Annotated in this window: 210 protein-coding genes, 1 pseudogene and 2 riboswitches (2 of these 213 cut by a window edge); of the genes and pseudogenes, 134 read left to right on the forward strand and 77 right to left on the reverse strand. The window is 70.2% G+C overall.

Annotated features, from left to right (window positions below; genetic code table 11):
• The 7 genes from ACIN94_RS05980 to ACIN94_RS06010 form a co-directional block, all read right to left on the reverse strand.
• Positions 1-791 carry the 5' end (the start) of an NAD+ synthase gene (locus ACIN94_RS05980; RefSeq protein ID WP_400700268.1) on the reverse strand. The gene continues 994 nt to the left of window position 1, outside the view, so the window shows 791 of its 1,785 coding nt (coding positions 1-791); the start codon lies at positions 789-791; the stop codon falls past the left edge of the window.
• 138 nt (positions 792-929) lie between these two features.
• On the reverse strand, positions 930-2,996 hold the full coding sequence (locus ACIN94_RS05985) for a histidine kinase (protein ID WP_400700270.1): 2,067 nt from the start codon (positions 2,994-2,996) through the stop codon (positions 930-932).
• Positions 2,997-2,998: 2 nt separating this feature from the next.
• Entirely contained in the window at positions 2,999-4,480 is a 1,482-nt protein-coding gene (locus ACIN94_RS05990; protein WP_400700272.1) for a BTAD domain-containing putative transcriptional regulator, read from the reverse strand.
• Positions 4,481-4,661: 181 nt separating this feature from the next.
• The gene (locus ACIN94_RS05995) at positions 4,662-5,738 is read right to left on the reverse strand and encodes a terpene synthase family protein (protein ID WP_400700274.1); all 1,077 of its coding nucleotides are present in this window, start codon (positions 5,736-5,738) and stop codon (positions 4,662-4,664) included.
• A gap of 90 nt (positions 5,739-5,828) precedes the next feature.
• Positions 5,829-6,893 (reverse strand): RNA-guided endonuclease IscB, encoded by a 1,065-nt coding sequence (iscB, locus tag ACIN94_RS06000; RefSeq protein ID WP_400700276.1) that lies wholly within the window; start codon positions 6,891-6,893, stop codon positions 5,829-5,831.
• Between the two features lie 347 nt (positions 6,894-7,240).
• On the reverse strand, positions 7,241-7,786 hold the full coding sequence (locus tag ACIN94_RS06005) for an EF-hand domain-containing protein (RefSeq protein ID WP_400700278.1): 546 nt from the start codon (positions 7,784-7,786) through the stop codon (positions 7,241-7,243).
• Between the two features lie 34 nt (positions 7,787-7,820).
• Positions 7,821-8,708 carry a terpene synthase family protein gene (locus ACIN94_RS06010; RefSeq protein WP_400700280.1) on the reverse strand — a complete coding sequence of 296 codons (888 nt, stop codon included), beginning with the start codon at positions 8,706-8,708 and terminating at the stop codon, positions 7,821-7,823.
• A 226-nt stretch (positions 8,709-8,934) separates the two neighbouring features.
• Between ACIN94_RS06010 and glnA (ACIN94_RS06015) the strand changes: the two genes are divergently transcribed.
• Both glnA (ACIN94_RS06015) and ACIN94_RS06020 read left to right on the forward strand, forming a co-directional pair.
• Positions 8,935-10,296: a type I glutamate--ammonia ligase gene (gene glnA, locus ACIN94_RS06015; protein ID WP_400700282.1), complete on the forward strand. Its 1,362-nt coding sequence runs from the start codon at positions 8,935-8,937 to the stop codon at positions 10,294-10,296.
• Between the two features lie 184 nt (positions 10,297-10,480).
• Positions 10,481-11,206 (forward strand): hypothetical protein, encoded by a 726-nt coding sequence (locus ACIN94_RS06020; protein WP_400700284.1) that lies wholly within the window; start codon positions 10,481-10,483, stop codon positions 11,204-11,206.
• Between the two features lie 68 nt (positions 11,207-11,274).
• On the opposite strand, the gene ACIN94_RS06025 is transcribed toward ACIN94_RS06020, so the two are convergent.
• Positions 11,275-12,138, reverse strand: coding sequence for an alpha/beta hydrolase (locus tag ACIN94_RS06025; protein ID WP_400700286.1), 864 nt, complete (start codon positions 12,136-12,138; stop codon positions 11,275-11,277).
• A 50-nt stretch (positions 12,139-12,188) separates the two neighbouring features.
• Between ACIN94_RS06025 and ACIN94_RS06030 the strand changes: the two genes are divergently transcribed.
• The 3 genes from ACIN94_RS06030 (at position 12,189) to ACIN94_RS06040 (ending at position 17,283) form a co-directional block, all read left to right on the forward strand.
• Positions 12,189-12,890, forward strand: coding sequence for a type 1 glutamine amidotransferase (locus ACIN94_RS06030; RefSeq protein WP_400700288.1), 702 nt, complete (start codon positions 12,189-12,191; stop codon positions 12,888-12,890).
• 265 nt (positions 12,891-13,155) lie between these two features.
• The gene (locus ACIN94_RS06035; protein ID WP_400701649.1) at positions 13,156-16,137 is read left to right on the forward strand and encodes a bifunctional [glutamine synthetase] adenylyltransferase/[glutamine synthetase]-adenylyl-L-tyrosine phosphorylase; all 2,982 of its coding nucleotides are present in this window, start codon (positions 13,156-13,158) and stop codon (positions 16,135-16,137) included.
• 66 nt (positions 16,138-16,203) lie between these two features.
• Entirely contained in the window at positions 16,204-17,283 is a 1,080-nt protein-coding gene (locus ACIN94_RS06040; protein WP_400700290.1) for a hypothetical protein, read from the forward strand.
• Between the two features lie 66 nt (positions 17,284-17,349).
• Here the strand turns inward: ACIN94_RS06040 and ACIN94_RS06045 are convergent, their stop codons facing one another.
• Positions 17,350-18,186, reverse strand: coding sequence for an LLM class flavin-dependent oxidoreductase (locus ACIN94_RS06045; RefSeq protein WP_400700292.1), 837 nt, complete (start codon positions 18,184-18,186; stop codon positions 17,350-17,352).
• A gap of 250 nt (positions 18,187-18,436) precedes the next feature.
• Between ACIN94_RS06045 and ACIN94_RS06050 the strand changes: the two genes are divergently transcribed.
• Positions 18,437-19,411, forward strand: coding sequence for a hypothetical protein (locus ACIN94_RS06050; RefSeq protein WP_400700294.1), 975 nt, complete (start codon positions 18,437-18,439; stop codon positions 19,409-19,411).
• Here the strand turns inward: ACIN94_RS06050 and ACIN94_RS06055 are convergent, their stop codons facing one another.
• The gene (locus ACIN94_RS06055; RefSeq protein WP_400700296.1) at positions 19,412-21,586 is read right to left on the reverse strand and encodes a beta-glucosidase; all 2,175 of its coding nucleotides are present in this window, start codon (positions 21,584-21,586) and stop codon (positions 19,412-19,414) included. It abuts the gene before it with no gap.
• Between the two features lie 565 nt (positions 21,587-22,151).
• On the opposite strand from ACIN94_RS06055, the gene ACIN94_RS06060 reads away from it, so the two are divergent.
• The 6 genes from ACIN94_RS06060 (at position 22,152) to larC (ending at position 28,732) form a co-directional block, all read left to right on the forward strand.
• The gene (locus tag ACIN94_RS06060) at positions 22,152-23,174 is read left to right on the forward strand and encodes a LacI family DNA-binding transcriptional regulator (RefSeq protein WP_400700297.1); all 1,023 of its coding nucleotides are present in this window, start codon (positions 22,152-22,154) and stop codon (positions 23,172-23,174) included.
• A gap of 16 nt (positions 23,175-23,190) precedes the next feature.
• On the forward strand, positions 23,191-24,414 hold the full coding sequence (locus ACIN94_RS06065; protein WP_400700298.1) for an extracellular solute-binding protein: 1,224 nt from the start codon (positions 23,191-23,193) through the stop codon (positions 24,412-24,414).
• The gene (locus ACIN94_RS06070; RefSeq protein WP_400700299.1) at positions 24,411-25,610 is read left to right on the forward strand and encodes an ABC transporter ATP-binding protein; all 1,200 of its coding nucleotides are present in this window, start codon (positions 24,411-24,413) and stop codon (positions 25,608-25,610) included. Before ACIN94_RS06065 ends, ACIN94_RS06070 begins: the two co-directional genes overlap by 4 nt.
• Positions 25,607-26,536, forward strand: a complete 930-nt coding sequence (locus ACIN94_RS06075) for an ABC transporter permease (protein WP_400700301.1) — start codon at positions 25,607-25,609, stop codon at positions 26,534-26,536. Before ACIN94_RS06070 ends, ACIN94_RS06075 begins: the two co-directional genes overlap by 4 nt.
• Positions 26,536-27,405: an ABC transporter permease gene (locus ACIN94_RS06080; protein ID WP_400700303.1), complete on the forward strand. Its 870-nt coding sequence runs from the start codon at positions 26,536-26,538 to the stop codon at positions 27,403-27,405. Before ACIN94_RS06075 ends, ACIN94_RS06080 begins: the two co-directional genes overlap by 1 nt.
• A 94-nt stretch (positions 27,406-27,499) precedes the next feature.
• Entirely contained in the window at positions 27,500-28,732 is a 1,233-nt protein-coding gene (gene larC / locus ACIN94_RS06085; protein WP_400700305.1) for a nickel pincer cofactor biosynthesis protein LarC, read from the forward strand.
• Here larC and larB read toward each other — a convergent pair.
• Both larB and larE read right to left on the reverse strand, forming a co-directional pair.
• Positions 28,729-29,409 (reverse strand): nickel pincer cofactor biosynthesis protein LarB, encoded by a 681-nt coding sequence (larB, locus tag ACIN94_RS06090; protein WP_400700307.1) that lies wholly within the window; start codon positions 29,407-29,409, stop codon positions 28,729-28,731. The two genes, larC and larB, sit on opposite strands and share 4 nt — an antisense overlap.
• Entirely contained in the window at positions 29,402-30,262 is an 861-nt protein-coding gene (gene larE, locus ACIN94_RS06095; protein ID WP_400700312.1) for an ATP-dependent sacrificial sulfur transferase LarE, read from the reverse strand. Before larE ends, larB begins: the two co-directional genes overlap by 8 nt.
• A 249-nt stretch (positions 30,263-30,511) precedes the next feature.
• On the opposite strand from larE, the gene ACIN94_RS06100 reads away from it, so the two are divergent.
• Positions 30,512-31,585, forward strand: coding sequence for a LacI family DNA-binding transcriptional regulator (locus ACIN94_RS06100; protein WP_400700314.1), 1,074 nt, complete (start codon positions 30,512-30,514; stop codon positions 31,583-31,585).
• Here ACIN94_RS06100 and ACIN94_RS06105 read toward each other — a convergent pair.
• Entirely contained in the window at positions 31,486-32,775 is a 1,290-nt protein-coding gene (locus ACIN94_RS06105) for a lactate racemase domain-containing protein (protein WP_400700316.1), read from the reverse strand. The two genes, ACIN94_RS06100 and ACIN94_RS06105, sit on opposite strands and share 100 nt — an antisense overlap.
• Before the next feature lie 99 nt (positions 32,776-32,874).
• Between ACIN94_RS06105 and uxaC the strand changes: the two genes are divergently transcribed.
• The gene (gene uxaC / locus ACIN94_RS06110) at positions 32,875-34,293 is read left to right on the forward strand and encodes a glucuronate isomerase (protein ID WP_400700318.1); all 1,419 of its coding nucleotides are present in this window, start codon (positions 32,875-32,877) and stop codon (positions 34,291-34,293) included.
• Entirely contained in the window at positions 34,290-35,693 is a 1,404-nt protein-coding gene (locus tag ACIN94_RS06115; RefSeq protein WP_400700320.1) for a mannitol dehydrogenase family protein, read from the forward strand. Before uxaC ends, ACIN94_RS06115 begins: the two co-directional genes overlap by 4 nt.
• 41 nt (positions 35,694-35,734) lie before the next feature.
• On the opposite strand, the gene ACIN94_RS06120 is transcribed toward ACIN94_RS06115, so the two are convergent.
• The 5 genes and pseudogenes from ACIN94_RS06120 to ACIN94_RS06140 all read right to left on the reverse strand — a co-directional run bounded on the left by ACIN94_RS06120 (position 35,735) and on the right by ACIN94_RS06140 (position 44,085).
• Positions 35,735-37,996: a family 2 encapsulin nanocompartment cargo protein terpene cyclase gene (locus ACIN94_RS06120; protein WP_400700322.1), complete on the reverse strand. Its 2,262-nt coding sequence runs from the start codon at positions 37,994-37,996 to the stop codon at positions 35,735-35,737.
• A 366-nt stretch (positions 37,997-38,362) separates the two neighbouring features.
• A pseudogene (locus ACIN94_RS06125) lies at positions 38,363-38,488 on the reverse strand (IS3 family transposase); the annotation flags it as partial.
• Between the two features lie 67 nt (positions 38,489-38,555).
• Positions 38,556-39,917 (reverse strand): hypothetical protein, encoded by a 1,362-nt coding sequence (locus tag ACIN94_RS06130; protein ID WP_400700324.1) that lies wholly within the window; start codon positions 39,915-39,917, stop codon positions 38,556-38,558.
• A gap of 120 nt (positions 39,918-40,037) precedes the next feature.
• Positions 40,038-43,748, reverse strand: a complete 3,711-nt coding sequence (locus ACIN94_RS06135) for a hypothetical protein (protein WP_400700326.1) — start codon at positions 43,746-43,748, stop codon at positions 40,038-40,040.
• A gap of 13 nt (positions 43,749-43,761) precedes the next feature.
• On the reverse strand, positions 43,762-44,085 hold the full coding sequence (locus ACIN94_RS06140) for a trypco2 family protein (protein ID WP_400700328.1): 324 nt from the start codon (positions 44,083-44,085) through the stop codon (positions 43,762-43,764).
• A gap of 548 nt (positions 44,086-44,633) precedes the next feature.
• Between ACIN94_RS06140 and ACIN94_RS06145 the strand changes: the two genes are divergently transcribed.
• Positions 44,634-45,101 carry a hypothetical protein gene (locus ACIN94_RS06145; RefSeq protein ID WP_400700330.1) on the forward strand — a complete coding sequence of 156 codons (468 nt, stop codon included), beginning with the start codon at positions 44,634-44,636 and terminating at the stop codon, positions 45,099-45,101.
• Positions 45,102-45,176: 75 nt separating this feature from the next.
• Here the strand turns inward: ACIN94_RS06145 and ACIN94_RS06150 are convergent, their stop codons facing one another.
• The 3 genes from ACIN94_RS06150 to glnA (ACIN94_RS06160) all read right to left on the reverse strand — a co-directional run bounded on the left by ACIN94_RS06150 (position 45,177) and on the right by glnA (ACIN94_RS06160) (position 49,306).
• Complete coding sequence (locus ACIN94_RS06150) at positions 45,177-46,421, reverse strand: MFS transporter (RefSeq protein ID WP_400700332.1); 1,245 nt, start codon at positions 46,419-46,421, stop codon at positions 45,177-45,179.
• 77 nt (positions 46,422-46,498) lie between these two features.
• Complete coding sequence (locus tag ACIN94_RS06155; protein ID WP_400700334.1) at positions 46,499-47,569, reverse strand: LacI family DNA-binding transcriptional regulator; 1,071 nt, start codon at positions 47,567-47,569, stop codon at positions 46,499-46,501.
• 312 nt (positions 47,570-47,881) lie between these two features.
• Positions 47,882-49,306: a type I glutamate--ammonia ligase gene (glnA, locus tag ACIN94_RS06160; protein ID WP_400700336.1), complete on the reverse strand. Its 1,425-nt coding sequence runs from the start codon at positions 49,304-49,306 to the stop codon at positions 47,882-47,884.
• A 332-nt stretch (positions 49,307-49,638) separates the two neighbouring features.
• On the opposite strand from glnA (ACIN94_RS06160), the gene ACIN94_RS06165 reads away from it, so the two are divergent.
• Positions 49,639-50,103 (forward strand): RDD family protein, encoded by a 465-nt coding sequence (locus ACIN94_RS06165; RefSeq protein WP_400700338.1) that lies wholly within the window; start codon positions 49,639-49,641, stop codon positions 50,101-50,103.
• 102 nt (positions 50,104-50,205) lie between these two features.
• Here the strand turns inward: ACIN94_RS06165 and ACIN94_RS06170 are convergent, their stop codons facing one another.
• From ACIN94_RS06170 to ACIN94_RS06210, 9 genes are all read right to left on the reverse strand, one after another.
• On the reverse strand, positions 50,206-51,006 hold the full coding sequence (locus ACIN94_RS06170; protein ID WP_400700340.1) for a class I SAM-dependent methyltransferase: 801 nt from the start codon (positions 51,004-51,006) through the stop codon (positions 50,206-50,208).
• Positions 51,006-51,686 (reverse strand): DUF4191 domain-containing protein, encoded by a 681-nt coding sequence (locus ACIN94_RS06175; protein WP_400700342.1) that lies wholly within the window; start codon positions 51,684-51,686, stop codon positions 51,006-51,008. Before ACIN94_RS06175 ends, ACIN94_RS06170 begins: the two co-directional genes overlap by 1 nt.
• 190 nt (positions 51,687-51,876) lie before the next feature.
• Positions 51,877-52,806, reverse strand: coding sequence for a lipoyl synthase (lipA, locus tag ACIN94_RS06180; protein WP_400700344.1), 930 nt, complete (start codon positions 52,804-52,806; stop codon positions 51,877-51,879).
• Positions 52,807-52,992: 186 nt separating this feature from the next.
• Positions 52,993-53,670, reverse strand: coding sequence for a lipoyl(octanoyl) transferase LipB (gene lipB / locus ACIN94_RS06185; protein ID WP_400700346.1), 678 nt, complete (start codon positions 53,668-53,670; stop codon positions 52,993-52,995).
• A gap of 89 nt (positions 53,671-53,759) precedes the next feature.
• On the reverse strand, positions 53,760-54,497 hold the full coding sequence (locus ACIN94_RS06190; RefSeq protein WP_400700348.1) for a Type 1 glutamine amidotransferase-like domain-containing protein: 738 nt from the start codon (positions 54,495-54,497) through the stop codon (positions 53,760-53,762).
• A 38-nt stretch (positions 54,498-54,535) separates the two neighbouring features.
• Positions 54,536-55,432 carry a TIGR01777 family oxidoreductase gene (locus ACIN94_RS06195; protein ID WP_400700350.1) on the reverse strand — a complete coding sequence of 299 codons (897 nt, stop codon included), beginning with the start codon at positions 55,430-55,432 and terminating at the stop codon, positions 54,536-54,538.
• 150 nt (positions 55,433-55,582) lie between these two features.
• Positions 55,583-57,040, reverse strand: a complete 1,458-nt coding sequence (gene sucB, locus ACIN94_RS06200) for a 2-oxoglutarate dehydrogenase, E2 component, dihydrolipoamide succinyltransferase (RefSeq protein WP_400700352.1) — start codon at positions 57,038-57,040, stop codon at positions 55,583-55,585.
• A 37-nt stretch (positions 57,041-57,077) separates the two neighbouring features.
• Positions 57,078-58,457, reverse strand: a complete 1,380-nt coding sequence (gene lpdA, locus ACIN94_RS06205) for a dihydrolipoyl dehydrogenase (RefSeq protein WP_400700354.1) — start codon at positions 58,455-58,457, stop codon at positions 57,078-57,080.
• A gap of 204 nt (positions 58,458-58,661) precedes the next feature.
• Positions 58,662-60,185 (reverse strand): leucyl aminopeptidase, encoded by a 1,524-nt coding sequence (locus ACIN94_RS06210; RefSeq protein ID WP_400700356.1) that lies wholly within the window; start codon positions 60,183-60,185, stop codon positions 58,662-58,664.
• Positions 60,186-60,276: 91 nt separating this feature from the next.
• Between ACIN94_RS06210 and ACIN94_RS06215 the strand changes: the two genes are divergently transcribed.
• The 3 genes from ACIN94_RS06215 (at position 60,277) to ACIN94_RS06225 (ending at position 62,691) form a co-directional block, all read left to right on the forward strand.
• Entirely contained in the window at positions 60,277-60,624 is a 348-nt protein-coding gene (locus ACIN94_RS06215; protein WP_400700358.1) for a GntR family transcriptional regulator, read from the forward strand.
• On the forward strand, positions 60,621-61,658 hold the full coding sequence (locus ACIN94_RS06220; RefSeq protein WP_400700360.1) for a hypothetical protein: 1,038 nt from the start codon (positions 60,621-60,623) through the stop codon (positions 61,656-61,658). The genes ACIN94_RS06215 and ACIN94_RS06220 overlap by 4 nt, the downstream gene beginning before the upstream one ends.
• Before the next feature lie 109 nt (positions 61,659-61,767).
• Entirely contained in the window at positions 61,768-62,691 is a 924-nt protein-coding gene (locus ACIN94_RS06225) for a lysostaphin resistance A-like protein (protein WP_400700362.1), read from the forward strand.
• A gap of 6 nt (positions 62,692-62,697) precedes the next feature.
• Here ACIN94_RS06225 and ACIN94_RS06230 read toward each other — a convergent pair whose 3' ends face one another.
• Positions 62,698-63,555, reverse strand: a complete 858-nt coding sequence (locus tag ACIN94_RS06230) for an adenosylcobinamide-GDP ribazoletransferase (RefSeq protein ID WP_400700364.1) — start codon at positions 63,553-63,555, stop codon at positions 62,698-62,700.
• A 63-nt stretch (positions 63,556-63,618) separates the two neighbouring features.
• Positions 63,619-64,740, reverse strand: a complete 1,122-nt coding sequence (locus ACIN94_RS06235) for a bifunctional adenosylcobinamide kinase/adenosylcobinamide-phosphate guanylyltransferase (RefSeq protein ID WP_400700366.1) — start codon at positions 64,738-64,740, stop codon at positions 63,619-63,621.
• 141 nt (positions 64,741-64,881) lie between these two features.
• Here ACIN94_RS06235 and ACIN94_RS06240 point away from each other — a divergent pair, with 141 nt between their 5' ends.
• Complete coding sequence (locus tag ACIN94_RS06240) at positions 64,882-65,088, forward strand: hypothetical protein (RefSeq protein ID WP_400700368.1); 207 nt, start codon at positions 64,882-64,884, stop codon at positions 65,086-65,088.
• 63 nt (positions 65,089-65,151) lie between these two features.
• Here ACIN94_RS06240 and ACIN94_RS06245 read toward each other — a convergent pair whose 3' ends face one another.
• Together ACIN94_RS06245 and ACIN94_RS06250 are read right to left on the reverse strand one after the other, a co-directional pair.
• A complete protein-coding gene (locus ACIN94_RS06245; protein ID WP_400700370.1) occupies positions 65,152-66,150 on the reverse strand; it encodes an aldo/keto reductase family protein in 999 nt (332 codons plus the stop codon).
• A gap of 169 nt (positions 66,151-66,319) precedes the next feature.
• A complete protein-coding gene (locus ACIN94_RS06250) occupies positions 66,320-66,928 on the reverse strand; it encodes a DUF3043 domain-containing protein (RefSeq protein ID WP_400700372.1) in 609 nt (202 codons plus the stop codon).
• A 147-nt stretch (positions 66,929-67,075) separates the two neighbouring features.
• On the opposite strand from ACIN94_RS06250, the gene ACIN94_RS06255 reads away from it, so the two are divergent.
• From ACIN94_RS06255 to ACIN94_RS06285, 7 genes are all read left to right on the forward strand, one after another.
• The gene (locus tag ACIN94_RS06255) at positions 67,076-67,873 is read left to right on the forward strand and encodes a PspA/IM30 family protein (protein ID WP_400700373.1); all 798 of its coding nucleotides are present in this window, start codon (positions 67,076-67,078) and stop codon (positions 67,871-67,873) included.
• A complete protein-coding gene (locus ACIN94_RS06260; protein WP_400700375.1) occupies positions 67,870-68,148 on the forward strand; it encodes a hypothetical protein in 279 nt (92 codons plus the stop codon). The genes ACIN94_RS06255 and ACIN94_RS06260 overlap by 4 nt, the downstream gene beginning before the upstream one ends.
• Before the next feature lie 9 nt (positions 68,149-68,157).
• On the forward strand, positions 68,158-69,069 hold the full coding sequence (htpX, locus tag ACIN94_RS06265) for a zinc metalloprotease HtpX (RefSeq protein WP_400700377.1): 912 nt from the start codon (positions 68,158-68,160) through the stop codon (positions 69,067-69,069).
• On the forward strand, positions 69,066-69,635 hold the full coding sequence (locus ACIN94_RS06270) for a hypothetical protein (protein WP_400700379.1): 570 nt from the start codon (positions 69,066-69,068) through the stop codon (positions 69,633-69,635). Before htpX ends, ACIN94_RS06270 begins: the two co-directional genes overlap by 4 nt.
• A gap of 4 nt (positions 69,636-69,639) precedes the next feature.
• Complete coding sequence (locus ACIN94_RS06275; RefSeq protein ID WP_400700380.1) at positions 69,640-71,076, forward strand: alpha/beta fold hydrolase; 1,437 nt, start codon at positions 69,640-69,642, stop codon at positions 71,074-71,076.
• Between the two features lie 43 nt (positions 71,077-71,119).
• Positions 71,120-74,413, forward strand: a complete 3,294-nt coding sequence (gene lysX / locus ACIN94_RS06280) for a bifunctional lysylphosphatidylglycerol synthetase/lysine--tRNA ligase LysX (protein ID WP_400700382.1) — start codon at positions 71,120-71,122, stop codon at positions 74,411-74,413.
• A 175-nt stretch (positions 74,414-74,588) separates the two neighbouring features.
• Positions 74,589-75,341 carry an SIMPL domain-containing protein gene (locus tag ACIN94_RS06285; protein ID WP_400700384.1) on the forward strand — a complete coding sequence of 251 codons (753 nt, stop codon included), beginning with the start codon at positions 74,589-74,591 and terminating at the stop codon, positions 75,339-75,341.
• 43 nt (positions 75,342-75,384) lie between these two features.
• Here the strand turns inward: ACIN94_RS06285 and nadA are convergent, their stop codons facing one another.
• Positions 75,385-76,539 carry a quinolinate synthase NadA gene (gene nadA, locus ACIN94_RS06290; protein ID WP_400700386.1) on the reverse strand — a complete coding sequence of 385 codons (1,155 nt, stop codon included), beginning with the start codon at positions 76,537-76,539 and terminating at the stop codon, positions 75,385-75,387.
• A 191-nt stretch (positions 76,540-76,730) separates the two neighbouring features.
• Here nadA and erpA point away from each other — a divergent pair, with 191 nt between their 5' ends.
• Entirely contained in the window at positions 76,731-77,084 is a 354-nt protein-coding gene (gene erpA / locus ACIN94_RS06295) for an iron-sulfur cluster insertion protein ErpA (protein WP_184757387.1), read from the forward strand.
• A gap of 180 nt (positions 77,085-77,264) precedes the next feature.
• On the forward strand, positions 77,265-78,251 hold the full coding sequence (locus ACIN94_RS06300; RefSeq protein ID WP_400700389.1) for a carbohydrate kinase family protein: 987 nt from the start codon (positions 77,265-77,267) through the stop codon (positions 78,249-78,251).
• Positions 78,252-78,302: 51 nt separating this feature from the next.
• Here the strand turns inward: ACIN94_RS06300 and ACIN94_RS06305 are convergent, their stop codons facing one another.
• Genes ACIN94_RS06305 through ACIN94_RS06315 form a run of 3 tightly spaced genes read right to left on the reverse strand, consistent with a single transcriptional unit; the run spans position 78,303 to position 80,216 of the window.
• Positions 78,303-78,725, reverse strand: a complete 423-nt coding sequence (locus tag ACIN94_RS06305) for a CBS domain-containing protein (protein WP_400700391.1) — start codon at positions 78,723-78,725, stop codon at positions 78,303-78,305.
• A gap of 59 nt (positions 78,726-78,784) precedes the next feature.
• On the reverse strand, positions 78,785-79,054 hold the full coding sequence (locus tag ACIN94_RS06310) for a sulfurtransferase TusA family protein (protein WP_400700393.1): 270 nt from the start codon (positions 79,052-79,054) through the stop codon (positions 78,785-78,787).
• A gap of 25 nt (positions 79,055-79,079) precedes the next feature.
• Positions 79,080-80,216, reverse strand: a complete 1,137-nt coding sequence (locus ACIN94_RS06315) for a cysteine desulfurase family protein (RefSeq protein ID WP_400700395.1) — start codon at positions 80,214-80,216, stop codon at positions 79,080-79,082.
• Positions 80,217-80,384: 168 nt separating this feature from the next.
• Between ACIN94_RS06315 and coxB the strand changes: the two genes are divergently transcribed.
• The 4 genes from coxB to ACIN94_RS06335 all read left to right on the forward strand — a co-directional run bounded on the left by coxB (position 80,385) and on the right by ACIN94_RS06335 (position 84,597).
• A complete protein-coding gene (gene coxB, locus ACIN94_RS06320; protein ID WP_400700397.1) occupies positions 80,385-81,182 on the forward strand; it encodes a cytochrome c oxidase subunit II in 798 nt (265 codons plus the stop codon).
• A 32-nt stretch (positions 81,183-81,214) separates the two neighbouring features.
• A complete protein-coding gene (ctaD, locus tag ACIN94_RS06325; protein WP_400700399.1) occupies positions 81,215-82,840 on the forward strand; it encodes a cytochrome c oxidase subunit I in 1,626 nt (541 codons plus the stop codon).
• Complete coding sequence (locus tag ACIN94_RS06330) at positions 82,837-83,232, forward strand: cytochrome c oxidase subunit 4 (protein ID WP_400700401.1); 396 nt, start codon at positions 82,837-82,839, stop codon at positions 83,230-83,232. The genes ctaD and ACIN94_RS06330 overlap by 4 nt, the downstream gene beginning before the upstream one ends.
• Positions 83,233-83,388: 156 nt before the next feature.
• Complete coding sequence (locus ACIN94_RS06335) at positions 83,389-84,597, forward strand: Ig-like domain-containing protein (protein WP_400700403.1); 1,209 nt, start codon at positions 83,389-83,391, stop codon at positions 84,595-84,597.
• 176 nt (positions 84,598-84,773) lie between these two features.
• On the opposite strand, the gene ACIN94_RS06340 is transcribed toward ACIN94_RS06335, so the two are convergent.
• The 4 genes from ACIN94_RS06340 to ACIN94_RS06355 are packed head-to-tail and all read right to left on the reverse strand — an operon-like array spanning position 84,774 to position 88,942.
• Positions 84,774-86,405, reverse strand: coding sequence for a cytochrome bc complex cytochrome b subunit (locus ACIN94_RS06340; RefSeq protein ID WP_400700405.1), 1,632 nt, complete (start codon positions 86,403-86,405; stop codon positions 84,774-84,776).
• The gene (locus ACIN94_RS06345) at positions 86,402-87,508 is read right to left on the reverse strand and encodes a ubiquinol-cytochrome c reductase iron-sulfur subunit (RefSeq protein ID WP_400700407.1); all 1,107 of its coding nucleotides are present in this window, start codon (positions 87,506-87,508) and stop codon (positions 86,402-86,404) included. The genes ACIN94_RS06340 and ACIN94_RS06345 overlap by 4 nt, the downstream gene beginning before the upstream one ends.
• Positions 87,505-88,317, reverse strand: a complete 813-nt coding sequence (locus ACIN94_RS06350; RefSeq protein ID WP_400700409.1) for a c-type cytochrome — start codon at positions 88,315-88,317, stop codon at positions 87,505-87,507. Before ACIN94_RS06350 ends, ACIN94_RS06345 begins: the two co-directional genes overlap by 4 nt.
• Before the next feature lie 16 nt (positions 88,318-88,333).
• Entirely contained in the window at positions 88,334-88,942 is a 609-nt protein-coding gene (locus ACIN94_RS06355) for a heme-copper oxidase subunit III (RefSeq protein ID WP_400700411.1), read from the reverse strand.
• A gap of 203 nt (positions 88,943-89,145) precedes the next feature.
• On the opposite strand from ACIN94_RS06355, the gene ACIN94_RS06360 reads away from it, so the two are divergent.
• The 3 genes from ACIN94_RS06360 (at position 89,146) to ACIN94_RS06370 (ending at position 91,478) form a co-directional block, all read left to right on the forward strand.
• Positions 89,146-89,544, forward strand: a complete 399-nt coding sequence (locus ACIN94_RS06360; RefSeq protein ID WP_400701651.1) for a hypothetical protein — start codon at positions 89,146-89,148, stop codon at positions 89,542-89,544.
• A gap of 18 nt (positions 89,545-89,562) precedes the next feature.
• Positions 89,563-90,609 carry an anthranilate phosphoribosyltransferase gene (trpD, locus tag ACIN94_RS06365; RefSeq protein WP_400700413.1) on the forward strand — a complete coding sequence of 349 codons (1,047 nt, stop codon included), beginning with the start codon at positions 89,563-89,565 and terminating at the stop codon, positions 90,607-90,609.
• An 83-nt stretch (positions 90,610-90,692) separates the two neighbouring features.
• Positions 90,693-91,478: a sensor histidine kinase gene (locus ACIN94_RS06370; protein ID WP_400700415.1), complete on the forward strand. Its 786-nt coding sequence runs from the start codon at positions 90,693-90,695 to the stop codon at positions 91,476-91,478.
• Positions 91,479-91,512: 34 nt separating this feature from the next.
• Here ACIN94_RS06370 and ACIN94_RS06375 read toward each other — a convergent pair whose 3' ends face one another.
• The 3 genes from ACIN94_RS06375 to ACIN94_RS06385 all read right to left on the reverse strand — a co-directional run bounded on the left by ACIN94_RS06375 (position 91,513) and on the right by ACIN94_RS06385 (position 93,799).
• Positions 91,513-91,800, reverse strand: coding sequence for an Lrp/AsnC family transcriptional regulator (locus ACIN94_RS06375; protein WP_400700417.1), 288 nt, complete (start codon positions 91,798-91,800; stop codon positions 91,513-91,515).
• Between the two features lie 43 nt (positions 91,801-91,843).
• A complete protein-coding gene (locus ACIN94_RS06380) occupies positions 91,844-93,568 on the reverse strand; it encodes a DEDD exonuclease domain-containing protein (RefSeq protein ID WP_400700419.1) in 1,725 nt (574 codons plus the stop codon).
• A 99-nt stretch (positions 93,569-93,667) separates the two neighbouring features.
• The gene (locus ACIN94_RS06385; RefSeq protein WP_400700421.1) at positions 93,668-93,799 is read right to left on the reverse strand and encodes a hypothetical protein; all 132 of its coding nucleotides are present in this window, start codon (positions 93,797-93,799) and stop codon (positions 93,668-93,670) included.
• Between the two features lie 253 nt (positions 93,800-94,052).
• Between ACIN94_RS06385 and ACIN94_RS06390 the strand changes: the two genes are divergently transcribed.
• The 7 genes from ACIN94_RS06390 (at position 94,053) to ACIN94_RS06420 (ending at position 102,113) form a co-directional block, all read left to right on the forward strand.
• Complete coding sequence (locus ACIN94_RS06390) at positions 94,053-95,315, forward strand: NYN domain-containing protein (RefSeq protein WP_400700423.1); 1,263 nt, start codon at positions 94,053-94,055, stop codon at positions 95,313-95,315.
• A gap of 231 nt (positions 95,316-95,546) precedes the next feature.
• Positions 95,547-96,503 carry an NlpC/P60 family protein gene (locus ACIN94_RS06395; RefSeq protein ID WP_400700425.1) on the forward strand — a complete coding sequence of 319 codons (957 nt, stop codon included), beginning with the start codon at positions 95,547-95,549 and terminating at the stop codon, positions 96,501-96,503.
• Positions 96,504-96,774: 271 nt separating this feature from the next.
• Positions 96,775-97,347: a hypothetical protein gene (locus ACIN94_RS06400; RefSeq protein WP_400700427.1), complete on the forward strand. Its 573-nt coding sequence runs from the start codon at positions 96,775-96,777 to the stop codon at positions 97,345-97,347.
• A 664-nt stretch (positions 97,348-98,011) separates the two neighbouring features.
• A riboswitch (cyclic di-AMP (ydaO/yuaA leader) is annotated at positions 98,012-98,169 on the forward strand.
• A gap of 106 nt (positions 98,170-98,275) precedes the next feature.
• Positions 98,276-98,797 (forward strand): C40 family peptidase, encoded by a 522-nt coding sequence (locus ACIN94_RS06405; protein WP_400700429.1) that lies wholly within the window; start codon positions 98,276-98,278, stop codon positions 98,795-98,797.
• 73 nt (positions 98,798-98,870) lie between these two features.
• Positions 98,871-99,656: a hypothetical protein gene (locus ACIN94_RS06410; protein ID WP_400700431.1), complete on the forward strand. Its 786-nt coding sequence runs from the start codon at positions 98,871-98,873 to the stop codon at positions 99,654-99,656.
• A 46-nt stretch (positions 99,657-99,702) separates the two neighbouring features.
• Complete coding sequence (locus tag ACIN94_RS06415; protein ID WP_400700433.1) at positions 99,703-100,977, forward strand: M48 family metallopeptidase; 1,275 nt, start codon at positions 99,703-99,705, stop codon at positions 100,975-100,977.
• Entirely contained in the window at positions 100,974-102,113 is a 1,140-nt protein-coding gene (locus ACIN94_RS06420; RefSeq protein ID WP_400700435.1) for a glycosyltransferase family 4 protein, read from the forward strand. Before ACIN94_RS06415 ends, ACIN94_RS06420 begins: the two co-directional genes overlap by 4 nt.
• A gap of 61 nt (positions 102,114-102,174) precedes the next feature.
• On the opposite strand, the gene ACIN94_RS06425 is transcribed toward ACIN94_RS06420, so the two are convergent.
• Positions 102,175-102,633, reverse strand: coding sequence for a YbaB/EbfC family nucleoid-associated protein (locus ACIN94_RS06425; protein WP_400700437.1), 459 nt, complete (start codon positions 102,631-102,633; stop codon positions 102,175-102,177).
• Between the two features lie 169 nt (positions 102,634-102,802).
• On the opposite strand from ACIN94_RS06425, the gene ACIN94_RS06430 reads away from it, so the two are divergent.
• Together ACIN94_RS06430 and ACIN94_RS06435 are read left to right on the forward strand one after the other, a co-directional pair.
• Positions 102,803-103,102 carry a hypothetical protein gene (locus tag ACIN94_RS06430; protein WP_400700439.1) on the forward strand — a complete coding sequence of 100 codons (300 nt, stop codon included), beginning with the start codon at positions 102,803-102,805 and terminating at the stop codon, positions 103,100-103,102.
• A 21-nt stretch (positions 103,103-103,123) separates the two neighbouring features.
• Entirely contained in the window at positions 103,124-103,837 is a 714-nt protein-coding gene (locus ACIN94_RS06435) for a hypothetical protein (protein WP_400700441.1), read from the forward strand.
• A gap of 94 nt (positions 103,838-103,931) precedes the next feature.
• Here ACIN94_RS06435 and ACIN94_RS06440 read toward each other — a convergent pair whose 3' ends face one another.
• Positions 103,932-105,725 carry an AMP-dependent synthetase/ligase gene (locus ACIN94_RS06440; RefSeq protein WP_400700443.1) on the reverse strand — a complete coding sequence of 598 codons (1,794 nt, stop codon included), beginning with the start codon at positions 105,723-105,725 and terminating at the stop codon, positions 103,932-103,934.
• 211 nt (positions 105,726-105,936) lie between these two features.
• On the opposite strand from ACIN94_RS06440, the gene ACIN94_RS06445 reads away from it, so the two are divergent.
• The 7 genes from ACIN94_RS06445 (at position 105,937) to ACIN94_RS06475 (ending at position 111,803) form a co-directional block, all read left to right on the forward strand.
• A complete protein-coding gene (locus tag ACIN94_RS06445) occupies positions 105,937-106,704 on the forward strand; it encodes a metallophosphoesterase (protein WP_400700445.1) in 768 nt (255 codons plus the stop codon).
• 43 nt (positions 106,705-106,747) lie between these two features.
• Positions 106,748-107,185 (forward strand): SRPBCC family protein, encoded by a 438-nt coding sequence (locus ACIN94_RS06450; RefSeq protein WP_400700447.1) that lies wholly within the window; start codon positions 106,748-106,750, stop codon positions 107,183-107,185.
• Between the two features lie 58 nt (positions 107,186-107,243).
• On the forward strand, positions 107,244-108,413 hold the full coding sequence (locus ACIN94_RS06455) for an ArsA family ATPase (RefSeq protein ID WP_400700449.1): 1,170 nt from the start codon (positions 107,244-107,246) through the stop codon (positions 108,411-108,413).
• Positions 108,406-108,831: a hypothetical protein gene (locus tag ACIN94_RS06460; RefSeq protein WP_400700451.1), complete on the forward strand. Its 426-nt coding sequence runs from the start codon at positions 108,406-108,408 to the stop codon at positions 108,829-108,831. The genes ACIN94_RS06455 and ACIN94_RS06460 overlap by 8 nt, the downstream gene beginning before the upstream one ends.
• A 22-nt stretch (positions 108,832-108,853) precedes the next feature.
• Positions 108,854-109,798 carry an ROK family glucokinase gene (locus ACIN94_RS06465; RefSeq protein WP_400700453.1) on the forward strand — a complete coding sequence of 315 codons (945 nt, stop codon included), beginning with the start codon at positions 108,854-108,856 and terminating at the stop codon, positions 109,796-109,798.
• 80 nt (positions 109,799-109,878) lie between these two features.
• Entirely contained in the window at positions 109,879-110,673 is a 795-nt protein-coding gene (locus tag ACIN94_RS06470; RefSeq protein ID WP_400700455.1) for an endonuclease/exonuclease/phosphatase family protein, read from the forward strand.
• Positions 110,670-111,803, forward strand: a complete 1,134-nt coding sequence (locus ACIN94_RS06475; protein WP_400700457.1) for a hypothetical protein — start codon at positions 110,670-110,672, stop codon at positions 111,801-111,803. The genes ACIN94_RS06470 and ACIN94_RS06475 overlap by 4 nt, the downstream gene beginning before the upstream one ends.
• Before the next feature lie 3 nt (positions 111,804-111,806).
• Here the strand turns inward: ACIN94_RS06475 and ACIN94_RS06480 are convergent, their stop codons facing one another.
• Both ACIN94_RS06480 and ACIN94_RS06485 read right to left on the reverse strand, forming a co-directional pair.
• Positions 111,807-112,286: a hypothetical protein gene (locus tag ACIN94_RS06480; protein WP_400700459.1), complete on the reverse strand. Its 480-nt coding sequence runs from the start codon at positions 112,284-112,286 to the stop codon at positions 111,807-111,809.
• Positions 112,287-112,353: 67 nt separating this feature from the next.
• Positions 112,354-113,118, reverse strand: a complete 765-nt coding sequence (locus ACIN94_RS06485) for an alpha/beta hydrolase (protein WP_400700461.1) — start codon at positions 113,116-113,118, stop codon at positions 112,354-112,356.
• Between the two features lie 147 nt (positions 113,119-113,265).
• Here ACIN94_RS06485 and ACIN94_RS06490 point away from each other — a divergent pair, with 147 nt between their 5' ends.
• The 4 genes from ACIN94_RS06490 to crcB are packed head-to-tail and all read left to right on the forward strand — an operon-like array spanning position 113,266 to position 115,198.
• Positions 113,266-113,970 carry a lysophospholipid acyltransferase family protein gene (locus tag ACIN94_RS06490; protein WP_400700463.1) on the forward strand — a complete coding sequence of 235 codons (705 nt, stop codon included), beginning with the start codon at positions 113,266-113,268 and terminating at the stop codon, positions 113,968-113,970.
• A 24-nt stretch (positions 113,971-113,994) separates the two neighbouring features.
• Positions 113,995-114,483, forward strand: a complete 489-nt coding sequence (locus ACIN94_RS06495) for a fluoride efflux transporter FluC (RefSeq protein WP_400700465.1) — start codon at positions 113,995-113,997, stop codon at positions 114,481-114,483.
• Positions 114,480-114,839, forward strand: coding sequence for a DUF190 domain-containing protein (locus ACIN94_RS06500; RefSeq protein WP_400700467.1), 360 nt, complete (start codon positions 114,480-114,482; stop codon positions 114,837-114,839). Before ACIN94_RS06495 ends, ACIN94_RS06500 begins: the two co-directional genes overlap by 4 nt.
• The gene (gene crcB, locus ACIN94_RS06505; protein ID WP_400700469.1) at positions 114,836-115,198 is read left to right on the forward strand and encodes a fluoride efflux transporter CrcB; all 363 of its coding nucleotides are present in this window, start codon (positions 114,836-114,838) and stop codon (positions 115,196-115,198) included. Before ACIN94_RS06500 ends, crcB begins: the two co-directional genes overlap by 4 nt.
• Positions 115,199-115,233: 35 nt before the next feature.
• On the opposite strand, the gene ACIN94_RS06510 is transcribed toward crcB, so the two are convergent.
• From ACIN94_RS06510 to ACIN94_RS06530, 5 genes are all read right to left on the reverse strand, one after another.
• Positions 115,234-116,268, reverse strand: coding sequence for an acetylxylan esterase (locus tag ACIN94_RS06510; RefSeq protein ID WP_400700471.1), 1,035 nt, complete (start codon positions 116,266-116,268; stop codon positions 115,234-115,236).
• 83 nt (positions 116,269-116,351) lie between these two features.
• Positions 116,352-117,215, reverse strand: a complete 864-nt coding sequence (gene mmuM, locus ACIN94_RS06515; RefSeq protein WP_400700473.1) for a homocysteine S-methyltransferase — start codon at positions 117,213-117,215, stop codon at positions 116,352-116,354.
• A 142-nt stretch (positions 117,216-117,357) separates the two neighbouring features.
• A complete protein-coding gene (locus ACIN94_RS06520; protein WP_400700475.1) occupies positions 117,358-118,989 on the reverse strand; it encodes a DUF885 domain-containing protein in 1,632 nt (543 codons plus the stop codon).
• Between the two features lie 60 nt (positions 118,990-119,049).
• Positions 119,050-121,365 (reverse strand): VIT domain-containing protein, encoded by a 2,316-nt coding sequence (locus ACIN94_RS06525; RefSeq protein WP_400700477.1) that lies wholly within the window; start codon positions 121,363-121,365, stop codon positions 119,050-119,052.
• Complete coding sequence (locus ACIN94_RS06530; protein ID WP_400700479.1) at positions 121,362-122,027, reverse strand: MerR family transcriptional regulator; 666 nt, start codon at positions 122,025-122,027, stop codon at positions 121,362-121,364. Before ACIN94_RS06530 ends, ACIN94_RS06525 begins: the two co-directional genes overlap by 4 nt.
• 110 nt (positions 122,028-122,137) lie before the next feature.
• Between ACIN94_RS06530 and dps the strand changes: the two genes are divergently transcribed.
• On the forward strand, positions 122,138-122,605 hold the full coding sequence (gene dps / locus ACIN94_RS06535; RefSeq protein WP_400700481.1) for a DNA starvation/stationary phase protection protein Dps: 468 nt from the start codon (positions 122,138-122,140) through the stop codon (positions 122,603-122,605).
• Positions 122,606-122,854: 249 nt separating this feature from the next.
• On the opposite strand, the gene ACIN94_RS06540 is transcribed toward dps, so the two are convergent.
• Positions 122,855-123,811 (reverse strand): zinc-binding dehydrogenase, encoded by a 957-nt coding sequence (locus tag ACIN94_RS06540; RefSeq protein ID WP_400700483.1) that lies wholly within the window; start codon positions 123,809-123,811, stop codon positions 122,855-122,857.
• A 175-nt stretch (positions 123,812-123,986) separates the two neighbouring features.
• Positions 123,987-127,085 carry a P-loop NTPase fold protein gene (locus tag ACIN94_RS06545; protein ID WP_400700485.1) on the reverse strand — a complete coding sequence of 1,033 codons (3,099 nt, stop codon included), beginning with the start codon at positions 127,083-127,085 and terminating at the stop codon, positions 123,987-123,989.
• Between the two features lie 210 nt (positions 127,086-127,295).
• Here ACIN94_RS06545 and ACIN94_RS06550 point away from each other — a divergent pair, with 210 nt between their 5' ends.
• The 3 genes from ACIN94_RS06550 (at position 127,296) to ACIN94_RS06560 (ending at position 131,187) form a co-directional block, all read left to right on the forward strand.
• The gene (locus ACIN94_RS06550; RefSeq protein WP_400700487.1) at positions 127,296-128,243 is read left to right on the forward strand and encodes a lactonase family protein; all 948 of its coding nucleotides are present in this window, start codon (positions 127,296-127,298) and stop codon (positions 128,241-128,243) included.
• Positions 128,244-128,310: 67 nt separating this feature from the next.
• Positions 128,311-129,852: a N,N-dimethylformamidase beta subunit family domain-containing protein gene (locus ACIN94_RS06555; protein ID WP_400700489.1), complete on the forward strand. Its 1,542-nt coding sequence runs from the start codon at positions 128,311-128,313 to the stop codon at positions 129,850-129,852.
• 309 nt (positions 129,853-130,161) lie between these two features.
• A complete protein-coding gene (locus ACIN94_RS06560) occupies positions 130,162-131,187 on the forward strand; it encodes a 6-phosphofructokinase (RefSeq protein WP_400700491.1) in 1,026 nt (341 codons plus the stop codon).
• Positions 131,188-131,337: 150 nt separating this feature from the next.
• Here ACIN94_RS06560 and ACIN94_RS06565 read toward each other — a convergent pair whose 3' ends face one another.
• Positions 131,338-132,186: an MHYT domain-containing protein gene (locus ACIN94_RS06565; protein ID WP_400700493.1), complete on the reverse strand. Its 849-nt coding sequence runs from the start codon at positions 132,184-132,186 to the stop codon at positions 131,338-131,340.
• A 232-nt stretch (positions 132,187-132,418) separates the two neighbouring features.
• Between ACIN94_RS06565 and thiI the strand changes: the two genes are divergently transcribed.
• Positions 132,419-133,621 (forward strand): tRNA uracil 4-sulfurtransferase ThiI, encoded by a 1,203-nt coding sequence (gene thiI, locus ACIN94_RS06570; protein WP_400700495.1) that lies wholly within the window; start codon positions 132,419-132,421, stop codon positions 133,619-133,621.
• Between the two features lie 22 nt (positions 133,622-133,643).
• On the opposite strand, the gene aroF is transcribed toward thiI, so the two are convergent.
• Entirely contained in the window at positions 133,644-134,681 is a 1,038-nt protein-coding gene (gene aroF, locus ACIN94_RS06575; RefSeq protein WP_400700497.1) for a 3-deoxy-7-phosphoheptulonate synthase, read from the reverse strand.
• Between the two features lie 368 nt (positions 134,682-135,049).
• Here aroF and ACIN94_RS06580 point away from each other — a divergent pair, with 368 nt between their 5' ends.
• From ACIN94_RS06580 to ACIN94_RS06590, 3 genes are all read left to right on the forward strand, one after another.
• Positions 135,050-135,670, forward strand: a complete 621-nt coding sequence (locus ACIN94_RS06580; protein WP_400701653.1) for a molybdopterin-dependent oxidoreductase — start codon at positions 135,050-135,052, stop codon at positions 135,668-135,670.
• Between the two features lie 86 nt (positions 135,671-135,756).
• The gene (locus ACIN94_RS06585; RefSeq protein WP_400700499.1) at positions 135,757-136,950 is read left to right on the forward strand and encodes a histidine kinase; all 1,194 of its coding nucleotides are present in this window, start codon (positions 135,757-135,759) and stop codon (positions 136,948-136,950) included.
• Between the two features lie 68 nt (positions 136,951-137,018).
• Positions 137,019-137,783 carry a LytR/AlgR family response regulator transcription factor gene (locus ACIN94_RS06590; protein WP_400700501.1) on the forward strand — a complete coding sequence of 255 codons (765 nt, stop codon included), beginning with the start codon at positions 137,019-137,021 and terminating at the stop codon, positions 137,781-137,783.
• Between the two features lie 382 nt (positions 137,784-138,165).
• Here ACIN94_RS06590 and ACIN94_RS06595 read toward each other — a convergent pair whose 3' ends face one another.
• Positions 138,166-139,029, reverse strand: a complete 864-nt coding sequence (locus ACIN94_RS06595) for a deoxyribonuclease IV (protein WP_400700503.1) — start codon at positions 139,027-139,029, stop codon at positions 138,166-138,168.
• Between the two features lie 173 nt (positions 139,030-139,202).
• Between ACIN94_RS06595 and uraD the strand changes: the two genes are divergently transcribed.
• From uraD to alc, 9 genes are all read left to right on the forward strand, one after another.
• A complete protein-coding gene (gene uraD, locus ACIN94_RS06600; protein ID WP_400700505.1) occupies positions 139,203-139,754 on the forward strand; it encodes a 2-oxo-4-hydroxy-4-carboxy-5-ureidoimidazoline decarboxylase in 552 nt (183 codons plus the stop codon).
• Positions 139,755-139,791: 37 nt separating this feature from the next.
• Entirely contained in the window at positions 139,792-140,103 is a 312-nt protein-coding gene (gene uraH, locus ACIN94_RS06605) for a hydroxyisourate hydrolase (RefSeq protein ID WP_400700508.1), read from the forward strand.
• A gap of 2 nt (positions 140,104-140,105) precedes the next feature.
• Positions 140,106-141,005 carry a factor-independent urate hydroxylase gene (gene pucL / locus ACIN94_RS06610; RefSeq protein ID WP_400700510.1) on the forward strand — a complete coding sequence of 300 codons (900 nt, stop codon included), beginning with the start codon at positions 140,106-140,108 and terminating at the stop codon, positions 141,003-141,005.
• 5 nt (positions 141,006-141,010) lie between these two features.
• A complete protein-coding gene (locus tag ACIN94_RS06615) occupies positions 141,011-141,886 on the forward strand; it encodes an FAD binding domain-containing protein (protein ID WP_400701656.1) in 876 nt (291 codons plus the stop codon).
• Positions 141,886-142,359, forward strand: coding sequence for a (2Fe-2S)-binding protein (locus ACIN94_RS06620; RefSeq protein ID WP_400700512.1), 474 nt, complete (start codon positions 141,886-141,888; stop codon positions 142,357-142,359). Before ACIN94_RS06615 ends, ACIN94_RS06620 begins: the two co-directional genes overlap by 1 nt.
• Positions 142,360-142,423: 64 nt before the next feature.
• The gene (locus tag ACIN94_RS06625; RefSeq protein WP_400700514.1) at positions 142,424-143,812 is read left to right on the forward strand and encodes an 8-oxoguanine deaminase; all 1,389 of its coding nucleotides are present in this window, start codon (positions 142,424-142,426) and stop codon (positions 143,810-143,812) included.
• A gap of 141 nt (positions 143,813-143,953) precedes the next feature.
• The gene (locus ACIN94_RS06630; protein WP_400700516.1) at positions 143,954-145,168 is read left to right on the forward strand and encodes a glycerate kinase; all 1,215 of its coding nucleotides are present in this window, start codon (positions 143,954-143,956) and stop codon (positions 145,166-145,168) included.
• An 85-nt stretch (positions 145,169-145,253) separates the two neighbouring features.
• A complete protein-coding gene (gene allB / locus ACIN94_RS06635; RefSeq protein WP_400700518.1) occupies positions 145,254-146,564 on the forward strand; it encodes an allantoinase AllB in 1,311 nt (436 codons plus the stop codon).
• Positions 146,561-147,514, forward strand: coding sequence for an allantoicase (gene alc, locus ACIN94_RS06640; RefSeq protein ID WP_400700520.1), 954 nt, complete (start codon positions 146,561-146,563; stop codon positions 147,512-147,514). The genes allB and alc overlap by 4 nt, the downstream gene beginning before the upstream one ends.
• A gap of 84 nt (positions 147,515-147,598) precedes the next feature.
• Here the strand turns inward: alc and pknB are convergent, their stop codons facing one another.
• The 4 genes from pknB to thiO form a co-directional block, all read right to left on the reverse strand.
• Positions 147,599-149,518 (reverse strand): Stk1 family PASTA domain-containing Ser/Thr kinase, encoded by a 1,920-nt coding sequence (gene pknB, locus ACIN94_RS06645; protein ID WP_400700522.1) that lies wholly within the window; start codon positions 149,516-149,518, stop codon positions 147,599-147,601.
• 76 nt (positions 149,519-149,594) lie between these two features.
• Positions 149,595-150,353 carry a thiazole synthase gene (locus tag ACIN94_RS06650; protein ID WP_400700524.1) on the reverse strand — a complete coding sequence of 253 codons (759 nt, stop codon included), beginning with the start codon at positions 150,351-150,353 and terminating at the stop codon, positions 149,595-149,597.
• 5 nt (positions 150,354-150,358) lie between these two features.
• Positions 150,359-150,559, reverse strand: coding sequence for a sulfur carrier protein ThiS (gene thiS / locus ACIN94_RS06655; protein ID WP_400700526.1), 201 nt, complete (start codon positions 150,557-150,559; stop codon positions 150,359-150,361).
• Positions 150,556-151,677 (reverse strand): glycine oxidase ThiO, encoded by a 1,122-nt coding sequence (gene thiO, locus ACIN94_RS06660; RefSeq protein WP_400700528.1) that lies wholly within the window; start codon positions 151,675-151,677, stop codon positions 150,556-150,558. The genes thiS and thiO overlap by 4 nt, the downstream gene beginning before the upstream one ends.
• Before the next feature lie 333 nt (positions 151,678-152,010).
• Between thiO and ACIN94_RS06665 the strand changes: the two genes are divergently transcribed.
• Genes ACIN94_RS06665 through thiE form a run of 3 tightly spaced genes read left to right on the forward strand, consistent with a single transcriptional unit; the run spans position 152,011 to position 154,227 of the window.
• The gene (locus tag ACIN94_RS06665; protein WP_400700530.1) at positions 152,011-153,183 is read left to right on the forward strand and encodes an NAD(P)/FAD-dependent oxidoreductase; all 1,173 of its coding nucleotides are present in this window, start codon (positions 152,011-152,013) and stop codon (positions 153,181-153,183) included.
• A gap of 50 nt (positions 153,184-153,233) precedes the next feature.
• The gene (locus tag ACIN94_RS06670) at positions 153,234-153,608 is read left to right on the forward strand and encodes an Rv2175c family DNA-binding protein (protein ID WP_400700532.1); all 375 of its coding nucleotides are present in this window, start codon (positions 153,234-153,236) and stop codon (positions 153,606-153,608) included.
• Positions 153,586-154,227: a thiamine phosphate synthase gene (thiE, locus tag ACIN94_RS06675; RefSeq protein ID WP_400700534.1), complete on the forward strand. Its 642-nt coding sequence runs from the start codon at positions 153,586-153,588 to the stop codon at positions 154,225-154,227. Before ACIN94_RS06670 ends, thiE begins: the two co-directional genes overlap by 23 nt.
• 40 nt (positions 154,228-154,267) lie before the next feature.
• On the opposite strand, the gene ACIN94_RS06680 is transcribed toward thiE, so the two are convergent.
• Positions 154,268-155,335 (reverse strand): polyprenyl synthetase family protein, encoded by a 1,068-nt coding sequence (locus ACIN94_RS06680; protein ID WP_400700536.1) that lies wholly within the window; start codon positions 155,333-155,335, stop codon positions 154,268-154,270.
• Positions 155,336-155,461: 126 nt separating this feature from the next.
• Between ACIN94_RS06680 and metF the strand changes: the two genes are divergently transcribed.
• Positions 155,462-156,394, forward strand: a complete 933-nt coding sequence (gene metF, locus ACIN94_RS06685; protein ID WP_400700538.1) for a methylenetetrahydrofolate reductase [NAD(P)H] — start codon at positions 155,462-155,464, stop codon at positions 156,392-156,394.
• 67 nt (positions 156,395-156,461) lie between these two features.
• Here the strand turns inward: metF and ACIN94_RS06690 are convergent, their stop codons facing one another.
• Both ACIN94_RS06690 and ACIN94_RS06695 read right to left on the reverse strand, forming a co-directional pair.
• Positions 156,462-157,010 (reverse strand): GNAT family N-acetyltransferase, encoded by a 549-nt coding sequence (locus ACIN94_RS06690; RefSeq protein WP_400700540.1) that lies wholly within the window; start codon positions 157,008-157,010, stop codon positions 156,462-156,464.
• A 125-nt stretch (positions 157,011-157,135) separates the two neighbouring features.
• Positions 157,136-157,615, reverse strand: coding sequence for a YbaK/EbsC family protein (locus tag ACIN94_RS06695; RefSeq protein ID WP_400700542.1), 480 nt, complete (start codon positions 157,613-157,615; stop codon positions 157,136-157,138).
• 109 nt (positions 157,616-157,724) lie between these two features.
• Here ACIN94_RS06695 and ACIN94_RS06700 point away from each other — a divergent pair, with 109 nt between their 5' ends.
• Positions 157,725-158,531, forward strand: coding sequence for a peptidoglycan-binding protein (locus ACIN94_RS06700; protein WP_400700544.1), 807 nt, complete (start codon positions 157,725-157,727; stop codon positions 158,529-158,531).
• A 319-nt stretch (positions 158,532-158,850) separates the two neighbouring features.
• Positions 158,851-159,294: an SAV_6107 family HEPN domain-containing protein gene (locus ACIN94_RS06705; RefSeq protein ID WP_400700546.1), complete on the forward strand. Its 444-nt coding sequence runs from the start codon at positions 158,851-158,853 to the stop codon at positions 159,292-159,294.
• Between the two features lie 43 nt (positions 159,295-159,337).
• Here the strand turns inward: ACIN94_RS06705 and ACIN94_RS06710 are convergent, their stop codons facing one another.
• The 4 genes from ACIN94_RS06710 to ACIN94_RS06725 form a co-directional block, all read right to left on the reverse strand.
• Complete coding sequence (locus ACIN94_RS06710; protein WP_400700548.1) at positions 159,338-160,471, reverse strand: PP2C family protein-serine/threonine phosphatase; 1,134 nt, start codon at positions 160,469-160,471, stop codon at positions 159,338-159,340.
• A gap of 225 nt (positions 160,472-160,696) precedes the next feature.
• Positions 160,697-161,191 carry a transcriptional regulator gene (locus ACIN94_RS06715; RefSeq protein WP_400700550.1) on the reverse strand — a complete coding sequence of 165 codons (495 nt, stop codon included), beginning with the start codon at positions 161,189-161,191 and terminating at the stop codon, positions 160,697-160,699.
• Positions 161,192-161,585: 394 nt separating this feature from the next.
• Positions 161,586-162,830, reverse strand: coding sequence for an arginine deiminase (locus tag ACIN94_RS06720; protein WP_400700552.1), 1,245 nt, complete (start codon positions 162,828-162,830; stop codon positions 161,586-161,588).
• Positions 162,827-163,042, reverse strand: coding sequence for a hypothetical protein (locus ACIN94_RS06725; RefSeq protein ID WP_400700554.1), 216 nt, complete (start codon positions 163,040-163,042; stop codon positions 162,827-162,829). Before ACIN94_RS06725 ends, ACIN94_RS06720 begins: the two co-directional genes overlap by 4 nt.
• A gap of 145 nt (positions 163,043-163,187) precedes the next feature.
• Between ACIN94_RS06725 and pyrR the strand changes: the two genes are divergently transcribed.
• From pyrR to rpe, 23 genes are all read left to right on the forward strand, one after another.
• Positions 163,188-163,757, forward strand: coding sequence for a bifunctional pyr operon transcriptional regulator/uracil phosphoribosyltransferase PyrR (pyrR, locus tag ACIN94_RS06730; RefSeq protein WP_400700556.1), 570 nt, complete (start codon positions 163,188-163,190; stop codon positions 163,755-163,757).
• Entirely contained in the window at positions 163,754-164,686 is a 933-nt protein-coding gene (locus ACIN94_RS06735; RefSeq protein WP_400700558.1) for an aspartate carbamoyltransferase catalytic subunit, read from the forward strand. Before pyrR ends, ACIN94_RS06735 begins: the two co-directional genes overlap by 4 nt.
• Positions 164,683-165,978: a dihydroorotase gene (locus ACIN94_RS06740; protein ID WP_400700560.1), complete on the forward strand. Its 1,296-nt coding sequence runs from the start codon at positions 164,683-164,685 to the stop codon at positions 165,976-165,978. The genes ACIN94_RS06735 and ACIN94_RS06740 overlap by 4 nt, the downstream gene beginning before the upstream one ends.
• 127 nt (positions 165,979-166,105) lie before the next feature.
• A complete protein-coding gene (carA, locus tag ACIN94_RS06745) occupies positions 166,106-167,332 on the forward strand; it encodes a glutamine-hydrolyzing carbamoyl-phosphate synthase small subunit (RefSeq protein WP_400700562.1) in 1,227 nt (408 codons plus the stop codon).
• Positions 167,325-170,645, forward strand: a complete 3,321-nt coding sequence (gene carB, locus ACIN94_RS06750; RefSeq protein ID WP_400700564.1) for a carbamoyl-phosphate synthase large subunit — start codon at positions 167,325-167,327, stop codon at positions 170,643-170,645. The genes carA and carB overlap by 8 nt, the downstream gene beginning before the upstream one ends.
• A 164-nt stretch (positions 170,646-170,809) precedes the next feature.
• Complete coding sequence (locus ACIN94_RS06755) at positions 170,810-171,685, forward strand: dihydroorotate dehydrogenase electron transfer subunit (RefSeq protein ID WP_400700566.1); 876 nt, start codon at positions 170,810-170,812, stop codon at positions 171,683-171,685.
• Entirely contained in the window at positions 171,675-172,649 is a 975-nt protein-coding gene (locus ACIN94_RS06760; RefSeq protein WP_400700568.1) for a dihydroorotate dehydrogenase, read from the forward strand. The genes ACIN94_RS06755 and ACIN94_RS06760 overlap by 11 nt, the downstream gene beginning before the upstream one ends.
• Positions 172,646-173,359 carry an orotidine-5'-phosphate decarboxylase gene (pyrF, locus tag ACIN94_RS06765; RefSeq protein WP_400700570.1) on the forward strand — a complete coding sequence of 238 codons (714 nt, stop codon included), beginning with the start codon at positions 172,646-172,648 and terminating at the stop codon, positions 173,357-173,359. Before ACIN94_RS06760 ends, pyrF begins: the two co-directional genes overlap by 4 nt.
• Positions 173,360-173,545: 186 nt before the next feature.
• Complete coding sequence (mihF, locus tag ACIN94_RS06770) at positions 173,546-173,869, forward strand: integration host factor, actinobacterial type (protein WP_012889515.1); 324 nt, start codon at positions 173,546-173,548, stop codon at positions 173,867-173,869.
• 159 nt (positions 173,870-174,028) lie between these two features.
• Positions 174,029-174,637 (forward strand): guanylate kinase, encoded by a 609-nt coding sequence (gmk, locus tag ACIN94_RS06775; RefSeq protein WP_400700573.1) that lies wholly within the window; start codon positions 174,029-174,031, stop codon positions 174,635-174,637.
• A 13-nt stretch (positions 174,638-174,650) separates the two neighbouring features.
• Entirely contained in the window at positions 174,651-174,914 is a 264-nt protein-coding gene (gene rpoZ, locus ACIN94_RS06780) for a DNA-directed RNA polymerase subunit omega (RefSeq protein WP_012889517.1), read from the forward strand.
• 8 nt (positions 174,915-174,922) lie between these two features.
• Positions 174,923-176,152 carry a bifunctional phosphopantothenoylcysteine decarboxylase/phosphopantothenate--cysteine ligase CoaBC gene (gene coaBC, locus ACIN94_RS06785; protein ID WP_400700576.1) on the forward strand — a complete coding sequence of 410 codons (1,230 nt, stop codon included), beginning with the start codon at positions 174,923-174,925 and terminating at the stop codon, positions 176,150-176,152.
• 79 nt (positions 176,153-176,231) lie between these two features.
• The gene (locus tag ACIN94_RS06790) at positions 176,232-176,600 is read left to right on the forward strand and encodes a hypothetical protein (protein WP_400700578.1); all 369 of its coding nucleotides are present in this window, start codon (positions 176,232-176,234) and stop codon (positions 176,598-176,600) included.
• Between the two features lie 165 nt (positions 176,601-176,765).
• Positions 176,766-177,953, forward strand: coding sequence for a methionine adenosyltransferase (gene metK, locus ACIN94_RS06795; RefSeq protein WP_400700580.1), 1,188 nt, complete (start codon positions 176,766-176,768; stop codon positions 177,951-177,953).
• A 193-nt stretch (positions 177,954-178,146) separates the two neighbouring features.
• Positions 178,147-179,631, forward strand: a complete 1,485-nt coding sequence (locus ACIN94_RS06800; protein ID WP_400700582.1) for a PP2C family protein-serine/threonine phosphatase — start codon at positions 178,147-178,149, stop codon at positions 179,629-179,631.
• Entirely contained in the window at positions 179,603-181,675 is a 2,073-nt protein-coding gene (locus ACIN94_RS06805; RefSeq protein WP_400700584.1) for a primosomal protein N', read from the forward strand. The genes ACIN94_RS06800 and ACIN94_RS06805 overlap by 29 nt, the downstream gene beginning before the upstream one ends.
• A 49-nt stretch (positions 181,676-181,724) precedes the next feature.
• A complete protein-coding gene (locus ACIN94_RS06810) occupies positions 181,725-183,368 on the forward strand; it encodes a hypothetical protein (protein ID WP_400700586.1) in 1,644 nt (547 codons plus the stop codon).
• Between the two features lie 57 nt (positions 183,369-183,425).
• Positions 183,426-184,781 (forward strand): hypothetical protein, encoded by a 1,356-nt coding sequence (locus tag ACIN94_RS06815; RefSeq protein ID WP_400700588.1) that lies wholly within the window; start codon positions 183,426-183,428, stop codon positions 184,779-184,781.
• Positions 184,782-184,881: 100 nt separating this feature from the next.
• Entirely contained in the window at positions 184,882-185,430 is a 549-nt protein-coding gene (gene def / locus ACIN94_RS06820) for a peptide deformylase (RefSeq protein ID WP_400700590.1), read from the forward strand.
• A 4-nt stretch (positions 185,431-185,434) separates the two neighbouring features.
• Positions 185,435-186,364: a methionyl-tRNA formyltransferase gene (fmt, locus tag ACIN94_RS06825; RefSeq protein WP_400700591.1), complete on the forward strand. Its 930-nt coding sequence runs from the start codon at positions 185,435-185,437 to the stop codon at positions 186,362-186,364.
• A gap of 5 nt (positions 186,365-186,369) precedes the next feature.
• Positions 186,370-187,893, forward strand: coding sequence for an RsmB/NOP family class I SAM-dependent RNA methyltransferase (locus tag ACIN94_RS06830; protein WP_400700593.1), 1,524 nt, complete (start codon positions 186,370-186,372; stop codon positions 187,891-187,893).
• Between the two features lie 85 nt (positions 187,894-187,978).
• Positions 187,979-189,835 (forward strand): asparagine synthase (glutamine-hydrolyzing), encoded by a 1,857-nt coding sequence (asnB, locus tag ACIN94_RS06835; RefSeq protein ID WP_400700595.1) that lies wholly within the window; start codon positions 187,979-187,981, stop codon positions 189,833-189,835.
• A 68-nt stretch (positions 189,836-189,903) separates the two neighbouring features.
• A complete protein-coding gene (gene rpe, locus ACIN94_RS06840; RefSeq protein ID WP_400700597.1) occupies positions 189,904-190,560 on the forward strand; it encodes a ribulose-phosphate 3-epimerase in 657 nt (218 codons plus the stop codon).
• 25 nt (positions 190,561-190,585) lie between these two features.
• Here rpe and ACIN94_RS06845 read toward each other — a convergent pair whose 3' ends face one another.
• A complete protein-coding gene (locus ACIN94_RS06845) occupies positions 190,586-191,005 on the reverse strand; it encodes a hypothetical protein (protein ID WP_400700599.1) in 420 nt (139 codons plus the stop codon).
• Between the two features lie 315 nt (positions 191,006-191,320).
• Between ACIN94_RS06845 and ACIN94_RS06850 the strand changes: the two genes are divergently transcribed.
• From ACIN94_RS06850 to ACIN94_RS06880, 7 genes are all read left to right on the forward strand, one after another.
• Positions 191,321-192,148, forward strand: coding sequence for an oxygenase MpaB family protein (locus ACIN94_RS06850; RefSeq protein ID WP_400700601.1), 828 nt, complete (start codon positions 191,321-191,323; stop codon positions 192,146-192,148).
• Between the two features lie 136 nt (positions 192,149-192,284).
• A riboswitch (FMN riboswitch) is annotated at positions 192,285-192,415 on the forward strand.
• Between the two features lie 101 nt (positions 192,416-192,516).
• Positions 192,517-192,894 (forward strand): hypothetical protein, encoded by a 378-nt coding sequence (locus tag ACIN94_RS06855; protein WP_400700603.1) that lies wholly within the window; start codon positions 192,517-192,519, stop codon positions 192,892-192,894.
• The gene (locus tag ACIN94_RS06860) at positions 192,895-193,512 is read left to right on the forward strand and encodes a riboflavin synthase (protein ID WP_400700605.1); all 618 of its coding nucleotides are present in this window, start codon (positions 192,895-192,897) and stop codon (positions 193,510-193,512) included.
• The gene (locus tag ACIN94_RS06865; RefSeq protein ID WP_400700607.1) at positions 193,499-194,161 is read left to right on the forward strand and encodes a nicotinamide riboside transporter PnuC; all 663 of its coding nucleotides are present in this window, start codon (positions 193,499-193,501) and stop codon (positions 194,159-194,161) included. Before ACIN94_RS06860 ends, ACIN94_RS06865 begins: the two co-directional genes overlap by 14 nt.
• Positions 194,158-195,372 (forward strand): bifunctional 3,4-dihydroxy-2-butanone-4-phosphate synthase/GTP cyclohydrolase II, encoded by a 1,215-nt coding sequence (locus ACIN94_RS06870; RefSeq protein ID WP_400700609.1) that lies wholly within the window; start codon positions 194,158-194,160, stop codon positions 195,370-195,372. The genes ACIN94_RS06865 and ACIN94_RS06870 overlap by 4 nt, the downstream gene beginning before the upstream one ends.
• Before the next feature lie 55 nt (positions 195,373-195,427).
• Positions 195,428-195,898 (forward strand): 6,7-dimethyl-8-ribityllumazine synthase, encoded by a 471-nt coding sequence (ribH, locus tag ACIN94_RS06875; protein WP_400700611.1) that lies wholly within the window; start codon positions 195,428-195,430, stop codon positions 195,896-195,898.
• A gap of 110 nt (positions 195,899-196,008) precedes the next feature.
• The gene (locus ACIN94_RS06880; protein ID WP_400700613.1) at positions 196,009-196,467 is read left to right on the forward strand and encodes a PH domain-containing protein; all 459 of its coding nucleotides are present in this window, start codon (positions 196,009-196,011) and stop codon (positions 196,465-196,467) included.
• A 12-nt stretch (positions 196,468-196,479) separates the two neighbouring features.
• Here ACIN94_RS06880 and ACIN94_RS06885 read toward each other — a convergent pair whose 3' ends face one another.
• Complete coding sequence (locus ACIN94_RS06885) at positions 196,480-197,148, reverse strand: potassium channel family protein (RefSeq protein WP_400700615.1); 669 nt, start codon at positions 197,146-197,148, stop codon at positions 196,480-196,482.
• Positions 197,141-198,481, reverse strand: a complete 1,341-nt coding sequence (locus tag ACIN94_RS06890) for a TrkH family potassium uptake protein (RefSeq protein WP_400700617.1) — start codon at positions 198,479-198,481, stop codon at positions 197,141-197,143. The genes ACIN94_RS06885 and ACIN94_RS06890 overlap by 8 nt, the downstream gene beginning before the upstream one ends.
• A 131-nt stretch (positions 198,482-198,612) precedes the next feature.
• On the opposite strand from ACIN94_RS06890, the gene ACIN94_RS06895 reads away from it, so the two are divergent.
• The 4 genes from ACIN94_RS06895 to ACIN94_RS06910 are packed head-to-tail and all read left to right on the forward strand — an operon-like array spanning position 198,613 to position 202,357.
• Positions 198,613-199,479: an AAA family ATPase gene (locus ACIN94_RS06895; protein ID WP_400701659.1), complete on the forward strand. Its 867-nt coding sequence runs from the start codon at positions 198,613-198,615 to the stop codon at positions 199,477-199,479.
• Complete coding sequence (locus ACIN94_RS06900) at positions 199,472-200,644, forward strand: VWA domain-containing protein (protein ID WP_400700619.1); 1,173 nt, start codon at positions 199,472-199,474, stop codon at positions 200,642-200,644. Before ACIN94_RS06895 ends, ACIN94_RS06900 begins: the two co-directional genes overlap by 8 nt.
• Positions 200,637-201,743 (forward strand): XdhC family protein, encoded by a 1,107-nt coding sequence (locus tag ACIN94_RS06905; protein WP_400700621.1) that lies wholly within the window; start codon positions 200,637-200,639, stop codon positions 201,741-201,743. The genes ACIN94_RS06900 and ACIN94_RS06905 overlap by 8 nt, the downstream gene beginning before the upstream one ends.
• Positions 201,740-202,357, forward strand: a complete 618-nt coding sequence (locus tag ACIN94_RS06910; protein WP_400700623.1) for an NTP transferase domain-containing protein — start codon at positions 201,740-201,742, stop codon at positions 202,355-202,357. Before ACIN94_RS06905 ends, ACIN94_RS06910 begins: the two co-directional genes overlap by 4 nt.
• Position 202,358: 1 nt before the next feature.
• Here ACIN94_RS06910 and ACIN94_RS06915 read toward each other — a convergent pair whose 3' ends face one another.
• Positions 202,359-203,255, reverse strand: a complete 897-nt coding sequence (locus ACIN94_RS06915; protein WP_400700625.1) for an endonuclease/exonuclease/phosphatase family protein — start codon at positions 203,253-203,255, stop codon at positions 202,359-202,361.
• Between the two features lie 175 nt (positions 203,256-203,430).
• Here ACIN94_RS06915 and ACIN94_RS06920 point away from each other — a divergent pair, with 175 nt between their 5' ends.
• The 7 genes from ACIN94_RS06920 (at position 203,431) to ACIN94_RS06950 (ending at position 209,399) form a co-directional block, all read left to right on the forward strand.
• Positions 203,431-204,471 carry an LLM class F420-dependent oxidoreductase gene (locus ACIN94_RS06920; RefSeq protein ID WP_400700627.1) on the forward strand — a complete coding sequence of 347 codons (1,041 nt, stop codon included), beginning with the start codon at positions 203,431-203,433 and terminating at the stop codon, positions 204,469-204,471.
• Positions 204,472-204,548: 77 nt separating this feature from the next.
• On the forward strand, positions 204,549-205,616 hold the full coding sequence (locus tag ACIN94_RS06925) for a M24 family metallopeptidase (protein WP_400700629.1): 1,068 nt from the start codon (positions 204,549-204,551) through the stop codon (positions 205,614-205,616).
• A gap of 25 nt (positions 205,617-205,641) precedes the next feature.
• Entirely contained in the window at positions 205,642-206,202 is a 561-nt protein-coding gene (efp, locus tag ACIN94_RS06930; protein WP_400700631.1) for an elongation factor P, read from the forward strand.
• Positions 206,202-206,612 carry a transcription antitermination factor NusB gene (gene nusB, locus ACIN94_RS06935; protein ID WP_031160114.1) on the forward strand — a complete coding sequence of 137 codons (411 nt, stop codon included), beginning with the start codon at positions 206,202-206,204 and terminating at the stop codon, positions 206,610-206,612. Before efp ends, nusB begins: the two co-directional genes overlap by 1 nt.
• Before the next feature lie 197 nt (positions 206,613-206,809).
• A complete protein-coding gene (locus tag ACIN94_RS06940; RefSeq protein ID WP_400700634.1) occupies positions 206,810-207,568 on the forward strand; it encodes a class I SAM-dependent methyltransferase in 759 nt (252 codons plus the stop codon).
• Positions 207,569-207,623: 55 nt separating this feature from the next.
• Entirely contained in the window at positions 207,624-208,844 is a 1,221-nt protein-coding gene (gene dinB / locus ACIN94_RS06945; protein ID WP_400701662.1) for a DNA polymerase IV, read from the forward strand.
• Between the two features lie 147 nt (positions 208,845-208,991).
• Positions 208,992-209,399, forward strand: a complete 408-nt coding sequence (locus ACIN94_RS06950; protein ID WP_400701665.1) for a DUF3040 domain-containing protein — start codon at positions 208,992-208,994, stop codon at positions 209,397-209,399.
• Between the two features lie 122 nt (positions 209,400-209,521).
• Here the strand turns inward: ACIN94_RS06950 and ACIN94_RS06955 are convergent, their stop codons facing one another.
• The 3 genes from ACIN94_RS06955 to ACIN94_RS06965 are packed head-to-tail and all read right to left on the reverse strand — an operon-like array spanning position 209,522 to position 214,169.
• Positions 209,522-211,942: a DUF3488 and DUF4129 domain-containing transglutaminase family protein gene (locus ACIN94_RS06955; RefSeq protein WP_400700636.1), complete on the reverse strand. Its 2,421-nt coding sequence runs from the start codon at positions 211,940-211,942 to the stop codon at positions 209,522-209,524.
• Entirely contained in the window at positions 211,939-213,192 is a 1,254-nt protein-coding gene (locus ACIN94_RS06960) for a DUF58 domain-containing protein (protein WP_400700638.1), read from the reverse strand. Before ACIN94_RS06960 ends, ACIN94_RS06955 begins: the two co-directional genes overlap by 4 nt.
• Positions 213,192-214,169 (reverse strand): AAA family ATPase, encoded by a 978-nt coding sequence (locus ACIN94_RS06965; protein ID WP_400700640.1) that lies wholly within the window; start codon positions 214,167-214,169, stop codon positions 213,192-213,194. The genes ACIN94_RS06960 and ACIN94_RS06965 overlap by 1 nt, the downstream gene beginning before the upstream one ends.
• 490 nt (positions 214,170-214,659) lie before the next feature.
• On the opposite strand from ACIN94_RS06965, the gene mraZ reads away from it, so the two are divergent.
• From mraZ to ftsZ, 13 genes are all read left to right on the forward strand, one after another.
• Complete coding sequence (gene mraZ, locus ACIN94_RS06970; RefSeq protein ID WP_400700642.1) at positions 214,660-215,091, forward strand: division/cell wall cluster transcriptional repressor MraZ; 432 nt, start codon at positions 214,660-214,662, stop codon at positions 215,089-215,091.
• A gap of 223 nt (positions 215,092-215,314) precedes the next feature.
• Entirely contained in the window at positions 215,315-216,307 is a 993-nt protein-coding gene (gene rsmH / locus ACIN94_RS06975; protein ID WP_400700644.1) for a 16S rRNA (cytosine(1402)-N(4))-methyltransferase RsmH, read from the forward strand.
• A 94-nt stretch (positions 216,308-216,401) separates the two neighbouring features.
• Entirely contained in the window at positions 216,402-216,791 is a 390-nt protein-coding gene (locus tag ACIN94_RS06980; RefSeq protein ID WP_400700646.1) for a hypothetical protein, read from the forward strand.
• 605 nt (positions 216,792-217,396) lie between these two features.
• Positions 217,397-219,133 carry a peptidoglycan D,D-transpeptidase FtsI family protein gene (locus ACIN94_RS06985; RefSeq protein ID WP_400700648.1) on the forward strand — a complete coding sequence of 579 codons (1,737 nt, stop codon included), beginning with the start codon at positions 217,397-217,399 and terminating at the stop codon, positions 219,131-219,133.
• Positions 219,134-219,173: 40 nt separating this feature from the next.
• Positions 219,174-220,718 (forward strand): UDP-N-acetylmuramoyl-L-alanyl-D-glutamate--2,6-diaminopimelate ligase, encoded by a 1,545-nt coding sequence (locus ACIN94_RS06990; RefSeq protein ID WP_400701668.1) that lies wholly within the window; start codon positions 219,174-219,176, stop codon positions 220,716-220,718.
• 12 nt (positions 220,719-220,730) lie between these two features.
• A complete protein-coding gene (gene murF, locus ACIN94_RS06995) occupies positions 220,731-222,128 on the forward strand; it encodes a UDP-N-acetylmuramoyl-tripeptide--D-alanyl-D-alanine ligase (protein ID WP_400700650.1) in 1,398 nt (465 codons plus the stop codon).
• Positions 222,125-223,183, forward strand: coding sequence for a phospho-N-acetylmuramoyl-pentapeptide-transferase (gene mraY, locus ACIN94_RS07000; RefSeq protein WP_400700652.1), 1,059 nt, complete (start codon positions 222,125-222,127; stop codon positions 223,181-223,183). Before murF ends, mraY begins: the two co-directional genes overlap by 4 nt.
• Before the next feature lie 37 nt (positions 223,184-223,220).
• The gene (murD, locus tag ACIN94_RS07005; RefSeq protein ID WP_400700654.1) at positions 223,221-224,612 is read left to right on the forward strand and encodes a UDP-N-acetylmuramoyl-L-alanine--D-glutamate ligase; all 1,392 of its coding nucleotides are present in this window, start codon (positions 223,221-223,223) and stop codon (positions 224,610-224,612) included.
• Between the two features lie 52 nt (positions 224,613-224,664).
• Positions 224,665-225,942, forward strand: a complete 1,278-nt coding sequence (gene ftsW / locus ACIN94_RS07010) for a putative lipid II flippase FtsW (protein WP_400700656.1) — start codon at positions 224,665-224,667, stop codon at positions 225,940-225,942.
• 74 nt (positions 225,943-226,016) lie between these two features.
• Positions 226,017-227,105 carry an undecaprenyldiphospho-muramoylpentapeptide beta-N-acetylglucosaminyltransferase gene (murG, locus tag ACIN94_RS07015; RefSeq protein WP_400700658.1) on the forward strand — a complete coding sequence of 363 codons (1,089 nt, stop codon included), beginning with the start codon at positions 226,017-226,019 and terminating at the stop codon, positions 227,103-227,105.
• 49 nt (positions 227,106-227,154) lie between these two features.
• Complete coding sequence (gene murC, locus ACIN94_RS07020) at positions 227,155-228,561, forward strand: UDP-N-acetylmuramate--L-alanine ligase (protein WP_400700660.1); 1,407 nt, start codon at positions 227,155-227,157, stop codon at positions 228,559-228,561.
• A gap of 64 nt (positions 228,562-228,625) precedes the next feature.
• On the forward strand, positions 228,626-229,285 hold the full coding sequence (locus ACIN94_RS07025) for a cell division protein FtsQ/DivIB (RefSeq protein WP_400700662.1): 660 nt from the start codon (positions 228,626-228,628) through the stop codon (positions 229,283-229,285).
• 226 nt (positions 229,286-229,511) lie between these two features.
• Positions 229,512-230,686, forward strand: the 5' portion of a protein-coding gene (ftsZ, locus tag ACIN94_RS07030) for a cell division protein FtsZ (RefSeq protein ID WP_400700664.1). It continues 205 nt past the right edge of the window; 1,175 of the gene's 1,380 nt are visible here — the first part of the coding sequence; it begins with the start codon at positions 229,512-229,514; the stop codon falls past the right edge of the window.

Raw genomic sequence — 230,686 nt, forward strand, 5'->3', positions numbered from 1 at the left:
CCGAACCTGGCCTCGGGCAGCTCCAGGTCGGTGACCAGCAGTTGCTCGGTGAACTGCGCGGCCCGCGCGACCAGCTCGCCGGAGGCGGAGACGATGATCGAGTCGCCGTCGAAGACCAGCTCGTCCTGGCCGCCCACCTGGTTGGCGTAGGCGAGGGCGCAGCCCGCCTCCCGCGCCCGGCGGGAGACGAGCGCGAGCCGTACGTCGTCCTTCTCCCTCTCGTACGGCGAGGCGTTCGGCACCACCAGCAGTCCGGCTCCCGCCTCGGCCACCGCCGCGACCGGCCCGCCCTCCTGCCACAGGTCCTCGCAGACCGCGATCGCCACGTCGACCCCGTGCAGCCGGAAGATCGGCAGCCGGTCTCCCCGCACGAAGTAGCGGTATTCGTCGAAGACGCCGTAGTTCGGCAGGTGGTGCTTGGCGGTCTTGGTGACCACTCGGCCCCGGTGGAGCAGCGCGACGGCGTCGAGCGGGGAGCCCTTGGGCTGTCCTACGCGCGGTGCCAGATCCGCCCGATCCACGTAGCCCACGACCACCGGGATCTCGCTGAGTCCCTCGTCGGCCAGCCGCCGGGCGAGGGCCCCGACCGAGGCGATGGAGGCCTCCACGAATGAACTGCGCAGCACCAGGTCCTCGACCGGATACCCGGTCAGGAACATCTCGGTGAACACCACCAGGTGCGCGCCGCGGTCGGCGGCGCGCCGGGTCCACTCGACGAGCTTGTCGGCATTGGCCGCCAGGTCGCCGACCACGGGATCGGTCTGGGCCAGGGCGATACGGAGTTGAGCCACGTGCTCCACCTTATTCCCGCCGACGTAGAGCGCCGCTCCTTGGTGATCGAAGCCCGGGACCGAGGCCCCGGTCCCACCGGTGGAGAACCCTGCTCCTTCGGACCGGCGGAGAGTAGAGACCTGAGAGACCGAAAAGGGTTACATTTGGCCGGCTGGAATCGGCAGGACGGCCTCTACCAGCGTGCCGCCGCCGGGGGCCTTGCCGATCACGCACGTCCCGCCGAGCTCGGCGGCGCGCTCGCGCATCGACAGCAGGCCGACGCCGGAGCGTGGCCCCGAGGGCAGTCCGTTCCCGTCGTCCTGGACGCGGACCACCAGCGAATCGCCGCGCCGCAGCGAGACCACCGCGGAGCGGGCCCGCGCGTGCTTGCGGATGTTGGTGAGCCCCTCCTGCGCGATCCGGTAGGCGGCGACCTCGGTGGCCGCGGGCAGGTCGGACAGGTCACCCTCGGTCTCCACGGCCACCTGCGGCTCGCCCTCGACGGCCAGTGCCCTTACGGCTCCGGCCAGGCCGAGCTCGTCCAGGGTCGGAGGGCGCAGGCCGTACACCAGCTCCTTGATCTCCTGGCCGACGGCGTCCATGCCGCTGCGCAGTTCGGTCAGGAGCCGGTCGGCGGAGGCGGGCGCGCTCCGCAGGCTGACCCTGGCCATGTTGATCGACATCGCCATGTCGGTCAGCGCGTGGCCGAGTCCGTCGTGCAGGTCCCGCCGGAGACGGCGGCGTTCCTCCTCGCGGGCGGTGAGGATGCGTTCGCGGGAGTGCTGCAGGTCGGCGGTCATCCGTACGGCGTGCGCCACGTCCGCCACGTACGGTGTGACCGCGGTGATCAGCCGGTCGTTGTAGGCCGCGGCGAACCTGCGGGGACCGGGGGAGCCGAGCAGCAGCCTCCCGCACGGTTCTCCGTGCCAGACCAGCGGAACCGTGCGCGGGGCCGGCCCCAGCAGGCCGACCTCCACCCGCCTGGCCCCCGGACCGTCCACCTCGACCGCGACCCCGGTGACGCTCAGGCCGTCGCGGATCGCGGCGGCCACGGCGGCGAGCGCGTTGGCGGGCTCGGTCTCGCCGACCTCCCGGGCCAGTCGGGCGGCCAGGGCGCGCGGATCGCCGTACGTGCCGTACATGAGCCGGTCCACCCACCGCCGCAGCAGGCGGCGGAGCGGGTGGAAGACGGCCCCGGCGAACAGCGCCGCCGCCAGGCCGCCGATCCTGTCGTACCCGGACACGACCAGCCCGGCGATCGCGCCGACCCCGAAGTAGACCGCGCTGACCGCGGAGATCAGCCCGGCGGCCACGAAGGCGCGGCTGATCACGGTGTCGATGCCGTACAGCCGGTAGCGCAGCACGGAGAAGGCGATGGCGACGGGGATCAGCCCGGTCGCGATCGTGGCCGGCAGCCACCAGCTCTCCCCGGCCAGCAGGAAGACGATGTAGAGGGCGAACGCGCTCATCGGCCAGGCGATCTGGCGGCGTGTGGTGGGGTCGGCCCGGCGGGCGCGCAGGGCCAGGGAGATCAGGGACAGGACCACGAGGATGTTGATCAGGTATGACAGGGCGCCATAGATCGCGGTGTTGTAGGGGCCGAGCGCCTCGACCGCGAGGGGGTTGGGGATGATCCGGGGCAGCGGGTAGCTCTCGACGGGCGGTGTCGGGCGCACGACGAGGCGGACCGCCTCGACCACCATCGCCAGGGCCGCCACGACCACTATCGGCCGCCAGCGCCGGGAGGGCAGCCGCCCGTCGGGGGAGTACAGCGGGAGCATGATCGCCAGCAGAATGCCGCCCATGACCCAGCCGATCCCCCCGACGTAGCGGTAGTAGGCGGCGGCCGTCAGCGCGCCGTTGGCGCCGGAGCGGAGCATCATGACGGAGCCGAAGACGTTGAGCGCGCAGCCGACCCCGCCGACGCACATCAGCCAGGCGGCGGCCGAGCGTGAGCGGTGGGCCAGCAGGAAGGCGCCCACCAGCGGGAAGGTCAGGCCGCCGGCGAGATCGGGGGTGGCGGGCGGGTGGGGAGCCCAGCCGGGCGGCAGGCTCCCGGTGATGACGATCCCGGCCACCGTGAGCGCGAACGCACCGGCGGACAGGGCGACGACCGCCAGGCGCAGCGGGGAGGTCACCAGGTCACGTGCGACGGTCGTGACCGGGCGGAGGGGGATCACCGTGCCGGTGTCTTCCGCTGGGGTGGGCTGCGCCCGCTCGGACATCGCTATCCGCCCATGCCGCCCGGGTTGACCAGCCCCGACTCGTAGGCCGAGACGACGAGCTGGGCCCGGTCGAACAGCCCCAGGTGGTCCAGGAGCTTGGACACCGACTGCGCCACCGCCCGCTCGGGGACCGACAGGGTCGCGGCGATCTGCCGGTTGGTGAGCCCTCGGGCGATCAGTTTCATCAGGTCCAGCTCGGTGTCGTCGAGGCCGGCGAGGCCGAGCGGCGCCGAGGGGTCGGCGCGTCCGGCGAAGGAGGCGATCAGCCGGGTGGTGACGGCCGGGTCGATCAGCGCGTCACCGGCCCGCGCGGCGCGCATCGCGGTGAGGAGCTGCTCGGGAGCCGAGGTCTTGAGCACGAAGCCGCTCACTCCGGCCCGCAGCGCCGCGTAGAGGTTGTCGTCCGTGCCGAACGTGGTCATCATGATCACTTTGGGCGGGGACGGGTCGGCGAGGATCCGCCGCGCGGCGGTGAGGCCGTCCAGCCGGGGCATCTGGATGTCCATCAGCACCAGGTCGGGTGAGGTCTCCCGGACGGCCGCGATCGCCTGCTCGCCGTTCTCGGCCTCGGCCACGAGGTGGAAGCCTGGTTCGCTGTCCAGCACGACCCGCAGGCCGGTGCGGACCAGGGCCTGGTCGTCGGCCACCACGACACGCAACTCCGCCGGCTCCGTCACCCGCGCGACCGTCCGTCCGGCCGTCCGCGTGGAGACCGCCTCCCTGGGGGCCGTGGGCAGGTCCAGGTGGGAGGACTGCGACAGCATGTCGGACTCCAGGCGCTGGAGGGTGGCGCCGAGGTCGAGGCCGAGCTCGTCGCGGAGCACCATCCTGGCCCGCCGGAGCGCGCCCAGCGCGTCGCCCTGCCTGCCGCTGCGGTAGAGCGCCAGCGCGAGCAGCCGCCAGGCCTCCTCCCGCAGGGGATGGGCCGAGGCGTGTGCCTCCAGGTCGGCCACCAGGGCGCCGGACTGGCCGAGCAGCAGTCCCGCGTCGGCGCGGCGCTCGACCGCGATCAGCCGCAGCTCCTCCAGCCGGGCCGCCTCGGTCACCGCCCAGGGCAGGTCGGAGAACTCGGCCAGCGCGGGGCCCCACCACAGGGCGAGGGCGTCGTTCAGGCGCTCCCACACGGCGGCAGGTCCGCCCTCTGCCTTGACCGCGCTCTCGAACGTCCAGCAGTCCACCTGGTCTGGGGTGGCGCGCAGCGCGTATCCCGGTGGGGCGGAGACCAGCACCTCCGCCTCCTCCCTGGGCGCACGGCCGGGTTCCAGGGCGCGCCGCAGCCGCGAGACGTACCCCTGGATGGTCGACAGCGCCTGGGCGGGGGGTTCGCCCGGCCAGAGTTCGTCGATGAGCATGCTTACGGGGACGGCGCGGCCGCCCGCTACGAGGAGCCGGGCCAGCACCGCCATCTGGCGTTGGCCGCCGAGGTCGAGCACCACGTCGCCGTGACGCGCCTGGAACGGTCCTAAGGCACGAAATGTCAGCATTTCAGGGGCAAGCGTAGAGCCACCTGGTCCCATGTCATACGGCAATACCCACCATCGTTCGCAGGCTGTAAGAGATCATCGGTAGTCAGATTTCCACATTCACGTTGAACGGCGGCACGGTCTCCGTGGATCAGGCGGTCGACGCCGCGCCGGAGCACCCGCCGGAGCAGGCACGCGGCGGCTACGCCATTTCGTATCTGCTGGACTCCAGGAGCCACTCCAGCTGCGCCTTGGGGGCGGAGAGAAACGCGCACGCCACCTTGCTGAGATCCCTGGCCTGCGCCGCCCGCAGCCCGAACCGGTCGAACATCTCCGGCAGCCGCATGGCGGCGGTCCGCAGGTCCTCGGCACGCTCGGCGATCCGGTCGTTCACCCACCCGACGGCGTCGGCGTCCGAGAGCCCGAACGCGACGGCGGCGACCGTCACGTAGTTGTGTACATCCCCGTTCGCGCGCTCCTTGGGATACGACGCCACGTCGTTGCACCACGCGGTCACGTCGTTACAGGCGTCCACCAGCGTCTGCCAGGTCGGGCTCTCCCGCAGCGCCGGCGGCACCTCCACTCCCAGGCACGGTTCCACGAGGTCGAACAGATAGGGGCCGGCCGTTCCGCGCCGGAGCGCCGGATACTCCCCGGCCGAGGGCACCCGTCCGTTCCGTCTGTTGTCCGCCTCCGCACGGCAGGCCGCCCCCTGCTCCCGCAGCCCCCGGGCGAACCGCTCCCGCCAATGCGTGCTCATCCGTCCGGCGGTGAGCCGCCAGAGATCCTGGAAGGCCGCCTCGACCGGCGTGCCGCCGGCCGCCCGGACAGGCGGGATGTCCTTCTCCCGGAGGGGTATGACGCCTCTCGCCAGGGGTGGTACGGCGCACGCCAGGCGCCCGAGGCGGGCGAAGGTGGCCTCCACGATCTCGGCCGCGTGTCCGGCCGGCTTCTCGTCCCACTCGTCGTCGAAGTGGAACAGCCACGTCAGCCACTTGGCGAACAGGAGCGCCGAGTCCACACCGAACCCCGCGAAGGCGCGTCCGGCCATCCGCTCGAACCCCGCTCCCTCGGGTGGCTCCAGCCCGGCCTCGCGGGCCCACTCGGCGAGGGCGACCTCGATCCGATCGATGGAGGGATGCATGCGACACGGTGCGGCCATGGCGGGGATCCGGTCGACGAGAGGCAGCAGCAACATCGCGGCCACCGTGGGAGTCCGCTCCCGCAGTGGCCGCGACCCCGTCCTGTCCGCCGTCCTGGTGGCCGTCTCGATGAGCATCACCTGAACCTCCCGAGGATGCCCCGGCCTTCGGGCCGGGGAGGAATCGGGAGCGGGAGGGCCGTCAAGGCCCGAGCGTGCCCTGACCGGTCAGTCATTTCGATCGGCTTCTTTCTGAGTCGTGTAGCCGTAGCCGTCCGCGCGCTGAAGATGACGGACATGCCGGTGGTTGATCCCGGCGACGCGACCGTGCCGGGTGGTGATGTCGAACGAACCGGAGGAGCGGACCAGGACTCGCCCGAGGTGAACCCCGGCCTTCTTGCCTGCCGGGACGTTCGCCCGGACCAGGTCGCCGGTCTGGAAGCCGTGGTGCAGTTTGATCCGTGGCCGGACAAGACGGGGGAACCCGTAGCGGTCGGGGGTGGTGCGGGCGTAGGCGCCGCGCCCGGTCGCCGTGACCACCAGGACCACCGGCGGCCAGACGGTCACGGTCTCCAGTTCACCGACGTGCAACGCGTCCAACGTGTGCGACTTGGCGGCGCCGGTGCGGGAGCGGTTCCACTTCGTACGGCCACCGGACGCGGGGTGAACGGGCAGGCCGGTCGCACCGCAGTACGCGCACGCCCGGCCCCACGTGGCCAGCAGGTATTCGCGCACCTCGTACCCGGCGAGGGTGCCCTGCCGGTATTCCGCCCCTTGGAGCGGCCGGCCCGCCGACAGGCTGTGGGTGTCGAAGGAGACCCGCTCCACGTGCACGGCGGCCACGGGCGCCCAGCGGGTCAGCCGCGCCACCTGCGACAGGGTCGTGTCGACGCGGTGTTGCAGGGACGGCGCGAGCCACCCCTTCGGCTTGGTCCGGTTGGAGAACCGGGGCGCGCGGTAACGCAGGTTCGCGCTACGGCGCCGCCGTCGATACTGCGAGCGGGCGGTGAGCTTGTCTCGTATCGCTGCGCCCCGGTGGTCGAGCTGGATCGCGTACGTTCCCCTCCGGTCTGCGCCGCGCGGGGTGAACACGGCCAGGCCGGTGTGCTTGCTGCCGGGGTCGATGCCGACGTGCACGCCTTCGACGGTCGAGATCGCCGCGTCGCGGTCCTTGAGGCGGATGACGAACGGGGTGTGGCGGTGAACCACGGCCCGGCCGGCTGCCAGCAGGCGGCGGGCACGGGCGGGATGGCAGGGGTCGAGCGGGTGGCCGTGTTTGTCCAGGACGAACACGACGGGGTGAACCTCACGGTTGGCTCCCTCAGACGTCGAAGCGTCCTCGGGGTGACGCCGAGCAGACCGGGTGCCGGTCCGCTCGATCTCCCCTCGCCCAGGTTGAACACCAGGTACCGCCGGGCGGCGGTGTCCGTGAGCCGTTCCGTGCCCACCCTCGGGCGTGTCTGCTCCCACGGATTCCAGAGCGGCAGGCTGAGGAAGCACCTGCCGGTGGGTCTGCGATCTTGTGTTCAACGTAGCCATCAAAATGCACCTCCTTGAGCTGACGGCCAGGGCTGGTCAACGCGGGGCTTCAAAGCGCATTACCGCGCCTCAAGCCCCCTCCTTCAGGAGGGGGTCGTTGACTACAGCGGACCGAACAGCCAGTTGCCGGTCGCGTTCGGGTCGGTGCTCGTGTAGTACTGCCGGACCGCCTCGATCAGCTCGCCGACCGGAATGCTCCCGTCGTGATCCCGGTCAAGCCGGTCGAACGCGGCGTCCACGTCGTCGTGCGCCGTGCCGAAAGCGGTCAGCATGACCCGGAACTCGGCAGGCCCGACGGCCCCGTCCCCGTCGGCGTCACACAGCGCTCCGATCGCCTCCGCCACCGATCGGAGCACCGGGTCGGACCGGTCGCCGTCGCCGAACGCCGAGATCATGCCCGCCTGGAACTCCTGCGGGGAGATCGAGCCGTCGCCGTCGGCGCCGATCTCGGCCGACAGGGTCTGCCAGAGCGACTCGAACCCGTGAACGAGCCTGCTGCCGGTGGGAGAGGTCGGTGATTCGCCGAAACCGATCAGGATCCGTGCCCCGAGCCCGAGCAGGTCGTCGCGTTTGATCTTCCCTTTGCCGTCCACGTCCATCTGCGCGAAGGCGCGCCCCAGTTTGTGATGGAGAAGCTCAGTGCCCATCGTGACCCCCGTGTTACGTCAAGCTCCCCTGCGGTTACCGCAAGTGACGATAGCGGGATGATTCCAGAAGCCACTCCAAGTAAGCCCTGGGAATGGTCAAGAAAGCACAGGCCACTTGGATCACCTCGCGGGAGGCGGCGAGGCCGAGGCCATGCCGTTCCACGACCGTGGGGACCGCGCGGGCGGCGGTCCACAGCTCCTCCATCCGGGCCACCACCCGGTCGATCACCCACTGCTCGGCCGCCTCACCGGACAGGCCCAGCGAGACCGAGGCCGACGCCACGTAGCCGCGCCCGGTGACCAGGTCGTGGCACCAGGCGGCCACGTCGCCGCTCGCCTCGGCGACCGCCCGCCACTGCGTGCTCTCCCGGATCGGGGCGGGCACCTCCACCCCCGTGCAGGGCTCCACCAGGTCGAACAGGTACGGCCCGAAACCGGCCCTGCCCCGTGCCGGATAGTCCTCGACCGGGGGCGTCCCGGTGTCGAGCAGCGCCACGTGCTGGGCGGCCAGCCCGGCCAGGAAGCGCTCACGCCACCCGTCGCTCATCGCGGGCGCGCAGACCCGCCACAGGTCGGCGAAGGCCCGCTCCAGTGGCGGTCCCGGCGGGCCGCCCCCGGCCACGGCGAACACCCCGGTGAACGCCGGCGGCTTCTCGCGGAGGCAGAACGCCCAGGTCAGCCAGCGCGCGAACAGCGTGGCCGTGGCCGTGCCGTACCGGGCGAACGCCCGCCCGGCCAGCAGGTGGACGCCCGCTCCGGGGACGGCGTCCAGGCCGACCTCGCGCGACCAGTCGATGACCGCGGCCTCGATCTGGTACAGCGACGGGTGCACCGGGCACGGGGCCGCCATCGCCGCCAGCCGTTCGCTGAGCGGGATCGGCGGTGTCGCCTCGCCCGATGGTCTTTCACGTTCGGTGCGCATCGTCTCTTCCCCCGAATAGGACGTCGGCCGCTCCGGCGCACACTGTAAGAGGGGATGGGGTGAGGGACGCGGAGGCGCGGCGAGGGACAGGTAACGGGCAGGTGGGAGCGGGCGATGCGGCATCTCGCCGCTCCCCCTCGTAACGTGTGCGAAACACGGAGCGGGCAGACTGGGAGAAGACCAGGCGTGTCGCACCACGTCGGCGTCGGCAGTGAAGGAGATGGCCTTGGACCGTCAGCAGGAGTTCGTTCTCCGCACCCTTGAGGAGCGCGACATCCGGTTCATCCGGCTGTGGTTCACCGACGTGCTCGGATTCCTCAAGTCGGTGGCGATCGCCCCTGCGGAGCTGGAGGGGGCCTTCGCCGAGGGCATCGGCTTCGACGGCTCGGCGATCCAGGGCTTCGCCCGGGTCTACGAGTCGGACATGCTGGCCAAGCCGGACCCGTCGACGTTCCAGATCCTGCCGTGGCGCAGCGAGACGCCGGGCGCGGCCAGGATGTTCTGCGACATCCTCATGCCAGACGGTTCGCCCTCGCACGCCGACCCGCGCTGGGTGCTCAAGCGCACCCTGGCCAAGGCCTCCGACATGGGCTTCAGCTTCTACACCCACCCCGAGGTCGAGTTCTTCCTGCTGAAGGACCGGCCCGGGCGCGGCAGGCGTCCCGAGCCGATCGACGACGGCGGCTACTTCGACCACACCCCGCACAGCTCCGGCCACGACTTCCGGCGCAACGCGATCATGATGCTGGAGTCGATGGGCATCTCGGTCGAATACAGCCATCACGAGGGCGGCCCCGGCCAGCAGGAGATCGACCTGCGCTACGCCGACGCGCTCACCACCGCCGACAACATCATGACCTTCCGCCTGGTCATGAAGGAGGTCGCGCTGGAGCAGGGCATCTGGGCGACCTTCATGCCCAAGCCCTTCACCGAGCACCCCGGCTCCGGAATGCACACCCACATGTCGCTGTTCGAAGGTGACCGCAACGCCTTCTACGAGCCCGGCGCCGACTACCAGCTCTCCAAGGTCGGCCGCTCCTTCATCGCCGGCCTGCTCACGCACGCCGCCGAGATCACCGCGGTCTGCAACCAGTGGATCAACTCCTACAAGCGCCTGTGGGGTGGCGCGGAGGCGATCGCCGGAGCCGGCGGCGAGGCCCCGAGCTACATCTGCTGGGGCCACAACAACCGCTCGGCCCTGGTCCGGGTGCCGATGTACAAGCCGCACAAGAGCGGCTCCACCCGCATCGAGTTCCGCTCGCTCGACTCGGCCTGTAACCCCTACCTGGCCTTCGCGGTGATCCTGGCCGCGGGCCTGAAGGGCATCGAGGAGGGTTACGAGATGCCCCCGGGCGCCGAGGACGACGTCTGGGCGCTGACCTCCGCCGAGCGCCGCGCGCTGGGCATCCAGCCGCTGCCCCAGTCGCTGGACGAGGCCATCGCGGTCATGGAGCGCAGCGAGCTGGTCGCCGAGAGCCTCGGCGAGCACGTCTTCGACTACTTCCTGCGCAACAAGCGCACCGAGTGGAACGAATACCGCCGCCAGGTCACCGAGTTCGAGATCGGCCGGTATCTTCCTGTGCTGTAGAGGGCTCCGCCCCGGGAACGGGGAGCGGGGCCATCGGCCGTTACGACATGCCGTACGCTGCCTGCACCCTGGGTGCATCGACCCCGGGTTCGTTGTACACGCAACGACTCCGGTAAAATCGGTTGGTCCCTTTAGGGTGATTTTTGACGATCAATAGCCATACAAAACGATAGGGGGGTGCGGCATGACGACGGCTGCCGAGCTGCAGACCGTGTTGACCGTTCCGGCGCGTTTCCGCGGGCCCGAGGGCACCGCGAACGGCGGATGGATCGCGGGCACGATCACCGAGGCGTTGCACGGCGCCCGGCACGACTCGGCTGTCGAGGTCACGCTGCACGCCCCCACCCCGCTGGAGACCGAGCTGGCCCTGCGCCACCTCGCCAACACCGCCACCCTCACCGACGGCGACACCCTCCTCGTCGAGGCCATCCCGGTCGCCGAGGATCTCGACGCCCCGGCGTTCGTGCCTTTCAACGAGGCGGCCCTGGCCGAGGGCGGCTTCGCCGGGCTCACCGGCCACGCCTTCCCCGGCTGCTTCTCCTGCGGAATGCGCGACCCCGGTGATGGCCTGCGCATCTTCCCCGGCCCGGTGCCCGGCACCGACCTCCTCGCCGCCGGCTGGCGGGTGCCGATGACCGTCACCGACGAGGACGGGGCCGTCCCTGAGTCGATCATCTGGGCCGCACTCGACTGCGTCACCGGCTGGACCCACTTCAAGCCCGGCGAGTCCGCCCTGCTCGGCCGGATGACCGCGCAGGTCCACCGCCGGGTCTACCCCGGCGGCACCTACTCCGTGGTCGGCCGCGCCACCGGTCGCGAGGGCCGCAAGCTCTTCGGCGAGAGCGCCGTCTACGAGGTGGACGGCACCCTGGTCGCCGCCGCCAAGACCGTCTGGATCGCTCCCGCCTGAACCGTCGGGGCCGCTCCGGGCCGACCCCTTCCCTGAAGGACGCGGCCTGCGTCCTTCAGGGATCCAGGTCAACGGGACAGACGGTCGGCGACCAGCGAGGCGCAGCGGTCCTGCATCAGGATCGTGTAGTGGTTGCAGTCGTCGACCAGCTCGTCCTCCAGCGCGGGCAACCGCTCGGTCCAGACGGTGGCCAGCTCACTGGGGATCATGCCGACCGGCTGGTCGAGCAGCCCGCGCGGGGCCCGCAGCAGCGACAGCGGCGACTTCACCGCGTGTAGCGCGGCCCCGATCGCCTCGCTCTCGGTGAGCAGCCACCGGCCGTCCTGGCGCACCGCGTCCTCCTGTGCCCGCGAGCGCACCGCGCCCTCCGGGCCGGTCGCGTCGTAGCGGACGTACTCCTCCACCTGGTCGCTCCAGTTCCCGGCGAAGGCCGGGTGCGCTTTGAAGAAGTCGACGTAGGCGTCGGTGCTGGGGAAGGTCTGGCTGAGCCGGGCGATGGCCGGGCCGAGCGTGGCGGAGAGGACGGCGTCGGGGTCCAGGCCGGGCGGCAGGGGCAGCGGGAGACCGCCGTCGATCAGCACGACCTTGGCGTAGTCGTGCTCGGCCGCGGCGAGGGCCGCTACGTAGGCGCCCATGGAGTGGCCGGTGAGCACGATCTCGGACTCCGCTCCCACGGACCGGGCGACCAGGCCGACATCCTCGGCGTGCCGCCGCAGGCCGAACGGGCCGGGAATCCCGGCGCTGTGGCCACGGCCCCGCAGGTCCATCGCGACCAGCGACCACTCGGCGGGCAGCCGCTGTGCGACTCCGCTCCAGGCCATGAGCGAGGCGGTGATGCCGTGCACGGCCACGATCAGTCGCGGTCCGGTGCCGAACCGGGCGACGCGCAACCGGCCGCCGGGGACGTCGACGTCGCCGAAAACAGGGCTCACGGGATTCTCCTCAAATCGGGGGGCACGGCTCAACGGTCCATAATTACCCCATGAGAGTCACCGTTGTTGAGCACGAAGCCACCGCCGGTCCGGGTTTCCTCGCCGGCTGGCTGGACACCGCCGGGATCGGGTGCGAGGTGGTCAGGCCCTACCTGGGCGAGGCGGTGCCGGAGCGCGCCGAGGACGGGCTGATCGTGCTCGGAGGCGAGGCGGCGGCCTGGGAGGACGAGCGGTACCCCTGGCTGCCCGCCACCCGTGACCTGATCCGGAGCTCAGTCGAGGGTGGCGTGCCGACCCTGGGGATCTGCCTGGGCGCCCAGCTCATGACGCTCGCCTGCGGCGGCGCCGTCGAACGGGGTGAGCACGGGCTGGAGGTGGGCGCACTGGAGATCGTCCCGCTCCCGGAGGCCGACGCCGACCCGCTGTTCGCCGGGCTCGGCCCCGCCCTGGCCGTCCAGTACCACGGGGACGCGATGACCAGGCTCCCCGAGGGCGCGGTACGGCTGGCCACCGGGGACCCCTACCCCAACCAGGCCTACCGGCTGGGGGAGAGGGCGTGGGCCGTGCAGTTTCACCCCGAGACCACCCCGGAGATCTTCACGGAGTGGATCAGCGGCTCGGCCGACCACCTGACCGGCCTGGGCTACTCGGTCGAGGATCTCGGCACTCAGGTGAAGGAGGCCGAGCAGCGCCTCATCGACACCTGGCGGCCGCTCGCCGAACGGTTCGCCGCCGTCGTCCGATCCGCGTGACCGTGTGATTACGTTGCGGATCCACTGGCGACGCTGCACACTTTCAGAATCAGCGTGTGCGGCGGTACCCCCGGTTGCCTGAGACGCGGACCGGGTCCCGGAGAGCGGGCACAGACGGAGGAGCCGAGCCGCCCGCGCGGTAGACGGGGACCGGGGCACGGGCTCCGTCTGCCCACCGAGGGTATGGATGTCGGTGCAGGGGGAGGGAAGGCCACCTGCGTCGGCGATCGAGGACGAGGGAGGGCCGGTGAACACCGCATCCCGGATGCAGACGACCGCCGGGAGACTGGCCATGATCGGTTTTGCCGACGGGGCCAGGGCCGAGAGGCTGCTCGACGAGCTGGGACCCGAGGCGGCCGGCGACTTCGACCTGCTGGACTCCCTGGTCGCCACGGCCGATCCCGATCTGGCGCTCACCTCGCTGAACCGGCTGACCCGGCAGGACCCGAGTGTCATTGGAGAGCTCCGCTCCGATCCCGGCCTGCGGGCCCGGCTGCTCGGGGTCTTCGGTGTCAGTGCCGCTCTCGGTGACCACGTGGTCAGGCATCCCGAGCACCGCCGTCTCCTCGAGGGCACGCAGGCCGTACGGCGCCCGACCTCGCAGCAGCTCCGCGTGGACCTGCTGCTCGCGGTCGGCGCCGAGCCCGACGACCCCGAGCCGCGGGCCACGGACGCGAGCACCGCCACCCTGGCCGCGCTGCGGGTCGCCTACCGGGGACGCCTGCTCCAGCTGGCCGCGCGGGACGTCACCGGTGCGGCCTCGCTCACCGAGGTCACCGCGGAGCTGTCCGACCTGGCCGGCGCCGCACTGGAGGCGGGGCTCGCCATCGCACGGTCCGAGCACACCGACTCCGGTTCGGTACGGCTGGCCGTCATCGGCATGGGCAAGTGCGGGGCCCGCGAGCTCAACTACATCAGCGACGTCGACGTCATCTTCGTGGCCGAGCCGCGCGAGGACGCCGCTGGGACCATGGACGAGACCACAGCCCTCCACCTCGCCACCCGGCTGGCCCAGGGCATGATGCGCGCCTGCTCGGCCAGCACCCCCGAGGGTTCGCTCTGGGAGGTCGACGCGGCCCTGCGCCCCGAGGGCAGGACCGGTCCGCTGGTCCGCACTCTCGCCAGCCACCAGGCCTACTACCGGCGCTGGGCCAAGACGTGGGAGTTCCAGGCACTCCTGAAGGCCCGGCCGGTGGCGGGCGACTCCGCGCTCGGCGAACGATATGTCTCCGCGATGAACGAGATGGTCTGGCAAGCCGCCACCCGTGAAAGGTTCGTCGAGGACGTGCAGGCCATGCGCCGCCGGGTCGAGGATCACATCCGCAAGACCGAGGTGGAACGCCAGCTCAAGCTCGGGCCCGGCGGTCTGCGCGACATCGAGTTCGCGGTCCAGCTGCTCCAGCTCGTCCACGGCCGCCTGGATCCCCTGCTGCGCCGCCGTGGCACCCTCTCCGCGCTCGCCGCCCTGTCCCGGGGCGGCTATGTCGGCAGGGAGGACGCCAAGGCGCTCGCCGAGGCGTACACGTTCCTGCGCCAGGTCGAGCACCTGATCCAATTGCACCGGCTCCGCCGTACCCACGTGGTGCCCGAGGGCGTCGCCGACCTGCGCCGGATCGGCCGGGGACTGGGCATGATCAGCGATCCGGTGGGAGAGTTCACCACCCGCTGGAGACGGCACGCGATGGAGGCCAGGCGCCTGCACGAGAAGCTGTTCTACCGGCCGCTGCTGCAGGCCGTCGCCCGGCTTCCGGAATCCGAGACCCGGCTCTCCGCCGCCGCCGCGCAGGCCCGGCTGGAGGCGCTCGGCTACACCGATCCGGCCGGAGCGCTCCGCCACATCAGCGCGCTGACCAGTGGCGTCTCGCGCCGCGCGGCGATCCAGCGGACCCTGCTGCCCGTCATGCTCGGCTGGTTCGCCGACGCCCCCGACCCCGACGCCGGTCTGCTCGGCTTCCGCCAGATCTCCGACAAACTCGGCACCACGCCGTGGTACCTGCGGCTGCTGCGTGACGAGACCGTGGTGGCCGCGCGGCTGGCCCGGCTCCTCGGAACCAGCCGTTACGCGACGGGACTGCTGCTGCACGCCCCCGGCGCGGTGGCGATGCTCGGCTCGGACGCCGAGCTGGATCCGCGGCCGCCCGAGGCGCTGCTGTCGGAGGCGCGGGCCACGGTGAGCCGCTACCCGACCCAGGCCGAGAACGCGGTGGCCGCCGTGCGCGGGCTGCGGCGCAGGGAACTGTTCCGCACGGCGGTCGCCGACCTCGACGGGCACATCGACATCGAACAGGTCGGCCAGGCGCTGTCGGCGCTCAACGACACCACGATCCAGGCAGCGCTGGACGCCGCGATCGGCAAGGTCGAGATGGAGCGGCGCGCCCCGCTGGGCACGAGGTTCGCGGTGATCGCGCTGGGGCGTCTCGGCGGCCTCGAATGCTCCTACGGCAGCGACGCCGACGTCATGTTCGTGCACGCGCCGCTTGAGGGGATCCCGGAGCGGGAGGCCACCGACATGGCCTTCGCGGTGGCCAACGAGCTGCACCGGCTGCTGGCGCTGCCCGCCCCCGACCCGCCGCTGCTCATCGACCCCCACCTGCGCCCGGAGGGCCGTCAGGGGCCGCTGGTCCGCACGCTGGCCTCCTACGCCGCCTACTACGAGCGCTGGTCGTCGCCATGGGAGTCCCAGGCGCTGCTGCGGGCCCGGTTCTCGGCCGGGGACGCCCAGCTCGGCGCGGACCTCCTCGCACTGGCCGATCCGCTGCGCTACCCGTCCGGCGGCATCTCCGACGCGGCCGTGCTGCAGATCAGGAAACTGAAGGCGCGCATGGAGGCAGAACGGCTGCCTCGCGGGGCCGACCCGGCCCTGCACACCAAGCTCGGCAGGGGAGGGCTGTCGGACGTGGAGTGGGTTGCCCAGCTCCTCCAGCTCCGCCACGCCGGGCGCCTGCCGTCGCTGCGGACCACCCGGACCCTGGAGACGCTGCGCGCGGCGGTCGTCGAGGGCCTGCTGCCGGCCGATGACGAGGCCTCACTCGCCCAGGCCTGGAGGTTCGCCTCGCGCATCCGCGACGCCATCGTCCTGATCCGGGGCCGCGCCGCCGACTCGATCCCAGCGGACCTGCGCGAACGCGCGCTCATCTCCCGCACCCTGGGCTACCCGCCGGACAGCAGCGAGGACCTCGTAGAGGATTACCGCCGCATCACACGCCGTGCCCGCCGGGTAATGGAACACACCTTCTACGGAGATTGATCTGTTTTTCCGGTGGGCATTGCGCCTGCCGGGGCAGGCGTGTATCAACGTTGCGGGTGATCTGTTTTGATATCCGTTTACATTGATCTGGCCATCGGGCTGGTCCTGGCCTTCCTGCTCCTGTCACTCCTGGTGAGCGGGATCAACGAGGCCTTCGTCCGGCTGTTCGGGATCCGCAGCAAGTTCCTGTGGGCCTACATCCGCGACACCATGGACGGCGGCCCGCAGGAGGGCCGGTCATGGATCCCGGTGAAGGTCACCGACGTCTTCGCCAAACTGCCCTTCTCCAAGGACGACCCGCGTCCCCGGCACGATCCGGACCCCGCGTCGCCGGTGGTCGAGCCGGTGCCGGTCGACCCCACCGAGGTGCTCGACACCGAGGCGTCCACCCCACCGGTCGACATGACCGGCCGCCTGTACGGACGGCTCCAGGAGATCGACCATCCCACGGACGCGCGGACCAGCATCGCGAACATCCCGCCCGAACGGTTCTCCGGGGCGGTGATGGAACTGGTCTCCGCCGAGGAGGGCGGGGTCGACGGCCTGCTCATCAAGCTGGAGGCCATCGGCAGCCCGCTGGCCGGGCACCTGCGCGGGGTCTGGGAAGGCGCGCAGCGGGACATGAGAAAGTTCCGCAAGGGGGTGGAGGCCTGGTTCGACGGCGAGATGCAGCGGCTGTCCACCCTGTATCGCCGCTACGTCACCTGGGTGGTCTTCGCGCTCGGCCTGGTGCTGACGTTGCTGTTCAGCATGGACGCGCTGGAGTACGGCAAGACCCTGCTGCGCGACAACGCCTACCGCGCCGGGGTCGCGGCCATCGCCGGCGGCAGCGAGGACGGCCTGAGCGCGCTGAAGGCCAAGTGCGCGGTGGACGGCGCCGTCGAGCCCTACGCCTGCGTGACCGAGTCCTTCAGCTCCCCGGCCCTGGTCAAGATATTCGACCACGCCATCGTGAGCCTGACGATCCCCCCCGACGGCTCGGGGGACCCGTCCTTCAAGTGGAACGGCGGCGCCTGGTGGGATCGCCTGATCTCCCCGGGCCACTGGCCCGGTTACCTGATCAGCGTGGTCGCCCTGCGGTTCGGAGCCTCCTTCTGGTGGGACGTCCTGCGCCGGCTGACCGGCATCCGGAGCAACCGCTCATAGTCTTCCGGACCGCGCCGCTGCCCGGGCCCCGGACGGTCCTGTGCGGGCTTCTGAACGGGCCCCGGCTTAGCGCAGCTCCGCCAGAACCAGATCGATCTGGGGGAGGGGGTCCGGCCCGAACGGACGGAGCACCACCGTGTCGGCTCCCGCCTCCCACAGCAACCTGACCTGGTCGGCGGCAGCCTCGGGAGAGCCCACCGCCATGACGACCTCGTCCGGCTCGACATGCAGAAACTCCGCCGAACCGGCCGCCAGGCGCGTGCCCACCGTGGCGTCGTCGCCGACGTACAGATGGGTGAACACCACCAGCTCGTGATCGCCTCCGCCGGTCAGCTTCCGCGCGTCCTCGATCTGGGCGGAGCCGACCCCCTCGGGCAGGATCGTGCCCTGCGCCACCCGTCCGGACAGTTCCAGCGAGCGGGGCCGTACGACCCCGGCGAGAACCGGCGGCACGGTCGCAGGCGGATGCACCAGGCTCACCCCGTCGATCCGTACGGCGCGGCCCCGGAGGGTGACCGTCTCGCCGCGCAGCAGCGCGCGCACGGCCACGATGGTCTCCTCCAGCAACGCCAGCGGCGATGGGGCCAGCGCGCCCACCTGGCGCATCCAGTCCTGTACGCCGTGGCCGATGCCGGCCGCGAGACGGTGCGGGTGCATGCGGGCCAGGTTGCCGAGCTCCATGGCCAGCAGGGCCGGATTACGCAACGGGGCCGGGGTGATCCCGATGCCCACGCGGAGCCGTTCGGTGACGGCGAGCGCGGTGGCCGCCGACGAGATCGAGCCGGTCCAGCCCAGGTCCTCCACCACCCAGACGTCGTCCACCTCAGCCGCGTCCAGATGACGGCAGAAGGGGATGAATGACTCCGGAGGAAGGTCGCGGTCGAACATCACGCCCAGACGCATGTCTCTCCTATGGGCCTACGGGTAGCGGAAGTAGCCGACGAAATCCTTGACGGCCGTCAGCCGGTCGATCCGGACCTCGGTACGTTGATCATTCTGCCTGACGTGCCGCCGTTCCGCGATGCGCGTTCTCAACCGCCTCCGCTCCGTCGCGGGCGATCACCGAGGGCGGGACGGAGCAGCGACACGCCCCGGGCTGCTTACCGTGACCGGTCCGCGGGGAACCGCCCGGCGCGATGTTACTTTCGGTGACGTGATCAATCCGGTGGGCCATCCGCCGGAGCGGACCGGGAGCGTCGCCCGCGAAGAGCGGCAGTGTGGGGAGCCGAAGGTGACCGTCTGGCAGAGACGTGGGAGCGTCGCCGCTCTGGTCGGCGCGTGTCTGCTGTGGATGGTGGGTCCGGCCGTGGCGGGATCGATCACTCCCACGCCCGAAACGGACTTCTCGTTGACGGTGAGCCCGTCCCGGCTCGCCGTCCCACCCGAGGACATCGGCAAGGAACAGGAGTTCCAGGTCATCAACCGGGGTCGGCTGCCGGTCGACGTCGAGGTCCGCAGAGTCGGCTTCACGGCGAGTCTGGACGGCACGCTGCTCTTCCAGGACGGAGCCCCCTACTCCGCCGCCGGCTGGGTCACCGTCACCCCTGCCCGTTTCCGCCTGGCGGCGGGCACGACCAAACCGGTGTCCGTCCGGATCAACGCGCCGTCCGATCCGGAACCGGGTGATCATCAGCTTGCCCTGGTCTTCCTGGTGGCCGCCGTGGCCGGCGACGGCAACATCCGCGTCAACCGGGGGATCGGCACTCCGGTCTACATCACCGTTCCCGGCCCCATCGACGACTCGGCGGAGGTCACAGACCTGCGCGCGCCGAGATTCGCGCTCAGCGGCCCCCTCACCTTCACCGCGACGGTGCACGACACCGGGACCGTGCACCGGGACTTCCGCGGCAACGACCGCCTGCGCCTTCAGGTGAACGGGGAGAGCGTCCCGTTCCCCGACTTCACGGTGGGCCGGGGCTCCACCCGCGAGATCACCACGACCTTCGACCCGACCCTGTGGTGCCTGTGCCGTGCCACCGTGTCCGTCCCCGGTCCCGACGGGACGTCCACGACCGCGACGGCGACCGTCATCGTCTTCCCGCTCCACTGGCTGGCAGGCGTGGTCATGGCCGGAGGTCTCCTCCTCCCGATGACGGTCCTCCGCCGCCAAACGGGCGGCCGCGCGTGACTACCGGTGCTGCCCGGCCGGGGTGCGGACGGTGACCGCGTCATGCAGGGTCACGTTCTCCGACGAATTGCCGACGTACACCTGGTACTTTCCACCGACGGTCTTCCACTGCCCGCCGGCGGTGTCCCAGACCGACAACGGGTGGTTGGAGGCGGTGGGATCGATCGTGACCGCAACCCGCTTCTTCTGGCCCGGGTTCAACCAGACCTTGTCGAACCCGACCAGACGCTTGGGAGGCTCCCCGGCCGACGCCGGCAGCCCAAGATAGACCTGAGGCACTTCGGAGCCGGCCCTGGTCCCGGTGTTCTGGACGAAGAACGACACCCTGATCGGCTCCGTGCCATCTGTGGTCTGCGGTGTCACCACAAGCTTGGAGATCGAGAAGTCCGTGTACGACAGGCCGAAGCCGAAGGGGAACTCCGGCCGGGTTCCGGTCGCGTCGTACCAGCGGTAGCCCATCTGCAGGCCCTCGCTGTAGGTCGCCGTGAGAACGCCGTCGACGGGAACGCCCGGCCACTGCTCGGTTGTGCTCGTGGCCGCGGCCCGCTCCACCTTCGGGAACGTGATGGGGAGTTTGCCCGAGGGGTTGGTGACGCCGAACAGGACGTTGGCGACGGCGTTGCCGTCCTCCTGGCCCGGGTACCAGGCCTCCAGCACGGCCGGTACGTCGTTCAGCCACGGCATGAGCACCGGGCCGCCGTTCTTCAGTACGACGATCGTACGCGGGTTGGCCTTGGCGACCGCGGAGATCAGGGCATTCTGGTCGACGCCATCGCTCGTGGGGAGTGAGAGGTTCGGCCGGTCGGCGCCTTCCAGGGAGATGTCGCCCACCATCACGACGGCGATGTCAGACTGTTTCGCCAATGCTGTCGCCGCGGCGAGGTCGGTCCCGTCGTTGTAGGTGACCGATGCGTTCGACCTCAGAGCGCTCAGGGTGTTCTTCAGCCCCTGCTCCGGCGTCACCGTGTACGGAGCGTTGACGGTGATGCTCCCACCTGGGCCTGTGGCGGGGAACTTGGCCTTGCCCGCGAAGGTCTGCGGCCCGATGAGCGCCACCGACTTCAGCGACGGAGCGTTAAGGGGGAGCGTCCGTTTCTGGTTCTTCAGCAGGACACTGCCCTCCTCGGCGAGTTGCCGGGAATGCTGACCGTGCCTGGCGAAGTCGATCGGGGTGAACCCGTTCACCGGCCTGTCGAACTGGCCGAGCTGGAACATCGTGAAGTAACGCCGCTGGAGCATCGCGTCGAGGTCAGATGTGGAGATCTCCGCGGCGGCCAGCGCGGACTTGATGGTGGCCGGCGTGAACCACCTGGGGCTGGCGAACTCCAGGTCGAGTCCTGCCTTGATGGACGGGACGGTGCTCTTCGTCGCGCCGCGGTCGGACATGACGTAACCCTTGAATCCCCACTCGTTCCGCAGCACATCGGTGAGCAGGTTGCTGTTCTCGCAGGCGAAGTGCCCGTTGATCCGCGGGTACGAGCACATGACCGCCGCGAGATCGGCATCCTTGATCGACATCTCGAACGGCAGCGCATAGAGCTCGTGCATCGTACGGTCGTCCACCACGGTGTTCATCGTCTGCCGCTGCGTCTCCTGCTCGTTCGCGGCGAAATGCTTGGCCGAGGCCTGCACGCCGTTGGCCTGGATCGCGCGTGTCTCCTGCACGGACATCGTTCCGGCCAGGTAGGGGTCCTCGCCGAAGTACTCGAAGTTCCGCCCGTTGTTCGGCACGCGCCCAAGGTTGATCCCCGGCGCGAGGAAGACGTTGTGGGCATTGCTACGGGTCTCGATGCCGGCGATGTCCCCCCATCGATAGGCGGCGCTCCGGTCCCAGGTCGCGGCCACCGATAGCGCGGTCGGCACACCGGTGGCCTGCGGGTCCGGACTGCAGTCGCCTCCGCCGACTCCGATGGGACCGTTGGTCATCCGGATCGTCGGAATCTGCAGACGGGGGATGCCCTCGATATGGCGGGCGCCGGAGTAGAAGCCGCAGCCCGGCAGATCGGTGTTCGCGACGGGGTTCATGGCGATCTGCTGGATCTTCTCGTCCAGTGTCATCTCCTGGACGAGGAGTGCCGCGCGTTCGGTCGGTGACAGCGCCTGGTCCATCCAGGGCAGGACGCCGGTGCCGGCTACGGAGGGCAGCGCGGTTCCCGTGACAGTGGCAGTCCCCAAGCTCAGGAACACCGCGGTGGCTAGCCATCTGGAACGTCTCTTCATCCCCTTCCTCATGGATCGACCGGTTATGCCTGCTACCGGTAGGAGTGAGTGGGATCGGAGGGTGGCGGTCACGCGAAGGTGCCTGGCACAACACGCGGTTCGCTCATTCGCCTCGCAGTCGGAGCCGACTGCTGATGAGGAGACTGACCCATCCTCGGGGCCTGGACAAGATGGTTGAACGATGAATCTTGTTTCATGGCGTTGGAGGACGCCGGCCGATTACGGGACCTGCGTGCCGTACGCGAACTCGCCTGGCGTAACGGCCGATCGTGCCCCGCCGGCGGGCAGACGGGAGCGTGGATCGGTGCAAACGATTGCACGCCCTATGTCCGCCGGCAAGAGCGAGTCGCAGGTTGAGAATCCCCAACGTTCCAGGCGTATTCCGCCGCGGAACCGTGAATTCAGCACGATCACAAGAAGTCACATCGAACCGTTGACTTTCCCTGCAAACGGTTTCAGACTCACCACACCAACGTTAGGAGCGGAGTGAGCGAAGCGACCGGAGAAAGGAGTGCGGACTGTGGCGGTGACCATCCGTGATGTCGCGAAGGCGGCAGGTGTCTCTCCGTCGACCGTCTCCCGGGCGATGTCTCTGCCCGACATGGTCGACCCGGCCACGCGTGACAGGGTCCTGCGGATGGCCGAGCATCTCGGTTACCGTCCCAACCGCGCCGCCCGCGGTCTGATCACCGGACGCACGGGCAATATCGGTCTGATCCTTCCGGACCTGGCCAACCCGTTCTTCCCTTCGGTCGTCAAGGGCATTCAGAAACAGGCGCACGAGGCCGACTATGCCGTGTTCGTCGCCGACACCGACGAGAACCCCGGGGCCGAGATCGGCATGGTCCGTGCGTTGGCCAAGCAGGTCGACGGCATCATTCTGTGCTGCCCGCGGATGAGCGCCGCCGATCTGCGTGAGGCGGCCACCTGCGCCCCCGTCGTGCTGGTGAACCGCAGGGCCGGCAACATCCCGGGAGTGACCGTCGCCAACGGGGACGGCATGCACCAGATCATCGAGCACCTGGTCGCGCTGGGGCACCGCCGGGTGGGTTTCGTGGCCGGACCACGGACCAGTTGGTCGAGCGGAGAGCGACTACGCAGCCTGCGGGAGGCGACCGCCGCCGCCGGGGTGGAGCTTGTCGAGATCGGCAACTTCGCACCTCAGTTCGAGGGTGGGGCGGCCGCTATGGAGGCGACTCTGCTGGCCGACGTCACGGCGGTGATCACATATAACGACCTTGTCGGTCTCGGCCTGTGCAGTGCGCTGGCGAGCCGGGGGGTCGACGTGCCCGGACAGATCAGCGTCGTCGGTATCGACGACATCCCCCTGTCGGCGATGGTCCAGCCGGCTCTGACCACCTTGCGCATTCCCAAGGAGCAGGCCGGCCGAGCCGCCGTCGAGCTCCTGCTGCAGCTGTTGGCGAACCCCGCGGCGCGTACGCCTCCCAGGTGCGAGCTCCCCACCGAACTGCTCGTCCGGCATACCACCGCAGCGGCCCACACTAAGCCCTCCGTCCGTCGCGGGACGACGGCTCGGCCTTGAAGAAGGGACAACCCCCATGCGTGCGAACCGCCGCACCGTCATGCTCGTCTCGGGAACGCTCGTCCTCGGACTCCTCACCGCGTGCGGAGCTCCCAGTGGGCCCGGCCAGAGCCAGGGTCCGGCCGCCGCCAACGGCGTGGTCCCGGACTCGCCCTCACAGCCGGTGACCCTCAACGTCCTGGACGTGGCGGGTAACCTTCAGCTGACCCAGGGGATGATCGACGAGTTCGTGCAGCAGAATCCCAACGTCATCTCCAAGGTCACGTACTCCAAGGCCGGGGCGCCGGAGCTGGTCGGCAAGATCAAGGCTCAGCAAGGTGCCGGACGCGTGGACATCGGCCTGGTCCTCACCGGCGTCGACGGGCTCGCCGCCGGCGTGGAGCAGGGTCTGTGGGAGCAGCTCCTGCCCACGTTCTCCGATCGCCTGTCGAACATGAACAACTACCAGGACGCCGCGGCCAAGATGCAGGACCTGGCGGGCGACTACGGGGTGACCGTGACGTACTACCCGTCCGGTCCGCTGATCGAATACCTGCCCGGCAAGGTGGCCGACCCGCCCAGGACGGCGGAGGAGCTGCTCGCCTACGCCAAGGCGCATCCGGGCAAGGTCGAGTACGCGCGTCCGGCGAACTCCGGGCCGGGCCGTACCTTCCTGATGGGACTCCCGTACATCCTGGGGGACACCGGCCCCAAAGACCCGGTCAGCGGCTGGGCCAAGACGTGGGAGTACCTGACCGAGCTCAACAAGTACATCACCACCTATCCGAGCGGCACGACCCAGACCATGAAGGACCTGGCCAACGGTACGGCGGACATCATCCTCACCACGACCGGCTGGGACATCAACCCGCGCGTCCTCGGCACCGTTCCGGAGGACGCCAAGACTGGTACGCTCGAAGGTTTCCACTGGGTCACCGACGCCCACTACGCCGTGGTTCCCAAGGGTGCTTCGGCTGACCAGCAGGCGGCCGTGCTCAAGCTGGTCCAGTTCATGCTCACCAAGGAGCAGCAGGCCAAGGCCTACGACGACGGTTACTTCTACCCCGGCCCGGCGGTCAAAGACGTTGACATCTCGATGGCGCCGCAGAAGAGCCAGGACGCCATCAAGAAGTTCGGCCGCGCCGAGTACGACGCGCTCATCGCCGACAACCCCAAGGAGACCCCGCTGGACGCCAAGGCTGTCGTGACGGCCTTCGACAAGTGGGACCGCGAGATCGGCGGGGCGAAGGTTCAGAAATGACGATCGAGAAGCACCGCTTCCGGGAACTGCGGCTGGACGGCGTCGGCCGGCGTTTCGGCGGACAGGACGCCCTGGTCGGACTGGACCTGAGTATCAGGTCCGGTGAGTTCATCGCCCTGCTGGGCCCCTCGGGCTGCGGCAAGTCGACCGCGTTGAACTGCCTGGCCGGGCTCCTGCCGCTGACCTCCGGTGGCATCTGGCAGGACGAGCGACGCATCGATGTGCTGCCGCCGGAGAAGCGCGGCTTCGGGATGGTGTTCCAGAACTACGCGCTGTTCCCGCACATGTCGGTCCGCGGCAACATCGCGTTCGGCCTGCAGATGCGGCACCTGCCCAAGGCTGAGGTAAGGCGCAGGACCGATGAGGCGATCCGCCTGGTCCAACTGGAGGAGCATGCCGGGAAGCTGCCGGGACAGCTCTCCGGCGGCCAGCAGCAACGGGTGGCCATCGCCCGGGCGGTCGTGCTCGAGCCGAGTCTGGTCCTGATGGATGAGCCGCTGAGCAACCTGGACGCCAAGCTCCGGTTGGAGATGCGTACGGAGATCCGCCGGCTGCACCAGAGCCTGGGCCTGACGACGGTCTACGTCACCCATGACCAGGAGGAGGCCCTGTCCATGGCGGACCGCCTCGTCGTCCTGCGCAAGGGCCGGGTGCAGCAGATCGGCACTCCCGAGGAACTGCACACCAGGCCGGCCAACTGGCACGTCGCGGACTTCATGGGCTTCCGGAACCTGCTGCAGGTCACGGCCGGCACCGCATCCGCGGACGGCCTGACGGTCGAAGGACTCGGTCTGCGACTGGTCGCCTCGCCGGTCGGCCGGATCGACCCAGGCACCCCCGTCGTGGCCGGCGTACGCCCCGAGGACCTCACCGTCGTGTCCGGCTCCCCTTCCGGAGAGCCGGACACGCAGGAGACGGCACCGGTCAACCTGGTCCCGGCGATCGTCGAGGTGGTGGAATACCAGGGGCGCGAGCTCGCCGTGGAGGCACGCACAGCCGCCGGGGTGCGGCTGCACCTGCGCAGCGCCGAGCGGCTCGCGCCCGGGGACTCCCTCCTGCTCAGCGTCAGACCGGAGCGCCTGCTGGCCTTCCCAGCCGAGAGCGACGGCGAGCCGCCCCCACGCCACCTTGCCCCGGGTGAGGCCAGGGGCGATGATGACCGGCCCAGAGCCCTGTCCGGGCACGGTGCGGAATGAGCGCCGTCCTGCCGGCGAACCCCCCGGCCGAGGCATCAGGACGGGGCCGGGACCCCGGGCTGCGTCACCGGCTGGCCGAACGAGGGATCGACAGTCAGCTGCTGCTGCTGGTCCCGGCGATCATCTTTGTGGCCGGGCTGTTCATCTACCCGTTCCTCTACGGCCTGGGTCTGTCGTTCCAGCCGGCCAAGGGCGGCGGTCCCTTCGCCGACTACCAGCGGTTCTTCAGTGACGCCTACCAGCGCGACACGATCGGGAAGACGCTGGGTCTGGCCCTGCCCGCAGCCTTCCTGAACGTCGTCGCGTCCGTGCCGATCGCGTACCGGATGCGTGGACGGTTCCGCGGAAAACGGACCGTGACGACTCTGCTGGTCGTCCCCATCACCCTGGGGACCGTCCTGACCGCTGAGGGCCTGCTGAACTACCTCGGCCCCACCGGGTGGCTCAACCGGATCCTCATGGGCATCGGGCTGGTCGACGGGCCCATCCGGCTGATCAACAACTACTGGGGCGTCTTCTTCTCCCTGGTGATCACCGGGTTCCCCTTCGCGTTCCTGCTGGTCCTGTCTTATCTGTCCGGAATCGACCCCACATTGGAACGGGCGGCCTCCACCTTGGGGGCCAACTGGGTGCAGCGGTTCCGCCGGATCACTCTGCCGCTGCTCGCGCCAGGCCTCGCGACGACGTTCTGCCTGACATTCGTGCTGGCGTTCAGCGTGTTCCCGTCGGCCATCCTCGTCGGTGACCCGACCGGCGAGACCAGGGTCATCTCCATCGCCGCCTACCAGGCGGCCTATGAACAGTACGACTACCCGTTCGCGTCCACCATCGCCATGATCATGGGCATTGTCGAGCTTCTCGTGATCGCGGTCGTGCTCATGTGGCGCTCGCGCCTTTACACCGGTTCGACGGGAGGCAAGGGGTGATGGCAGCCACACCCGGCGCAGAAGCACGCACCGCCAAGCGCACGTTGGTCGCCAGTCCGGCCGGCTGGCTGGTGTGGGGTGCCGTGATCTTCTTCATGGTCAACCTCCTCGGGGTGGTCGGCTCCGTGCTGGTCAACTCGGTGGGCACCCGCTGGTTCGACACCTGGCTACCGCAGGGGGTGACGGCCCAGTGGTACTCCGAGGCGTGGCAGGAGTTCGGGCTCCTCCAGGTCGTCATCGTCACCCTCGAGGTCTCCCTCGCGGTGGTCGCGCTGTCCATCCTGGTCGGTGTCCCGGCGTCGTACGTCCTCGCACGGCGTGACTTCCCCGGCAAGCGCATCATGTACCTGACCTTCCTGCTGCCCATCATGATGCCGCCGATCACCTACGGCATCCCGCTGGCCACGGTCCTGTACAAGTTCGGGCTGGCCGGCAACATCAGCGGCGTCATCCTGGCCAACCTCGTGCCGTCCGTACCGTTCGTGATCCTGACGATGACCCCGTTCATCGAACAGATCGACCCCTCCATCGAGCGTGCCGCCCGCATGTCCGGCGCCCGGCTGCTGTCGGTGTTCACCCGGATCCTCGCGCCGTTGCTCATCCCCGGGATCCTCGCCTCGGCGATCCTGGTGCTCGTGCGCACCGTCGGCATGTTCGAGCTGACGTTTCTCACGGCGGGAGCGGACTCCCAGACGCTGGTCGTCGCGCTGTTCTCCTCGATGAACGCAGCCGGCATCCGCGCCCAGCAGTCCGTGGACGCCATGGCCGTGATGTACACGGGCATGATGCTGGTGCTGCTTGTCGTGGCCCTCCGGTCCGTCAACCCGACCCAACTCGTGGCCAGGATAAAGGAAGAGCCCGAGCCGTGAGCCCCGGTGTTCCGCAGGCGCTCTCGGAGGGTCTGATCTCCGTCGGCTCCATATCGACGTGAGGCATACGGGCATCGGGCCTTACGGTAGGGCGATGGCATCTACGGGTCCAACCGCGAGACACGCCTGGATCGACGCGACGGCCGGTGTGGCGGGCGACATGCTGCTCGGCGCGCTTGTGGATGCGGGAGCTCGCCTTGAGGCGATCCAGTCCGCAGCCGACGCGGTCATGCCTGACACGGTCCGGTTCTCCGCGACCACCGTACGGCGGGCGGGGATGAGGGCTACGAAGGTCGACGTCCGCGCCCTTACGGAGGATCACCCGCATCGCGCCTGGCGGGACATCCGCCGGATGCTCGATGCGGCGGACCTGCCCGCAGGGGTCGGAGATCGCGCTCGGCAGGTCTTCCTGCGTCTGGCTGAGGCCGAGGGACGCGTGCATGGTGTCCTCGCCGAGGATGTGCACTTCCACGAGGTCGGGGCCTGGGACTCCATCGCCGATGTCGTGGGCGTGTGCGCAGCGCTGGACGCCCTGGGGGTGGCCTCCGTGACGACCAGCGCCATCGCTCTCGGCACGGGGCGCACCCGGGCGGCCCACGGCGAGATCCCCGTACCGGTTCCAGCCGTGCTCGAGCTCGCCCGGGGATGGCGAGTGATGGGCGGCGGTGACGGCGAGCTGGCCACGCCGACCGGCGTCGCCCTGCTCACGACGCTGTCGCAGGAATCCGGCGACCTGCCTGCCATGGCCGTGACCTCGGTCGGCGTGGGGGCCGGCACCAAGGACTTCCCCGGCCGGCCCAATGTCGTACGGGTGATGCTCGGCATCCGCGCAGACGGGGCCGGGAGCCGGCCGGATCCGGCCGGGATGACGGTGTTGGAGACCAACGTGGACGACATGGACCCCCGCCTGTGGCCGACGGTCCTGACGGCGCTGCTTGAGGCCGGCGCGGCGGACGCCTGGCTGGTCCCGATCCTGATGAAGAAGGGGCGTCCGGCGCACACGCTGAAGGTGCTCACCTCGGGTGAGCGCCGGGACGGGCTGCGGCGCCTGGTGTTCGATCTGACCAGCACCATCGGGATCCGCGAGGTGGGGGTGGGACGCACCGCGTTGGACCGGACATGGGTCCAGGTCCCCGTTGCCGGTTCCCAGGTGCGGATCAAGGTGGCCCACGCCGGCGGCCGGATCGTCCGGGCAACACCTGAGTTCGACGATGTGGCCGCGCTGGCGGCTGACCGGTCGCTGCCGGTACGGCAGGTTCTCGAGGAGGCCGTAGCTCAGGCGGTGGCCGTGGGCCTGGTCCCTGGGGCCGTGGCCCCACAGGTCTAGGCCGGAGCGGCGATCTGTGCCGCCAGGTGCCCGCCGCCGTAACCGTTGTCGATGTTGACCACTGCCACACCGGGGGCGCAGGAGTTGAGCATCGTCAGAAGGGGGGCGATGCCCTGGAATGCCGCACCGTAGCCGACCGAGGTGGGTACGGCGATGACGGGCGCGGACACCAGCCCCGCGACGACCCCGGGCAGGGCGCCGTCCATGCCGGCCACGACCACGATGGCCCGGGCCCGGCGGAGCAGCTCCAGCTTGCCCAGCATCCGGTGCAGGCCGGCGATCCCGACGTCCATCACCAGCTCGCAGTCACGTCCGAGATAGGTCGCGGTGAGCAGGGCCTCGCGAGCTACGGCGAGATCGGAGGTGCCGGCCGCGACGACGACGACCGGACCGCCCGTCGGCGCCGGCGGTTGGGGCGGCCACGCGACCAACCGCGCGTCCTCGTCGTACAGCGCGTCGGGCAGCTCGGTCTGGATGGCCTTGGCGTGGGCGGGAGTCGCCCGGGTGAACAGCGTGACGTCGCCGCGCTGCCCGACGGCTGCGGCGATCGCGGCTACCTGGTCGTGGGTCTTCCCCTCGCAGTAGATCCCTTCCGGATAACCACGACGCGCCACCCGGTCGTGATCCAGCTCCGCGAAGGCGGCCAGAGCCTCCGGTGCCTGCCAGTCCTCAGCCATGCGTGACGGCCACCAGCGGGAGGGTGAACGCTCCTGACTGGATGCCCGCGACGTCAAGGGTCACGAAGCGGAACCCGGCCGCCTTCACCGCGGAGTGGACCCGCTCGCGGATCCCGGGGGACACGGCCCTCACGAGGTCCGCGGCCGGCAGCTCGATCCGGGCCACGTCACCGTGGTGACGCACACGTGAGTCGGCGAAACCAAAGGATCTCAGAGCCTTTTCGGCCTCCTCCACCTGTGCGAGCTTCTCCGGAGAGACCTCCTCGAAGTGGGGAATGCGGGAGGCCAGGCAGGGGGCTGCGGGCTTGTCTGCGCTGGGCAGCCCCAACGCCCTGGCGATGGCGCGGACCGTGGACTTGCCCAGTCCGGCGTCGGCGAGGGGGCACAGTACCCTGTGGCTGGCCGCTGCCCGTGAACCGGGCCGATCAGGGCGGACCGCATCATCGGCGTTCTCGCCGTAGGCGACCGCCGAGAGTCCATGTGTGGCAACGACCCGATCGGAGATGCGGGTGAACAGCTCGTCCTTGCAGTGGAAGCAGCGGTCAGGTCCGTTGGCCCGGTATGCCGGGCGGTCACCTTCGTAGGTCTCCACCTCGACGATTCGGGCACCGATGAACGCGGCTACCTCGTGGGCGGCGGTCCGCTCGTCAGCCGCCAAACTGGGGGAGACGCCGAGGACGGCGACGACTCGGTCGGCGCCGAGGGTCCGCACGGCCAGGGCCAGGAGCACCGAGGAGTCGACGCCGCCGGAGAAGGCCACACCGAGTGGTGCCGCGCCGGCCAACAGGGAGGCGACCCTGTCGGCCGCCTCCTCCAGTTCGGCGGCCAGGGAACGGTTGAGCATGCGTGACATGTCGGTCACCTCAGCGGGGTTTCGGTTCGGTCCAGGGGATGGTTCCTCGGTCATGCCGGGGCTCCGGCTGGTCAACTGGGTCGTGAGGTCCCAGCTGGTCCGGCCCTCTTTTTCTGCCTCAACTCACCATTGAGCCATCAGTCGTCATGAATAGGCAATCGGTTGCCATGTGTTGTCTCGTGTCAGTGGATGATTCAGGTCCGATGGCAAGCGGTTGCCATGGGATGCCCCACGGTCCTAGCGTGAGGCATGACCCAGCCGACGATCTATGATGTGGCCCGCGCCGCAGGGGTGGCGCCGTCCACGGTCTCGCGTGCGTTCTCCCGGCCGGGGCGAGTGAACGCCAATACAGCGGAACGCATCCGGCAGGTCGCGGCCGAACTCGGTTATCGCACCAACCCGATGGCGCGGGCACTGTCCACGTCACGCACGTCGATGATCGCGCTGATCATCTCCGACATCACCAACCCGTTCTTCTTCGAGATCATCCGTGGTGCCCAGAACGCGGCTGCCGAGGCGGGCTACACGATGCTGCTGACCGACACACAGGAGTCGGACCGGCTTGAGCGGGAGGCTCTGGAAAGGTCGCTGCCGACGATCGAGGGCATCGTGCTCGCGGGCTCACGCATGCCCGACTCGGCGATCCGGATGACGGCCAAGCAGAAGCCGGTGATCGTCCTGAACCGTGCGGTCGCCGATGTGCCCAGTGTGGTGACGGATATTCCGCGCGGGGTCAGGCGGGCGGCCGAGCACCTGGGCGGGCTCCTGCACGAGACCGTCACCTATGTCGCCGGACCGGAGGCGAGCTGGACGGACGGCATGCGCTGGCGGTCGCTGCGCGAGGCGTCGACGGAGCTGAACCTGAAGGTCCGCCGGATCGGACCGTTCCCGCCGACGGTGGAGGGCGGGGTGCGTGCCGCGACCGAACTCGCGGCTCATCCCACATCAGCGGTGCTCGCCTACAACGACCAGCTCGCGATCGGTCTCATCCGCGGGCTGCGGGCCATGGGCGCCGCGGTTCCGGGTGACATCAGCGTGATCGGCTTCGACAACATCTTCGCGGCCGACCTGGTCACTCCCGGACTCACCACGGTCTCCGCGCCGTTACGCGCGATGGGGGCGACCGCGGTGAAGCACCTGCTCGCGATCATCGCCGGCGCGCGTGCCGGTAGTGGCCGGCCGGTGGTGCTGCCGACGCGACTGGTGGTCCGCGATTCGACCGCTCAGCGCAGCCGGAAGAGGACCTCGCCCGCCTGGGGCACCACGAAGGTCTCGGGGTCCGCCTGGAAGGCCGCGACGTCCACGTCCCCCGGGTCGAGATAGTTCAGGTTCGCTGTGCGGACCACATCTTCCGGTATGCCGGTCGCGAGCGTCACGGTGAGCCGGCAGCACTCGCCGTTCTCCTCGTCGTACGTGCCCGCCCCGCGCAGGTGGGTGGAGTGGGCCAGGACACCCCAGGGGACGTGCTTGAAACGGTCCCACTGCTTCACGAAGTAGTCGCGGCAGTGGTAGCCGATCTCATTGATCTCCGGGTGCATCGCGGCGATCTGGGTGATGTGCGGGGCGTAGAGGATGACCTCGCCGCCGTCCGCCACCACCGGCTCAAGCTTGTAGAAGCCCTTGGCCGCGGTCCAGAGGTCCTCGTACTTGGTCGGTATGACCGCCAGCGCACGCTTCACCGGGGCGTTGAGGTAGCGCACATGCGTCTCGGCCGATACCTCGGCGGCCGAGGCCCACGCTGAAGCGGTGTTTCCGAAGGAGACCGAGTGCAATGCCCCCGTGCCCGACTGTGCCACCACGCACAGGCCAAGTGTGTCAGAGGTGATCAGGGCAGCCGCCTCGTTGATCAACGCCCGCACGGGCGTGATGCCCCGCGTGCCGATGATGTCGGCGCTGGTGATCAGCGCGCCGAGCCAGTGTGACAGGTCGATGACCTCCTCACCGGCGACACCGGGGAAGAAGTACTTGTTGCCGCCGGAGAAGCCCACGACCTCATGGGGGAAGACCGGACCGACGACCAGCGCGACATCGTGCTCCACCACGGCACGGTTGAGCCGCACGTCGACGCTCTCACGGAGCCGGCCGCCGGACAGTTCCTCGATACGGGCCGCGGAGATCGTACCCAGTGACACGAACGTCCGCGGGTCCCACCACTCGTGGTTGAGTACGGTCAGACCCGGGTACGTCGCGTCGAGGTTCCCCGCCGGATAGCCCAGGTGCTCAGCCAGATGGTCCTCGTCCATGGCGGCGTGTGTCCCCAAGGCCACCAGGGCGGTCATCCGGCTGACACGGCCGGCGAGCGCGCCGTGGACCGCCTTGAGCAGCAGAGGAAGCGGGCAGCTGCGGGTGCCATCGGGAATGACCAGGCAGACGCTGCGGCTGTCGAGATCGACACCGGCCAGCCGTTCCTGGATGAAGGCGATGACCTGATCCTCACTCAGCATCTGGTCGGGTCCGCCGATGCGCGCCGCCTGACGGGCGAGGTCCGCTGTGGCTTCGAGAGTGTCGGTCATGACTGCACCATTTCCCCTTTCCACGGCTACGACAAGCACGCGTGGCAACAGATGGCAACCGATTGCCGTCACGGCCTGACCTCGACCATGATGACGGACATGCCGCAGATCGCCTCGCTCCAGCCGCACCCCGACCGGCTGCTGCCGGCCGATCCGGAGACTCGCGCCATCGCCCGTCGGCTCTACGACGCGGTGCGGGAATCGCCGATCATCTCTCCCCACGGTCACGTCGATCCGCGGCTCCTGGCTGAGAACCTGTCCTTCTCCGACCCCGCGTCGCTGCTGGTGACTCCGGACCACTACGTGACCCGGATGCTGCACGCCAATGGTGTGCCCCTTCAGGAGCTCGGCGTGGGTCAGGACCGGCTGACCGAGGCGCAGTCGCGACGGGCCTGGCGCCACCTTTGCTCGCACTGGCCGGCCTTCCGCGGCACGCCGGTGCGCTACTGGTTCGACTCCGAGCTCTCCGACATCTTCGGGGTCACGCGGCGGCCGTCGGAAGACAACGCGGATTTCATCTACGACCAGATCGCGGCCTGCCTCACCAAGGACGAGTTCCGGCCGCGGGCGCTGTTCGAGCAATTCGGCATCGAGGTGCTCGCCACGACGGATGACCCGGCCGATGACCTGTCCGCCCACGAGGCGCTTGCCGCCGACCCCACCTGGAACGCCCGCGTCATCCCCACCTTCCGGCCCGACCGCTACCTGGAGCCGGCCCAGGCCGGATGGAACGACAACGTCACCCTCCTCGGCGAGGTGTCGGGCATCGACGTCACCGACTACACCGGATATATCGCGGCGTTGGAGGGCCGGCGCAGGTACTTCATCGACCACGGCGCCACCTCGGCCGACCACAGTCACCTCGACTTCCGTGCCGAGCCGTTGCCGGACAACGAAGCCGCGCGCATCTACCGCGCCGCCCGCTCCGGGCGGGCACGCGAGGCCGAGGCCACGGCCTTCCGCCGGCACATGCTGCTGGAGATGGCCCGCATGTCCGCCGAGGACGGACTGGTCATGACGCTGCACCCCGGCGTCCACCGCAACCATCACACCCCGACGTTCGAGAGGTTCGGAGTCGACACCGGTCACGATATCCCGGTGCAGGTCGAGCTCACCCGTGCCCTGCAGCCGCTGCTTGAGCGGTACGGCACCCATCCCGGATTCCATCTGGTCCTGTTCACTCTCGACGAGACGGTCTTCTCCCGAGAGATCGCCCCACTGTCCGGCTTCTACCCGTCGGTCTACGCGGGGGCGCCGTGGTGGTTCCTGGACGCACCCGAGGCCATTCGCCGTTACCGTTCCGCGGTAACGGAAACCGCCGGCTTCGGCCGGACCTCCGGTTTCATTGACGACACCCGCGCGTTCTGTTCGATCCCGGCCCGGCATGACATGTCACGCCGGCTGGACAGCGGCTATCTCGCCCACCTTGTCGCCGAGCACCGGATCGACGAGGACGAAGCGACGGAGACGGCAATTCAGCTCGTCGCCGACAACCCCCGAAACGTCTTCAAGCTGTGATCGCACGTAAGCTGCCCGGCTCCACGGCCCCGCGGCTGTCCCGTGCCACTGTGGCGGATCAGGGCGCGGCGCCCGTACGCATCGTTCACCTGGGGCTGGGCAACTTCTTCCGGGCGCACCAGGCGTGGTACACCGCCCGCGCATCCGACGCGAAGGAGTGGGGCATCGCCGCTTTCACCGGCCGATCCGCTTCGCTGGCCGACGCGCTCGCTCCGCAGGACGGGCTCTACACGTTGGTGACGCGGGGGAGTGACGGCGATCAGTTCGAGGTCATCGGCAGTGTCTCCGCGGTACACCCGGCCGGAGACCACGCGGCGTGGCTGGACTACCTGCGCTCCACCGAAATCTCGATCATCACTCTGACTGTCACCGAGGCGGGATACTGGCGCGGCCCCGACGGTCACCTCGCCAGTGACCGGCCTGAGGTTCAGCAGGATGTCACAGCACTTGTGTCGGATCCGACCGCTCCGGTCATGACCGCGCCCGGCCGCCTTGTGGCGGGATTCCTCGCACGTCGAGCCGCCGGCGGTGGAGCGCTCACGGTCATGTCGTGCGACAACCTACCCGGGAACGGCACAATGATCGCCGGAGTCGTGGGCGAGCTGGCCATCCTGGTGGATCCCACACTCGCGACGTGGATCGCGGACAGTGTCTCCTGGGCCACGAGCATGGTGGATCGGATCACCCCCAGGACCGTCGACGCCGATCGCGGAACCGTTGTTGCCGTGACAGGGCTGGCGGATGCGGAGCCAGTGGTCACCGAGCCGTTCAGCGAGTGGGTCATCAGCGGGGACTTCCCAGGCGGCCGTCCGGCCTGGGAGAGTGCCGACGCCATATTCGTGGACGAGGTCGCGCCCTTCGAGCAGCGCAAGCTGTGGCTGCTCAACGGCGGGCACTCGCTGCTCGCCTACGGTGCCGGCATCCGCGGCCACGAGACGGTGGCTGACGCCGTCGCAGACCCGATCTGCCGAGTGTGGCTGGAGCAGTGGTGGGACGAGGCGGGACGGCACCTGACCGTGTCCATGGACGAGGTCGCGTCCTACCGGGTCGCTCTGCTGGAACGGTTCGCCAATCCGAACATCCGGCACCTCCTCGCCCAGATCGCAGCGGACGGCTCGCAGAAGCTGCCCGTCCGCGTCGTGCCCGCACTGCGGGCCGAGCGCGCAGAGGGGCGCGTACCGCAGGGCGCGACCCGGATCCTGGCCGCGTGGGTGTGCCATCTGCGGGGGAAAGGGACGCCTGTGAAGGACCCCGCGCAGGCGCAGCTGGCCGGCTTCGCGTCCGAGCCGTTGCCGGTCGCGATCCGCGACGTCCTTGGTTTCCTGGATACCGAGCTCGCTTCGGATCAGCCGGTGCTCGATGCCGTGCTCGGTCATGCCGAAGAGTTGCTCGCGGCATGACCGAGCAGACGACCGCTCAGCTCACCCACCGACCGAGATCCTCACCGGCTTGGACGTTGGCTCCCCGCTGAGGCTGCGACCCGCACCGCCGAGGTGCCCAGCCCCGTGGGCAGGAACGAGAAACCCGTCTCCGCCGACGCGCCCATGATCCGGTTACGCCGGAGTTCGGCCTCGGTGTACCGCACGCACCTGCGGTGCCATTCCAGGATTCCCGACATCCACTCCTTGAGGTCGTCGGCGTGGCGGGTGAGAATCCTGCGGACCGGCTCGTCGAGAGCGAAGTCGTCGAAAAGGGCCGGCAGGTCGTTGGCGAGGATGTGCTCGAACTGCCGCATCCGTGTCGTCATCAGGTCGGCCACGACGTCTCGGGCCTTCCAGCGGTCCACGTTCAGGAAGTTCTCCACGACCAGGACGAGATTGTGGACCTCACCCTCGAACTCGATCTCCTTCTGGTAGGAGAACAGGTCGTTGGTGAAACAGGCGTAGTCCTGCGCCGCGGTGTCCAGCTCGCGCATGACCCGTGTCTGGTAGATCTCCGGGGGGACCACGTCGGAGTGCGCGAGCCGGGCCAGGCTCATTGTCATGTCCGATCCGAACGTCTTGCGGCGCATCTCGATGTAGTCGACCGGATCGGGGACACGGTGCTGGGCCTGGTTGGCCAGCTCCCACAGCCAGCTGGAGGTCATGTCCTCGACCGCCGTGCGGAACTGCCGCCGGGCGGGCGGGCTCATCGGCCCCGCGGTGCGCCGCCACAGGTCGGCGAGGCCCCGCTCGATGGCGTTGGTCGGCTCCGGGATGGGGGTCCCGGTGTCCAGCGGCATGAACGCCGACAGCCGGTCGTTGCAGAGCTTCGCCGCCAAGAGATCACGGGTCGCCCCGAACACCACGGGGAAGTAGTCGTCGCCGTACGTTCCCCAGGCCAGCCAGTCCGAGGACAGGTTGAGCTGCTCGGGGCTCGCGTCGGCGTGGATCATCGCGGCGCAGTGAGCGAAGTCGAAGCCGACGAAGCGTCGCTCGTCCCACATCCCGCCGATCTCCACCCCGGGCACCGAGTCGAACATGCCCATCTGCCGAGCCCAGCCGGCCGCGTAGCGTCGCGCGGCGTCCAGGTGCGGGCTGGTACGGATCGGGTAGGGCATGTAGAGCTCCGGCAGCGGCAGATGCCCCACCTGCTGGAACGGCAGGTGCGACTGCTGCTGGACCCTGCGCCGCAGACCCAGTCTTCCCGGAGAGAACACCGGCCGGGCGGCGGAGGTGCCCAGACCGGTCGGGCTCCCCAGCGCACCGCCGGGACCCGAGACGGCGCCCTCGTTCATGTAGCGGCTGGAGCGCGCATGCCACTCGTGGCCACCGGACTGCCAGTCCTGCAGGCCCTTGACATAGGCGGCCACCCCGGCCTGCTCGTGCACCGGCACGACGTTCTCGGCCAGCAGGGCCGGGACCTCGGTCAGCGCCGTGTTCTCGAACTGCTGCAGCCGGGAGGTCAGCAGGTCGTTGACGAGTTCGGCGGCCTCCTGCGTGGAACAGCCGAAGAACCGCTCGAAGACCAGCACCGCGTTGGAGTTCTCTCCCTCCTCCCGGACCTCGCGCTGGTAGGAGAACAGGTCGTTGCGCAGATGCACGGCGTCGGAGAAGGTGTCCGACAGGACCCGCATCGGCCTCGTCCCGGCAAGGCCGTCGGGGATCTCCGCGCCGACGGCGTACTCGACGAGGTTCGCCGACCACGGTGCCCCGCCGACCCTGCGCCGCATCTGCACGTACTCGATCGGGTTGGCGATCCGGCCACGGTCGATGTTGTCCAGCTCCCACATCGACTCCACCATCAGGTTGTGCGTGCTGGTGATGAAGCGCCGCCGCCACCCGAGGGACATCGCAGGCACCGTGCGCTCCCACAGGTCCTTCAACCCCGCCTCGGCCGGGTTCGCCGGCTCCGGCGGCGTCTCCCCCTCCGCGGTCATGAACAGTTCGAGGCGGTCGAGATGGGCCTTCGCCCCGGCAAGGTCACGGGAGTACTTGAACTGCTCAAGGAAGTGGTCGTCGAAGAAGAACACCCAGACGTACCAGTCGGTGATCAGGTCCAGGGTGGGGCCGTCGCAGTCCGGATGGGTGTAGGCGCACATCAGCGCGTAGTCCATCCTGGCCAGTGCCGCCTCATCCCAGACGACGCCGCCGCCCGGCTTGGGCGAGTCGAGCATGCCCATCCGCCGGGCCCAGGCCGCGCTGTGTTCGCGGGAGCGTTCCAGATGGGGGTTGATCCTGGCCGGATACGACATGTAGAAGTCGGGCAGTGTGAAAGCCTGCATGAGCGTGCCTACTCTCTTGGACCGACTGGCAAACTTTACCTAAAGTGACGTCAATCGCACCCACAGTACTGTGCCAGGTCGTTCGGCCAAGTGATATCCCCAAACATCTGTCCGCTACCGGCCGGATCCCCCCGGGGGGAGCGACCCTCCCTGTCCTCGTCCTCCGGCACACCGCAGACGACTCCTTCCGCTCGCGGGCCGTGACGCACTCCAAGTGCCGGGGGAAGGCATGCGAAAGGCCGTCGAACGTGCCCTGCTTCGCAGATCGGGATGATCTCCGGTTCTCGGCCGGATGCCTGGCTTGGGAACCCACCATGGCCGTACGGCCGGCGCTCGTGACGGCGACCATCAGGATCTCGTTGGCCCGGCGTTCTCCCGCCGCAGCCGCTTCGGTTCCGCCGACTCATCGCCGGTCGTTCCCGGTCGTGTTCCTTCGTCGATCTGGGCTTGGCGGACCCACTTGCGCGAGGTCTCGGCGGTGCCGATGCCCAGCTTCGCGGCGACCGCGTCGCGTGGAGGCGATCCACAGACATGGCGGCTCGCCGCATTGCAGCGGAGGTCAGCTGCCGTTCACCTTAGGCGCCCACTCGCACGCCTTCACCGCCGCCTCCAGCACGGCCCGTTCGGTGGCCGTGAGGGAGTACGTGTCCGCCGTGCCGGACGACGGTTTCAGGTGCCGGCGGACGCGGTCCGCATCGGCCGCGTTGAGGGTGGAGACCGGTTTCGCCAGGATATTGAGCGGGTGCTCCAGGTCCTGGACGACGGTCGAGTAGAAGTCCGTCACCGAGTTGCGGGTGTGGGTCGCCAGGCCCCCCTCGTACACCGCCAGCCGACCGTACGCCGACGCCGTGAATCTCCCGATGGCGCGTGGGATCCGCAGGTCGTCGTCGTTCCCGTCGGGACCCGCCTGCACCAGGAAGTCCGGGGCTGGGCAACGGTCGAGGGTGGCGATATCGTAGTAATAGTTGACGTTGCCGCCCTCCGCCACCAGAAGGTTCCACGGCGCCACCGGGTTGAGCCTGAAGAACGTACGCGGTGAGGAGTGCAGGCTCGAGTGCAGGCCGCGGAGGCGGTCACCGATGACCTGCCAGCGATACAGACCCAGGCCGCGGCCGTAGGTGACGATGGAGTCCTCGGTAAAGGTGATCGCGTTGAAGCTGAACTCGCTATGCAGCCGGGACTCCACCACAAGGTCGTGCAGCGGCTGCAACCTGCTGTCGGTGATCAGCATCCGGGTGCCTTCCGCGAAGGCGATCCGGGTCCCGGTGGCATCGACGGCGAACAGATCGGCGCGACGGATCCCGAACTCCGCCAGATCGAGCGTCTCCTGCTCGCCCTCGGCGAGGGCGAATGCGACCCTGCTCAGCTTCGTACCGACCACGAAACCCGTCGCGGTCGCCTCTACCACCGCGTCCAGCAGGCCACCGCCGTGGAACAGGACGGTCTCCCGGCCCGGGGTGTACTCGACGATCTCCGTGTCGCCGCGGTAGCCTCCGCTGTCGAATTCCCGGCGGGCGATGACCGTTTCGCTGTCGAGCGCGCACAGCGACCAGTGCTGCGCGGGCCCTTCGTACAGCGTCGACCGCACGCCCGTCCGGTCGACGGTGACGACGCGCGAGGTGTGCAGGTCGTGACCCCTCATGTCGAGCGCCACGATCGGGTGACGTACGGAAAAGCCCACCGGGTTGGCGAAGCCCAGGTGGCCGGGCAGCTTCTGGGTCGTACGGTTGAACAGCTCCTTGCCGAGCCGGATCGTCTCCTTGGGATCGATGCCGGTGAGGATGTCGGCGAGGCGGGCGTCGGCGTCCGACCGAGGAGTCCACTTGCGGAGTTTCAGGTGTGCCGCCGCACCCGCGGCCTGCGGCAGCGGCTGTGAAAGGATCAGCCACCACAGACCCTGCCAGTCGCCCTTGCGCGCCATCTTCCGCGCCTGACCAACCGGATCCGGACCACCACCGATGCGGGGGATCACCGCATGTCGCCTTTCTGTCGGTGAGCTTGCGCCGCTTGGTCACCGTCCACACAGACCCCGATACGGGTGTTATATCTTGAACCAGCCCCCCGGTGCGATATCAACCCCGATCTTTCGCAATGTCACGTCTTTCAGCTGCGGGTCGAAGTCGCCTATGGCGTCGGCCGCGTGGACCCGCACGGAGCGGCTCGCGTCCGGCGATTCGGCCAGCTCCCGCAACAGTCGCAGCCCCTCCTCCCGATCCACATCCGCGAGTGCGTGCGCGGCGGTCACGCGGGCTTCACCGCTCAGTTCGGCGGCGTACGAGCGCAGCAGGGGGAGACCCGCTTCCCGGTTGCGTCGGGCGAGCAGAGCGGCGGCTTGGATGCGCGGGCCGTTCTCCCAGCCGGGTTCCCCGGCCAGGGCGGCCAATCGGGCTTCTCCTTCGGCCGGTTCCCAGTGGGCGAGCTCGGCTGCCGCGCGCAGTCGGTGCTGGGGTTTCCCGCCAACCGCGCGGGCGGTCTCGTCCAGAGCCCGCACCCCTGCCGCATGGTCGTGCTGCACGAGCAGCACCGCGGCGTCGCACCTGTAGCGGCCGTGCAAGACGCCGTCGGCGAAGCCGCGCAGGAGGAGGGTGCCGGCGTCGGTGTCGTAGCGGGCGAGCCGATGTGCCGCCTCGACGCGGTAGCCGGCGTCGACGCCTTTGTCGCGGGCGATGCGCTCAAGCAGCAGCGTCGCCTCGGTACGCGCCTGGTCGCTCGCATCGGTGAACGCGGCGAGGGTGTCGGCCGCGTAGACCCGACAGTCCCCGAAGAAGCGCCCGTCGGCGGCGAACCGGCGCAGCCAGTCGGTCCCGGTCGCACGATCATAGGCGCACAGCCCGACGGCCGCTTCGACCCTGGCCAGGTCAGGGTAGCGCGAGTCCGCGGCCAGGGTGCGCAGCCGGGAGGTGCCCGCGGGGATGTCGTGTTCGGCGAGCCGGGCGGCGGCCCGGGCACAGTGGCGGGACGTGGCGTCGTCCGCGAACCTGGTGAGCAGTTCCGTGCCCGTCGGCCGGTCGATGTGAGCCAGGTGCGCCGCCGCGGCGATCCGCAGCTGCATGGCGAACGAGGTGTCGTGGGCGAAGTCGTGCAGCAGGTCCGTACCGCGCGGGTCGTGACCGGCCAGTGCTGCGGCGGCGTTGATCCGGTCGACGGGGACGGAGTCGGGGTGAGTCGCCATGTCGTGCAGTCGGCGCTGCTGCTGGGGGAGATGGGCGAGCGCGGCATTGGTCTGCTGCCAGTTCCGGATGACCGGGACCATGCCGCGCTCCTGCTTGTTGGGGCGCTGCCACAGCTGCTCGAGGATCCGGTCGCGGGTCTCGTCGTCGCACATGCCCTCCGCCAGCAGCCACGCGGCCTGCTCCACCCGCTGCGGATCGGCGGCCAGTCGGCCGACGATCTCGCGTTGCAGGTCGGCCGGATGACGGTCGAAGGCGAACAGCGCGGCGATGCGGGTGTCGGCGTCGGAAAGGGCGTCGCCCCAGACGGCGGGATCGGTGCCGTAGCGGTCCCTGAGGTGCGCTGCGGCCAGGTACTCGGCGAACGTGCGGTGCAGGAAGCGAGGATGGGCCGCATGGACGTCGACGACCAAGCCGGTGGCCTCCAGCAGCGAGGTCACCGCCCGGCGCTGGTACGGGTCGTCGTGCGCCGAATCGGTCAGCAGACCTGTGGCGGCACGGATGAGCGGTGCGCCATGCCGCAGATGCGCGTCGGCCAGGTCGCCGAGGAAGCTGTGCAGGGCGGCAGTGACGGCAACGTGGCGCGGAGCGTACTGGGCGTACCGCTCGCGCAGCTGGCCGAGCAGCTCCTCGATGCGGTCCCGCAGCTGTGGCTCGTATGGGCCCTGCCACTCTGGGAATCGGCCGAGGAACTCCGCCACGGCGCGGGCGTACAGGTCGACCCTGCGGGTCTGCACGTGCGACTCGTCACCCGTGTCGAAGTACTGGCTGACCGCGAGATGCGCCAGCAGCGGCAGTCGCACCAGGTCGAGCATGCCGTTCGCTCGCACGTACGCCAGGAACTCCGCAGCCCGTGCCGTGGCCTGCTTGTGGACCTCGGGATCCGTCAGCCGCTCGGCACCGCCCGTCTGATGCGCCATCACGAACCGGCGTAACTGCTCGGCGGTGAACGGCTGCAGGCGGAACTCGGTGGCCCCGACGTCGGCGAGGCCGCGCCAGGTGCTGTCGTGCAGGCTGCGCGCGGAAAGCATCAGTCGGCGCTCCATGCCGGGCCCGCTTGTGCTCTCTCGAGCCGTGACGAGCAGGACCTCCATCATCTGCCGCCAGTCCGCGGGCTGGATCACCTCGTCCAGCGCATCGACCAACACCAGCACCTGCGCACCCGGCACCGGCGGGTCGGCATCCAGCAGCGCCCGCGCCTGCGGCCCGACGGCCGAGGCGATGGAGTCCTTCCCTACCAGCTCGCGCGCGGCGATCCGCAGGGGAAGCAGCGGCCCGAACGGTGCTCCGCCTCGCCTCTCGGCGCGGGTCGCAGCCCGCCACCACCGCCAGGCGATGACCTCCACGTACTCCAGCAGGCTGGATTTGCCCACCCCCGCCTCGCCGGTGACGACGATATGGCGGACGGCCGGGTCGGTGAGGAGGCGCTCGACGGACACCGGCTGTCCAGTGACGCGAAAAGGCTCTATCGGCGCTTTGGCGTCCCGCTCAGCGGTGGCGCCAAGGTGCTGCTGGGTGTAGACGCGGGCGAGCTCGCCAGGCTCGGCGGCGCGGTAGGTGAGGCCTCCGCGGTCGTGCACGGCGTCGGCCGCAGGAGCGACGGCGAGCAGCTCAGGCGGTAACAGCGGGCTGTTTCGCCGCAGGTGCCATGCGCGTACCGCGGTGGCTGCGCATCCGGTGGTGGCCACGGCGGCTGCGGGCGCTGCTCCCAAGGGGAGGGCGGCGCCCGTGGCGGCTGCCGTGCCCAGTAGCAGCGAAGGCGGGCTCGTCAAGAGACTGGCCGTACGCCGTTTCCGCCGGAGGTCACCGGGTGCCCTCCGGCTCGGCTCCGGCTGCTCGATGTGCCCGTACGCCCACATGCCCGCGCCACCGGCCCACCGGATCCACGCCACGAGCAGCGGATCGTCTGCGAACGTCCGCGCGGGCACGGCCCGCAGTTCGGCGACCGATCCGGACGCGCCACCGGCGGAGGCGGTGATGATGCCCACCAGCCGGTCCCCGGCGAACAGCGCCGCCCCGGACATTCCCGCCCATCCGTTGCCGAGTGTCGGCCGCGCCAGCGCGCCGGTCGTGATGACCCAGTGCCCGGCCCGTACCCCCGACAATGGATGCACGATCCCGCTGAGCTGCCGCGACTCGCGTATCCTGCCCACCACGTCGTGGTCGGGGAAGCCAACGGCGGTTACCTCGACGGGGTCGGCGGAGGTGAGATCGGCCCAGTACGTCGTTGACCACCCGACCGACGGTGCCGGACCGTGGGCGTCCTCGGTGACCAGCAGCAGCGCCACATCGGCCTCGGGCCGCCACCACACGGTCACCGCGTCCCGGAACGGCCGTTCCTTATAGGCGTCCGCCAACGCCCGTACCCGGCACCGCTCGCGGCCGCGGCTCAGCTCGCCCAGTGCCGCCGGAGACAGGGCACGACGCGGCGGCGCGCCGGGCGCGGGCTCGCCGTCCCGCGCGCTGCCTTCAGCTGCATGCCACACCGTGAGCACGAGCTGCGGAGTGACGAACCATCCCGAGCCCACCACGCGGGCCTGCGGGTTGTACACCTCCGCAACGCGCCGCGCGGTCAGCAGCACGCTCCGGTCCTCCTCAGCGTGGCTCGCCGTCGACGTCCGCGGTCACGCGCACGGGACCGTCGCCACGCGCCGTCACCGGGCTGAGGGTGAGCGACAGCCGGTGCGTCGTCTCCGACGCTGCCTTCCCCGCTGCTCCAAACGAGACCACCCCGAACCGCAGCCCACCGTCCCCCGAACCCTCGCGACTGATGGCGAGCGTCAACTCGACGTCCACCTGCCCCAGTTCGAACTGCAGCGGTTTCCCGCTGCCCCGCACCATCGCCGCCGTCAGCTCGGCCCGCAGCGCCTCAATCGTCTCAGCCAGCCCACCGGCGACATCCCCGTTCCCACTGCCCATTAGACGACCCCATGGCTCAACTACGGCTCCAAGAACACCGTACATAATGACATTCGTATCCCCTTATACAGGCAACGAATTGATACCGGCGGGAGTAGTACGCATCCCCGCCGAGAGCGATCATTGGTGGCACACCAGGCTGGCCGCCCACCCCGTGGTTTCAACCGGCTTCCGTTCCGGATGCCGCTTCCGGACCTGAAGTTGCCCCGGTTGTGTGGACAGTTCGGGGTTTGCGTGGGTCAGACGTCGTAGATGTGATCCGCCATGGTGGCTGATCTGCGCTGATCGCCCAGCTTATGTACTGAGCTGGGCTTTCGGCGTTCGTCGGTTCTCATCGTTTCGCACTGCTTCTCGTGCCCATGTGCCCTGAGTGTGCCCTGCCCTCGCAGATCTGGGTGATCTCCGATGCGTGATCAGGCCACCTGCGAAAACAGCTCGATCATGGGGATGAGCAGCGGTTACGCTTGCGGGCGTCTCGCGTCACTTCTCGCTGCTTTTGGTACTCCCACGGAACAGCGACGGAACAGAGCAGAAGCTTGGAGGCGCCCGTGGCGATGCCCAGGAAGGGCTCACGGCTCATCAGCGTCGACGGCACCGCCTTTCGCTGGCGGATCCGGCACAGGCCCACCTACTGCCAGGGCAACGGCTGGAGTCCCCTCACCGTCACCGTTGAGCGGACCGAGGAGCCGGGGCACGTCCTCGTGGTGTCATTTCCCTGCGCTCGGCCGGACAACCGGCTCGGAGAACGGACGATCGCGGTCCGCCCCGCCCTCGTCGTCGGATGCATCCGGCGAGCCATCGAACAGGGATGGAACCCCGGGCAACCGGGCGCGGCATTCACCCTCACCGTCACCGAGGACGAACTAGCCGTGCTCCTGGGCGAACCGCCTCAGTACCTGATCCCCTTCCTCTGGGGCATGATCCCTGAAGGCGGAAGCATCAAAGACCTCCCTCGATGCACCGAAATCTGGAGCCGGGACAAGCAGAACACCAGCCAGGCACCTTCTGATCTGTAGGGAAGGGCAGGTTCCTCGTTGATGGCTCGCCGCTCTGCTCTGCTGGTAGATGCGCGCCGGTGGGGTGTGATCGTGTCAGGCGGGCTGAGAGAGCTGTCCGAGGAGGTGCGGGTCGTCCGGTTCCGGTTGCAAGGGCTTGGTGGCCCCGGCAATGAGAAGGGCCACCCCTTGCAGCGCGACAACGACCAGGAGGGCGCGTAGCACCGTGGCGTGGTCACCGAGCCAGCCGATCAAGGGCGGGCCGGTGAATGCGGCCAGCTTGCCGACAGTGGAGATGACGGTGACACGGGCGGCGGCGTGCCTGGGGTCGTCGGCGCCGGCGCTCATGCCGACGGGGTAGCCGAAAGCGGTTCCCGCGCCCCACAGCAGGGCACCGATCAAAGCGATCGGAAGGTTCGGGCCGAAGATGAACAGCAGCAGGCCGACGATGGTGATCACGCCGAGGACGCGGAGGACGAGTACCCGTCCGTAGCGGTCGAGCAGACTTGCCCCGAACCATCGGACCACGGTGACGGCCGCCAGGAAGATCGCAAAACCAAGAGCACCCACGGCTTCGGCAGCGCCGTGATCGTCGATGAGGGCAACCGCGATCCAGTCGTTGGCGGCGCCCTCGCCGAAGGCGAATGCGAGAACGAACAGGCCGATGAGGAGGGTTCTCGGTTCCCTCCAGGCGCGCAACGTGCCACGGGTCGGGCCGTTGACCGAATCAGAGTGGTCGTCGACCTGGCGATAGTCAGGGAGGTAGTCGCGGGCGGCGAGCGGGACGGCAAGGGCCACGATGAGAGCGACGCCCGCGAGATGACCCGCCACGGGTATCTGCAATGCGACCATGGCGGCGCCGAGCGCCGCACCGGCGACGGTGCCCGCGGCGAATGCGGCGTGGAACCTGGGCATGATCGACCGGCCTAGAGCGCGCTCGACCTCGGTTCCCTGGACGTTCATCGCCACATCCCAGGCAGCGGTGGCGAAGCCGATGACAAGCAGTCCTGCGACGAGCACCGTGAGACCGGTGACATCGCCGAGACCGATGACGACAAGCCCTATACTCCCGAGGATCCCAGTGATGGTGACTGTTCGTCGCTGACCGAGGCGGACGACGATCGGACCCGACAATGGCCGGGACACCACCGCACCGGCGGCGGCGCCGAGCAGCACCCACCCGAGCTGTGCGGGCTCCAGGGCCAGGTGGTCGCGCAATTGCGGAATCCGAGCGACCCAGCTCGCGAAGAGGAATCCGCAGCCGGCGAACACGATGTAGGTCGCTCGGATCGCTGCACGGAGCGGGATCGATGGCGCCGGCTGCGGGGGGATCGCGGGCATGACGGCCTTTCGGTGGGAACCTCAACGGACCGCTCGGCGGGTAGGAGCACCGAGCGGATCGCGGACATTGATGGGTGTCAGGTGGTGGCCGCAGCCCAAGACGTCAGGTAATCCGCGGTCGGGTCAGTGCTCTGCCGTGTGACGAGCTGGACCGGAAAACTCTTCTGCCACTGGGAGGGAAGGTCCCCGTCCAAGAGTGCTTTGGTAGCCGCGGCGGCCATCTCCTCGACCGGTAGCCGGATCGTGCTCAGCGGAGGATTCGCGCATGTCGCGGCGATGCTGTCGTCAAAACCGACCACAGCGATGTCGTCCGGGATCCGACGGCCCGTGGCCGTGATCGCCTGCACCGCGCCTGCGGCCATCAGGTCACTGGACACGAACAGACCATCCACCTCGGGATGCCGGGCCAGCAATTCGGCCGCCGCGCGGTAGCCGCCCTCCCGCAGAAACCCGCCGCCCGCAGCGATATCAGGTATACCGGCATCTCCGATCAAGCCGAGGTGACCAGCTCTTCTGCTGCTTGCACACGCGTTGATCGCAGGGCCGTGAATCGCTGCGATCCGGCGGCAGCCGATTTGGTGAAGGTGGCCGACAGCGGCGTAGGCCCCGGCGGTGTTCTCCGACTCCACGATGGGGACCGATGGGGCAGGGGTGTTGAGCGATACCACCTGCGGGCAGCGGCGGTGGAAACGCATCGCCAGGTCCGGGGGGACGTTGACCAGAACGGCGCCGACCGTCGCCTGCCGTGCGACCGTGTCGATGAGCTCTACCGCTCCTGCCATAAGACTCACATGGATCTGCAGATGTACGGCGCTGCCGTCGAGCGCGGACATCATTCCCGCGATGACTCGGCTGAAGTAGGGATGACCGCCGATCCAGGACAGATCGGGGTCGTAGTTGATCACGACGAGGTCAACGATCATCCGGCGACCGGAGGCCAGCGCCCGTGCCGCCTCGTTGGGCCGATACCCGAGAGCTGCCGCTACTTCGGCGATGCGAGCGCGAGTGGGACCCGAGGCACCCGGCATGTTGTTCATCACCCGAGAGGCCGTGGCCCGCGACACGCCGGCTTCGCGTGCCACGTCCTCGAGCGTCGGCTTCTGATATGACATATCGGGCTCGCAATCATCATCAACAGCCAGCGTCACCGGGCGGTCATCAAGACGATATGAGCGAGAGCGCTCTCTTTTCTAGCCGTAATCCGTGACCACCGAACTACCTTGCGCCACATTTCCGCTGCGCAACATGATCTCCTGCTGGAGAAGATGCGCCGCCCGGAGCCGCGAACGGGTCGTGCTCATGCGCTCGCTCCCGCCGTCCTGGTGACGCTGCTGCGAAAGGCCGTCGAGCGCGCCCTGAACGGACGGTCACTCGACGGCCTCACACGGGATGCCTGAATGCCCTGTATGTGCCCTGGCGGATCACCCATCAGGGTTTCCGCAGGTCACGGCCTTAACCGATCAGACGTCGTAGTAGAGCTCGAACTCGTGCGGGTGCGGGCGCAGGCGGATCGGGTCGATCTCGTTCTCGCGCTTGTAGGCGATCCAGGTCTCGATCAGGTCCGGCGTGAACACGCCGCCCTCCAGCAGGTACTCGTGGTCGGCCTCGAGGGCGGCCAGCACCTCCGGCAGCGAGCCCGGGACCTGCGGGATGTTGTGGGCCTCCTCCGGAGGAAGCTCGTAGAGGTCCTTGTCGACCGGCTCGGCCGGCTCGATCTTGTTGCGGATGCCGTCGATGCCGGCCATGAGCTGGGCGGCGAAGGCGAAGTACGGGTTGCAGGACGGGTCCGGCACGCGGAACTCGATGCGCTTGGCCTTCGGGTTGGAACCCGTGAGCGGGATGCGGATGCACGCCGAGCGGTTGCGCTGGGAGTAGACCAGGTTGACCGGGGCCTCGTAGCCCGGGACCAGGCGGTGGTAGGAGTTCACCGTCGGGTTGGTGAAGGCCAGCAGCGACGGGGCGTGCCTGAGCAGGCCGCCGATGTAGTGGCGGGCGGTGTCGGACAGGCCCGCGTAGCCGACCTCGTCGTAGAAGAGCGGCGCGCCGTCCTTCCAGAGCGACTGGTGGCAGTGCATGCCGGAGCCGTTGTCGCCGAAGAGCGGCTTGGGCATGAAGGTGACCGTGTGGCCGTACTCCAGGGCCGTGTTCTTGACGATGTACTTGTACAGCATCATGGTGTCGGCGGCCTTGAGCAGCGTGTTGAACCGGAAGTCGATCTCGGCCTGGCCGGCCGTGCCGACCTCGTGGTGCTGCATCTCCACTTCGACGCCTGCGTCGATCAGCCGGCGGACCATCGCCGAACGCAGGTCGGTGAAGTGGTCCATCGGCGGCACTGGGAAGTAGCCGCCCTTGTAGCGCGGCTTGTAGCCGAGGTTGCCCCCCTCCTGGGCCTTGCCGGTGTTCCAGGCGCCCTCGACCGAGTCGATGTGGTAGTAGCTCTCGTGGGCGCTGGTCTCGAACCGCACGTCGTCGAAGATGTAGAACTCGGCCTCGGGGCCGAAGCAGATCGTGTCGGCGATGCCGGTGCCCTTGAGATACTCCTCGGCCTTGCGGGCGACGTTGCGAGGGTCGCGGCTGTAGGGCTCACCCGTCAGCGGATCGTGCACGAAGAAGTTGATGTTGAGCGTCTTGTGCTGCCGGAAGGGGTCCAGTACGGCCGTGGACGGGTCGGGCAGCAGGAGCATGTCCGACTCGTGGATGGCCTGGAAGCCACGGATCGACGAGCCGTCGAACATGAGACCGTCGGTGAAGACGTTCGCACCGAAGTTCTCCGTGGGGAAAGTGAAGTGGTGCGTCGTCCCCGGCAGGTCGGTGAACCTGACATCGACGAACTGCACCCTTTCGTCCTTGATGAACTTCAGGACGTCGTCGGCGGAGTTGAACACGCGAACCTCCCAAGGGGCACGGGCTATCAGAGCCGAAGGTAGGCCTGCGCCGTTACCGCCCCGTGTCTCAACTGTTTCGCTCGTGTTAAGGAAAAGCCGTCTTCACGCTAGTCGCCCCACCTGGGGAAACGGGTCGCGGAAAGCGTTCTTTTGCCCGAGTCTTACGTCCGGGGCCGCCTGGGTCGTATGTCGGTAACGGCCCGAGTCTCACCTCCGGGACCCCGGTCCGCAGTCCTCGCGGCACGGGTTCTCCTTACATACGGCCTCCGTGTGATCCGCGCTGTCGGCATCGGAGATGCGGGAGCGGCCTCCGGGGCGGATACCGTTGAGCTATGAGCAGCAGGCAGCAGCCCCGTTGGACCCAGACCTGGCTTGGCGGCGTCCGCTCGGCCGGAGTCGACCTGGGCTACCCCGGAGAGCGGCTCGGGCTGCCCCGGCAGGGCAGTGGCGCGGTGGCGGGGTTCGGCCGCAGGATCGGCGCCCTCGTGATCGACTGGATGATCTGCACCTGGGCCATCGCCCAGGGACTCCTGCGGGTGAACCCCGCCGAGCAGGGATGGGTCCCGCTTGCGATCTTCGCCCTGGCCAACATCCTGCTGGTGGGCACCACGGGTATGACCTTCGGCATGCGGCTGCTCGGCATCCGGGTCGCCACGCTCGACGGCGGCCGTCCACGGTTCGTTCCGGTGCTGGCGCGGACCCTGCTGCTCTGCCTGGCCGTACCGGCGCTCATCTGGGACCGCGACCAGCGCGGCCTGCACGACCGCGCGGCGAACACCGTGGTCGTGCGGCTCTGACGCGCCTCCCCTCGCGGGCGGGGGAGAGACTCTCCTCGTGCTGCTCTCCTACCTGCCCGGAGTGGACCGGACAGGCCGGAGGCGCGTGGAACGCGGTGGGCGCTACGCCCGCTTCAGGCAGGTGAAGATCGCGGTGCCGGGCAGGTGGCGGCCGCGCAGCGGGCTCCAGCCGCCCCACTCGCGGTCGTGGCCGCCGGGCCACTCCGGCTCGACCAGCGCCGTGACGGCGAGACCCGACGCGACGATGTGCCCGATCCAGTCGGCCATCGTGCGGTGGTGCTCGACGTAGGACGGCTGCCCGTCGTCACCGATCTCCACATACGGCGAGCGATCGAAGTAGGACCGATCGGCGGTCAGTCCGCGGGGGCCCGGATCGTCGGGGAAGGCCCAGCGGACCGGGTGGCTGACCGAGAAGACCAGGCGTCCGCCGGGGCGTAGCACCCGGTGGGTCTCGGTGAGGACGGCTCCCGCGTCGGCCACGAACGGCAGCGCGCCGAAGGCCGAGCAGGCCAGGTCGAACGACCCGTCGGCGAAGGGCAGGACCTCGGCGTCGGCCTGGACCACCGGGAGCGGTGAGGTGCTGCCCAGGTCGATCCGGCGGGAGTGCTGGAGCTGGCGGAAGGACAGGTCGAAGGCCGCGACCCTGGCCCCCTGCCCGGTCAGCCACCGCCCGCACTGCCCCGCGCCGCAACCGATCTCCAGGACGTCCTTGCCCGCGACGTCACCCAGCAGACGGGCGTCGGCCTCGTCGAGGCCCTCCGGGCACCAGACGAAGCCGGAGTCACGGAGGAACTCCCCGTGCTCGGCCTGGTATTCGTCTGCGGCACCGTCCCACCAGCCGCGGTTGGCCCGCGAGGTGCGGGCGGCGTCCACCCGGCGCCGGTCGACTCCCGCGAGATCCATCAGCGCATCTTCGGCCGGGGCATCCGTGCCCCGCGCGGCAGCGGGCCCTTGGGCATCTGGACCGTCTGGGGGAGGGCCTTGAGCCGGTTGTTGATCTCGTAGACCGCGGGCTTCTTGAGGTTGCGAGGCAGCTTCATCAGGTGGCGCTGCAGCTTGGCCAGGGGGATCTGACCCTCACCGTCACCGGACTGGATGTCGTAGACCGGGACGTCGAGCGCGACCCGCTGGACGCGCTTCTTCTCGGCGACCAGCATCTTCTGCACGCGACTGCCCGGCCCCTCGGAGACCAGGATGATGCCGGGATAGCCGACCACCCGGTGCACGAGGTCCTGGTCGCGGTTGAGCGCGACAGCCGGGGTGACCTCCCAGTTGCCGCGCATCCCCTGCAGGATCGAGGCGGCGGCGCCGAGCTGGCCGTGCAGCATCGAGTACTGCGATCTCTGAGCGATCTGTCCGAAAACGACCAGCCCCGCGGTGAGAGCCAGCATGATCCCGATCAACAGCAGGTACCAGAACAAGCCGGTGACCAGGCCGATAACGATGCACAGCACGAGCGTGCCAAGCGCCGACGCATAGACGATCGGCATCCCCTTGGGGTTAACCTCCTTGATGATCTGCGCGACCATACGGAGTTGCTTGATGCGCCCCGGGCGCTCTGGGTCTTCGGGCTTCTTGGCCATGTTCTGAAGGATACAAATTCAGGGGTCAAGAAATGAAAACGTGACCTGCCGTGCAGCCGGTGGCCGGTGGGTGATGTGACGGTTCACACAGCGCCGGTCACCGTACGGCGGCGGCCGGAGACACCTGACCCGCCGGTGCGAAACGCAAAGGCCCCGCGCTCGTGCGCGGGGCCCTGGGCCGAGGGAGAGGTCAGGCGCGCTGACGGGCCTCGATGGCCTGCTTGTAGAGGCGGCCGGCCCGGTAGGAGGAACGGACCAGCGGGCCGGACAGGACTCCGGCGAAACCGATGGCCTCGGCCTCCTTCTGGAGCTCCACGAACTCCTCGGGCTTCACCCAGCGGTCCACCGGGTGGTGGCGGGGGGTGGGCCGCAGATACTGCGTCACGGTCAACAGGTCGCAGCCGGCCTCGTGGAGGTCGCGCATGGCCTGGACGACCTCCTCGCGCTCCTCCCCCATGCCGAGGATCAGGTTGGACTTGGTCACCAGCCCGGCCTCGCGGGCCTTGGTGATCACTCCCAGGGACCGCTCGTAACGGAACGCGGGGCGGATGCGCTTGAAGATCCGCGGCACGGTCTCGACGTTGTGCGCGAACACCTCAGGCTTGGCGGAGAAGACCTCTTCGAGCTGGTCCTGGTCGCCGTTGAAGTCGGGCACCAGCAGCTCGACGCCGCAGCCGGGCAGCAGCGCGTGGATCTGCCTGGCGGTCTCGGCATACAGCCAGGCGCCGCCGTCGGGCAGGTCGTCACGGGCGACCCCGGTCACGGTCGCGTAGTTGAGGCCCATCTGCTGAACCGACTCGGCCACCCGCCGTGGCTCGTCGGTGTCGTATTCCTTGGGCTTGCCGGTGTCGATCTGGCAGAAGTCACATCGTCTGGTGCACTGGTCGCCGCCGATGAGGAAGGTGGCCTCGCGGTCCTCCCAGCACTCCGAGATGTTGGGACATCCGGCTTCCTGGCAGACGGTGTGCAGACCTTCACGTTTGACCAGCGCGCGGAGCTCGGTGTGGTTGGGACCGGTCCTGAACTTGGTCTTGATCCACTCGGGCTTCTTCTCGATGGGGGTCTCGGCGTTGCGGACCTCCAGGCGGAGGAGCTTTCGGCCTTCCGGAGCCACGGTCATGCGACCTCCTTCGTCGGTCGCGGGACCGAGGTACCTTGTCTATTCGCTCGCTCGCTACGCTCGCTCACCGCCCCAGCTTATGTCCCGCCGGAGAATGGCCATACACAAGGGGGTGGCGCTTCGAACACTCCCGCCCTCCGCGCTCCAGGATCGGGAAATGCCAGGAACATCCCTCCCGGGCGCTGCTCAGCGCCGGAAGAGATCCTCCTCCGGAAGTTCGAAGGCCCGCGCGCCGAGTGCCTCGGCCAGGTGCTTCTCGGCGTACGGCATGACCTCGTCGACCACGATCCTGCGGCCGGTCTCGGCCGACAGCGAGGAGACCCCGGCGTCGCTGATCCCGCACGGGACGATCCGGTTGTACCAGCTCGGGTCGTTGGAGCAGTTGAGCGCGAACCCGTGCATCGTGACGCCCCCCGCGACCCGGATGCCGATCGCGCCGACCTTCCGGTCGGGCAGGCCGTGCGAGGGATCCCCGGCCACCCAGACACCGCTCCGCCCCTCCACCCGGCCGGCCTGCACCCCGAAGTCGGCGCAGACGTGGATGAGCGTGTTCTCCAGGAGCCGGACGTAGGAGATCACATCCAGCCGCTCCCCGAGCCTGACGATCGGATAGCCCACGAGCTGGCCGGGACCGTGCCAGGTGATCCGGCCACCCCGGTCCACGTCGATGACCGGGGTGCCGTCGGTGGGCCGTTCGTTCGGGGCGGTGCGCTTGCCGGCCGTGTAGACCGGCGCGTGTTCGAGCAGCAGGCAGGTGTCGGGAATCTCGCCGGCCACCCGGCGGGCGTGGATCCGCCGCTGGAGATCCCAAGCCTGCTCGTAGGGGAAGTCAACGCCAAGACGGACGATTGCCAGGTCACTCACGGATCAAGAGTAGTTGACCTGTTCTTGGTCATGCAGGGAACCCGGCCTGTGAGGGTGGAAATCTCCGGCCTCGGTGGTGGGAAAGGACGTCAGGACGTGAGAAGGCGAGGCTCGATACGGAACTCCTTCACCCCGTTCGCTCCGTCGTGTTCGATCCGGTAGGCGTAGCCCTCCGGATCCACGGTTACGGCCTGGATGAACTCGGTGCCCACGTAGTGCAGCGCGACGCCCTCGTCGGCTGCGTAGCCGTCGGGCAGCTCACCCGAGGCCACCGCCTCGTGCAGCAGTGCGCGGCGCTGCGGGTCGGAGTTGTAGTGAACGCCGCAGGAGTGGGGCAGCAGCCCGAGACCGTCGGCCCAGGTCCGCAGCGTCGGCCCGAAGGAGTCGGTGTTGCCGCCCACGTGCCAGCAGAGCGCCCCCGCGCTCTGCCCGGACAGCACCACGCCCGCCCGCCACGCCTCCTCGAAGGCCTCGTCCAGGCCGTGCAGCCGCCACAGGGCCGCCAGGTTGGCCACGCTGCCGCCGCTGACGTAGATGACGTCCTGGCTCAGGATCCACTCACGCGGATCCTCGACGTTGGGCATGGGGAACACCGTCAGGTGGCTGACCTCCACGTCCCAGTCGCGGAACGCGCCGTACATCTTCAGCAGCCAGTCGGAGTCGTCGCCCAGAGCGGTCGCGAGCAGGCCCAGCCGGGGCCGGTCCTGGCCGGTCAGGTCAAGGGCGTACCGCAGTAGCGCGCTCGCCTCTATGAACCCGTGGCGCTCGGACGGACGGAACGAACCGCCCCCGATGGCAAGGACGTGAGACTGCCCGGAACTGCTCATATGTGATCTCTCCAACGGGTTCGGCGGAAACAGGGACCCTAGAGTACGGCGGCCAGCGCCTCACTGAGGCGCGTATGCCGGAACGTGTAACCAGACTCCAGGAGGCGTCGGGGCATCACCCGCTGCCCGGTCAGCACCCCCTCCTCCGCGAACCCCCCGATGGCCGTGCGCAGCGCGAACCCGGGTACGGCGAGCGGCATCGTGGGCCGGTGCACGGCCTCCCCGAGCGCCTTGGTGAACTCCGCGTTGGTGGCCGGTTCTGGCGCGGTGAGGTTGACCGGGCCCGAGATCTCCTGGTTGTTCAGAATATGTAGCACGGCGCCCACCCAGTCATCGATCGAGATCCACGACCAGTACTGCCCTCCCGAGCCCAGAGGCGCTCCCAGTCCCAGTTTGAAGATCGGCAGGAGCTTCGGCAGCATGCCGCCCTCGCCGCTCAGCACCAGACCGGTGCGGAGCAGGGCCACCCGGATGCCGGCCTCCTCGGCGGGGACCGTCTCGGCCTCCCAGGGCACCACCACGTCCTGTGCGAGGAATCCGGCACCCGGCGGGGCCGTCTCGTCCACCTCGCGGTCTCCGGTGTCCCCGTAGAAACCGATCGCGGAGGCGGACAGCAGTGCCCGCGGCTTGACCGGCAGCTCTGTCAGCGCCTTCACCAGCGTCCTGGTCCCCTCGACCCGGCTGCGGACCACCTCGCGCTTGAAGTCGTCGTTCCAGCGCCGGTCGTTGATCCCCGCTCCGGCGAGATGGACCACGGCCTGCGCGCCCTGCAGGGCCGCCGGATCGATGAGCCCTTTGCCGGGGTTCCAGAACGACTCGTCGGCGCCCTGCGGTGCCCGCCGTACCAGACGGACCACCCGGGTGCCGTCGGCCCGTAGAGCCCTGACCAGAGCCGATCCAAGCAGGCCCGAGGACCCGGTCACGATGATCGCCATGTCGCCCAATCTAGTCGACCTCCCCTGTGATCTTCGGGAGCCCGGCGGTCACCGGATGCGCCGCGTGCCGAAAGAGGCACGTGGAAGGACCCGCGGTGAGAACAGGCCGGGCCGGCCCGCGGAACGCGGACCGGCCCGGCAGAACGGTGACTAGGCGTTGAGGCCCAGCTGGTTCTCGAAGCGGCCCTCCTCCAGACGACGCTTGATCGTCGTCAGGAAGCGGGCTGCGTCGGCGCCGTCGACCAGGCGGTGGTCGTAGCTGAGCGCGAGGTACACCATCGAGCGGACGGCGATGACCTCGCCCTCGGCGGTGTCCAGGACGACCGGGCGCTTGACGACCGCGCCGGTGCCCAGCATGCCGACCTGCGGCTGGTTGAGGATCGGCGTGTCGAACAGCGCGCCACGGCTGCCGGTGTTGGTCAGCGTGAACGTGCCGCCGCCGAGCTCGTCCGGGCTCACCTTGTTGGTGCGGGTGCGCTCGGCCAGGTCGGCGATCTTACGGGCGAGACCGGCGATGTTGAGGTCGCCCGCGTCCTTGATCACCGGGACGAGCAGGCCGCGCTCGGTGTCCGTCGCGAAGCCGAGGTGCTCGGCGTCGAAGTAGGTGACCTCGTTGGTCTCGCTGTTGATCGTGGCGTTCACCTTCGGGTGCTGCTTGAGCGCCTCGATCGCGGCGAGGGCGAAGAACGGCATGAACGAGAGCTTGACGCCCTCGCGCCGCTGGAACTCGGCCTTCGCGCGCTCGCGCAGCTGCGCGACCTTGGTGACGTCGACCTCGACCACGGAGGTGAGCTGGGCCGAGACCTGCAGCGACTCGACCATGCGCTTGGCGATGGTCTGACGCAGCCGCGACATCTTCTCGGTACGGCCACGCAGCGTGGTGTCCACCGCGACCGGCTCGGGAGCCTGGGCGGGGGCGGCGGCCTGGGCGGGAGCCTGCGGGGCGGCCTGGGGGGCCGGAGCCTGGGCGGCGGCCCGCTCGCGAAGACTGCGGGCGGCCTCCAGCACGTCCTGCTTGCGGATGCGGCCACCGACGCCGGTGCCGGTCAGCGCGTCCAGGTCGACGTTGTGCTCGCCGGCGAGCTTGCGGACCAGCGGGGTGACGTACGGGCTGTCACCGGAGGGCGGCGTCGCGACGGGAGCCGGGGTGGCCTGGGGGGCCGGAGCGGCGACCTGGGGAGCCGGAGCCTGCGGGGCCGGCGCGGGTGCCGGAGCCGGAGCCGGAGCCGGAGCCGGAGCCGGCGCAGGTGCCGGAGCCGGGGCCGGAGCGGCGACCTGGGGAGCGGGCTGGGGGATCGAGGAGATCGGCGGGGCCGGGGCGGCCTCCGGCTGGGGAGCGGCCTCCTGGGCCGGAGCCGCGCCCTCGGTGCCGTTCTCGTCGATGATGGCCAGCTCGGCGCCGACCTCGACGGTCTCGTCCTCGGCAACGACAATCTTGGTGAGGATGCCCGCCGCCGGGGACGGGATCTCGGTGTCGACCTTGTCGGTGGAGACCTCGAGGAGCGGCTCGTCGGCCTCGACGCGCTCGCCTTCCTTCTTCAACCAGCGGGTGACGGTGCCCTCGGTGACGCTCTCGCCGAGCTGGGGCATCTGTACGGACTTCGGCATTGGGTGTCTTCTCTCGTGTTCCGAGTGAGGGCTCGTGTTAGTTGTGGACGTGCAGGGGCTTGCCGGCGAGGGCCAGCATCGCCTCGCCGAGGGCCTCGGACTGGGTGGGGTGCGCGTGGATGAGCTGCGCGACCTCGGAAGGCAGCGCCTCCCAGTTGTAGATCAGCTGCCCCTCGGTCACGAGCTCACCGACGCGGCGGCCGACCATGTGCACGCCGAGCACCGGGCCGTTCTTCTCGCTGATGACCTTGACCGCGCCCTGCGTCTGCAGGATCTGGCTCTTGGGGTTGCCGGCGAGGTCGTAGGTGAACTCGACGATCTCGTGACCACGCTCGCGGGCCTGGGCGGAGGTGATGCCCACCGACGCGACCTCGGGGTCGGAGTAGGTGATCCGCGGCACGCCGTCGTAGTCGATCGGCGCCGGGTTGAGGCCGGCGATGTGCTCGGCCACCAGGATGCCCTCGGCGAAGCCCGCGTGGGCGAGCTGCAGGGTCGGGATCAGGTCACCGACCGCGTACACGCCCGGCACGCTGGTCTGGCAGAACTCGTTGACGGTGACGGTGCCGCGTTCGATCGCGATGCCCGCCTCCTCGAAGCCCATGCCCGCGGAGACGGCGCCACGGCCGACGGCGACGAGCAGCAGCTCGGCGTCGAGGGTCTTGCCGTTGGCGAGCGTGACGACCACGCCGGTGTCGGTGGTCTTGACGCTCTCGAAGAAGACGCCGAGCTCCTGCTTGATGCCGCGGCGGCGGAAGGCGCGCTCCAGCAGCTTGGAGCTGGACTCCTCCTCCAGGGGGAGCAGGTGCGGCAGGGCCTCGACGATCGTCACCTCGGCACCGAAGGAACGCCACACGCTGGCGAACTCCACGCCGATGACGCCGCCGCCCAGCACGATGACAGAGGTCGGCACCCGGTCGAGCTTGAGCGCGTGCTCGCTGGTGATGACCTGCTCGCCGTCGATGTCCAGGCCGGGCAGCGACCGGGGCGCCGAGCCCGTCGCCAGCACGACGTTGCGGCCCTCGTAGACGTCGGAGCCGACGGCGACCCGGCCCGGGCCGACGAGGCGGCCCTCACCCTCGATGATCGTGATGCCCTTGCTCTTGAGCAGGCCCTGGACGCCCTTCCAGGCGCGGGTGACGATCTTGTCCTTGAACGCGTGGACACCGTCCATGTCGATGCCCTCGAAGCGGGCCTTGACGCCGAACGCCGCGCTCTCCCGGGTCTCGTCGGCCACTTCCGCCGAGTGCAGAAGGGTCTTGGTGGGGATGCATCCCCGGTGCAGGCATGTGCCGCCGATCTTGTCCTTCTCGATCAGCGCGACCGTCTTGCCCAGCTCGGCCGCCCGGAGGGCGCAGGCATACCCACCGCTGCCGCCCCCCAGGACGACGATGTCGAAAGGGCCGCTGCCATCAGCCACAGGAAAGCTCCTTGTTGGATCGGAATACCGTCTTCACGGTCGCGCCCGCTCCGTGCCCGGGCTGGTCCGTGGAGACGGTTCCGTCTCCACGCCTTCCCTCCGGGACGGCTCGCCGCACAGCCGGGGCCTGGCCTGTGGCCTGGCCCCGGCAACCGCATCTTCTCATCTGACCGTGTTGTTCATGACCCGCTTGCGCGGCGTCGGCTAGCTCGCGTAACGCTCGGCGAGGCCGACGAGGGTCCGGGTGATCGCACCCGTGCCGCCCTTCGGCGTGTAACCGTGCGGCTCGCCCTTGTTGAAGGCGGGACCGGCCATGTCGATGTGTGCCCAACGGATCCCGTCCGGCACGAATTCCCGCAGGAAGACGGCTGCCGTCAGCATCCCGCCGAAGCGCTCCGGGTGGAGGTTGGCGATGTCGGCGATGGGGGAGTCGAGCCCCTTGCGGAGCTCCTCCGGCAGGGGCATGCCCCAGGCGGCCTCACCCTGCTCGCCGGCGGCCTGGACGACCTCTTCGCGGAGCTCGTCGTCGTTGGCCATGACGCCGGCCGTACGCCAGCCGAGCGCCACGATCTGCGCCCCGGTGAGCGTGGCGATGTCCACGATCACGTCGGGGTTGTCCTGGCCGGCGCGGGCGATGCCGTCGATCAGGACCAGGCGGCCCTCCGCGTCGGTGTCGAGCACCTCCACGGTCTTGCCCGCGTAACTGGTGAAGACGTCGGAGGGGCGCTGGGCGGTGCCGCTCGGCATGTTCTCCGCCAGGCAGAGGTAGCCGACCGCGTTGACCTTGAGACCCAGTCTGGCGATCGCGACGAGTGCGCCGAAGACCGCGCCCGCGCCTCCCATGTCCGACTTCATCCAGTCCATCGCGGCCGCCGGCTTGAGCGACAGGCCGCCCGAGTCGAAGGTGATGCCCTTGCCGACGAAAGCGATCGTCTTGGCGGCCTCGGGGTGGCTGTAGGCGAGACGGACCAGGCGCGGCGGGTTGACCGAGCCTTGGCCGACCGCGACGATGCCGCCGAAGCCCTGCTCCTTGAGGGCCTTCTCGTCCAGGACCTCCACCGACAGGCCCGCCTTTGAGCCGGTCTGCTCGGCGATCTCGGCGAAGCGGGCCGGCCACAGGTCCGAGGGCGGGGTGTTGACCAGGTCGCGGACCAGGGAGACCGACTCGGCCACGGTGGTGGCGCGCTCGATCGCGGCCTGGGCGCCGTCGGCCCCGCTCAGCACGGTCAGCTCGGCCACCGGGGCGGCCTGCTCGCCGGTGGTCCGGTAAGGGGTGAAGGAGTAGGCGCCGAGCAGACCGCCCAGGGCGACGGCGCCGACGCGCTCCGCGTCGGTTGCGGGCAGCGCGAGCGCGACGCGGGCGGTCCCCGCGAGGGCGCGGGTGGCATTGCCGGCGGCGCGGCGCAGGGTTTCGGGGTCGTAGTCGCCCTCGGGGGCGTCACCGAGGCCGACGACCGCCAGAAGCGGGGCGGTCAGCGCGCCGAAGGTCGGAAGCTTGGCGATCTCGCCGGGCTTGCCCTTGACGCCCATGGCGTCGAGTGTCGCGGCGAGCCTGCCGCCGAGCGCCTCGTCCACGCTCTCGGCCCCTGGAGCGGGACGTGGGCCGTCCGGGCCGGTATGGACGCCGACGACCAGGGCATCGGTATCAAACGAGACAGCGTTGTCAGTTGAGTTCAGCCGCACAGTGGTCACGTCGCCCGATGCTAGTCGGGCTTTGGCCGTACGCATAAACGAGGGTTCGTCCTACGAATCCCCAAGCGCTGGATGAAGCTAATGCGATTGGCTTCATTCGGTTAATGGTGCTACTTTCACTAGCATCATGTTGCTTACTCTGGACCTGAACGACCCCCGGCCGCTGCACGAACAGGTGGCCGGGACGGTCCGTCGCGCCATCGCCGACGGCTCCTACGCGCCGGGTGACCGGCTGCCCCCCGCCAGGGAGTTGGCGGACGCGCTGGGGATCAACGCCAACACCGTGCTGCGCGCGCTGCGCGAGCTGCGCGACGAGGGCCTGCTGGAGTTCCGCCGCGGGCGCGGCGTCAGCGTGCTCGGCCGGCCCGACGCCCGTGCTGTGCTGGCGGAGGCCGCGCGCGACCTGCTCGCCGAGGCCGACCGTTACGGCTACGGCCCGGAGGAAGTCATCCACATCATCCGGGAGCTGTCGTGACCGGGCCCGCCCACCTGCCGCAGACCCCCTCCGAACAAGGAGATGCCGTGCTCCCCCGAGGCCGAACCCTCACCGTCGCCATTGTCTGGGGCGCGCTCGTCGCCGCCCTCCTGATCGCCGTCCCCCTCGCGCTGCGCGACCGGCTTCCCGATCCGCTCGCGACCCACTGGAGCGGGTCCACCCCCGACGGCCATATGTCCTTCGCCGGCAACCTCGTGTTCGACCTGGGCCTCTGGGCGGTCGCCTGGATCTTCCTGCTCGGCACCGCGCTGCGGCGCAGGACGTCGGGTGCCCGGCTGTGGCGCGTGTACTGGTGGGGCTTCCTCTTCGGCTGGGCGGTGCTCGCCCTGGGGGTGATGGGCTCCATCCTCTACGCCAACCTCGACGTCGCCGACTGGCACCAGGCCACGATGCCTGTCTGGCTGATCGTGGCAGTGGTGGGCGCCGCCGCCGGAGCCGGTGTGCTCGCGGGCTGGCTCGGCAGGGGCGGCCCCGACCCGGTGCGGGACCGCTCGGCGGAGCTGCCGAGGCTGCGGCTGCGGCCGGGACAGCGTGCGGTCTGGGTGAGCCGCGTCTCCAACCCCTGGCTGACGGGCCTCTCCACTGTGCTCCTGGTGGTGGCGGCGATCGCCGGTGGGCTCGCCACGACGGGAGTCCTGTCCGTTCAGGGCTTCTGGAGCATCCTGCCCGCCCTCGTCCTGGTGATGTTCCTGCTGCGCGCCATGGGCTCGGCCAGCGCCCGTGTCGACGCGGACGGTCTGCGCGTCGGCTTCGGCCCGTTCGGCCGGCCCGCCCGCCACACCCCGATCAGCAAGATCGAGTCGGCCTGGGTGGAGAAGTACGGCCCCGGCGACGTCGGGGGCTGGGGCCTGCGGGGCCTGCCGGGTACGGGCAGGGTCACGCTCATGCTGCGCGGAGGTGACTGCCTGGTCATCCGCCGCACCACGGGAGGCGAGTTCGCCGTCTCCGTCGATGACGCCGAGCGCGGCGCGGCCCTTCTGAACGCCTACATCGCCGAGGCCGTCAGCTCATGATCCGCCGCCCCGAGCCGCCCCGCCCGGCTCGCGCTCCCGGTTCTCTCCCCGCCCGGCCCGGGCCGGGGAGACGCGCCGTTGTCCACCCCCTCTCCCCGGAAGTGATGTCATGTCACGTCGCCCCACTGACCTGTGGCTCTTCCTGCTCGCCGCGTTCGGCCTGTCCTGGCTGGCCACTCTCCCCATCTGGCTGACGGGCGCACCCCTCGACTCCCCGATGATCACGCTGCTCGGCATCGTGATGATGTTCACCCCCACGCTCGGCGTCCTCGCCGTCCGGCTGTACGGCAGGCGGCGAGGAGAACCCGGGACCACCTGGCGTGAATGGGCCGGGAGGACGGGGCTGACCCTGGGCGGGCGCCGGGGACGTACGTTCGCGCTCATCGCGCTGGCCTGGTTCGGCGTCCCGCTGCTGGTCGTGGCGGCCATCGCGCTCAGCGCCGCCCTCGGGCTGCTCGCCCTCGACCTCGGCGGCCTCAGCCTGTTCCGCGAGGGCCTGGCCGCGGCCACCGGGGGACAGGGACCCGCGATGGATCCCAAGGTGCTGGCCATCGTGCTGCTCGCGGCGGCGGTCCTGATCGCCCCGCTGATCAACTCGATCGCGGCGTTCGGCGAGGAGTGGGGCTGGCGAGGCTGGCTGCTGCCGCGCCTGATGCCGCTGGGCACCTGGCGGGCACTGCTGGTATCCGGAGTGATCTGGGGCGCCTGGCACGCCCCGCTCACCCTGCGCGGCTACAACTATCCCGGGCTCGGCGCCTGGGCGGCGCCCATGTTCGTCATCTTCTGCGTGGTCTTCGGATGCCTGCTCGGCTGGCTCCGTCTCTACTCGGGCAGCATCTGGCCCGCGGTCGTCGGCCACGGCGCGCTGAACGCCTCGGCGGGCCTCATCCTGTTCGTCGGTGACGCGGCCGCTCCGCCCGATCCCGCCATCGCCGGGATCACCGGCCTCGTCGGATCGGTGCTGCTGGCCGTGGTCGCCGCCGTGCTGTTCAAGCTCTGGCCGGCCCGTCAGGCCGTCCCGGCCGCCGCCTGACCGAGGTCAGCCCACGGCCACCGCGCACACCACCAGCGCGGTGGCCGTGGCGATCTCGACGAGTGCGCCGAGCACGTCTCCGGTGATCCCGCCCAGCCGCCGCACGGCCCTGTGCCGCAGGGTCCAGGCGGCCAGCAGTCCCACGAGGACGGCCACGGGCGGACCCCAGGCGGCCATGGACAGCCCTCCACCCCACCGCAGGAACGCGGAGCCTGCCGGGGGGGCCCAGCCGAGGGAGGAGAAGAACGTCAGGGCGGCCGCCCCGGCGAGCATGAGTGCCGTCACGGCCAGCGCGGGGCCTCGCCGTACGGTGCCCGCGACCAGCGCGCCGAGCCCGTCGGGACGGGCGGAGGGGACACCGGCGCGGCAGGCCCAGGTGAGTGCCAGCCTTCCCGTCACGCAGGCGGTGACCAGCGCAGCCGGTCCCATCCCCGCCGCGGAGACCTCCGCCAGCGCCGTCACCTGGACCAGCAGGGTGAAGACCAGCGTCACGACGCCGAACGGGCCGATGTCGGATCTCTTCATGACGTCCAGCGCCTGGTCGGCGGGCTTGCCGCTGCCCAGCCCGTCGGCCAGGTCGGCCAGCCCGTCCAGATGCAGTCCCCGGGTGAGCAGCGCCAGCGACGCCACGGCCAGCACCGACGCCGGAAGCGGGGTGATCCCCAGCCAGAGCGCCACCGCGAGCACGGCCCCGCCGGCGGCCCCGAGCAGCACTCCCACGGGCGGGGCGACCGTCATCGCGATCCTCGCGGCCCGGCGGTCGATCACCCCTGGGCGGACCGGGAACACGCTCAGCGTGCCGATCGCGAGGCGCACCCCGTCGGCGAACGGGGACGGGCTCTGCGGAGGCGGCGTTCCAGACACGGTCGACGATCGTAGCCCGCGCAGCCGTCCGCCGGCCGCGCCCCCGCTCGGGCAGGCAGCCGCTCAGACGGGCAGAGGGAGGACGCGGCCGGCCACGACCAGGGCGACGTCCTCGGATTCGAGCGCCAGCCGCTGGTTCAGGCGGCCCAGGGCGTCGCGGAACATCCGGCCGCTGGAGGTGGCGGGTACCACGCCGAGCCCGACCTCGTCGGAGACCGCCACGACAGGGACCCGGGTCTGCCGCCAAGCGGCGACCAGCTCGTCGCAGCGGGCCGTGACCTCCCTGTGGCCGCCCCCGCTCCAGGCGTCGCATCCGTCGAAGACCGCGGCGATCCAGGTGCCGAGCCCGTCGATCAGCAGCGGGACCTCGGCGCTCCGCAGGAGCCCGGCCAGATCGACGGTCTCGGCCGTGTCCCAGTGGGCTGGCCGGCGCTCCCGGTGCGCCCGGACCCGGCGGACCCACTCGGTGTCGTCGTCGCCGGAGGGTCCGGTCGCGACGTAGAGGACCTCGGGTTCGGCCGCCAGCCGGAGTTCGGCCTCGGCCGACTTGCCCGAGCGCGTTCCGCCCAGGAGCAGGGTGCGCCGCGGCCGCGCGGTCCGGGCGGGCGCGGACTCGCCGGTGTCGAGGACCGTCCCGTCCGGTACGGCCCGCACCCCCCACAGCGCGGCCCGCCGTGTCAGCTCCGCCTCCGTCGCCACCCGGTGATCGATGTCCACGGCCACGACGTGGGTCCGCTCGCCGATCACACCCCGGCGGCGCAGATTCCCCAGCCGCTCCGGCCGGTCCAGCACGTCCATCAGCACCAGGTCGAAGGCGGTCCGCTCGGCCTCCGCGCGCTCCGGGTCTCGGGAGCCTTCCGCGCGTGCCGGGGTCCACGGCTGCCCGTCCCGCGCGCCGGACCGGCTCGGGAGCGGGGCCGCGTAGAGGATCCGCTCCCCGCCGGGAGCGGTGAGGATGAGGCCGTCGGGGCCCGTCGAGACCTGGTAGCCGGGAGGGAGGGGGCCGGTGGGCGGGAGCCGTACGGGATCGGCGGGGACGGCCACGGCGCACGGGACCCGTGCGGGATCAAGGACGACGTCGGTGGGGCGGCGATGACCGGGGGCGAGCCGTGCGCAGGAGGCGCACCCGCAGTCCGGGACGGGCCAGCCGCCGGCCGCCGCCGTACCGGAGATCAGGACCTTCACCGCCCCAGCGTACGGGCGCGGGGCCGGTCGTCCGGCGGGGACCGCGTTCAGGGGCGCGGGAACACGTCTGCCCCGGGACCGGAGATGTAGGGTTCGCTGAGCCGTCGGAGGCACCGGAAAACGCGTGAAAGGACCCATGACATGACGTGGCACTGGCGTTATGAGAACGCGAATGGCGGCATCGTGACTGAGGGGGTTATACCGTCCGACACGTTTCCGAGTCAGGCGGACGCGGAGTCATGGCTTGGTGAGAGCTGGCGTGAGCTGCTGGAATCCGGTGTCGAAAAGGTCACTCTGCTTGAGGGCGACCGGATCGAATACGAGAAGATGTCGTTGCGTGCGGAATAGGTGAAACCCCCTTGGGTCTCCACCGCGGAGTGAGGACCCAAGGGGTTCTGTCGGTTCCGGTGGTTACGGGCGCGTCGCGGGGCTGACGGTCTTGGCCGGGTCACGCTCGACGATCGGGCCGAGAACATCGTCGATCTTCTTCAGCACCTCGGCGTCCAGCTTCACGCCGGCGGCCTTGACGTTGTCGCGGACCTGTTCCGGCTTCGTCGCCCCGATGATGGCGGAGGCCACGTTCGGGTTCTGCAGCACCCACGCCACCGCGAGCTGGGCCATGCTCAGCCCGAGGTCGCCGGCGATCGGCTTCAGGTCCTGGACGCGGGTCAGCACGTCGTCGGTCAGCATCCGGGAGATGAAGTTGCCCCCGGTCGAGTCGGTGGCCCGGGAGCCCGCGGGCGGCGGCTGGCCCGGCAGATACTTGCCGGTGAGCACGCCCTGGGCGATCGGGGACCAGACGATCTGGCTGAGGCCCTCCTTCTCGGAGAGGGGGACGACCTCGGACTCGATGACCCGCCACAGCATGGAGTACTGCGGCTGGTTGGAGACCAGGCGGTCGAAGCCCATCTCGTCGGCGATCTTCAACGCCTGGGCGATCTGGTCGGCGGTCCACTCGCTGACGCCGACGTAGAGGACCTTGCCCTGCCGGACGAGGTCGTCGAAGGTCTTGAGGGTCTCCTCCAGCGGCGTCTCGTTGTCGAAGCGGTGGGCCTGGTAGAGGTCGACGTAGTCGGTCTGCAGGCGGCGCAGCGAGCCGTGGATGGACTCGGTGACGTGCTTGCGGGACAGACCTCGGTCGTTGGGGCCGGCACCCGTGGGCCAGTAGACCTTGGTGAAGATCTCCAAAGACTCGCGGCGGACACCCTTCAGGGCGCGCCCGAGCACCTCCTCCGCCTTGGTGCCCGCGTAGACGTCAGCGGTGTCGAAGGTGGTGATCCCCTCGTCGAGCGCCGCACGCACACACTCCTTGGCGGCGTCCTCCTCGACCTGGGAGCCATGAGTGATCCAATTGCCGTAGCTGATCTCACTGACCATGAGACCGCTGCGGCCAAGGTGACGGAATTCCATACCCCGACCCTAGTAGGTGCCATGTGGCAGATCGATTCGAGCCGGGGGAACCGTCGGCTCGGATCGGGCCGGCCCGGTCGGTCTGACCGAGGATGGGGTGCTCAGTCGGATGGCGGTGAGCCGACAGCACGGAGCCCCGCCTCCGTGGAAGGAGACGGGGCCCGGAAACCTACTTCTTCGGCGGGACGGGCTTGCCGCCGGGCAGGAAGGCGGGGGGCGGGAAGCGCAGTTTGCGGATCTGCAGCGCACGCATGGCGGCGTAGAAACCGACGCCCTTGAGACTCTCGTCGGGGAACTTCTCGGCCACCAGCTTCTTGACCTTCCACGACACCCAGACCGAGGTGGCCAGCACGCCCACCATCATGATCGGCCAGCCGATCGTGATGACCGCGCTGTAGACGTAGTAGCGGATCTGCTCGGGGAAGGGGATCCAGGTGAGAAGCAGGATCAGCAGCGAGAACGGCAGGAAGTACTGGCTGACGATCCGGCGGGAGTCGACCCAGTCGCGGGCGAACTTGCGGGCCGGACCCCGGTCGCGCGCCGGGAAGTAGCGCTCGTCGCCGCGCATCATGCCCTCGCGCGCCTTGACGCGCTCGTTGGCCTGGCGCTCGCGGAGCTGTCTGTACGCCTCTTTGCGGTTCTGGGGGGCGTTCACCGGCTGGCGGCGACGGCCTTCGGCGTCCCGGCGCTTGGGTGTGGGACGCCCCTTGCCCGCAGGCTTAGGATCGGTGGCGGAGGCGAGGGAGTCGTCCGCGGTGGTCTGGGTACGTCGGAACACATCGTTCAGCCTACCGGGACCGCAACTTAGTGACGCCCTCGTGCGTTATGCGTAGGGTGAACCTAGGCGGCTCCGGTGCCTGGCTCCGGGGGCTGGAATCACTGGGGTGACCGGAAGCGCATTTGAAGAAGGGGACGGCCGACGCGCATGAGCGTGATGAAGAGACTTTCCTTGATTTTCAGGTCCAAGGCGAACAACGCCTTAGACAAAATGGAGGACCCGCGCGAAACCCTGGACTACTCCTACCAGCGTCAGTTGGAGTTGTTGCAGAAGGTGCGCCGGGGAGTGGCGGACGTCGCCACCTCGCGCAAGCGGGTGGAGCTGCAGATCAACCAGATCGAGGCCCAGGCGCGCAAGCTTGAGGACCAGGGGCGCAAGGCGCTCGGCGTCGGCCGCGAGGACCTCGCCCGCGAGGCGCTGACCCGCCGGGGGAGCCTGCAGACCCAGATCGCTGATCTGCGCGTGCAGCATGACAACCTGCAGGCCGAGGAGGAGAAGCTCACCACCGCCTCGCACCGGCTGCAGGCCAAGGTCGACTCCTTCCGCACGCGCAAGGAGACGATCAAGGCGACCTACACCGCGGCCGAGGCGCAGACGCGGATCAACGAGGCTTTCTCCGGCATCTCCGAGGAGATGGGCGATGTTGGCCTGGCCATCCAGCGGGCCGAGGACAAGACGGCCTCGATGCAGGCCCGCGCGGGCGCCATCGACGAGCTGCTGGCCAGTGGCGCGCTCGATGACTTCAGCGGGCAGCGCGGCGACGACATCCAGGCCGAGCTGGACCGCATGGGTGGCGGCCACGACGTGGAGCTGGAGATCGCCCGGATGAAGGCCGAGCTGGGCCAGGGCTCCGCGCCCAAGAGCGCGATCGAGCCCGGGGCTCCCCAGCAGCAGCCACAGTCTCCCCAGACCCAGCAGTACCGTCAGCCGGGGGAGGGGCTGTGATCGTTCGTATCATGGGCGAGGGCCAGACCGAGATCTCCCCGAATGACCTCGACGTTCTCAATGTCCTGGACGGTGAGCTGGAGGCGGCCATCGAGGCCGGCGACGAGGAGACGTTCAGAACCCGGCTGCACGACCTGCTGGACAAGGTCCGCCATGTCGGGAAGGCGCTCCCGGACGACAGTCTGGAGCCCTCGGAGCTGATTTTGCCCCCGGCTGACGCTTCCATGGAAGAAGTACGGGAGATGCTCGGTAATGAAGGGCTGATTCCCGGATAGTTTGGTCATATGGCATACACCCGGTTTGCCCCGGACCGGGGCTTGACCAGACGCATGGTCGCGACCATGTTCCTCCTCGGACTGCTGTACGTGGTCTTCGTGGGCGTGCTGATCGCGCTGGGAGTCCAGACGGTCATGGTGCTGCTCATCGCGGGCGGCACCCTGCTGGTCCAGTACTTCATGTCCGACCGCATCGCGCTGTTCGCGATGCACGGACATGAAGTCACCCCGGAGCAGGCGCCGGAGCTGCACGGCATGATCGACCGCCTCAGCGCCATGGCCGACATGCCCAAGCCCAGGGTGGCGATCGCCGATTCGGACGTCCCGAACGCTTTCGCCACCGGCCGCAATCAGAAGAACGCCGTGGTGTGCGTGACCACCGGGCTGCTGCGCCGCCTGGAGCGGGCCGAGCTTGAGGCCGTGCTCGCCCACGAGATGTCCCACGTGGCCCACCGCGACGTCGCCGTGATGACCATCGCCTCGTTCCTCGGCATCACCGCCGGCCTCATGACCAGATTTGCGCTCTACGCCGGACTGGGCGGCCGCGGCCGCGACGACAGGGGCGGCGTGCCGATCGGTCTGATCATCATGCTGGTCTCGGTCCTGGTGTACGCGGTCAGCTTCCTGCTCACCCGCGCCTTGTCGCGCTACCGCGAGCTGGCCGCCGACCGTGCCGGAGCACTCCTCACCCAGCGCCCCTCGGCCCTGGCCAGCGCGCTCGTCAAGATCAGCGGTGAGATGGCCCGCATCCCGACCAGGGATCTGCGGGAGGCCGAGCCGTTCAACGCCTTCTTCTTCGTCCCCGCGCTGTCCGGGGGCGCCAGTATGGCCACGCTGTTCGCGACCCACCCGCCGCTGAACCGGCGCCTGGAGCAGCTCGCCAAGATCTCCGCCCAGCTCGGACAGGGAGGGGGACGGTGAAGTGGTGGGACGCGTTGCTGGGCCGTACCGAACCCGTCAAGCCGGACCTGGACGCGCTGTTCGCGCTGCCGTCGGCGGCGGTGACCCTGCAGGCCGCGACCGGATTCGCACCGGCCGGGACGGGGGCGGTCTGCTTCCGCCAGGCCGAGGGCGCGGCCTTCGCCGAGCTGGAGCGTGACGTCACCCAGTTGCTCGCCACGGGGGGCGGCCCGCCGGTGGAGGAGTCCACGGACACCTACGGCTACAGCTGGCTGCTGGTGCGCCGTGCGCCCGAGCAGCTGAGCGAGCTGGTCACCGACCTGCACGCGGTCAACTCCTCCCTTGAGGCGGCGGGCTTCGGTCCCTCCCTGCTCTGTTCCCTGGTCTCGTTCACCGACGGGTCCGCCCGCCGGCTCGCCCTGGTGTATCTCTACAAGCGAGGCACCTTCTACCCGTTCGCACCGCTGTCCGGGCAGCGGCGGGACAACGCGCTGGAGCTTCAGATGCGCGCCGCGATCGAGGGCGAGCTGCCGATCGAGCCCGACCTCGGCCGCTGGTTCCCCCTCTGGGGCGCCCCGGGACTCTGAGGCGATGCGCGCCGGGCGGAAACTGACTCGGGTCGCGGCCTGCGCGTTCGCCGTCGCGGGCCTGTGCTACAGCGCCTGGGTGCCGGTGCAGTTCCTCAACGCGGAAATCGGCCGGGCGGGCGCCTACGTCAGCGAGCTGGCGGCGGTCGACCAGTCGTGGTCGTGGCTGGTGCGGGTCGCCGACGTGATCTCCGGGTCCGCCTGCCTGGCTGCGGTGGCGCTGGTGCCCGACGAGCGGCCCGGCCGGTGGGGGGCGGCGGGCTGGCTCGGTCTCGCGCTGCTGGGCGTGATGACGGTCCTGGACGGCGGTGTCTTCCCGCTGGACTGTGCCGCCCTGAGCGACCCCGCCTGCGCCGCGGCCGAGGCGGCGGGGTGGGTCTCGGTCTCCCACCGGATCCACCTGGGGACCAGCGCCCTGGCGGTCGCGGGAGCGGTGCTCAGCCTCGGGGCGCTGCCGGTGAGCGCGCTGCGGCGGCACAGGTGGCCGCTCATCGGGTACGGCGGGGCGGTGCTGGCCCCGCTCATGGCCGTCGCCACGGGGTGGACCCTGGTGGCCATCGTGTCCGGTGCCCCGGTGGGGATCGCGCAGCGGTTCCAGGTCTCGGTCATCGGGCTCTGGCTGCTGCTGACGGCGACCGCGCTGTGGCGGGACCGGACGCCGGCGCCCCCGCCGGAGCCGCACGTCCTGGTGGAGGGGGCCGGAGCGCCGCCGGTGCTGATCTGCGCGGGAATGGCGGCGGCGTGGTTCCACTGGGACCGGGCCGCCGCCGACCTGAGCCGCGACCACACGGTGATCCGGTTCGACCGGCCAGGCCTGGGACTCAGCTCCGGCCACCGCCGGCCGCCCACGTTGCGTGAGGAGGCGGAACGGATCGGCGTGCTCGCGGACGTCCCCCTGGTGGTGGGTCACTCGGCGGCGGGCCGGTACGCGGAGGCATTCGCCCGGCTCCATCCCGGGCGGGTGGCGGGGCTGGTCCTGGTCGATCCCAGCTGCGACCCGGTGGCGCGGCCCCGCGGCGCCGTGCACGCGGCCGTCGTACGCGCCGTGCAGCGTGCCCTGCCCGCCTTCGGTGGCACGTTCGGCGCGACCGTCGTGGCCTCCCTGACCATGCCCGTCGCGCACCGGTTCCTCATGGGGACGCACGACCGCGCCCGGGCCGTGTACGGCAGGGGCCGGGTCCTGGCCGCCGCGGCGGCCGAGTGGCTCGCCTACCGGGACATGGCCGTGGAGCTCGGCGCGTTGCGCGAGACCCACCCTTTCCCGGATGTCCCCGTCGTCATCCTCAGCGCCGGCCCGGAGGACCGCTGCCACCATGAGCTCGCCGAGCTGCTGAACGCCAAGCTGATCCCCCTTCCGGGCGTCGGTCACGAGGTCCAGCTCGAAAGGCCCGAGGCGATAGGCGAAGCAGTCCGGATGGTCAGTAGATTTCACGATAGGTAGCCGGGTATACGATCTGAGTGGCGATCATCTCGGGGGTGCGGTGATGGCATCTCGGCTGAAGGACCGGAGCTGGACGGCGGAGGTGCCTCAGGCACTGAGCGTGTTCTTCGCGGTGCTGTCGGCCTACTCGGCGGTCATCGCGCTCGTCGGGCCGTTGCGGAGGTTGCTGCAGCCGGCCACCGAGGTGGTCAGCACCAGCATCTTCTCGGTCGAGGCGAACCTCGGCTACGCCGTGTTCCTGGCGATCCTCGCCGGAGCCGTCTCCCGCCACAAGCGCGCGGCGTACTGGTTGCTGGTGGTGCTGCTGTCGCTGACCGCCCTGCTCGACGCGCTCCTACTGCCGCCGGTCTCCCCCCTGAGTGACAACCTCCTCCGGCGGCTCGGGTCCACCTGGTTCCTGGTCACGGGCACGATCAACCTGACTTTCGTCGCCGGGCTGCTGGCCGTGCTGGTGCTCGCCCGACGCGAGTTCTACGCCAAGATGCAGCGCGGCGCCTTCCGCAAGGCGTTACTGACCCTCGTCGTCCTGCTCGCGGCGTCCTTCGGCGTCGCCTACCTGCTGGTCAGCCTCTTCCCCGGCACGCTGACGCCGCCGGGCAGGTCCGCCTGGGCGCTGGAGAAGTCGCTGGGCGGTGCGGTCACCCTCGACCTCGACCGTGTCGGGCACCCGCCCTCTTGGATCGGCTTCGTCGTGGGCCTGCTGACCGCCGTCGCGATCCTCTCCGCGTTCCTGGTCCTGTTCCGCTCCCAGCGGGCCAGCGCCGAGCTGCCCCCGTCCGAGGAGGCCCGGATGCGCGCGCTGCTGGCCGTCACGGGAGAGCGCGACTCGCTGGGCTACTTCGCCACCCGCAGGGACCGGACCGCCATCTTCTCGGCGAGCGGCAAGGCGGCCCTCTCCTACCGGGTGGTCGCCGGGGTCAGCCTGGCCGGAGGTGATCCGATCGGGGACGTGGAGGCGTGGGAACCGGCCATCCGGACGTGGATGGGCCAGGCCGGGGAGTACGGCTGGGCCCCGGCGGCCATCGGGGCGAGCGAGGAGGGCGCCAGGGCCTACAACCGGGCGGGGCTGCGGGTGCTCCAGCTCGGTGACGAGGCGGTGATCGAGGTGGCGGCCTTCACTCTGAGCGGCAGGGAGATGCGCGGGGTGCGGCAGGCGGTCAACCGGGTCGAGCGGGCCGGATACACGCTGCGCGTCCGGCGGCACGAGGAGCTGACCCCGGAGGAGATGCGGCGGATCATCGACAGAGCCGAGATGTGGCGGGACACCGAGGCCGAACGCGGCTTCTCGATGGCGCTGGGCCGCCTCGGGGATCCGGCGGACGGCAGGTGCGTGCTGGTCGAGGCCCTCGAGCCGGACGGTGACCACGCCGCGCTGCTGTCCTTCGTTCCGTGGGGCGAGCACGGTCTGTCCCTGGACCTGATGCGCCGCGACCCCGAGGCCGACAACGGCCTGATGGAGTTCATGGTCTCCGGCCTCGTCGGGCAGGCGCCGGCGCTGGGGGTGGAGCACATCTCGCTGAACTTCGCCGTCTTCCGCGCCGCCTTCGAGGAGGGGGCGAGGATCGGCGCCGGGCCGGTGATACGGGCCTGGCGGGGGATGCTGCTGTTCTTCTCCCGATGGTGGCAGCTGGAGTCGCTGTACCGGTCGAACGTGAAGTACCGCCCCGAGTGGGTGCCGCGCTACCTCGCCTACGAGGACGGCCGCGACCTGCCCAAGGTCGCTCTCGCCTCGGCGATCGCGGAGGGCTTCCTGGGGTACGGGCCGAGCCTGCCCACGCTGCTGCGGCGCGGTGAGAAGCCGGCCCGGCCGGAGGTGGAGGCTCTCCCCGCAGCACTGACGGCCCTCGCGCCGGAACCGGAGGAGAGCCGGCGGGGCCCCGCCGTACCGGAACAGATGCGGGTCCGCCTCGCCAAGCTGGACCGGATCCGGGCCGAGGGCGGGGATCCGTACCCGGTGGGCTACCCGCGCACCCACACCGCGGCCGAGGTGCGGCAGGCACACCCCGGCCTGCCCGCCGACGCGCGGACCGGAGAGCGGGTCGCGGTGGCAGGGAGGGTGATGCTGGTCCGCGACCACGGGAAGCTGCTGTTCGTCACCCTCGCCGACTGGAGCGGCACCCTGCAGCTCATGATCACTCAAGGCGCGGCCCTGGATCGCTGGCGTCACACCGTCGACCTGGGCGACCAGGTCGGCTGCGCAGGTGAGGTCGTCACCAGCAGGACCGGGGAGCTGTCGGTGCTCGTCGAGGAGTGGACACTGACCGCCAAGTGCCTGCGCCCGCTGCCCGGCGGCCGCCACGGCACCGGCGGCCCGGCATCACGGTCCTGGCGGCGCTACCTCGACCTGATGACCGACGCCGAGGCCCGTGAGATGCTCCGGATCCGGGGCGCCGTCCTGCACGGCCTGCGCGACGCCCTGATCCGGCGGGGCTTCCTGGAGGTCGAGACGCCGATCCTGCAGCCCGTCCACGGCGGCGCCAACGCCCGGCCGTTCACCACTCACATGAACGCCTACGACCTGAGACTCTCCCTGCGGATCGCGCCGGAGCTGCACCTGAAGCGCCTGTGCGTGGGCGGGGTGGAGCGGGTCTTCGAGCTCGGCCCGGTCTTCCGGAACGAGGGGGTCTCCTACAAGCACAATCCGGAGTTCACGATGCTGGAGGCCTACCAGGCCTACGCCGACTACCGGGCGATGCTGGACCTCGCCCGCGAACTCGTCCAGGAGGCGGCCACCGCGGCGTTCGGCGCACCGGTGATCCGCAGGCACGGGCAGGAGGTCGACATCTCCGGGCTCTGGCGGACGGTCACCGTGAACGAGGCCGTCTCGGAGGCCACGGGAGAGCAGGTGACCGTGGACACCTCCCTCCAGGAGCTCCGCAAACTGGCCGATCGGCTGGCGGTGCCGTACGACCCGAGACGGGGGTGGGGTGCGATGATCCTGGAACTGTATGGGCGGCTGGTGGAGGAGCGGACCGTCGAGCCGGTCTTCTACACCGACTTCCCGGCGGAGGTCTCGCCGCTCGCCCGGCCGCACCGCCGTGATCCGAGGCTGGCCGAGCGGTGGGACCTGGTCGCCTTCGGCGTCGAGATCGGCACCGCCCACTCCGAGCTGACCGATCCGGTCGAGCAGCGCCGCCGCCTGACCGAGCAGTCGCTGCGGGCCGCCGCCGGAGAGCAGGACGCGATGGAGCTGGACGAGGACTTCCTGCAGGCGCTGGAGTACGCCATGCCGCCCACCGGCGGCCTCGGCATCGGCGTAGACCGGCTCGTGATGCTGCTGACCGGAACGTCGATCAGGAAGGCACTGACCTTCCCACTGGTCCGGCCGGGAAACTGACACATCGGCTGTGACCATTCGCCGTTCGCCACCAAGCGGCTCATCGGCTGGTACGACGACCGGAGGACAGGGCGGAGAGGCGCAAGCCTAGGGCTTCAGCCATGGGTTGTTGACGATTCGACAGGGCGCATTGGCGCCTATCCGCCGCCTCCTCACCCCGTGATGCCATGAGCTCATGATCAGAATGTCTCGTGCCGTGGCCGTGGCCGCGCTCGTCACCATGGGCATGTTCGGCGGTACCGCGTTCGCCGACTCCGATCCCGGTCCCGATCCCGGTCCCGGTCCCGCGCTGGGTTTCGGTTTCCCGAAATGGCTGCTGGATGAGAGCCAGTCCAAAATCACGGTCGTGGGGACGGGGAGCCAGTCCGCCGTTCCCGACGTCATGCGCCTGGACGCCGGGGTGGAGGTGCGCCGCCCCACCGCGGGCGCGGCCTTCGCCGACGCGCGCACGGCCGCCGCGAAGCTGACCCAGGCGCTGCTGGCGGCCGGGATCCAGGCCAAGGACCTGCGGACCAACGATCTGTCCCTCGGCCCCGAGTACAGCACCTACCCCACCGTCTCCGATTACCGGGCGGCGCAGGGTGTCGAGGCCGTGGTGCGCGACATCGCGTCCGCGGACAAGGTGATCGACGCGGTGGCCGCGGTCGGGGAGGAGGCCCGCCTGAACGGCATCTCCTTCGAGGTCTCCAACAACCGCGGGGTGCTCAGGGCCGCGCGTGACGCGGCGTTCAGGGACGCCGCTGCCCGTGCCGTCCAGTACGCCCGGCTGGCGGGCCGTGAGCTCGGCCCCGTCCTGACGATCAGTGAGGAGGAGACGTCGTCCCCGCCGATCAGGTTCGCCGCCGCCGCGCCGGTCGACAGCACCTCCATCAGCCCCGGTCAGCAGGCCCTCTCGGTCCAGGTCCGGGTGGTCTACGAGCTGTTCTGAGCCTCGGTGCGTGGGACGGGGGCCCGTCCCACGCCAGGGGGCGTCAGGGGAGGGCCAGCATCCGGTCCAGGGCGACCTTGGCCCAGCGGGTGGTGTCCTCGTCCACGGTGATCTGGTTGACGACCTGGCCGGCCGCGAGTGACTCCAGAGCCCAGACCAGGTGCGGCAGGTCGATCCGGTTCATCGTCGAGCAGTAGCAGACGGTCCGGTCCAGGAACGTCACGTTCTTGTCCGGGAACATCTGCCCCAGCCGCTTGACCAGGTTCAGCTCGGTGCCCACCGCCCAGGAGGACCCCGCCGGAGCCTCTTCGAGCTTCTTGATGATGTATTCGGTCGAGCCGACGTGGTCGGCCCTGGTGACCACCTCGTGCCTGCACTCGGGGTGCACCAGCACGTTGACACCGGGAATCCGCTCGCGGACGTCGTCCACGCACTCGGCGCTGAAGCGGCCGTGCACCGAGCAGTGACCCTTCCACAGGATCATCTTGGCGTTCTCGAGCTGTTCCGTGGTCAGCCCGCCGTTCGGCCGGTGCGGGTTGTACACGACGCAGTCGTCCAGCGAGAGGCCCATCTCCAGCACCGCGGTGTTGCGTCCCAGGTGCTGGTCGGGAAGGAACAGCACCTTCTCACCACGGGAGAACGCCCAGTCGAGAGCTCGCCTGGCGTTGGAGGAGGTGCACACCGCGCCGCCGTTGCGGCCGCAGAACGCCTTGATGTCGGCGCTGGAGTTCATGTAGGTGACCGGAACCGTGACGCCGGCGATCCCGGCGTCCTCCAGTGCCTCCCAGCACTCCTCGACCTGGTCGAACGTGGCCATGTCGGCCATCGAGCACCCGGCCGCGAGATCGGGCAGGACGACTTTCTGCGTGTCGCCGGTGAGGATGTCGGCCGACTCGGCCATGAAGTGCACGCCGCAGAAGACGATGTACTCGGCGTCCGGCCGGGCCGCCGCCTCCCGGGCGAGTTTGAAGGAGTCCCCGGTCACATCGGCGAACTGGATGACCTCGTCGCGCTGGTAGTGGTGCCCCAGCACGAAGACCCGGTCGCCGAGCGCGGCCTTGGCGCGCCTGGCGCGCTCCACAAGCGCCGGATCTGAGGCGGACGGCAACTCGCCGGGACAGTCGACACCGCGCTCGCTGTGCGAGTCGGTCCCCCTGCCGAGGACGAAGAGCGGAAGCCCGGTCTCGGTGGTCGTCACGGCCACACCCCCTTATCGTCGAACTGACGACTATGATGACACACGGCACCCGGGGCTTTATTCCGGGGCACGGGGGTAGTTCCGGATTGAGGAATGTGTAGCTGCCAGTGGGTGTTGGTAGCGTCTAAGAAGGACGTCATAAACAGACAGCCGCCTGATCGGGCGGCTGACGCAGACGCGGGAGTCACCACATGTCGGTTGAGAGCAGTGAGACCACGGCGCAGGGTCTGATCCTTAGTGACGCGGCCTCCGCCAAGGTCAAGAGCCTGCTGGAGCAGCAGGGCGAGGAAGGCCTCCAGCTTCGCGTGGCTGTGCAGCCCGGGGGTTGCTCCGGCCTGCGCTACCAGCTCTTCTTCGACGATCGTTCCATGGACGGCGACGTCGTCACGGACTTCAACGGTGTCAGCGTGGTCACCGACCGGATGAGCGCGCCCTACCTGGTGGGTGCCACGGTCGACTTCGTCGACACGATCGAGAAGCAGGGCTTCACGATCGATAACCCGAACGCCACGGGTTCGTGCGCCTGCGGCGACTCTTTCAACTAGCCGGCAAGGCAGCGCCAGCAAGGCGGAAAAGCATCGGGCGATGGCCCCGCAGGGTGAGATCTGTCACCCTGCGGGGCCGTCGCGCGTCCGCGAGGTCGCGTATTCTTGCGGGGTTTCAATGCCTGTCCCTTCTCAGATCCCGCCCCCTTCTCAGATGCTGACAACGAGGAGAAAGATCCCGTGCGCATCGCCGTCACCGGCTCCATCGCGACCGACCATCTGATGACCTTCCCCGGCAGTTTCGGGGATCAGCTCATCGCCGAACAGCTCGACCGGGTGTCCCTGTCGTTCCTCATCGACGACCTGCAGGTCCGCCGTGGCGGCTGTGCGGCCAACATCGCCTTCGGCATGGGCTGCCTGGGGCTGACGCCCATCCTCGTCGGCGCCGTCGGCACGGACTTCGCCGACTACCGCTCCTGGCTGGAGCGTCACGGGGTCGACTGCGAGTCGGTTCACATCTCCGAGCTCCACCACACCGCCCGCTTCCTGTGCACCACCGACGAGGATCACAACCAGATCGCGTCGTTCTACACCGGTGCGATGGCCGAGGCCCGACTGATCGAGCTCGGCCCGATCGCCCAGCGTCTCGGCGGCCTGGACCTGGTGCTGGTCAGCCCCAACGATCCCGACGCGATGCTCCGGCACACCGAGGAGGCCCGCCGACGGAACATCCCGTTCGCGGCCGACCCGTCGCAGCAGCTCGCCCGCATGCCCGGGGAGGACATCCGCCTGCTGATCGACGGCGCCGCCTACCTCTTCAGCAACGACTACGAAAAGGGGCTGATCGAGCAGAAGACCGGCTGGTCCGACGGGGAGATCCTCGATCGGGTCGGCGTCCGCGTCACCACGCTCGGCCCCAAGGGCGCCGTGATCGACCGCAAGGACGAGCCGTCCCTGCACGTCTCCCCGGCCCCCGAGCTCGGCAAGGCCGACCCCACCGGGGTGGGCGACGCCTTCCGCGCCGGATTCCTGGCCGCACTGGCCTGGGGCCTGTCCCCGGAGCGCTGCGCGCAGGTCGGCAACCTCACCGCCACCCACGTCCTGGAACGTGTCGGCGGGCAGGAGTACCAGCTCAGCCAGAAGGTCTTCCTGGAGCGCTTCGCCGCCGCCTACGGCGCCGAGGCCGCCGCAGAGGTGGCCCCGTCCGTGAAGTGCCACTACGCCTGAGTTCTCCTACGCCGGGGACCATGAGGTCCCCGGCGTCACGGCTGCCGGAGGTCAGGCCTTCGCGTAGACCCGGTGGACGAATTCGGCGAGCTGGTCGTCCGGAAGACGCCGGGCGAGGTCCGCCTCGCTGATCATTCCGACGATGCGGTTGTTTTCGATCACCGGGAGCCGCTTGATCTGGTTCTCCTCCATCTTGACCAGAACCTCGGAGACGGTGGCGTCCGCGGGCACCCAGACCAGGCCGATGGCCATCTCCCCGGCGGTGATCTGCGATGGGTCCTTGCCGGCGGCCACACACTTAACCACGATGTCACGGTCGGTGATGATGCCCTTGAGCCGGTCGTCGCTCCCGCAGATGGGCAGCGCCCCGACCTTCAGCTCCCGCATCAGCTGCGCGGCCCGGTCGAGCGTCTCGTGTGCCTCGATGCACCGGGCACCCGAGCTCATCAGGTCCTTGGCGGTCTCACCACTCATGTGTTCCCCCCGAAACGTGTGCTGACCTTTCGGAGGGGTCCTACCCGTTTTCTGCCGGGTCAGTAGTTACGTCGCACATGGACGGCCCAGCCGCCCCCGGGGAGCTCATAGCTGGCCACGTGGTGGTGGGACTTCAACCGGCACCAGGCCGGGATGTCGGTGAAGGCCGCGGGGTCGTCGGCGAGGACCGAGACGATCGCGTTGCGCGGCACGTGGTTGATCTGTTCGGCGAGCATGATGATGGGGATCGGGCACTTCTTGCCCAGCGCGTCGATGGTCAGCGCCGGAGGCTGGGTGGATCCCTCGGTGGTGGCCTGCCTGGACGTCATGTGACCTTCTTTCCCCGAATGCCGCTCACGACCTTACTCCCGCATCTTCGCGGATCTTCTTCACTATGTCAGGAAGGACCGTGAGGAAGCGGTCGACATCCGTCGCGGACGCGCCCTGCGGCAGCGACACGCGGACATTACCGTGGGTGAGGACGCGCATGGCCTCCAGAACATGTGACGGACGGAGCGTACTCGCCGTACATGAACTGCCGGAGGATATGGCGAATCCCGCCCTGTCCAGCTCTGTCAGTAATGCCTCACCTTCTACGTAAAGACACGAAAAGGTGACAATATGCGGGGCGCGTCTGACGGGGTCGCCGATGACCTCGACGTCCGGGACACGCCGGGGCACCTCCGTCCTGATCCGGTCCACGAGGGCCGAGAGCCGCGCCGACTCCTGCGCCGACTCGGCCACCATGGCGCGCAGCGCGGCGGCGGCCGCGACGATCGCCGGGACGTTCTCGAAGCCGGGGACCCGGCGCCGCTCCCGGTCGTCCTCGGGGAGCGGGCTGCGCCACCGGGTGCCCTTGCGGACCACCAGCACGCCGACTCCCGCGGGGCCGCCCCACTTGTGCGCGCTCGCGGTCAGCACCGACCAGCCGCCCGGCAGTGGCATCCGGCCCGCGGTCTGTGCCGCGTCCACCAGCAGCGGCACGCCGGCCTCGGCGCACATGGCCGCCGCCTCGGTGACCGGCTGGACGGTTCCCACCTCGTGGTTGGCGCTCTGCAGGCAGGCCAGGGCCGTACCCTCCGCGAGGACCGCCGCCCCGAAGGCCGCGAGGTCCACCGCACCGCTGCGGCCGACAGCGACCGTCTCGACCGAACCGCCGTCACGCTCGTGGACCCCGGCGGCGTGCAGCACGCTGGAGTGCTCCACCGCGGAGGTCACCAGGCGCCGCCCGGCGCGGCGCCGTCCGTGCAGGGCGCCGAGCACGCCCAGATGCACGGCCTGAGTCCCGGAGGTGGTGAACGAGACCTCGTCGGACCGGGCGCCGAGCGCTTCGGCGACCTCGGTACGCGCCTGTTCGAGTAACATTCTTGCCCGGCGGGCGGGACCGTACAGTCTTGACGGATCGGCCCAGCCGACGTCGAGCGCCGCGATCAGAGCCTCGCGTGCCTGAGGGTGCAGCGGCTCGGTGGAGGCCGCGTCGAAGTACGCCACGCCTTAATCGTCGCACCAAGTGTGGCGCAATCGGGGGTTGCGCGGGGGGGCGGAGGTGGTCCGCGCTAGTGTGTCCCCCAGCGTAAAGCTGTGAATTACATTTTGTGAGCACAAATAAACGACCGCCCAGGAGCGACTCCTGGGCTTCATCTGTGGGGTAGGCGATCCGTGAGTCCGACCCGCCGTTCTGCACGGCGTCTGTTGGCCCGCCGCCGGGTGCCACGCGCTGCCGCTCTGGCGCTGCTGCTGGTGTCCGCGACGGCGTGTAGTGCCGATGAGTGGTCCCGTGGCGGACTGCCCGGCGCCATCACCAAGCAGGCTGAGACCGTCCAGGATCTGTGGAACGGATCCTGGATCGCCGCTCTCGCCACCGGTGTGGTCGTGTGGGGCATGATCCTTTGGTCCGTTGCCTTCCATCGCAAGAAGAAGCACTCGAAGGACGAGCTGCCGCCTCAGGTGCGCTACAACCTCCCCATCGAGATCCTCTACACAGTGGTGCCGATCATCATGGTCGGCGTGTTCTTCTTCTTCACCGCGCGTGACCAGAACTATGTCAACGCGCTGTCCGGTCATCCCGACGTGAAGGTCAAGGTCGAGGGTTTCCAGTGGAGCTGGCGCTTCACGACGGAATACGACGGCAAGAAGGTCGAAGTCGTCGGCAGGCCCTCCGACGACTACACCAAGGGACCGCAGCTGGTGCTCCCGGTCGAGAAGAAGGTCGAGTTCGACCTCGTCTCCCCGGATGTCATCCACTCGTTCTGGGTGCCGGCCTTCCACTTCAAGCGTGACGTGATCCCCGGTGTGGAGAACAAGTTCGAGGTGGACACGCTCAACAAGCCCGCGGTCTACGCCGGCCGCTGTGCCGAGCTCTGCGGTGTGGACCACAGCCGGATGCTCTTCTCGGTCAAGCTCGTTCCGCAGGCCGAGTTCGACCAGTACATCGCTAGCCAGGCGGGTGCCCAGTGACCGCACTTAACGAACCCATCACTCTCGCGCCGGTGCCGACCCGCAAGGGCTCGATCATCGCGAAGTGGACGTCGTCCACCGATCACAAGATCATCGGACATCTCTACCTGATCACCTCTTTCATCTTCTTCCTGATCGGCGGCGTCATGGCGCTGATCATGCGAGCGGAGCTGGCCCAGCCGGGCCTGCAGTTCACCAGCAACGAGCAGTTCAACCAGCTGTTCACCATGCATGGCACGGTCATGCTGCTCATGTTCGCGACGCCGCTGTTCGCCGGGTTCGCCAACGAGCTGATGCCGCTGCAGATCGGGGCGCCGGACGTGGCGTTCCCGCGTCTGAACATGGTCAGCTACTGGCTGTTCACCTTCGGCAGCCTCATCGCCCTGTCGGGTTTCCTCACCCCGGGTGGCGCGGCCAGCTTCGGATGGACGGGTTACGCCCCGCTGTCGAACGCGATCAGCTCGCCGGGCATCGGCGGTGACCTGTGGATCCTCGGCCTGACCATGAGCGGTCTGGGCACGATCCTCGGCTCGGTCAACTTCATCACCACGATCGTCTGCATGCGCGCCCCCGGCATGACCATGTTCCGTATGCCGATGTTCACCTGGAACGTGCTGCTCACCTCGATCCTGGTGCTGATGGCCTTCCCGGTGCTCGCCGCCGCCCTGCTGGCCCTGGAGGCCGACCGCAAGCTCGGTACGCAGATCTTCGACTCGACCACCGGTGGCGCGCTGCTCTGGCAGCACCTGTTCTGGTTCTTCGGCCATCCCGAGGTGTACATCATCGCGCTGCCGTTCTTCGGCATCGTGACCGAGATCCTGCCGGTCTTCAGCCGCAAGCCGCTGTTCGGCTACATCGGCCTGGTCGGCGCGACCATCGCCATCGCCGGCCTGTCGATCACGGTGTGGGCGCACCACATGTTCGCGACCGGCCAGGTGCTGCTGCCGTTCTTCTCGTTCATGACGTTCCTCATCGCGGTCCCGACCGGTGTGAAGTTCTTCAACTGGCTCGGCACGATGTGGCGCGGTCACCTGTCATTCGAGTCGCCGATGCTTTTCTCGATCGGCTTCCTGGTCACCTTCCTGTTCGGTGGCCTGACCGGTGTCATCCTGGCCTCGCCGCCGCTGGACTTCCAGGTGTCCGACTCCTACTTCGTGGTGGCCCACTTCCACTACGTGGTCTTCGGCACCGTGGTGTTCGCGATGTTCGCCGGTTTCTACTTCTGGTGGCCCAAGTTCACCGGCAAGATGCTGAACGACAGACTCGGCAAGGTGCACTTCTGGACGCTGTTCGTCGGCTTCCACACCACCTTCCTCGTCCAGCACTGGCTCGGCTCGCAGGGCTTCCCGCGCCGCTACGCCGACTACAGTCCGATCGACGGTTTCACCGACCTCAACATGGTCTCCTCGGTGGGTGCGTTCCTGCTGGGCGCCTCCACGCTGCCGTTCCTGTACAACGTGTGGAAGACCCACAAGACCGCGCCGAAGGTCACGGTGGACGATCCGTGGGGCTTTGGCGGCTCGCTTGAGTGGGCGACCTCGTGCCCGCCGCCGCGGCACAACTTCACCTCGCTGCCGCGCATCCGGTCCGAGCGCCCGGCGTTCGACCTCAAGTACCCGCACGTCTCGGCCCCTCGTGAGCTGGAGGAGACCCGATGAAGGTCCAGGGCTGGTTGTTCATCCTCTGCGGAGTCTTCTTCGCCGCAGTGGACGTCGTCTACTGGTTCTGGTCCAGGGAACCGGTCGGCACGACGGCGATGGCCATCTCGGTGGGCTTCGCCTTGATGATCGGTTACTACCTGATGTACACGGCTCGCCGCATCGGTGCGCAGCCGGAGGACAACAAGCAGGGGGAGATCAGCGACGGCGCCGGAGAGCTCGGTTTCTTCAGCCCGCACAGCTGGTGGCCGCTGTTCGTCTGCCTGGCCGTCTCGCTCACCGCGGTCGGTCTGGTCATCGGCTGGTGGCTCTTCATCATCGGTGTCTTCGCGATCATCATGAGCATGATCGGGTTCGTCTTCGAGTACTACCGAGGACACTTCTCGCACTGATCTTGGCCGATCTCGGCCAGAGAGCGGACCACGGAAAAATTCCGTGGTCCGCTTTTTGGTGTTTGTTGACGGATTAGGACTGATGTCCTCCGTGGTGTTCCGCTTACTCCGGGTAATAACAGAATCAGTAGATCAGTCCGGGACAGGGGAGTTCACGTGGGGCAGGCGATCCGTGGTTCGATCCAGGGGGCCGGGTTGCTGGCCCTGGTGCTGGTGACCTCATGTACGGCCGGGGGTGGCGCCGGTGCGCCGGGTACGGCGAGTTCCCAGGGCCACGCGGACGCCGCGGTCACCGTGGCGCCCGCCGACAGGACCGGCAAGGTGCCCACCGACGCGACCGTTCTGGTGGCGGTGGAGGGCGGGGTCCTGAAGAAGGTCACTGTGAGCGGCGGGAACAGCTCCCTGCCGGGCGTACTGAGCGCCGACGGCACCCAGTGGCGCAGCCGGGGCACGGCGACTCCTGGGACCTCCTACCAGGTCAGGGCGACGGCGGTGAATCCGGCGGGCAAGATCACCGAGACCACCACCTCCTTCTCCACCGTCAAGGCCGCCAAGACCTTCTCCATCGAGACCTTCTTACCGAGCAAGGACATGACGGGCCTCACCGTCGGCGTCGGCATGCCGATCATGATTACTTTCGACCAGCCCATCACCGACCGCGTCTCGGTGGAGCGGAACCTGGTGGTCCAGAGCTCCAAGCCGGTCTTCGGGGCCTGGCACTGGTTCGACGACAAGACGGTGCACTTCCGCCCCAGGCAGTTCTGGCCGGCCCACACCAACGTCCGGGTCGAGGCCCGTCTCGCGGGCGTGCGCGGCGCCGCCGGTCTGTACGGCAAGCGGAACCAGAGCATCAATTTCAAGGTCGGCCGCTCCCAGATCACCACGGGAAGCACCAACTCCCACTACCTGGTCGTCAAGCGCGAGGGCAGGAAGATCCGTGAGATGCCCATGAGCGCGGGGCAGGGCGGCGTCTGGAAGTACTACACGACCAGTGGTGTCCACCTGGCCATGTCCCGTGAGTCGTCCACCGTCATGACCTCGCCCGGTATCGGGCCGGGCCAGGCGGGCTACTACCAGATGACCGTCTACAACACCGTCCGGATCTCCAACAGCGGCGAATACATCCACAGCGCCCCGTGGTCGGTGGGGTCGCAGGGCTACTCCAACGTGAGCCACGGCTGCGTCAACATCAGTCCCGAGAACGCCAGATGGTTCATCGACAACACCCTGATCGGCGACCCGATCATCATCACGGGCTCTCCCCGCGAGCTGGAGCCGACGAACGGCTGGGGCCACTGGCAGGAGAAGTGGAAGCAGTGGCTCCAGTGGAGCAGCGTCAAGCACTTCACCACCGAAGCCCGGTGACACCGATGGTGGCGAGGTCTCCCCGGTGGCCCTGAGAAGGCCCTGAAGAGGCCGTACGGCCCGGAGAGAGCTGTCTCGGGGTGAGGGGGCTGTCGGGTCCATGGGCACGGCAGGGACCCTCTCAGGAAAGCGACAGGGCCCGGACACCGAGGTGTCCGGGCCCTGTCTGTGGCGGATCAGCGGGTGAGGGAGTCGTCGTCCTTACCCGAGCCGATGGCCGCGTGCTCGTCGTGACCGTGGCCACTGTCGAGCGGGATCTTCTCGCCGCCGTAGGCCTTGCTCCACTTGGCGCGGAGCCTGCCGAGCGGGCCGCGCATCCCCTTGGAGGGGACGTCGCCGGTCTCTTCGGTTCCGGCGATCATCGGGACCGGCGTCTTGCCCCGCATGTGAGCCTCGATGGCCTCGTGCGGCGGAACGTGAACCTCGATGTACTCACCCGTGGGCAGGCGCTTGATGACGCCGGACTCCACGCCGTGTGCGATGACCGAGGCGTCGCTGCGCTGCAGGCCCAGGCAGAAGCGGTAGGTGATGATGTAGGCCACGATCGGGCCGACGATGACCAGCACCCGGCCGGTGTAGGTCGTCCAGTTCAGCGAGACGTGGAAGAACGAGGAGATCTCGTCGTTCGCGCCCAGCAGCCACAGGACGCCGTAGAACGTCACCGCGGAGATGCCGATCGAGGTGCGGTGCGGGTTGTTGCGGGGACGCTCGGCGATGTGGTGCTCGCTGCGGTCCCCGGTGATCCACTGCTCGACGAACGGATACAGGGCCAGACCGGTCATGACGATGCCCATCGGGACCAGCGCCGGGATCAGCACGCTCAGCGGTAGCGTGAAGCCCAGGAAGTTGATCTCCCAGGCAGGCATCAGACGGAGCGAGCCCTCCAGGAATCCCATGTAGAAGTCGGGCTGCGAGCCGGCCGAGATGTCCGCCGGTGTGTAGGGGCCGTACAGCCAGATCGGGTTGATCTGGGCGAAGGTGCCCAGCAGCGCGATGACGCCGAACGTGAACATGGTGTAGGCGCCGGCCTTGGCCATGAAGGCCGGGTAGAACGGGGCGCCCACCACGTTGGTGTTCGTACGGCCCTTGCCCGGCATCTGCGTGTGCTTCTGCACCCACATCAGGATCAGGTGGGCGCTGATGAGCGCCAGCAGGATGCCCGGGATGAGCAGGATGTGCAGCGAGTAGAACCGGGAGACCACATCCTCGCCGGGGTATTCGCCGCCGAAGAGGAAGAAGGTGATCCAGGTGCCGACCAGCGGCAGGGAGATCGCCACGCCCTCGGTGATCCGCAGACCGGCGCCGGAGAGCAGGTCGTCGGGGAGGGAGTAACCGGTCAGGCCCTCCAGCAGCGCCAGCGTCAGCAGGCCGACGCCGATGAGCCAGTTGAGCTCACGCGGCTTGCGGTACGCACCGGTGAAGAACACACGGAGCATGTGCACCATCATGCCCGCGACGAACAACAGGGCGGCCCAGTGGTGCATCTGCCGCATCAGCAGACCACCGCGGACGTCGAAGCTGATGTCCAGCGTCGAGGCGTACGCCTCGGACATCATGATGCCCTTGAGCGGCTCGTAGGAGCCGTCGTATACGACGTGACCCATGGAGGGTTTGAAGAAGAAGGTCAGGAAGGTACCGGTCAGCAGCAGGACGATGAACGAGTACAGCGCGATCTCGCCCAGCAGGAACGACCAGTGGTCGGGGAAGACCTTCCGCAGGTTGCGCTTGAGGAAGTTTCCCGCGCCGATGCGGTCGTCGAGGAAACTGCTCGCGCCCGCTATGGGCTTCGGAACGGTTCCGGTGCTCATGCGTGGCCTCCGTTCTCACGGACCTCGGCCTCAGCGTCGCCACGCTCCCAGAAGCTGGGACCGGGTGGGACGGCGAAGTCCGCCGTGGCGACGAGGTATCCCTCATTATCCACGGAGATGGGCAGCTGGGGCAGCGGCCGTGCGGCCGGACCGAAGATGACCTTGGCGCCGTCGGCGGCGTCGAAGGTGGACTGGTGGCACGGGCACAGGATGTGGTGCGTGGTCTGCTCGTACAGGGCCGCGGGGCAGCCGACGTGCGTGCAGATCTTGGAGTACGCGACGATGCCGTCGTGCGTCCAGTTCAGGTTCGTTCCGGACTTGATCTCTTCCGGGCGGAATTTGATCAAGATCAGCGTGGCCTTGGCCAGTTCGTTCAGGTCGTGCTCGTAACCCTCGGGCACCACCGACAGGATGCCGCCGGGGGAGTTGAAGTCCGCCGCGCGGATCGGCGCGCCGGTCCCCTCGACGACGAGCTTGCGGAGCTTGCCGTCCTGGGTCTTCTTGCCCCAGACGGTGTGCCTCAGCTTGCTCGGGAAGTTGGCGTAGGACGGGCCGAGGTCGCGCAGCAGGACCAGCGGGATCAGACCCAGCGGGGCCGCGGCGAGCAGCAGCGTACGGCGGAGCAGCGGCCGCTTGGTGATGCCGCTCTCGCTCACGCCCTGCGTGAAGGTCTCGGCGACGTAGGACCGGGTCGGGCTGTCGGAGGCCATCGGGTGGCGCTCCTGGACCAGGTCGTACTTCGGCATGATCATCCGGACCCAGACCACGAGGCCCGCGGCCAGCGCGAGCAGCGCCACCGTGAGCGCGCTGCCCAGGGCGAGGGTGGAGGTCTGCGTCTTGTGGATGTCGCCGACCTGGAACGCCACGTAGGCGACGATGAAGCCGATGCCCGCGAGCAGGGCGACGAGGAAGCACAGGGCGGCGATCTTCTCGCCCTTCTTCGCCGTCGCCTCGTTCTGCAGGGTCACGCCGGGAACGTCGATGTCCCCGGCACGCTCCTCCGCTCCGAGCAGGGAGGTGTCCGTGGCGGGAGAGGGGGTGCCGATGACGCGTCTGGGCACGCGTGCGTCGGGCTGCTCGATATCGTGATTGTTGTCAGTCATTTGTGGGCCTGTCGCTTCTTCGCGGTGATCCAGATGGCGGCCAGGGAGAGGAGGCTGATGCCCGCGATCCAGACCACCAGACCCTCACTCACCGGGCCGATACGGCCGAGGCCGGCGCCGCCCGGGTTGGGCTCCTCACGCACGCCCACGATGTAGGCGATCATGTCCCGCTTCTGCTCGGGAGTGATGATGCTGTCGTTGAACACCGGCATCGCCTGCGGGCCGGTGATCATGGCCTCGTAGATCTGCGTCTCGGTGGCCTCGTGCAGCGGCGGAGCGTACTTGCCCTGGGTCAGTGCGCCGCCCGCGCCGACGAAGTTGTGGCACTGGATGCAGTTCGCACGGAACAGCTCGCCGCCCTTCGCCTTGTCACCCTTGGTGGCGTCGACCTGGTCCTTCGACGGGACGGTCGGGCCGCCGCCGAGCGACTGGATGTAGGCGCCGAGCTGCCTGACGGTGTCCTCGTTGACCCACGGCGCCGGAGGCTTGCGGGGGGCCTGGGCACCGGGGTTGGACATGGGCATGCGGCCACTGCTGACCTGGAAGTCCACAGCCGCCGCGCCGACGCCGATGAGTGACGGGCCCGTCGCCGAGCCCTCGGCGTTGAGACCGTGGCAGCTGGCGCAGCTCTGCTCGAAGAGCTTCTTGCCCTGAGCGACGTCGTCGGCCCTGCCGGATGCGATGGCCGCGTCAGCTCGCTCACTCGGCGGGGCGAGAAGGGCGTAGAACCCTCCGACCAGCGCGAGGGCCAGGAGCAGGACGGCGTATCTCGCGAGGGGATGCCGCCGCCTAGCGGTGATCCTGTTCACTGAGATCCCCGATTCCTTAATGAATGCCGTAGATGGTCACGAAAAGGCCGATCCAGACCACGTCGACGAAGTGCCAGTAGTAGGACACGACGATCGCGCTGGTCGCCTGCTCACGGGTAAAGCGCTTCGCGGCGTACGTGCGTCCCAGCATGAACAGGAACGCGATCAGTCCCCCGGTCACGTGAAGGCCGTGGAAACCCGTGGTCAGGTAGAACACCGAGTCGTACGCGGAGTGCGACAGGGTGTGCCCTTCTTGGACCAGCTGGCCGTACTCGTACAGCTGGCCGCTGACGAACACGGCGCCCATCAGGAAGCTGACGAGGTACCAGAAGCGGAGCTTGGCGACCTGGCCCTTCTCGGCCGCCCACACGCCCAGCTGGCAGGTCACACTCGACAGGACCAGGACGGTCGTGTTGGCCAACGCGAACGGGATGTTCAGGTGAGCCTCGGGCCAGGGCAGGCCCTGACCCAGACTCACCGACCGGATGGTGAAGTACATCGCGAACAGCGCCGCGAAGAACATGAGCTCAGAGGACAGCCAGACGATCGTCCCGACGCTGACCAGATCGGGCCTGCGGGACGGATGTGCTGTCGTCGTCGTTGATATTGCGGATGCTGTCGCCACGCCAGCATTATTGCGGCTCACTGGCTCGGGTCGCCCCACGACCCCCCAATAGGGGGCTCAAACGTCCGTTCAAACTGGACGTACGCGGAATTTTTCACACCGATGCCTCCGGCCTGGGCCCTCGGGCCGGGCGGGCGGTACCATCCCAGGTGACCATACATCGACAAGGGATAGTGAGCGCGACCGTGAGCACCGACGACAAGATGAGGGTCCTCGTCTACAGCGACGACGCGAGCACCCGTGAGCAGGTGCGGCAGGCGATCGGCCGGCGTCCCGCCGCCGACGTGCCCCTTGTGGAGATCGTGGAGTGCGCCACCCACGCGAAGGTCGTCCAGCACCTCGACTCCGGCGAGATCGACGTCGCCGTGCTCGACGCCGAGGCCCGGCCGGCCGGGGGCATGGGCGTGGCCCGTCAGGCCAAGGACGAGGTCCACGACTGCCCGCCGATCTGCCTGCTGATCGCCCGCCGCGACGACCGCTGGCTGGCCGAATGGTCCCGAGCCGAGGCCGTCGTGCCGCAGCCGATCGACCCGGTGGTCCTGGCCGACACCGTCGCCGACCTGGTGCGCCGCCGCCTCTCCACCCGCCTGACCGCCCGGTAGAACACTCTGGAGACCCCCATGGACGCGCGCACCACCTGGCCCGCGCTGCTGACGGCCCTGATCGCCGGTGAGCACCTGACCGCCGACGAGACCGCCTGGGCGATGAACGAGATCATGTCCGGCTCGGCCACGTCCGCGCAGATCGCCGGCTTCGCCGTGGCGCTGCGGGCGAAGGGGGAGACGGTCGCGGAGGTGACCGGGCTGGCGCGCACGATGCTGGAGCGGGCCACCCCGCTGTCGGTGGAGGGGCCCATCGTCGACATCGTCGGCACGGGCGGCGACCGCGCGCACACGGTCAACGTCTCGACGATGGCCGCGATCGTGGCCGCCGCCGCGGGCGCGCGGGTGGTCAAGCACGGCAACCGCTCCGCGTCCTCCCTGTGCGGCGCCGCCGACGTGCTGGAGCATCTGGGGGTCGTGCTCGACCTCCCGCCCGCCGCCACCGCCGCGCTCGCCGCCGAGGCGGGCATCGCCTTCTGCTTCGCGGCGTTCTACCACCCGGCGCTGCGCTTCGCCGGGCCGACGCGCAAGGAACTCGGCATCCCGACGGTCTTCAACTTCCTGGGTCCGCTGACCAACCCGGCCCGGCCCCAGGCGCAGGCGATCGGCATCTTCGACCCGGGCATGCTCCCGGTGGTCGCGGGCGTCTTCGCCGAGCGGGGGGTGTCGGCGCTGGTCTTCCGGGGCGACGACGGGCTGGACGAGCTCACCACCGCCACCACCTCCACGGTCTGGGTGGTGCGCGAGGGCACCGCCACCCGGGCCGTCTTCGACCCGGCCGTGCTGGACATCCCCAGGTCCGCGGCCGACGCGCTGCGGGGCGGGGACGTCGCATTCAACGCCCGGGTCGTGCACGACCTGCTCCAGGGCAGGACCGGCCCGGTCCGTGACGCGGTGCTGCTCAACGCCGCGGCGGCGCTGGTCTCCCTCGACGGCAAGGGCGACGACCTGGACACCGCCATGTCCGCCGGCTATGAGCGGGCCGTTCAGGCCGTCGACTCCGGCGCCGCCGCGGCCACCCTCGACCGCTGGATCGAGAGCAGCCGGTCGCTGAAGTCGCGCTGACCTCGGCTCTCCCCTCACGGACGGATGGAAGCTCCACCCGTGAGGGGATGCGGACCCTCCGCGGGCCGTCCTAGATTGCGCCCATGTGGCGTGTCGATCCCTTGGCCGAGCGGATACCGGCTGTCCTGGTGCTGTTCATGGCGTCCGGCCTCGGTCTGGTCGTCGCGGGGCTCGTCCGCGAACGCCGGGTCCTGCTCCGGAGGCTCCGCTGCGAGCAGGCCAGGCTCGCCGAGCAGCAGGACGCGCTGGCCCGCGCCGTCCTCACCGAGGAACGGTCCCGCATCGCCCACGAGCTGCACGACGTGGTCGCCCACGGGATCAGCATGATGACGCTCGGCGTGGGCGCCGGACGGATGATCATGGAGAGGGATCCCGCGCGGGCCCGTGAGATCCTGCGGCTGGCCGAGAAGTCCGGCCGCCAGGCACTTCTGGAGCTCCAGCGCATGTTGTGCCTGCTGAAGACAGAGGATTCCCCCGGGAGCAGGGCGCCCCAGCCCAAGCTGTCCGATCTCGCCGATCTGCTGGTTCAGGTCCGTAAGGCGGGTCTGCGGGTGGACATGACCGAGGACGGCAGCCCCGTCGAGATCGGCCTCGCCCTTGAGCTGTCGGTCTACCGGATCGTCCAGGAGGCGCTCGGCAACACCCTCGGGCGTGCCCGGGCGCGGTCGGCCCACGTCATCCTGCGCTGGCGGCCGGGCTTCCTGGACGTGCTGGTCCGTGACGACGGCCAGGCCGCCGCGGCGACGACCACCGGCCACCGGCTGCTGCGCATGCGCGAGCGCGCGATGCTCTTCGGCGGGACGCTCGAAGCCGAGGTCCGCCCGGAGGGAGGGGTCGAGGTGCGGGCCCGGCTGCCCACGGTGGGTTGAGGCGCACCCGGGTCCCCGCCCGCCCGCGTGAGCGTCAGTCGGACTCGCCGAGACCGATGGAGAAGGCGGCGTCGAGATCGTGCTTGGAGTAGGTGCGGAAGGCGATGTGCGTCTCGGTGCGCAGCACTCCCTCGACCTTGTTGATCCGCCCGGGAATGACCTCGGCGATCTCCTCGTAGGCGGAGACGCGGACCATGGCCATCAGGTCGTACTCCCCGGTGACGGAGTAGACCTCACTCACCCCGTCGATCTCGGCGATCGTCTGGGCGACCTCGGGGATCCGGTCCACCTCGGCGTTGATGTGCACGATCGCGGTGACCACGAGCTTCCTCCTCGTTGAGTACGGCTTGCAGACTCCGAAGTTATCAGCGCCTCGGGCGGCCCTCACGCGTCTGGTGCGGTTCTGAGGGGCGGTAGGCGCGGTCGAGGAGGCTCTTGAGCCGTCCCGCGCCGTTGATCGGCAGGCTCCAGGTGCCGTCCACCTGGACCAGCCGCACCCCCGGGGTCTCCAGCCAGCGCAGGATGCACTCGGTCTCCTCGGCACCGGCGGCGGGGACGGGGCCCGGTCCCGGCACGACGGTCTCGGCGGTGGCCACCAGCGCGTCCACGAACGGGGTGGGGTGGGCGCCCTGGGGCATCACCCCGGCCGAGGCCAGCCGGCCGTACCGGACGACATGGATCTGCCAGCCGCCGCCCGTCACGAGGGAGGCCGCGACCATCTGGGGGATCGTGGTCAGTGCCCGTAGCCGCTGCATACGGGCGGAGGCGCGGACGTAGGAGGCGAGCCGGTCACGGTCGGCCGCGGCCTCCTCGTAGCGCTGGTCGAGGGCCAGGCGCTCCATCCGCGCCTGGAAGGCGGAGAAGACCGGGGTGACGTCCAGCTCCATGGCCCGCCGTGCGGTCGCGGCGTGCAGGCCGTACTCCTCGACGCTCTGGAGGCCCTCGCATGGTGCTCCGCACCTGCCGAGCCCGGCGAGGGCGCAGGCGGAACGCCTGGTGCGCGGGGTGATCCCCTCGGTGCACTGCCGCAGCGGGATCGCCTCGTGGAGGGCGGTGCGGGCGTCCTCGGCCGCGCGGGTGCTGGTGAACGGGCCCAGGTAGCCGGCGTCGTCGTCCTTGACCTCGCGGACGATCGACAGGCGGGGGAAGGGCTCGTCGGTGAGTTTGAGCCAGACCATCTTCTCCGGGAAGCGTGATCTGCGGTTGTAGCGCGGTTTGGCCGAGCCGATCAGCCGGAGCTCCCTGACCTCGGCCTCCAGCGTGGTCGCGCAGACGATCGGCCGGACCCGCTCGGCGATGCCGATCATCTCGCGGATCCGGGGCCGGGTCTCGCCGGCGGTGAAGTAGCTGCGCACGCGGTTGCGGAGGTTGGTGCTCTTGCCGACGTAGAGCGGGTCGCCGCGCTCGTCTTCGAACACGTAGACGCCGGGACCGGTCGGCACCGCGTCGGCCAGATGCCGTTTGCGTCGCTGCTCAGGGGTGGGCGCGCGGACGAAGCCCCTGAGCTCCTCCAGGGTGTGCACTCCGAACGAGCCCGCCCGCTCCAGGAGCGCGTGGAGCACGTCCACGGTGGCCCGGGCGTCGGCGAGGGCGCGGTGGCAGGGCTCCGTCCTGCTGAAGATCCGGGCCAGCGTGGAGAGCTTGCAGTTCGGCACCTCGTCGCGGGTCAGCAGCTTGCGCGCCAGCACGACGGTGTCGACCACCGGATGGGTGGGCGGGGGGTGGTCGTGAGCGGCGCAGGCGGCCTTGAGGAAACCCAGGTCGAATCCCGCGTTGTGCGCCACGAAGGTGGAGCCCTCGGCGAACTCCAGGAACGCCGGCAGTACCGACTCGATCCGCGGTGCCGTCCTGACCATGGCGTCGGTGATGCCCGTCAGCACCGAGATGAAAGGGGGGATGGGCGATCCGGGATCGACCAGGGTGGCGAACTCGCCCAGGATCTCCCCACCCCGGACCTTGACCGCCCCGATCTCGGTGATCGCGTGCTCGTGCGCGGAGACCCCGGTGGTCTCCAGGTCGAACACGACGAACGTGATCTGGCTGAGCGGGGTGCCCAGCTCGTCCAGCGTTCCCTGCACGACGTAATCCACGGTTCCCGACCCTAGAAGCCTCGGCCGACATTTAACGCCCCGGGTCCCCCTGACGGGTGGCGCGTCCTCCAGGCCCGCCACCTCGCGGGCGGAGCGGCTTCACCTCCCGTGGGTTCCGTCCAGCATCCGCTCGATCGCGGCCCGGTGGATGACCAGGTCGTCGGGGTCCTCCGGCAGCGCCTCGCTCGCCGAGGTCGCGGGTGGAGGTGCGGATCTGCTCGATCTGGCCACGCTGTTCGCCCATCGCGCTCTCCCGGGTGGCGTACGTCACGAGTCGCTGGGCACAGTCGTATACCTACGATCAAGCACTTGTCCACATGCGGTTCACCGTTATGGCAGATGGAATCCGGATTTCTGGCCATGTCCGGGCCGGGGTGCGGTAGCCGTACCCTTGACGTGAAGACCAATCCGAGTAGGGGCCGTGATGAGTTCAGCCGGAGAAGGCCTGTCTCGTCCGTTACCCGAGCAGGTCCGCTTACATGTCGTGGAGCTGGCATCCCAGGTCCTGGGGGCGATGCCCGCCGCCACCGTGCCTTTGCCGCTCAGGGGGATCGCCAGATTCGATCCTCGCAAACGGGCCAAGCTGGGCAGTGCGCCGATCGCCGCACAGCTGGAGAGCGACAAGGAGTTCCGGGAGCTGGTCGCAGAGACGCTGAGTGCGGGCTGGCCCGAGCTGGTGACGAGCCTCTCGGAGGGCGTCGTACCGCCGGCGGCCGAGCCCGTTCTGGTCGCCGCCGCCGCCTACCTGACCCGGCCGCCCGGCTGGCCGGAGATGGTGGAGGTCGCCCGCGCCGACCTGGAGCGGTCGGCCGCCGCGGCCGAGGGCTCGGCGCAGGAGCAGACGCTCAACCGGCTGCGTGAGCAACTGGCCGCACAGAAGACCTCGGCGAAGGAGGAGTCCGACCGGCTCCGTGACCAGCTCAAGACGGCCCGCTCGGAGATCTCCGACCTGCGCCGCAAGCTGCACGACGCCCGCGAGCGGGCCAAGGCGGCCGACGCGCGGGCCGCCGAGATGGAGGATGCCGCTCAGGAGATCAGAGCGGCCGCCGCCTCGGCCGGCAGCGCGGGGGAGAGCGAGCTGCGCCGCCTGCGTGAGCGGCTGGCCGATGCCGAGCGGCAGCTGGAGGCCACTCGCAGGGCCGCTCGCGAGGGTCGCAGTGTGGAGGACACCAAGGTCCGGATGCTGCTCGACGCGCTCCAGGACGCCGCCGCGGGGCTGCGCAGGGAGCTCGCACTCCCCTCCGGCATCAGCAGGCCCGCCGACTCGGTGGCCTCGGTCGCGCCCGGCAGGCCAGGGGTCCAGGCGGTGCCCGCCCGGGCGCTCGCCGATGACGATCCGGTCCTCCTCGACCAACTGCTCGCGCTGCCGCAGATCCACCTGATCGTGGACGGCTACAACGTGACCAAGACCGGCTACGGCACGCTCACCCTCGTCGACCAGCGCAACCGCCTGCTCACCGGGCTGGGCGCGCTCTACGCGCAGACCCGCACCGAACTGACCTGCGTCTTCGACGGTGCCGAGCTGAACGCCCCGGTCCCGGTGTCGGCACCCCGGGGGGTCCGGGTGATGTTCAGCGCCCCCGGTCAGATCGCCGACGACCTGATCCGCCAGCTGGTCCGCGCCGAGCCCGTCGGCCGTGCCATCGCGGTGGTCTCCTCCGACCGCGAGGTGGCCGAGTCGGTGCGCCGGATGGGCGCGCGACCGGTTCCGTCGGGCCTGCTTCTGCGGCGTCTCGGGCGGGGCTGAACCTTTAGCCGTAGGACGCGTTGAATCACCGCGGCCAAGCGGGACTGGGCTGCGGTGCGGGACGCCACAGCATGACCGCGAAGATCTGTGGGATCGCTACCTGTTCGTAAGGAGTAAACCGGCCAAAAAGGTGAGCTGATCCTTACTTCTTCTGTACTATTTCGCCCAGGTCTTTGCACTGGGGGAGGCGGCGCCGTGGCCGTGGCGGGTATGCCGGTTAGATTCGGGCGGATGCCGATGGCCGCGGGGCTGGCCCTGGTGCTCCTGCTGATGCCGACCGGCGGTGCGTTCGCGGAGCCGAAACCGACCCTCGCCGAGGCCAAGAAGCAGCTGGAGAAGCTCAACGACCAGGCTGACGGGATCGTCGAGAAGTACAACCAGGCCGGCGAGAAGGTGAAGAAGGCCCGGCAGAAGTACGCGACGCTGAACGGTGCCCTCAACCGCCAGAACGCCAAGGTCGCCGGGCTCCGTAAGGAGCTCATCACGATGGCCGTCAGCAGCTACCAGCTGGGCAGGGTGAGCGGCTGGGAGGGCCTGATCAACCAGACCGACCCCGCGGCGCTGCTGAGCGGGCTGGCCACGGTCGACCAGATGTCCGCCTCCCGCGCCCTGTCCCTGGAAGCCTTCGACGAAGCGAACAAGACGCTGCGCGACAACCGCAACAAGGCCAAGACGGCCCTGGCCGAGGCCGACGCGACGCGCGACGAGCTAGCAGCGGCGAAGACCAAGGCCGACGCGATGGTGAAGGCGCAGACCAAGCTGCTGAGCGACCTCGGCGCCTTCCAGCCCGGAAACCCCAACAGCCTCGGAATTCCGTACAACGGCCCGGCCTCGGGCAACGCCAGGGCCGCCCTGAGCTTCGCCTTCGCCCAGGTCGGCAAGCCCTACCGGTACGGCGGCACGGGTCCCGGCGGCTGGGACTGCTCCGGCCTCGTCCAGGCCTCCTGGCGCAGCGGCGGCGTCGGCCTCCCCCGCACGACCTGGGAACAGTGGAGCTGGGGCGCGAACCGCAAGGTGCCGCTGAGCAACCTCCAGCCAGGGGACCTCGTCTTCAGCGAGGGCCTGGGCCACGTGAGCATCTACGCGGGCAACGGGAAGATCGTCCACGCCCCCCAGACCGGAGACATCGTCAAGGTCGTCCCCCTGTCGGCCTACGGCCGCCGCCTGGTCGGAGCCGTCCGCCCCTGACCTCGCGGGGGTCCGCCCGTCTCACGCGGGCCCGCGCGGTGTCCGGACGGCTGCCGCGGTGAGCCCGCGGAGCGGTCAGGCGCAGTCGATGGCGTCGGCCCAGACCGAGGTGTAGGAACAGAAGTCAACCAACCGGCCGTCCGGCCGACGGCCGCCAGGCGGACGTCGCCGGCTACCGGAACGTCGTCCGCGAGAACCCAGTGCATAACAAATCATGATCATATGGCGCATTCATGTCCCCGACTGCCAACTACGTGATCATGCTGACGGCATGCGACCGGCTAAGCCGCTGATCATCATTGTGGCGGGACTGCTCCTGACCGCGTGCGGCGGGGCGCCCGCCTCCGCACCCACCGGCGGTGCGGTCGAAGCCGCCACGGTCCCCACGTCCAGCAGCGCGCCGACGAGCGTCACCACCATGGGGGACCTGCTCTTGGACATCGACGAGAAAGCGTACGTGCCTCCCAAACGCTGGCCGGTTCCTTGCCAAAACGCCTACTTGAACCTGGTCGTAGGCATGATCTTCAACGCGAACGCGGTTAACCACCTGCTCAAGCGCAAGGAAGATCCCGCTTTCACCATCAAGGCGGTCACCATCGTTTATGACGTGAACATCTTGAAGATCCCACAGGAAGACCTGCGTAAGTGCCGGCAGGTCGCCCCGGCGCTCGGCGCCCGGTTCTACCGCGGCCTCGATGCCGCCCACACTGTCATGCGCATCGTCTCCCGCGGGCCGGACCTGTCGCCGGAGGAGCGGACCGCACTACGTGACCTGCTGAAACCCCTGAAAGATGCGACCCGGCAAGGTCCTGCAGGCTCCTCTCGAGACCGCCCTGGATCATAGCTGCCGCACGTTGACGGCACCGGTAACCTCCCGCCCTGGCCGCTCGGGACTGATTCCGCGCTGAGAGTGAGCTGGCGCGCCCGCTGATGATCTGCGACCGGGCCTTCGAAGAGAAGGGCTCGTTTCGCTATCCGTAGGCGGATCCGAGCCTGCGGGTCACGGCGGGTGTCGAGGACGCCTACATGGAAGGCGTCGAGGGCGACGTGATCCTGGTCAACGGCGTCCCTGGCCGGTGCTGGAGTTGACGGCCACCCGCTAACGGCTGCGGCTGCTCAACGCCTCCAACGCCCGCCGCCACCGACGCCGGCTGGAAGGACACCGTCGACGTCCGGGCGGCAGGGCCATCTGGCGAGCCGGACAGGCATGGATCACAATTATTGTGACCAATGTTACAGAATTAGTGATCTTTATATTGCGATCTCCAGAATGTGACGAGGGTCATATCCGGATAGGAGAATCGCCTATCACGCAGGGATTAAGGAGAGCGGGGGAGGCTTATTGATCTCCGTTTTCCTGGCACTGCTTTGCTGAAATATGGGGAATCGGAGTAGCTTCTGGCGTCGCGATGGCACGCCATGTTGTCGTGGTGGATCCCTGCTCCCCAGGCAGGCATCGCGCTGGAAATCCAATTGGCCGCCGCCCCTCTGAGGGGGTTGACCCCCACCGCGGCGGCCCGCCGAATCCGTGCAGCCAGGAGGCACGGAACCGGGGACCCGAAGGTCGTCACGGATGGCCAGGGGTGAATCGGCATATGTCATGCCGTAGGGCGACTTCCCAGCCCGAATCCGTCAGCTAACCCGGTAGGCATCAGCGGAAGTCCCAAGGAGAAATCCTGTCTACCACCCTGCGTAACCCCCGTCTTTCACGTTTTGCCCGTCTTTCCCTCGGCGGTGCCGTACTCGCTCTGACCGCTCCGTCCGGAGCGGTCGTGCTGGGATCCACAACGGCACAGGCGGCTGCGGACACCGGGCTCACTCTTCAGGTCAGGAGCACCGCCTCCCAGACAGGGAGCCCGGCCCAGACCGGCACCGCGGCACGGAGCAGTGTCAAGACGGCGAAGGCCAAGATGAGCAGAGCCGAGCTGCAGAAGGTGAAGGCCGCCAAGGCGGTCTCGGTGGCCAGGAAGCAGATCGGCGATCCGTACCGGTGGGGAGCCTCCGGTCCCGGCGCGTTCGACTGCTCCGGTCTCGTCCAGTACGCGTGGCGCAAGGCCGGCGTGTCCCTTCCCCGGATCACGTACAGCCAGTACCGCGCCGTCAGGAAGAAGGTCTCGTGGAGCAACCTGCGCCCCGGTGACCTGATGTTCTTCTACGGCAAGGGCCACGTGGGCATGTACGTCGGCAAGGGCAGGATGGTGCACTCGCCGAGCAGCGGCAAGACGGTCCGGATCGCGGAGCTGGAGGGGTATTACAGGTCCTCCTTCGCCGGAGCGGTCCGCCCCGCCGGCTGACGGAGACATGCGGCCCCGTCCACCCCGAGGGTGGGCGGGGCCTTTCCATGCCGGTCGAGTAACATCACCTCCTATGTCCGTCCCGAGAGGGCGCCGCGCCGTGCTCACCGGGATGCTGGCGCTGATGAGTGCCGGCCTGGCCGCCGGGGCGGGACCACTCCCGCAGGAGACGGACGGTCTGTGGCCCGGCGCCGCCACCGTGGTCCGCGGCGAGCACTCCGTCGTCGTCGGTCACCGCGTCCCGGCCGCACGCCTCCGCGACCTGGCCTCCAGGGCCGATCGGGCCGCCCGTACCGTCGGGCGGATCTGGGGACCGGTCCGGGCGGTGATCCTCTACCCCGCCACCGACGCGGAGGCGGCGACGCTCGCGGGCGCCGGGAGCACCGGTGGCCTGGCCGCGCTGGCCACCGCCGACCGGGTGGTCGTCCTGCCGTCGGGCTACGCGAGGCTCAGCGAGACCGGCAGGGACGTGGTGATCGCTCACGAGCTCACGCACGTGGCCACCGGCGCGACCCGGGGCGGGCGGGTGCCGATGTGGCTGTCGGAGGGGTTCGCCGACTACGTGGGGTACCGCGACACCGGGATCGGGATCCGCGAGGCCGCCGCCGAGCTGGCCCAGGAGGTGCGTGCGGGCCTCCTGCCCGCCCGGCTCCCCGGCCCCGCCGACTTCGCCCCGGGCGCCCCGAGGCTGGCACAGGCCTACGAGGAGGCGTGGCTCGCCTGCCGCTACATCGCGGAGCGCTTCGGCGAGAAGGCGCTGGTGAGGCTCTACGGTAGCGATGTCGGCAGCACGCTGGGCCTGTCGCAGGCGGAGCTCACCGCCGCGTGGCGTGATCACCTCCGGAGGGAACTGGATTGACGCTTACCATGACGGGCACACCTTCCGATCCGCTGGGAGGACGGCGATGACGCGGACCACGACGGAGGCGGCCCCGGGTTTCCGGGGGGCCGGGTGGGCGCTGGCCGCCCTGGGTGTGGCCACGCTGGCGGTGGTGGCGTTCACCACGCCCTGGCGGGTTCTGTCCGCGGCCCCGGCAGTCGTCCCGGATCCGGCCCGCGACTTCACCGCGGACCAGATCGCCCGTTCCGAGGCTTTCGACGCCGCGGTCAGCGTGCCCGCCTATCTGTCGCTCGGCCTGGCCCTGGTGGTGGCCGGAGCACTGGTGAGCACCCCGCTGGGCGCGCGGCTCCTCGGCCGGTTGAAGGGGCCGTGGTGGCTGAGGGCGCTGCTGGGGGTCCTCGTGCTCTCGGTGGCGGTGGAGATCCTGCGCTGGCCGCTGGGCATGTGGTCGGAGACCCACCTGCGCGCGTACGGCCTGTCCACCCAGGACTGGCTGTCGTGGACCGCCGACCGGGTCAAGAACATCGGCATCAGGACGACGCTGCTCGCGATCATGGTGCTCGCGGTGGTCGCGCTGGCGCGCCGCTACCGGCGCTGGTGGATCCCCGCGGCCGTCGGCGCGTTCACGCTGACCGTGGCCGTCTCCTTCGCCTACCCGGTGCTGATCGAACCGGTCTTCAACGACTTCACGCCGATGCCCGCCGGGCAACTCCGCGACGACCTGCTCGCCATGGCCGCCCGCGATGGGGTGTCCGTCGAGGACGTCCTCGTCGCCGACGCCTCCCGGCGGACCACCGCGCTCAACGCCTACGTCTCCGGGTTCGGTGCGACCCGCAGGATCGTGGTCTACGACACACTGCTCCGGGCGCCCGTGGACGAGGTCGAGCTGGTGGTCGCGCACGAGCTGGGCCATGCCAAGACCGGTGACGTGCTGTACGGCACGATCGTCGGCGGTCTGGGCGCGGCCTTCGGGGCGTGCCTGCTCTATCTGGTGATCTCGGCGGGGGCCGTACGGCGGCGCACCGGGGTCGCCTCGCCGGCCGACCCGCGGGCGGTGGGTCTGATCATGGGGCTGCTGAGCCTGGCCACGATCCTGTCCGGGCCGGCGCAGAACCTGGTCAGCCGGCAGATCGAGGCCCGCGCCGACGCGCACGCGCTGGACCTGACCGGGGAGCCTGCCGTGTTCGTCTCCATGCAGAGACGGCTCTCTGTTACGAATATTTCTGACCTGTCACCGGACGTCATCGAATATGTCCTCTATGCCTCTCACCCCACGGCGCCGCAGCGCATCGCCATGGCACGCTCCTGGGCCCTGCTGAACGGCATGCGGGAGCCGTGAACCGTGCGCTGATCGTCACCAACGACTTCCCGCCCCGGGCCGGCGGCATCCAGTCGTTCGTGCACGGTCTCGCCGCCTGCCGGCCGCCGGACTCGGTGGTCGTCTACGCCCCGCGCTGGCCTGGCTGCGACGGCTTCGACAGCCGCCGGCCGTACCCCGTCGTACGGCACCCCACCTCGCTGATGCTGCCCACGCGCGCGGTCGCCCGCCGGGCCGTGGAACTGGTCGCCGCGTTCAAGTGCGACACGGTGGTGTTCGGGGCGGCGGCCCCGCTCGGCCTGCTCGCGCCCGCGATGCGCGCCGCCGGGGTGCTGCGCGTCGTCATGATCACCCATGGCCACGAGGCGTCCTGGACGCAGGTCCCGCTCGCCCGCCCCCTGCTGGCCAGGATCGGCGCCCACGCCGACGTGGTCACCTACCTGGGGGAGTACACCCGGCAGAGGCTGGCCCGCGTCATCCCCCCGGACAAGCTGGTACGGCTCGCACCGGGCGTCGACACCGGCGTGTTCCGCCCGGATGCCGGAGGGGAGAAGGTGCGCGCGGCACTGGGGCTGGAGGACCGGCCGGTCGTGGTCTGCCTGTCCCGGCTGGTCCCGCGCAAGGGCCAGGATGTCCTGCTGCGGGCCTGGCCCCGCGTGCTGCGCGCGGTGCCGGAGGCCGTGCTGCTGATCGTCGGGGGTGGACCGTACCGCAGGACCCTGGAGCGGCTGGCCCGGCCGCTGGGAGGCTCGGTCAGGATCGCCGGGCCGGTGCCGTCGGCGGCGCTGCCGGCCTACCTCGCCGCCGGCGACGTGTTCGCCATGCCGTGCCGCACCAGGCTCGGCGGCATCGACGTGGAGGGGCTCGGCATCGTCTACCTTGAGGCCTCCGCCAGCGCGCTGCCCGTGGTGGCGGGCTCGTCGGGCGGGGCTCCCGACGCGGTGCTGCGGGGGGAGACCGGCCTGGTCGTGGACGGGACCTCCCCGGACGAGGTGGCCGGGGCCCTCACCGGCCTCCTGCGGGACCCGGAGCGGGCCCGGGTGATGGGAGAGCGCGGGCGCGAGTGGGTCACGCGGGAGTGGGGCTGGGATCTTGTCGCCGCCCGCTTCGCCGACCTGCTGGCGCAGGCACCCGACCCGTCCGGGCGCGCCGGCTGAGAGCAGCCGTCTCACGGGGAGGGCGGCTCCGTGACGTTCCGGCGGAACGGTCCGAAGCCGTCTATCCCCGGCCGCGGTCCGGACGCCACGCCGCTCTGTCCGACATACGTCCTTCCATGTCGTGGACGAAGGACTCGTGGGACCGCCTCAGCTGTGTTTCGATCTCGTCGACGTCGAGCGGGCCCTGAGGGAGCTTCATCTCTCCCAGCGCCCCGTTCAGCAGTTCACGGGCCTTGCGCTCCCCGTCTTCCTGAGCCTCGCGGACCGTCCTCATCAGCTCCTCAGCCAGGGTCTCGCTGTCCAGGCGCATCACCCGGGGGTTGAGCTCCACCCGCTCCACGTGGCCGGACCCGTCGGTGACCACGCTGATCAGGCCGTCTGCGCCCGTTCCCCTGCCGTGTATTTCGCCGAGCTCTTCCTGGACGTCGGCGAGACGCCGCATCGTCCGCTCCGCGTCCTGAGTCATCCGCTCCAGGTCTTCGGGATCGAATCCGGTGAGATCGAATCGGGGATCGGACACACAAAACCTCTCTTGGCTGCTGAGTGGCCAGATGTCACTCGAATCACTGGAATCACTCGTGACACAGGACAAAACACAGGATACTGTCCGGTCGGGGCGAATGTCGCGTTATGGCGCGGCGACGTACACATGAACGAAGGGTGTACGGAAACGGAGGGAGCGGCGACGCATGACCCAGGACAGGTATGTCACCTCCACATGCATCACGAACATCCAGCGGAACCTCAACGACAAGCTCCTGCCGAGCCTCAAGCAGCTCAAGAAGGACGTTGACAGCACCAGCGTCAGCTTTCCCGGATTCGGCACGATCGGTGTGCTGCTGATCGGCAAGTACGGCAGCACGCAGAACGACATCAGACGGATGGTCGACGACGCCATCGCCACAGTGGAGGCCTGGATCGAGTCACTGGAGACCATCAAGAAGAACTGGCGCGAGGCTGAGGAAAAAAGCATCGTCGTCTACAGGTGACAACCGAGAGGAAAGGGAAACGTGCTCCCCGTCGCCCTGCTGTCCAAGTTGGCTCTCGGCGCGCTCAGAACTGCCGCCACGTCGGCTCCCGGCCTGATCACAGGGGTGACCATCGCCACCACGGCGGTGGCGAACGTTCTGGGAATGGGTGAGGCCAAGACGAACTGGAACGCGCTCGCCAAGGTGCTCGAGGTCGAGATTCCCGGCATCGTCGGCAACGCGGTCTTCCTGTCCCGGGGAGACTGGATCGCCGAGGACCGGGAGGGCTTCCTGCACGCCGCCTCGCTGTTCGGCGGTGACCTGCAGAAGCTCAGCGGCATCTGCTCCAACCTGGAGAGCCAGGTCGACCAGGTGCGCGACGCCTACGCCGTCTACTGGCTGGAGATCGGCGCGCTCGCCGCCACGATCCTCGGCTACGTGGTGGCCTGTCAGGCCATGAAGCTCACGCCGTACACGAGGGTCCAGGCGGAGATGTGGCTCAACCGCCTCGTCGCCCTCACGAACTGGATGATCGGTCAGAAGACGAAGATCCTCATGGGGTTCCTCGCCCTGGCGGGCAGCACCCTGGCCACCAGCAGTCAGTCCCTGGGGCAGCTGTTCACCATCAAACCGACCGGGGACGTCAAGGTCGACTTCCAGAGGGCCACGATCTCCACGGCTCCTCCTCCCCAGTGGCTGGCCCCCAAGCGCGACGCTCCGGCGCCGTACGAGGAGAACCCGCCCTCACAGCGGTGACCCCCGCGCCGTCCGGCTGCGGCACGGGGACAGGCCTCGGTTCTACGGCGGTACGGCAGGGCGGGACGCGCCGGCGCCGGCCGTTTGCCCGGCGTCAGCCGTACAGGGCGTCGACCTGCTCGGCGAAGTCACGCATCACGATGTTGCGCTTGATCTTGAGGGTCGGGGTGAGATGCCCGCTCTCCTCGGTGATGTCGATGTCGAGCACCGCGAACTTCTTGATCTGCTCGGCCTTGGAGACGGACCGGTTGGCGTTGTCCACCGCCTTCTGCACCTCGGCGAGGATCGCCGGGTCGGTGCGGAGGTCGGCGAGGGTGGACCCGGTCCTGCCATTGGCCGTCTTCCACTGCTCCAGCGCCTCGGGGTCGAGCGTGACGAGCGCCGCGACGAACGGTCTGTCGTCGCCGACCACCAGCGCCTGGCTGACCAGCGGATGGGCGCGGATGTGGTCCTCCATCGGGGCCGGGGCGACGTTCTTGCCCGCGGCGGTGACGAGGAGCTCCTTCTTGCGGCCGGTTATGCGGAGGTAGCCGTCCTTGTCGAGCTCCCCGACGTCGCCGGTGTGGAACCAGCCGTCGGCGTCGATCACCTCGGCGGTGGCCTCGTCGTTGTTCCAGTAGCCCTGGAAGACGTGGCGGCCCTTGACCAGCACCTCGCCGTCCTCGCCGATGCCGATCGTGACGCCGGGGAACGGCTTGCCGACGGTGCCGATCTTGTTGGCCCCCGGCATGTTGACCGCGGACGGTGCGGAGGTCTCGGTCAGGCCCCAGCCCTCGAAGACCTCGATGCCCACGCCGCGGAAGAAGTGACCGAGCCGCTCGCCCAGAGCCGAGCCGCCGGACACCGCCGCCGACAACCTGCCGCCGGTGGCGGCGCGGAGCTTGCCGTACACCAGCTTGTCGAACAGGGTGTGCTTGAGCTTGAGGCCCAGCCCGGCGCCGCCGGACGACTCCGCCCGGCTCCAGGCGATGGCGGTGTCGGCCGCGGCGTGGAAGATCCTGCCCTTGCCCTCGGCGGCGGCCTTCTGCTCGGCGGCGTTGTAGACCTTCTCGAACACCCGGGGCACGCCCAGCAGGAACGTGGGCTTGAAGCCCTGCAGGTCGGGGGCGACGTTCTTCATGTTGGGGGTGTGCGCGAGGACGGTGCCGGTCTCGATCAGCACGACCTCGATCATGCGGGCGAAGACGTGCGCGAGCGGGAGGAACAGCAGGGCAGCCCTGCCGTCCACGGTGAAGAGCGGCTCCAGCGGGCCCTGCGCCACGTTCTTGGCGGTGAACAGCAGGTTGTCGTGGGTCAGGCGGCAGCCCTTGGGTCTTCCGGTGGTGCCCGAGGTGTAGACGATGGTGGCCAGGTCGGCGATGCCGCGGCCGGTCCTGCGCTCGGCCAGCGTCTCGTCGGACACCTCGGCGCCGCTCACGGTCAGCTCGTCCAGGGCGCCGCTCTCGATGCGCCAGATCTCCTTGAGGTCCGGCAGTTCGGGTGCGCTCTCGCGGACGGTCTCCTCGTGCGACTCCAGCTCCACGAAGGCGGCCTTCGCGCCGCTGTCAGAGATGATCCACTTGACCTGCTCGGACGAGGAGCTCTCGTAGACGGGGACGCTGACCGCCCCGGCGGCCCAGATCGCGTAGTCGAGCACGGTCCACTCGTAGCGGGTGCGCGACATCAGAACCACCCGGTCGCCCGGTCCGACGCCGGCCGCGATCAGCCCCTTGGCCACGCCGGCGACCTGGTCGCGGAACTCCTCGGTGGTGACGGCGATCCAGTCGTCGCCGACCTTCCGGCGCAGGCAGACGGCGCCCGGCTCCTGCTCGGCGCGCTGGAACACCGTGTCGGTCAGGTTGGCTGAGGCGGGGACATCCACCAGTACGGGGACGCTGTACTCGCGCACGGGTCACTCCTGAAGACGCACGGATCAATGGGTTGCCTGAAGCTATCGCGATAAGTTACGCGTGGGTAGATCCGTGCTCCAGGCGTTACCGAGGGCGTTTTCACGTTATCAGCCGCGTAATACGGGACCTCTGGACCGACCTTCCGCCCCGCCGGGTCGAATCTAAGTTGTTACTTATATCCGCATTTCGCCAATGGTTAAGATGTCCGGCATGCGGGTTCATGTCGTCAGCGATGTGCATGGAAGGGCCGATGCCCTGGCACGCGCGGGAGACGGCGCCGACGCGCTCGTCTGCCTGGGCGACCTGATCCTGTTCATCGACTACGACGACCACTCCCGGGGGATCTTCCCCGAGCTGTTCGGGCAGGAGAAGGCCACGCAGCTCATCACCCTGCGGACGGCCAGGCGGTTCGACGAGGCGCGAGCGCTGTCGGCCGCGCTCTGGGCGTCGCTGGACGGCGACCCTCGGGACCACATCGAGCGCTCCGTCCGCCGGCAGTACGGTGAGATCTTCGCCGCCATGCCGACCCCGGCCTATCTCACCCACGGCAACGTCGACCTGCCCCGCTACTGGCCCGAGTATCTCAGGGAGGGCCATCACGTGCTCGACGGGCAGACCGTGGAGATCGGCGGGCTCCGGTTCGGCTTCGTCGGAGGTGGGCTGCGCACGCCGTACCGGACGCCGAACGAGATCGACGACGAGGAGTTCGCCCGCAAGGTGGAGGCTGTGGGAGAGGTGGACGTGCTCTGCTGTCACATTCCCCCCGCCGTCCCCGAACTGCTCTACGACGTGGTCGCCCGGCGCTTCGAGCGGGGCAGCGAGGCCACGCTGGAGGCGATCCGGCGGACCCAGCCGCGCTACGCCCTGTTCGGCCACGTGCACCAGCCCCTGGCCGCCCGCACCCGGATCGGCCGGACCGAATGCCTCAATGTGGGTCACTTCCGCGGCAGGGGAGTCCCCTTCGTTCTTGAGTGGTGAGCCGGAGACCCGCCGGAGAAGGATGAACGAGTACGGTAACCCCATGGCTGATCGCACCACTTCGAGCATCATGATCGGCACCGGCCGGTCGCCCATCATGACGGTGATCGCGGACTTCGCCTCATACCCGGAGTGGGCGGGCCAGGTGAAGGCGGCGCGGGTCCTGTCCACCGACGAGGAGGGGCGCCCGGTCACGGTCCGGTTCGTCCTGGACGCGGGCGTGATCAGCGACGAGTACACCCTCGCCTATACCTGGCACGGTGAGGACTCCGTCGAGTGGAGCATCGCCGAGCCGGGGAGGATGATCTCCGGGCTGACCGGGAGTTATCGCCTGGCCGGTGCGGGCAGTGGCACCGAGGTGACGTACGAGCTCGCCGTGGATCTCAAGGTCCCGATGATCGGCATGATCAGGCGGAAAGCGGAGAAGATCATCATCGACACCGCCCTGAGGGGACTGAAGAAGCGCGTCGAGGCCTCGTGAGGGAGCCGGACCGCCGAGCCCGCGGGCCTGAGACCGGGCCGCCGGGAGGGGAGGGCGTGTGAGCAGGGTCCTGCTGTTCACCGGTAAGGGCGGCGTCGGCAAGACGACCGCCGCGGCGGCCACCGCCACACTCGCGGCCCGGTCGGGGCGGAAGACGCTGGTGGTCTCCACCGACACCGCGCACTCGCTCGCCGACGCGCTCGGCGCGGCCGCCGGCGACGAGCCGACCGAGGTCTCGCCCGGCCTCTACCTCCACCAGGTGGACACCCAGAAGGCGCTGGAGCTCCAGTGGGGTGATCTGCGTGACTACGCCAGGGGCCTCTTCACCGAGCTGGGCCTCGACGAGGTCACCGCCGAGGAGATCACGGTCCTGCCGGGCGCCGAGGAACTCATCGCCCTGCTGGAGCTGCGCGATCAGGCGCGCAGCGGCCGCTGGGACGTCATCGTCATCGACTGCGCGCCCACCGCCGAGACGCTCCGGCTGCTCGCCCTGCCCGAGGCCCTCGACTGGCACGTCAACCGCCTGCTGCCGGTCGGCAGGCGGCTGCTGCGCACGTTCTCCCCGCTGGTCCGCCGGGTGGCGCAGGTCAGCGTGCCCGAGGAGCACGTGATCGGTGCGGGGGAGCGGCTCCACCGGGGCCTGATGGAGGTCCGTGAACTGCTCACCGGCCCGGACGCCAGCGTCCGGCTGGTGCTCACTCCCGAGGCCGTCGTGCTGGCGGAGGCCCGCCGTACGCTCACCTCCCTCAGCCTGTACGGCTACCGCGTCGACGCGGTGATCGCCAACCGGGTCTTCCCGGCCGGCGGCGCCGACCCGTGGCGGCAGAGGTGGGTGGCGGCCCAGGCCACGCACCTGGCCGAGGTCGAGCGGTCCTTCGCCCCGCTGCCCATCCACACCGTGCCCTACCTGGACGCCGAGCCCGTCGGACCCGCCGCCCTTGCCCAGGTCGCCGAGACCATGTACGGCGAGACCGACCCCTTCGCTCCACCCGCCGGGGACCCGCCGCTGCGGATCACCCCCGAGGGTGAGCTGATCCTGGCACTGCCGCTCGCCGAGAAGAGCGAGGTGGACCTGGCCCGCAAGGGTGACGAGCTGATCGTCAACGCGGGCTCCTACCGCCGGGTCCTGGCCCTGCCGGCCGCCCTGGCCCGCAGGTCCGTGCGGGGCGCCGTGCTCCGTGACGGCTTTCTCCGGGTACGGTTCCAGACGGGAGGGCCTGATGACTGAGAAGTCCCAAAACGACAGGGATCCGCTGGGCAGCGCGACCGAAGAGGCGTTCAAACTTTTCGAGGCGCTTCAGCAGAGAGCGGCCAGAGAACTGGGCAAGAACGTGATCAAGGGCACGATGTCCGGATTCGGCGGCGCGTTCTCCAGCGGCGGCGGGCGCGGCGGCGACCGGGACGTGTGGGAGGAGGCGGTCTCCGAGCATGACGAGTACATCTGCCGGGCCTGCCCCATCTGCCGTGCGATGGCCGCCCGGCGCGAGTCGGGCGAAGCGGTCGCCGACCAGGTGATCCAGGCGGGCAGCGAGCTGTTCGCCGTCTTCAAGTCGGCCGTCGACGGGCTCACCAAGCCCTCGCCCGGGCAGCGGGCACGGGAGCGCGGCAGGGAAGAGACCCCCGTGGAGCACATCGACCTGGGGTGATCCCAGGGTGAAAGGGTGGACAATGGCGCTGACCATCGGCGTTGACATCGGCGGGACCAAGGTCGCGGCGGGTGTCGTGGACGACGACGGCCGGATCGTCGAGCAGCTTCTGCGGCCCACCCCCGCCACCGACCCCGAACAGGTCGCCGACACGATCGCCGAGGCGGTCCGGGAGCTGTCCAAGGGCAGGGAGGTCGAGGCAGTGGGCCTCGGCGCGGCGGGGTTCATCGACGAGACGCGCTCGCGGGTGCGCTTCGCGCCCAACCTCGCCTGGAGAGAGGAGCCTCTGCAGAAGAAGGTCTCCGACCTCGTCGGGCTGCCCGTGGTGGTGGAGAACGACGCCAACGCGATGGCGTGGGGCGAGGCCAGGTTCGGCGCCGGGCGTGGCGAGACCCATCTGGTCTGCGTGACCATCGGCACCGGCATCGGTGGCGGGATCGTGTTCGACGGCTCCCTCTACCGGGGCCGCTGGGGCATGGGCGCCGAGCTCGGCCACATGCAGGTGGTTCCGGAGGGCCGCCTGTGCGGATGCGGCAACCGGGGCTGCTGGGAGCAGTACGCCAGCGGCAACGCCCTGGTCGCCGAGGCCAAGGAGATCGCCGAGGCCGACCCGGTGCGTGCCGCCACGCTGCTGAAGATCTCCGGTGGCGCCCCCGACCAGATCGGGGGCCAGGGGGTCACCGAGGCGGCCAGGAAGGGAGACCCGGCCGCGCTGGCCGCGTTCTCCTCGATGGCGGAGTGGCTCGCCCAGGGCCTCGACGACCTCGCCGCGATCCTCGACCCCGGCTGCTTCATCCTCGGCGGCGGCGTCTCGCGCGCCGCGGACCTCTGGATCGACCAGGTCCGTGAGGCCTTCGCCCGCAACCTGACCGGCAGGGGGCACCGTCCCCTGGCCGAGATCCGCCTGGCCGAGCTGGGCGCGTCGGCGGGCCTGGTCGGCGCGGCGGACCTCGCCCGGAGGCGCTGAGACATCCGCGGCCCTGACCTGCTGTCCGCGGGCCCTGGCCTGCCAGGGTCCGCGGGGCTATGCTCGCGGCAAGTTTCGTCATGTTTCATGACGTTTCGCCAAGTGAGGTAGCCGTGCTGCTCAGGGTCGCCAGCTACAACGTGCGTTCCATGAGGGACGACGCCGCCGCGCTGGGGCGGGTGATCACCGCACTCCACGCCGACGTGCTCTGCGTCCAGGAGGCTCCCCGGTTCCTGGGTTGGCGCCACCGGCGCGGGCGGTTGGCCGCCTCCGGAGGGCTGACCGTGGCGGCGGGCCGCCGTCCCGGCGGGGTGGCCGTGCTGGTCGGCCGGGATGTGCGGCTGCTGTGCGGCGAGGGGCATCTGCTGAAGTACTTCCCCGGCCTGGAGCGGCGCGCGCTCGCGATCGCCGTCGTGGAGGCCGGGGGGCAGCGGGTGGCCGTCGGCTCGATCCACCTGGATCTCGACGCGGCCGCCCGGTCGTACCACGCCGGGGAGGCGCTGGCCCTGCTGCGGGCGGCCGCCGGCCGGTTCGACGCCCTGCCGGTGCTCGCCGGGGACATCAACGAGCACTCCCACGACCCGACCTGGCGTTTCCTCGCCGGGCAGCTGGCCGACTGCTATCCGGTCTCACCGCGCGGTGACGGCCTCACCTTCCCCTCCCGGAGGCCGCGAGAGCGCATCGACGCGATCTTCGCGGCGGCGGGCTTACAGGTCATCTCCTGTGGCGGGGCCGGAGCCGGCCCAGCCGACCTGGCGGCCGCCACCGACCACCTGCCGGTGGTCGCCGAGCTGGGCCTCCCGACCTCGGACCGGAGGTCAATTAAGGGGAGCGGCACACGAGATCGAATGTGCCCCGTACCATTTGGAGCATGACCAGTCGCCTTCCGCGGCGTGCACTGGCGCTGTGCGCGGGAGGCGTGCTCCTGCTGTTGGCGCCCGTACCCGCCGCTCACGCCGAGCCCGTCAGTCCGTCCACCGCGGAGGCATGGCAGTCGCCGACCACTGCGCGGCTGAGCCGTGACGGGTCGCTCTCCGACGTGGCCGGGCTCTCCGGTACCGACGTCTGGGCGGTGGGACAGCAGAGCATCTGGGACATCTGGCAGAGCCGCAGCGCGATCACCCACTGGGACGGTGTGCGCTGGACCGAGGTCGGCATCCGCAACGATCCCACCGGCGCGGGGCTCCTGCGTTCGGTCGCCGCCGCCTCCCCGACCGAGCTGTGGGCCGTCGGTGAGGGACATGACAGCCTGCCGTACCTGGCGAGGGGAGACGGATCGGCCTTCGACAGGGTCACCGTCGACGAGCTGCGCGTGGGCGACTGGCTGGGCGGGGTCGCGGCCATCCCGGACCGGATGGTCGCGGTCGGCCAGCGCGACAAGAAGCCGCTCGTCGTCACCGGCACCGGGGGCGGCAGATGGAAGCTCGCGGAGTTCAAGCAGAAGGGCGCGCTGTACGGCGTGGCGCTGTCCACCAAGGGCGACGGCTGGGCGGTGGGCGAGACCGGCGGCAGGCCGCTGATCACGAGGCTGGCCGACGGACGCTGGAAGGCCTTCCGCGCCCCCGACATCCGCGGCGGCTACCTGCGTGACATCCACCTCGACGGGCCGAAGCGCGCACTGGCCGTCGGCGGGGTCTACGACAACTCCGGCAGCAAGATCGCCCCACTGGTCCTGTCCTGGGACGGCAAGCAGTGGCGCCGGTTGAAGCCACCCGGCGGTGACGTGCGCCTGTACGGCGTGACCGGCAACCGCAAAGGCCGCTTCTGGATCTCCGGAGTGGATCTGGAGCGGCCTGACGAGGCGTTCCTGCTCCGCTACGACGGGCACACGTTCAAGGCGCTGCGCAGTTCGGCCGCGGTCGCCTCGCGGACCATCAGGCTCCAGGCGGTGGCCTACCTGCCGGGCAGCGGCACCGTGCTGACCGTGGGACACGTGGTGGACGCGGACGGCCGCTACAGCGACGTGATCGAGCGGCTCGGCACGGCGGAGCGGGCCAAGCCGTAGCCGTCAGATGACCGCGCCGTCGTCCCAGCCGGAGTCGTTGGGCGGCCCGTCGCCCATCCGTACCACCAACGCCACGAAACCGCCGATGAACGCCGCGACCGCGCCGAACAGCATCCAGCCCTGCAGGTTCCAGTTCAGGGCGGCGCTGAGCAGCAGGTAGGCCGGGCCGCCGAAGAGGCCCAGCCATGCGATCTTGGTGGCGGTGTCCGTCTTGGGCAGCGGGGGTGGCGGTGGAGGGACGTAGTGGCCCTCGTCGTCGGGGCCCTCCGGTCCGGCCTCGTCGCCGGTGTCGTCGCCGGTGAAGTCCTCTTTCGCCGGCGGCCGATCGTCCTCGCCCGACTGCCTGACCACGCGTCGGAGAGGTTCGGGGGGCAGGTTCTCACTGTCCGGCCACGGCTGGTCGGCCGCGTCGCGTTCAGCGGTGTCGTTGAAGGACGCAACGATCTGACGCCAGACCTCGTCCTCATCGCTTTGAGGTGTCACTTAGCTGGACTCGCTACTCATCGGTCGGCCCACTTCCTCCCGGAAACCGCGCATCCCCCACTCGCGATCAGTCTCTCTGCAAGGGTACTGAGGCGTTCGCCTGGATGAACTCCAGGCTCCCCGCAAAGATCCGATCCGCGTCGTTGTCGAGCGTCGCGACGTGGTAGCTGTCGTTGAGCTCCACCACATTAAGATTCCCCCCGCTCAGCCTCTCACGCAGGATACGCACACTGGCCGGTTTCACCACATGGTCCTGCGGGCTGTGGAAGACCAGCACCGGCTGGGTGACCCTGTCCAGCTCCGCCTGGGTCAGTGCCCACAGCCGGGGAAGGCCGGCCGCGGCCCTGACCGGCGTGCGTGCGTAGCCTAGCTCGGTCGCCCCCGCCTTCTTGATGTCACCCGCCACACCCGGCACCGACGAGACCACCAGCCCGAGCAGCCGCGCCACCCTGAGCAGCGGTACGTCGTTGGTCACCGACGGATTGACGATCACCAGCCCCCTGATCCCCTCACCGTGGACCTCGGCCAGCCGCAGCGCCATGCACCCACCCAGCGACAGGCCCATCACGAAGACCTCCGCGCAGCGGCCACGCAGGTCCGCCAGGGTCTTGTCCAGTTCGGCGTACCAGTCCTCCCAGCGGGTGCGGTTCATCTCCTGCCAGGTGGTGCCGTGGCCGGGCAGCCGGGGGAGCGCCACGGTCACGCCCGCCGCGGCCAGGTATTCGCCCCACGGCCGCAGTGACTGGGGCGATCCGGTAAAACCGTGGCAGAGCAAGACGCCGATCTGCCCACCTTTGTGGTGGTACGGCTCTGCGCCGGGCATGACTGGCATCGCAGCTCCTTGTAAGGTTCGCCCGATCGTCGCACGAGTGAGGCGTATTTTGCGAGAGGTCGATATGAGTGGTTTCGCAATGTAGTTGGCCGGGACCGAAGGTGCGAAGATAACTCCAGGTCCCCCCGTCGATCGAAGGAGTATCGCGTGTTCTACTGGGTGGTGAAGGCCATCCTCTGGCCCTTCCTCCATTTCGTCTTCCGTCCGTGGGCGGAAGGGGTGGAGAACGTGCCCAAGGAGGGACCGGTAATCCTGGCCGGCAACCACCTGTCGTTCGCCGATCATTTCTTCGGCGCGCTGTTCCTGCCACGCAAGGTGATCTCTCTCGGCAAGTCCGACTACTTCACCGGCCGCGGAGCGAAGGGCATTCTCAGCCGCGCCTTCTTCAGCGGCGTCGGGACCGTTCCCATCGACCGCTCGGGCGGCAAGGCCAGCGAGGCGGCCCTGCGCACCGGCAAGCGCGTGCTGGGCGAGGGACAGGTGCTCGCCATCTACCCCGAGGGCACCCGATCCCACGACGGCCGCCTCTACAAGGGCAAGACCGGTGTGGCCCGGCTGGCCCTGGAATCGCGTGTGCAGGTCATCCCCTGGGCGATGGTCAACACCTTCGAGATGATGCCTCCGGGCCGCCTCCTCCCCAAGCTGGGCATCCGCCCGGGGGTGAAGTTCGGCAAGCCGCTGGACTTCACCCGCTACTACGGGATGGAGGAGGACCGTCTCGTCCTGCGCGCCGTCACCGACGAGATCATGTACGCGCTGATGGAGCTCTCCGGCCAGGAATATGTCGACAGGTACGCCGCGAGCGCCAAGGTCGAGGCCGCCCGCCTGGCGAAGGAAGACGGCGGAGACTGAAACGGGTGGGGGCCTGTGGCCGAGATGTCTGACACACCCGGTCGTCATGCGCTCGGGCCGGGTATCGATCCCGGCGCCGGCCTGCGCGCGGGGCTGCGCCGGATACCGTGGGCGACCCTCGGTGCGATCTCGGCCGGCGGTGTGCTCGGGGCGCTGGCCCGTCACGGTCTGGTCGTCGCGTTCCCGCATCCCGCCGGAGGTTTCGCCTGGGCCACCTTCGGCGTCAACGTGGCCGGATGCCTGCTGATCGGCGTGCTGATGGTGCTGGTCACCGAGACCTGGCGGGTCCACCGGCTGGTCCGGCCGTTCCTGGGAGTCGGGCTGCTCGGCGGGTTCACCACGTTCTCCACCTACGTCACCGACATCACCGGCACCGCCGCCGCGGGTGCCCCGGGGACCGCCCTGCTCTACCTGGCGGCCACGGTGATCGCCGCACTGGCCGCGGTCTACGCCGGGACGTCCCTGACGCGCGCGATCATCCGCGGGAAGAAGCCGGACGGAGGCCGATCATGAAGCTCCAGGGGCCGGCCCTCCGGCTGACGATCTTCATAGGTGAGAACGACCGGTGGAACCACCGGCCGCTCTACCACGAGATCGTGCACCGGGCCCACCGGGCCGGGCTGGCCGGGGCCAGCGTGATGCGCGGCATCGAGGGCTACGGTGCCTCCAACCGCGTCCACACCACCCGGATCCTGTCGCTGTCGGAAGACCTCCCGCTTGTCATCGTCATCGTCGACGCCGAAGAGCCGGTGCGGGCGTTCCTCCCCCAGTTGGACGGGCTGGTCGACGAAGGACTGGTCATCGTCGACGCGGTCGAGGTGATCCGCTACGTCGGCCGGTCGGGCGACCCCGACCCGGGGGCGGGGTGAGCCTCCTGATGGTCGCGCTCGGCGCCGCCGCGGGCGCGCCGCTGCGCTACCTGACCGACCGGGCCGTCCAGGCCCGCCACGACACGCTGTTTCCGTGGGGCACCTTCACGGTCAACGTCATCGGGTCGGCCCTCCTGGGATTCCTGACCGCCCTGTCGATGAACGGCACCGTGATGGAGCTGGTCGGTACCGGCTTCTGCGGCGCGCTCACCACCTACTCCACCTTCAGCTACGAGACGCTGCGGCTGGCCGAGGACGGAGCCCGCCTGTTCGCTCTGGCGAACGTCGCCGCCAGCATCGTGGCCGGCCTCGCCGCCGCCTTCTGCGGGATGTCCCTGGCCCAGGTGCTCGTCACCTGACGGCGCCTGAGACGTAACGACCGCGCGGTCGTCACCTACGGCCTCAGCGGTCCCGGCAGGCCGTCGGCGGTGCCCTCGGAGCCGGAACCGGCGGCGGCCCACCGCCCGGACGGCAGGTCACGTGCCACCTTCAGCTGCTCGGCCACCTGGGCGGAATCACCGCCCTCGTGACCGTTGAACCGCCACACGCGGATGTCCTTGGGGCCCGCGTAGTGGTTGTAGGCGGCGAAGACGGTGGAGGCGGGGGTGATGCCGTCGCGCAGGCCGACCGAGAAGAGGGCCGGGGTGGTGTTGCGGGCGGCGAAGTTCACGCCGTCGAAGTGGTCGAGGGTGGTGAAGACCTGGTCGAGATGGTGGCGGTTGGTCTGCAGGAAACGGCCGAGCTCGGCGTAGGGCTCCTCGTCGGTGATCTCGGCGGCGCGGCGGATGTGGGACATGAACGGCACGTCGATGAAGGCGAACAACAAGCCGGGGACCAGCGCGCTGACGGCCATCGCGAGGGCGCCGCCCTGGCTGCCGCCCGAGACGACGACACGGGAGGCGTCCACCAGCGGATGGGCGCGCGCGGCTTCGACAGCACGGACACCGTCGGTGTACAGGCGGCGGTAGTAGTAGTCGTCGGGGTCGAGCACGCCCTGGGTGAGCTTGCCGCTCACCTGCGGCCCGGTGCCGCCCATCGGGTCGGCGGTGTCGCCCGCGCGCCAGCCGCCGCCCTGTCCCCGGGAGTCCATCACCAGGACCGCCCACCCGGCCACCGGCCAGGTCAGCCAGTCGTGCGGCAGGCCCCGGCCGCCGTTGTAGCCGATGTACTGCACCACGCATGGCAGCGGGCCCTCGGCCGCGGCGGGCACCAGCAGCCAGCCCCGGATCTCGTGTCCGCCGAAGCCCGCGTAACGGACGTCGAAGCAGCGCACTAGCGCCAGGCCGGCCTCCACCTCGGTGAAGACGGCGTTCAGGTCGTGCCGCCGCGTCTCGGTCAGGGTCCGCTCCCAGAAGGTGTCGAATCCGGCGGGCTCGCGGCGCTCGGGCCGGTACTCTCTGAGCTGCTCAAGGGGCATGTCGACGAACACAGAAGTCTCCCGGGGTGAAACGTTCCTCAGTGAGAAACCGGGTGAGCCGACGACGTACGGCCCCCGGCGGTCGGGGGCCGGGCTCAGCCGGCACCCAGGTGCTCGCGGATCTGGCGGATGTGCTCGGGGGTGGTGCGGCAGCAGCCCCCGATGAAGGCGGCCCCCGCGGCGTGCCACTCGGCCGCCGCCGCGCCGAACTCGACCGGGTCGGCCAGCCCGAGCCAGCGGCGGTCCACGGCGTCCCAGGTCTCACCGGAGTTCGGATAGACCATCACCGGCTTACCCTCGATCCGGTCGATGAGGCTGAGAATGTGGCGGGGGGCCGTGCAGTTGACGCCGACGGCGATCACCTGTGGGTTGCCGGCGAACAGCGCGGCGGCGTCCTTGAGCGGGGTGCCGTCGCTGAGGTGCTCGCCGTCGCGGCAGGAGAAGCTCACCCACGCCCGCATCCCGGGCGTCTCGGTGAGCAGCCGGCCGAGCGCCCGGGCCTCGGCATAGGACGGGATGGTCTCGCAGGCCAGCAGATCGGCACCGCTGCCGGCCAGGATGTGCCAGCGGTCCCGGTGCCAGGAGGTCAGACCGTCCTCGTCGAGGTCGTAGTCGCCGGTGTACTCGGCGCCGTTGGCCAGGTAGGCCCCGTAGGGCCCGACGCTGGCGGCCACCGTTCCGGTGCCGTGGAGGTCCCGGGCCTCCACGGCCAGGCGCACCGACAGCACGATCAGCTTCTCGGCCTCGTCCGCGCCGAGTCCCCGGCGTACGAACGCGGGGATGCTCGCCTGGTAACTCGCCGTGGTCGCCACCTCGGCCCCGGCGGCGAAGTAGTCGAGGTGCGCCTGCCTGATCAGCGAGGGATCCTCCAGCAGGAGCTTCGCCGACCACAGCCCGTCTCGCAGGTCGGCGCCGAGCGCCTCCAGATGCGTGGCCAGCCCGCCGTCCAGAATCACCATCTCGCTCCTTCAGGTCACTTGTACCGGTGCCCGGACCCGCCGGCGACCTGCTCGTCCTGGAACACCTCCCGCGCGGCCGGGACACCGACCGCCGGAGATCGTCATGCCGGGTCCTCGCGGCCCGGAGGGGATTCTGTCCGGGTCAGTCGATCCTACGCAGGGCGTCGGCCAGACCGGACAGACCCACCGGGCCGAGCTCCAGGGCCGCGGTGTGCCAGCGGCGTAGGTCGAAGCCCGCGCCCAGGCGCTGCCGGGCCTCCTCGCGGGCGGCCAGCCAGGCGCGCTCACCGAGTTTGTAGGAAGGAGCCTGGCCCGGCCAGCCGAAGTAGCGGACCACCTCGGCGTGGACCCGGTGCGGTTCGCCGCGGCCCCGGTCACGCAGCACCTCGCAGGCCTTGTCGAAGGTCCACTTCGAGCCGTCGGGGAGCGGCAGGTCCAGGTGGACGCCGATGTCGATGACCACCCGTGCGGCCCGCAGTGCCGACCCGCCGAGCATGCCCAGCCGGGTGCCCGGCTCGGTGAACCAGCCCAGCTCGTCGGCCAGCCGCTCGGCGTAGAGCGCCCAGCCCTCGCCGTGCCCGCTCACCCAGGAGTTCTTACCGAAGCGCGACAGGCCGTCCCCGGCCACGCGGGTGGCCCCGAGCTGGAGGTGGTGACCGGGCACGCCCTCGTGGAAGACGGTGGTCAGCTCGTTCCAGGTCTCGAACCGGTTCCGGTCGCCGTTCACCGGCCACCAGGTACGGCCCGGCCGTGACAGGTCCTCGCTCGGCGAGGTGTAGTAGGCCGCCCCCGAGGTCGAGCCCAGGGCCAGCGTGACGTCCACCCGGCGCAGTGGCTCGGCGATGTCGAAGTGGGTGCCGTGCAGTTCCTCGACCGCCCGGTCGTGACGCTCCTGCAGCCAGCCCCGGTAGGCGTCCAGGCCCTCGACGTACTGCGTCTCGTTCAGAATCGCGGTCGCCTCCTCCACCGAGGCGCCCGGCTGTACCCGCTGCGCCTCGACGGCCAGCTCGGCCTCGATACGGGCGAGCTCGGCCCAGCCCCACTCGTAGGCGTCCACCAGGTCGATGTCGGCGCCCAGGTTGAGCCGGGCGGCCACCGCGTAGCGTTCGGCGCCGACCGCGTCCTCCCGCGTGGCCCGGGGCGCGTAGTCCTCGCGCAGGTAGCGGGCGGCCTCGGCGTAGGCGGCGTGCGCGGCCGCGGCGCCCCGGTCCAGCTCGCCGCGGACCGGGCCGTCGCCGTAGCCCGTCACGAACTCCCGGTGCGTGCCGCCGGTGGCGAACAGGTCGAGCTGTACGGCCAGCTCCAGCGCCTGACGGCGGGCCGCCGGCAGGTCCTGGGCAAGACCCGACTCCAGGCTCGCCCGCCAGCCGTCCAGCATCTGCGGGACGGCCGAGAGCCGGGCCGCCACGTCACGCCACTGGTCGTCGGTGCCGTGCGGCAGCAGGTCCACGCTGTCGCGCAGGTCGGTGACCAGCCCGAACGGTGCCTGCACCGCGCGGAGCGGCTCGCCGATCTCGTGCCAGGCGAGCTCGGCCTCAAGCCGCTCGCGCAGGTGCGCCGCAGCCCGCACGTCCGCCTCACCCTGTGGCTCCAGGGGGGTGAGCCTGCCCAGCGTCTCGCTGATCAGGGCGGCTCGGGCGGCGTGGCCGTCCGGGCTGTAGTCGGTGGCTGCGGCGAACGGGACGTCGAGGCCGTCCATCCCCGCGTCGACCGGGTCGAGCGCCGCCGAGCGGGAGACATATTCATCGCAAAGGGCAAAAATCGGGCTGGTCATCCCGGCACCCTAGCCGACCTGACCTGGGGAGTCACTCCATAATCGACATGTCCTGACTCCTCAGATTGTGTCGTGCTTTTTCCAGAACGGGCGCCGCTCCCCGGGCCGGCTCAGCGCCTCCAGCCCGTCGACGGCCCGGCGCCACAGCGTCTCCACGTCCCCGCCGGACTGCAGTTCTCCGGCCAGGGCCTCAAGCTCCGCGTGACCGCCCAGGTAGACCGCCAGGGCCGCCAGGCGGCTGCCCAGGTCCGCCAGGTAGCGGAGCCGGTCGGCGGCGCCGAGGGACTCGGCGGCGCGCAGCCGCTTCAGCTCCTCGTCGATCACGTCCCGGGGGAGCCCCCTCGGGCCGGTACGCGCCGTCCCCGGCGTGGGGCTAGGTGACATCATCCTGCCGCGCGCGGTTCCGGGCGCCATGTTCCACTCCACGCCGCCCATTCCGTCGGCCGCGAACATCGGGGCCACGCCGGGGGCCGCCGGTCCGGCCGCCTGCGGCTGGGCCATCGAGGCCAGCATCATCGGCGCCGCCGTGACGATCGGGCTCTCCCAGCCGCTGGGCAGCTCCACCGGCTGGATTATGTGGTGCCCCGGCCCGCCCTCGGCGACCACCGTGCTGTCGACCGCGACGAACGCGGTGAACCGGCAGAGCACGCCGTACCTGAGCGAGATCTCGACGATCTCCTCCTCCAGCGAGTGGTCACCCGCGGCATAGCGGTCCTCCAGGGCACGCAGCCGGGCCCGCGCCCAGATCGCCCGCGTCGCGGGACTGTCCACGCGTGTTCCGGCGACCCGCCGCTCCCACGGCTGTCCGGCCGCGTCCAGCCCGTGTACGGCCAGCGTCCCGGCTGCGGCACCCCGGTAGCGCCCCAGGACGGTGAGCGGCACCCCCGGGTAGATCGAGCCGAGATGGCTGACCGTGCCGGGGATCAGGTCGAGCCCGCCGGCCTTGAGGGACAGGTCGGTGACCAGGGGGGCACCGATCCTGTGGTGGATGTGCTCCATCGCCTCGTCCAGGCGGTCTTCCGACTCCACCAGCTCGCACCGTCCCGCACCCAGCCCGGCCAGTCTGCCGAGGAATCCGGCGTTGACCGCCCGGTCGATGCCGACCGTGTGCACCCGCATCCCGGCCAGCCTGGCACCGGCCCGCTCCAGGATCTGGTCCTCGTTGCCGACCTGCCCGTCGGTGACGAGCACCAGGACCCGGTCCCGAGTGGAGTCGGCGAGCAGCGCGACGGCCTGCTCCAGCGGGGCCAGTATCTCGGTGCCGCCGCGCGCCTCCAGCCGGGCGAGGTGTTCCACCGCCCGGTAGCGGTTGCGGTCGGACGCCTCCGACAGTCCCTCGCCGAGCCCCTCGGGCCGTTCCACCACGGTGTCGAAGGAGAGCACCGCGAACCGGTCACCGCCGGTGAGCGTGTCGACGATGCGGGCGGCGGCACGCCGGGCGGCGACCATCTTCCAGCCGGTCATGCTGCCCGAGCGGTCCAGCACCAGCACGACGTCCTTCGGAGTGGCCGTGACCTGTGCCTGCTCGGGGACGAGAGCCAGCGTGAACGTGCCCTCCTCGCCGTCGCCGCCGTCGGGAACCAGCGCCAGCGAGGTGGAGGCGTCGAAGTACAGGCGCAGGATGAAGTCGCGGTCCAGCCGCTCGCCCGGCTGGAGGCGGACCGTGTCTCCCTCCTCCTGGATCACGTGCAGGCTGGAGCGGACCTCGCGCAGCTCCAGCCCGGCAGGGTCGACGGAGACCGCGAGCGAGAGCCGTACCGGGTTGGGGAAGCCGGGCAGCAGCACCGGGGGTGTGATCCTGGAGGCGTCCGGGACCGCGCCGGTGTCCGGGGACCAGCCGCTGCCCGCCTGCTCCCCGTCGAGCGGGGTGCCGGGGATGTAGCGGGGGGCGACGACCAGCGGGAAGCGGAAGGTCGCCGCGCCATCCTCGTAGGGGAGTGGCTGGTTGAGCGTGAGACGCACGGTGACCCGCTCGCCCGGCACGATGTTGCCGACCCTGATGGTGAAGACGTCGGGCCGGTCCTCCTCGGCGATCGCGGCCCGCCTGCCCTCGGCGAGCGCCCGGTCGTAGTCGGCCCTGGCCTGGCCGCGCTCCTTGAGGATCCCCTCGATGACCCGCCCGTCGGCCTCCATCCTGAAGGCGGTGACGGCGGCCCGGTCGGGCAGCGGGAAGACGTAGGTCGCCTCAAGCGCCACGTCGTGCGGGTTGCGGAAGCCCTGGACCACCTCGACCCCGGCGATCAGCCCGGACACGGCGGAGGTGACGTCCACGCTCTCCAGCGGCAGGTTGCCGCGCTCGGTGACGAGTGTTCCCAGCCCGGCGTCCGGAACGGGCTCGCACTCTTCGGGCCGTAGCGTTGCGATAGAGGTGATCATGGCGATTTCCCTTCGGCAGGTGCGAGGTCGTGTCTGCGCAGGACCGCCAGGAGCGCCTCGGAAGCGGTGGTGATCTCGGCGAGGTCCTCGGGTGTGGGCGTACGGCCGCCGCCGTCGAGCAGCAGCGTCACGCCGGTCGCCAGCCGTACGCCGTGGACGGTCACGGCGGGCGGGTGGGGTGGTGGTGTGGCAGGTCCAGGTGAGGTGGACCGGGACGCGGCCGGGGTGGGCGTGCCCATCCGTGGTGTGGCCGGTCCCGATGTGACGGGGGCGGTCTGCTCCGAGCCGGAGGACGGTGAGGCGGGCTCAGCCCAGAAGCGCGGGCGCGCCGTTCTGGGCACGGCCGGCTCGGCCGGAGTCTCCGGGATGCCGGCGATCGACTCCAGGGCCTGGTCGTCGGCCCCGGCGAGCTCGGCCTGGATCTGGGCGATCGTCCGGCCGTCGGCCTGGCGTCGCTTGATGGCGATGAGCTGGAGGAGGTGGCGCCGGCCGTAGAGGGCGACGCGACCGCGGCGGGCCGACGGCGGGTCGAGCAGCCCGATCGTGGAGTACCACCGGATGAGGCGCTCGTTGGGCACGTCCCTGACCCGCCCGTTGAGCTGGGCGGTGGGGGTCAGCGCCGCGGAGGCCCGCTCCGCCAGTTCACCGATGGTCCATTCCATCTATCGATAGTGACACTGCAATAATGACAGTGTCAACATAAGAGAGAGGGAAATGGGTAGGGGCGTTTCAGCACAAATAGGAAACTGGTCTCGAAACGGGGAGATATTCCATGTCCACGATCACCAGCCCGCTCAAGCCCGAAGACAAGAAGGCCGTCGCCACCGCGCTCCAGGGCGCGCTCATCGACCTGCTCGACCTGTCACTCCTGACCAAGCAGGCCCACTGGAACGTGATCGGTCACAACTTCCGTTCCGTGCACCTGCAGCTCGACAAGATCGTCTCGGCGGCCAGGAAGCACGCGGACACTGTCGCCGAGCGCGCGGTGGCCCTCGGGTGCAACCCCGACGGCCGGTCTTCCACGGTGGCCAACACGACAGAGGTGCCGCAACTGGAGACGGGCTACATCAACGACGGCAAGGTCATCGCCGCCATGACGGACATCCTCGGATCCATCATCCGCCGGATGCGCGAGCGCATCACCGCCACCGAAAAGCCCGACCTGGTCACCCAGGACCTCCTGATCGAGATCACGCGGGACCTGGAGAAGCACCACTGGATGATCGAAGCCCAGCGCTAGACCATCCCGCCGCACCAGGCGCCCCGGAGCCCACGGTCCGGGGCGCCTTCTTCTGTCCTCAGGCCCCCATGCCGGTTGTTCCTCGAAGGAGCAGCGGCCAAGGGTGATGCTTGATCTGTGGGGATTTTCCTTCTGAGAGAAGGAAAATCCTCACAGATCAAGAAAAAGGCCTGCTCGCCGCCTTGCCTGAAGGGAGATGGCGCACGGTATGCCTGTTCTGTCGGCACATCCACCTTCGGATCAGGGGCCTCACGGGCGGACCTCCAGCAGGGTTTTTCCCACGGTGGCCCGTGACTGGATCGCCGCGTGGGCGTCGGCTGCCCGGTCCAGGGGGAACCGCTGTCCGATCACCGGCCGCAGCCGGCCGGCCGCCGCCTCGGCGAGCGCGCTCAGGGTGAACGCGCGCATCTCCTCGGGAGTCGCCGACGGCCGCACCAGGGCGACCCCGCGTTCCGCGGCGACCTCATTGGAGACGGGCGTCCATTCGCCGCTGGCGAGCCCGAAGCTGAGCATCCGTCCGCCGGGCTCGACCAGTTCGAACGCCGATCGGCTGATGGCGCCGCCGACCCCGTCGAAAACGACGTCCACCCCGCCGACGGCCTCACGCACCCGCTCTGTCCAACCCGGCTCAAGGTAGTCGACGGCCACGTCGGCGCCCAGGTCACGCGCCAGCCCGGCCTTGCGCGCGCCGCCGGCCGCCGCGACGACCCTGGCGCCGGCGGCCTTGGCGAGCTGGACCAGCAGGGTGCCGACGCCGCCCGCGGCGGCCTCGACCAGCACGCGTTCACCGGGGCGCAGCCCGGCCGCCCGGACCAGGGACGTCGCCGTGCGCCCGTCGGCCAGCAGTGCCACCGCCGTGTCGAGCTCCAGACCGTCCGGCACCTCGATGAGCCCGGCGGCGTCCACCGCGACGTGCTCGGCGTAGCCGCCCGAACCGCCGGTGCTGCTGATCACCCGCCTGCCGACCAGCTCCCCGGCGACTCCGGCGCCGACCGACGTGACCGTTCCGCCGACGCCGTTACCCGGGACCCTGGGCAACTCCGTTCTGAACGGGCCGGTGCCCGCGCGCATCTGGGTCTCCACGAAGGTGATGTTGGCGAACGCCACCTCGATCAATGCCTGCCCGGCTCCCGCCACCGGTTCGGCTGTCTCCGCCGCGACGAGCACCTCCGGCCCGCCGAACTCCTTCAACCACACCGCGCGCATGAGGGTCCCCTTCGACCGGTTCGATTCCCGCGCCCCAAGCCTGCAACCTCAACCGAAGTCGAGGTCAACCGCCATCGCCTCGGACCCGGGGAGACGCGGAACGCCCTGGGAGGGGCGGTGACCGGTGAGGGAGTGTCGTACGGCGATCGGTACCCACCACGCCGGTCCCCGGCGCTCAGAGGAGGTGGCGGGCGAGGTCGGCGATGGGGTGGGGGGAGGAGAGCAGGTCGCGCAGGGAGTCCAGGTGGGCGCTGCCGGGGGCGGAGGGATCGGCCAGCCCCGTCTCGTGGACGGCCCGCTCCCAGTCCCGGCCGTCGCCGGCGGCGCGTTCGAGCCGCTGCAGCACGCTCATTCCCCCGGTCTCCTTGACCAGTAGCGACAGCAGGTGCGGCCAGTGGATGGTCAGCGCCGCGAGCTTGGCCACCTCGCCGTCGGAGGCGGGTGCCGCTCCGGCGAGCGTGCGCCGGTAGACGAGGAAGGAGTAGAAACGGAAGACGTTCACGTAGCGTTTGATCTCGCGCGGGTTGAAGAACGTCATGACCGGGAGCATGAGCTCGATCGCCCGGTAGGCGTTCTCGTCGCTGTAGAGGTCGTCGAAGACCCGGTCGGCCGCCTCGCGCGTCGCCGAGGCCAGCCCGCCGATCGCGTCCAGGGCCTCGATACCCAGGACCTCCTGGGCCCGCCTCGCCGCCTCGTCCAGGCTCGCCGCCGTCGGCCGCAGCGCCCAGATCGCGTCTTCCAGGCGGCTCACCAGCGCCGGATCCGGGGGCTCCACCGGCCCTGGCGGGGGTATGGCCGGCGGCACGTCGACCGGCGCGCGCGGCTCCGGCATGGCCCCGGTCCCAGGCCCAGGCCCAGTCTCGGTCTCGGTCCCCGTCCCGGTCCCGGCCTCGCGTGACCATGGTCCCGGTCCCCGCGACGGCTGACCATGCCGGCGCGCCAGGTCCTCGCCGGGAGCGGAGCCCCCGGCGGCCCCGCCGGTCTCGGGCATCCCCAGCAGGGCCCGCACGAAGCCGGGCAGCCGGTCGGCGTCGTCCAGCAGCGGCACGCTCAGCGGCAGCTGAACGATCTTCTCCAGGAAGCGCCAGCCCAGCCCGGACCGCCCGCCGCCGGGAAGCGTCTCCACCAGCTCCGGATAGGCGGCCTCCACGTGCGCGACCACCACCTCCGGCTCCATGGCCAGCACGAACACACAGTTCGGGAACTCCCCGGCGAGGAACAGGTTGATCGCCTCGATGACCTGCGCCACCGTACCCGGCGAGCACCGGTCCAGGTCGTCGACGAACACCACCAGCGGCCGTTCCTGGGTGGCGACCAGGTCGAGCACCTGCCGCATGTCGCTCTGCACCAGGTGCAGGAAGCCCGTCCTGGAACCGTAGCCGGGGTTGGTCACGGCCTCGGTGACGAACCCCTCGGCCGTGCTGGAGGAGAGGCCGGGGGAGAGCAGGTCAGGCTGGCGGACCAGCTCGCGGAAGGCGGTGTCCGCCGACTCCCCGAAGAACCTCGCGAGCCGTACGGCTCCCGCCCCCACCACCGCCACCGAGCCCGCCGTGCCGACCGTGGCGGCCGCGGTCCCCAGGAAGGCGCCGAACGCGGGCAGCAGCGTGGCGGCGGCGAGGAGGGCGCCGGTGAGGACCAGGGTGGCGACCAGGCCGAGGGCCAGCGGGGCCAGCCGGGTCATCGCCAGGTGGTAGGCGCGCCGGCGGACCGCCTCCCGGTCGATCCTGGCGAGGTTGAGCTCCAGCCAGAACCGTTCCCGCTCCGCGCGGGGCAGCCGCCGGGTGACCTGGCTGATGATCTCGTGGGCGAGCCCGGCCCACACCTGCTCGCCGTTCTGGTACATCCACGGGTTGAACCAGACCGTCGGCCGCCAGTCCGCCCGCCGCAGGGGAAGGGTCCCCGGCTCGGCCTGCCCGGCGCTCTCCCGGGGCCGCTGCCCGGCTCTGGCCAGCACCTCGGCGTTGGTCAGGGCCTTGTCCCCGCGCGTGCCGGGCAGGTGGATCTCGGCGGGGTGGTCTCCGGCCGCCCCGGGATCCAGCAGGTCCTGGATCATCCGCATCAGGGAGGTCTTGCCGGTGCCCCACGGTCCCTTGACGCCGATCGTCAGCGGGGGCCGGGTCTCGGGGTGGCGGACGAACGCGGCGATGGCCTCGGCGTAGACGCGGTGCCCGAGCTGGTCCTCGGTCGTCCACCGGTCGGCGGTGAGCCTGGCCCGCGGCCGTACGGCGCGCTGCCCGGCCCGCAGGCGGCGCAGCACCGCGGAGGTCCGGGCGCGCTCGGCCGCCGACAGCCGCGAGTAGCCGAACGCCCGCACGTCCGGATGGACGAACGTGGTCGTCTCGCCGAGCAGCCCCCAGCGCCTGAGCTCGGTGGCGTCGCCGAGGACCTCGTCGATCGACTCGCCCTCATCGAGGAGGGAGGCCTTGCGCAGCAGTTCCCTGGCCGGTCCGTTCAGGTGGAGCTCGTAGATCCGCCGGACGATCTCGACGCCCGAGGCCGGGGGTGAGGGATCGCCGAGCATGGCCAGCACGTGCGCGAAGGCGGCGTGGGGCGGGGCGGACGGATCTGGGGCCCGGGTCAGGGCGACATCCGCGACGGCGCCGTAAGTGATCAGGATGGGGGTACGGGCGGAGGAGAGGGTCTCGTAGTGGCGCAGCGCGTAGGCGTGCAGGTCGCCGACGGTGATGACCCCGTCGTCGTCGAGGTCGGCGGCCCGGGTCGCCAGCCCTTCGGCGAGAACGCCGGTCAGGCTGTGCGCGGGGCCGGGGGCCGTCTCGTCGAGATTCAGGGTCAGGGTCAGCGCCGCCGCGGCTACCCGGGGCTCTCCCGCCACAGCGAGCTGCCGGACCGGCGCGGCGGCTCTCTCCAGGGCGCTCCAGCCGAAATCCATGACCAGCAGTACGGCGGCCGCCAGCGATTCGCCGACCTGCCGGCCGAACGCGCCGATCATCGACCCGAGCTGTCCCGAAGTCCAGCCGTTGTCGCCGGGCAGCCGGACCACCAGCAGATCCCGCTCCTGAGCCGACCGCAGGAAGTCCCACACCCGCTCGGCGTCGGCGCGCGCCCCCCGGCTGTGCCCGGTGTCGACGGCGAAGCCCTCGGCGCGGAGCGCGCCCACCAGGCGCACGTCCGGCGAGGTGGCGCCGGGGACCGTGATCGGTGTGGAGCCGGAGGCGGCGTCCGGCGGCGAGTCGAGGAACACCAGGGCTCTGCGAGCGCCCACCCGGGAGGTGGCTGCGGAGATCGGATTGGCGGACGCGAGTCCCTCGCTCAACAGTGCTCCCGTCTTGACGATGACGTAAGCCCACTGTGGACGCCCGGACGTCGCCGCATGCGGATCTTGGCGATAGGGCGACCAGTTTTGGGAAACGCTTACCTCCGGGTTTCCGGAAGGTCCGTGCCGGGACCGTCAGCCCGCGGACCGGCTTATAAGGATGATCGGTTCCGGGCGGTATAAGTTGCCCCATCGCGCTGAAATAGGAGCATGATGGCTGAGCTTGCGTATATCGGTGGATACACCCCCGACACCGGCGGGTCGGGCGCCGGGATCACCCTGGTGGAGCTGGAGAGCCTCGCACGGCTCGGCGAGACGGGGGCCTCGGGGCCGTCCTTCCTCGCGGCCCACCCCCGGCTCCCGGTCCTGTACGCGGTGGGGGAGGGCGAGCGGGGCACGGTGGCCGTCTTCGCCCGCGCCGCCGGCGGCGCCCTGACCTTGACGGCCCAACGGCCCAGCGAGGGATCGTTCCCCTGCCACCTGGCCGTCGACCCGTCGGGCACCCTGCTCGCGGTGGCCAATTACGGCGACGGCACGGTGAGTGTGCACGGGATCGACCGGGATGGCCTGCTCACCGACGTGTCGACCTTCCCCTACCGGGAGGGCGCCCACGCCCACCAGGCCGTTTTCGGCCCCGACGGCGTGCTGTACGTGACCGACCTGGGCGCCGACGAGGTCCGCCGGTACCTCGTCGACGGCGAGGTGCAGCCGCATCCCGGCGGCCCGGTACGGCTCGCGTCCGGTATGGGCCCCCGGCACATGGCCCGGTCCGGGGAGCACTGGTACGTCGCCGGGGAGCTGGACGGCACGGTCCGTGTCTACGACGACGGCTGGCGCGAGCTCCGGGCCGTCCCCGCCAGCGCCACCGAGGGCGACAACCATCCCTCGCATCTGGAGGTGTCCGGTGGATCCGTCTACGTCGGCAACCGCGGGCCCGACACGATCTCGGTGCTCTCCGCGCCCACCCTGGACCCGATCGCCGAGGTCGGCTGCGGCGGTGTCTGGCCGCGGCACTTCGCCCTCGCCGGCGACCGGATGTACGTGGCCAACCAGCGCTCCGACGGCATCGCCGTACTGAGGATGGAGGATGGGATCCCCAGGTTCGAAGGAGAGGTGTTCGCGGCGGCCACTCCCTCGTGCGTGCTGTTGCCCGACTGATGCCAAGAACCGTCCAAATACCGTGCGGGAGATCTCCGGCACGGACATGATGTCGATCATGCTCCGAGTGCCCACGCGTCTGGTCGTCGTGCTGACGGCGGCCCTGGTGGCCGTTGGATGCGGCGTCACCGCCGATCCCGCCTCCGCTCCCGCTGTTCATGTGACGCCGGCTCCCTCCCTCGCGGACGGTGCCGGCGGGGTGGGGCGAGCGGGCACAGCCGACGCCACCGAGACGGCGAGGAACGCCGTCGTGGCGGAGAACGCCCGAGCGGGCGACCCGCGCTGGCGGGTGCGCGACCTCGGCGCCGCGCACGAGATCGAGGGTTTCGCCGACCGGGTGAGCGTGCTGCCGGGGGAGCGCTTCCGGCTGTACGTCTCGACCACGGCCCGCCGCTACACCGCCAGGGCCTTCCGGATGGGCTGGTACGGCGGAGCCGGGGCCCGGCAGGTCTGGGAGTCCGCCGGGCTGCCCGGCACGAGGCAGGCTCCGCCCAGGACGGTCGCCGCCACTCGCACGGTGACCGCCGCCCACTGGAGGCCGGGTCCCGAGGTGGACACCTCCGGCTGGCCCGAGGGCTCCTACCTGATCCGGCTGGACGCCGCCACCGGAGGCCGGCGCTACGTCCCCCTCACCGTCAGATCCGCCTCCACCCGGGGGCGCCTGGTCGTCGTCAACGCGGTCACCACCTGGCAGGCCTACAACGACTGGGGCGGCCGCAGCCTTTACCACGGTCCCGGCGGGTTCGCGGACCGGTCCCGCGCGGTCAGCTTCGACCGCCCCTACGACACCTCCGGTGCCCGGCTCTTCCTGGACATGGAACGCGACGCCGTCGAGCTCGCCGAGCGCGACGGACTCCCCCTCGCCTACGTCACGGACCTGGAGCTCGACCGCGACCCCCGTGTCCTCGACGGCGCCCGGGGCCTGGTCTCCCTGGGACACGACGAATACTGGTCGGCGCCCATGCGCCGCACCGTCGAGGCCGCCCGTGACCACGGCACCAACATCGCCTTTCTCGGCGCCAACGCCGTCTACTGGCGGATCCGCTTCGCCGCGACGCCACTGGGCCCCGGCCGCCTCGTCATCTGCCACAAGGACGCCGCCGAGGACACCTGGACGGTTCTGTGGCGTGAGAGCGGGAAGCCGGAGAGCTCGCTGACCGGCCCGATGTACGACTGCTTCCCCTCCGAGTCCGCCTACGTGGTCCACCGCCCCGGCAACTGGATCTTCAAGGGGACCGGGGTGCGGCGCGGCACCGTGTTCCCCGGCATGGCGGGGGTGGAGACCGACAGGGTCGGCGCGGGCGCGCCCCGCCCCATGGAGGTCCTGTCGGTCTCTCCGGTCGCCTGCGGAGGCCGGTCCACGGTCGCGCACAGCGCCTACTACACCGTGCCGAGCGGCGCCGCCGTGTTCAGCTCCGGCACGATGCGCTGGGTGTGCGCGATGCGGGGCGCCCGCTGCGGCCACGGCGTCACCGGACGGGCCGGTGTCTTCGTCCGGAAGGCCACGAGGAACCTTCTGCGGGTCTTCGCGGCCGGCCCGGCCGGGCGCAGCCATCCGGCCCGCGACAACCTCGAATCCCTGGGGCTGGCCGGACCGGCGCCCCGCTGAGGAGGGCCGGTCCGGGGCGCCCGGGCCGCCGACGTCCGGGTGTACGGCAGGGCCGCGTGGAGTGGCGGCCCGCGGAAACGGGAGGCATGGAGAAGACTGGGAGGAGAAGAAGACGTCTCACGACCTCGGCCGTTCCCACGCCGCCGGTGAGAACCGGCGGCCGACAGATCAGGACTCCATCCATTTGGTCTAGACCATTGGCCTCATCACCGGGCAGAATGCGTTGCGTCGGCGATGGAAATCCCTCGCCGGCCGCGTCACCCCGCCTAATCTGGCCGTCTTGCCTCGGAACCACCACCGGAGGATGCCATGCGTATTGGAGTGCTAACCGGGGGCGGCGACTGCCCCGGCCTGAACGCCGTTATCCGCGCAGTCGTGCGCAAGGGGGTCAGCGTCTACGGGCACGAGTTCGTCGGATTCCGCGACGGCTGGCGTGGCCCGCTCGAAGGCGACACCATGCCGTTGGACATCCAGGCCGTGCGGGGCATCCTGCCACGCGGCGGCACGATCCTTGGCTCGTCTCGGACCAACCCGATCAAGATTGACGGCGGCGTTGAGAAGATCAAGGACAATCTGGCCGAGGCCGGGGTCGACGCGCTGATCGCGATCGGCGGTGAAGACACCCTGGGCGTCGCCAAGCAGCTCTTCGACAAGGGTGTGAAGGTCGTCGGCGTGCCGAAGACGATCGACAACGACCTCAACGCCACCGACTACACCTTCGGCTTCGACACCGCCGTCAACATCGCCGTCGAGGCGATCGACCGGCTGCACACCACCGCCGAGTCCCACCACCGCGCGCTGATCTGCGAGGTCATGGGCCGCCATGCGGGCTGGATCGCCCTGCACGCGGGCATGGCCGGCGGCGCCAACGTCATCCTCATCCCGGAGAAGCCCTTCGACATCGACCGGGTGTGCGCCTACGTCGAGTCCCGCTTCAAGACCCGCTACGCGCCGATCATCGTGGTCGCGGAGGGAGCCCATCCGGTCGAGGGCCAGATGGCGTTGCAGGCGGGCGAGCTCGACTCCTTCGGCCACGTCCGGCTGGGCGGCATCGCTGAGCTGCTCGCCAAGGAGATCGAGAAGCGGACCGGCAAGGAGGCCCGCACCACCGTGCTCGGTCACATCCAGCGCGGAGGCACGCCCACGGCCTTCGACCGGGTGCTGGCCACCCGGTTCGGCCTGCAGGCCATCGACGCCGTGCACGACGGGAACTTCGGCGTCATGGTCGCGTTGCAGGGCACCGACATCGTCCGGGTCGGTCTCGCCGAGGCCACCAACGAGCTGAAGACCGTGCCGGTCAGCCGCTACGAGGAGGCCGAGGTCTTCTTCGGCTGACACACCGCCGGTGAGGGGCCGCCCCGCGATCCGAGCGGCCCACAAGCGGCCCGCCGTAGCCTCGCGCGACGGACGGCGACGGTCCGGCCCCCTCCGGCGTACGGCTTGCGCCCCGATCCTGCGGCCCGTGGCGGCGCAGGCCGTACGGCATCAGCCGCCGGAGTCGAACAGCGAGGGCCGCTTCGGCGTTCCGGTCTCCGGCGCGGCCGGCGCGGGGGGCTGTGCCGTGTCACGCAGGGTCTCCAGCCGGGCCAGCAGCGCGGCGTCGTCCTCCTGCTCCTGCTCCGAGGGGGAGAGGACGACGGCCAGCAGCAGGCCGAGCGTCAGCAGGCCGAGCACGACCAGGGCGGGTAGGAGGAAGTCGGCGCCCCGTGCCCCGGCGACCGGCGCCGGGGAGATCTGGGGCTGTACCTCCATCGCGAACATGCCGACGTAGTGCATGCCGCATACCCCGCTGGCCATGATCAGGGCCGCGCCGGCGGTGGCGAGCGGGCCGCTGACCCGCTGGGTGAACCAGAGCGCCACGGTCGAGGCGGCGATCGCGATCACCACCGAGAGCCCCACGAACAGCGGGTCGTAGGAGACGTGCGCCGACATGTTCATCGCGAACATGCCGCTGTAGTGCATCCCGGCGACGCCGAGACCGGTGAGCAACCCTCCGCCGAGAAGGGGAACCAGCCTCTCGCCCCCGCGGGAGGTCAGGAACAGCGCCGCGCAGACCATGACCACCGCCGGCACCGCCGAGCCGACCGTCATAGGCACGTCGTAACGGATCTGACCGCCCGGGGTGAACCCCATCATGGCGACGGAGTGCATGCCCCAGACACCGGTGCCGCCGATGGAGAGGGCCCCGCCGATCAGCCGCCGCGCCCGGGACGGACCCGTGGCACTCCGTGCCCTCGCGGCGAGCAGGAGACCGAGCATGCATCCGATGCCCGACATGACGTAGGCCAGCACGGGGGTGAGCAGGCCGTAGGAGAAATGGTCTACGTGGGACATGGTCCAGTTCTCTGTGAGGGGAAACGGTGATTATTGCAGTCGGCCGTCGTCCCCCGCGGAACCACAGACGCGCCGGGTCCGCCCACGGCACCTCCGCGGTGCCGTCGAGCGGGCCCTGACAGGTCATGAGGGCGACTAAAGTAGCGAGGTCGAGCCTTTGTCTTTACGGGACCGCGCGCGACACTTGGCGATGGCCGTACATTCCCCTCGAAGCGCCACCGGAGGTTGCACCATGACCATGTCCGCCTTGGGCGAGCCCTGTGTTCTGCTCAAACTGGGCGAGGTCGTCCTTAAGGGAAACAACCGTGAGCTTTTCGAGCAGCGGTTGCAGGCCAACATCAAGGCGGCCCTGAAGGACTTCGGCTTCAAGGTGGACGTGCGTCAGCGCCACGGTGTGATCGCGCTCTTCCTGCCCCCGGGCACCGGCCCCGAGGTCGCCGACGCGGTCGCCGAGCGGGTCACCTACGTCCCCGGACTGGTCTGGATCCACCGGGCCTGGCGGGTGGAGAAGGACCCGGGCGCGGTCACCAAGGCGGCGATCGAGCTGCTGGCCGACCGGGAGGACGTCAGGCGCGGGGTCTCCTTCGCGGTCCGCTCCCGCCGTCGCGACAAGCGCTTCCCGATGACCTCGATGGAGCTCGACCGCTCGGTCGGCGGCGAGCTCAACGACATCTACGGTCTGCCGGTCGACCTGAAGAACCCCGAACTGGTCGTCTCCATCGAGGTGGACAGGGACGAGGTCTTCGTCTTCACCGGCGGTCTGCCCGGTCAGGGCGGCCTGCCGGTCGGCACCAGCGGCCGGGGCCTGGTCCTGATGTCCGGCGGCATCGACTCCCCGGTGGCCGCCTACCGGATGATGCGGCGCGGCCTGCGGGTGGACTTCCTGCACTTCTCCGGCATCCCGTTCACGACGTCGGAGTCCATCTACAAGGCGTACGCCCTGGTGCGCGCCCTGGACAGGTTCCAGGGCAGATCCCGGCTCTGGGTCGTCCCGTTCGGCAAGGCCCAGCAGTCCATCAAGGCCTCCGGGCAGGACCGTCTCGCGGTCATCTCCCAGCGTCGCCTCATGCTCAAGACCGCCGAGGAGGTCGCCCGGCGTCTCCGCGCCAAGGCGCTGATCACCGGGGACTCCCTCGGCCAGGTCTCCTCCCAGACCCTACAGAACATCACCGCCCAGGACGACGCGGTCGACCTGCCGATCCTGCGCCCGCTCATCGGCCTCGACAAGACCGAGATCATGGCCGAGGCCCGCCGGATCGGCACCCTGGAGATCTCCGAACTCCCCGACGAGGACTGCTGCACCCTCCTGGCCCCCCGCCGAGCGGAGACCGCCGCCAAGATCGCGGACCTGAAGCAGATCGAGAGGCGGCTCGACGCCGAGGAGCTCGCCGTACAGCTGGCCGACTCCCTCCAGGAGTACAAGCTGGAGGGCTGAGCCCGGGGCGGGCATGGGACGGTCAGGCGGTCACCAGTGCGTCACCGGCCGGGACCCTGCCCATCAGCGGCGGGAACTCGCGCACCACGCGGGCGAGCTCGTCCAGGTCGCCGTCGACCAGCGCCTGGGGGCCGTCGCAGAGAGCCTGCTCGGGGTGGGGATGGACGTCGATGATCACGCCGTCGGCGCCGACCGCGATGGCGGCGCGGGTGAGCGGGAGCACCAGATCGCGCCGGCCGCCGGAGTGGGACGGGTCGATGATGACCGGCAGGTGGGACAGGCGCTGGGCGACCGGGACCGCGGAGACGTCCAGGGTGTTGCGGGTGGCGGTCTCGAAGGTGCGGATGCCGCGCTCGCACAGCACGATGTCGAGGTTGCCGCGCTGGGCGATGTACTCGGCGGCCATCAGCCACTCCTCGATGGTGGCGTTCATGCCGCGCTTGAGCATCACCGGCTTGCCGATCCCGCCGACCGCCTGGAGCAGCGCGAAGTTCTGCGCGTTGCGGGTGCCGATCTGCAGCATGTCGGCGTAGGAGGCGACCAGCTCGACGTCGTGGGCGTCCACGACCTCGGTCACGATGGGCAGACCGGTCTGCTCACGCACGTCGGCGAGGATGCGCAGGCCCGCCTCACCCAGGCCCTGGAAGGCGTAGGGGGAGGTGCGGGGCTTGTAGGCGCCGCCACGCAGCAGCGTGGCCCCGGCGGCCTTGGCCATCTCGGCCGCCTCCAAGGTCTGCTGCGGGGTCTCCACCGCGCACGGACCGGCGATCAGGGTGACCGTACCGGGACCGATCGGCACGCCGCCGACCCGGACCGTGGACCGCTCGGGATGGTTGTCCCTGCTCACCAGCTTGTACGGGGAGGTCACCCGCATCACGTCGGCCACCCCGCGCATGCCTCGCAGGTCGAGCGTGCCGAACTGGGCGACGTCGCCCACCAGCCCGATGATCGTACGGCTCACGCCCCGGCTGACGAACGCCTCGCCGCCCGTCCCGTCGATGGTCTCAACGATCGCCTCGATGTCCGCCTGTACGGCGTCGGGGCCCATGACGATGACCATGTCTCTCCTTCGATGAAAAGGTCCGTGAAAGCAGAAGGCCCCGGATCCGTAATCGGACCCGGGGCCTACACGTTCACCTGGCTGTCAGCGCAGCATCCGGTGGCGAACGGTCCGACCTAGGGGTCCGTCGCCATACCAAAACCAGAACACGGTACGCATTGCGGCAAAGGATACCGCACCGCCGGGACCCGGCTGTGATCCGGGCGGTTGCCGGGCGTGGCCCACCACACGTGATCGGCCTCCACCGCACGGTGAGAAAGCCTTATCCGGTAGCCGCTGAGGCGGCTCCGGAGGCACGGTGGCAGGATTACCCCGTGTCGTGGGGGAACAGGATCACCGCGGGCCAGCGGGAAACGGCGAGGGGAGTGATGGTGGAGCAGCCCGAACCTTCTCAGGAGGGGACTCGCCTGCCTCCGGGCCAGTACGTCCCCCGGGGACGTCCTGTGATCCACTACGGCAGAGTGCCCACGTTCCGTCCGGCGACGTGGGAGCTCCGCGTCATGGGGGCGACCGCCTCGGGTGAGCAGCACAGGTTCACCTGGCCGGAGTTCTCCGCGATGCCGCGCACCACGGTCCTGGCGGACTTCCACTGCGTCACCAAGTTCTCGATCATGGGGAACGAGTGGCGCGGAGTGTCCCCGGCGACGCTGATGGAGCTGGCCCCGCCGGCCCCGGGCGTGAAACACGTGATGATCTGGGCCGAGTACGGCTACAGCGCCAACCTGCGGATGAGCGACTTCGCCCGCGCCCAGACGCTGTTCGCCCTCGAACTCGACGACAAGCCCATCTCCCCGGAGCGCGGGTTCCCGGTCCGGGTGATCGTCCCCCATCTGTACGCGTGGAAGAGCGTCAAATGGGTGCGCGCGGTGGAGTACCTGATGGAGGACAAACGCGGCTTCTGGGAGGAGCGCGGGTACCACAACATCGCCGACCCCTGGCGTGAGCAGCGCTACTCCTACCAGGAGGAGCCGGGCGAAGGACCCCCTTAATCGGATACCAGGAGAAACCGGGTGAAGGCCCGCCGTGATCGGCGTTCTCCCCTGATCTACCGGAACGGTTGACTACGGTTTCCCGCATGTGGTCGACCAGTGGCTGGGTGCTGCTCTGCACCGTCAGCACTCTCCTGGGGTTCGTCCTGTCCCGCCGGCGGCCGGCGTCCCCCCGCCATCTGGCACCCCCGCCGGACGAGGCCACCTTCGCCACCCTGCACCTCGCCGCGCTGGCGGCTCCGTCGCTGCGTGCCGGACTGACCCGCGACTCGGCCCGCAAGGCGATCCGCCACCTGCGCGCCCTGCTGGGCACCAGCGCCATCGCGGTGACCGACGTCGACGGAGTGCTCGCCTGGGACGGCGCGGTGGACTGCCACCGCGACCACGCGCCCGACCACGCCCGCGACGTGTTCTCCTCGGGGCGCCCGTACGTGGTGGCGGGGGACACGCTCACCTGTGACACGCCGGGCTGCCTGATCCGCGGTGCGGCGGTGGTGCCGCTCACCGTGGACGGCCGGGTGATCGGTGCGCTGGCCGCCTACGACGCCGAGGTCAGCGCGGCGCTGGTCCGGACCGTCACCGAGGTCGCACGCTGGGTCTCCGCCCAGCTCGAACTGGCCGAACTCGACTCTTCGCGGAGGCGCGCGATGGAGGCCGAGACGCGGGCGCTGCGCGCGCAGATCTCCCCGCACTTCGTCTACAACTCCCTGACGACCATCGCCTCCTTCGTCCGCACCGACCCCGAACGGGCTCGCGAGCTGCTGATGGACTTCGCCGACTTCACCAGGCACGCGCTACGCCGGGGAGGGGACTTCACCACCCTGGCCGAGGAACTGCGCTGCGTGGACCGGTATCTGCTGCTGGAACGGGCCAGGTTCGGTGAACGGCTCCGTTTCACCGTCCGGGTCGCGCCGGAGACGCTGCCGGTGCCGGTGCCGTTCCTGTGCCTGCAACCGCTCGTCGAGAACGCCATCAAGCACGGCATAGCCGCCACCGGAGGCTCCGGTGAGGTGCGGGTGGTGGTCAGGGACGCCGGTGCCGAGGCCCACATCAGTGTTGAGGACGACGGGCTGGGCATGGACCCGGCGCGAGCCAGGAGGCTGCTCGACGACGACCCGCGCCAGGGGCCGGGCGAGGGCGGGATCGGCCTGGCCAACGTGGACGTGCGGCTGCGTCACCTCTACGGAGAGGACTACAGACTCGTCGTGGAGACCGCGCTGGGCACGGGGACCAAAATACGACTACGCGTACCTAAGCTTCCCTCCAGCAATAGCTATTAGTAGTCATACTTTTACTTAAAGTTGACATTTCTGTTGCGGTGAACGCGGTTCGGGGGCAGCGTGGGGCCATGCTGCGAGTCCTGGCCGTTGATGACGAGCTCCCCGCGCTGGAGGAGCTGGCCCACCTGCTCCGCCACGATCCTCGCATCGGACACGTCTCCACCGCCCTCGGAGGAATCACCGCGCTTCAGGACATGGTCCAGATGATCGGTGCTGGAGAACGGCTCGACGGTGTCTTCCTCGACATCCGGATGCCCGGCCTCGGCGGTCTCGACCTTGCCCGGCTCGTCGGCGCCTTCCCCAACCCGCCCCGGCTGGTCTTCGTCACCGCCCACGAGGACTGCGCGATCCAGGCCTTCGATCTGGAGGCGGTGGACTACCTGCTCAAGCCGGTCCGGGCCGACAGGCTGGCGGAGGCCGTACGGCGACTGGAGTCCATGACGCCGGCGGCGAGCGAGCCGGTCCCGGAGGACGTCATCCCGGTCGAGCTCGGCGGCCGGACCCGGTTCGTCGCCCAGCAGGCGGTCCGGTTCGCTGAGGCGCAGGGCGACTACGTACGGCTGCACACCACCGACGGCACCTACCTGGTGCGCATGTCCCTGGCCGCACTGGAGCGGCGCTGGGCCGGATCGGGTTTCATCCGCGTGCACCGCAGCACGCTGGTCTCGGTGCGGCATGTGAGCGAGCTGCGCTTCGACGGCGGACGGGTGACCCTGCAGGTCGGCTCGGAGACGCTGCCGGTCAGCCGGCGCCATACCCCGCAGGTCCGCGCACAGCTCGTCCGTGACCGCCAGCTCCAGGACCGGCCGCTGTCCTCCGGTGCGGCCAGGTAGGTGGCCGGGGGGAGCCGGCCCCGCGGGTGCCGTCCCGGGGAGACGACCGTTCGTCGCTCCACCTCGGCCGCTCGTCGCGCCGTGCCCCTCCGTACAGCGACTGCTACACACCGTTAATCGCGCTGGGCGGAAAGCGGTGGTCGGCCGCCGGAGCGCCCCTCTAGTGTTCCCCTTATCGGAGAACCGAAACCGCCGCATCGGGGGGACAGGGCCGCAGGGCTCGGACAGGATCTGATGCGCGGAGCCTTGGATGACAGCCAACAGCCGGTCATCCGGTTGCCGGCCCCTGCGTTGGGGGGAGGGGCCGGCGATCTCCGGGGAGACGGGACGCCCGAGTCAGCGAGCTGACCGGCCCTTGATCTGGCCAGCGGGGGCGGCCGGATCAAGGGGACGGGCGTCCCGTCCCCTTTCCGTCGCGGAGCTTCTTCAGCAGTTCGATGTCCTCACGGTGCCTGTCCGGGCCGCCGGGGGTCTCGATGCAGAGCGGCACGCCGGCCACGGCCGGGTGACGCATCAGCTCGGCGAAGGACTCGATACCGATGTGACCCGCGCCGATGTTCTCGTGCCGGTCCTTCTTGGAGGCGCACACGTCCTTGGAGTCGTTGGCGTGGATCAGCTTGAGCCGCCCCGGGGCGAGCGCGTGCAGGGCGTCGAGGGTCTCCCTGACGCCCTCGACGGTCGACAGGTCGTGGCCGGCTGCGAAGGCGTGACAGGTGTCCAGGCAGATGCCCGCCTTCGGATGCCAGTCGAGGGCCGCCAGATAGGGCTCCAGATCCTGGACGGTCGCGCAGAGCATCGCGCCCTGCCCGGCCATCGGCTCCAGCAGCAGGTCAGGGCCGTCGTCGGGGATCTCCTCCAGCAGGGGGAGCAGGTGCTCGCGCAGCTGGCGCAGGGCGTCGTCCCGGGGCTGGCTCACCGCCGATCCCGTGTGGACCACCATGCCCGCGGCGCCGATCGCGGCGGAGCGCCGCAGGCCGTGCCGTACGGTGGCCACCGACTTCTCCAGCGTGTCGGCACTGGGGGATCCCATGTTGATGAGGTACGGCGCGTGCACGAAGGAGAGCACGCCCGACTCGCGCAGCCGGGCGTCCTGAACGGGGTTGCCCGCGGCGAGCGCCCAGCCGCGGGGGTTGGTGACGAACACCTGGATCATCTCGGCGCCGATGTCCGAGGCGTACTGCAGGCCGCCCTTGGCCAGACCGCCGGTGACGGAGACCTGTCCGCCGATGAGGGAGAGAGAAGTCATGATGCCGTCATTTTAGGCGTTGCCACCGGCGGTTCCCCGGCCGTCGCGGCCCTCTCCGCCGCGCCGCACCGTCCCGTTTTGGAGCATGACACGAAAACGCGGGGCGAACCTCCGGCCCAGTTGGGAGTTCTCGCTGCTGGACCTCGGACGGCGGCGGTGTGTGTACTGCTGGCATGCCGAATGTGAATTCCGCGGGACCGGGGGCGGGGCTGGCCGGCTTCAACGCGCTCGGCGCCGCCGAGGCCGAGGCCGGGCTGCTGGCGTGCTGCGCGTCCCGGGCCTTCGCCCGCGAGGTGGCCGCGCGGCGTCCCTACCGCGACCTCGCCGAGCTGGCCGGGGTGGCCGAGGCGGCCGTGCGTGGCCTGGCCTGGCCGGACGTCCAGGAGGCGCTGGCCGCCCACCCCCGGATCGGCGAGCCGCCCCGTGACGGCGGTTCCACCGCGCCCCACGGGCCGGAGCCGTCCTGGTCCCGCCAGGAGCAGTCCGGTGTGGACGAGGCCGGCCGGGCGGTGCTCGACGGGCTGGCCGAGGGCAACCGCGCCTACGAGGAGCGCTTCGGCCACGTCTACCTGATCTGTGCCACCGGCCTGGCGGCCGAGGAGATGCTGGGCCGCCTGCGGGAACGGCTGCGCAACGACGAGGCCACCGAACGCGGCGTCGTCCGGGCCGAGCTGGCCCGGATCACCCGCCTGCGCGTGGCGAAGCTGCTGGGGGAGAGCACATGAGTGAGCCGTACACGGCCGGGCGAACGGGAGACGTCACATGAGTCTGTCCACGCACGTTCTGGACGCCGCGCTGGGCAGGCCCGCGGCGGGCGTCGCCGTACGGCTGGAGAGGGCGGGCGCCGTGCTCGCCGAGGGCGTCACCGACGCCGACGGCCGGATCCGGGGCTGGACACCCGGAGCGGGTGCCCACCGGCTGGTGTTCGACACCGGCGGCTACTTCGCGGCCCGGGCGGTGGACGCCTTCTACCCGGAGGTGGCGATCGACTTCACGGTCACGGACCCGGACGAGCACTACCACGTGCCCCTGCTGCTGAGCCCGTTCGCCTATTCGACGTACCGAGGGAGTTAGACATGGCCGTCGTGCTCGGACCCAACCGCTACGGCAAGGCGGAGACCCGCCTGGTACGCGTCGTCAGGGACGGCGGCGTCCACCACATCAAGGACATCAACGTCAGCTCCGCGCTCTCGGGCGACATGGACGAGGTCCACCTGAGCGGTGACAACACCGCGGTCCTGCCGACGGACACGCAGAAGAACACCGCCTACGCCTTCGCCAGGAAGTACGGCGTGGACCAGATCGAGGACTTCGGGCTCCTGCTGGCCCGCCACTATGTGGGCTCCCAGCCCGCCGTCCACCATGCCCGGGTGGAGATCGAGGAGTACTTCTGGGACCGCATCCCCCTTCCGGGGCCGCGCGAGGAGCGGCATTCCTTCGTCCGCTCGGGCAGGGAGGTGCGTACCTGCGTCGTCCACCACGACCGGGACGGGACCACCACCGTGGTCTCCGGCCTGAAGGACATGGTGGTGCTCAACTCGACCGGCTCGGAGTTCTCCGGCTTCGCCGTGGACGAGTACACCACGCTCCAGCCGACCACCGACCGCGTGCTGGCCACCGAGGTGTCGGCCAGGTGGCGTCATGTCTCCGGCGTCTCCCCGTCCGGCGAGCCGTACGGCTTCGGCGAGTCGTACAGTGAGGTGCGGCGATGCCTTCTGGAGGCGTTCGCCGGCACGCACAGCCTGTCGTTGCAGCAGACGCTCTACGCGATGGGCAGACGGGTGCTGGAGACGCGCGGCGAGATCTGCGAGGTGCGCCTGACGATGCCGAACAAGCACCACTTCCCGGTGGACCTGACGCCGTTCGGGCTGGACAACCCGGACGAGGTGTTCCACGCCGCCGACCGTCCCTACGGGCTGATCGAGGGCGCCGTGCTCGACGACGACGCCCCCGACGCCCTCTTCGCCTGGGAGTGATGACCGTGGAATTCCTGCGACCCGCCACGTGGGCGGAGGCACTGGAGGCCAAGGCCGGCCTGCCGGAGGCGGCGCCCATCCAGGGCGGCACCGACATGATGGTGGAGCTCAACTTCGACGTCCACCGGCCCGCCGCGCTGCTCGACCTCAACCGCGTCGCCGAGCTCACCCGGTGGACCGCCGAGGACGACGGGCGGCTCCGGGTCGGCGCGGGCGTGCCGTACGCGCGCCTGATCTCCGAGCTGGGCGACCGGCTGCCGGGCCTGGCGCAGGCGGCGCGCACGGTCGGCTCGCCGCAGATCCGCAACCGCGGCACCGTCGGAGGCAACCTCGGCGCGGCCTCACCCGCGGGGGACAGCCACCCGCCGCTGCTCGCCGGGGACGCGGTCATCGAGGTCGAGTCCGCCGCCCGCGGTGTGCGGATGATCCCCGCCGCCGAGTTCTATCTCGGGGTCAAGCGGAGCGCCCTGCGGGCCGACGAGCTGATCAGGGCGTTCTGGATGAGCCCGGCGAGCGGCCCCCAGTACTTCTCCAAGGTCGGCACCCGCAACGCCATGGTCATCGCGGTCTGCTCGTTCGCGATCGCGCTCCACCCCGGAGAACGGCGGGTGGGCACCGGCATCGGCTCGGCCGCCCCGACCCCCCGCAGGGCCGTCGCGGCCGAGGAGTTCCTCGCCGCCGAGCTCGACTGGGACGCCCGGCTCGACCCCGGAGTACTCAGGCGCTTCGGCGAGCTGGCGGCGGAGGCCGCCTCGCCGATCGACGACGTGCGCGGCACCGCCGGTTACCGCAGGCACGCCGTCGGCGTGATGGCACGCCGCACCCTGACCTGGGCCTGGAACGAGTTCCGGTCCGGACACTTCGAAAGGAGGGCGGGCTGATGCGCGTCACCTTCACCGTCAACGGCCGCGAGGAGACGGCCGACGACGTCTGGGAGGGCGAGAGCCTGCTGTACGTCCTGCGCGAGCGGGTGGGCCTGCCCGGTTCCAAGAACGCCTGCGAGCAGGGCGAGTGCGGCTCGTGCACGGTCTACCTCGACGGCGTCCCGGTCTGCGCCTGCCTGGTCGCGGCAGGTCAGGCGGAGGGGCGTGAGGTCCGTACGGTCGAGGGGCTCGCCACCGGCGGCCGGCTCGACCCGGTCCAGGAGGCCTTCGTCGAGTGCGGCGCCGTCCAGTGCGGTTTCTGCACCCCCGGCCTCGTCGTCCAGGCACACGACCTGATCGAACGGATCCCGCGGCCCTCCGACGCCGAGATCCGCGAGGCGCTGGCGGGCAACCTCTGCCGGTGCACCGGCTACGAGAAGATCCTCGACGCCGTACGGCTCGCCGCGGACCGCAAGGCGGCGGCCCCGTGAGCGAGCACGACGGGTGGCCGGGCGTCACGCGCGCGGTCCGCGAGCCGCTGGAGGAGGAGACCCCGTGAGCGCCGTCCTGATCGAGAACGTCCACATCGCCCCGGTGGTGGGCCCGGAGATCCTCTCCGGCCACATCCACGTCGAGGGCGACAGGATCACGGCGCTCGGTTCCGGCCCCGCCCCGGCCGTCCCGGACGCCACCAGGATCGACGGCACCGGCTGCCTGGCCACCCCCGGCCTGGTCAACACCCACCATCACCTCTACCAGTGGGCCTCCCAGGGGCTGGCCCAGGACGCCACGCTCTTCGAATGGCTGGTGGCGCTCTACCCGGTGTGGGCCGCCATGGACGCCGAGGTTGTCAAGGGAGCGGCGGGCGCGGGCCTGGGCTATCTGGCACTGTCCGGCTGCACCACCTCCTCCGACCACCACTACGTCTTCCCCAAGGGCCGCGGCGACCTGCTCGCCGCGGAGATCGAGGCGGCCCGGGAGCTGGGCATCCGCTTCCACCCCGCCCGGGGATCGATGGACCGCGGAGAGTCCCAGGGCGGCCTGCCGCCGGACGTCGTGGTCGAGAGGCTCGACGAGATCCTCGCCGCCACGGCCGAGGCCGTCGACACCTACCACGACCCGTCCTTCTCCTCGAAGCTGCGCGTCGCGGTCGCCCCGTGCTCGCCGTTCTCGGTCAGCGCCGAGCTGATGATCGAGGCCGCCGCGCTGGCCAGGTCCAAGGGCGTGCGCCTGCACACCCATCTCGCCGAGACCCTCGACGAGGAGGAGCACTGCCTGGCCCAGGTCGGTCTGCGCCCGGTCGACTACATGGAGAGGCTCGGCTGGCTCGGCCCGGACGTGTGGTTCGCCCACGCGGTCCACCTGAGCGACGCCGACATCGGCACGTTCGCCCAGACCGGTACCGGCTCCGCGCACTGCCCGAGCTCCAACGGCCGCCTCGGCGCCGGCATCGCCCGGGTGTCGGAGATGCTCCGGCGCGGCGCCGTCGTCGGTCTCGGGGTGGACGGCAGCGCCTCCGCCGAGCTGACCTCCCTGTCCGGGGAGATGCGCCAGGCCCTGCTGTTCCAGCGGGCCAGGTACGGGCCCACCGCGCTCACCGCCCGGCAGGCCCTGGAGATCGCCACCCTCGGCGGGGCCAGGAACCTGGGCCGCCAGGAGGAGATCGGCTCCCTGGAGGCCGGCAAGCTCGCCGACATCGCCCTGTGGCGGACCGGCGGCCCCTTCGCCTCGGCCGTCACCGACCCGGTCTGCGCCCTGGTCTTCGGCAGCCGGCAACCTCCGCTGGCCCGCCTCCTGGTGGGCGGCGAGACGGTCGTCGAGGACGACGAACTGCGCACGGTCGCTCAGGACAAGCTCGGCCGCGCGGGAAGGGAGGCCCATCGCCGCCTCATGCGGCTCGCCGGGGAACGGGGCTTCACCGCGCGTCCGGAGGCCGGGCCCTGAGCGGGCTCCGCCGATGCGGTGGGAGTCCGCCGAGGGGCGGATGTGATGATGGTCGTCCATCTCACCGGATTCCGGGACGTGCTTCCGACCGCTCACATCGGGCGGAAGCGCGTGGCCGCCGATTCTCCACAGGGAGCAGGGTTGTCTGAGTTTTCGGGACATGTCCTCATCGCCCCGGACAAGTTCAAGGGGTCGCTGACCGGGGCCGAGGTCGCCGCCCGCGTGGCGGCGGGTCTGGGCCCGGAGGTCGTCACGGTCGCGCTGCCGGTGGCCGACGGCGGCGACGGCACCGTGGACGCCGTCGTGGCCTGCGGGTTCACCCGCGTCGAGGTCGAGGTCACCGGTCCCACCGGGCAGCCGGTCCGCGCCGCCTACGCCTGGCGGGAGGCCGCCCCCGCCGGGGACGCCGGCCCGTACTCCGCGTCCTCCCCCGGGGCGGACGAGGTGCCGACGGCCGTCGTCGAGCTCGCCGAGGCGTCCGGCCTGCGCCGCCTGCCCGGTGATCTCCAGCCGCTGACCGCGACCAGCTACGGCACCGGCGAGCTGATCGCCCATGCCGTACGGCGCGGCGCCCGGCGGATCGTGCTCGGGCTGGGCGGCAGCGCCTGCACCGACGGCGGCGCCGGCATGATGCGGGCGCTGGGCGTGCGGTTCCTCGACGCCGGCGGGCAGGAGCTGCCACCCGGTGGCGCCGCCCTGCGCACCCTAGAAAAAATTGATAAATCCGGACTTATGGAGATTGGCGATGTCGAGTTCGTCGTCGCCAGTGACGTCGACAACCCGCTGCTGGGCCCGCACGGCGCCGCCGCCGTGTACGGCCCGCAGAAGGGCGCGAGTCCCGAGGAGGTGAAGCTCCTCGAAGGAGCCCTCGCCCGGCTCGCCGCCGTCGCCGCGCACACCCACGGCCTGGCCGGCGCCATCGAGCACGACGGGATCGTCCGCCCCATGGGCGTGGCCGCCCAGCCGGGCGCGGGCGCCGCGGGGGGAGTGGGCTTCGCCGCCCTGGCCTTCCTGTCCGCCGACATCCGCCCCGGTATCGAGTACCTGCTCGATCTGCTCGGCTTCCACGAGCGGCTCGACGGCGCCCGCCTCGTCATCACCGGTGAGGGCTCGCTGGACGGGCAGACCCTGCGCGGGAAGGCCCCCGCCGGGGTGGCGGCCGCCGCGGCCAAGGCCGGGGTCCCCGTCGTCGCGGTCTGCGGCCGCCGCGCCCTCGGCGACGACGAGCTGAACGCGGCGGGCATCACGGCCGCCTACGCGCTCACCGACATCGAGCCCGACCCGGCCGTGTGCATGTCCAAGGCGGGACCGCTGCTGGAGCGGCTCGCGCGCGAGGTCGGGCGGAAACACCTTTGACGGATGGCCGGCCACCGGATGACCCGCGCCGCACCACGGCGCGGGCGGTCCGGCCGGCGGGCGAGGAACGCGGGAGGCGCTGAGCGTGCGGGCCGAAGACGTGATGGATCTGGTCATCCGGTCGCGCCGGGCCGTACTGCCCGGCGGGGAGGGGCCGGCGGCGGTGACCGTGCGGGAGGGCAGGATCACCGGCCTGCACGCCTACGACGCCGCCCTGGACGCCGCAGAGCAGGTCGACCTCGGCGGCACCGCGCTACTGCCCGGCCTCGTGGACACCCACGTGCACGTCAACGAGCCCGGGCGGACGCACTGGGAGGGCTTCGCCTCCGCCACCCGGGCCGCGGCGGCCGGCGGCGTCACCACGATCGTCGACATGCCGCTCAACTCGCTGCCGCCGACCGTGAACGTGGGCGCGCTGGCCGAGAAGAAACGGGCCGCGGCCGGGCAGTGCCTGGTGGACGTGGGCTTCTGGGGCGGCGCGGTCCCCGGGAACGTCAAGGAGCTCAAGGCCATGCACGAGGCCGGGGTGCGTGGTTTCAAATGCTTCCTGTCGCCGTCCGGGGTGGAGGAGTTCCCGCCGCTCGGCGCCGACGAGCTACGGACGGTCATGGTGGAGATCGCCTCCTTCGACGGCCTGCTGGTCGTCCACGCCGAGGACCCGGCCCTGCTCGGGGAGCCGGCGGGCCCCGGCTATCCCGAGTTCCTCGACTCCCGTCCCGGCCAGGCCGAGCGCCGGGCGGTCGAGCGGGTCATCGCGCTGGCGGGGGAGACGGGCGTGCGGGCGCACATCCTGCACGTGTCGTCCGCGCTCTGCCTGGAGCCGCTGGCGGAGGCGCGGCGGCGGGGAGTGCGGATCACCGCCGAGACCTGCCCGCACTACCTGACGCTGACGGCCGAGGAGGTGCCGCCCGGCGCGACCCAGTTCAAGTGCTGCCCGCCGATCCGCTCGTCGGCCAACCGCGAGGAGCTCTGGCGGGGGCTCGCCGACGCCGTGCTGAGCTGCGTCGTCTCCGACCATTCGCCCTGCACCCCGGACCTGAAGATGCCGGACTTCGCCGCGGCCTGGGGTGGGATCTCCTCCCTCCAGCTCGGCCTGCCGGCGGTCTGGGCCGGGGCCTCGCAGCGCGGGTACGGTCTCGGCCAGGTGGTCCGGTGGATGGCCGGAAACCCGGCGGCGCTGGCCCGGCTGGACGGCAAGGGCGCCATCGCCGTGGGCAATGACGCCGACCTGGTCGCCTTCGACGCCGACGCCGAACATCCCGTGGACATGGCCGCCCTGCACCACAGGAATCCGGTCACGCCCTACCACGGCAGGACGCTACGCGGCGTGGTCCGCGCGACCTGGCTGCGCGGCCGGGCCGTGGGCGACGCTCCCGAGGGAAGGTTTCTCCCATGATCGAGTTCACCGCACTGCCCGACCTCGCCCTGCGCACTCTCGGCGGCTCGGTCGTCGCGGCCAGCGACGAGTCCTTCGCCGAACGGGAGAACCTGATCCGCCCCGGCCGTCCCGGCTTCCAGGCGCACACCTTCGGCCCCAAGGGGCAGGTCTACGACGGCTGGGAGACCCGGCGGCGACGCGAGCCCGGCCACGACTGGGCACTCATCCGGCTCGGCCTGCCCGGTGTGATCCGCGGTGTGGTGATCGACACCGCGTGGTTCCGGGGCAACTACCCGCCGCAGGCCTCCGTCGAGGCCACAGCGGTCGAGGGGTATCCCACGGTCGCCGAGCTGGCGGACGCCGGCTGGGCGGAGATCGTCCCGAGGAGCGACCTCAGGGGCGACGTCGAGCATTTCTTCGACGTGACCGGCGAGCGGCGCCACACGCACGTCCGGCTGAACATGTTCCCCGACGGGGGTATCGCCCGGTTGCGCGTGCACGGCGAGGTCAGGCCCGACCTGACCCTGTACGACGGCCTCGGCCTGGACCTGGCCGCGCTGGCGAACGGCGCGCTGGTCGTCGGCTGCTCCAACGAGTTCTACTCCTCGCCCAACAACGTCATCGCTCCCGGCCTCGCCCGGCACCAGGCCGAGGGCTGGGAGACCGCCCGCCGCCGCGACGACGGCAACGACTGGCTGCTGATCCGCCTGGCGGGCCCCGGCATCGTCAAGCTCGCCGAGATCGACACGACCAACCTGCTGTTCAACGCCCCGGGCTCGGTCTCGATCAGGGGCACCACCGACGGGGAGACCTGGTCCGAGCTGCTGCCCAGGACCCGGCTGCAGCCCGACACCCCGCACCGCTTCCGGATCGACGACGCGCCCGTGGCCACCCACGTCCGGGTGGACATCTACCCCGACGGGGGCCTCGCCCGGATCCGCCTGCACGGCTTCCTCAGCGGCGCTTGACGCGCCCGGCCGGCCGAGAGGGAACCGGGGAAAGCCGGAGGGCCCGGTCTCCGCGCGTGGAGACCGGGCCCTTACGTGCCTGGCTCAGTAGAGGGTCACCTCGGTGCCCGGCGGAACCTGCTGCCCGGCCGGCGGGACCTGGGCCCGGACCATGGCCCGGTGGCCCGAGCCTCTTTTCACCTTCACCCTCATCCCCGCGGCGCGCAGCTCCTGCCGGGCGGTCCTGACGTCCTTGAACACCACGTTGGGAATGACGATCACCTGCTCTTCGTTGGCGTTCTGGTCGTTGTTCTCCCAGGGCCAGTGCCCCTCGGGGGGAGCGCACGGCGACAGGGTCAGCCGGACGGCGGCACCCTTGTCGATCTCCGTGTTGGGCTCGGGGTCCTGGGCGATGACCGTGCAGGGCGGGGCGGCGTCGGCCTGCTCGACGGACTCGGGCGCGAGGCCCATGCCGCGCAGCGTGGCCTCGGCCTGGTCGCGGGTCATGCCCTTGACGTCGGGCATGACCAGGCCCGCGCTGATCATCAGGTCGACCTTGCTGCCCTCCTTGACCTGGTTGCCCCCCGCGGGGCTGGTCCGTACCACCTGGCCGCGCGGCACAGTCTCACTGGACTGCTTCTTGACGTTGTTGACACCCAGCCCGGCCTCGGCCAGCTTCGCCGTGGCCTCGTCCTGGCTCATGCCGGCGACGTTGGGCACGGAGACCCGCTTGGGGCCCGCCGACGCGATGAGGAGCAGCCTGGCCTTGCCCTCCGTCTCGGTGCCCGCCACCGGGTCGGTCCGTATCACGATGCCCTTGGGCACCTTCTCGTTGTTCTCGGCCTTGCCGATCTCGACGATGAAGCCGAGCCGGCGGGCCTCGTTGTCGGCGATCGTGATGTTCTTGCCGACCAGCGTGGGCACCGTGATGGTGGGGTTCTGGGAGAACAGCCAGCCGGTCACCCCCACCGCGGCCACCATCGTCAAGGCCAGCGCGATCACGAACCAGTTCGGACGGAATCCCCTCTCGGCCCGGAAGGCGGGTGCGGCGACATCGGAGACGGGGCCGGTGAGCAGGTCGACGCGCGGCTGGATCAGGGTCTGGTTGGCCGGTGGGGGCGCCGAGTCCTGGCCTGGCGGGGGGCTGGCCGGGGCGGACGGCACCGGGCCGCTCTCCTTGGGCAGCACCCGGTGTGCCTCCACCGCGGCGACCAGCAGAGCGGTGGCGTCCGCCGGACGGCCCGCGGGGTCGCGGGCCGTCGCCTGGGCCACCAGCGTGTCCAGCAGCGGCGGGATGCCTGGCAACAGGGTCGAGGGCACCGGCACGGTGTCGTGCACGTGCCGGTAGGCCACGGACATCGGGGTGTCACCCTCGTACGGCTGGCGGCCGGTGAGGAGTTCGAACAGCATGATCCCGGCCGAGTAGACGTCGCTGCGGACGTCGGCGGCTCCGGAGGTCACCTGCTCGGGTGACATGTAGCCGATGGTGCCGATCATGACGCCCGTCCGCGTCTGGTTGGTCGCCTCGATCGCGCGGGCCAGGCCGAAGTCCACCACCTTGATCCGGCCGTCGTCACTGAGCAGTACGTTCTCCGGTTTGACGTCCCGGTGGACCATCCCGGCCTGGTGCGCGGCGCCCAGTGCGGCGAGCACCGGGATCATGACTTCGAGGGCCTCGCGGGCGGGCAGCCTGCCCCGGGCACGGAGCACGTCGCGCAGGGTGCGTCCCGGCACGTACTCCATCGACAGGTAGACGTTGTCTCCGTCGGTGCCCTGGTCGAAGACATGCACCACGTTGGGGTGGGAGAGGCTCGCCACCGACTTGGCCTCGCCGATGAACCGCCGCACGAAGGTGGGGTCCTCGGCGAGGGAACGATGCATCACCTTCACGGCGACCGTGCGGTCGAGCCGGATGTCCAGAGCCACATAGACGGTTGCCATGCCGCCCCGGGCGATCCGGGACTCAACGCGGTAACGTCCGTCGAGGAGTTTCCCGACGAGGGGGTCCGTAAGCGTCGTGTCCACGCGGCTGAGTTTAGGGGCGATTTGGCCCTGGCAGGGTCCTCCGGTTCCAAACCGATGCCGAGAAGTTGACTGTTTCCTACGGATTCATCGGAGAGGACGCCTCCGCGTAGCGCCGCCGGGGGATCCGCCCCGCCAGCCGGGCCTGGCGGCCCGCGACGACCGCCGAGCGCATGGCCTGCGCCATCAGCTCCGGCCGCTGCGCCCGGGTGACCGCGGTGGCCAGCAGCACCGCGTCACAGCCCAGCTCCATCGCCAGCGTCGCGTCACTGGCCGTGCCGATCCCGGCGTCCAGGATCACCGGCACATTCGCCGACTCCACGATGAGCTCGATGTTGTGCGGGTTGCGGATGCCCAGCCCCGAGCCGATCGGCGCGCCCAGCGGCATCACCGCCGCGCAGCCCGCCGCCTCCAGCCGGCGTGCCAGGGCCGGGTCGTCGCCGATGTAGGGCAGCACCGTGAACCCGTCGGCGACCAGCCGCTCGGCCGCGTCGAACGTCTCGATCGGGTCGGGCAGCAGTGTGCGCTCGTCGGAGATGACCTCCAGCTTGACCCAGTCGGTCTCCAGCGCCTCCCTGGCCAGTCTGGCGGTCAGCACGGCCTCCCCGGCGGTGAAGCAGCCGGCGGTGTTCGGCAGGACCTTGATGCCGCGCCGGCGCAGCACGTCGAGGACGGAGCCCCGCGCGGACGGGTCCAGCCGCCGCATCGCAACCGTGGTCAGCTCGGTGCCGGAGGCGGCGAGCGACTGCTCCAGGGTCTCCAGCGAGGGCGCGCCCCCGGTGCCCATGATGAGGCGGGAGGAGAACTTCTCCCCGCCGATGATCAGATCGTCGTCCATGTCCGTCACCCTCCCTGCACCGCGGTCAGCACCTCGACCCGGTCGGCCTCCGCCAGCGCCGTGGAGTCCCACGCGCTCCGCGAGACGACCTCGTCGTTCACCGCCACGGCCACACCGCTCCTGACCGAGGTCAGCGTCAGCACGGCCGCCGCCACGGTGGCCCCGGTGGCCAGTTCGTGCGGGGTGCCGTTGATCGTCACATTCATGGGTACTCCTGGAAACGCAGGGGCGAGCAGATCGTCGAGAGTTCCGGATCCGCCTCGCCCGAAAAGAGGTCGGCGGTGAGCGGGGCGAGCAGCACCCCGCCCCGGTGGTGCCCCGTGGCCAGGGACAGGCCGGGCAGCGCGGTGGGGCCGATCAGGGGCAGGTTGTCCGGGGTGCCGGGGCGCAGCCCCGCGACCACGTCGGCGAGTTCCAGCTCCGTCACGCCGGGGACCAGCTCCCGCGCGTCGCGCAGCAGCTCCCACAGCCCTCCGGCGGTCACGCGAGTGTCGAACCCCATCTCCTCCTGGGTCGCCCCGACGACCACCTCCCCGTCGCCGCGCGGCACCAGGTAGACATGCGCGCCGTGCACGACGCCCCGCACGCATCGCCGGAGGAGCGGCGTGGGGGAGCGCAGCCGCATGATCTGACCCTTGACCGGCCGCACCGGCGGCAACACCTCGGGCGGCAGCCCCTCCAGCGTCCCCGACCACGCCCCCGCCGCCAGGATCACCTGGGCGGCCCCGACGACCTCTCCGGTCGCCAGCCGTACTCCTGTGACCGTCTCAGCGGCCGTCTCCAGTCCTGTCGCCCGAGTGCGCAGCTGCGTGCCGCCCCGGCGCTCCAGAGCGGCCAGGAGGGCTCTGGTGACCCTCCGGGGGTCCACCCACGCGTCCGCCCCGGCCAGCAGGCCGCCCCGGACGGCCGGTGCGAGCATCGGCTCCAGGCGGCGGCACTCGCGGCCGGTGAGCCGCTCGGCGGGCAGTCCCAGCTTGTCGATGAACGCGGCGAGGTCGTCCAGCACCGCCAGGTCGTCGGCGCCGAAGGCGACGTCCAGCGTGCCGTCGGTGCGGTAGTCGAGGTCGTGGCCGCTGTCGGCGGTGAGCTCGGCCGCGAACGCCGGCCACCTCTCCAGAGAGGCCAGGCCCAGCCGGAGGAGGGGCTCCTCGGTGTAGGCGACCTCGCTGACAGGTGCCAGCATGCCCGCCGCGGCGTGGGAGGCTCCCGAGGCCGGGGCGGGATCGACCACCGCCACCTTCAGGCCCTGCCCGGCCGTACGCCACGCCACCGACAGCCCTACGATGCCCCCGCCGATGACGAGGACGTCGAAGTGGTGCGCCATGCGTGCTCCGCTCCCTTCGCCGGCATGACCCGGATCAGGTCCGTGGCGGTCGAGGGCCCGCTTGCGGCCGCGCCCGGATCGCCGTACGCCCCCTGCCGTGCCCGCTCGCGCCTGAGGCGCGACGCTTCTCGCACGTCACCGGGCCCACCGCGGTCCCCGTCGCTCCGCAGCCCTCCTCTCAGCCCGGTACGTTCCGGGCTCCCGCGCGTCTTGTCCCTCCCACCCTAAGGGCAGCGGACGACACCATCATCGCGTTGGATGTGAGCTAAATACCGTTTTCGTTACTGAACTGCGTTGGTAGGAGATCGTCCTGGCCGCTTAGGCTCGTTAGTTGTGAATCATGTCGTGGTGGTTGGCGCCGGTCTGGCCGGCGTGCGCAGTGTCGAGGCATTACGGGCCCACGGGTTCGGCGGCACGATCACGTTGATCGGTGAGGAGGCGCACAGGCCCTACGACCGCCCGCCGCTGTCGAAAAGCGTCCTGCTGGGCGAGACCGACTCCACGGTCGTCGACTCCGACCTGGACGCTCTGGAGGTCGACTTCCGCGCGGGCGTCGTCGCCAAGGGGCTGCGCGAAGGCGTGGTGGAGACAACCGAGGGTGAGCTGGCCTACGACGGGTTGGTGATCGCCACCGGCGCGCGCCCCATCCGCCTCCGCGGCGACGGCCCGCAGCACGTCCTGCGCACCATCGACGACGCGCTCGAACTACGCGCCCTGCTCACCGCGGGGACGAAGGTCGCCGTCATCGGTGCGGGCTGGATCGGTGCCGAGGTCACCACCGCCGCCCGCAGGGCGGGCTGCGAGGTGACCGTCGTCGAGGCCGCCGACGTCCCCCTGAGCGCCGCCCTCGGCCCCGTGGGCGCGCACACCGTCTCCTGGTACGGCCAGGCGGGCGTGGACCTGCGCCTGGGCACCGCGGTCGCCTCGGTCGACCAGGGCGGGCTGATCCTGGCCGACGGGTCGGTGGTCGAGGCCGACGTGGTCGTCACCGGCGTCGGCGTGCGGCCCGCGGTCGAGTGGCTCGCCGGTTCCGGTCTCGAACTCGACAACGGGGTCGTCACCGACGAGCACCTGCGCACCTCGATGCCGGACGTGGTCGCCGTGGGCGACTGCGCGGCCTGGTGGTCGCGCCGTTACGGGCGCCGCCTGCGGGTCGAGCACTGGGACACCGCGCTGGGCGCCCCCGACGTCGCCGTGGCCACGCTCCTGGGTGACGAGGCGCTCTACGACCCGGTGCCCTACTTCTGGTCCGAGCAGTTCGGCCACATGGTGCAGTACGCCGGGGACCACGACGGCGGCCGTATGATCCTGCGAGGGGATCCGGCGGCCGACGCCAGCTGGGGGGTCTGCTGGGTGACCGGAGACGACAGGCTCACGGCGGTGCTGGCGGTCAACCGTCCCCGCGACCTCGTCCAGGGCCGTCGTCTCATCGAGCGCGGGCGGCGTCTCGACGTCAGCCGCCTGGCCGACCCTGCGGTAGCGTTGCGCGACTGTACGGCGGCGTAACCTCGCTGCCGGGTGTTTGGCGAAAGGCTCGATGTGGTAGTGGTGGATTCGTGACGCTCTCTGTTGCGCAGATCGACCGGGAAACCGACCAGTTGGTGGGCGAGTGGCTCACCCTGAGTGAGGTGGCCAGGAGGCTCAACCTCAGTGCCGGTCGCGCCAAGCAACTCCTCAAGGACCGCAAGCTCATCGGAGTGCGACGGGGGGGTGGCGAGCCTCAGATCCCCGCCGCCTTCCTCGCCGCCGACGACGTCGTGAAGGGCCTGCCGGGCACGCTCACCGTGCTGCTCGACGCGGGCTACAGCGACGTCGAGTCGCTCCGGTGGCTGTTCACCCCGGACGACACCCTCCCGGGATCACCGGTGGACGCGATCGTCGCGGGCCGCCATACCGAGGTCAAGCGGCGTGCCCAGGCCCTCGGTTTCTGACGCCCGCCTGTATCTGTGCACCGACGGCCGCCGTGACCGTGGGGATCTCGCAGACTTCCTCGACGCGGTCCTCGCGGGCGGTGTCGACATCGTGCAGTTACGCGAGAAGGGCTTGGAGGCGCGCGAGGAGCTCGAACTCCTCGAGGTCTTCCGCGCGGCCTGTGACCGCCACGGCAGGCTGCTGGCGGTCAACGACCGGGCGGACATCGCCTACGCGGCCCGTCCCGACGTGCTCCACCTCGGGCAGGGCGACCTGCCGGTGCCGGTCGTGCGCGACATGCTCGGCGACGACATCCTCATCGGGCGTTCCACTCACGCCGCCGAGGAGGTGTCCGCCGCCGCCGTCGAACCCGGGGTCGACTACTTCTGCTGCGGCCCGATCTGGCCGACACCCACCAAACCCGGGCGGCCCGCTCCGGGGCCCGGCCTGCTCCGGCACGCCGCGTCCCTGGGTACCGACCGACCCTGGTTCGGCATCGGCGGCATCGACCTCACCAACCTGGACGAGGTCATGTCGTACGGCGTGCGCCGGGTCGTGGTCGTGCGGGCCATAACCGAGGCAGACGATCCGAAGGCGGTCGCCGAGGAGTTTCAGCGGCGGCTGACCGGCTCGGGCTGACCGGCGCCGGGCCCGACCTGGTGCCGGGCCCGGCACCAGGTCAGGTGCGGCGGGATGTCGCGGCCACGGCCAGCTCGGCCAGGGCGGTGCGGGCCTCCGCGGTGATCGGGGCGTCGTCCAGCGAGCCCAGGGCGTCTTCGAGATATTTCTTGATCATTTCCTCGCACGCGTGGAGTGCCCCGGTCTCCTCGATGATCTGACGCAGCCGGTCGACCCCGGCCGCGTCCAGCTCCCGGTCGCCGAGCGTGCTGCGCACGGTCTCCGCCTGGGCCGGGGAGGCCGCGGCGAGCGTGCGGGCGATGAGCATCGTCCGCTTGCCCTCCCGAAGGTCGTCACCGGCGGGCTTGCCGGTCTCGGCCGGGTCGCCGAACACGCCGAGGATGTCGTCGCGGAGCTGGAAGGCGATGCCCACGCACTGGCCGTAGTCCTCGCAGAGCCGGTCGATCCACGGGGCGCGGCTCCGGGCGGCCAGCACCAGGCCGAGCCGGAGCGGCTGCTCGACCGAGTATTTGCCACTCTTGAAGAGGGCGACCCGCAGTGCGCTGTCGAAGCTGTTCTCGCCGTGGGCCTGCTCCAGCAGGTCCAGATACTGGCCGCACATCAGTTCGGTCCGCATGTGGTCGTGGACCTCCTGGGCCGCGGCCAGCGAGGCGGGCGGCAGGCCGCTGCCCCGCCACATCTCGCCGGACCAGATGAGCATCAGGTTGCCCAGCAGGACGGCGGCGCTCTCGCCGAACTGCTCGGCGGAGCCATGCCAGCCGGCCTTCTCGTGCAGTGCCTGGAATCTGCGGTGCGCCGAGGGCATGCCCCGGCGCAGGTCGCTGGCGTCCATCACGTCGTCGTGCACCAGGGCGCTGGCCTGGAGTAGTTCAAGCGACGCGGCGGCCCTGAAGAGCGCAGGGTCCTCGTCACCTCCCGCGCCGTACCATCCCCAGTAGCAGAATGCCGGCCGCAGCCGCTTCCCGCCCGCCAGGAACTCCTCGGCGGCCGAAATGAGAGGAGCCAGCTCTGGAGCACTTACCTGAGGTCGCTGCCGCTCAATGAATTCCCTGAGCGAACGATCCACTTCGGAGCGGATGGTGTCGAGTGCGGCTGCGGAAATGGTCATGCACTGACATTATCGGGCCTGAGGGATGACTCCTATCTGTAGAGGTGGGTGTTTCGCCACTTATTGTGGTTATTGTGACCGGCGTGGCGGTCAGTACCCCAAGAGCGCGGCCAGTACCCTGAGACCATGGCTCTGGGTCGCCCGTCAGTCCTTCCCGACCGCGTGCCCACCGTCCGCGAGATCCTCGCCGCCGGTGGCCGGTCGTTCTCCTTCGAGTTCATGCCGCCGAAGACCGACGAGGGCGAGCGGCAGCTCTGGCGGGCCATCCGGGAGCTGGAGGCGCTACGCCCCGCGTTCGTGTCGGTCACCTACGGTGCCGGCGGGGGCACCCGCGACCGTACGGTCGAGATCGTGGAGCGGCTCGCCCACGAGACCACGCTGACCCCTGTCGCCCACTTCACCGCCGTCAACCACTCCATCCGCGAGCTGCGCCATCTGGTCGGCCGCTTCGCGGACGCGGGCGTGCGCAACATGCTCGCCGTGCGGGGCGACCCGCCCGGCGACCCGACGGGGGAGTGGGTGCGCCACCCCGAGGGCGTGCTCTACGCCGACGAGCTGGTCCGGCTGATCCGCCAGGCCGGCGACTTCTGCGTGGGCGTGGCCGCCTTCCCCTACAAGCACCCCAGGTCGGGCTCGGTGGAGGCCGACACCGAGCACTTCGTGCGCAAGTGCCGGGCGGGCGCCGACTACGCGATCACCCAGATGTTCTTCCGGGCGGACGACTATCTGCGACTGCGCGACCGGGTGGCGGCCAAGGGCTGCGACACCCCGATCATCCCCGGCATCATGCCCGTCACCCAGATGAGCACGATCGCCCGGTCCGAGCAGCTCTCCGGCGCGCCGTTCCCGGCGGAGGTGGCGGCGAGGTTCGAGGCCGTCGCCGACGATCCGGCCGCCGTACGCCGGTTGGGCATCGAGCATGCCGTCGAACTCTGCCAGACCCTGCTCGACGCGGGCGCGCCCGGAATCCACTTCATCACCTTCAACCGCTCCAGCGCGACCCGCGAGGTCTTCCAGGCCCTTGACACCGAGCCCAGGGCGGCCGCGCTGACCCTCTGACCGCCCGTCCGCGACCGCATCCCCGGCCCGCCCGCCGGAACGACCGGACGGAGCAGGTCTCCCGGTGTCACGCCCTCAGCGGGAGCACCGCTCCGAGGATCGCGTAGCGCTCGTAGCCGCCGGGGAAGACGAACTGGGTGAGCAGGTCCACGAACCCGACGCTGCGGTAGAGGTGCCGGGCCGCGGTGGGCTGGTCGCGGGTGGACAGTACGGCGGTGCGTTCCGGGCGACCGGCGCACATGCCCGTGACCAGCGCCCGGCCGATGCCCTTGCCCTGGTAGTCGGGGTGGACGTGGATCTCGGCGAGCTCCAGGGCGTCGCCGAGCCAGCCGCGCGCGCTGCCCTCGCCGTACAGCTCCGCCATGGCCTGATGGACGACGTCGTGCCACCACTGCCCGGGGACCCCGTGGAAGCCGTAGGCCAGCCCCACCGGCGTCCCGTCCGGGCGCTCGGCGAACAGGCAGGTGAACCCCGGGTGGGTGGCGTGGTTCCCCATGATCGTCTTGCGGCCGGACAGCTGGTCGGAGGGGGGGTTCATCGCCGCGGTGTATATCTCGAGGACCGCGTCCAGCCGGGCGATGAACTCCCCGGGGCCGACCTGTCGCAGTCCGATCATTCCCCGCACCCTAGCAGGGCGGACATCACCCTGACCGGCAGGCCGGCGAAAGGGGTCTGGGTCACGTTCGGTGATCTCGGTAGATCGCCTGGGCGCCCTCTGCCCTCCCCGGACCCGGACGGTGGTCAGCGCTCCACGTCCGCCGGGGTGCCGTCGGTGATGCGGACGAGCTCGGCGAAGGAGGTGGGGAAGACCGTGTGCGGATGGCCCGCGGCGGCCCAGACCACCGCGTGCCTGTCGAGCCAGGTGTCGATCAGCGTCCTGAGCGGGGAGGGGTGACCGATCGGGGCGACACCGCCGATGACCTGGCCGGTGGCGGCACGGACGAAGTCCGGGGTGGCGCGCTTCACCTTCGCCGCGCCGACCCGCTCCGCGATCAGGTCGGTGTCCACCCGGTGGGCGCCGCTGGTGAGCACCAGGAGCGGGGCTCCGTCGGCGTCGAAGACCAGGCTGTTGGCGATGGCACCGATCTCGCAGCCGAGCTGCGCGGCGGCGGTCGCGGCGGTCGGCGTGGCCTCCGAGAACACGACGATCTCGCCGGAGACACCGTGCTCGCCCAGGACGGCGGCGACCTTCTCAACATTGGGATGCAACTTTTCTGGCACATGGTCACTCTAATCAGATTGACCATTGATTACCGCTTCATTACTGATGGCGGAGACGGATGATCCGTGCGCTATGGTCCCTTGATCCGAGCGCGGGTGATATGAGGGGATGATTTGGGTGGGGTTTGAACGGCGGCTCGGAGCGGCCGCGCTCATGACAGCGGGGGCCGTGCTCCTCTCCTCGCTCGGCTCCTCCGGCGCCGCGAACGCCCAGACCGTCACGGTGGCGCCCCCGGCCGTCACGGTGAAGGCCGTCGGCACGACCGTGTTCGCCGCCCCCGGTGAGACGCTCAGTATCGGCGCCAAGGGTGCCGCGGTCGCGGTGCTCCAGACCCGGCTGAAGGAACTCGGTTACGCACCCGGTGGGATCGACGGCCGGTACGGCGGGGCCACCCAGGCCGCGGTCTGGGCTTTCCAGAAGGTCAACGGCATCACGCCGACCAGCACCGTGGCGAGCAGGACGTGGAAGGCTCTGGAGAACCCGGTGGCGCCCCCGGTGCTGGTGCCCCGCGGCAGGCCGACCCGGGTCGAGATGAACCTCACCAAGCAGGTGATGGTCCTCTACGTCGACGGCCGGGTGAAGCTGATCAGCCACACCTCCTCCGGCAGCGGGATCCCGTACTGCGAGACCGCGAACTGGAACGGTAAGGTGCAGCGGTTCTGCGGCGACGCCCGCACGCCGACGGGGGACTACAGGACGACCTGGCGCAGGGACGGCTGGCACAGGTCCTACCTCGGCCAGCTCTACAACCCGATCTTCTTCAACGGCGGCATCGCCTTCCACGGCGCGCTGTCGGTGCCGCTGGCCCCGGCCTCGCACGGCTGCGTCCGACTCCCGATGAACGTGGCGGCGGTGCTTCCCGGCCTGCTGGGCAAGGACGTGCCGGTGCACGTGAGGGGCAGGTTCGTCCGATAGCCGCAGGTGAAGGCCCCGGGAGGTGCTGCCCTCCCGGGGCTTTGCCGTTTCCGGGGAGACCGGACCTCTGTCCGTCGCTTTACTTGACACTACAAGTGATCGAATTTATGTTCGATGTAATGACGTGAGACTCGCGGATCACGTTCAGGGCGGTCGATCATGTCCGCGCCGTCCCAGACGGCCGGGCCGGGTAGAGACGGACGGGGAGAGGGGAAGCTCCTCGTCCGGCCGCCCGGTGAATTTGTCGGTGAGGTCTGCAAGTGTTGACATCGCCGGTGAGAACGCCGGGAGCCGCTCGCGACCTAGGAGGCTGAAGCACATGACCCCTCGGCTCAGCGATTCCGGCGGGCCCCGGTTGTCGTCCACGGTGCGGGCGCACCTGGCCGACGCGCGTGACTGCCTGGAAGAGGCGGCCGCCGCCCGGACCCCCGCCACCCGTTATGTCGCCGCCCATCTGTCGGCGCTCAGGGCCGCCGCCGCCGTGCTGGCCGCGCGGCCACGCCCCATGGACGGCCGCCGGCGCCGGCTGCGCAGCGCCTGGGAGCTGCTGCCCGAGGCCGAGCCGCGGCTCGCCGACTGGGCTCCCTATTTCGAGATGAGCGCGGTCAAGCGGGCCTCGGCCGAGGCGGGGCTGACCCGCGTGGTGTCGGCACGGGACGCCGAGGAGTTGATCTCCGAGGCGGAGCGGTTCGTCGCCACGGTGGAGAGGCTGCTGGGCGTGCCCACTCAGCCCCTGCCCGGCCGTGTCCCCCTCGCCGGTTAGACCTGGTCCGCCTGCGTGTCCGGCCGGCCGTCGCCCCCGCGGCTCAGGCCGCCGAGGAGGCCGCCGGACGGGCCGCGCGGTGGCGTAGCAGGAGCATGGCGGCGTCGTCGCCCAGCGGGCGGCCCACGTGCCGTAGCAGGTCGGCACGGAGCGCGTCGAGGGAGAGCTGAGGATCGGTGCCGTTCAACAGGTGCGCCCTGGCGGGAAGGGGATAGAACTCCCCGCCGCCGTTGCGCGCCTCGATGACTCCGTCGGTGTAGAAGAGAACCTGGTCGCCCGGCTCGAAGGGGATCTGGTGCGGTATGGGTTCGCTGGCCTTCAGCGAACCCATACCCAGGGGGAGCGCCTCATCCGGGGGATCGGCGAACCAGTGCTCGGAGTCGGAGCTCAGCACCATGGGTGACGGATGGCCGCAGTTGATCACGGTGATGGAGGCCCCGCCGGTGATCTCGGCCAGGATCGCGGTGACGAACTGCTCGCCGGACAGCTCCCGGGTCAGGGCGTTCTCCAGCCGGGCCACCACCCCCTGGAGCTTGGCCTCGTCGTGGGCCGCCTCTCGGAAGGCGCCGAGCACCACCGCGGCGGTCTCCACGGCCTCCAGACCTTTGCCCTGGACATCTCCCACGATGATCCGGACCCCGTGCGGGGTGGTGACGACCTCGTACAGGTCGCCGCCGATCCTGGCCTCCGCGGTGGCCGAGGTGTAGGAGACGGCGACCCCGATCCCCGGTCCCGCCCGGCGCGGCACCGGCCGCAGCAGCACGCGCTGGGCGGCCTCGGCCACCGAGCGGACGTCGGCGAGCTGACGCTCGTGGCGGAGCCGTCCGGCGCTGGCCAGCACGCTGGCCACCGTGACGCCGAGGATGGCGAGCATGGTGATGTTGGTGCGGGGTGTCCAGAGAATGTCGTTGTAGAGGCCGAGTGCGACGCACAGCGCCAGGGCGATCACGCCGATCACCGTGGTCCTGGCCAGGCCGCAGGCCACACTGGCGAAGGCCGGCCCCAGGGCGAGCAGGGGCAGGAGGCCGGACGTCGTGCCGGAGCCGAAGTCGATCAGGGCCGCCACGGCCATGACGATGAAGGGCAGGAGCTTCAGGATGTCCTGGGTCCTGCTGCCTCCGACGGAGGTCAGCAGCCGCAGGAAGGCACGGGTCTTGGTCGATCCCAGCAGTGCCATGAAGGCGTCGAGACGGTTTTTCGGACGCGTCTGAGAGTGATCATGCCGATCCTCTCCCCCTGCCATGTCCACCACATCTCGTTAAATGCCATGTTTGCCTTTTCCTACCACAGGGATCGCCCCCGTGGCGGGATGCGGGCGATGTTCTGACGAGATGGCGAGATTAACCGGATTCACCGGTCGTGGGCGCGTCAGCCCTCGGCGTGCCCACGACCGGACAGGTCGTCAGAAGGCGTCGACGGCGCGACGCGCCTCGGGGTCCAGGACACCCCAGCCGATGAGCTCCTCGGTGAGTTCGGTAGGGGACTTGTCGTAGATCACGGCAAGGGAGCGCAGGTCCTCCTGACGGATGGACAGCACCTTGCCGTTGTAGTCACCACGCTGGCTCTGGATTGTGGCGGCATAGCGGGCGAGGGCGCCCGCCTTCTCCTTGGGGAGCTGGGCAAGACGCTCAAGGTCGATCACAAGCTTCGGTGTCGGGCCGAGCGGGCTCGGGGCAGCGCCACCTGGCAACAACTCCGAGACCGGGACTCCGTAGAAGTCGGCCAGCTCGGCAAGCTTCTGCACCGTTACGGCGCGGTCACCGCGCTCGTAGGAGCCGACGACAACCGCCTTCCAGCGTCCACGGGACTTCTCTTCGACTCCGTGCAGGGACAGGCCCTGCTGGGTGCGGATGGCGCGGAGTCGTGCACCCAGCGACTTGGCGTACTCAGACGGCATCGTTTGGCCCCCCGGCTCTGTTATGTACTGCTTTCACTTGATTGTGCTCCCTCGCAACATATGCCCCAAACACCGGGTTGATGCCTGGGGTAGGCACCTTCGGTGACGGGGAGGCTGGGGTTTACCCGATAACGCAGCGAGGTGTGGTTACGGACAGTGACGGTAAAGCGATGGGCGCCTAAGGTCAAGCTGATTGGAAAAAAGATGCGGAATCCGATCCGGTGTGGTCCTCCTCAAACGCCGCACTTGTCCCGACTTCTGGGGTGAATTATCCAAGTTTGCCCTGGTTTTTGCTGGCTCTGGGTCTCCTCGACCTGCTCGGACCTCATCGGACGCTCCGGCTTGAGGCGGGAGCACCGGCACGCCGATTTTGAGTATCACGGAGACGGGCGGGTCAGATGCCGTCGCGTTCGAGCGGGCAGCTCATGCAGCGCGGGCCGCCGCGTCCGCGGCCGAGCTCGCCGCCCGGGGTCGTGATCACCTCGATTCCGTTGTCGCGCAGGTAGTCGTTGGTGGTCGTGTTCCGTTCGTAGGCGATGACCACGCCGGGTTCGACGGCCAGCACGTTGCAGCCGTCGTCCCACTGCTCCCGCGCGGCGGCGTAGACGTCCTGCGTGGGAGTGAGGATCTTGATGTCGTCCAGATCGATGGCCCGGGCGATGGCCCTGTGCATGTCCTCCGCGGGGTGGTCGGTGATCTTCAGTTCCTTCTCGTTGTCGCCGGGCTCGACCGTGTAGGAGGGGAGCATGCCCAGGCCGGCGAACTTGGTGAAGACCCCCACGTCCACGTTCGTCATGACGGTGTCCAGGTGCATGAACGCCCGGGCCTTCGGCATGTCCAGCGCGACGATCCTCTCCGCCGCGCCCTTGCTGAACAGGCTCCGCGCGAGCATCTCCACCGCCTGTGGCTGGGTGCGCTCGCTCATCCCGACCAGTACCGCGCCCCGGCCGATGACGAGTACGTCGCCGCCCTCGATGGTGGCCGGAGCGGTGGCCAGTCCCCGCATCCAGACGTTGTAGCCGCCCTCGTCGGGCCTGTCGTAGCCGGACGCGAACATCGGGTGGTAACGGTAGACGGCCTCGTAGTTCACGGTCTCGCGCTGGCGGGCCTTCTTCCTCATCGCGTTGATGGAGACACCGCCGTAGATCCAGCAGGAGGTGTCGCGGGTGAAAAGGTGGTTGGGCAGCGGCGGCAGGACGAAGCCGTCGGGCGCGAGCGTGTGGAACGCCAGGCTCTTGGGGTCGGTGCCCCTGTCCAGAAGCTCCCTCTTGGTGATGCCTCCGATGAGGTAGAGCACGAGCTCGTCGGAGTCCATCGCGTCCAGCACGTTGCGGAGGGCGTCGACGGCCATCGGCCCGAAGTACCGCTCGTCGATGACGTGATCGAGGATGTACTTGCGGGCTTCGGGGATCCCCGCCGTCTCGTGCAGCAGGTCGTCCAGCATGTGGACGGCGATGCCGCGGTCGTGCAGCACCCGCTCGAACTGCTCGTGCTCCTCCATCGCGCGTTGCACCCAGAGCACGTCGTCGAAGAGGAAGTCGTCCTTGTTCGACGGGGTGAGCCGCTTCAGCGCCAGCTCGGGCTTGTGCAGCAGGACCCGATGGAGCCTGCCCACCTCGGAGTCGACATGAAAGGTCATCCTTGCCTTCCTTCGCCGTTGTCGGAACGGCCAGGACGCCGGAGTCCCGTCCCGGGGCCGTACTCGCCGCGTTCCGCCTTGGTCCGGATATAGATCGGGATACCCACGAGCGCCATCAGGAAGCAGGCGGAGACCGCCTCCACGCCGGCGCCGTACATCATCCGGAAGCAGGACAGGCCCGCCACGGCGGTTTGATGATCTACGTAGGCCATGGGGTACTATGTGGACATATGTGCTAATTCATCACCTTTGCGGAATCAAGAGGCCGGCTCCGGCGTGCCGCCGTACGGCTGCTAACGTGAGGGCGTTGACTTCCTTTAAGACCCGTCCTGTGAGGCGGGAAAGGTGGTGTTCTCTTTGGCTGATGCCATTTCGCATGCCCACAGCGGCGCGCGCGCGGTCCTCGAAGGGCCCGACATCAACCGCGCGCTGATCCGCATCTCCCACGAGATCCTTGAGCGCACCAAGGGTGCCGAGGACCTCGTCCTGCTCGGAATCCCCACCAGGGGCGTCCACCTGGCCCGTCGTCTGGCCGCGTACGTCAAGCAGTTCGAAGGCCGGTCGGTGCCCGTCGGATCCCTTGACGTGACGATGTACCGCGACGACCTCCGCCTGCGCCCCGCCCGAGCCCTGGGCCGCACCGAGCTGCCCCCCGAGGGCATAGACGGCAGAGTCGTCGTCCTCGTCGACGACGTGCTCTACTCCGGCCGCACGGTCCGCTCCGCGCTCGACGCGCTCAACGACCTGGGCCGCCCGCAGGCCGTCCAGCTCGCCGCCCTGGTGGACCGCGGTCACCGGGAACTGCCCATCCGGGCCGACTACGTCGGCAAGAACCTCCCGACCTCCAAGTCCGAGATCGTCAAGGTCTACCTGGAGGAGAACGACGGCCGCGACGCCGTCCTGCTCCTGAAGGAGGGCGGTAAGTGAAGCGGCATCTGATCTCGGCGGCCGACCTGAGCCGTGACGACGCCCTGCTCATCCTGGACACCGCCGACGAGCTCGCCAAGATCTCGGAACGTTCCATCAAGAAGCTGCCGACCCTGCGCGGCCGTACCGTGGTCAACCTCTTCTTCGAGGACTCCACCCGGACCAGGATCTCCTTCGAGGCCGCGGCCAAGCGACTGTCGGCCGACGTCATCAACTTCTCCGCCAAAGGCTCCAGCGTCTCCAAGGGCGAGTCGCTCAAGGACACCGCGCTCACCCTGGAGGCGATGGGCGCCGACGCCGTCGTCATCCGGCACGGTGCCTCCGGCGCGCCGCACCGCCTGGCCGGCTGGGTGCGCGGCAGCGTCGTCAACGCCGGGGACGGCACCCACGAGCACCCCACCCAGGCCCTGCTCGACGCCTTCACCATGCGCCGCCGTCTCGGACCGCTGGACGGCAGGAAGGTCACCATCGTCGGCGACGTGCTGCACAGCCGGGTGGCCCGCTCCAACGTGCTGCTGCTGAACACGCTCGGTGCCGAGGTGACCCTGGTCGCCCCGCCCACCCTGTTCCCGGTGACCGTGGACTCCTGGCCGTGCGAGATCTCCTACGACCTCGACGCGGTGCTGCCCAAGTCGGACGTGGTGATGATGCTGCGCGTGCAGCGCGAGCGGATGAACGCGGCGTTCTTCCCCACCGAGCGGGAGTACAGCCGCCGCTACGGCCTCGACCGCGACCGCGTCGCCAAGATGCATGACGAGGCCATCGTGATGCACCCCGGCCCGATGAACCGGGGAATGGAGATAGCGGCCGAGGTGGCCGACTCTCCGCGCTCGACGATCGTCGAGCAGGTCGCCAACGGTGTGACCACGCGCATGGCCGTCCTTTACCTGCTGCTTGGCGGCGCCGACCTCGGGGGAGAGATCCAGTGACCAGCACCGTCATCAAGGGCGCGAAGATCCTCGGCGGCAAGCCGGGCGACATCCTGATCCGCGACGGCGTCGTCGCGGAGCTCGGCCGGGGGCTGAGCGGCGACGAGACGGTCGACGCCCGGGGCCTCATCGCCCTGCCCGGCCTGGTGGACCTCCACACCCACCTGCGCGAGCCCGGCCGTGAGGACGCCGAGACCGTCGCCACCGGCACCCGCGCCGCAGCCATGGGCGGCTACACCGCCGTGCACGCGATGGCCAACACCGAGCCGGTCGCCGACACCGCGGGCGTCGTCGAGCAGGTCTGGCGCCTGGGTCAGGAGGCCGGCCACTGCGACGTGCGTCCGGTCGGCGCCGTCACCGTCGGTCTCCAGGGCGAGCGGCTGGCCGAAATCGGCGCGATGGCCGACTCCGCCGCGCGCGTCCGCGTCTTCTCCGACGACGGCAAGTGCGTCTCCGACGCGGTGCTCATGCGCCGTGCGCTGGAGTACGTCAAGGCCTTCGACGGCGTGGTCGCCCAGCATGCCCAGGAGCCGCGCCTGACCTCCGGCGCGCAGATGAACGAGGGCGCGGTCTCCGGCAGGCTCGGCCTCACCGGCTGGCCGGCGGTCGCAGAGGAGGCGATCATCGCCCGTGACTGCCTCCTCGCCGCGCACGTCGGCTCCCGGCTGCACGTCTGCCATGTGTCCACCGCGGGCTCCGTGGAGATCCTCCGCTGGGCCAAGTCGAAGGGCTGGAACGTCACCGCCGAGGTGACCCCGCACCACCTGCTCCTCACCGACGACCTCGTCGAGGACTCCCCCGTGGGCTCCTACAACCCGATCTACAAGGTGAATCCGCCGCTGCGCACCCGCGCGGACGTGGAGGCGCTGCGCGAGGCCCTGGCCGACGGCACGATCGACTGCGTCGCCACCGACCACGCCCCGCACCCGGTCGAGGACAAGGAGACCGAGTGGGCCGCCGCGGCCATGGGCATGATCGGCCTGGAGACGGCGCTGTCGGTGGTCCAGGAGGCCATGGTGGAGACCGGGCTGCTCGACTGGGCCGGTGTCGCCGAGCGCATGTCGCACGCCCCGGCCAGGATCGGCCGGCTGGAGGGCCACGGACGGCCGATCGAGGTCGGCGCCCCGGCCAACCTCACCCTCTACGACGCCACCGTGCGCGCCGAGGTGGACCCGGCCGGTTACGCCTCCAGGAGCCGCAACACGCCGTACGAGGGCAGGACCCTTCCCGGCCGCGTCGTGGCCACCTTCCTGCGTGGCAGGCCGACCGTCCTGGACGGAAAGCTCACGTGACGGCCCCCGCCCGCCACCGGTGGCCCGCCCGCGCGGCGGACGTCCCACATCGTGGAGGCGCAGCCCCTCGATGTGCCGGATATTTCATACTTTGCGGAGCAATGACCGATATGATCGGGGTGTTTGAGTGACCGCAGTGCTTGTGCTGGAAGACGGCCGTGTCTTCCACGGGGTCCCCTACGGTGCCGAGGGCGAGACCTTCGGCGAGATGGTCTTCAACACCGGGATGACCGGCTACCAGGAGACGCTCACCGACCCCTCCTACCATCGCCAGATCGTCGCGATGACCGCGCCGCACATCGGCAACACCGGGGTCAACGACGAGGACCCCGAGTCCTCGCGTGTCTGGGTCTCCGGCTACGTGGTCCGCGAGCCCGCACGGGTCTCCTCCAACTGGCGCGCCAACCGTTCCCTCGACGACTACCTCAGGGAGCAGGGCGTCGTCGCCATCGCCATCGCCGGCACCCGCGCCCTCACCCGCCACCTGCGTGAGCGCGGCGCCATGCGCGCCGGGGTCTTCTCCGGTGAGGCCCTCGCCCCCGTCGAGGAGCTTCTGGAGCGGGTCCGGCGCAGCCCCGCGATGGAGGGTGCCGACCTGGCCGGCGAGGTCTCCACCACGGAGCCGTACGTCGTCCCGGCGATCGGCGGCAGGCGCTTCACCGTGGCGGCCGTGGACCTCGGCATCAAGGCGATGACCCCGCACCGGATGGCCGAGCGCGGCTGTGAGGTGCACGTCCTGCCGGCCTCCAGCACCGCGGGCGACATCCTCGCGCTCAACCCCGACGGCGTGTTCTTCTCCAACGGTCCCGGCGACCCGGCCACCGCCGACGGACAGGTCGAGGCGGTGCGCGGCGTCCTGGCGGCCGGGGTGCCGTTCTTCGGTATCTGCTTCGGCAACCAGATCTTCGGCCGGGCCCTGGGCCTGGGCACCTACAAGCTGCGCTACGGCCACCGCGGGGTCAACCAGCCGGTCCAGGACCGGCGCACCGGCAAGGTGGAGATCTCCGCGCACAACCACGGCTTCGCCGTACAGGCCCCCCTGGAGGGGCGCTTCGACACGCCGTACGGCCCGGCGGAGGTCAGCCACGTCAACCTCAACGACGACTGCGTCGAGGGGCTGCGACTGATCGACCGCCCCGCCTTCAGCGTCCAGTACCACCCCGAGGCCGCGGCCGGCCCGCACGACTCGGCCGGCCTGTTCGACGCGTTCTGCGCGCTGATGGAATCGGCAGGGGGGCGAGCCGGCCGCGGAGCGGGCGAGGAGCCGGGCGCGACCGCGGACGCGGAATCGGCGAGGGAACAGGGCGCGGGCGAGGAGCCGGGCGCCGACACGGAGGGAAACAAGGGTGCCTAAGCGCACGGATATCCAGTCGGTCCTGGTGATCGGCTCCGGCCCCATCGTGATCGGGCAGGCCTGCGAGTTCGACTACTCCGGCACCCAGGCCTGCCGCGTGCTGCGGGCCGAGGGCTTCCGCGTGATCCTCGTCAACAGCAACCCGGCGACGATCATGACGGATCCGGAGTTCGCCGACGCCACCTATGTCGAGCCGATCACCCCGGACATCGTCGAGAAGATCATCGCCAAGGAGCGCCCCGACGCGCTGCTGCCCACCCTGGGCGGGCAGACCGCGCTGAACACCGCGATCGCCCTGCACGAGGCCGGCGTCCTGGCCAAGTACGACGTCGAACTGATCGGCGCCGACGTGGAGGCCATCCAGGCGGGCGAGAACCGCGAGCTGTTCAAGGGCATCGTGGCCAAGGTCGCCGCCGAGCGCGGCCTCAACGCCGAGTCGGCCCGCTCGTTCGTCTGCCACACCATGGACGAGTGCCTGGCCGCCGCCGGCGAGCTGGGCTACCCGCTGGTCGTGCGGCCCTCCTTCACCATGGGCGGCGTCGGCTCCGGCTTCGCCCACGACGAGGACGGCCTGCGCCGCATCGCCGGAGCGGGCCTCGACGCCTCGCCGACCACCGAGGTGCTCCTGGAGGAGTCCATCCTCGGCTGGAAGGAGTACGAGCTGGAGGTCATGCGCGACAAGGCCGACAACGTCGTCATCGTCTGCTCCATCGAGAACATCGACCCGATGGGCGTGCACACCGGAGACAGCGTCACCGTGGCCCCGGCCCTGACGCTCACCGACCGCGAGTACCAGAACATGCGCGACGTCGCCATCGCGGTCATCCGCGAGGTCGGCGTGGACACCGGCGGCTGCAACATCCAGTTCGCCGTCGACCCGCGCACCGGACGCATGGTCGTCATCGAGATGAACCCGCGCGTCTCCCGCTCCAGCGCCCTCGCCTCCAAGGCCACCGGTTTCCCGATCGCGAAGATCGCCGCCAAGCTGGCCGTCGGCTACACCCTGGACGAGATCCCCAACGACATCACCAGGGAGACCCCGGCGTCGTTCGAGCCCTCGCTCGACTACATCGTGGTCAAGGTGCCGCGCTTCGCCTTCGAGAAGTTCGCCGGAGCCGACCAGACCCTGACGACGCACATGAAGTCCGTCGGCGAGGCCATGGCCATCGGCCGGTCCTTCCCCGAGGCCCTGCAGAAGGCGCTCCGCTCGCTGGAGAAGAAGGGCGCCGTCTTCACCTGGGCAGGGGAGCCGGGCGACAAGGACGAGCTCCTCGCGGCCTGCCGCACCCCGCACGACGGCCGTCTGTTCACCATGCAGCAGGCCATCCGCGCCGGGGCGTCGCTCGAAGAGCTGTCCGAGGCCACCGCGGTGGACCCCTGGTTCCTGGACCAGCTGTTCGCGATCGACGAGGTCGCCGCCGAGCTGCGCGAGGCGCCCCAGCTCACCGCCGAGGCGCTGACGAGGGCCAAGCGGTACGGCTTCAGCGACCTGCAGATCGCCGAGCTGTGCGACATGAACGAGTCCCGGGTCCGCGACCTGCGCCACGCCCTCGGCATCCGGCCGGTCTACAACACCGTCGACACCTGCGCCGCCGAGTTCGCCGCGCAGACGCCGTACCTCTACTCCACCTACGACGAGGAGACCGAGGTCCCCTACGGCGAGCGCCCCAAGGTCCTCATCCTCGGCTCGGGGCCGAACCGGATCGGCCAGGGCATCGAGTTCGACTACGCGTGCGTGCACGCCTCCTTCGAGCTGTCGTCGGCCGGATTCGAGACCGTCATGGTCAACTGCAACCCGGAGACCGTCTCCACCGACTACGACACCTCCGACCGCCTCTACTTCGAGCCGCTCACCCTGGAGGACGTCCTGGAGGTCGTCCACGCCGAGCAGCAGACCGGCCCGGTCGCGGGCGTCATCGTCCAGCTCGGCGGCCAGACCCCGCTGGGCCTGGCCCAGGCGCTCAAGGACGCGGGGGTCCCGATCGTCGGCACCTCGCCGGAGTCGATCCACCTGGCAGAGGAGCGCGGCGCGTTCGGCCGCGTCCTCGCCGAGGCCGGGCTGCCCGCGCCCAAGCACGGCACCGCGGTGACCCCGGACGAGGCGCTGGCCATCGCCGAGGAGATCGGTTACCCGGTCCTGGTCCGGCCCTCCTACGTCCTCGGTGGCGCGGGCATGGCCATCGTCTACGACGACGAGACACTGGTCACCTACATGTCCAGGGCGGGCGCGGCCAGCGACCACCCGGTGCTGGTGGACAAATTCCTGGACGAGGCCGTCGAGATCGACGTGGACGCCCTGTTCGACGGTGAGGAGCTCTATCTCGGCGGCGTGATGGAGCACATCGAGGAGGCCGGGATCCACTCCGGCGACTCGGCCTGCTCGCTGCCCCCGATGACGCTCGGCAGCCACGACATCAAGCGCATCCGCGCCGCCACCGAGGCCATCGCCCGGGGCGTGGGCGTGCGCGGTCTGCTCAACGTGCAGTACGCCATGTCGGCCAACATCCTGTACGTGCTGGAGGCCAATCCGCGTGCCAGCCGTACGGTGCCGTTCGTGTCCAAGGCCACGGCGGTGCCGCTGGCCAAGGCGGCGGCCCGGGTGATGATGGGCGCCACGGTGGCCGGGCTGCGCGCGGAGGGCATGCTCCCGGCCGAGGGCGACGGCGGCACCCTGCCGCTGGACGCGCCCATCGCGGTCAAGGAGGCGGTGCTGCCGTTCAACCGGTTCCGCGGGGTGGACACGGTGCTGGGCCCGGAGATGCGCTCCACCGGCGAGGTCATGGGCATCGACGAGTTCTTCGGCACGGCCTACGCCAAGTCGCAGGCCGCCGCCTACGGCTCGCTGCCGACCGGGGGGCGGGCGTTCGTCTCGGTGGCGAACCGGGACAAGCGTGCGATGATCTTCCCGGTAAAGGCTCTCGCGGACCTCGGTTTCGAGATTCTGGCCACCGAGGGAACAGCCGAGGTGCTGCGCCGTAACGGTGTCCATGCCAAGATCGTGCGAAAGCAGAGTGAAGGAACGGGTCCCAAGGGCGAGCCGACCATCGGCCGTCGCATTCTGGATGGTGAGGTGGATCTCATCGTGAACACGCCCTTCGGCAGCCCCGGCCAGGCCGGGCCGCGGCTGGACGGCTACGAGATCCGTACGGCCGCCGTGCTGCGGGGCATCCCCTGCATCACGACGGTCCAGGGACTCGCCGCGGCCGTCCAGGGCATCCAGGCCATCGTCCGGGGCGACATCGGCGTACGGTCCCTCCAGGAGCACGGAGAGCGGCTCAGGGGACGAGTGAGCGAAGTGGCCGGTGAAGGATGAGCCGTCCGCGGAGCGAGTGAGGAGCCGGGCGCGACCAGGGGTACGGGCGGCTCAGGGGACGAGTGAGCGAAGTGGCCGGTGAAGGATGAGCCGTCCGCGGAGCGAGTGAGGAGCCGGGCGCGACCATGGATACTGCGGCTGCGGGGCTGGTGCCTTAGGCGGAGGTGAGAGAGACGCCTGTTACTCCGGTACAGGTGACGGGCACGGTGCTGACGACGCGCCGGGTCGACGCCTACCATGCGCTGACCGTGGTCGCGCCGGGCATCGCCGAGCGCTTCCGGCCCGGCCATTTCGTCGCCGTGGCCGTCGGCGGGGCTCAGACCTCGATGCTGACGCGCCGTGCCTTCTCCGTCCACGACGTCAAGCCCGACTACGGCGGCACGGTGGAGTTGGTCTTCTCCGTGAGCGGCCCGGGAACGGCGTGGCTGGCCGAGCGCCGCGCCCGCGACACGCTGGACCTGGTCGGGCCGCTGGGCCGCCCGTTCCCGCTGCCGCGCGACCCGGTGAACTGCGTCCTGGTCGGCGCCGAGTACGGCGCGGCGCCGCTGTTCGCGGTGGCCGACGCGCTCCAGCGGCGCGGCTGCCGCGTCGACTTCGTGCTCGGCGCGTCCTCGGCCGACCGGGTGTTCGGCGCGCTACGGGCCCGGAGGATGGGGGAGACGACCACGCTGACCACGGAGGACGGCTCCCTGGGCCTGCGAGGCGGGGTGACCGACGTGCTGCCCGGTGTGATCGCCGACGTCCGGGCCGACGCGGTCTACGCCTGCGGCCCGACGCCTATGCTGCGCGGCGTCACCGCCGTGGCGGTCGAGTTCGACATCCCGGTCCAGGTGGCCGTGGAGGAGCGGATGGCGTGCGGGATCGGTCTGTGCATGACGTGCGTGCTGCCGGTCATCGGAGATGACGGTGTCACCAGGATGGTCCGCTCGTGCGTCGAAGGACCGGTCTTCCGGGGCGAACGCGTCCGCTTCGACGACGTGGGAACGATCCCGTTCGACGCGCTCGGAGCGCCCGGTGGGGGATCGCGGAATGTCGGTTGACATGCGGACGTACCTGGGGCACGTGGAACTGGTCAATCCGATCACCACGGCCGCCGGGTGCGCGGCGTCGGGTTCCGAGCTCGCGCAGTTCTTCGACCTGGGCCGGATCGGCGCGCTGACCACGCGGTCGATCACGATGGCCCCCAGGGCGGGCCGTCCGACCCCCAGGATGGCCGAGACGCCCTCGGGCATGCTCAACGCCGTCGGTCTCCAGGGGCCGGGCGTGGACGCCTTCCTGGAGCGCGAGCTGCCCTGGCTGGCCCAGCGGAGCGTCAGGACCGTGGTCTCCATCGGTGGCGGCACCGTGGCCGAGTACACCGCGCTGGCCCGCAGGCTCACCGACGCCCCGGGGGTGAGCGCCGTGGAGGTCAATCTGTCGTGCCCCAACATCGAGGACCGGGGCCGGGTCTTCGCCCGCGACGGCGCCGCCTCGGCCGAGGTGATCGCCTCGGTGCGCTCGGTGATGCGTTACGACGTGCCCGTGGTGGCCAAGCTCTCCCCGGACGTGCTGGACATCGTGAGCGTCGCCCGCGCGTGCGTGGACGGCGGCGCCGACGCGCTCTCAATGATCAACAATCCGCTCGGCATGAGCATCGACACCGAGGCCATGCGCCCCTCCCTGGCGGCGGTCACCGGCGGGCTGTCCGGCCCGGCCATCCGGCCGCTGGCCGTCCGCTGCGTGTGGCAGGTCCACGCCGCGCTGCCCAGCGTGCCCATCATCGGCATGGGTGGCGTGCTGACCGGCAGGGACGCCTTCGAGCTCATCCTTGCCGGGGCCTGCGTCGTCGCCGTGGGCACGGCGCTGTTCCACGACCCCTACGCCTGCCTGAGGGTCCTGCGCGAGCTGGAGGAGCTCCTGGCGGCCCGGGGGTTCCACCGGCTGGCCGACGCGGTCGGGCTGGCTCATCGCCCGCCGGGGGCGTCCACCCGGCACCGGATAGACCTGGAGGAGAGTTCCCTGTGACGCCCGCACCTATCGCCGTCGCCCTGGACGCACCCGATCTGGAGACCGCGGCCCGCTGGGCGAGTCTGGTGACGCCACATGTCAGCACCGTCAAGGTCGGACTCGAACTCTACCTCCGGTACGGTCCCGAGGTGATCGCCTCGATCCGCGGGGCGAGTGGTGTGCGGGTGTTCCTGGACCTGAAGCTCCACGACATCCCGAACACCGTCGCGGGCGCGGCCAGGGCCGTGGCACGGCTCAGGCCCGCCATCCTGACCGTCCACGCGGGCGGTGGCCCCGCGATGATCAGCGCGGCCGTGGAGGCCCTGCCCAACACCCAGATCGCGGCCGTGACGGTGCTCACGTCGCTCTCCGAGACCGATCTGGAGAGCATCGGCATCGCCGGGCCCTCCCTGGACGCCGTGCGCCGCCTGTCGGTCATGGCCGTCGGCGCGGGCGCCCAGGCCCTCGTGTGCTCGCCGCGTGAGGTCGCCGCGGTCCGGGCAGAGGTCGGGCCGGACATCACCTTGATCACTCCCGGCGTCCGCCCGGTCGGTGCCGCGAGTCAGGATCAGGCCAGAGTAGCGACTCCCGAGCAGGCGCTCGCCGACGGGGCCGATCTTCTCGTGATCGGCCGCCCGATCACCGGTTCGGCCGACCCGGGAGCAGCCGCCGCGGGGATCGCCGCGGCGCTCCGGCGCACCCTCGCCGACAGCGGACGCGCGGTGTGATCCACATCGCTGGAAACACGGGGTCCGGCCCACTTTCATCGACGCTCAGCGATATTCCGGACACGCAAAGTGACGAAGTAGATTTTCTCCGGTAAGAAACCGGGCTTGACGTTGCTTGAAGCGTCATGACCAGCTAGTTTCCCATCCCGTCCGAGTACATCGACAGGAAATTCGAGGTGACCCGGCGTGGCTCTTCCTCCCCTTACCCCTGAGCAGCGCGCCGCAGCCCTAGAGAAGGCTGCCAAGGCCCGCCGAGAGCGTGCCGAGGTTAAGAACCGCCTGAAGCACGGCGCGATCTCTCTGGCTGAGGTGCTCAAAGACGGGCAGGCTGACGACGTCATCGGAAAGATGAAGGTGTCGGCTCTTCTGGAGTCGCTCCCCGGCGTGGGCAAGGTCCGCGCCAAGCAGTTGATGGAGCGGCTTGGCATCGCAGAGTCCCGCCGCGTGCGGGGTCTCGGTGCCAACCAGCGCGCTTCACTCGAGCGTGAGTTCGGCGGTGCCGAGAGCTAGTCTCGGTTCAGTAAGAACACGCTCACCCCGGATCGGCGGGGATGGCAACAACGGGGGGTTGGAGTGACCGGAACGTCGTGGCCTGACAGGAGTCGGGCCCCGGAGGGAACCGCTGAGAGCGGGTCCGGTGGCTTCACCTCCCCGGTCGCAGGCCCGGAGGTGGCGAGAGCCTTCGCCGGGCCGACCGGCAACCGCCTGACGGTCCTCTCAGGGCCGTCAGGCGTCGGCAAGTCCACGGTCGTCGCCGAGCTTCGGCGGGCATACCCCGAGGTGTGGCTGTCGGTCTCGGTGACCACCAGGAAGCCCCGGCCGGGAGAGACCCACGGGGTGGAGTACTTCTTCGCCGACGACGACGAGTTCGACCGGATGGCCGCCTCCGGCGAGCTGCTGGAGTGGGCCGAGTTCGCCGGCAACAGGTACGGCACGCCGCGCGGCCCGGTGCTGGAGAAACTCGCCGCCGGAGTGCCCACGCTGCTGGAGATCGACCTCCAGGGCGCGCGTCAGGTCCGGATGAGCATGCCCGAGGCGATGCTGGTCTTCCTGGCCCCGCCGACCTGGGAGGAGCTGGAGAAGCGCCTGCGCGGCAGGGGCACCGAGCCGGAGGATGTCATCGCCCGCCGCCTGGCGGCCGGCCGGATCGAGATGGCGGCGGAGCAGGAATTCGACCTGACTCTTGTGAACACGTCCGTCCAGGATGTATGTCATCGGCTGATAGCCTTACTGGCTGATGCTCCCGAGGCTTCGAGCCCCGGACGTTCACCTAGCTAGGGGAAATCACAACGTGGCAACGAACGCCGCCTACTCCGAAGGCATCACCAATCCGTCGATCGACGCGCTGCTCGACATCGTCGACAGCAAGTACAGCCTTGTGATCTTCGGCTCGAAGCGCGCGCGCCAGATCAACGCCTACTACTCCCAGCTGGGCGAGGGCCTGCTGGAGTACGTCGGCCCGCTCGTGGAGACCCACGCGCAGGAGAAGCCGCTGTCCATCGCGCTGCGCGAGGTCAGCGAGGGTCTGCTCACCTCCGAGCCGATCGAGGGTTAGTCCCACCGATGCGGACCCCGGGCGGAGTGGCGCGCCGCAGACCCGCCGTCGTGCTCGGCGTGAGCGCCGGCATCGCCGCGTACAAGGCCTGCGAACTGCTCCGTCTCCTCACGGAGTCGGGTCACGACGTCCGCGTCGTCCCGACCAGGGAGGCACTCCGTTTCGTCGGGGAGCCGACCTGGGCGGCCCTTTCCGGCAACCCGGTGACGGCCGACGTCTGGGATTCCGTGCACGAGGTGCCGCACGTGCGGATCGGCCAGAGCGCCGACCTGGTGGTGGTCGCCCCGGCGACCGCCGACGTGCTCGCCAAGGCCGCCCACGGGCTGGCCGGTGACCTGCTGACCAACACCCTGCTCACCGCCCGGTGCCCGGTGGTGTTCGCCCCCGCGATGCACACCGAGATGTGGGAGCACCCCGCGACCCGGGCCAACGTGGCCACACTCCGCGAGCGTGGCTCGATCGTCCTCGACCCCGCGGTGGGCCGCCTGACCGGCGCCGACACCGGCCGCGGCCGGCTGCCCGACCCCAAGGAGATCTTCGAGGTCTGCCGCGGGGTCCTGTCCGGGCGCCCCGCCGATCTCGCCGGTCGCCGCCTGGTGATCTCCGCCGGGGGCACCCGCGAGGCCATCGACCCGGTCCGCTTCATCGGCAACCGCTCCTCGGGTCTGCAGGGCTACGCGCTGGCCCGTACGGCCGTGGCCCGCGGCGCCGAGGTCACCCTGGTGAGTGCGAACGTCGCCCTGCCCGACCCGGCCGGGGCCACGGTGGTCCGGGTGGAGTCGGCCGCCGAGCTGCGCGCCGCCGTGCTGGACGCGGTGGAGGGCGCCGATGCCGTGGTCATGGCCGCGGCCGTCGCCGACTTCCGGCCCCTGGCACAGAGCGGCTCGAAGATCAAGAAAACCTCGGCCGAGCCTGACCCCATCCATCTGGTAAAAAATCCTGACATCCTCGCCGAGCTGGGTGATCGCCGCCGTGAGGGGCTCAAGCCGTACCCCTCGGTGATCGTGGGGTTCGCGGCCGAGACCGACGACGTCCTCGCCAACGGGCAGGCCAAGCTCGCCCGTAAGGGCTGTGATCTGCTCGTCGTCAACCAGGTGGGCGAGAACCTCGCCTTCGGCACGCCGGACAACGCGGCGGTGGTCCTGGTCGCCGGTGGGGAACCGGTGGAGATCCCGCGCGGTCCCAAGGAGGACCTCGCCGACATGGTCTGGGATCTCGTCGCCCAGCGGCTTCCCTGATCCGCTTGCCGGGGATCTTCCCGGGGCGGATACTGCGTCCGGAATGATCCGGCGCGTTGGAGCACGGAGGGACTTGATCATGCCGGTGCCCGCCACTGTCAGGGCCCGCTGTCGCGCCCTGCTCCCCCCGGGGGAGGAGATGCGCTACGTCCTGCCCGCGCTGTCGGTGGGTTCACCGGGAATGGCGACCTTCCTGATCGTGGTCACCGATCGGTCGATCTCCGTGCTGTCCACCAAGTTCTTCGACCAGGACGCGCCGACCTCGATCTACGCCACCCATACGCGCCGCACGCGGCTCGGCCCGGTGGAGTTCTCCGCGGGCGCGGCCATCGAGCTCGGCGGCATGGTGTTCGAGATCGACGAGGAGTACGCGGCGGTGGTCCGCGCCGCCGACGCCGAGGTCTTCGCGCCCGAGACACTCCCTCCCGATCCACTGCCTGACCTGTGACCTCGGCGCAATTCTCCCCGTTCGGGGCGGCGCGCTTAAATTGGACATGGCGTGGTTTCACGGCGTCGCTCCCGGTGCGGCTAGACTTCGGCCCAGCGCTATTGGTGTCGGGTTCGGCACCAGAGCCCCCAGACGCCAGCAGCCGCTGCATGAGGAGCCACTGACTTGTCCCGTCGCCTGTTCACCTCCGAGTCGGTCACCGAGGGCCACCCGGACAAGATCGCCGACCAGATCAGTGACGCGATTCTCGACGCCATGCTCAAGGGTGACCCCAAGAGCCGGGTCGCGGTCGAGACGCTGATCACCACCGGTCAGGTCCACGTCGCCGGAGAGGTGACGACGGAGACCTATGTCGACATCCCCGGCCTCATCCGGGAGAAGATCCTCGAGATCGGCTACGACGCCTCCCACAAGGGCTTCGACGGTGCCTCCTGCGGGGTCTCGGTGTCCATCGGCGCGCAGTCCCCCGACATCGCGCAGGGCGTCGACGACGCCTACGAGGTCCGTGAGGGCGACGGCGCCGACGAGCTCGACCGCCAGGGCGCCGGCGACCAGGGCCTGATGTTCGGCTATGCCTGCCGCGAGACCCCCGAGCTGATGCCGCTCCCGATCCAGCTGGCGCACCGCCTGGCCGAGCGTCTGGCGAAGGTCCGCAAGGACGGCACCGTGCCTTACCTGCGGCCCGACGGTAAGACCCAGGTCACCATCGAATACGACGGCGACCGCCCGGTCCGCCTCGACACCGTGGTGGTCTCCACCCAGCACGCGGCCGAGATCGACCTCAAGGAGATGCTCGCGCCGGACGTCAAGGAGCACGTGGTCGACCCGGTGCTCGCCGGCCTGGAGATCGCCACCGAGGGTTACCGCCTGCTGGTCAACCCGACCGGCCGCTTCGAGATCGGCGGCCCGATGGGCGACGCCGGGCTGACCGGCCGTAAGATCATCGTCGACACCTACGGCGGCATGGCCCGTCACGGTGGCGGCGCCTTCTCCGGCAAGGACCCGTCCAAGGTGGACCGCTCGGCCGCCTACGCCATGCGCTGGGTCGCCAAGAACATCGTGGCCGCCGGCCTGGCCGACCGCGCCGAGGTCCAGGTCGCCTACGCCATCGGCAAGGCACACCCGGTCGGCGTGTTCGTCGAGACCTTCGGCACCGAGAAGGTCGAGATCGAGACGATCCAGAAGGCCGTGCTCCAGGTCTTCGACCTGCGCCCGGCCGCGATCATCCGCGACCTCGACCTGCTGCGCCCGATCTACTCGGCGACCTCCGCCTACGGCCACTTCGGCCGGTCCGACTTCTCCTGGGAGTCCACCGACCGCGCCGGGGCCCTGCGCACCGCTGCCGGCTTCTGACCCGCTTTCCGTTCACAGCCCTCGCTGAGGCCTCTCACCGGGGGCTGTGCCGTCTCCACCGCCTGTTCGCCGCCGGATGCCGGCATGGCCTCTCGTGAGGCGGTCCGGACAGCCAGGGCATCTCCGTTCTCCGCCCCGTCATCTGCAACGATGGAGATAAGCAGCATCTAGGCCCGTGCCAGGAGGCCAGATCATGGCCGAAGCCTCAGGACGGAACATCACCGGGGCGCGTCTGCGCTTGGGTGCGGAGCTGGAGCAGATCGCCGAGCAGCTCAGGTCGCTGGCCCAGGCCCAAGACCAGCTGCACGACCTGTATGAGGCTGTCCTCAGCCGGGACGTGGAGCTGTCCGTGGTGCTGCGACTGATCGTCGCCACCGCGATGGAGCTGGTCGGTGCCCGTTACGGTGCCCTGGGCGTGCTTGATGAGAAAGGCGAATATCTAGCACAGTTCGTCCCGGTGGGCCTGTCGGATCAGGAGAGAGCCGACCTGGCCGATGTGGAGCTCCCACGGGGACGCGGACTACTGGGGCGTCTGATCAGCCAGCCTGTGCCGCTGCGAGTCGATGACATCTCCGTCCATCCGGACTCGGTGGGCTTCCCTCCAGGTCATCCGCCGATGCGCACCCTGCTGGGAGCCGCGATCAGCATCCGCGGTCACGTCTACGGAAATCTGTATGTGTCCGAGCGGCGTGACGGGCAGCCCTTCGACGCCCACGACGAGGTCCTGATCATCGCGCTGGCCGGTGCCGCGGGCCTGGCCATCGACGACGCCCGCCTGTATGAGCAGACCCATGCCGACGCCGAGCAGTTCCAGCGGCTGCTGTTGCCGCGGCTACCCGACCTGCGGCCGTTCGACGCTGCTGCCGTCTACTGTCCCGCCACCACCCCGGGCCACCTCGGCGGAGACTGGTACGACGCCCTGCTGGTGCCCGACCAGGCCTGTGTAGCTGTCATCGGCGACGTCGTCGGGCATGATCTCCAGGCTGCGGCCGCCATGGCCCAGACCCGCAATATGCTGCGCGCCCTGCTGTACGGCCGGCGCACCTCGCCCAGCGCCGTCCTTGCCCAGCTCGACCGCACCCTCCACGCGATCACCGACAACCCTGTGACCACAGCATGTCTCGCGCGCATTGAACCCGAAGGCCAGGCCTGGACACTGCGTTGGAGCAACGCAGGCCACCCCCCGCCGCTGCTGCTCACCCCCGACCACCGAGTCCGCTACCTGCATGCCGACCCTGACCTGCCCCTCGGCGTGGATGTCACCCTGCCACGCCACGATCACACGTACCCCCTGCCCGACAACGCCACGGTGATCTTCTTCACCGACGGACTCATCGAGCACCCCAGGCGCCCGGTCGAGATGGGCCTGGAACGCCTCGCTGCCATCCTCCTCGCCCACGCCGACCAACCGCTGGGCGAACTGTGCCAGATCTTGGCCGACCATCACCCCAGCGACGGCCGCGACGACATGGCCATTCTGGCTCTCCGCACCCCCACCGGCCACGCCAGAAGCAAGCCGGCCGAACAACGGACCAGGCCACGCGCCACGGGGCTCCCCGCTCGGGCCGGAGCGACGGAGTGCTCGGGGCAGGGGAGTGACAGGTCGGGTGATTGCCTTCACCATCCCGGGGATCTGGTAGGACAAGTGAGTGACCCACGCCAACCCCTCACCGGATGACGACGCCTTACTGCCGCTTGACGCCGTACGTGAGCGGCCTGTGCCTGTCCCCGCCAGACCGGCCAGGGGCGTGCCGGAGCCGGCCGCGGTGCTGCCGGTCGCCCGGGTCGTAGTGGACACGCCGCTGCCGCATCTGGACCGGCCGTTCGACTATGTCGTCCCGGCCACGATGGACGCCGAGGCGGTGCCGGGCTCGCGGGTCCGCGTCCGGTTCGCCGGAAAGCTCGTCGACGGGTTTCTGCTGGAGCGGGTGGACAGCAGCGAGCACCAGGGCAAGCTGGCCCGCCTGGAGAGGGTGATCTCCTCCGAGCCGGTGCTCACCCCCGAGATCGCCGCGCTGGCCCGCGCCGTGGCCGACCGCTACGCCGGGACCATGGCCGACGTCCTGCGCCTGGCCGTGCCTCCGCGCCACGCCAGGGTCGAGGCCGAGGACCCCGCCGGGACCGGATCCCCCGTGGGGCCGGACGGAGCGGACGAGCCCGGGCCTTGGGCCGACTACCCGGACGGACGGGCGTTCCTGGCGGCCCTGGCCGGCGGGGGCTCGCCGCGCACCGTGTGGACCGCGCTGCCCGGGGTCGGGGACGACGGTCCCGAATGGCCCGGAGCCGTGGCGGTGGCCGTGCGGGAGACCCTGCGCGGCGGCAGGGGCGCGCTCGTGGTGCTTCCCGACGGGAAGGACGTGGCGTTGGCCGACGCGGCGCTGAGCGCCGTCCTGGGGCCCGGGGCGCATGTGGCGCTGACCGCCGACCTGGGGCCCGCCGAGCGCTACCGCCGGTGGCTGCGGGTGGCCCGGGGGCAGGCGCATGCCGTCGTCGGCACCAGGGGGGCGGCGTTCGCGCCGGTCCGGGATCTCGGGCTGGCGGTGGTCTGGGACGACGGTGACGATCTGCACGCCGAGCGGCTCGCGCCGTACCCGCACACCCGGGAGGTCCTCGCGCTCCGTGCCCACCAGAGCCGTGCCGCGCTGCTCATCGGCGGATACGCCCGTACGGCCGAGGCCACCCGGCTCGTCGCCACCGGATGGGCCGGTCCCATCACCGCCGCCCGTGAGACGGTCAGGGCCAGGGCCCCGCGGGTCCGGCCGGCCGGGGAGGACTCCGAACTGGCCAGGGACGAGGCGGCGAGGGCGGCGCGGCTGCCCAGCGTCGCCTGGCGGGCGCTGCGGGCCGGTCTGACGGCCGGCCCGGTGCTGGTCCAGGTCCCCCGGCGGGGGTATCTGCCCGCACTGGCCTGCCAGAACTGCCGGGCCGCGGCCCGTTGTGAGCACTGCGGAGGGCCGCTCGCGCTGCGTGGCGGCCACGCCGCCCCCTGCTGCCGCTGGTGCGGCCGGATCGCGGGGGAGTGGCGCTGCTCCGCCTGCGGCGGCGTCCGGGTGCGGGCGCAGGTGGTGGGCGCCCGCCGTACGGCCGAGGAACTGGGGCGGGCCTTCCCCTCGGTCCAGGTCAGGACCTCGGGCAAGGACGGGGTGCTCGTCACGGTGGGCGCCGCCCCCGCCCTGGTGGTGGCCACCCCGGGGGCCGAACCGGTGGCCGAGGGCGGTTACGCGGCCGCCGTGCTGCTGGACGGGTGGGCGCTGCTCGGCCGGCCCGACCTGCGGGTCGCCGAGGAGACGCTGCGCCGGTGGATGAACGCCGCGGCGCTGCTGCGTCCCAGGGCCGAACTGGTCGTGCTGGCCGATTCCTCGGTGCTCGCCGTGCAGGCGCTCCTGCGCTGGGACCCCGTCACCCACGCCGAGCGGGAACTGGCCGGCAGGACAGAACTAGGTTTTCCCCCCGCGGTAAGAATGGCCACGCTGACCGGCTCTCCCTCGGCGGTCAGGGAAATGCTCGGGGAGGCTGCGCTGCCGCAGGAGGCGCAGGTTCTCGGGCCCGTCCTCCTCGAGTCGCCCAGGGGCGATCAAGTGCGGGAACGTGCCATGGTGAGGGTTCCCCGAGGGGCGGGATCGGCGCTGGCCGCCGCGTTGAAGGGGGCCGTCGGGGTGCGATCCGCGCGCAAGGCTCCTGAGGTGGTCAGGGTATGCATTGACCCTCTCGATGCGATTTGAGTTGTTTCCCCGATTCGCGGTGCTGACAGTAAGCCGTTAATTTTCCCCTGTGTCGATCGAATGGGTAAATCGGGCCGTAGACGATCTGCGTGCGTGGGGGCGCTCGCACGGCCTGGACGTTGACGTGGACGAGGTACGGCTGCTCTGCGACTACGCGAGCGATTATCTGAACGTGAACGAGCTGGGTGATTTCACCCCCGTCACTTTCGAGGAACTGCTGCTCAACATCTATCCACGCAAGGTCATCGCCCCGCCGGAAAGTGCCCCCGAGACCGTTGCCGCCGCCCGAACCCTGGTCGACTTCCTGCTTGCGACCGAGGAGATCGGCGGCAAGATGGCCGTCCGCATGCGGGTCGTCCTGGACCGGATCGAGCCCGAGATGCCGATAGCGCTGGCCGACACCTCCAAGTTCGGCATGGCCAAGAGCCTGTTCAGCGCGATGGGTGCCGACTCGCTGGAGCAGGGCGACGTCTCGGTGTCGGCCACGGCGGAACCCGCCGCCGAGTCGTGCGACTGTCCGGGCTGCTCCCCTCTGCCTCCGGCGCGGCTGGCGCCCCGCGCGGTGCTCGCCGAGGGCGCCCTGCGGGTGCCCCTGGTGACCGATGTCCGGCGGCTGGTCCAGTGGATGCTGGCCGGGGGCCGCAGGCCGACCGTCAAGGGGCGCCTGAGGGTCCGTGACGCCGCCGAGGCGACCGCCCAGCTCGCGGTGGCCGACCCCGGTTTCCTGTGGGAGCTGGCGGTGTACACCGGCCTGGTGGAGGTCGAGGGGACCGCCATCTTCGACGGTGAGGATCCCGACCCGCTCGACACGTGGGCCGCGGTGGTCGGGTTCCTCGTGGAGAGGGAGACCGGCGGTGCCGTGACCGGAGCCCCGTCCCTCGACGAGGAGCTCTACGGCCTGTGCGACATGCTCTACCGGCTGCAGGCGCCGGTGCCGATCCCTCTCGTCAGCGCCTACCTGGAGGAGATCGGCCTGCTCGACGACGGGGAGGTGGACGTCTCCGAGGCCGTGCGGGGGCTGGCCTACTGCGGGATCGCCGAGCAGAGCGAGGAGACCCTGGAGCTGACCCCACTGGCCGTCTGGGGACTGCGGGAGCACTACACCGATCTGGGCATCGAGGCGCCCGAGGCAGCCGACCTGACCGCCGCCGACGCGCCCGACCTCATCGAGGGACTGCTCTCCGGGATGCCCACCGAGATGGCCGAGGCTGACATCCAGGGCTGGCTGGGGAGCAGGACCCCCCAGGAGGCGGCCACCGAGCTGCTCGGTGTCGCATCCGGCGCGCCCTCGGTCGTCCGGGGCATCGCGGTGACGATCGTGGACCGGCTCGGCCCGGAGGCCGAGCCCGCGGTCCGCCCGTACCTCGACGAGGCCGAGCTGCGTCCGCACGCCGTCCACTGGCTCTCCACCCGGGGCCTGGCCGCCCCGGTGCTCTCCCAGGATGAGGTGCTGTGGATGAGCGTGGACATGCTCGCCCTGGCCATCTCCGCCGCCGAGGACGATCCGGAGACGTTCGCCGAGAACATGGCGGCCTCCGGTCCGCCGGCGCACGTGATCGAGGAGATGTGGCGGGTGGACCACCCCGAGGTCGTCGAGGTCCTTGAGCTGCTCGGCCGTTCCCTGGACGACCAGAACGTGGCCAAGGCCGCCCGCAAGGCCGCCTTCAAAGCACGCTCTCGGGCTATCGGTTAGCCGTACACCCGTGGGGCTCAGGTGCAGTAAGTTTCACGAGTGGCAAAGAGCGGGAACATGGGCAATGTCTTCGATCTCGGCGAACTGCGCAGGCTGGCCGACGAGCTGGGATCGGGACCCCGTGAGGCACGCGCGACCGTGCTCGACACGGGCGGCAAGGACTGCGAGTGCCGGGGCTGCGGCACCGAGGTGCTGAGCTTTCCGCCTGTCGCGCTCGCCGCGGACGACGTGCTCGCCGCCGCCGTGCTCCGGGTCCCGCTGGTGCGGGACGCCCAGAGGCTGGCGGCGTGGACCGGCACCCGCCAGGTGACCCCCGAGGGCCTGCTGCCCGACCCCTTCCTTCCCTGTGCCGAGCTCGGGGTGCCCAACCCGGCGCGGCTGCACCTGCTCTGGGTCGTCGCGGTCAACACCGGCATGATCCGCATCTCCCGGGGCGTGGCGACGGCCGGCCCGCTGGCGCTCTCCACCGAGCTGCCCGCCGCGGCCCTGCTGGGATTCTGGGACGGCGTGGTCATGGACGTCCTGGACCGCGCGGACGACAGTCTGACCGGGTCCCCGGTGGTCGACGACCACCTCGCCGAGATGCTCGCCACGATGTACGCCGTGAGTGACGGCCTGGCTCCGGCAACCCTGGTCAAGGGCATCCTGCAGTCACACGAGGTGGCCTGCGGGACCCGCCCCGCGCAGATGCGGGCACTGGCCGCCACGCTCCCAGCCGAGCTGGAGGGTGCGCTGTCGCTGCTGGGCTACTGCGGGCTCACCGAGCTGTCCGAGGCGGGCCGGCCCCGGCTGACCCCGCTGGGCATGTGGGCGGTCCGCCAGGACCTGCTGCGTGAGGGCCACGACGCCCCCACCGGGGACGAGGTCGCCGTCTTCGCCGCCCTCGGCGCCGCCGAGCTGGTCGACGCGATGATGAAACGCTCCGCCACCCCCAGCGCCGTCACCGTGTGGCTGGAGTCCCGTGACCCCGAGGACGCCGCCCGGGAGCTGGTCAAGATCGCCGCATCGGGTACGGCCGGCCAGCGCGCGACCGTGGGAAGAGTCCTGGAGGAGCTCGGCCCCGAGGCCGAGGTCCCGCTGAGGGAGGCGCTCGCCGAGCCCGCCGTGTGGCGCTACGCCGCCTCCTGGCTGCACATCCGCGACCTGCCGGCGCCCGCCCTGACGCCCGCCGACAACACCTGGATCGCCGTCGACATGCTCGCCTCGCTGATCCACCTCGGCAACGCCCCCGAGGCGATGTGCGAGTTCGGCATCCTCGAACCCGGTGAGGATCCGGTCCGCGTCGTCGGGGAGATGACCCTGGTGGACCACCCCGATACGATCGCGGTGCTGGACCTGCTGGGCGCCCACCACAGTGACGCGGCGGTCGCCAAGGCGGCGCGGAAGGCAGCCATGAAGGCCCGTTCGCGATAACGCGGGTCCCCCCGCCGCCCGGTGGGGAGCGGAAGATCCGAGGGACACGACCAGGGCCCTTACACTGGGGGCATCCCCGAAAAGTGTGAGGAGAGCCCTGTTGGCCATTCAGTCGATCCGCCTTTTCGGCGACCCGGTGCTGCGCACCCCCGCAGACCCGGTGAAGGACTTTGACAAGGAGCTGCGCAAGCTCGTCAAGGACCTCACGGACACGATGATGGACGCCCCGGGGGCGGGGCTGGCCGCGCCCCAGATCGGTGTCGGCCTGCGGGTCTTCACGTACTACGTGGACGAGCAGCTCGGCCATCTGATCAACCCCAATCTCGACCTCTCCGAGGACAGGGACGAGGAGGGGGAGGAGGGCTGCCTGTCCTTCCCCGGCCTGTCGTTCCCCACGCCCCGGGCGATCCGGGCCGTGGCGAAGGGCTTCAACATGCACGGTGAGCCCGTCACCCTTGAGGGCACCAACCTGATGGCCCGCTGCTTCCAGCACGAGACCGACCATCTGGACGGGGTGCTGTTCATCGACCGTATGGACCTCAGGCAGCGCAAGCTCGCCATGAAGGAGATCCGCGAGGCGGAGTGGAGCGGCCTGTCGGCCCCCGCGTTCAAGTTCTCCCCGCATGCCACCCACGGGAAGGCTCTGTAGGGACGTGCGCCTGGTCTTCGCCGGAACTCCGGACACCGCTCTGCCCTCGCTGCGGGCACTGCTCGACTCGCCGCGCCATGACGTCGTCGCCGTCGTCACCCGGCCGGACGCCCAGTCGGGCCGTGGCCGTAAGGTCCACCCGAGTCCCGTCGCCGAGCTGGCCCGGGAGGCGGGCATCGAGGTCCTCAGGCCGCTGAAGGCGGGGGATCCGGAGTTCCTGGAGCGGTTGCGGCGGATCGCCCCCGACTGCTGCCCGGTGGTGGCCTACGGCGCGCTCCTTCCGCAGGCCGCCCTGGACATCCCCCGCCATGGCTGGGTCAACCTGCACTTCTCGCTGCTGCCCGCCTGGCGCGGTGCCGCCCCCGTGCAGCACGCCGTGCTCCACGGCGACCAGATCACCGGCGCGACCACGTTCCAGATCGTCAAGGAGCTGGACGCCGGCCCGGTCTACGGCGTGGTCACCGAGGAGGTCAGGTCCACCGACACGAGCGGTGACCTGCTCGCCCGGCTTGCCGAGTCCGGCGCCGGACTGCTGGCGGCGACCCTGGACGGGATCGAGGACGGCAAGCTGGAGGCCGTGCCCCAGCCCTCCGAGGGATTGAGCTTCACCAGGAAGATCAGCGTGGACGACGCCAGGGTCGACTGGTCCGCGCCCGCCATGCGGGTGGACCGCCTCATCCGCGCCTGCACGCCCGCCCCGGGCGCGTGGACGGAGTTCCGCGGTCAGCGGGTCAAGCTCGGCCCGGTACGGCTCGCACCCGACGCCCCGGCCCTGGAGCCCGGGCGGATCGTGGCGTCCAAGCACTCCGTCCTGGTCGGCACGGCCACCCATCCGGTCGAGCTGGGTGAGGTGCAGCCGCAGGGCAAGCGTCTGATGGGCGCGGGGGAATGGGCCCGCGGCGTGCGGCCCGTAGACGAAGATCGGCTGGGCTAGGGGTTATGAGCGATCGGGGGAGCGGCGGGGATGCCCCGCGCAGCGGCGGCCGTGGCCGGGGGAACCGTTCACGCGGTGATCAGGCGGGTGCGTCGGGCAGCCGGGGACAGGGGTCCGGCGGGAGCCGGAGCGGCGGTCAGGCGCGGGGTTCGGGGGGAAACCGGAGCGCCGCCAGGAGCGGTCGTCCGCCCAGGCCGGTCCGCGACGAGGCCCGCAACGCCGCCTACGACCTCCTGCGCGCAGTGGACGAGCGGGACGCCTACGCCAACCTCCTGATGCCCACGCTGCTGCGCGAGCGCCGTCTGTCCGGGCGGGACGCGGGCCTGGCGACCGAGCTGGCCTACGGCACCCTGCGCGGCCTCGGCACCTACGACGAGGTCATCGCGGCCTGCAGTGACCGGGCCCCCGAGGACCTGGACCCGCCGCTGCTCGACGCCATCCGACTGGGCGTGCACCAGCTGCTCAAGACACGGGTTCCCCCGCACGCGGCCGTCGGCACGACCGTCGACCTGGTACGGCTGCGGGTGGGCGTCGGCCCGTCGAAATATGCCAACGCCGTGCTGCGCAAGGTCGCCGGCCGCTCCCTGGAGCAGTGGGTGCCGATCGTGGCCCCCGACCCCGGGGAGGACCCGGTCGGCCACCTGGCCGTGGCGTACAGCCACCCCCGGTGGATCGTCACCGCGCTGCGCGATGCCGTGGGCGGCGATTTCGACGAGACAGCCGCCCTGCTGGCCGCCGACAACGAGCGCCCCCGGGTCACCCTGGTCGCCCGGCCCGGCCGCGCATCGGTCGACGAGCTTCTCGCCTCCGGCGCGCAGCCCGCCGCGTACTCCCCCTACGCGGCCTATCTGCCCGAGGGCGACCCCGGCGTCATCCAGGCCGTGGCCGAGGCGCGCGCCGCCGTCCAGGACGAGGCCAGTCAGCTCGTCGCCCTGGCCCTGACCCGCGTCCCGGTGGCCGGCGGCGACTCCCGCTGGCTCGACCTGTGCGCGGGCCCCGGCGGGAAGGCGGGCCTTCTGGACGCCCTCGCCTCCGCTGGCGGGGCCCACCTCCTGGCCGCCGAGCTCCAGTACCACCGTGCCCGCCTGGTCCGGCAGACCACCCGCGAGGCCGCGGTGATCACCGCCGACGGCACGGTCCCCGCCTGGCGTGCCGGAGTCTTCGACCGGGTCATGGTCGACGCTCCCTGCACCGGCCTGGGCGCCCTGCGCCGCCGTCCGGAAGCCCGCTGGCGGCGCGACCCCCGCAGCCTCCCCGACCTCGGCAGGCTCCAGCGTGAGCTGCTCGCCTCGGCCCTGGACGGGGTCCGCCCCGGAGGAGTCGTCGCCTACGTCACCTGCTCGCCCCACCTGGCCGAGACAGCCACCGTGGTCGCCGACGTGCTGCGCCGCCGCGACGACGTGGAGACCCTTGACGCCCGCGCCTTCCTTCCCGAGGTGGAGGGTCTGGGCGAGGGGCCGCACGTCCAGTTCTGGCCCCACCGCCACGGCACCGACGGGATGTTCCTCGCGCTGCTGCGCCGCGGCTGAGCGCCACGTCGGGTCGGGTCATAGAGGCAGCCGGCCGTCTGTTACAAATAGATAACGGTCGTCGACGGGGTATGGGGGCGTCGATATGTGCGGAATCGCCGGCTGGGTGGACTTCGAGCGGGATCTCGGGCAGGAGCGGGACACCGCGCAGGCCATGACCGACACCATGGCCTGCCGCGGGCCCGACGACGAGGGACTGTGGCTCGCGCCACACGCCGCGCTGGGGCATCGCCGGCTCGCCATCATCGATATCGAGGGCGGCCGTCAGCCCATGGTCGCCGACGAGGACGGGCGGCCGCTCGCCGTCCTCATCTACAGCGGTGAGGCCTACAACTTCGGCGAACTCCGCTCCGAACTGGCCGCGCGGGGCCACCGCTTCCGCACCCGGAGCGACACCGAGGTCGTCCTGCGGGCCTACCTCGAATGGGGCGAGGATTTCGCCGCCCGGCTGAACGGCATGTTCGCCCTCGCGATCTGGGACGTCCGCCGCGAGGAGCTGCTGCTGGTCCGTGACCGGATGGGCATCAAGCCGCTCTACTACCAGCCGACGCCGGCCGGCGTGCTGTTCGGCTCGGAGCCCAAGGCCATCCTCGCCAATCCGGCCGCCCAGCCGCCCATGGTCGACATCGGCGGGTTGCGCGAGCTGCTCACCTTCATCAAGACGCCGGAGAACGGAATCTACCGCGGGATGTACGAGGTGCGTCCGGGTCAGCTCGTCCGGGTGGGCCGCGATGGCCTGAACCGGCGCCGTTACTGGCGGCTGGAGTCGCGCGAGCACACCGATGACCTCGAAACCACCGTCCGGACCGTACGCGAGCTGCTGGACGACATCGTCGAGCGCCAGCTCATCTCCGACGTGCCGCTCTGCAGCCTGCTCTCCGGCGGCCTCGACTCCAGCGCCGTCACCGCGCTCGCCGTCAAGGCGCTGGAGGAGCACGGGACGGGCGGGGTCCGGTCATTCGCCGTCGACTTCGTCGGTTACAGCGAGAACTTCGAACCCGACGGGATGCGCGACACCCCCGACGCGCCGTACGTCCATGATGTCGTGCAGCACATCGCCGCCGACCACGCCGACATCGTCCTGGACTCCGCCGAGCTCATGGACCCGGCCGTGCGTGCCGCGGTCCTGCGGGCACGTGACCTGCCGATCGGTATCGGCGACATGGACGCCTCGCTCTACCTGCTGTTCAAGGCGGTCCGGGAGCACTCCACGGTGGCGCTGTCCGGGGAGTCCGCCGACGAGGTCTTCGGCGGCTACCGCTGGTTCCACGACCCCGAGGCGGTCGCTGCCGACACCTTCCCGTGGCTGGCCAGGCAGGGGGTCGCGCGGTACGACGGCCTGGGCGCGCTCCTCGACGAGTCCCTGCTGCGCAAGCTCGACCTTCCCGCCTACAGCGCCGAGAGCTACCAGCAGGCACTGGCAGAGGTGCCGCGGCTGCCGGGTGAGAGCGGCCTGGAGAGGCGCATGCGGGAGATCAGTTACCTGCACCTCACCCGGTTCGTGCAGATCCTCCTTGATCGCAAGGATCGCATGAGCATGGCCGTCGGCCTGGAGGTCCGGGTGCCGTTCTGCGATCATCGGCTGGTGGAGTACGTCTTCAACGCCCCCTGGTCGATGAAGACCTTCGACGGACACGAGAAGAGCCTGCTCCGTGCGGCCGCGGCCGACCTCCTGCCGCGTTCGGTCCTGGAACGCCGCAAGAGCCCCTACCCCTCGACGCAGGATCCCGCCTACGGGCAGGCCGTCCGTGCGGAGGCGGCCCGGCTGCTCGACCGCCGGGACGCCCCCGCCGCGCCGCTGATCGACCCGGAGAAGGTACGGGCCATGATGAACCGGCCCGCGGGCGGCGACGGAGTCGTAGGGGGTCCCAGGGAGTCGCTGGAGCGGCTTCTCCAGTTCAACGCCTGGCTGGAGAAGTACGGCGTTCAGATCGCCATCTGACCGCCGCCGGCCCCGCCGGGGTGGGAGCGGCCGGCGGCCGGAGGCCGCGCAATAGACTCGACCGCATCATGGCCGTACAGATCTCGCCCAGCATCCTCTCCGCCGACTTCGCCCGCCTCGCCGAGGCGGCCGCGGCGGTCCCCAACGCCGACTGGCTGCACGTGGACGTCATGGACAACCACTTCGTGCCCAACCTGACACTCGGTCTTCCCGTAGTGGAGTCCCTGCTCAAGGCGACCTCGACGCCGCTCGACTGCCACCTCATGATCGAGGACCCGGACCGCTGGGCCCCGGCCTACGCCGAGGCCGGGGCGGGCAGCGTGACCATCCACGCCGAGGCAGCCAAGGCCCCGGTCCGGACCCTGCGCCAGATCCGCGCCGCCGGAGCGCGCTCCGGCCTCGCGCTGAACCCGGCCACCCCGGTCGAGCCGTACGAGGACCTGCTCGGCGAGATCGACATGCTGCTGCTGATGACCGTCGAGCCCGGCTTCGGCGGTCAGAAGTTCCTCGACGTGGTGCTGCCCAAGCTCCGCCGGGCCCGCGCGCTGATCGACAGACACGGAGGGCAGGTCTGGCTGCAGGTGGACGGGGGAGTGTCGGACCAGACCATCGAGCGCTGTGCCGAGGCCGGCGCGGACGTCTTCGTGGCGGGCAACGCCGTCTACGGCGCCGACGACCCGGCTCTCGCGGTGGACGGCCTGCGCGCCCTCGCGGAGAAGGCCTGATCTTTCGCGGCCGGGAGGCGGGTCATCAGGGGCGCAGGGCGGGGTCCAGCACCATGTCCTCTGCGGTGACCGCGATCAGCAGGGAGGTGCGGATCCCGTAGACGAGTTGGGTGAACACGTCCCGCCCCAGGCCCGGTTCGATGCCGAACCAGAACTCCGAGCTGACGCCGCCGTTGGGCAGCATCGGATAGCCGTAGTCGTTGAGAAGCCCGGGAATGTCCTGGCCGTAGAGGCTGTAGGGATCCTTTCCGTATATCCAGGAAATGACCGGGGCGAATATCGCGACCAGGAAGAAAGTGATCACCACTGCGGCGGAGGCGACGCCGGTCCGGTCGCGGCGGAAACGCAGCCACATCAACTGCCCGGGTGAGCGGCCCACCGTTTCCGGCGCTTTCATCGCGGGTGCCTCGCCGGTTGTGGCCTCGGCCGGTGCGGGGATGGTCATCGTTCCGGAGCTCCCTACGGGCGCTGAACGGGATCTGGGGGAACCATCGCAAAAAAATCCACAACAAATCAATGGTCCGGCCATTCATTCTTTTTTGTTGTGCAATGCCGATCGGGTTGTCGTTGTAATTCCGTTGACCCTCTCCGGGGGCGAGTAGGATAATTAAATACCCAGGAAGTTGATATTCATGGATCTGTGACATGCTTATGACACAGCCGTGAAGGTGTGCCCGGATAACGCCGCTCATGTCAAGACCTCGAGACGGGTGGCGTGCGCCTGGCGGGGTGGTTCGGGCGCGTGCGAGGGAGGTGACGCATGGACCACGGTCTGTTCGGGCCGGCTTCCGTGACCTGGCGGGTGATGGGGGAGCCGATCCTGCTGGTCGGGGGGTTCCGGGCGATGCTCATGCAGGGGCTGTATCCCCGGGCGATGCGCGGTGTCGCGCAGAATTCCTCACTCATGGACCCGGCCGAGGCGTGGTCACGTTTCCTGCGCACCACCGAGTTCGTCCGCGTGCGCACCTACGGCACGAGCGCGGAGGTCGCCGCCGCCGGTGCCCGGGTCAGGAAGATCCACTCCCGCCTCACCGCGTTCGACCCCGACACCGGTGAGCGTTTCCGTCTCGACGATCCCGGCGCTCTCCTGTGGGTCCATGTCGGCGAGGTCGACTCCTATCTGTCGGTGGCCCGGCGGGCGGGGGTGCGCCTGACCGACGAGGAGGCCGACCGGTTCGTGTACGAGTGGCGGCGCGCCGCCGAGATCGTCGGCCTGCGCCCGGGCGACGTGCCCGGTTCGGTCGGCGAGATGCGCGACTACATCCAGGAGCGTCGTCCCGATCTCTACCTCGCCCCCGAGGTACCTCACCCGATGCGCCAGTCCCTCAGCCAGTCCCTCAACGCGTCGCTCCCGCCGTACCTGCTCCCGTTCAAGCCGGTCATCCCGATGCTCACCGTGCTGGCTTTCGCGACCCTGCCGCGCTGGGCCCGCAGGCTGTATGGCCTGCCCGCGACGCCGCTCGGAGACCTGTGGGCGACGGTCACGCTGAAGGCCCTGCAGACCGGGATCGGCCTGGTGCCCGCCCCGGTCAGATACAGCCCGGATGCCCGCAGGGCGCGGCGGGTGACGGCGGAACAGGCCGCATAGCGCCGGGCGTCCCCTGACGCCGCCGGGCCCGAGCGGGCGTTCCCAGTACTCAAGACGGGGTGTTCCCCATGTTGCCGGGCATGGCACACTGATAATCGGGAAGCGAGCCAGAAGGGTGAGCGACCCGTCAGGCATGCAGCGTGCTCCGGGGTCGGTGAAAGTCCGAACCGGCGGTTACAGTCCGCGACCCGGTCGAATCCATCGACCGGTTGACCCGGTGAAATTCCGGGACCGACGGTTAAAGTCCGGATGGGAGGCAGCGCGCGAGCGGGGAGTGTCTTCGGGCATTCTCCGCTGAGAAGGGTGTACACACCTGTAATCCCCGGGGCCCGCCGTGGCAGAAAGCTACTGGCGAGTAGGAGACCCGGGTGACTGATCAGGCGCACCTGCGCCGGGCGATCGAGTTCGCCGCGCACGGACGCGGCACCATCAACCCCAACCCCGTCGTCGGACGTGCCGTCCTCGACGCCTCCGGCCAGCCCGGGGGAGAGGGGTTCCACGCCTGCGCCGATGGCACGCACGCCGAGGTGGTCGCGTCGCGCGCCGCCCGGGAACGTGCCAGAGGTGGCACCGCCTGCGTCACCCCCGAACCCCGTGACCGCACCGGGCACCGCCCCACCGTCCGCCGCCCGCCCGAGGAGGGCGCCCCCGGCGGCGAGGACCCCCGCCCGGAGTCCGAGGATGTCACCCCCACCGGACCGGACCCGCGTCTGACCGCCTGGCCGGTACCACTGAAGGAGCTGTGAATGTTCACCGGAATCGTCGAGGAACTGGGCGAGATCGCCGCGATCGAGCAACTGAGGGACGCGGCCCGCATGTCGATCCGCGGCAAGGTCGTCACGGCTGACGCCGGGCACGGCGACTCGATCGCCGTCAACGGCGTCTGCCTGACCGTGGTGGAGGTGGACGGTGAGGTGTTCACCGCCGATGTGATGAAGGAGACCCTGGACCGCAGCTGCCTCGGGGCGCTGGTGCCCGGCTCCCAGGTCAACCTGGAGCGCGCGGTCCGCGCCGACCAGCGGCTGGGCGGCCACATCGTGCAGGGCCACGTGGACGGGACCGGTGTGCTGCTGTCCCGCGAGCCCGACGAGCACTGGGAGATCGTCCGGTTCTCCCTCCCGCCCGAGCTCAACCGCTACGTGGTCGAGAAGGGTTCCATCGCGGTGGACGGCATCAGCCTGACCGTGGCCGGCGTGGACGGCGACGGCTTCGCCGTCAGCCTGATCCCGACCACCCTGCGGCTCACCACCCTCGGGGTGAAGCAGCCGGGGGATCCGGTGAACCTCGAGGTCGACGTGATCGCCAAGCACGTGGAGAAGCTCGTGGGCGCGTACGGTCTGGGTGTGGGCCGTGAACTGGGCTGAGGCGGGATTCGAGGTCCTCGGGACCAGGGTCCTCTGGACCGACCTGGTCGGGAACGTGGCGGCCCTGGCCACCGTGCTGCTGGCCATCCGCAAGTCGATCTGGACCTGGCCGGTGCAGCTCACCGCCTCGGTGCTGCTGCTCGTCGCCTCGGTCAACGCGCACATCACCGGCAACGCGCTCAAGCAGCTCATGTTCGGCACGCTGGCCGTCTACGGCTGGTGGCGCTGGACACGCGGCACCCAGGACGGCCGGGAGCTGGCCGTCCGGCCCGCGACGGCCCGCGAGCGGCTCGGGCTGGTCGGGGTCATGCTCGCGGGCACGGCCGTGATCGGTGTGATCTTCTTCGTCACCGGGCTCTCCTGGGGCGCGCACGCCCCGCTGCCCGAGGGCTACCTCCTGGTCGCCGCCGACGCCTACATCTTCGTCGGCAGCGCGGTCGCCACCTGGGCCCAGGGCCGGGCGCTGGTCGACTTCTGGCTGATCTGGATCGCCGTGGACCTGGTCGGCGTGCCGCTGGCCTTCAGCTCGGGACTGGTCGTCTCCGGGGCGGTGTACGGGGTGTTCTCCGTGCTCGTCCTGGTCGGATTCTTCAACTGGCTGCAGGAGTACCGGTCGAGGACCGTACTCGTCCTCAAGGAGGCGACGTGATCGAACTGGACCCGATCGAGAGGGCGATCGCCGACATCCGCGACGGCAGGCCCGTCGTGGTCGTCGACGACGAGAACCGCGAGAACGAGGGTGACATCATCTTCGCCGCGGCGAAGGCCACGCCGGAGCTGCTGGCGTTCACCATCCGCCACACCAGTGGCGTGATCTGCGTGTCGATGCGCGGAGAGGACCTCGACCGGCTCGGCCTGCCGCTGATGGTCCACGACAACAAGGAACGGCTCCGCACCGCCTACACGATCAGCGTGGACGCTCGGGACGGGGTGACCACCGGCATCTCGGCGGCGGACCGGGCCAGGACCATCCGCACCCTGTGTGACTCGGCCACCGAGCCGTTCGAGCTGGTACGGCCCGGCCACGTCTTCCCGCTCCGTTACCGCGAGGGCGGCGTGCTGGCCCGGCGCGGCCACACCGAGGCGGCCGTGGACCTGGCCAGGCTCGCCGGGCTGAGGCCCGCGGGCGCGCTCGCCGAGGTCGTCAACGACGACGGGACCATGAAGAGGCTGCCGGAGCTGCGCGAGTTCTGCGACGAGCACGACCTGGCGCTGGTCTCGATCGAGCAGCTCGTGGAGTTCAGGCGGCGCAGCGAGCGGATGGTGACCCGGGTCGCAGAGACCCTCCTGCCCAACAGGTACGGGATGTGGCGCGCCTACGGTTACGCGAGCGCGCTGGACGGTGGAGAGCACCTCGCGCTGGTCTACGGCGACATCGAGGACGGGGAGGATCTCCTGGTCCGGGCGCACTCCGAGTGCCTGACCGGTGACGTGCTCGGGTCGCTCCGGTGCGACTGCGGGGTCCAGCTCGACCACGCGATGTCGGAGATCGCCGCCGCGGGCCGGGGCGTGGTCGTCTACCTGCGCGGGCACGAGGGACGCGGCATCGGCCTGCTGGCCAAGCTCAAGGCGTACAGCCTGCAGGACGACGGCAGGGACACCGTGGACGCGAACCTGGAACTCGGGCTGCCGGTGGACGCCCGGGAGTTCTCCAACGCCGCGCAGATCCTCGCAGACCTGGGCGTGAAGTCGGTCCGGCTGCTCACCAACAACCCGGCCAAGATGCGCGGCATGGACGGCTACGGCATCAAGGTGCTCGGCCGCGAGCCGATGCCGGTGGCGATGAACCCCTACAACGAGAAGTACCTGACGGCCAAGCGCGAGCGCCTCGGCCACGACATCCACGAGGAGAAGGCATGATCGAGCGGGACGGTGGCCGGGAAGCGTACTCCGGCACGCTGGGGGAGGGGCGCGCATGAGCGGCACCGGACGCCCGGAGGCGTCGGCCGTCGAGGCCGGGGGACTGACCGTCGGCATCGTGGCCGCCCGCTGGCATGAGAAGATCACCGACCAGCTGGTGGCCCGTGCCGTACAGGCCAGCCAGGACAGCGGCGCCACCGCGACCGTGGTCCGCGTGGCCGGGACCCTGGAGATCCCGGTCGTGGTCCAGGCCCTGGCCAGGCGGTGCGACGCGGTCGTCGCCCTGGGAGCCGTGATCCGTGGGGAGACCGCCCACTTCGACTACGTCTGCGACTCGGTGACCTCGGGCCTGACCCGGGTCTCCCTCGACGAGGAGACCCCGGTCGGCAACGGTGTACTGACCTGCGACTCCCTCGACCAGGCCGTCGACCGTTCCGGGCTGCCGGGCAGCCACGAGGACAAGGGCTACGAGGCGACCGTGGCGGCCCTGGAGACCGCCCTGCTGCTGAAGGATCTCCGGCGTTAGCCGGGACGGGGTCGGGGCCGACGGGGCGGTGCGGTAAATTTCAATCGGCCCTGTGTCGACGGTCACACCGGTTGTGACCGGCGGTTTTCCCGAAGGATTGTGATTTTCAAGTGAGCCCCGAGAGCGTCTCCCCGCCCGAGCTGCCAGTGGTGTGGCGGCCCAGGAAGGGCCGGATCGTGGCGTATGGCTTCGCTGCGGCGATCATGCTGGGGGCGCTGCTGCTGGCGGTCTTCCTGCCGCCGCCGTTCACTGTGGCCGACAAGGTCGCCATGGTCGTGCTCGGCGGGATGATCGCCGGAGTGCTGCATCTGCTGGGACGCTGCCGGGTGGAGGCGGACGAGCGGGGCGTCACCGTGGTCAACGCGTTGCGGGTGCACCGCTACGAGTGGCCGGAGGTGCTGGGGGTCACGCTGATCCAGAGCGAGCCCTGGGCGAAGATCGACTTCGCGGACGGGGCGACGATCGGAGCCATGGGGCTGCAGGGGTCGGAGAAGGACCGCACCGTGCGGCAGGTGCGCGAGTTCGCCGCACTCATCCGGGAGCGCGGCGAGGCCGAGGAGACCCCCTAGGCCCCTGCGGCCTCAGGTCTCCTCGGCGAACCGCTCGGCCTTGTCGGTGTCACCCGCGACGAGCAGGGTGTCACCACCGTTGATGACGGTGTCGGAGGTGGCGTAGGTGAACCTGCCGCCGGGCTGCTTGATCCCGACCACGGTCACCCCGTACTTCTTGCGGATGCCCAGCTCACCCAGCGTCCTGTCGTCCGCCCAGCGGGGGGCCTTGGTCTTGACCAGGGCGTAGTCCTCGTCGACCTCCACGTAGTCGAGCATCCGGCCGGTGACCAGGTGCGCGACCCGCTCGCCCATGTCGTGCTCGGGCTGTACCACGTGGTGGGCGCCCACCCGCTCCAGGATCCGGCTGTGCTGGCGGTTGATCGACTTGGCCCAGATGTCGGGCACGCCGAGGTCGGCCAGGATCGAGGTGGTCAGGATGCTCGCCTCGATGTCGGTGCCGATGCCGACCACGGCCCGGCCGAACTCGCTGACGCTCAGCTGCCTGAGCGCGTCGGCGTCGGTGGAGCTGGCGCAGACCACATGGGTGAGCCGGCCCGAGAACTCCTGGACGGTCTTGGGGTCGCTGTCCAGGCCGAGCACTTCGATGTCGCGACTCGCCAGCTCCAGCGCCAGCGCGCCGCCGAACCGGCCCAGGCCGATCACCACGACCGCGTTGCCGCGGCTTTTCTTGTCAACCAACGAGGGGACGCTCCTCCGGATAGCGGAACCGACGGGTCTGGACGTGCAGCGCCAGCGCGGCGCCGAGGGTCACCGGGCCGAGCCGGCCGATGAGCATCAGGGCCGTCAGGACCAGATGCCCGGGGGTGCCGACATCGGAGGTGATGCCCGTGGACAGGCCGACCGTGCCAAACGCGGAGATTACCTCGAATAGTACGCGGTCGAGCCTGAACGGGGTCAGCATCATGATGATGAATGTGCCGACGGTGACCGAGGCCACACTGAGCAGGGCTATGGTCTGTGCCTGCCGCTGGAGCTGCTCGGGGATGCGGCGGCGGCCGGCCGTGACGTCCGGCTCGCCGCGCAGCTCGGCCAGGATGACGTAGGCGAGCAGCGCGAACGTCGTCACCTTGATGCCGCCTCCGGTGCCCGCGCTGCCCGCGCCGATGAACATCAGCACGTCGCTGATCAGCCAGCTGTTCTCGCTCATCTGGGAGGTGTCGACGGAGTTCATGCCACCGCTGCGGGTCATGGTGCTGTGGAAGAACCCGGCCAGGATGCGCTGCCCGGGGGAGAGCGGGCCTATGGTGGCGGGGTTGTTCCACTCGATGGCGGTGACGATCAGGGTCCCGCCGAGCAGCAGGATGGCGGTCATCCCCATAGTGATCTTGGCGTGTAGCGACCAGCGTCCCGGGTGGCGCCAGTGCCGCCGGAGCGCGGCGTAGACCGGGAAGCCGAGACCTCCGGCGATCACCGACAGCGCGAGCGGCAGGCAGATCCACGGGTCGGTGACGAACCGCGTGATGCTGTCCGGCCAGAGGGTGAACCCGGCGTTGGTGAACGCGGAGACCGCGTGGAAGACCCCGTGGTACAGGGCGCGGCCGGGTGGCTCGCCGTATCCGAAGACGAAGCGGGCGGTGAGCACCGCGGCGGCCAGCGACTCCACCACCAGCGTGACCTTGACGACGCCCGTGACCAGCCTGCGCACATCGCTCGCGCCGAGGGTCTTGGTCTCGGTCTGGGTGTTGAGGCGGGCGCGCAGGCCGAGCCTGCCGGAGACGAGCACCGCGAGGATCGAGGCGAGCGTCATGATCCCGAAGCCGCCGATCTGCATCAGCACCAGGATCACCGCCTCGCCGAAGGAGGTCCAGTGCGCCGCCGTGTCATGTACGGCGAGTCCGGTGACGCACACCGCCGAGGTCGCGGTGAACAGGGCCGATGTCCATGACGCCTCTTGGCCCGTCTCGACCGCGATGGGCAGCGACAACAACGCCGAGCCGCTGAGGACCACCGCCAGGAAGGCGGCGACCACGGCTCGCGAGGGGGTGTTGATCTGCCTGACCAGGTTTCTCACAAACGGTGAGGATACGCCCGTCCACAGCCGGGTCTTCCGCCGTCTGATCCCTTTCGCCGTCGGCCCCTCCCGGAGCGGCCGTCCGGGCGTAGCCTGAGGTGGTGGTGAGGCGGACAATCGAGGCACCGGACATGGGATCGCCCGAAGAGCTGGCGGAGCTGCTCGACCGGCAGGCCTATCTCGCCGACGAGGGGCTGGCCACGGCGGCGTTTCTGGCCCTGCGGATGGGCCGGCCACTGCTGCTCGAAGGCGAGGCGGGGGTCGGCAAGACCGAGCTGGCCAGGGCCCTGGCGGTGGTGCTGGACGCGCCGCTGATCCGGCTGCAGTGCTACGAGGGCCTGGACGGCCCCCAGGTGCTCTACGACTGGGACTTCGCCCGCCAGCTCCTGCATCTCAAGGCGGCCGAGGCCGGTGGGGTCACCGACGCCGCCCGGCTGGAGGTGGAGGTCTACGACCGGCGGTTCCTGATCGCCCGGCCGCTGCTCAGGGCGGTCGAGACCCAGCCCAGTGTGCTGCTGATCGACGAGATCGACCGGGCCGACGTGGAGTTCGAGGCCATCCTGCTGGAGGTGCTCTCGGATTTCGCGATCTCCATCCCCGAGCTCGGCACGGTCCGGGCCGAGCGGCCGCCGGTGGTCGTGCTGACCTCCAACCGCACCCGTGAGGTGCACGACGCGCTGAAACGGCGATGCCTCTACCACTGGCTGGAACATCCCTCCTTCGACCGGGAGGTGGCGATCCTGCTGCGGCGCCTGCCCGCCTGCTCCGAGACCCTCGCCGAGCAGGTCGCCAAGGCGGCCGGACGGCTCCGCGAGGCCGGACTGGTCAAGCCGCCCGGCGTGGCCGAGACCATCGACTGGACCGAGGCCCTGCTGACCCTCGGCGCCCGCGAGCTGGACCCCGGTCTGGCCGCGGCGACGCTGGGCGCCCTGCTCAAGCACCGCGAGGACCACGAGGCCGTGCTCGGAAACGGGTTCTTCGGTGATCTCCGTGGCTGAGTGGCCCGACCCGTCCGGAGGCGACCACGACCGGCCGTCCGAGGACCGTGACCGGTGGAGGGGCGGTCCACCCGGAGCGGGGGCGGCGCAGGAGCTGGTCGCCGTCATGACCGGGTTCGCCAGGACGCTACGCGCGGCCGGGGTCCCCGCCGACCACGAGAGGACCCAGGGCCTGCTGCGCGCGCTGGCGCACCTGGACGCGGCCAGGCCCCGCGACGTCTACTGGGCGGGCCGGTTCACCCTGTGCGCCTCGGCCGACGACCTGCCCCGCTACGACCGGGTCTTCCACGCCTACTTCGGCGGGCTACGCGCGGGCCGTAGGGAACCGGCCACGGTCACCGTCACCCGGCACACCGCCACCATCCTCTCCGCCCCCGGCGGCGACGACGGTCCCGCCCCGGTGGCCGGTGCCAGCGCGGCGGAGGTGCTGCGCAACCGGGACGTGGCCAAGATGACCGGGACGGAACTGGCGGAGGTGCACCGGCTGCTCGCCCTGTTCCGGGCGGGGCGCGAGCAGCGCAGGTCGCGGCGGCTGCGGCCGTCGCACCGGGGACGGCTGGACAGCAGGGCCACGATCCGCGAGACACTGCGGCGCGGAGGGGAGACCGCACTGCTCCGCTACCGCGCGCACCGCACCAGGCCCCGCAGAGTGGTGCTGCTGGTGGACGTCAGCGGCTCCATGACCCCCTACGCCGACACACTGCTCCGCCTGGCCCACGCACTCGTCAGGTGCGAGCCCCGGGCCACCGAGGTGTTCAGCGCGGGCACCCGGCTCACCAGGCTCACCGCCGAGCTGCGCCACCGCGACCCGGCCACCGCGATGGACGCCGTCTCACGCGCCATCCCCGACTGGAGCGGCGGCACCCGGCTGGGTGAGGAACTCCGGAGGTTCCTGTCGCTGAACGACGCCCGGGGTGCGGTGGTGGTGATCGCCTCGGACGGCTGGGAACGCGGCGACGTCTCGCTGCTCGGCACGGAGATGGCCCGGCTGTCCCGGATGGCGCACCGGGTGATCTGGGTGAACCCCCACAAGGGACGGGAGGGCTACCAGCCGCTCACCGCCGGGATGCGCGCCGCCCTGCCCCACATCGACGACTTCGTGGCCGGACACAGCCTGGCCGCCTTCGAGGAACTGGCCGGACTGCTGGGAGGGACGCATGCGTGACGTGTTGTCGCAGATCGTGCGGTGGTGGGAGTCCGGGCAGACGTTCGGACTGGCCACCGTGGTCAACACCTTCCGCAGCGCGCCCCGCCCGCCGGGCGCGTCCATGGCCGTGTTCGGAGAGGAGGCGGAGGGCAGCGTCTCGGGCGGCTGCGTGGAGGGAGCGGTCTACGAACTGGCCCGGGAGGTGGTCGCCTCCGGAACCCCCGTCCTCCAGCGGTACGGCGTGAGCGACGACGACGCCTTCTCGGCCGGTCTGACCTGCGGCGGCATCCTGGACGTGTTCGTCGAGCCGGTCTCGCGCGAGATGTTCCCCGAGCTGGGGGCGGTCGCCGAATCGGTGCGCGGGCGCGAGCCGGTGGCCGTGGCGACCGTGCTGTCCGGGCCAGGCACGATCGGCGCCCGCAGGGTGGTCTGGCCGGACCGTTCCTCCGGCTCGCTGGGCGTCGCCCGCCTGGACGAGGCGGTCGACGACGACGTGCGCGGCATGCTCGCACAGGGACTCACCGGGGTCCGGCGATACGGCTCACACGGCGAGCGACGGCTCGACGAGCTGTCGATCTTCGTGCACTCCTTCGCCCCGCCACCCCGGATGCTGGTCTTCGGCGCGATCGACTTCGCCGCCGCGGTGGCCAGGATCGGCAAGTTCCTCGGCTACCACGTGGTCGTGTGCGATGCCCGCCCGGTCTTCACCACGGCCAAGCGCTTCCCGGAGGCCGACGAGGTGATCGTCAAATGGCCGCACGACTACCTGATCTCGACCACCGTGGACGAGCGGACCGCGATCTGCGTCCTCACCCACGATCCCCGGTTCGACGTCCCGCTGCTGGAGGTGGCCCTGCGCACCCCCGCGGGGTACGTCGGCGCGATGGGCTCGCGCCGTACCCACGAGGACCGGCTGGCGCGGTTGCGTGAGGCGGGGCTGGGCGAGGCCGAACTGAAACGGCTCCGCTCTCCGATCGGGCTGGACCTGGGCGCGCGGACTCCGGAGGAGACCGCGGTCTCCATCGCCGCCGAGCTGATCCAGCTCCGCTGGGGTGGTTCGGGGCGGCCCCTCACCGACGGCACCGGCCGGATCCACCGAGACGGGACAGAGGCGTGATCACACGGGTGGAGGCCTCCATACGGGCGGTGACCGCGGGGCTGCTGCTGGCGGCCGGATCGGGCTCGCGGCTCGGCACGCCGAAGGCGCTGGTGGAGTTCCGCGGGGAACGGCTGGTGGACCGTGGGGTCCGGCTGCTCCGTGACGGCGGCTGCCACCCCGTGGTCGTCGTGCTCGGGGCCGCCACCGCGCAGGTGCGCGGGGCGGTGGCCGTACGGAACCCGGAGTGGCGGTCCGGGATGGGATCCTCGCTGCGCGTCGGCCTGAACGCGCTCCCCGGCGACGTGGAGCGCGTGGTGATCGCCCTGGTGGACCAGCCGTTCATCGGCCCGGAGGCGGTGGAGCGGCTGATCGGTGCCGCGCGGGACGGTGCCTCGGTGGCCGTCGCCACCTACGGCGGAGCGCGGAGGAACCCGGTGCTGATCGCCAGGGAGCACTTCGAGGAGGTCGCCGCGCTCGCGACCGGCGACGTCGGCGCCAGGCCGTTCCTCCAAGCCCATCCGGAACTGGTCGTCACGGTTCCCTGCGACGATGCCGGTGACCCCGCCGACATCGACACCCCGGCGGACCTGTCCGCCCTACGCGCGACGGACCCCACGCCGCAGGCGTGGTGAGTCAGCTCTCTTCGAAGCGGAGCGTGGCGACGGCGGCGCGGTGGTCGCTGCCGGCGGCCTTCTCCACACCGGCGCTGGTGGCGGTGAGGCCGCGGTAGAGGATGTGGTCGGGGCGGGTGACCGGGAAGGACGACGGCCAGGTGAAGCCGAAGCCGGAGCCCGCCTCCTGCTGGGCGTCCGACAGCGGAGGGACCAGGTTCGAGCGCTTGCGGTCGGTGGTGGCGGTGTTGAGATCGCCGAGCAGGAGCAGGTGCTCGCTGTCGTCACCGTCGATGAGCCGGCGGGCGTGGAGGAGGGTCTCGTCGCGCTGGGCCGTCCTGCCGGGGCGGGCCGAGGCCAGGTGCATGACGTAGACGGTCAGCTTCCCCTTGGGGGTCCTGACCACGACCCTCAGTGCCCGCACCCAGTCCAGGCCGATGTCCGCCTTGCGGGCGTCGACGATCGGGAACCGGCTCCACAGGCCGATCGTGGAGACCTGGTAGTGGTGCGGGAACCGCTTGCTGAGCTCCTTCGCCGCCGGGCCGCCGCCGGTCAGCTCCTGTGCGGCGACCAGGTCCCGGCCCTTCGAGAGGGCCCGTACGGCCTGCCCGGAGGCGGCGTTGGTCACTCCCACGTTGAGTGTGGCGACCGACAGGTCGCTCGGGCCGCCCGGTGGGCTGTGCAGCAGCACGGGACCGAACATGACCCCCCAGACGGCCGCCGGGAGCAGCGCGGCGACGCTCACCCGCCAGGAGCGGGTGAGCAGCGCGGCGACCAGCAGCACGGGCACGGCGACGCCGAGCCAGGGGAGCACGCTCTCCAGTACGGGGGTGAGACCGCCCAGCTCCGGCAGGAGCCGGTGTCCGCCGAGGACCAGGGCCAGCGCCCCGGCCGCCGCGATGATCGACCGTCTCAGCACGCCGCTCCTCGTCCGCCTGGCCCACGGGGGCCTCCTCCGCCTGGGAATGTGTACGCTACCGGCCCCGCTCCGGGGGTGCGGGGGTTGGTGGTTCGGCGGTGAGTCGATAGCCTTTTGCCCCGGAGAAAACGGAACATCATTCGGTTTCGTGGGTGCGTGGAAGGACGGTCTCAGGATGCGTATCGGTATGGCCCTGGACTACTCGGAGGGCTTCAAGCAGACGGTGGCCGCGCTGGCCGACTACGAGAAGGCCGGTCTCGACATCGTCTTCGTCGCGGAGGCCTACAGTTTCGACGCGGTCAGCCAGATGGGCTACATCGCGGCCAAGACCGAGCGCCTGCAGATCGCCTCCGGCATCCTGCCGATCTACTCCCGGACGCCCACCCTGCTGGCCATGACCGCCGCGGGCATGGACTACGTCTCCGACGGCCGCTTCACCCTCGGCCTCGGCGCCTCGGGACCGCAGGTCATCGAGGGCTTCCACGGCGTGCCGTACACCGCTCCGCTGGGCCGCACCCGCGAGATCGTCGAGATCTGCCGCCGGGTCTGGAAGCGCGAGCGCCTGACCTACGAGGGCAAGCACTACACGGTCCCGCTCCCCGCCGGTCAGGGCACCGGCCTGGGCAAGCCCCTGAAGATCATTAATCATCCCGTCCGCGACCGCATCCCCATCGTGATCGCCGCCATCGGCCCCAAGAACGTCGAGCTCTCCGCGGAACTGGCCGAAGGCTGGGAGCCGATCTTCTACATACCGGAGAAGGCCGCCGACGTCTGGGGAGCCTCACTGGCCGCGGGCAGAGCCAGGCGCGACCCGGCCCTGGGCGAGCTGGACATCATCGCCCAGGCGGCGCTGGCCATCGGTGACGACGTGTCCGGCTGGCTGGAGCTGGGCCGCCCGATGGCCGCCCTCTACATCGGCGGCATGGGGGCCAAGGGCAAGAACTTCTACAACGACCTCGCCCGCCGTTACGGCTACGAGAGGGAGGCCGAGCAGATCCAGGACCTCTATCTGGAGGGCAGGAAGGACGAGGCCGCCGCGCTCGTCCCGCACGAGCTGCTGGAGAAGATGTCGCTGATCGGCTCCGAGGGCCACGTCCGCGACCGCCTCCAGGCGATGAGGGAGTCGGGCGTCACGACGGTCAACGTCGCCCCGCTCGGCCGTACCCACGAGGAACGCGTCCGGCTCATCGAGAAGGTCAGGGAGCTCGCTTCCTGACATCCGGATCAAGAGGATCCCGCTCCGGCGGGGCCCTTGGGGAACGGCGGGGAGCGGCGGTCAATAGCATGCGAGTCATGACCGACACCCACGCTCGTCGCCGTGAACGTCTCGCGGCGCTGCTCCCCGCTCACGAGGCCGACGCGATCCTGGTCACCCGCGGTGTCAACGTGCGCTATCTGACCGGCCTGGCCAGCTCCAACGCAGCCGTGCTCGTCCGGGCCGACGCCCGTGCCACGCTGGCCACCGACTCCCGCTACGCCGAGACCGCCCGGCGGGCCTGCTCCGACATCGAGGTGATCGAGGAACGCGACGTCGCCGGGTGCCTGATCACGATGGCTGACCGGATCGCCATCGAGGCTCATCACATGCCCGTCGCCGACTACTTCCGGCTGGGAGAGGACCTGCTGCGTCTGTCCGGGATGGTGGAGTCGGTGCGCCGGATCAAGGACGAGACCGAGATCGACCTCATCCGCACCGCGTGCGCGCTCACCGACCAGGCCTTCGCCGACGTGCTGCCCACACTGCGGTCCGGGGTGACCGAGAGGGAGATCGCCAGGGCGCTGGAGGCCCGGATGATCAAGCTGGGTGCGGAGAAGCCCGCCTTCGAGTCGATCGTGGCGAGCGGCCCCAACGGCTCGATCCCGCACCACTCGCCCTCGGACCGGCCGCTGGAGCGCGGTGACCTGGTCACGATGGACTTCGGTGCGCTGTATGAGGGCTACCACGCCGACATGACCCGGACGGTGGCGATCGGTGAGCCCGCCGGGTGGCAGCGTGAGCTGTACGACCTGGTCCACGCCGCCCAGCGGGCCGGCCGGCATGCCGTACGGCCCGGCGCCGTCACCCACGAGGTGGACGCCGCCGCCCGCGACCTCATCGCGGAGGCGGGCTATGGGGACTACTTCGGGCACGGTCTCGGCCACGGCGTCGGACTGGAGATCCATGAGGTGCCGTTCCTGTCTCCGGCGACGCCAGAGCCCGACCACGAGCACGCTAGACTTGAGGATCGAGTTCCGGTCACCGTTGAGCCAGGAGTTTACCTACCGGGCAGGGGCGGCGTCCGCATCGAAGACACGCTTGTGACGCGTGATGACGGACCGGAACTTCTCACACGGACGACCAAAGAGCTGCTTGTCCTTTAAGAGCGGCCGTACGCAGGAGAAACTAGTGGCGACGACGAACGACCTCAAGAACGGCCTGGTGCTCAAGCTCGACGGCGGTGAGCTCTGGTCGGTTGTGGAGTTCCAGCACGTCAAGCCCGGCAAGGGTGGTGCGTTCGTCCGCACCAAGCTGAAGAACGTCATCTCGGGCAAGGTCGTCGACAAGACCTTCAACGCCGGCGTCAAGGTCGAGGTGGCTAACGTCGACAAGCGCGAGATGCAGTTCTCCTACATGGACGGCGACGACTTCGTCTTCATGGACACCGAGACCTACGACATGCTCAACGTCTCCCGGGGCGCTGTCGGCGACGCCGCCAACTACCTGCTGGAGAACACGCTCGCCACTGTGGCGATCAACGAGGGCAACGTGCTCTACGTCGACCTGCCCGCGGCCGTCGAGCTGATCATCGCCGAGACCGAGCCCGGCCTCCAGGGCGACCGCTCCACCGGTGGGACCAAGCCCGCCAAGCTGGAGACCGGCGCCGAGATCAAGGTGCCGCTGTTCATCACGACCGGTGAGAAGGTCAAGGTCGACACCCGCACCGGCGATTACCTCGGCCGGGCCTGATGTCGGCACGGGGTAAGGCGCGCAGGCGCGCGCTGGACATCCTGTTCGAGGCCGAGGCGCGGAGCCAGGATCCGCTGAGCGTCCTGGCCGAGCGACTGGAGCGGGCCGAGCCGCCCGTCAACGAGTACACCGCGACGATCGTCGAGGGTGTGTGCCGGCACCGGGCGCGCATCGACGAGCTGATCACCACCTACGCCGAGGGCTGGACGCTCGACCGTATGCCGGCGGTCGACCGTAACCTGCTGCGTGGTGGCACCTACGAGCTGCTGTGGATGCCCGACGTCCCCGAGGGCGTCGTCATCAGCGAGTGGGTCGGCCTGGCCTCCGAACTGTCGACCGACGAGTCGCCGCAGTTCGTCAACGGTCTGATGGCCCGCTTCAAGCAGCTCAAGCCATCCCTGACGTTGTAGCGCGTCCCGCGGGGGGCGAGCGCCGGTCTCCCGCGGTGATGTCTGCTCTTGTCTGGTCTTAATTCTTTTATCCCCCAGGGTTCTCACCCTGCCGGAAAAAGACTCGATCAAGCACGAGTATGGATCGTCCTTGGACGGTGCCGGGGACTGTCCGGCGTAGGGTGGGCTCGTCACCCGAAATAGGAGGCGATCTGAAGTTGCACGCCGTAGGCATCTCGCGGCAGGCAGGCACCTCGGCGGTCCGCACCGCCGTGGTCTGGGACGTCCTGCGGGCAGTTCTGGCCGATCGGGTGTCCGCCACCGGGCGGGATCGACTCGACATCGTCGACGCCGGAGGCGGCACGGGCGGCTTCGCCGTCCCGCTGGCCGAGCTCGGGCATGCCGTCACGGTCGTCGACCCCAGCCCTGACTCGCTGGCCGCGTTGGAGCGCCGTGCCGCGGAGGCGGGGGTGGGCGTGCGCGCGCTGCAGGGCGACGCCGCCGACCTGGGGGAGCTACTCCCCGCCGACAGTGCGGATCTGGTGCTCTGCCACAGCGTGCTGGAGTACGTGGAGGACCCGGTCAGCGCGCTGACGGCCATGGCCACCCTGCTGCGCGGGGGCGGCGCGATCAGCGTGCTGGCGGCCAATCCACTCGCCGCCGCGCTGCACCGCTCGATCGCCGGCCGGTTCGACGAGGCCCGCCAGGTGCTGGATGACCCCGAGGGCCGCTGGGGCGACCGTGATCCCACCCCCCGGCGCTTCACCCGGGAGGCCCTGGCGCAGCTTCTCGCCGTGACCGGTTTCACCCCCGGGGAGGTCCACGGTGTGCGGATCTTCGCCGACCTGGTGCCCAGCCGGTTGCTCGACGGTGAGCCGGGGGCCGCGCGTGCCCTGCTGGCCCTGGAGCAGGCGGCGGCCGTTCACCCCGTGCTCCGGGACATCGCCACCCAGTTGCACGTCCTCGGCCACAGGTGAGGCATGCGTCGAACACGTGTTCCCGTAGGATGGTGTCGTGTCGAGGAAGCAGCAGATGCCGCGCCCGAAGTCCGAGCTGGGCGCCGACGACACCGGCTGCCCGATCCTCCACGTCGACATGGACGCGTTCTACGCCAGCGTCGAGCTGCGTGAGCGCCCGGATCTCAGGGGAGCGCCGGTCATCATCGGCGCGGACGGCGCGCGGGGTGTGGTGCTCAGCGCCACCTACGAGGCCCGGAGGTTCGGGGTGCACTCGGCCATGCCGATGACCCGGGCTCGCCGGCTGTGCCCCCAGGCGGTGATCATCCCTCCGAGCCGGGGGAAGTACGCCGAGGTGTCCCGGGGGGTGATGGAGATCTTCCACACGTTCACCCCCGAGGTGGAGCCGATCGCCTCCGACGAGGCGTTCCTCGACGTCGGCGGGGCGCGCAAGCGACTCGGTCCACCGGCTGCCATCGCCGCGATGATCCGCGAGCAGGTCGTGCGTGAGCACGGGATCACCTGCTCCGTCGGGGTGGCGAACAGTAAATTCATCGCGAAGCTCGCATCGCAGCACTGCAAGCCAGACGGCCTTCTGGTCGTGCCGGTGGACAGGGTGGTGGATTTCCTTCACCCCCTCCCGGTAGGGGCACTGTGGGGCGTAGGGGAGCGTACGGAGCGGTCTCTGGCGCGGCTGGGCGTCAGGACCGTCGGCGACCTGGCCGCCGTCCCGGTCGCCACCCTGCAGCACCATCTCGGCCAGGCCGCCGGCGCGCATCTGGCCGCACTCGCCTGGGGGCGCGACGAGCGCCCGGTCACCCCGCACGTGCCCGACAAGAGCATCGGAGCCGAAGAGACGTTCGCCACAGACGTGGACGACCCCGTGAGGATCCGCAGAGAGCTGCTCCGCCTCTCCGAACGGGTCGCCTCCCGGCTCAGGGAGGGCGGTCACGTAGGCCGCACGGTCAGCGTGAAACTCCGCCGAGCCGACTTCAGCACCATCTCCCGCTCCCGAACGCTCAGAGAGCCCACGGACGTCGCCCGGGTGCTCTACGCGACCGCCTGTGATCTCTATGCTGCCGCCGACCTGGGGGAAGCCCGGCTCCGCCTGGTCGGGGTGCGGGTGGAGAGCCTGCAGCCGGCCGGTGAGACGCCCAGGCAGCTCGGCCTGGGAGAGCGGGAGTCGGGCTGGCGTGAGGCCGAACAGGCGATGGACAGGGCGGCCCGGAGATTCGGTCGTGATGTGGTGCTCCCGGCGTCGCTTGTTCGCCCACCATTTGGTGAAATAGACCCATGACGCCGCCTCCGGTTTGGACTACGTTGGACGTTTTCTTTCGTCTACGTCTACAGCCTCGTATTCTGGGGATAACCGACCGCGAGGTTCGGACACCCCGTGTCGTTCGTCACCGTCTTCCCCGTCCTGGGGCTGTCCTTGGGAGGCGCCGTGCCGCTCTCTGATCACGAGCAGCGCCTGCTCGACCAGATCGAGCAGGCCCTCTACGCTGAGGACCCGAAGTGGGCCAACACCGTAAGGATCAGCGATCCTCGCAGCCACTACAAGCGCCGCCTGGTGAAGGCCTCCGTCGGTTTCATCCTCGGCATCGTCCTGTTGATGGTCGGTGTCGTGATCAACAACATCCCGCTCGGCATCCCGCTCGGCGTCGGCGGTTTCATGGCCATGCTCGCCGCGTGTCTGTGGGGCCTGTCCAGCTGGAAGCGGATGAACGGGTTCGGTGAGGCCGCGGCCTCACCGCCCGGACAGCCGGGCAAGACCGGGCGCCGCGGCGGCTCCCGGCAGAGCTTCATGGAGCGGATGGAAGAGCGCTGGCGCCGTCGTCATGACGAGCGCTAGCGAGGGAGGGGGCCGTCCCCGGCACGCCGGGGACGGCCCCCTCCCTCGCTGATGATCACGGGCCGTCTCCGGGGAGACGACCCGCACGTATCGATCCGGCACTCCCTCCGGTCCTCGAGTCCTCAGACGTTCCTCCGGGCCGGTCGGCGGAGCCGGAGGTTCTCCAGCCGGTCGAAGCCGTCCAGCACCCGTGTCCCCAGACGCCGTGCCCGCAGGAGGGTGGAGGGCGGCAGCAGCACCGCGCGGATCCGCCGCCCTCGCGTCACGGTGGCCGCCAGGGCTCGCCGTACCCTGCGGAGGTCCTCGGCCAGCGAGCCGATCTCTCCCGGGGTGCGGGCGAAGAGCATCCGTTCCACCGCCGTGGCGATCCTGGCCATCGCGGCCCCGGCCTCGGTGTCGAACCCGTACTGCTCGGCGAGCCGCCGGGCCAGCGCTCTGGGGCTCTCGCTCGGCTGCCGCGACATGCCGTAGTCGCACAACATGTCGTCGAGCTCCGCCCAGGCCGCGCCCACCGCCGGCTCTTGCCGGTTGGCCCTGACCTCCACGACGCCGGAGTCCGGGACAGGTGGTGCCTCAGCCGGGGCGTTCATCTCGCGTGAGTAGGACCTGCGCCGCCGGGCGCGCAGCTCCCAGCGGAGCATCCCGGGGATCAGCGCGATCAGCGACACGGCGACGGTCCCGATGCCGATCCGCATCGCCAGGGGCACGCCCTCGTCCACCGGGAGCGGCACACCGCCGAAGTCGCGATCGAGCATCTGGTCACGGCGGTCGCGGGCGGATCCGCTGGGCAGATCCGATGCGGTGGAGTCCGAGGTCGGGGTCGTGCTCGGCTCGTCACCGGCCGTCACGGCCCGCGGCCGGGTGTAGGACGGCGCCGTCGCGCTGCTCTGTCCCGTGCTACCGCCGGGTGTGGGCTCGAACCGCAGCCATCCGGCGCCCTCGAAGTAGAGCTCGGGCCAGGCGTGGGAGTCATGCGTGCGCACCTGCCACTCCCCGGAGACGTAGCTGCCGCCGGTGTAGCCGATGGCGACCCGGGACGGGATGCCCAGGATCCGCGCCAGCACCGCCATGGAGGCGGCGAACTGCTCGCAGTATCCGGACCGGCTATGGATCATGAAGTCCGTCAGCGCCGTCCCGTTGTGCCCCTGGGTGGACAGGTTGTAGGTGAAGCCGCCCTTCTTGGTGAAGAAGTCCTGGAGCTGGACCGCCTGCTCGAACTGACTGGAGTCTCGCTCCGTCACCTGCCTGGCCAGCTCCCTGATCTCCCGGGGGATGGTCCCCGGCAGCTGCAGGTATCGCTCGTTGATCCGCGCGGGCGCCGGCTCCTTGAGTGTCTCCGGTACCGGCCGGGGCTCGGTGGTGACGACCTCGTAACCCAGCCCCCCGGCGGTCTCCTCGGTGGAGAACACCATGAGCGTGTCCCGGTCGGCCCTCCAGTCTCCCTCGATCTGGACCCGGCTGGCGGGGTAGGGCAGTGGCAGGAACCTCAGCGGCTCCCTGACCTGCTCGCTCACCTTGATCTTGATGGTCGCCTGAGTGACGGCCATGTCGGCGGCCTGGCCCGGAGCCGGTGGCAGCGGCCCCTCCGAGACCCGGTCCTCGGGATGACCCTGCGGCCCTGTCATCGTCCACTGCTCGCCGTCGAAGATGTCCAGCGAGTACAGCCGCAGATAGCGCGGGAAGGTGTCATTGGCGGTGTAGGTCAGCACGGTGGAGTTGCTCGGCAGCGAGAGCTGCCCCCGCAGGTTGGCTATCGGGTTCGGGATGCTGATCGAGTTGCCGCCCTTGCCCTTGCCGTTGCCCACGCCGAACCCGAACAACGGATCCGGCTCCAGCGTGGGCAGCAGCGCGGGCAGCAGGATGGCCAGCGCGATCGCCGTGAAGCCGACGCGCTTGCCCGACAGCCGCAGGGTCCCGGCGTCGGAGGCGGGTTTCGGGGCGACGAAGGACGGGGTACGGCGCACCAGCACCGCCCGGCCCCAGCGGTTGATCCGCTCGCGCCCGTCGGCGGCCAGCAGCCCCAGGTAACCCAGGGCCGCGATGATGAACGTCGGCCAGCTGATCGGCTCGGAGACCACCGCGGCCGGGACGGTGAACAGCGCCAGCAACGGCAGGCCGGTGAGCGCCGCCCGGCGCAACCGGGAGGCCAGCAGGTCGACGAGGGTCGCGATCAGTCCGACACCGCCGCAGGTCAGCAGGGTGATGCCGGTGTTGGCCGGCACCGGGGCGGCATATCGCTGGATATCGGCGAAACCGGTGATCAGCAGCTTCGCCAGCGCGATGACCGACTCCTTGGTGGGCACCAGCCCCGCCCATGTCTCATCGCCGGTGAACACCGCCGTCAGGTAGAGCCATACGGCGAGAAGCTGGGCCGGTGGCACCAGCCAGTTCGGCAGGGTGTAGCGGCTGCCCAGCAGGCCGACCCCCGTGACCACCAGGATGATCCCCAGGCATGCCCAGAACCAGTCGCCTCCCTGGAACAGGGGATAGAGCGCGAGCGCGACCGCTCCGGTGGCCATGCCCGACGCTATGGGAAGTCTCATGAACCGTCCCCACTGAGTGCGAATCGCCCGCGCTGCGCGGCGTCCGGCCACACGCTCGCGATCGAGGTCCCCGCGGGCAGCCGCACGATGCGCCAGCCCGTCCCGGCGAGAATCGCCTGCGCAGCCTGGTACTTCTCGTTCTGGCCGAGCTCGGGCCGCTCCCAGCCCGCCACGTCCAGCATCACGGCCACGCCGGTCACGTTGCCGTGCCTCAGCCTGGCCAGCGCCCGGGCCTGCTCCACGTCGATCCCGCCGAGGACCGCCACGATCAGTCCGTCGCCGCCGCCCTGCCGTAGCGCGTTGATGCCGTACTCCAGCGACCGCGCCGAGCTGGTGCGCACCACGGAAAGGGCATCCAGCAGCGACCAGCTCAGCCCGGTGTCGGTGAGGTGTTCGGCCCCCTGGTCGGTGACCAGGCGCAGGCCGAGTCCCTCGCGCGCCAGATGGGCGCCGATCGAGGCCGCGGCCGAGACCGCCACCTCGAACGACGAGCGGGGCCCCTCACCGCGGTGTGCGTACCGGCGGGTGTCCAGCAGTAGCGCGCCCCGGCTCTGCCACTGCTGCTCCTCGCGCCGCACCATGAGCTCGCCGTACCGGGCGGTCGAGCGCCAGTGCACGCGCCGCAGGTCGTCACCCTGCCTGTACTCGCGCGGTGCGATGTCGTCGTCACCCGCGGCCGCCACACTCCTGGTACGGCTGTCGCCCCCGCCCGTCCACTCGCCGGAGAGGCGGACGTGCGGGAGCGCCACGACCTGTGGGGTAACCACGAGCGTGTCGCTGATGCTGAACGACCTGGTCAGCTCGACCAGGCCGAACGGGTCAGTGATCCGGACGGTGAGCGGGCCGATTCCGAAACGGCCGCGCAGGTCGGAGCGGACCCGGTAGTCGATCTCCCGGACGCCGTGTGACTCCACCCTGTCCAGGACGAACCTGGGCCGTGCCCCCAGCGCGTACGGGACGGTGTCCTCGATCATCAGCAGGCCGGTCGGCAGCCGGGTGACGTTCTCCAGCCGCAGTGTCACGGTGGCCTCGCTGCCCACCTCGGCCCTGTGCGGGTCCAGGCGCCGCGCGCAACTCAGCCGGTAACGGGTGCGGGCCACCACCATGGCCGTCAGCAGCGGCAGGGAGACGATCAGCACCCCGATCCTGAGCAGGTCGTGTTCCCCGAGGATGAAGGCGCACACCAGCGCCGCGACGCCGGATGCGAGGAACGACCGGCCGCGGGCGGTGAGCGCCTTGAGGCCGGACATCACTTGACGTGCGTCTCGGGCACGGGCACCCGGCGGACCAGCTCGGCCATCACCTGCTCGGGCGTGCGGCGCTGGCCCTGGGCCTCGACACTGGGCAGCAGCCGGTGGGCGAGGACGGGCAGGCACAGCTCCTGCAGGTCGTCGGGGATGACGTAGTCGCGGCCGGCGAGCGCGGCGTGCGCCCGGGCCGCCCTGACCAGTTGCAGGGTCGAACGAGGGGAGGCGCCGAGCCGCAGGTCGGGACTGTGGCGGGTGGCGGTCACCAGGTCGATGGCGTACTTCTTGATCGGCTGTGAGACGTAGACCGCGCGCACCGCCTCGATCAGCGCCTGGACCTCGGCGGTGGTCGCCACCGGCTGCAGTTTGTCCAGCGGGGAGGCGGCACCGTGCACGTCGAGCATCTCCAGCTCGGCCGTGGGCTCGGGGTATCCCATCGCGATCCGGGCTGTGAAGCGGTCGCGTTGCGCCTCGGGGAGGGGATAGGTGCCCTCCATCTCGATGGGGTTCTGGGTGGCGATCACCATGAACGGGCTGTCCAGCCGGTAGGTCGTGCCGTCGACGGTGACCTGGTGCTCCTCCATGCACTCCAGCAGCGCCGACTGCGTCTTCGGCGAGGCCCGGTTGATCTCGTCGCCCACCACGATGTTGGCGAACACCGGGCCGGGCTTGAACTCGAACTCCCTGGTCTGCTGGTTGTACGCACTCACCCCTGTGATGTCGCTGGGCAGCAGGTCCGGGGTGAACTGGACCCGGCGCACCGGGCAGTCGATGGATCGTGCCAGGGCCTTGGCGAGCATGGTCTTGCCCACTCCGGGCACATCCTCGATGAGCAGGTGGCCCTCGGCGAGAAGAACGGTCAAGGTCAGGCGGATGACGTCGCTTTTACCTTCGATCACCGACTCGATCGCCTGGCGGATCCGATGCGCCGTGACGGCCAGATCATCGAGCCGAGGTGAGACGTCATGGGTTACTGCCACCAGGCCTCCATGAAGGTGCGGCGGTTTGCGCCGGGGGGTCCGTATTTTCGGGACCTTTGCGGTCCCTTTTCCATTGTGAGTACCGACACTACGGCGCTGTGCGTTCCTGGGCGACTCTATGTGGATATAAAGGCCCTTTCGGGTGAATAGCCATAGTGTCCACTCTGATCATGGCGTTCTTGTGCGACAGATGTGCCGATCTCGTGACAAGTCCGTAGGGTGTTCTATTTTTCACCCCCCGTCACCGGCGGTCAGCCGATTTCGTCATCGTCCGGCCATCGAGGTTCTTCTCGACACGCCCAGGGCGTCTGGGGGGTGCCCTGCCGCTCCACTCCACTCCACCCATATTGACCTGGGGAGATATCGCCGGAGTCGGCCGCGAGGACGTCCGGAATCAGTTGACGGTGGAGAGAAGTGGAGTATGGTGGTGCGCAGTGGAGGGCAGGGACTACAGCGTCAGGCGCTCCGCTAGGCACGGGAGGTGGGGCCGATGTTCCTCGGCACTCATCACCCGCGTCTTGATGACAAGGGACGGCTGTTCCTGCCGGCGAAGTACCGCGAGGAGCTGGCGGAGGGTCTGGTGATCACCAAAGGCCAGGAGCGCTGCCTCTACGTCTTTCCCGTAGAGGAGTTCCAGCGCATCACCGAGGCTCTGCGCACAGCGCCGGTGACCGCCAAGGCGGTCCGCGATTACAGCCGGGTCTTCTTCGCCAGTGCATCTGACGAGGTCGCCGACAAACAAGGCCGGGTCACCATCCCGCAGGCTCTGCGTGAGTATGCCAGCCTGCACCGTGACTGCACGGTCATCGGAGCCAACACACGGCTGGAGATCTGGGACGCACACGCCTGGGACACCTATCTGGCCGATCAAGAGCAGGCTTTTGCCGATCTGTCGGAGGAGGTGCTGCCAGGGATTCTGTGACTCCACGGTCGACTCATCGGTGAAAACGTCGTTCGGCGAGGTCTCCACCCGCAACCAGCATGCACGTCAGCTGATGCACCTTCCCCGGTGTCAGGTGACGGGCGGGTACGTGGGTGCGGATGGGGACCTGGCCGGACGGCCCGGGGGTGGGGACCAGCAGGGACACCGATGAACATCCGCCGCGCATCCGCGAGCGCGGCGGCAAGAGGGGGGTTTGCGCTTCATGCGCGCCGAGAACGACATGCGTGATTTTCAGGCTTCGGGCGGCCATGTGCCCGTGATGCTCGACCGAGTGCTGGAGCTCCTGGCTCCCGCGCTGACGGGCCCCGACCCCGTCGTGGTCGACGCCAACCTGGGCCTCGGCGGCCATGCCGAGGCACTGCTGGCCGCCCATCCCTCGCTGCATCTGATCGGAATCGACCGCGACCCCACCGCGATCGAGCGCTCAACGGCCCGGCTGGCGCCGTACGCGGACCGGATCACGCTGGTCCGTGCGGTCTCCGACGAGCTGACCGAGGTGCTGGCGGAGGCCGGCCACCCGCGCGTCAACGCTGCCCTGTTCGACCTGGGCGTATCCTCGCCCCAGCTCGACGAGGCCGAGCGCGGCTTCGCCTACTCGTACGACGCGCCGCTGGACATGCGGATGGACGGCGATCAGGAGCTGACAGCCGAGGTCGTCGTGAACACCTACTCGGCCGCGGAGCTCATCCGGATTCTCCGGGATTACGGCGAAGAGCGATTCGCCCCGCGTGTCGCACGCCTAATCATCAAGGAACGGGGCAACGAGGCCATAACGTCGACCAAGCGGCTTGCGGAGATTGTCCGTACGGCAATCCCGGCTGCTACCCGACGAACTGGGGGAAACCCCGCAAAAAGGACTTTTCAGGCGCTGCGGATCGAGGTGAACGCGGAGTTGACAGCACTGGAACGCGCGTTGCCCGCCGCACTCGACGCGCTGACGCTTGGTGGGCGCGTGGTCGTGCTCGCCTACCACTCCCTTGAAGACCGGCTGACCAAGCAGGTGCTGGCGGCACGGACCAAGGAGACCGGCCCGCCGGGGCTGCCCGTCCCGTTGCCGGCTCACCAGCCGCGGTTCGCCCTTCTGACAAGGGGAGCCGAGCTTCCGAGCGAAGAGGAGGTGGCCCGCAACCCGCGGGCGGCCTCTGCCCGGTGTCGGGCGGCAGAGAGGATCCGTGAGGCAGTTGACGAGGAGTGATTCAGACGTCCGCACCGCGCCGAGCCGTGGCGGACGACCTGCGCGCGTCCCCCGCGCGACGCCACCGGCACGCAGGACCAGGCCGGTCAGGACCGTGCCCGTCGCCCGTGCCGCAGCCCCGGCTCCGGCGGCCCAGCGGAGGCGTGCGCCGCGCGCTCCCTTCGTGCTGCTCGTGGTCGGCCTGCTCTGCGGTGGCCTGGTCAGCCTGCTGCTGCTGAACACCGTCCTTGCTCAGGACTCCTTGAGGGCGGACGAACTCCGTAAGACCAACGATCAGCTCCGCCAGGACGTGGAGGAGCTGAAGAACGACAACATGCGGATGGAGATGCCCGACGCGCTCTCCCGTAACTCCGCCAACCAGGGTCTGGAACCTGACTGGGACAAGGCCAGAGTCATCACCCTCGACCGCTCTGCCGGTAGCCGGGCCGCGAGTGAAGGCCAGACGCCCGTCGGGCAGGAGCGAGTGCCGGGCACGGGCCGGTGAGGGAGACCGGTGGCCGGGGTCCCGGCCGCGGCGGCTCCGGCCCCGCGGGAGCATCCGGCCGCCGGGCCCCAGGCGGGCCCGGCCGTACCGGCAGACCGAACGGTCCGGATACGACGGGGAGGCCGGGTCCCTCCGGCAAGCCCACCCGCTCGGAAGGCTCAAGCAGACCCGACGGCGCCGATGGTCAGGGCAGACCCGGTCGTCCGGACGGAGCGGGTAGGTCCGGTGGTCCGGCGGGGTCGGGTAAGTCGGGCAAGTCCGGTGGCCGGGGGGCCGACAAGTCCGGCGCTCCGGGCAGGCCGGGGGGTTCCGCCAGGACAGGCAAGCAGCGTGCCGACGGCCCCGGCAGGCCGGGCGGTTCTCCAACGGCGAGCAGAGCCGGTGCCCCGGGCAGATCCACGCGTCCCGAGGGTGCGGGCAGGCCTGGCAGGCCGTCGGGTCCGGAGACGTCGCGCAGGCCGCGCAGTTCCCCCCGGCCGGACCCGCCGGAACGGGGACGTCGCGGCGGAGGACGCGGGGACGGCCGGCCCGCCGATCCCGGCCGTCCGCCGGGCAGGGGCGGCGGGGGAGGCAGGCCGCCCCGGCCGCCGGCGCGTCCGCCCGCGGTGCTGCGTCTGGGCAACCCCGGCAGGCGGATCAACATCGGCCTGATCGTGATGACCTTCGTGCTGACCATCTTCGCCGGACGGCTCATACAGCTCCAGGGCCTGGACTCCAAGGTCTACATGGCGCAGGCGGCCGAGCAGCGGGTGCGGGGCGAGAAGCTGACCGCGCGACGAGGCTCCATCACCGATGTCAACGGGCATGAGCTCGCGCTGACCCTGGAGGCGCGCGAGATCTTCGTCGACCCCTCGATGGTCGAACCGGGCAAGCGTGACCAGGTGGCCACGGTCCTGGCCGCCGAGCTGAACCAGCCGAAGGAGCAGATCGCGGCCAAGCTCGCCAACAGCTCCAGTCGTTACCAGCAGGTGGCCGCCGCCGTCGAACCGTCCGTCGCCCAGCGGATCATGGAGCGCAAGCCCAAACTCGTGGGTGTCGGCAGCAAGCAGGTCTACCGGCGGGACTACCCGGGCCGTGACCTGGCGGGCACCATGCTGGGCTTCGTCGGCGCCGACGGCACGGGCCTGAGCGGGCTGGAATACACCTACAACACGTTGCTCGCCGGTCGTGACGGCGAGCAGTTCATCGAGACGGGCGCCATGGGGCAGCGCATCCCGATGACCCGCAGTACCCTGAAGACGCCCGTGGAGGGCAGGGACGTGCGGCTCACCATCGAACGCGACATCCAGTGGGCCGCGCAGAAGGCGATCACCGACCAGGTCGCGGCCACCGGCGCGCGGACCGGCAGCGTCATCGTCCTCGACGTGCCGAGCAGCCAGGTGGTCGCCATGGCCAACGCGCCCGAGCTCGACCTGACGAACTGGGCCAAGACCGCCCCCGAAGACTGGGTCAATCGCTCGGTGACCGACGTGTTCGAGCCGGGCAGTACCAACAAGGTCATCACCGCTGCGGCAGCCCTGGAGTCGGGGGCCGTGCGGCCGGAGACCGTGTTCAGGGTCAATGACAACATCAGATGCGCCGACCGGGTGCTGAGGGACTCCCACCCGCACCCCGTGGAGCACCTGACCTTCTCCGGTGTGGTCGCCACCTCCAGTAACGTCGGTACGATCCTCGCCTCGCGGAAGATCGGCGACCAGAAGCTGCACGCGATGCTGCAGCGCTTCGGGTTCGGCGCCAAACCCGGCACCGGTCTCTTCGGCGAGGAGGCAGGACTCCTCCCGGACTGGAAGAAGTGGTCGGGCAGCCAGCGCTGCACGATCGCCTACGGCCAGGGTGTCTCGGTGACCGCGCTCCAGACGGCCAGCGTCTACCAGACCATCGCCAACGGCGGGACCCGCGTCACCCCGCAGATCGTGGCCGGCACCACCGCCGAGAACGGCGCATTCGTGCCGTCCGAACCGGGCAAACGGACCCGGGTGATCAGCGAGCGTACGGCCAGGGAGGTCACCGGGATGCTGGAGGCAGCCGTCAGTGAGGAGGGCACCGGCAACCTCGCCGCCATCGACGGTTACCGGGTCGCCGGCAAGACGGGCACCGCGATGCGCTACGACGTCAAGTGCCAGGGATACTGCGGATACACCTCGACATTCGTGGGTTTCGCCCCGGCGGACAAGCCCCGCCTGGTCGTTCTGGCGGTGGTTCAGGACCCCCACAAGGGCTATTACGGTGGGGAGATCGCCGCCCCGGTCTTCAAGAAAGTGATGACGTTCGCGTTGAAGAGCAAAAAGATCCCGCCCACCGGAACGATGCCCTCCTCGGTGCCGATACGCGCCGGGGAGTGATGAGGGAAGGTACGCTCTCGCCGTGCGTCCCCCGTCGTCCATGCGACCGTCAACCAGTTCACCCCGTCCACTCTCGGGGCTAGCGAGCCTGCTCGGCGCGCCTTCCGGCACGTCGCGAGCACCGCTGGCCGCGGTGTCCGGGATCACCATCGATTCGCGCCAGATCCAGCGCGGGGATCTCTACGTCGCGCTGCCGGGGGCCACGGTCCACGGCGCCGACTTCTCCGCCCAGGCTCTCGCCGCCGGCGCCAGCGCCATCCTGACCGACGAGGCGGGCAGACCGGCCGCCGTGGCAACCGGCCTGCCGGTCCTGGTCGTGCCGGACCCGCGCCGCGTGCTCGGCCAGGTCTCCGCCTGGGTGTACGGCCAGCCGGCGGCGGAGGTGATGGTCATCGGCGTCACCGGCACCAGCGGCAAGTCCACCACCAGCTTCCTGCTGGAAGCCGGGCTGCGGGCCGCCGGGCACAGGGCCGGGTTGATCGGCGGCGTGGAGATCCACGTCGGCGAGCTGCGCTCCGTGCCCAAGCTGACCACGCCGGAGGCCAGCGACCTGCATGGCCTGTTCGCCGTCATGCGTGAGCACGGCGTCACGGCCGCCGCGATGGAGGTCTCCAGTCACGCGCTGGCGCTGGGCCGTGTCGACGCGGTCTTCTACGACGTCGCGCTGTTCACCAACCTCTCCCAGGACCACCTGGACTTCCACAAGGACCTCGACGACTACTTCGCGACGAAGGTCCGGCTGTTCACACCCGAGATGAGCCGCCTCGGCGTCGTCAACATCGACGACGCCCACGGACGTGAGCTTCTCGGCCTGAGTAAGATCCCGATGACCACCTTCTCCGCCGAGGGTGCCCTCGAAGCCGACTGGCGCGCCGTGGACGTGCGCCTGGGAGGCGACGGCAGTTCTTTCCGTGTGGTCGGTCCCGGCGGCGTCGAGGAGGAGGCGACGGTCGCCCTGCCCGGCCCGTTCAACGTCGCCAACGCGCTGGGCGCGATCGTCTCCCTCGTGGAGGCCGGGGTGCCGCTGCGGACCGCGGTGGCCGGCGTCGGTACGCTGACCGGTGTGCCCGGCCGGATGGAGCGGGTGTCCGGCGGCCAGGACTTCCAGGCCATCGTCGACTACTCGCACAAGCCCGGAGCGGTGGAGTCGGTGCTCCGTGCCCTGCGCCAGGTCACGGCCGGCAAGCTGACCGTGGTGCTGGGCTGTGGCGGCGACCGTGACCGGGGCAAACGCCCGATGATGGGGGAGGCCGCCGCGCGGCTGGCGGATGTGGCCATCCTCACCAGTGACAATCCTCGTTCGGAGGACCCGCTGCGGATTCTCGCTGAGATGATGGACGGAGTCCTCGGCGTGTCTCAGCATGAGCGCGCGCATGTGATCATTGAGCCGGACCGGACTGCGGCCATCGATCTGGCGATCGGCCGGGCAGGTCCCGGCGACGTCGTCGTCGTGGCCGGCAAGGGTCACGAGCAGGGCCAGTACGTCGGGGACGAAGTACTCCCGTTCGACGACAGGCAAGTGGTGGCCGGCGCGATCGTCAGACGGCGGAACCGGACGGGCCCCGAAGACACGTATGGAGAGTAGGTAAGACGCATCATGATCCCGTTGCCGCTGGCCAGGATCGCCGAGATCACCTCGGGCGCCCTCGCTGGCATGGCCGATCCCCGTGCGGTCGTACGTGGCCCGGTCGTCATCGACTCCCGCGCCGTCGAGCCGGGATCGTTGTTCGTCGCGATCAAGGGCGACCGGGTTGACGGGCACGATTTCGCCGCCCAGGCCGTCGAGGCCGGGGCCGTCGCCGTGCTGGCGTCCAGGCCCGTCGACGTCCCCGCGGTCGTCGTCGGCGACGCCGTGGCCGCCCTGGCAGCCCTGGCCACCGCCGTCTGCGCCGAGCTGCCCTCGGTCACGGTCCTCGGCGTGACCGGGTCCGCGGGTAAGACCACCACCAAGGACCTGCTGGCCCGTCTCACCGCCAGGATCGGCCCGACGGTCGCCCCGGTGGGCTCGCTCAACAACGAGATCGGCCACCCGCTCACGGTGCTGAAGGCCGACGAGGACACCCGCTACCTGGTGCTGGAGCTCAGCGCCAGATACGCGGGCGACATCGCCCACCTGGCCCGTGTCGCCCCGCCGGCGATCGGTGTGGTCCTCAACGTCGGCACCGCCCACCTGGGCGTCTTCGGCGGCAAGGAGGCGATCGCCAAGGCCAAGGGCGAGCTGGTCGAGGCCCTGCCCGCCGACGGCGTGGCCGTACTGAACGCCGACGACCCGCTGGTGGCCGCGATGGCCCGCCGTACCGACGCCCGGATCACCTGGTACGGCCGCGCCGAGACCGCCACGGTGCGGGCGGAGGGCGTGACCCTCGACGACCGCGGCCGTGCCGCCTTCACGCTGCGCACCCCGTCCGGGGCCGCGCCGGTCGCGCTCCGCCTGTACGGCGAGCACGCCGTGGAGAACGCGCTCGCCGCCGCGGCCGCCGCCTATGAGCTGGGGCTGCCGGTCGCGACCATCGCCGAGGAGCTGTCGGAGGCCGAGCCCCGCAGCCGCTGGCGCATGGAGGTCACCGACAGGGATGACGGCGTCACCGTGATCAACGACGCCTACAACGCCAACCCCGACTCCATGCGCGCCGCCTTCGGCGCCCTGGACGCCCTGGCGGGCGGGCGCCGCCGCTTCGCGGTCATCGCCGCCCTGCGCGAGCTGGGGGAGGAGAGCGCGGCCCTGAACGAGGGCGTGGGCCGCCTGGCGGGAGGCGCGGGCCTGGAAGGTCTCTTCGTCGTCGGACCCGACGCCGGCCCGGTCCTGGCCGGGGCGCGGGCCGCCGTGGACGGCGCTTCCGCCGTCACACGGGTCACGCATGTCGCCGACGCCGAGGAGGCGGGCGCCGCGCTGTCGGCACTCCTGGCCCCCGGAGACGTGGTGCTGGTCAAGGGGCCGCGCGCCGCCGGGCTGGAGCGCGTGGCCGAGGCGCTGCTCGGGGGTGACCGCCGATGAGGGAGATCCTCATCGCGGCGGCGGTGGGTCTGCTGCTGTCCATGTTCGGCACGCCGCTGGCGATCCGGCTGTTCTCGCGGCGCGGCTACGGTCAGAGCATCCGGGAGGAGGGCCCCTCCGGTCACCACGACAAGCGCGGCACCCCCACCATGGGCGGCACCGTGATCGTGATCGCGGCGCTGGCCGGGTTCGCCTGTGCCCACCTGGCCACCTGGACCCAGCCGACCGTCTCCGCGGTCCTGGTGCTGTTCCTGATGGCCGGGCTCGGCGCGGTCGGCTTCCTCGACGACTTCATCAAGATCTACAAGCAGCGCAGTCTCGGTCTGCGCAGCGGTGCCAAGGCCCTAGGCCAGCTCATCGTCGGCGCGGTCTTCGCGGTCCTGGTGACCCGCTTCCCGAACGCCTACCTGATCACGCCGGCCGAGACCCGGCTGTCGTTCCTGCGGGACTTCGGCCCGTCCATCGGCATCGTCGGGTTCACGATCTGGGTCCTCATCATGATCGTGGGCTTCTCCAACGCGGTGAACCTCACCGACGGTCTCGACGGCCTGGCCAGTGGCGCCACCGGCGTGGTGCTGGCCTCCTACGTCCTGATCGGCAACTGGCAGCTCCGCAACAGCTGCACCACCCAGCTCGGCCCCAACTGCTACTGGGTCCGCGACCCGCTGGACCTGGCCGTGGTCGCCGCCGCCGTGCTCGGCGCGCTGGTGGGCTTCCTGTGGTGGAACGCCCCCCCAGCAAAGATCTTCATGGGTGACACCGGCTCGCTGGCCCTGGGCGGCGTGCTCGCCGGCCTGGCCATCACCACCCGCACCCAGCTCCTGCTGATCATCCTGGCCGGGCTGTGCGTGGTCATCACGATGTCGGTGATCATTCAGGTCGGCTTCTTCAAGATGACCGGCAAGCGGGTCTTCAGAATGGCCCCGCTCCAGCACCACTTCGAGCTGTCGGGCTGGGCGGAGACGACCATCGTGGTCCGCTTCTGGCTCATCGCCGGCCTGTGTGCCGCCGCCGGCCTCGGACTGTTCTACGTCGAATGGATGCCGAAGCCGTGACCACCCCTTCGATCGTGCGACCGGCGGGGGTGAGCGCGTGATCTGCGTCGCCGGTCTCGGAGTCTCCGGTACGGCCGCCGCCCGCGCCATGGCCGCCCGGGGCGACAAGGTGGTCGTCCTGGAGGGCAGGGACGGGGATCGGGCCAGGGCGACGGCCGCGGAGCTCGCCGCGTTCGGTGTCGAGGTCCGCTTCGGCGAACCGGCCGAGCTGCCCGCCGGCACCTCCCTCGTCGTCGCCACCGGCTGGCCGCCGCACCATCCGCTGCTCGTCGCGGCGGCCGAGGCCGGAGTGGAGGTGATCGGCGAGGTCGAACTGGCCTGGCGGCTCCGCCCGGCAGGTGCGGCGCCCTGGCTGACGCTGACCGGCACCAACGGCAAGACCACCGTGGTCCGGATGCTCACCTCGATGCTGACCGCTGCCGGGCACCGGGCGCTGGCGGTCGGCAACGTCGGCACCCCCATCGTGGAGGCCGTCACCGGGGATGCCGACGTGCTGGCCGTGGAGCTGTCCAGCTTCCAGCTCCATCGCTCGCCCAGCCTCGTCCCGCACACCGCCGCCGTCCTCAACGTCGCCCCCGACCATCTGGACTGGCACGGCTCCATGGAGGAGTACGCCCTGGCCAAGGGGAGGATCTTCGCCCGGGCGGGGACGATCGTCCACAACGCCGACGACGAGTGGGCGACCCGCCTGGCCGCGCCGTACGACGGGGGACCGCGCAAGGTGAGCTTCACCCTCGACGTGCCGATGCCCGGCCAGATCGGCGTGGTCGAGGACCTGCTGGTGGACCGGGCGTTCGTGGCCGACCCGGTGCGCAACGCCGAGGAGCTCGCCTCGTTCGGGGACATCCGGCCGTTCGCGCCGCACAACGTGGCCAATGCCCTGGCCGCCGCCGCCCTGGCCCGGTCCTACGGGGTGCCCGCGGAGGCCGTACGGCAGGGCCTGCTGGACTTCGTCCCCGACCCGCACAGGATCGCCCATGTCGCCCGGATCGGCGAGGTCGACTACGTGGACGACTCCAAGGCCACCAACCCGCACGCCGCGGCGGCGTCGCTGGCGGCCTATCCCTCGATCGTCTGGATCGCCGGAGGGCAGCTGAAGGGCGCCGACGTGGACGAGCTGGTACGGCGGGCCGCGCCCCGGCTACGTGGCGCGGTGCTCCTGGGCGTCGACCGCGGACGGATCCGGCAGGCTCTGGCGCGACACGCCGAGAATGTCCCGGTGGTGGAGGTGTCCGGCCAGGACACTGGGGTCATGGACCGTGTCGTCACCGAAGCCGCGAGGCTCGCCGCCCCCGGGGACACCGTGCTGCTGGCTCCGGCCGGAGCATCCCTGGACATGTTCCCCAACTACGGGGCTCGCGGGAAGGCCTTCGCCCAGGCCGTCCTGGCGCGTCTGGACGGAGCGCGGCACGGCGACGGGAACGCGTGATCACAGCTTGCGGACCGGGACGGCCGGTCAGGCCGCCGGAGCGGAGGGACAGATGACGACCGCCGAGACCGATCGGGCGCCGGCCTTCGACTCCTTCAACGGCCGCCTCGCCCGCGTACGCGAGCTGTTGGGACGTCCCCTCTTCTCCTACCACCTGCTCCTCGGTGTCAGCGGGCTGCTGATGGCCCTGGGGCTGATGATGGTCCTGTCCGCGTCGAGCATCGAGGCGCTCCAGACGAGAGGGTCGGCGTTCGCGCTCTTCGGCCGGCAGTCCGTCTCGATGGCGGTGGGGCTGCTGCTGATGTGGGTCTGCTCCCGGCTGCCCATCAGGTTCTTCCGGCTGGCGGGTTACCCGCTGATGGCCTTCGCCGTCCTGGGCCTGGTCCTGGTCCTTTTCGTCGGTCAGACGGAGCTGGGCGCGCAACGCTGGATCTACATCGGGAAGCTCACCATCCAGCCGTCGGAGCCGGCCAAGCTCGCACTGGTGGTGTGGGGTGCCGATCTCCTCGCCAGGGGGGCGCGTGCCGGGCAGATCGAGTGGCGCAGGCTGCTGATCCCTCTCATGCCGGGTCTGGCGATCATGGCCGTCCTGGTGATGCTGGGGCGTGACCTCGGCACCACCCTGGTCCTGATGATGATCTTCCTGTCTCTGCTCTGGGTCGTGGGCGCGCCACTGAAGCTGTTCGGCGGCCTCCTGTCGGTCGTGGTGCTGGCCACGATCACGATGATCAGCTTCGAGGGCTACCGTTCGGCGCGGATCAAGGGCTGGCTCGACCCGTGGGGCAACGCGCAGGATGCGGGATACCAGCTGGTGCAGGGCCTGGTCGGGCTCGGCAGCGGCGGCTGGTTCGGACTCGGGCTGGGCTCCAGCCGGCAGAAGTGGAGCTGGACCCCGCACGCCGAGAGCGACTTCATCTTCTCCATCCTCGGCGAGGAGTTCGGTCTCATGGGCACGCTGGTGGTGGTGGCCCTGTTCGGCCTGCTCGGCTATGCGGGCCTGCGGGTGGCCACCCGGGTCAAGGACCCGTTCGTCCGGCTCGCCTCGGCCGCCGCGGTGGCCTGGATCGCCGGTCAGGCGATCGTCAACATCGGCGCCGTCATCGGCGTGCTGCCCATCACCGGCATCCCGCTGCCGCTGGTCTCCTACGGCGGGTCGGCGCTTCTGCCGACCCTGGCCGCACTGGGGATGCTGCTCGCCTTCGCCAAACATGAGCCCGGCGCGCGTGAAGCCCTGGCGGCGCGTGGCCCCGGACCGGTGGCGCGGGGCCTAAGCTGGCTTGGCCTGGGTGGTCCGGTCAGGAAACGGCGGCCGATCCGCGCGAGGCGATAGGCGACTGGTGGTCCCGCGCGGAAACGACGGCGGGTCCGAGGAAGACGATAAGTGAGATACGTGAAAGGACCGACATGAGAGTGGTCCTCGCCGGCGGCGGGACGGCCGGTCACATTGAGCCGGCGTTGGCGCTGGCCGACGCGCTCCGCCAGCTGGATCCGGACATCGGGATCACATGCCTGGGCACCGAGCGTGGCCTGGAGACGCGACTGGTACCGGCCCGGGGCTATGATCTGCAGCTCGTGCCCGCGGTGCCGCTGCCCCGGGCCATCACACCCCAGCTCCTGACCGTGCCCGGGCGGCTGGCGGGCGCCATCAACGCCGCCGCCGGCATCATGGACCGGGTCCAGGCCGACGTGCTGGTCGGGTTCGGCGGCTACGTGGCGACCCCCGCCTACCTCGCGGCGCGGCGGCGCGGGGTGCCGATCGTGGTGCACGAGGCCAACCCGCGGCCCGGCCTGGCCAACCGGCTGGGCGCGCGGCTCACCGACCATGTGTTCACCGGTCACCAGAACACGCAACTGAGCCGTGCCGAATACGTGGGCATCCCGCTCCGCCGCGGGATCGTCACGCTGGACAGGCTGTCCGTGGGCGACAAGGCGCGTTCCTGGTTCGGCCTGGAGGCCGACCTGCCCACGCTGCTGGTCACCGGCGGCTCCCAGGGCGCGCGATCGCTCAACCAGGCGGCGCTGGCCGCCGCTCCGGTGTTGCGCCGGGCCGGGGTGCAGGTCCTGCATGTCATCGGCCCGAAGAACACGCTGGAGGAGGAGCCGCCGCCCGGCGACCCGCAGTACGTCGTGCTGCAGTACGTCGACCGGATGGACCTGGCCTACGCCGCGGCCGACTTCGCCCTGTGCCGCAGCGGCGCCATGACGTGTGCCGAGCTGACCGCGGTGGGCCTGCCCGCCGCCTACATCCCGCTTCCGCACGGCAACGGTGAGCAGCGGCTCAACGCCGAGCCGATCGTGCAGGCCGGCGGCGGTCTCATGATCGACGACGCCGACCTGACGCCGGAGTGGATCATTCAGAACGTGCTGCCCATCCTGTCCGACCCCGAGCGGGTGGTCACCATGTCGGAGGCCGCTTCCAGGATGGGCCGGAAAGACGCCGACGTGACGCTCGCCCGCAAGGTCTTGCGGATCGCGGCGGAGGGGAGGGCCTGATGGGCCGTCCGTGTGGCGAACGTAGTGAACGAGGAGTGGTGAGCGACCGATGAGCCTGGTCAAGTTGGTGGAGCCGGTCGCGGCCGAAGAGCTCGGGCGCGTCCACTTCATCGGGATCGGCGGTGCCGGGATGTCCGGCATCGCGCGCATCCTGCTCAAGCGTGGCGTGCAGGTCTCCGGCAGTGACTCGCGCGGCTCCGACATGGTGACCGAACTGCGGGAGCTGGGCGGCAGGGTCCACATCGGCCACGCCGCCTCGCACATCAAGAACGTCGACACGGTGGTGGTCTCCACCGCGATCCGCGACTCCAATCCCGAGCTGGGCGAGGCACTCAGTCAGGGTCTGCGGGTCATCCCCAGGGCCGCCGCGCTGGCCTCGGTCATGGCGGGCCGGACCGGGGTCGCGTTGGCCGGGACGCACGGCAAGACCACCACGACCTCCATGCTCACGGTGGCGCTGCAGAAGTGCGGTGCCGATCCGTCCTACTGCGTCGGCGGTCAGCTCGTGACCACCGGCCTGGGCGCCGACGAGGGGGCGGGCGGGGTGTTCGTCGCCGAAGCCGACGAGAGCGACGGCTCCTTCCTCATGCTGGCGCCGGACATCGCCGTGGTGACCAACGTGGAGCCGGACCACCTGGACAACTACGGTGACCCGCGCGCGGTCTACGACAGCTTCGCCCGATTCGTCGAGCGGGTCGGTACGTCCATGGTGATCTGTGTCGACGATCCCGGCTCGGCCGCCCTGGTCCCGATCGCCCGCGCACGGGGTCTGAAGGTGATCACGTACGGCGAGGTCGAGGACGCCGACCTCCGGGTGAACGGGATCGTCCCCGACGGCCTGGGCATCTCCTTCACGGTGGACGGCCATGGAGAGGTCAGACTGGCCGTACCCGGCCGTCACAACGCGCTCAACGCCACCGCTGTCATCGCCGTGGCGGCGGAGCTGGGGGTGTCCTTCGACGAGATACGTGACGGCCTGGCCGCCTTCACCGGAGCCAAGCGCCGCTTCGAGGCCAAGGGTGAGGCCGGGGGAGTGGCGGTCTTCGACAGTTACGCCCACCATCCGACCGAGCTCGTCGCCGACCTGCGCGCGGCGCGGGACGTGGTGGCGTCCTTCTCCGGCTCCGGCAGGGTCGTCGCGGTCTTCCAACCGCACCTCTACTCCCGCACCAGGTTCTTCGCCGACGAGTTCGCGGCCGCCCTCGGCCTGGCGGACGAGGCCATCGTGCTGGACGTCTACGGCGCCCGTGAGGATCCCGAGCCGGGCGTCTCCGGGGCCCTGGTGGCGGGCAAGGTGCCCCTCCCCCCCGGCCAGGTGACCTACGCGCCGCAGCGGGACGCGGTCCCCGCTCTGGTGGCCGACCGGGCCAGGCCCGGTGACATCGTGCTCACCATGGGAGCGGGCGATGTGACCGAACTGGGCCCCCGCATCGTGGCGGAGCTGGCTTCCCGGTGACCCGCGGCAGGGGATGCGGGGCGGCGGAGCCCGGGCCGCCGGACGGGACGAGACAGTGAACGGGGTGTCGCGGTCGGCCTTCCTGGCCCTGCTCACCGTGGGGGTGGTGGGCACCGCCGCCTGGCTGGTCTTCTTCTCCTCGGTGCTCGGGGTGCGAGACATCCAGGTGGTGGGGAACCTGGGCGTCCCCGCCCAGCAGATCCAGCAGGCGACAGGGGTGCCCGAGGGCAGGCCCCTGGCCGTCGTGGACATGGCCCAGGTCGAGGAGCGGATCATGAAGATCCGGCAGATCGAGTCGGCGCGGGTCAGCCGCGGCTGGCCGGGCACGCTGGTGGTGGAGGTCGTGGAGCGTGAGCCGGTCGCGGTGGTGCCGGTCGGCACCCGGTCCGCCCTCATGGACCGGCACGGCGTGATGATCGAAGTCAAAGATATCGCGCCCCCGTCGCTCCCGGTGCTACGCGTGGACCACCCGCAACCGGGCGACCCGGCGACCGGCGCGGCGCTGGCCGTCATAAAGGCACTGCCGGATGATCTGGCCCCGCGGGTCGCGGAGGTGCTCGCTCCCTCGCCCGAGACCGTCTCGCTGCGTCTGAAGGACGGCCGCGCTGTCGTGTGGGGTGGCCGGGACCGTCCGCGGGACAAGGCTAGGATCCTCACTACGCTGCTGAAACGTCCGGCCGACACCTATGACGTGAGTTCGCCCGACGTCGTGACGGTGAAGTGATCTGCTTCAGTCACGCGCGTTCCCCGAAAAGGACGGCCTGCGACACGCCGGGCGCGCTTGCGGCGCGGTTAGTTGACCCGCCCGGAGCGTAACTCCTACTGTCCGTATCACTCCTCAGGTTGACATAAATCTAAATCTCAACTTGAGGGTGAGGGTTTTGGAAACGACGGCACGGGCCCCCGTGCCGCATGAAATTGCAAGTCAACGAGCGGAAAGGCCCCTCGTCGTGGCAGCACCGCAGAACTACCTCGCGGTCATCAAGGTTGTAGGAATCGGTGGAGGCGGAGTCAACGCCGTCAACCGGATGATCGAGGAGGGACTCAAGGGCGTCGAGTTCATCGCCATCAATACCGACGCTCAGGCGCTGCTGATGAGTGACGCCGACGTCAAACTCGATGTTGGGCGCGAACTCACCCGCGGCCTCGGCGCGGGGGCCAACCCCGAAGTCGGGCGCAAGGCGGCCGAGGACCACCGCGAGGAGATCGAAGAGGTCATCAAGGGCGCCGACATGGTGTTCGTCACCGCCGGAGAGGGAGGTGGCACGGGTACCGGTGGCGCTCCGGTGGTGGCCAACATCGCCCGCTCGCTGGGCGCGCTGACCATCGGCGTGGTCACCCGGCCCTTCAGCTTCGAGGGCCGGCGCAGGGCGATGCAGGCCGAGGCGGGCATAGAGACCCTCCGCGAGGAGGTCGACACCCTCATCGTGATCCCGAACGACCGGCTGCTGTCGATCTCCGACCGGCAGGTGAGCGTGCTGGACGCCTTCAAGGCGGCCGACCAGGTGCTGCTCTCCGGTGTCCAGGGCATCACCGACCTCATAACCACGCCCGGTCTGATCAACCTCGACTTCGCCGATGTGAAGTCGGTCATGTCGGGGGCCGGCTCGGCGCTCATGGGCATCGGCCACGCGCGCGGTGACGACCGGTCGGTCGCCGCGGCCGAGATGGCGGTCTCCAGCCCGTTGCTGGAGGCCAGCATCGACGGCGCGCACGGCGTGCTGCTCTCGATCGCCGGTGGCTCCGACCTCGGCCTGTTCGAGATCAACGAGGCGGCCCAGCTCGTCTCCAACGCCGCGGCGCCGGACGCCAACATCATCTTCGGCACGGTCATCGACGACGCCCTCGGCGACGAGGTGCGCGTGACGGTGATCGCGGCCGGGTTCGACGAGCCCGAAGCGGAGGTCAAGACCGTCGCACCGCAGCCGGCCTCCCGCCAGCAACCCGCGTCGCGCTCCGCCCCCGTGCCCCCGGCCGCCCGCCCGGCTTCGCCCACGGTGAAGGCCGAGCCCCGGCCCGAGCCGAGAGCCGAGCAGTCTCCGGCACAGGTCCGCCCGCCCGCCCCGCCGGTGGAGGTGCCGATCCCACCGGCTCCGCAGCCGGTTCAGCAGATCCATCCCGTCCA

This window comes from Streptosporangium sp. NPDC087985, from assembly GCF_044741965.1.
In the GTDB taxonomy this organism is placed as follows: Bacteria; Actinomycetota; Actinomycetes; order Streptosporangiales; family Streptosporangiaceae; genus Streptosporangium.

Bases quoted from the DNA above. Each gene is read 5' to 3' on its own strand.
- mmuM (WP_400700473.1), bottom strand. From the start codon at position 117,215: ATGGTGATTCTGGACGGCGGGCTGGCCACGCATCTGGAGGCGCTCGGC.
- ACIN94_RS06690 (WP_400700540.1), bottom strand. From the start codon at position 157,010: ATGATCGGACTGCGACAGGTCGGCCCCGGGGAGTTCATCGCCCGGCTG.
- ACIN94_RS06905 (WP_400700621.1), top strand. From the start codon at position 200,637: ATGCGTGACGTGTTGTCGCAGATCGTGCGGTGGTGGGAGTCCGGGCAG.
- ACIN94_RS06100 (WP_400700314.1), top strand. From the start codon at position 30,512: ATGACCCAGCCGACGATCTATGATGTGGCCCGCGCCGCAGGGGTGGCG.
- ACIN94_RS05995 (WP_400700274.1), bottom strand. From the start codon at position 5,738: ATGCTCATCGAGACGGCCACCAGGACGGCGGACAGGACGGGGTCGCGG.
- ACIN94_RS06580 (WP_400701653.1), top strand. From the start codon at position 135,050: ATGGTGGAGCAGCCCGAACCTTCTCAGGAGGGGACTCGCCTGCCTCCG.
- uraH (WP_400700508.1), top strand. From the start codon at position 139,792: ATGAGTCTGTCCACGCACGTTCTGGACGCCGCGCTGGGCAGGCCCGCG.
- ACIN94_RS06285 (WP_400700384.1), top strand. From the start codon at position 74,589: ATGATCAGAATGTCTCGTGCCGTGGCCGTGGCCGCGCTCGTCACCATG.
- ACIN94_RS06550 (WP_400700487.1), top strand. From the start codon at position 127,296: ATGATGGCTGAGCTTGCGTATATCGGTGGATACACCCCCGACACCGGC.
- ACIN94_RS06520 (WP_400700475.1), bottom strand. From the start codon at position 118,989: ATGACCAGCCCGATTTTTGCCCTTTGCGATGAATATGTCTCCCGCTCG.
- ACIN94_RS06815 (WP_400700588.1), top strand. From the start codon at position 183,426: ATGGGCAATGTCTTCGATCTCGGCGAACTGCGCAGGCTGGCCGACGAG.
- ACIN94_RS06345 (WP_400700407.1), bottom strand. From the start codon at position 87,508: ATGACTGACAACAATCACGATATCGAGCAGCCCGACGCACGCGTGCCC.
- ACIN94_RS05985 (WP_400700270.1), bottom strand. From the start codon at position 2,996: ATGTCCGAGCGGGCGCAGCCCACCCCAGCGGAAGACACCGGCACGGTG.
- larE (WP_400700312.1), bottom strand. From the start codon at position 30,262: ATGTCACGCATGCTCAACCGTTCCCTGGCCGCCGAACTGGAGGAGGCG.
- ACIN94_RS06590 (WP_400700501.1), top strand. From the start codon at position 137,019: ATGCTGCGAGTCCTGGCCGTTGATGACGAGCTCCCCGCGCTGGAGGAG.
- ACIN94_RS06960 (WP_400700638.1), bottom strand. From the start codon at position 213,192: ATGTCCGGCCTCAAGGCGCTCACCGCCCGCGGCCGGTCGTTCCTCGCA.
- ACIN94_RS06070 (WP_400700299.1), top strand. From the start codon at position 24,411: ATGACGATCGAGAAGCACCGCTTCCGGGAACTGCGGCTGGACGGCGTC.
- murC (WP_400700660.1), top strand. From the start codon at position 227,155: ATGAGCCTGGTCAAGTTGGTGGAGCCGGTCGCGGCCGAAGAGCTCGGG.
- ACIN94_RS06075 (WP_400700301.1), top strand. From the start codon at position 25,607: ATGAGCGCCGTCCTGCCGGCGAACCCCCCGGCCGAGGCATCAGGACGG.
- ACIN94_RS06830 (WP_400700593.1), top strand. From the start codon at position 186,370: ATGAGCGATCGGGGGAGCGGCGGGGATGCCCCGCGCAGCGGCGGCCGT.
- ACIN94_RS06130 (WP_400700324.1), bottom strand. From the start codon at position 39,917: ATGGCGCGCAAGGGCGACTGGCAGGGTCTGTGGTGGCTGATCCTTTCA.
- ACIN94_RS06190 (WP_400700348.1), bottom strand. From the start codon at position 54,497: ATGAGCAGTTCCGGGCAGTCTCACGTCCTTGCCATCGGGGGCGGTTCG.
- uxaC (WP_400700318.1), top strand. From the start codon at position 32,875: ATGCCGCAGATCGCCTCGCTCCAGCCGCACCCCGACCGGCTGCTGCCG.
- ACIN94_RS06210 (WP_400700356.1), bottom strand. From the start codon at position 60,185: ATGCGTACGGCCAAAGCCCGACTAGCATCGGGCGACGTGACCACTGTG.
- larC (WP_400700305.1), top strand. From the start codon at position 27,500: ATGGCATCTACGGGTCCAACCGCGAGACACGCCTGGATCGACGCGACG.
- ACIN94_RS06045 (WP_400700292.1), bottom strand. From the start codon at position 18,186: ATGCGTCTGGGCGTGATGTTCGACCGCGACCTTCCTCCGGAGTCATTC.
- trpD (WP_400700413.1), top strand. From the start codon at position 89,563: ATGGACGCGCGCACCACCTGGCCCGCGCTGCTGACGGCCCTGATCGCC.
- ACIN94_RS06465 (WP_400700453.1), top strand. From the start codon at position 108,854: ATGGCGCTGACCATCGGCGTTGACATCGGCGGGACCAAGGTCGCGGCG.
- ACIN94_RS06400 (WP_400700427.1), top strand. From the start codon at position 96,775: ATGCGACCGGCTAAGCCGCTGATCATCATTGTGGCGGGACTGCTCCTG.
- ACIN94_RS06540 (WP_400700483.1), bottom strand. From the start codon at position 123,811: ATGCGCGCGGTGTGGTTGAAGGAGTTCGGCGGGCCGGAGGTGCTCGTC.
- ACIN94_RS06720 (WP_400700552.1), bottom strand. From the start codon at position 162,830: ATGACCTTTCATGTCGACTCCGAGGTGGGCAGGCTCCATCGGGTCCTG.
- metF (WP_400700538.1), top strand. From the start codon at position 155,462: ATGGCTCTGGGTCGCCCGTCAGTCCTTCCCGACCGCGTGCCCACCGTC.
- mraZ (WP_400700642.1), top strand. From the start codon at position 214,660: ATGTTCCTCGGCACTCATCACCCGCGTCTTGATGACAAGGGACGGCTG.
- dps (WP_400700481.1), top strand. From the start codon at position 122,138: ATGTCCACGATCACCAGCCCGCTCAAGCCCGAAGACAAGAAGGCCGTC.
- ACIN94_RS06725 (WP_400700554.1), bottom strand. From the start codon at position 163,042: ATGGCCTACGTAGATCATCAAACCGCCGTGGCGGGCCTGTCCTGCTTC.
- ACIN94_RS06150 (WP_400700332.1), bottom strand. From the start codon at position 46,421: ATGCCCGCGATCCCCCCGCAGCCGGCGCCATCGATCCCGCTCCGTGCA.
- ACIN94_RS06495 (WP_400700465.1), top strand. From the start codon at position 113,995: ATGTCTGACACACCCGGTCGTCATGCGCTCGGGCCGGGTATCGATCCC.
- ACIN94_RS06275 (WP_400700380.1), top strand. From the start codon at position 69,640: ATGCGCGCCGGGCGGAAACTGACTCGGGTCGCGGCCTGCGCGTTCGCC.
- ACIN94_RS06500 (WP_400700467.1), top strand. From the start codon at position 114,480: ATGAAGCTCCAGGGGCCGGCCCTCCGGCTGACGATCTTCATAGGTGAG.
- ACIN94_RS06955 (WP_400700636.1), bottom strand. From the start codon at position 211,942: ATGAGACTTCCCATAGCGTCGGGCATGGCCACCGGAGCGGTCGCGCTC.
- ACIN94_RS06860 (WP_400700605.1), top strand. From the start codon at position 192,895: ATGTTCACCGGAATCGTCGAGGAACTGGGCGAGATCGCCGCGATCGAG.
- coaBC (WP_400700576.1), top strand. From the start codon at position 174,923: ATGCGGACCCCGGGCGGAGTGGCGCGCCGCAGACCCGCCGTCGTGCTC.
- dinB (WP_400701662.1), top strand. From the start codon at position 207,624: ATGCCGCGCCCGAAGTCCGAGCTGGGCGCCGACGACACCGGCTGCCCG.
- larB (WP_400700307.1), bottom strand. From the start codon at position 29,409: ATGGCTGAGGACTGGCAGGCACCGGAGGCTCTGGCCGCCTTCGCGGAG.
- ACIN94_RS06760 (WP_400700568.1), top strand. From the start codon at position 171,675: ATGTCGGTTGACATGCGGACGTACCTGGGGCACGTGGAACTGGTCAAT.
- ACIN94_RS06990 (WP_400701668.1), top strand. From the start codon at position 219,174: ATGCGACCGTCAACCAGTTCACCCCGTCCACTCTCGGGGCTAGCGAGC.
- ACIN94_RS06360 (WP_400701651.1), top strand. From the start codon at position 89,146: ATGAGGGTCCTCGTCTACAGCGACGACGCGAGCACCCGTGAGCAGGTG.
- ACIN94_RS06470 (WP_400700455.1), top strand. From the start codon at position 109,879: ATGTTTCATGACGTTTCGCCAAGTGAGGTAGCCGTGCTGCTCAGGGTC.
- ACIN94_RS06410 (WP_400700431.1), top strand. From the start codon at position 98,871: ATGTCCGTCCCGAGAGGGCGCCGCGCCGTGCTCACCGGGATGCTGGCG.
- ACIN94_RS06460 (WP_400700451.1), top strand. From the start codon at position 108,406: ATGACTGAGAAGTCCCAAAACGACAGGGATCCGCTGGGCAGCGCGACC.
- aroF (WP_400700497.1), bottom strand. From the start codon at position 134,681: ATGGTCATCGTCATGGGCCCCGACGCCGTACAGGCGGACATCGAGGCG.
- ACIN94_RS06330 (WP_400700401.1), top strand. From the start codon at position 82,837: ATGAAGGTCCAGGGCTGGTTGTTCATCCTCTGCGGAGTCTTCTTCGCC.
- ACIN94_RS06195 (WP_400700350.1), bottom strand. From the start codon at position 55,432: ATGGCGATCATCGTGACCGGGTCCTCGGGCCTGCTTGGATCGGCTCTG.
- ACIN94_RS06485 (WP_400700461.1), bottom strand. From the start codon at position 113,118: ATGCCAGTCATGCCCGGCGCAGAGCCGTACCACCACAAAGGTGGGCAG.
- thiI (WP_400700495.1), top strand. From the start codon at position 132,419: ATGACCATGTCCGCCTTGGGCGAGCCCTGTGTTCTGCTCAAACTGGGC.
- ACIN94_RS06370 (WP_400700415.1), top strand. From the start codon at position 90,693: ATGTGGCGTGTCGATCCCTTGGCCGAGCGGATACCGGCTGTCCTGGTG.
- pucL (WP_400700510.1), top strand. From the start codon at position 140,106: ATGGCCGTCGTGCTCGGACCCAACCGCTACGGCAAGGCGGAGACCCGC.
- ACIN94_RS06415 (WP_400700433.1), top strand. From the start codon at position 99,703: ATGACGCGGACCACGACGGAGGCGGCCCCGGGTTTCCGGGGGGCCGGG.
- ACIN94_RS06030 (WP_400700288.1), top strand. From the start codon at position 12,189: ATGAGAGTCACCGTTGTTGAGCACGAAGCCACCGCCGGTCCGGGTTTC.
- ACIN94_RS06790 (WP_400700578.1), top strand. From the start codon at position 176,232: ATGCCGGTGCCCGCCACTGTCAGGGCCCGCTGTCGCGCCCTGCTCCCC.
- ACIN94_RS06585 (WP_400700499.1), top strand. From the start codon at position 135,757: ATGTGGTCGACCAGTGGCTGGGTGCTGCTCTGCACCGTCAGCACTCTC.
- ACIN94_RS06340 (WP_400700405.1), bottom strand. From the start codon at position 86,405: ATGAGCACCGGAACCGTTCCGAAGCCCATAGCGGGCGCGAGCAGTTTC.
- ACIN94_RS06710 (WP_400700548.1), bottom strand. From the start codon at position 160,471: ATGGCACTGCTGGGATCGACCAAGACCCGTGCCTTCCTGCGGCTGCTG.
- ACIN94_RS06595 (WP_400700503.1), bottom strand. From the start codon at position 139,029: ATGACTTCTCTCTCCCTCATCGGCGGACAGGTCTCCGTCACCGGCGGT.
- ACIN94_RS06255 (WP_400700373.1), top strand. From the start codon at position 67,076: ATGAGCGTGATGAAGAGACTTTCCTTGATTTTCAGGTCCAAGGCGAAC.
- ACIN94_RS06010 (WP_400700280.1), bottom strand. From the start codon at position 8,708: ATGCGCACCGAACGTGAAAGACCATCGGGCGAGGCGACACCGCCGATC.
- ACIN94_RS06845 (WP_400700599.1), bottom strand. From the start codon at position 191,005: ATGACCATCCCCGCACCGGCCGAGGCCACAACCGGCGAGGCACCCGCG.
- ACIN94_RS06850 (WP_400700601.1), top strand. From the start codon at position 191,321: ATGGACCACGGTCTGTTCGGGCCGGCTTCCGTGACCTGGCGGGTGATG.
- ACIN94_RS05990 (WP_400700272.1), bottom strand. From the start codon at position 4,480: ATGCTGACATTTCGTGCCTTAGGACCGTTCCAGGCGCGTCACGGCGAC.
- ACIN94_RS06215 (WP_400700358.1), top strand. From the start codon at position 60,277: ATGTTGCTTACTCTGGACCTGAACGACCCCCGGCCGCTGCACGAACAG.
- ACIN94_RS06245 (WP_400700370.1), bottom strand. From the start codon at position 66,150: ATGGAATTCCGTCACCTTGGCCGCAGCGGTCTCATGGTCAGTGAGATC.
- ACIN94_RS06705 (WP_400700546.1), top strand. From the start codon at position 158,851: ATGACCCCTCGGCTCAGCGATTCCGGCGGGCCCCGGTTGTCGTCCACG.
- ACIN94_RS06620 (WP_400700512.1), top strand. From the start codon at position 141,886: ATGCGCGTCACCTTCACCGTCAACGGCCGCGAGGAGACGGCCGACGAC.
- ACIN94_RS06920 (WP_400700627.1), top strand. From the start codon at position 203,431: ATGCGTATCGGTATGGCCCTGGACTACTCGGAGGGCTTCAAGCAGACG.
- ACIN94_RS06035 (WP_400701649.1), top strand. From the start codon at position 13,156: ATGCAGACGACCGCCGGGAGACTGGCCATGATCGGTTTTGCCGACGGG.
- nusB (WP_031160114.1), top strand. From the start codon at position 206,202: ATGTCGGCACGGGGTAAGGCGCGCAGGCGCGCGCTGGACATCCTGTTC.
- ACIN94_RS06565 (WP_400700493.1), bottom strand. From the start codon at position 132,186: ATGTCCCACGTAGACCATTTCTCCTACGGCCTGCTCACCCCCGTGCTG.
- ACIN94_RS06445 (WP_400700445.1), top strand. From the start codon at position 105,937: ATGCGGGTTCATGTCGTCAGCGATGTGCATGGAAGGGCCGATGCCCTG.
- ACIN94_RS06700 (WP_400700544.1), top strand. From the start codon at position 157,725: ATGATTTGGGTGGGGTTTGAACGGCGGCTCGGAGCGGCCGCGCTCATG.
- thiO (WP_400700528.1), bottom strand. From the start codon at position 151,677: ATGGCGCACCACTTCGACGTCCTCGTCATCGGCGGGGGCATCGTAGGG.
- ACIN94_RS06650 (WP_400700524.1), bottom strand. From the start codon at position 150,353: ATGGACGACGATCTGATCATCGGCGGGGAGAAGTTCTCCTCCCGCCTC.
- rsmH (WP_400700644.1), top strand. From the start codon at position 215,315: ATGCGCGCCGAGAACGACATGCGTGATTTTCAGGCTTCGGGCGGCCAT.
- ACIN94_RS06925 (WP_400700629.1), top strand. From the start codon at position 204,549: ATGACCGACACCCACGCTCGTCGCCGTGAACGTCTCGCGGCGCTGCTC.
- ACIN94_RS06120 (WP_400700322.1), bottom strand. From the start codon at position 37,996: ATGCAGGCTTTCACACTGCCCGACTTCTACATGTCGTATCCGGCCAGG.
- asnB (WP_400700595.1), top strand. From the start codon at position 187,979: ATGTGCGGAATCGCCGGCTGGGTGGACTTCGAGCGGGATCTCGGGCAG.
- ACIN94_RS06165 (WP_400700338.1), top strand. From the start codon at position 49,639: ATGAGCAGCAGGCAGCAGCCCCGTTGGACCCAGACCTGGCTTGGCGGC.
- ACIN94_RS06020 (WP_400700284.1), top strand. From the start codon at position 10,481: ATGACGACGGCTGCCGAGCTGCAGACCGTGTTGACCGTTCCGGCGCGT.
- ACIN94_RS06225 (WP_400700362.1), top strand. From the start codon at position 61,768: ATGTCACGTCGCCCCACTGACCTGTGGCTCTTCCTGCTCGCCGCGTTC.
- ACIN94_RS06140 (WP_400700328.1), bottom strand. From the start codon at position 44,085: ATGGGCAGTGGGAACGGGGATGTCGCCGGTGGGCTGGCTGAGACGATT.
- sucB (WP_400700352.1), bottom strand. From the start codon at position 57,040: ATGCCGAAGTCCGTACAGATGCCCCAGCTCGGCGAGAGCGTCACCGAG.
- ACIN94_RS06065 (WP_400700298.1), top strand. From the start codon at position 23,191: ATGCGTGCGAACCGCCGCACCGTCATGCTCGTCTCGGGAACGCTCGTC.
- ftsW (WP_400700656.1), top strand. From the start codon at position 224,665: ATGACGACCGCCGAGACCGATCGGGCGCCGGCCTTCGACTCCTTCAAC.
- lysX (WP_400700382.1), top strand. From the start codon at position 71,120: ATGGCATCTCGGCTGAAGGACCGGAGCTGGACGGCGGAGGTGCCTCAG.
- ACIN94_RS06560 (WP_400700491.1), top strand. From the start codon at position 130,162: ATGCGTATTGGAGTGCTAACCGGGGGCGGCGACTGCCCCGGCCTGAAC.
- rpe (WP_400700597.1), top strand. From the start codon at position 189,904: ATGGCCGTACAGATCTCGCCCAGCATCCTCTCCGCCGACTTCGCCCGC.
- ACIN94_RS06530 (WP_400700479.1), bottom strand. From the start codon at position 122,027: ATGGAATGGACCATCGGTGAACTGGCGGAGCGGGCCTCCGCGGCGCTG.
- ACIN94_RS06430 (WP_400700439.1), top strand. From the start codon at position 102,803: ATGACCCAGGACAGGTATGTCACCTCCACATGCATCACGAACATCCAG.
- murF (WP_400700650.1), top strand. From the start codon at position 220,731: ATGATCCCGTTGCCGCTGGCCAGGATCGCCGAGATCACCTCGGGCGCC.
- ACIN94_RS06175 (WP_400700342.1), bottom strand. From the start codon at position 51,686: ATGGCCAAGAAGCCCGAAGACCCAGAGCGCCCGGGGCGCATCAAGCAA.
- alc (WP_400700520.1), top strand. From the start codon at position 146,561: ATGATCGAGTTCACCGCACTGCCCGACCTCGCCCTGCGCACTCTCGGC.
- ACIN94_RS06450 (WP_400700447.1), top strand. From the start codon at position 106,748: ATGGCTGATCGCACCACTTCGAGCATCATGATCGGCACCGGCCGGTCG.
- ACIN94_RS06105 (WP_400700316.1), bottom strand. From the start codon at position 32,775: ATGACCGACACTCTCGAAGCCACAGCGGACCTCGCCCGTCAGGCGGCG.
- mraY (WP_400700652.1), top strand. From the start codon at position 222,125: ATGAGGGAGATCCTCATCGCGGCGGCGGTGGGTCTGCTGCTGTCCATG.
- ACIN94_RS06800 (WP_400700582.1), top strand. From the start codon at position 178,147: ATGGCCGAAGCCTCAGGACGGAACATCACCGGGGCGCGTCTGCGCTTG.
- erpA (WP_184757387.1), top strand. From the start codon at position 76,731: ATGTCGGTTGAGAGCAGTGAGACCACGGCGCAGGGTCTGATCCTTAGT.
- uraD (WP_400700505.1), top strand. From the start codon at position 139,203: ATGCCGAATGTGAATTCCGCGGGACCGGGGGCGGGGCTGGCCGGCTTC.
- ACIN94_RS06080 (WP_400700303.1), top strand. From the start codon at position 26,536: ATGGCAGCCACACCCGGCGCAGAAGCACGCACCGCCAAGCGCACGTTG.
- ACIN94_RS06715 (WP_400700550.1), bottom strand. From the start codon at position 161,191: ATGCCGTCTGAGTACGCCAAGTCGCTGGGTGCACGACTCCGCGCCATC.
- ACIN94_RS06395 (WP_400700425.1), top strand. From the start codon at position 95,547: ATGCCGATGGCCGCGGGGCTGGCCCTGGTGCTCCTGCTGATGCCGACC.
- ACIN94_RS06005 (WP_400700278.1), bottom strand. From the start codon at position 7,786: ATGGGCACTGAGCTTCTCCATCACAAACTGGGGCGCGCCTTCGCGCAG.
- thiS (WP_400700526.1), bottom strand. From the start codon at position 150,559: ATGAATGTGACGATCAACGGCACCCCGCACGAACTGGCCACCGGGGCC.
- ACIN94_RS06525 (WP_400700477.1), bottom strand. From the start codon at position 121,365: ATGATCACCTCTATCGCAACGCTACGGCCCGAAGAGTGCGAGCCCGTT.
- ACIN94_RS06170 (WP_400700340.1), bottom strand. From the start codon at position 51,006: ATGGATCTCGCGGGAGTCGACCGGCGCCGGGTGGACGCCGCCCGCACC.
- ACIN94_RS06305 (WP_400700391.1), bottom strand. From the start codon at position 78,725: ATGAGTGGTGAGACCGCCAAGGACCTGATGAGCTCGGGTGCCCGGTGC.
- ACIN94_RS06475 (WP_400700457.1), top strand. From the start codon at position 110,670: ATGACCAGTCGCCTTCCGCGGCGTGCACTGGCGCTGTGCGCGGGAGGC.
- ACIN94_RS06895 (WP_400701659.1), top strand. From the start codon at position 198,613: ATGGGATCGCCCGAAGAGCTGGCGGAGCTGCTCGACCGGCAGGCCTAT.
- ACIN94_RS06310 (WP_400700393.1), bottom strand. From the start codon at position 79,054: ATGACGTCCAGGCAGGCCACCACCGAGGGATCCACCCAGCCTCCGGCG.
- murG (WP_400700658.1), top strand. From the start codon at position 226,017: ATGAGAGTGGTCCTCGCCGGCGGCGGGACGGCCGGTCACATTGAGCCG.
- ACIN94_RS06240 (WP_400700368.1), top strand. From the start codon at position 64,882: ATGACGTGGCACTGGCGTTATGAGAACGCGAATGGCGGCATCGTGACT.
- ribH (WP_400700611.1), top strand. From the start codon at position 195,428: ATGAGCGGCACCGGACGCCCGGAGGCGTCGGCCGTCGAGGCCGGGGGA.
- lipA (WP_400700344.1), bottom strand. From the start codon at position 52,806: ATGACCGTGGCTCCGGAAGGCCGAAAGCTCCTCCGCCTGGAGGTCCGC.
- htpX (WP_400700377.1), top strand. From the start codon at position 68,158: ATGGCATACACCCGGTTTGCCCCGGACCGGGGCTTGACCAGACGCATG.
- ACIN94_RS06680 (WP_400700536.1), bottom strand. From the start codon at position 155,335: ATGACCATTTCCGCAGCCGCACTCGACACCATCCGCTCCGAAGTGGAT.